The 226,901-nt window shown below is 71.9% G+C and carries 220 protein-coding genes, 3 tRNA genes, 3 pseudogenes and 1 riboswitch (2 of these 227 cut by a window edge); of the genes and pseudogenes, 168 read left to right on the top strand and 58 right to left on the bottom strand.

What is annotated here, in order from left to right:
- The 9 genes from IE118_RS15925 to IE118_RS15890 all read left to right on the top strand — a co-directional run.
- A protein-coding gene (locus IE118_RS15925) for an Lrp/AsnC family transcriptional regulator (protein ID WP_189558526.1) crosses the window boundary here: on the top strand, window positions 1-72 show its 3' end. It extends 387 nt beyond the left edge of the window; the window shows 72 of its 459 coding nt (coding positions 388-459); the start codon falls outside the window, past its left edge; the stop codon is at window positions 70-72.
- A gap of 106 nt (window positions 73-178) precedes the next feature.
- Complete coding sequence (gene mqnE / locus IE118_RS15920; RefSeq protein ID WP_189558525.1) at window positions 179-1,342, top strand: aminofutalosine synthase MqnE; 1,164 nt, start codon at window positions 179-181, stop codon at window positions 1,340-1,342.
- A gap of 64 nt (window positions 1,343-1,406) precedes the next feature.
- Window positions 1,407-1,931: a GNAT family N-acetyltransferase gene (locus tag IE118_RS15915; protein WP_189558524.1), complete on the top strand. Its 525-nt coding sequence runs from the start codon at window positions 1,407-1,409 to the stop codon at window positions 1,929-1,931.
- A gap of 97 nt (window positions 1,932-2,028) precedes the next feature.
- Window positions 2,029-2,343: a DUF4229 domain-containing protein gene (locus IE118_RS15910; RefSeq protein ID WP_189558523.1), complete on the top strand. Its 315-nt coding sequence runs from the start codon at window positions 2,029-2,031 to the stop codon at window positions 2,341-2,343.
- A gap of 152 nt (window positions 2,344-2,495) precedes the next feature.
- Window positions 2,496-2,597, top strand: a complete 102-nt coding sequence (locus IE118_RS34740) for a putative leader peptide (protein ID WP_373298362.1) — start codon at window positions 2,496-2,498, stop codon at window positions 2,595-2,597.
- A gap of 56 nt (window positions 2,598-2,653) precedes the next feature.
- The gene (locus tag IE118_RS15905) at window positions 2,654-3,985 is read left to right on the top strand and encodes a dicarboxylate/amino acid:cation symporter (protein WP_189558658.1); all 1,332 of its coding nucleotides are present in this window, start codon (window positions 2,654-2,656) and stop codon (window positions 3,983-3,985) included.
- A 169-nt stretch (window positions 3,986-4,154) separates the two neighbouring features.
- The gene (locus tag IE118_RS15900; protein WP_229846824.1) at window positions 4,155-5,816 is read left to right on the top strand and encodes an SPFH domain-containing protein; all 1,662 of its coding nucleotides are present in this window, start codon (window positions 4,155-4,157) and stop codon (window positions 5,814-5,816) included.
- Complete coding sequence (locus IE118_RS15895) at window positions 5,813-7,138, top strand: SPFH domain-containing protein (protein WP_189558522.1); 1,326 nt, start codon at window positions 5,813-5,815, stop codon at window positions 7,136-7,138. Before IE118_RS15900 ends, IE118_RS15895 begins: the two co-directional genes overlap by 4 nt.
- A 24-nt stretch (window positions 7,139-7,162) precedes the next feature.
- The gene (locus tag IE118_RS15890; RefSeq protein WP_189558521.1) at window positions 7,163-7,852 is read left to right on the top strand and encodes a TetR/AcrR family transcriptional regulator; all 690 of its coding nucleotides are present in this window, start codon (window positions 7,163-7,165) and stop codon (window positions 7,850-7,852) included.
- Here IE118_RS15890 and IE118_RS15885 read toward each other — a convergent pair.
- Window positions 7,822-8,697: a MaoC/PaaZ C-terminal domain-containing protein gene (locus IE118_RS15885; RefSeq protein WP_189558520.1), complete on the bottom strand. Its 876-nt coding sequence runs from the start codon at window positions 8,695-8,697 to the stop codon at window positions 7,822-7,824. The genes IE118_RS15890 and IE118_RS15885 overlap by 31 nt on opposite strands.
- 7 nt (window positions 8,698-8,704) lie before the next feature.
- Complete coding sequence (locus IE118_RS15880) at window positions 8,705-10,012, bottom strand: 3-oxoacyl-ACP reductase (protein WP_189558519.1); 1,308 nt, start codon at window positions 10,010-10,012, stop codon at window positions 8,705-8,707.
- 122 nt (window positions 10,013-10,134) lie between these two features.
- Here IE118_RS15880 and IE118_RS15875 point away from each other — a divergent pair, with 122 nt between their 5' ends.
- On the top strand, window positions 10,135-11,421 hold the full coding sequence (locus IE118_RS15875; protein ID WP_189558518.1) for an acetyl-CoA C-acetyltransferase: 1,287 nt from the start codon (window positions 10,135-10,137) through the stop codon (window positions 11,419-11,421).
- A gap of 223 nt (window positions 11,422-11,644) precedes the next feature.
- Window positions 11,645-13,564, top strand: coding sequence for an AMP-dependent synthetase/ligase (locus tag IE118_RS15870; protein WP_189558517.1), 1,920 nt, complete (start codon window positions 11,645-11,647; stop codon window positions 13,562-13,564).
- 1 nt (window position 13,565) lies between these two features.
- On the opposite strand, the gene IE118_RS34460 is transcribed toward IE118_RS15870, so the two are convergent.
- Together IE118_RS34460 and IE118_RS15865 are read right to left on the bottom strand one after the other, a co-directional pair.
- Window positions 13,566-13,691 (bottom strand): hypothetical protein, encoded by a 126-nt coding sequence (locus tag IE118_RS34460; RefSeq protein ID WP_268248943.1) that lies wholly within the window; start codon window positions 13,689-13,691, stop codon window positions 13,566-13,568.
- Between the two features lie 359 nt (window positions 13,692-14,050).
- On the bottom strand, window positions 14,051-14,254 hold the full coding sequence (locus IE118_RS15865; RefSeq protein WP_003992177.1) for a cold-shock protein: 204 nt from the start codon (window positions 14,252-14,254) through the stop codon (window positions 14,051-14,053).
- A gap of 308 nt (window positions 14,255-14,562) precedes the next feature.
- Between IE118_RS15865 and IE118_RS15860 the strand changes: the two genes are divergently transcribed.
- The 7 genes from IE118_RS15860 (at window position 14,563) to IE118_RS15830 (ending at window position 21,306) form a co-directional block, all read left to right on the top strand.
- Window positions 14,563-15,411 (top strand): menaquinone biosynthetic enzyme MqnA/MqnD family protein, encoded by an 849-nt coding sequence (locus tag IE118_RS15860; protein ID WP_189558516.1) that lies wholly within the window; start codon window positions 14,563-14,565, stop codon window positions 15,409-15,411.
- 71 nt (window positions 15,412-15,482) lie between these two features.
- Complete coding sequence (locus IE118_RS15855; protein WP_189558515.1) at window positions 15,483-17,369, top strand: serine/threonine-protein kinase; 1,887 nt, start codon at window positions 15,483-15,485, stop codon at window positions 17,367-17,369.
- A gap of 157 nt (window positions 17,370-17,526) precedes the next feature.
- Window positions 17,527-17,760, top strand: a complete 234-nt coding sequence (locus IE118_RS15850; protein WP_189558514.1) for a hypothetical protein — start codon at window positions 17,527-17,529, stop codon at window positions 17,758-17,760.
- A gap of 175 nt (window positions 17,761-17,935) precedes the next feature.
- Entirely contained in the window at window positions 17,936-18,670 is a 735-nt protein-coding gene (locus tag IE118_RS15845; RefSeq protein ID WP_189558513.1) for a prepilin peptidase, read from the top strand.
- Between the two features lie 68 nt (window positions 18,671-18,738).
- Entirely contained in the window at window positions 18,739-19,938 is a 1,200-nt protein-coding gene (gene mqnC / locus IE118_RS15840; RefSeq protein WP_189558512.1) for a cyclic dehypoxanthinyl futalosine synthase, read from the top strand.
- 7 nt (window positions 19,939-19,945) lie between these two features.
- A complete protein-coding gene (locus IE118_RS15835; protein WP_189558511.1) occupies window positions 19,946-20,545 on the top strand; it encodes an imidazolonepropionase-like domain-containing protein in 600 nt (199 codons plus the stop codon).
- Window positions 20,546-20,610: 65 nt separating this feature from the next.
- On the top strand, window positions 20,611-21,306 hold the full coding sequence (locus IE118_RS15830) for a demethylmenaquinone methyltransferase (RefSeq protein ID WP_189558510.1): 696 nt from the start codon (window positions 20,611-20,613) through the stop codon (window positions 21,304-21,306).
- On the opposite strand, the gene IE118_RS15825 is transcribed toward IE118_RS15830, so the two are convergent.
- Both IE118_RS15825 and IE118_RS15820 read right to left on the bottom strand, forming a co-directional pair.
- The gene (locus tag IE118_RS15825) at window positions 21,293-21,607 is read right to left on the bottom strand and encodes a PASTA domain-containing protein (RefSeq protein WP_189558657.1); all 315 of its coding nucleotides are present in this window, start codon (window positions 21,605-21,607) and stop codon (window positions 21,293-21,295) included. The genes IE118_RS15830 and IE118_RS15825 overlap by 14 nt on opposite strands.
- A gap of 154 nt (window positions 21,608-21,761) precedes the next feature.
- A pseudogene (locus IE118_RS15820) lies at window positions 21,762-22,265 on the bottom strand (GNAT family N-acetyltransferase); the annotation flags it as partial.
- Between the two features lie 98 nt (window positions 22,266-22,363).
- On the opposite strand from IE118_RS15820, the gene IE118_RS15815 reads away from it, so the two are divergent.
- Entirely contained in the window at window positions 22,364-23,647 is a 1,284-nt protein-coding gene (locus IE118_RS15815; RefSeq protein ID WP_189558509.1) for a geranylgeranyl reductase family protein, read from the top strand.
- A gap of 335 nt (window positions 23,648-23,982) precedes the next feature.
- Here IE118_RS15815 and IE118_RS15810 read toward each other — a convergent pair whose 3' ends face one another.
- A complete protein-coding gene (locus tag IE118_RS15810; protein ID WP_189558508.1) occupies window positions 23,983-24,816 on the bottom strand; it encodes a C40 family peptidase in 834 nt (277 codons plus the stop codon).
- Window positions 24,817-25,575: 759 nt separating this feature from the next.
- Between IE118_RS15810 and IE118_RS15805 the strand changes: the two genes are divergently transcribed.
- The 15 genes from IE118_RS15805 to recQ all read left to right on the top strand — a co-directional run bounded on the left by IE118_RS15805 (window position 25,576) and on the right by recQ (window position 43,816).
- Window positions 25,576-25,935 carry an NADH-quinone oxidoreductase subunit A gene (locus tag IE118_RS15805; RefSeq protein ID WP_019755222.1) on the top strand — a complete coding sequence of 120 codons (360 nt, stop codon included), beginning with the start codon at window positions 25,576-25,578 and terminating at the stop codon, window positions 25,933-25,935.
- A gap of 13 nt (window positions 25,936-25,948) precedes the next feature.
- Window positions 25,949-26,503, top strand: a complete 555-nt coding sequence (locus IE118_RS15800; protein WP_018528252.1) for a NuoB/complex I 20 kDa subunit family protein — start codon at window positions 25,949-25,951, stop codon at window positions 26,501-26,503.
- A complete protein-coding gene (locus tag IE118_RS15795; protein WP_189558507.1) occupies window positions 26,500-27,249 on the top strand; it encodes an NADH-quinone oxidoreductase subunit C in 750 nt (249 codons plus the stop codon). The genes IE118_RS15800 and IE118_RS15795 overlap by 4 nt, the downstream gene beginning before the upstream one ends.
- A gap of 55 nt (window positions 27,250-27,304) precedes the next feature.
- Entirely contained in the window at window positions 27,305-28,621 is a 1,317-nt protein-coding gene (locus IE118_RS15790) for an NADH-quinone oxidoreductase subunit D (RefSeq protein WP_189558506.1), read from the top strand.
- A complete protein-coding gene (gene nuoE / locus IE118_RS15785) occupies window positions 28,618-29,487 on the top strand; it encodes an NADH-quinone oxidoreductase subunit NuoE (protein ID WP_189558505.1) in 870 nt (289 codons plus the stop codon). The genes IE118_RS15790 and nuoE overlap by 4 nt, the downstream gene beginning before the upstream one ends.
- Window positions 29,487-30,833, top strand: coding sequence for an NADH-quinone oxidoreductase subunit NuoF (gene nuoF, locus IE118_RS15780; RefSeq protein ID WP_373298353.1), 1,347 nt, complete (start codon window positions 29,487-29,489; stop codon window positions 30,831-30,833). The genes nuoE and nuoF overlap by 1 nt, the downstream gene beginning before the upstream one ends.
- Window positions 30,830-33,334, top strand: a complete 2,505-nt coding sequence (locus IE118_RS15775) for an NADH-quinone oxidoreductase subunit G (RefSeq protein ID WP_189558503.1) — start codon at window positions 30,830-30,832, stop codon at window positions 33,332-33,334. Before nuoF ends, IE118_RS15775 begins: the two co-directional genes overlap by 4 nt.
- Window positions 33,331-34,704, top strand: coding sequence for an NADH-quinone oxidoreductase subunit NuoH (gene nuoH, locus IE118_RS15770; RefSeq protein WP_189558502.1), 1,374 nt, complete (start codon window positions 33,331-33,333; stop codon window positions 34,702-34,704). The genes IE118_RS15775 and nuoH overlap by 4 nt, the downstream gene beginning before the upstream one ends.
- The gene (gene nuoI / locus IE118_RS15765; RefSeq protein WP_189558501.1) at window positions 34,697-35,338 is read left to right on the top strand and encodes an NADH-quinone oxidoreductase subunit NuoI; all 642 of its coding nucleotides are present in this window, start codon (window positions 34,697-34,699) and stop codon (window positions 35,336-35,338) included. Before nuoH ends, nuoI begins: the two co-directional genes overlap by 8 nt.
- Complete coding sequence (locus IE118_RS15760; protein ID WP_189558500.1) at window positions 35,335-36,192, top strand: NADH-quinone oxidoreductase subunit J; 858 nt, start codon at window positions 35,335-35,337, stop codon at window positions 36,190-36,192. Before nuoI ends, IE118_RS15760 begins: the two co-directional genes overlap by 4 nt.
- Complete coding sequence (gene nuoK, locus IE118_RS15755) at window positions 36,189-36,488, top strand: NADH-quinone oxidoreductase subunit NuoK (protein ID WP_037929353.1); 300 nt, start codon at window positions 36,189-36,191, stop codon at window positions 36,486-36,488. The genes IE118_RS15760 and nuoK (IE118_RS15755) overlap by 4 nt, the downstream gene beginning before the upstream one ends.
- Before the next feature lie 14 nt (window positions 36,489-36,502).
- Window positions 36,503-38,467: an NADH-quinone oxidoreductase subunit L gene (gene nuoL, locus IE118_RS15750; RefSeq protein ID WP_189558499.1), complete on the top strand. Its 1,965-nt coding sequence runs from the start codon at window positions 36,503-36,505 to the stop codon at window positions 38,465-38,467.
- A gap of 5 nt (window positions 38,468-38,472) precedes the next feature.
- On the top strand, window positions 38,473-40,044 hold the full coding sequence (locus IE118_RS15745) for an NADH-quinone oxidoreductase subunit M (protein ID WP_189558498.1): 1,572 nt from the start codon (window positions 38,473-38,475) through the stop codon (window positions 40,042-40,044).
- Window positions 40,041-41,702 (top strand): NADH-quinone oxidoreductase subunit NuoN, encoded by a 1,662-nt coding sequence (gene nuoN, locus IE118_RS15740; RefSeq protein WP_189558497.1) that lies wholly within the window; start codon window positions 40,041-40,043, stop codon window positions 41,700-41,702. Before IE118_RS15745 ends, nuoN begins: the two co-directional genes overlap by 4 nt.
- 185 nt (window positions 41,703-41,887) lie before the next feature.
- Complete coding sequence (gene recQ, locus IE118_RS15735) at window positions 41,888-43,816, top strand: DNA helicase RecQ (RefSeq protein ID WP_189558496.1); 1,929 nt, start codon at window positions 41,888-41,890, stop codon at window positions 43,814-43,816.
- A 91-nt stretch (window positions 43,817-43,907) separates the two neighbouring features.
- Here the strand turns inward: recQ and IE118_RS15730 are convergent, their stop codons facing one another.
- On the bottom strand, window positions 43,908-44,849 hold the full coding sequence (locus IE118_RS15730) for a M56 family metallopeptidase (protein ID WP_189558495.1): 942 nt from the start codon (window positions 44,847-44,849) through the stop codon (window positions 43,908-43,910).
- Between the two features lie 167 nt (window positions 44,850-45,016).
- Window positions 45,017-46,231, bottom strand: a complete 1,215-nt coding sequence (gene fahA / locus IE118_RS15725; protein WP_189558494.1) for a fumarylacetoacetase — start codon at window positions 46,229-46,231, stop codon at window positions 45,017-45,019.
- Window positions 46,232-46,534: 303 nt separating this feature from the next.
- On the opposite strand from fahA, the gene IE118_RS15720 reads away from it, so the two are divergent.
- From IE118_RS15720 to IE118_RS15700, 4 genes are all read left to right on the top strand, one after another.
- Window positions 46,535-47,722 (top strand): DegT/DnrJ/EryC1/StrS family aminotransferase, encoded by a 1,188-nt coding sequence (locus IE118_RS15720; RefSeq protein WP_229846836.1) that lies wholly within the window; start codon window positions 46,535-46,537, stop codon window positions 47,720-47,722.
- Window positions 47,719-51,411 carry a lipopolysaccharide biosynthesis protein gene (locus tag IE118_RS34615; protein ID WP_308431845.1) on the top strand — a complete coding sequence of 1,231 codons (3,693 nt, stop codon included), beginning with the start codon at window positions 47,719-47,721 and terminating at the stop codon, window positions 51,409-51,411. The genes IE118_RS15720 and IE118_RS34615 overlap by 4 nt, the downstream gene beginning before the upstream one ends.
- Window positions 51,408-51,848, top strand: a complete 441-nt coding sequence (locus IE118_RS15705) for a hypothetical protein (RefSeq protein WP_189558492.1) — start codon at window positions 51,408-51,410, stop codon at window positions 51,846-51,848. Before IE118_RS34615 ends, IE118_RS15705 begins: the two co-directional genes overlap by 4 nt.
- Window positions 51,849-51,937: 89 nt before the next feature.
- Window positions 51,938-52,987 (top strand): glycosyl hydrolase, encoded by a 1,050-nt coding sequence (locus tag IE118_RS15700; RefSeq protein ID WP_229846822.1) that lies wholly within the window; start codon window positions 51,938-51,940, stop codon window positions 52,985-52,987.
- Between the two features lie 27 nt (window positions 52,988-53,014).
- Here IE118_RS15700 and IE118_RS15695 read toward each other — a convergent pair whose 3' ends face one another.
- From IE118_RS15695 to IE118_RS15685, 3 genes are read right to left on the bottom strand one after another with little or no spacing between them, the layout of a single operon-like run.
- On the bottom strand, window positions 53,015-53,809 hold the full coding sequence (locus tag IE118_RS15695; protein ID WP_189558490.1) for a polysaccharide deacetylase family protein: 795 nt from the start codon (window positions 53,807-53,809) through the stop codon (window positions 53,015-53,017).
- Window positions 53,806-55,272: a glycosyltransferase family 2 protein gene (locus IE118_RS15690; RefSeq protein WP_189558489.1), complete on the bottom strand. Its 1,467-nt coding sequence runs from the start codon at window positions 55,270-55,272 to the stop codon at window positions 53,806-53,808. The genes IE118_RS15695 and IE118_RS15690 overlap by 4 nt, the downstream gene beginning before the upstream one ends.
- 20 nt (window positions 55,273-55,292) lie before the next feature.
- Window positions 55,293-56,357, bottom strand: coding sequence for a GNAT family N-acetyltransferase (locus IE118_RS15685; RefSeq protein ID WP_189558656.1), 1,065 nt, complete (start codon window positions 56,355-56,357; stop codon window positions 55,293-55,295).
- Between the two features lie 228 nt (window positions 56,358-56,585).
- On the opposite strand from IE118_RS15685, the gene IE118_RS15680 reads away from it, so the two are divergent.
- Window positions 56,586-57,458: an HAD family hydrolase gene (locus IE118_RS15680; protein ID WP_189558488.1), complete on the top strand. Its 873-nt coding sequence runs from the start codon at window positions 56,586-56,588 to the stop codon at window positions 57,456-57,458.
- Here IE118_RS15680 and IE118_RS15675 read toward each other — a convergent pair.
- Complete coding sequence (locus IE118_RS15675; RefSeq protein ID WP_189558487.1) at window positions 57,422-57,901, bottom strand: transglycosylase SLT domain-containing protein; 480 nt, start codon at window positions 57,899-57,901, stop codon at window positions 57,422-57,424. The genes IE118_RS15680 and IE118_RS15675 overlap by 37 nt on opposite strands.
- A 3-nt stretch (window positions 57,902-57,904) precedes the next feature.
- Window positions 57,905-58,075: riboswitch (cyclic di-AMP (ydaO/yuaA leader) on the bottom strand.
- Between the two features lie 525 nt (window positions 58,076-58,600).
- Between IE118_RS15675 and IE118_RS15670 the strand changes: the two genes are divergently transcribed.
- The 4 genes from IE118_RS15670 (at window position 58,601) to IE118_RS15655 (ending at window position 62,930) form a co-directional block, all read left to right on the top strand.
- Window positions 58,601-59,611, top strand: a complete 1,011-nt coding sequence (locus tag IE118_RS15670; RefSeq protein ID WP_189558486.1) for a polyprenyl synthetase family protein — start codon at window positions 58,601-58,603, stop codon at window positions 59,609-59,611.
- A gap of 234 nt (window positions 59,612-59,845) precedes the next feature.
- A complete protein-coding gene (locus IE118_RS15665; RefSeq protein WP_189558485.1) occupies window positions 59,846-61,066 on the top strand; it encodes a LolA family protein in 1,221 nt (406 codons plus the stop codon).
- Window positions 61,067-61,105: 39 nt separating this feature from the next.
- Window positions 61,106-62,080: an ABC transporter ATP-binding protein gene (locus tag IE118_RS15660; protein WP_189558484.1), complete on the top strand. Its 975-nt coding sequence runs from the start codon at window positions 61,106-61,108 to the stop codon at window positions 62,078-62,080.
- Complete coding sequence (locus IE118_RS15655; RefSeq protein ID WP_189558483.1) at window positions 62,067-62,930, top strand: ABC transporter permease; 864 nt, start codon at window positions 62,067-62,069, stop codon at window positions 62,928-62,930. Before IE118_RS15660 ends, IE118_RS15655 begins: the two co-directional genes overlap by 14 nt.
- 30 nt (window positions 62,931-62,960) lie before the next feature.
- On the opposite strand, the gene IE118_RS15650 is transcribed toward IE118_RS15655, so the two are convergent.
- The 3 genes from IE118_RS15650 to IE118_RS15640 form a co-directional block, all read right to left on the bottom strand.
- Window positions 62,961-63,545 carry a flavodoxin family protein gene (locus IE118_RS15650; RefSeq protein ID WP_189558482.1) on the bottom strand — a complete coding sequence of 195 codons (585 nt, stop codon included), beginning with the start codon at window positions 63,543-63,545 and terminating at the stop codon, window positions 62,961-62,963.
- A 130-nt stretch (window positions 63,546-63,675) separates the two neighbouring features.
- Complete coding sequence (locus IE118_RS15645; protein ID WP_189558655.1) at window positions 63,676-64,818, bottom strand: amidase family protein; 1,143 nt, start codon at window positions 64,816-64,818, stop codon at window positions 63,676-63,678.
- On the bottom strand, window positions 64,815-65,330 hold the full coding sequence (locus IE118_RS15640; RefSeq protein WP_189558481.1) for a DUF6668 family protein: 516 nt from the start codon (window positions 65,328-65,330) through the stop codon (window positions 64,815-64,817). Before IE118_RS15640 ends, IE118_RS15645 begins: the two co-directional genes overlap by 4 nt.
- Before the next feature lie 159 nt (window positions 65,331-65,489).
- On the opposite strand from IE118_RS15640, the gene IE118_RS15635 reads away from it, so the two are divergent.
- Window positions 65,490-66,725 carry a tetratricopeptide repeat protein gene (locus IE118_RS15635; protein WP_189558480.1) on the top strand — a complete coding sequence of 412 codons (1,236 nt, stop codon included), beginning with the start codon at window positions 65,490-65,492 and terminating at the stop codon, window positions 66,723-66,725.
- Between the two features lie 208 nt (window positions 66,726-66,933).
- Here IE118_RS15635 and rarD read toward each other — a convergent pair whose 3' ends face one another.
- Window positions 66,934-67,965: an EamA family transporter RarD gene (rarD, locus tag IE118_RS15630; RefSeq protein WP_189558479.1), complete on the bottom strand. Its 1,032-nt coding sequence runs from the start codon at window positions 67,963-67,965 to the stop codon at window positions 66,934-66,936.
- A gap of 162 nt (window positions 67,966-68,127) precedes the next feature.
- On the bottom strand, window positions 68,128-68,982 hold the full coding sequence (locus tag IE118_RS15625) for an SDR family oxidoreductase (protein WP_189558478.1): 855 nt from the start codon (window positions 68,980-68,982) through the stop codon (window positions 68,128-68,130).
- A gap of 132 nt (window positions 68,983-69,114) precedes the next feature.
- Here IE118_RS15625 and IE118_RS15620 point away from each other — a divergent pair, with 132 nt between their 5' ends.
- On the top strand, window positions 69,115-69,453 hold the full coding sequence (locus IE118_RS15620) for a winged helix-turn-helix transcriptional regulator (protein ID WP_189558654.1): 339 nt from the start codon (window positions 69,115-69,117) through the stop codon (window positions 69,451-69,453).
- Window positions 69,454-69,491: 38 nt separating this feature from the next.
- Here the strand turns inward: IE118_RS15620 and IE118_RS15615 are convergent, their stop codons facing one another.
- The 5 genes from IE118_RS15615 to IE118_RS15595 all read right to left on the bottom strand — a co-directional run bounded on the left by IE118_RS15615 (window position 69,492) and on the right by IE118_RS15595 (window position 76,262).
- The gene (locus IE118_RS15615; protein ID WP_189558477.1) at window positions 69,492-70,550 is read right to left on the bottom strand and encodes a 2-oxoacid:ferredoxin oxidoreductase subunit beta; all 1,059 of its coding nucleotides are present in this window, start codon (window positions 70,548-70,550) and stop codon (window positions 69,492-69,494) included.
- Window positions 70,543-72,474 carry a 2-oxoacid:acceptor oxidoreductase subunit alpha gene (locus IE118_RS15610; protein WP_189558476.1) on the bottom strand — a complete coding sequence of 644 codons (1,932 nt, stop codon included), beginning with the start codon at window positions 72,472-72,474 and terminating at the stop codon, window positions 70,543-70,545. Before IE118_RS15610 ends, IE118_RS15615 begins: the two co-directional genes overlap by 8 nt.
- Window positions 72,475-72,628: 154 nt before the next feature.
- Window positions 72,629-73,288, bottom strand: coding sequence for a response regulator transcription factor (locus IE118_RS15605; RefSeq protein ID WP_306430380.1), 660 nt, complete (start codon window positions 73,286-73,288; stop codon window positions 72,629-72,631).
- 242 nt (window positions 73,289-73,530) lie between these two features.
- A complete protein-coding gene (locus IE118_RS15600; RefSeq protein WP_189558474.1) occupies window positions 73,531-74,895 on the bottom strand; it encodes a sensor histidine kinase in 1,365 nt (454 codons plus the stop codon).
- Between the two features lie 110 nt (window positions 74,896-75,005).
- Entirely contained in the window at window positions 75,006-76,262 is a 1,257-nt protein-coding gene (locus IE118_RS15595) for a sensor histidine kinase (protein WP_189558473.1), read from the bottom strand.
- A gap of 169 nt (window positions 76,263-76,431) precedes the next feature.
- Here IE118_RS15595 and IE118_RS15590 point away from each other — a divergent pair, with 169 nt between their 5' ends.
- The 12 genes from IE118_RS15590 to IE118_RS15535 all read left to right on the top strand — a co-directional run bounded on the left by IE118_RS15590 (window position 76,432) and on the right by IE118_RS15535 (window position 88,108).
- The gene (locus IE118_RS15590) at window positions 76,432-76,824 is read left to right on the top strand and encodes an NADH-quinone oxidoreductase subunit A (protein ID WP_189558472.1); all 393 of its coding nucleotides are present in this window, start codon (window positions 76,432-76,434) and stop codon (window positions 76,822-76,824) included.
- The gene (locus tag IE118_RS15585; protein ID WP_189558471.1) at window positions 76,815-77,486 is read left to right on the top strand and encodes an NADH-quinone oxidoreductase subunit B; all 672 of its coding nucleotides are present in this window, start codon (window positions 76,815-76,817) and stop codon (window positions 77,484-77,486) included. Before IE118_RS15590 ends, IE118_RS15585 begins: the two co-directional genes overlap by 10 nt.
- Complete coding sequence (locus IE118_RS15580; protein WP_189558470.1) at window positions 77,483-78,916, top strand: NADH-quinone oxidoreductase subunit C; 1,434 nt, start codon at window positions 77,483-77,485, stop codon at window positions 78,914-78,916. Before IE118_RS15585 ends, IE118_RS15580 begins: the two co-directional genes overlap by 4 nt.
- Entirely contained in the window at window positions 78,913-79,887 is a 975-nt protein-coding gene (locus tag IE118_RS15575; RefSeq protein ID WP_189558469.1) for a complex I subunit 1/NuoH family protein, read from the top strand. The genes IE118_RS15580 and IE118_RS15575 overlap by 4 nt, the downstream gene beginning before the upstream one ends.
- Window positions 79,884-80,456 (top strand): NuoI/complex I 23 kDa subunit family protein, encoded by a 573-nt coding sequence (locus IE118_RS15570; RefSeq protein ID WP_189558468.1) that lies wholly within the window; start codon window positions 79,884-79,886, stop codon window positions 80,454-80,456. The genes IE118_RS15575 and IE118_RS15570 overlap by 4 nt, the downstream gene beginning before the upstream one ends.
- Window positions 80,453-81,112 carry an NADH-quinone oxidoreductase subunit J family protein gene (locus tag IE118_RS15565; protein WP_189558467.1) on the top strand — a complete coding sequence of 220 codons (660 nt, stop codon included), beginning with the start codon at window positions 80,453-80,455 and terminating at the stop codon, window positions 81,110-81,112. Before IE118_RS15570 ends, IE118_RS15565 begins: the two co-directional genes overlap by 4 nt.
- The gene (nuoK, locus tag IE118_RS15560) at window positions 81,112-81,519 is read left to right on the top strand and encodes an NADH-quinone oxidoreductase subunit NuoK (protein ID WP_189558466.1); all 408 of its coding nucleotides are present in this window, start codon (window positions 81,112-81,114) and stop codon (window positions 81,517-81,519) included. Before IE118_RS15565 ends, nuoK (IE118_RS15560) begins: the two co-directional genes overlap by 1 nt.
- Window positions 81,516-83,510 (top strand): NADH-quinone oxidoreductase subunit 5 family protein, encoded by a 1,995-nt coding sequence (locus tag IE118_RS15555; protein WP_189558465.1) that lies wholly within the window; start codon window positions 81,516-81,518, stop codon window positions 83,508-83,510. The genes nuoK (IE118_RS15560) and IE118_RS15555 overlap by 4 nt, the downstream gene beginning before the upstream one ends.
- A 6-nt stretch (window positions 83,511-83,516) precedes the next feature.
- A complete protein-coding gene (locus tag IE118_RS15550) occupies window positions 83,517-85,145 on the top strand; it encodes a complex I subunit 4 family protein (RefSeq protein ID WP_189558464.1) in 1,629 nt (542 codons plus the stop codon).
- A complete protein-coding gene (locus IE118_RS15545; protein WP_189558463.1) occupies window positions 85,142-86,641 on the top strand; it encodes an NADH-quinone oxidoreductase subunit N in 1,500 nt (499 codons plus the stop codon). Before IE118_RS15550 ends, IE118_RS15545 begins: the two co-directional genes overlap by 4 nt.
- Window positions 86,642-86,846: 205 nt before the next feature.
- Window positions 86,847-87,710, top strand: coding sequence for a zinc metalloprotease HtpX (gene htpX, locus IE118_RS15540; protein ID WP_189558462.1), 864 nt, complete (start codon window positions 86,847-86,849; stop codon window positions 87,708-87,710).
- Entirely contained in the window at window positions 87,707-88,108 is a 402-nt protein-coding gene (locus IE118_RS15535; protein WP_189558461.1) for a YccF domain-containing protein, read from the top strand. The genes htpX and IE118_RS15535 overlap by 4 nt, the downstream gene beginning before the upstream one ends.
- A gap of 251 nt (window positions 88,109-88,359) precedes the next feature.
- Here the strand turns inward: IE118_RS15535 and IE118_RS15530 are convergent, their stop codons facing one another.
- Window positions 88,360-89,607 (bottom strand): APC family permease, encoded by a 1,248-nt coding sequence (locus tag IE118_RS15530; protein WP_189558460.1) that lies wholly within the window; start codon window positions 89,605-89,607, stop codon window positions 88,360-88,362.
- 91 nt (window positions 89,608-89,698) lie between these two features.
- Between IE118_RS15530 and IE118_RS15525 the strand changes: the two genes are divergently transcribed.
- Entirely contained in the window at window positions 89,699-89,965 is a 267-nt protein-coding gene (locus IE118_RS15525) for a GlsB/YeaQ/YmgE family stress response membrane protein (RefSeq protein ID WP_189558459.1), read from the top strand.
- A 76-nt stretch (window positions 89,966-90,041) separates the two neighbouring features.
- On the opposite strand, the gene IE118_RS15520 is transcribed toward IE118_RS15525, so the two are convergent.
- The 3 genes from IE118_RS15520 to IE118_RS15510 form a co-directional block, all read right to left on the bottom strand.
- Entirely contained in the window at window positions 90,042-90,530 is a 489-nt protein-coding gene (locus tag IE118_RS15520; RefSeq protein WP_024883143.1) for a YajQ family cyclic di-GMP-binding protein, read from the bottom strand.
- A 453-nt stretch (window positions 90,531-90,983) separates the two neighbouring features.
- On the bottom strand, window positions 90,984-91,409 hold the full coding sequence (locus tag IE118_RS15515) for a hypothetical protein (RefSeq protein WP_189558458.1): 426 nt from the start codon (window positions 91,407-91,409) through the stop codon (window positions 90,984-90,986).
- Window positions 91,410-91,444: 35 nt separating this feature from the next.
- Window positions 91,445-92,167, bottom strand: a complete 723-nt coding sequence (locus IE118_RS15510; RefSeq protein WP_189558457.1) for a hypothetical protein — start codon at window positions 92,165-92,167, stop codon at window positions 91,445-91,447.
- A 294-nt stretch (window positions 92,168-92,461) separates the two neighbouring features.
- Between IE118_RS15510 and IE118_RS15505 the strand changes: the two genes are divergently transcribed.
- A complete protein-coding gene (locus IE118_RS15505; protein ID WP_189558456.1) occupies window positions 92,462-92,674 on the top strand; it encodes a hypothetical protein in 213 nt (70 codons plus the stop codon).
- 13 nt (window positions 92,675-92,687) lie between these two features.
- On the opposite strand, the gene IE118_RS15500 is transcribed toward IE118_RS15505, so the two are convergent.
- Together IE118_RS15500 and IE118_RS15495 are read right to left on the bottom strand one after the other, a co-directional pair.
- On the bottom strand, window positions 92,688-93,344 hold the full coding sequence (locus IE118_RS15500; protein ID WP_189558455.1) for an NAD(P)H-binding protein: 657 nt from the start codon (window positions 93,342-93,344) through the stop codon (window positions 92,688-92,690).
- Between the two features lie 172 nt (window positions 93,345-93,516).
- Window positions 93,517-94,782: an amidohydrolase family protein gene (locus IE118_RS15495; RefSeq protein WP_189558454.1), complete on the bottom strand. Its 1,266-nt coding sequence runs from the start codon at window positions 94,780-94,782 to the stop codon at window positions 93,517-93,519.
- Between the two features lie 215 nt (window positions 94,783-94,997).
- Here IE118_RS15495 and IE118_RS15490 point away from each other — a divergent pair.
- The 7 genes from IE118_RS15490 (at window position 94,998) to IE118_RS15460 (ending at window position 98,376) form a co-directional block, all read left to right on the top strand.
- Window positions 94,998-95,070, top strand: a tRNA-Thr gene (locus IE118_RS15490).
- Window positions 95,071-95,116: 46 nt separating this feature from the next.
- Window positions 95,117-95,189, top strand: a tRNA-Met gene (locus IE118_RS15485).
- Window positions 95,190-95,277: 88 nt separating this feature from the next.
- The gene (gene rpmG / locus IE118_RS15480; protein ID WP_003948671.1) at window positions 95,278-95,442 is read left to right on the top strand and encodes a 50S ribosomal protein L33; all 165 of its coding nucleotides are present in this window, start codon (window positions 95,278-95,280) and stop codon (window positions 95,440-95,442) included.
- Between the two features lie 145 nt (window positions 95,443-95,587).
- Complete coding sequence (locus IE118_RS15475) at window positions 95,588-96,040, top strand: MaoC family dehydratase N-terminal domain-containing protein (RefSeq protein WP_189558453.1); 453 nt, start codon at window positions 95,588-95,590, stop codon at window positions 96,038-96,040.
- An 8-nt stretch (window positions 96,041-96,048) separates the two neighbouring features.
- The gene (locus IE118_RS15470; protein WP_189558653.1) at window positions 96,049-96,477 is read left to right on the top strand and encodes a MaoC family dehydratase; all 429 of its coding nucleotides are present in this window, start codon (window positions 96,049-96,051) and stop codon (window positions 96,475-96,477) included.
- Between the two features lie 54 nt (window positions 96,478-96,531).
- On the top strand, window positions 96,532-97,587 hold the full coding sequence (locus tag IE118_RS15465) for a UDP-N-acetylmuramate dehydrogenase (protein ID WP_189558452.1): 1,056 nt from the start codon (window positions 96,532-96,534) through the stop codon (window positions 97,585-97,587).
- Window positions 97,588-97,704: 117 nt separating this feature from the next.
- Entirely contained in the window at window positions 97,705-98,376 is a 672-nt protein-coding gene (locus tag IE118_RS15460) for a hypothetical protein (protein WP_189558451.1), read from the top strand.
- Here IE118_RS15460 and IE118_RS15455 read toward each other — a convergent pair.
- Window positions 98,357-99,331 (bottom strand): adenosine deaminase, encoded by a 975-nt coding sequence (locus IE118_RS15455; RefSeq protein ID WP_229846820.1) that lies wholly within the window; start codon window positions 99,329-99,331, stop codon window positions 98,357-98,359. The two genes, IE118_RS15460 and IE118_RS15455, sit on opposite strands and share 20 nt — an antisense overlap.
- 222 nt (window positions 99,332-99,553) lie before the next feature.
- Entirely contained in the window at window positions 99,554-100,780 is a 1,227-nt protein-coding gene (locus tag IE118_RS15450; protein WP_189558449.1) for a pyridoxal phosphate-dependent aminotransferase, read from the bottom strand.
- A gap of 283 nt (window positions 100,781-101,063) precedes the next feature.
- Here IE118_RS15450 and IE118_RS15445 point away from each other — a divergent pair.
- From IE118_RS15445 to IE118_RS15365, 17 genes are all read left to right on the top strand, one after another.
- A tRNA-Trp gene (locus tag IE118_RS15445) sits at window positions 101,064-101,136 on the top strand.
- A 109-nt stretch (window positions 101,137-101,245) separates the two neighbouring features.
- Window positions 101,246-101,533 carry a preprotein translocase subunit SecE gene (gene secE, locus IE118_RS15440; protein WP_189558448.1) on the top strand — a complete coding sequence of 96 codons (288 nt, stop codon included), beginning with the start codon at window positions 101,246-101,248 and terminating at the stop codon, window positions 101,531-101,533.
- Window positions 101,534-101,613: 80 nt separating this feature from the next.
- Window positions 101,614-102,450 (top strand): transcription termination/antitermination protein NusG, encoded by an 837-nt coding sequence (nusG, locus tag IE118_RS15435; RefSeq protein ID WP_189558447.1) that lies wholly within the window; start codon window positions 101,614-101,616, stop codon window positions 102,448-102,450.
- A gap of 176 nt (window positions 102,451-102,626) precedes the next feature.
- Window positions 102,627-103,061 (top strand): 50S ribosomal protein L11, encoded by a 435-nt coding sequence (gene rplK, locus IE118_RS15430; protein WP_006130605.1) that lies wholly within the window; start codon window positions 102,627-102,629, stop codon window positions 103,059-103,061.
- 82 nt (window positions 103,062-103,143) lie between these two features.
- The gene (rplA, locus tag IE118_RS15425) at window positions 103,144-103,869 is read left to right on the top strand and encodes a 50S ribosomal protein L1 (protein WP_189558446.1); all 726 of its coding nucleotides are present in this window, start codon (window positions 103,144-103,146) and stop codon (window positions 103,867-103,869) included.
- A 161-nt stretch (window positions 103,870-104,030) separates the two neighbouring features.
- Complete coding sequence (locus tag IE118_RS15420) at window positions 104,031-104,969, top strand: SCO4651 family lipoprotein (protein WP_189558445.1); 939 nt, start codon at window positions 104,031-104,033, stop codon at window positions 104,967-104,969.
- Window positions 104,970-105,299: 330 nt separating this feature from the next.
- A complete protein-coding gene (gene rplJ, locus IE118_RS15415; RefSeq protein WP_030823469.1) occupies window positions 105,300-105,830 on the top strand; it encodes a 50S ribosomal protein L10 in 531 nt (176 codons plus the stop codon).
- Window positions 105,831-105,945: 115 nt separating this feature from the next.
- On the top strand, window positions 105,946-106,329 hold the full coding sequence (gene rplL, locus IE118_RS15410; RefSeq protein ID WP_189558444.1) for a 50S ribosomal protein L7/L12: 384 nt from the start codon (window positions 105,946-105,948) through the stop codon (window positions 106,327-106,329).
- Window positions 106,330-106,928: 599 nt separating this feature from the next.
- Window positions 106,929-110,414, top strand: coding sequence for a DNA-directed RNA polymerase subunit beta (gene rpoB / locus IE118_RS15405; protein ID WP_189558443.1), 3,486 nt, complete (start codon window positions 106,929-106,931; stop codon window positions 110,412-110,414).
- 94 nt (window positions 110,415-110,508) lie between these two features.
- Window positions 110,509-114,408 (top strand): DNA-directed RNA polymerase subunit beta', encoded by a 3,900-nt coding sequence (locus IE118_RS15400; protein WP_189558442.1) that lies wholly within the window; start codon window positions 110,509-110,511, stop codon window positions 114,406-114,408.
- 155 nt (window positions 114,409-114,563) lie between these two features.
- A complete protein-coding gene (locus tag IE118_RS15395) occupies window positions 114,564-115,094 on the top strand; it encodes a DUF1707 and DUF4190 domain-containing protein (protein WP_189558441.1) in 531 nt (176 codons plus the stop codon).
- A 315-nt stretch (window positions 115,095-115,409) separates the two neighbouring features.
- Entirely contained in the window at window positions 115,410-115,781 is a 372-nt protein-coding gene (gene rpsL / locus IE118_RS15390; protein WP_003948652.1) for a 30S ribosomal protein S12, read from the top strand.
- A gap of 2 nt (window positions 115,782-115,783) precedes the next feature.
- Window positions 115,784-116,254, top strand: coding sequence for a 30S ribosomal protein S7 (rpsG, locus tag IE118_RS15385; RefSeq protein ID WP_003974303.1), 471 nt, complete (start codon window positions 115,784-115,786; stop codon window positions 116,252-116,254).
- A 39-nt stretch (window positions 116,255-116,293) separates the two neighbouring features.
- Window positions 116,294-118,420: an elongation factor G gene (fusA, locus tag IE118_RS15380; RefSeq protein WP_189558440.1), complete on the top strand. Its 2,127-nt coding sequence runs from the start codon at window positions 116,294-116,296 to the stop codon at window positions 118,418-118,420.
- Window positions 118,421-118,590: 170 nt separating this feature from the next.
- Window positions 118,591-119,784, top strand: a complete 1,194-nt coding sequence (gene tuf, locus IE118_RS15375; protein ID WP_030839706.1) for an elongation factor Tu — start codon at window positions 118,591-118,593, stop codon at window positions 119,782-119,784.
- Between the two features lie 180 nt (window positions 119,785-119,964).
- A complete protein-coding gene (locus tag IE118_RS15370; RefSeq protein WP_189558439.1) occupies window positions 119,965-120,852 on the top strand; it encodes a hypothetical protein in 888 nt (295 codons plus the stop codon).
- Window positions 120,852-121,097 carry a hypothetical protein gene (locus IE118_RS15365; RefSeq protein WP_189558438.1) on the top strand — a complete coding sequence of 82 codons (246 nt, stop codon included), beginning with the start codon at window positions 120,852-120,854 and terminating at the stop codon, window positions 121,095-121,097. Before IE118_RS15370 ends, IE118_RS15365 begins: the two co-directional genes overlap by 1 nt.
- Window positions 121,098-121,170: 73 nt before the next feature.
- On the opposite strand, the gene IE118_RS15360 is transcribed toward IE118_RS15365, so the two are convergent.
- The 3 genes from IE118_RS15360 to IE118_RS15350 all read right to left on the bottom strand — a co-directional run bounded on the left by IE118_RS15360 (window position 121,171) and on the right by IE118_RS15350 (window position 124,278).
- The gene (locus IE118_RS15360) at window positions 121,171-122,529 is read right to left on the bottom strand and encodes a carbohydrate-binding protein (protein ID WP_189558437.1); all 1,359 of its coding nucleotides are present in this window, start codon (window positions 122,527-122,529) and stop codon (window positions 121,171-121,173) included.
- 92 nt (window positions 122,530-122,621) lie between these two features.
- Window positions 122,622-123,569 (bottom strand): LysR family transcriptional regulator, encoded by a 948-nt coding sequence (locus IE118_RS15355; protein WP_189558436.1) that lies wholly within the window; start codon window positions 123,567-123,569, stop codon window positions 122,622-122,624.
- A 70-nt stretch (window positions 123,570-123,639) separates the two neighbouring features.
- The gene (locus IE118_RS15350) at window positions 123,640-124,278 is read right to left on the bottom strand and encodes a TetR/AcrR family transcriptional regulator (protein ID WP_189558652.1); all 639 of its coding nucleotides are present in this window, start codon (window positions 124,276-124,278) and stop codon (window positions 123,640-123,642) included.
- Window positions 124,279-124,414: 136 nt separating this feature from the next.
- Between IE118_RS15350 and IE118_RS15345 the strand changes: the two genes are divergently transcribed.
- From IE118_RS15345 to IE118_RS15335, 3 genes are all read left to right on the top strand, one after another.
- The gene (locus IE118_RS15345; protein WP_189558435.1) at window positions 124,415-125,437 is read left to right on the top strand and encodes an aldo/keto reductase; all 1,023 of its coding nucleotides are present in this window, start codon (window positions 124,415-124,417) and stop codon (window positions 125,435-125,437) included.
- Window positions 125,438-125,459: 22 nt separating this feature from the next.
- Complete coding sequence (locus IE118_RS15340; RefSeq protein ID WP_189558434.1) at window positions 125,460-126,335, top strand: LLM class flavin-dependent oxidoreductase; 876 nt, start codon at window positions 125,460-125,462, stop codon at window positions 126,333-126,335.
- Window positions 126,336-126,513: 178 nt separating this feature from the next.
- A complete protein-coding gene (locus IE118_RS15335; RefSeq protein WP_189558433.1) occupies window positions 126,514-127,695 on the top strand; it encodes an endo-1,4-beta-xylanase in 1,182 nt (393 codons plus the stop codon).
- Window positions 127,696-127,785: 90 nt separating this feature from the next.
- On the opposite strand, the gene IE118_RS15330 is transcribed toward IE118_RS15335, so the two are convergent.
- Window positions 127,786-128,610: an SAM-dependent methyltransferase gene (locus IE118_RS15330; RefSeq protein WP_189596700.1), complete on the bottom strand. Its 825-nt coding sequence runs from the start codon at window positions 128,608-128,610 to the stop codon at window positions 127,786-127,788.
- Between the two features lie 652 nt (window positions 128,611-129,262).
- Between IE118_RS15330 and IE118_RS15325 the strand changes: the two genes are divergently transcribed.
- Window positions 129,263-130,039 carry a hypothetical protein gene (locus IE118_RS15325; RefSeq protein ID WP_189558431.1) on the top strand — a complete coding sequence of 259 codons (777 nt, stop codon included), beginning with the start codon at window positions 129,263-129,265 and terminating at the stop codon, window positions 130,037-130,039.
- Window positions 130,040-130,608: 569 nt separating this feature from the next.
- The gene (locus tag IE118_RS15320) at window positions 130,609-131,130 is read left to right on the top strand and encodes a hypothetical protein (protein ID WP_189558430.1); all 522 of its coding nucleotides are present in this window, start codon (window positions 130,609-130,611) and stop codon (window positions 131,128-131,130) included.
- Between the two features lie 68 nt (window positions 131,131-131,198).
- On the opposite strand, the gene IE118_RS15315 is transcribed toward IE118_RS15320, so the two are convergent.
- The 3 genes and pseudogenes from IE118_RS15315 to IE118_RS34055 form a co-directional block, all read right to left on the bottom strand.
- Window positions 131,199-131,546: a hypothetical protein gene (locus IE118_RS15315; protein ID WP_189558429.1), complete on the bottom strand. Its 348-nt coding sequence runs from the start codon at window positions 131,544-131,546 to the stop codon at window positions 131,199-131,201.
- An 86-nt stretch (window positions 131,547-131,632) separates the two neighbouring features.
- A complete protein-coding gene (locus IE118_RS15310; protein WP_189558428.1) occupies window positions 131,633-132,526 on the bottom strand; it encodes a helix-turn-helix domain-containing protein in 894 nt (297 codons plus the stop codon).
- A 243-nt stretch (window positions 132,527-132,769) separates the two neighbouring features.
- Window positions 132,770-133,012 (bottom strand): annotated as a pseudogene (locus IE118_RS34055) (ATP-binding protein); the annotation flags it as partial.
- 59 nt (window positions 133,013-133,071) lie between these two features.
- On the opposite strand from IE118_RS34055, the gene IE118_RS15305 reads away from it, so the two are divergent.
- Window positions 133,072-133,281 carry a DUF397 domain-containing protein gene (locus IE118_RS15305; protein ID WP_189558427.1) on the top strand — a complete coding sequence of 70 codons (210 nt, stop codon included), beginning with the start codon at window positions 133,072-133,074 and terminating at the stop codon, window positions 133,279-133,281.
- A gap of 248 nt (window positions 133,282-133,529) precedes the next feature.
- Window positions 133,530-134,888: an NADP-specific glutamate dehydrogenase gene (gene gdhA / locus IE118_RS15300; RefSeq protein ID WP_189558426.1), complete on the top strand. Its 1,359-nt coding sequence runs from the start codon at window positions 133,530-133,532 to the stop codon at window positions 134,886-134,888.
- A gap of 90 nt (window positions 134,889-134,978) precedes the next feature.
- Here gdhA and IE118_RS15295 read toward each other — a convergent pair whose 3' ends face one another.
- On the bottom strand, window positions 134,979-135,833 hold the full coding sequence (locus IE118_RS15295; RefSeq protein ID WP_229846819.1) for a helix-turn-helix transcriptional regulator: 855 nt from the start codon (window positions 135,831-135,833) through the stop codon (window positions 134,979-134,981).
- Between the two features lie 86 nt (window positions 135,834-135,919).
- On the opposite strand from IE118_RS15295, the gene IE118_RS15290 reads away from it, so the two are divergent.
- Complete coding sequence (locus IE118_RS15290; RefSeq protein WP_189558424.1) at window positions 135,920-136,693, top strand: SDR family oxidoreductase; 774 nt, start codon at window positions 135,920-135,922, stop codon at window positions 136,691-136,693.
- A 56-nt stretch (window positions 136,694-136,749) separates the two neighbouring features.
- Window positions 136,750-136,959, top strand: coding sequence for a 4-oxalocrotonate tautomerase family protein (locus IE118_RS15285; protein ID WP_189558423.1), 210 nt, complete (start codon window positions 136,750-136,752; stop codon window positions 136,957-136,959).
- Between the two features lie 45 nt (window positions 136,960-137,004).
- Here IE118_RS15285 and IE118_RS15280 read toward each other — a convergent pair whose 3' ends face one another.
- Entirely contained in the window at window positions 137,005-137,772 is a 768-nt protein-coding gene (locus IE118_RS15280) for a YqjF family protein (RefSeq protein ID WP_189558422.1), read from the bottom strand.
- Window positions 137,773-137,893: 121 nt separating this feature from the next.
- Between IE118_RS15280 and IE118_RS15275 the strand changes: the two genes are divergently transcribed.
- The 32 genes from IE118_RS15275 to truA all read left to right on the top strand — a co-directional run bounded on the left by IE118_RS15275 (window position 137,894) and on the right by truA (window position 156,179).
- Complete coding sequence (locus IE118_RS15275) at window positions 137,894-138,226, top strand: cupin domain-containing protein (RefSeq protein WP_189558421.1); 333 nt, start codon at window positions 137,894-137,896, stop codon at window positions 138,224-138,226.
- A 408-nt stretch (window positions 138,227-138,634) separates the two neighbouring features.
- Window positions 138,635-138,943 carry a 30S ribosomal protein S10 gene (gene rpsJ, locus IE118_RS15270; RefSeq protein WP_003948644.1) on the top strand — a complete coding sequence of 103 codons (309 nt, stop codon included), beginning with the start codon at window positions 138,635-138,637 and terminating at the stop codon, window positions 138,941-138,943.
- Between the two features lie 18 nt (window positions 138,944-138,961).
- Complete coding sequence (rplC, locus tag IE118_RS15265) at window positions 138,962-139,606, top strand: 50S ribosomal protein L3 (RefSeq protein ID WP_030046373.1); 645 nt, start codon at window positions 138,962-138,964, stop codon at window positions 139,604-139,606.
- Between the two features lie 8 nt (window positions 139,607-139,614).
- Window positions 139,615-140,274: a 50S ribosomal protein L4 gene (gene rplD / locus IE118_RS15260; protein ID WP_189558420.1), complete on the top strand. Its 660-nt coding sequence runs from the start codon at window positions 139,615-139,617 to the stop codon at window positions 140,272-140,274.
- Window positions 140,274-140,693, top strand: a complete 420-nt coding sequence (rplW, locus tag IE118_RS15255; RefSeq protein WP_189558419.1) for a 50S ribosomal protein L23 — start codon at window positions 140,274-140,276, stop codon at window positions 140,691-140,693. The genes rplD and rplW overlap by 1 nt, the downstream gene beginning before the upstream one ends.
- 38 nt (window positions 140,694-140,731) lie before the next feature.
- Window positions 140,732-141,568, top strand: a complete 837-nt coding sequence (gene rplB / locus IE118_RS15250; protein ID WP_006130778.1) for a 50S ribosomal protein L2 — start codon at window positions 140,732-140,734, stop codon at window positions 141,566-141,568.
- A gap of 12 nt (window positions 141,569-141,580) precedes the next feature.
- Entirely contained in the window at window positions 141,581-141,862 is a 282-nt protein-coding gene (gene rpsS / locus IE118_RS15245) for a 30S ribosomal protein S19 (RefSeq protein WP_031076666.1), read from the top strand.
- A gap of 44 nt (window positions 141,863-141,906) precedes the next feature.
- On the top strand, window positions 141,907-142,254 hold the full coding sequence (rplV, locus tag IE118_RS15240; protein WP_006130776.1) for a 50S ribosomal protein L22: 348 nt from the start codon (window positions 141,907-141,909) through the stop codon (window positions 142,252-142,254).
- Window positions 142,254-143,081: a 30S ribosomal protein S3 gene (gene rpsC / locus IE118_RS15235; protein ID WP_189558418.1), complete on the top strand. Its 828-nt coding sequence runs from the start codon at window positions 142,254-142,256 to the stop codon at window positions 143,079-143,081. Before rplV ends, rpsC begins: the two co-directional genes overlap by 1 nt.
- Window positions 143,082-143,086: 5 nt before the next feature.
- The gene (rplP, locus tag IE118_RS15230) at window positions 143,087-143,506 is read left to right on the top strand and encodes a 50S ribosomal protein L16 (protein ID WP_009190136.1); all 420 of its coding nucleotides are present in this window, start codon (window positions 143,087-143,089) and stop codon (window positions 143,504-143,506) included.
- Window positions 143,506-143,730 carry a 50S ribosomal protein L29 gene (gene rpmC / locus IE118_RS15225; RefSeq protein WP_007494763.1) on the top strand — a complete coding sequence of 75 codons (225 nt, stop codon included), beginning with the start codon at window positions 143,506-143,508 and terminating at the stop codon, window positions 143,728-143,730. The genes rplP and rpmC overlap by 1 nt, the downstream gene beginning before the upstream one ends.
- Window positions 143,727-144,014, top strand: a complete 288-nt coding sequence (gene rpsQ, locus IE118_RS15220) for a 30S ribosomal protein S17 (RefSeq protein ID WP_004927263.1) — start codon at window positions 143,727-143,729, stop codon at window positions 144,012-144,014. Before rpmC ends, rpsQ begins: the two co-directional genes overlap by 4 nt.
- A 126-nt stretch (window positions 144,015-144,140) precedes the next feature.
- Complete coding sequence (rplN, locus tag IE118_RS15215) at window positions 144,141-144,509, top strand: 50S ribosomal protein L14 (protein ID WP_003998823.1); 369 nt, start codon at window positions 144,141-144,143, stop codon at window positions 144,507-144,509.
- A 2-nt stretch (window positions 144,510-144,511) separates the two neighbouring features.
- On the top strand, window positions 144,512-144,835 hold the full coding sequence (rplX, locus tag IE118_RS15210) for a 50S ribosomal protein L24 (protein ID WP_053674523.1): 324 nt from the start codon (window positions 144,512-144,514) through the stop codon (window positions 144,833-144,835).
- Window positions 144,835-145,392, top strand: coding sequence for a 50S ribosomal protein L5 (rplE, locus tag IE118_RS15205; protein ID WP_006130773.1), 558 nt, complete (start codon window positions 144,835-144,837; stop codon window positions 145,390-145,392). Before rplX ends, rplE begins: the two co-directional genes overlap by 1 nt.
- Window positions 145,393-145,397: 5 nt before the next feature.
- Window positions 145,398-145,583: a type Z 30S ribosomal protein S14 gene (locus tag IE118_RS15200; RefSeq protein ID WP_003948630.1), complete on the top strand. Its 186-nt coding sequence runs from the start codon at window positions 145,398-145,400 to the stop codon at window positions 145,581-145,583.
- Window positions 145,584-145,821: 238 nt separating this feature from the next.
- The gene (gene rpsH, locus IE118_RS15195; protein ID WP_004927242.1) at window positions 145,822-146,220 is read left to right on the top strand and encodes a 30S ribosomal protein S8; all 399 of its coding nucleotides are present in this window, start codon (window positions 145,822-145,824) and stop codon (window positions 146,218-146,220) included.
- 24 nt (window positions 146,221-146,244) lie between these two features.
- A complete protein-coding gene (gene rplF / locus IE118_RS15190) occupies window positions 146,245-146,784 on the top strand; it encodes a 50S ribosomal protein L6 (RefSeq protein WP_189558417.1) in 540 nt (179 codons plus the stop codon).
- Between the two features lie 3 nt (window positions 146,785-146,787).
- Entirely contained in the window at window positions 146,788-147,171 is a 384-nt protein-coding gene (gene rplR / locus IE118_RS15185) for a 50S ribosomal protein L18 (RefSeq protein ID WP_189558416.1), read from the top strand.
- Between the two features lie 41 nt (window positions 147,172-147,212).
- Complete coding sequence (rpsE, locus tag IE118_RS15180; protein WP_189558415.1) at window positions 147,213-147,818, top strand: 30S ribosomal protein S5; 606 nt, start codon at window positions 147,213-147,215, stop codon at window positions 147,816-147,818.
- A gap of 2 nt (window positions 147,819-147,820) precedes the next feature.
- The gene (gene rpmD / locus IE118_RS15175) at window positions 147,821-148,003 is read left to right on the top strand and encodes a 50S ribosomal protein L30 (protein WP_003974250.1); all 183 of its coding nucleotides are present in this window, start codon (window positions 147,821-147,823) and stop codon (window positions 148,001-148,003) included.
- A gap of 2 nt (window positions 148,004-148,005) precedes the next feature.
- Window positions 148,006-148,461 (top strand): 50S ribosomal protein L15, encoded by a 456-nt coding sequence (gene rplO / locus IE118_RS15170; RefSeq protein ID WP_004927223.1) that lies wholly within the window; start codon window positions 148,006-148,008, stop codon window positions 148,459-148,461.
- A gap of 243 nt (window positions 148,462-148,704) precedes the next feature.
- Window positions 148,705-150,018: a preprotein translocase subunit SecY gene (gene secY, locus IE118_RS15165; RefSeq protein WP_189558414.1), complete on the top strand. Its 1,314-nt coding sequence runs from the start codon at window positions 148,705-148,707 to the stop codon at window positions 150,016-150,018.
- A complete protein-coding gene (locus IE118_RS15160; RefSeq protein WP_189558413.1) occupies window positions 150,018-150,671 on the top strand; it encodes an adenylate kinase in 654 nt (217 codons plus the stop codon). Before secY ends, IE118_RS15160 begins: the two co-directional genes overlap by 1 nt.
- Before the next feature lie 151 nt (window positions 150,672-150,822).
- On the top strand, window positions 150,823-151,659 hold the full coding sequence (map, locus tag IE118_RS15155) for a type I methionyl aminopeptidase (protein ID WP_189558412.1): 837 nt from the start codon (window positions 150,823-150,825) through the stop codon (window positions 151,657-151,659).
- Window positions 151,660-151,836: 177 nt separating this feature from the next.
- Entirely contained in the window at window positions 151,837-152,058 is a 222-nt protein-coding gene (gene infA / locus IE118_RS15150) for a translation initiation factor IF-1 (protein ID WP_004927214.1), read from the top strand.
- A gap of 59 nt (window positions 152,059-152,117) precedes the next feature.
- Entirely contained in the window at window positions 152,118-152,231 is a 114-nt protein-coding gene (rpmJ, locus tag IE118_RS15145) for a 50S ribosomal protein L36 (protein ID WP_003948619.1), read from the top strand.
- 194 nt (window positions 152,232-152,425) lie between these two features.
- Window positions 152,426-152,806: a 30S ribosomal protein S13 gene (gene rpsM / locus IE118_RS15140; protein ID WP_004984507.1), complete on the top strand. Its 381-nt coding sequence runs from the start codon at window positions 152,426-152,428 to the stop codon at window positions 152,804-152,806.
- 65 nt (window positions 152,807-152,871) lie between these two features.
- Window positions 152,872-153,276: a 30S ribosomal protein S11 gene (gene rpsK, locus IE118_RS15135; protein WP_003956432.1), complete on the top strand. Its 405-nt coding sequence runs from the start codon at window positions 152,872-152,874 to the stop codon at window positions 153,274-153,276.
- A gap of 155 nt (window positions 153,277-153,431) precedes the next feature.
- Window positions 153,432-154,454 (top strand): DNA-directed RNA polymerase subunit alpha, encoded by a 1,023-nt coding sequence (locus IE118_RS15130; RefSeq protein WP_003966937.1) that lies wholly within the window; start codon window positions 153,432-153,434, stop codon window positions 154,452-154,454.
- A gap of 216 nt (window positions 154,455-154,670) precedes the next feature.
- Window positions 154,671-155,177 carry a 50S ribosomal protein L17 gene (gene rplQ / locus IE118_RS15125; RefSeq protein WP_189558411.1) on the top strand — a complete coding sequence of 169 codons (507 nt, stop codon included), beginning with the start codon at window positions 154,671-154,673 and terminating at the stop codon, window positions 155,175-155,177.
- 144 nt (window positions 155,178-155,321) lie between these two features.
- Complete coding sequence (truA, locus tag IE118_RS15120) at window positions 155,322-156,179, top strand: tRNA pseudouridine(38-40) synthase TruA (RefSeq protein ID WP_189558410.1); 858 nt, start codon at window positions 155,322-155,324, stop codon at window positions 156,177-156,179.
- Window positions 156,180-156,198: 19 nt separating this feature from the next.
- Here the strand turns inward: truA and IE118_RS15115 are convergent, their stop codons facing one another.
- Entirely contained in the window at window positions 156,199-157,080 is an 882-nt protein-coding gene (locus IE118_RS15115) for a hypothetical protein (protein ID WP_189558409.1), read from the bottom strand.
- A gap of 74 nt (window positions 157,081-157,154) precedes the next feature.
- Here IE118_RS15115 and IE118_RS15110 point away from each other — a divergent pair, with 74 nt between their 5' ends.
- From IE118_RS15110 to glmM, 4 genes are all read left to right on the top strand, one after another.
- Window positions 157,155-158,360, top strand: coding sequence for a glycosyltransferase 87 family protein (locus IE118_RS15110; RefSeq protein ID WP_189558408.1), 1,206 nt, complete (start codon window positions 157,155-157,157; stop codon window positions 158,358-158,360).
- A 244-nt stretch (window positions 158,361-158,604) separates the two neighbouring features.
- On the top strand, window positions 158,605-159,048 hold the full coding sequence (rplM, locus tag IE118_RS15105; protein ID WP_019526965.1) for a 50S ribosomal protein L13: 444 nt from the start codon (window positions 158,605-158,607) through the stop codon (window positions 159,046-159,048).
- A 42-nt stretch (window positions 159,049-159,090) separates the two neighbouring features.
- On the top strand, window positions 159,091-159,603 hold the full coding sequence (gene rpsI, locus IE118_RS15100; protein WP_004927169.1) for a 30S ribosomal protein S9: 513 nt from the start codon (window positions 159,091-159,093) through the stop codon (window positions 159,601-159,603).
- A gap of 347 nt (window positions 159,604-159,950) precedes the next feature.
- The gene (gene glmM / locus IE118_RS15095; protein WP_189558407.1) at window positions 159,951-161,309 is read left to right on the top strand and encodes a phosphoglucosamine mutase; all 1,359 of its coding nucleotides are present in this window, start codon (window positions 159,951-159,953) and stop codon (window positions 161,307-161,309) included.
- 522 nt (window positions 161,310-161,831) lie between these two features.
- Here the strand turns inward: glmM and IE118_RS15090 are convergent.
- Together IE118_RS15090 and coaA are read right to left on the bottom strand one after the other, a co-directional pair.
- Window positions 161,832-162,779: a DUF389 domain-containing protein gene (locus IE118_RS15090; protein ID WP_189558406.1), complete on the bottom strand. Its 948-nt coding sequence runs from the start codon at window positions 162,777-162,779 to the stop codon at window positions 161,832-161,834.
- Between the two features lie 28 nt (window positions 162,780-162,807).
- Window positions 162,808-163,776 carry a type I pantothenate kinase gene (coaA, locus tag IE118_RS15085; RefSeq protein WP_189558405.1) on the bottom strand — a complete coding sequence of 323 codons (969 nt, stop codon included), beginning with the start codon at window positions 163,774-163,776 and terminating at the stop codon, window positions 162,808-162,810.
- Between the two features lie 208 nt (window positions 163,777-163,984).
- Between coaA and IE118_RS15080 the strand changes: the two genes are divergently transcribed.
- The 4 genes from IE118_RS15080 to IE118_RS15065 all read left to right on the top strand — a co-directional run bounded on the left by IE118_RS15080 (window position 163,985) and on the right by IE118_RS15065 (window position 168,246).
- Window positions 163,985-164,767, top strand: a complete 783-nt coding sequence (locus tag IE118_RS15080) for a hypothetical protein (protein WP_189558404.1) — start codon at window positions 163,985-163,987, stop codon at window positions 164,765-164,767.
- A 108-nt stretch (window positions 164,768-164,875) separates the two neighbouring features.
- A complete protein-coding gene (gene glmS, locus IE118_RS15075; RefSeq protein ID WP_189558403.1) occupies window positions 164,876-166,723 on the top strand; it encodes a glutamine--fructose-6-phosphate transaminase (isomerizing) in 1,848 nt (615 codons plus the stop codon).
- Between the two features lie 46 nt (window positions 166,724-166,769).
- Entirely contained in the window at window positions 166,770-167,141 is a 372-nt protein-coding gene (locus IE118_RS15070) for a holo-ACP synthase (RefSeq protein ID WP_189558402.1), read from the top strand.
- Between the two features lie 268 nt (window positions 167,142-167,409).
- The gene (locus tag IE118_RS15065) at window positions 167,410-168,246 is read left to right on the top strand and encodes an RNA polymerase sigma factor SigF (RefSeq protein ID WP_189558651.1); all 837 of its coding nucleotides are present in this window, start codon (window positions 167,410-167,412) and stop codon (window positions 168,244-168,246) included.
- Between the two features lie 65 nt (window positions 168,247-168,311).
- On the opposite strand, the gene IE118_RS15060 is transcribed toward IE118_RS15065, so the two are convergent.
- Window positions 168,312-169,490 (bottom strand): hypothetical protein, encoded by a 1,179-nt coding sequence (locus IE118_RS15060; protein WP_189558401.1) that lies wholly within the window; start codon window positions 169,488-169,490, stop codon window positions 168,312-168,314.
- Window positions 169,491-169,649: 159 nt separating this feature from the next.
- Here IE118_RS15060 and IE118_RS15055 point away from each other — a divergent pair, with 159 nt between their 5' ends.
- The 5 genes from IE118_RS15055 (at window position 169,650) to IE118_RS15035 (ending at window position 174,499) form a co-directional block, all read left to right on the top strand.
- A complete protein-coding gene (locus IE118_RS15055; protein WP_189558400.1) occupies window positions 169,650-171,086 on the top strand; it encodes an NAD(P)H-hydrate dehydratase in 1,437 nt (478 codons plus the stop codon).
- 145 nt (window positions 171,087-171,231) lie between these two features.
- On the top strand, window positions 171,232-172,428 hold the full coding sequence (gene alr / locus IE118_RS15050; protein ID WP_189558399.1) for an alanine racemase: 1,197 nt from the start codon (window positions 171,232-171,234) through the stop codon (window positions 172,426-172,428).
- Window positions 172,425-173,654 carry an alpha/beta fold hydrolase gene (locus tag IE118_RS15045; protein ID WP_189558398.1) on the top strand — a complete coding sequence of 410 codons (1,230 nt, stop codon included), beginning with the start codon at window positions 172,425-172,427 and terminating at the stop codon, window positions 173,652-173,654. Before alr ends, IE118_RS15045 begins: the two co-directional genes overlap by 4 nt.
- Window positions 173,623-174,153 carry a tRNA (adenosine(37)-N6)-threonylcarbamoyltransferase complex ATPase subunit type 1 TsaE gene (gene tsaE / locus IE118_RS15040; protein ID WP_189558397.1) on the top strand — a complete coding sequence of 177 codons (531 nt, stop codon included), beginning with the start codon at window positions 173,623-173,625 and terminating at the stop codon, window positions 174,151-174,153. The genes IE118_RS15045 and tsaE overlap by 32 nt, the downstream gene beginning before the upstream one ends.
- Before the next feature lie 172 nt (window positions 174,154-174,325).
- Window positions 174,326-174,499: a hypothetical protein gene (locus IE118_RS15035; protein ID WP_189558396.1), complete on the top strand. Its 174-nt coding sequence runs from the start codon at window positions 174,326-174,328 to the stop codon at window positions 174,497-174,499.
- 220 nt (window positions 174,500-174,719) lie between these two features.
- Here the strand turns inward: IE118_RS15035 and IE118_RS15030 are convergent, their stop codons facing one another.
- Entirely contained in the window at window positions 174,720-175,268 is a 549-nt protein-coding gene (locus tag IE118_RS15030; protein WP_189558395.1) for a hypothetical protein, read from the bottom strand.
- Between the two features lie 119 nt (window positions 175,269-175,387).
- Between IE118_RS15030 and tsaB the strand changes: the two genes are divergently transcribed.
- The 8 genes from tsaB to IE118_RS14990 all read left to right on the top strand — a co-directional run bounded on the left by tsaB (window position 175,388) and on the right by IE118_RS14990 (window position 182,314).
- Window positions 175,388-176,041: a tRNA (adenosine(37)-N6)-threonylcarbamoyltransferase complex dimerization subunit type 1 TsaB gene (gene tsaB / locus IE118_RS15025; RefSeq protein ID WP_189558394.1), complete on the top strand. Its 654-nt coding sequence runs from the start codon at window positions 175,388-175,390 to the stop codon at window positions 176,039-176,041.
- A complete protein-coding gene (gene rimI / locus IE118_RS15020; RefSeq protein ID WP_229846818.1) occupies window positions 176,038-176,598 on the top strand; it encodes a ribosomal protein S18-alanine N-acetyltransferase in 561 nt (186 codons plus the stop codon). The genes tsaB and rimI overlap by 4 nt, the downstream gene beginning before the upstream one ends.
- Window positions 176,591-177,688 carry a tRNA (adenosine(37)-N6)-threonylcarbamoyltransferase complex transferase subunit TsaD gene (gene tsaD / locus IE118_RS15015; protein ID WP_189558393.1) on the top strand — a complete coding sequence of 366 codons (1,098 nt, stop codon included), beginning with the start codon at window positions 176,591-176,593 and terminating at the stop codon, window positions 177,686-177,688. Before rimI ends, tsaD begins: the two co-directional genes overlap by 8 nt.
- Window positions 177,685-177,948, top strand: coding sequence for a hypothetical protein (locus tag IE118_RS15010; RefSeq protein WP_189558392.1), 264 nt, complete (start codon window positions 177,685-177,687; stop codon window positions 177,946-177,948). The genes tsaD and IE118_RS15010 overlap by 4 nt, the downstream gene beginning before the upstream one ends.
- A gap of 197 nt (window positions 177,949-178,145) precedes the next feature.
- Window positions 178,146-179,198, top strand: a complete 1,053-nt coding sequence (locus IE118_RS15005) for a LacI family DNA-binding transcriptional regulator (protein ID WP_189558391.1) — start codon at window positions 178,146-178,148, stop codon at window positions 179,196-179,198.
- A 117-nt stretch (window positions 179,199-179,315) separates the two neighbouring features.
- Window positions 179,316-180,452: an LCP family protein gene (locus tag IE118_RS15000; protein WP_189558390.1), complete on the top strand. Its 1,137-nt coding sequence runs from the start codon at window positions 179,316-179,318 to the stop codon at window positions 180,450-180,452.
- Window positions 180,453-180,588: 136 nt separating this feature from the next.
- Window positions 180,589-180,945, top strand: a complete 357-nt coding sequence (locus IE118_RS14995; RefSeq protein WP_189558389.1) for a YciI family protein — start codon at window positions 180,589-180,591, stop codon at window positions 180,943-180,945.
- A gap of 76 nt (window positions 180,946-181,021) precedes the next feature.
- The gene (locus tag IE118_RS14990; RefSeq protein WP_373303188.1) at window positions 181,022-182,314 is read left to right on the top strand and encodes an RNA polymerase sigma factor; all 1,293 of its coding nucleotides are present in this window, start codon (window positions 181,022-181,024) and stop codon (window positions 182,312-182,314) included.
- Between the two features lie 124 nt (window positions 182,315-182,438).
- Here the strand turns inward: IE118_RS14990 and IE118_RS14985 are convergent, their stop codons facing one another.
- Window positions 182,439-183,614 (bottom strand): class I SAM-dependent methyltransferase, encoded by a 1,176-nt coding sequence (locus IE118_RS14985; RefSeq protein WP_189558388.1) that lies wholly within the window; start codon window positions 183,612-183,614, stop codon window positions 182,439-182,441.
- A 90-nt stretch (window positions 183,615-183,704) separates the two neighbouring features.
- On the opposite strand from IE118_RS14985, the gene IE118_RS14980 reads away from it, so the two are divergent.
- The 5 genes and pseudogenes from IE118_RS14980 to IE118_RS14960 all read left to right on the top strand — a co-directional run bounded on the left by IE118_RS14980 (window position 183,705) and on the right by IE118_RS14960 (window position 189,157).
- Window positions 183,705-184,628, top strand: coding sequence for a polysaccharide deacetylase family protein (locus IE118_RS14980; protein ID WP_189558387.1), 924 nt, complete (start codon window positions 183,705-183,707; stop codon window positions 184,626-184,628).
- A 5-nt stretch (window positions 184,629-184,633) separates the two neighbouring features.
- Window positions 184,634-185,356 (top strand): annotated as a pseudogene (locus IE118_RS14975) (polysaccharide deacetylase family protein); the annotation flags it as partial.
- 506 nt (window positions 185,357-185,862) lie between these two features.
- A complete protein-coding gene (groES, locus tag IE118_RS14970) occupies window positions 185,863-186,171 on the top strand; it encodes a co-chaperone GroES (protein WP_037939482.1) in 309 nt (102 codons plus the stop codon).
- Window positions 186,172-186,319: 148 nt separating this feature from the next.
- Window positions 186,320-187,945, top strand: coding sequence for a chaperonin GroEL (gene groL / locus IE118_RS14965; RefSeq protein ID WP_189558386.1), 1,626 nt, complete (start codon window positions 186,320-186,322; stop codon window positions 187,943-187,945).
- A 156-nt stretch (window positions 187,946-188,101) separates the two neighbouring features.
- Complete coding sequence (locus tag IE118_RS14960) at window positions 188,102-189,157, top strand: hypothetical protein (protein ID WP_189558385.1); 1,056 nt, start codon at window positions 188,102-188,104, stop codon at window positions 189,155-189,157.
- Between the two features lie 20 nt (window positions 189,158-189,177).
- Here IE118_RS14960 and IE118_RS14955 read toward each other — a convergent pair whose 3' ends face one another.
- Together IE118_RS14955 and IE118_RS14950 are read right to left on the bottom strand one after the other, a co-directional pair.
- Complete coding sequence (locus IE118_RS14955) at window positions 189,178-189,663, bottom strand: ATP-binding protein (RefSeq protein ID WP_189558384.1); 486 nt, start codon at window positions 189,661-189,663, stop codon at window positions 189,178-189,180.
- A gap of 196 nt (window positions 189,664-189,859) precedes the next feature.
- Window positions 189,860-189,997 carry a hypothetical protein gene (locus IE118_RS14950; protein ID WP_189558383.1) on the bottom strand — a complete coding sequence of 46 codons (138 nt, stop codon included), beginning with the start codon at window positions 189,995-189,997 and terminating at the stop codon, window positions 189,860-189,862.
- A gap of 241 nt (window positions 189,998-190,238) precedes the next feature.
- On the opposite strand from IE118_RS14950, the gene IE118_RS14945 reads away from it, so the two are divergent.
- From IE118_RS14945 to cpt, 3 genes are all read left to right on the top strand, one after another.
- Complete coding sequence (locus IE118_RS14945) at window positions 190,239-191,090, top strand: helix-turn-helix domain-containing protein (RefSeq protein WP_189558382.1); 852 nt, start codon at window positions 190,239-190,241, stop codon at window positions 191,088-191,090.
- Complete coding sequence (locus tag IE118_RS14940; protein WP_189558381.1) at window positions 191,087-191,287, top strand: DUF397 domain-containing protein; 201 nt, start codon at window positions 191,087-191,089, stop codon at window positions 191,285-191,287. The genes IE118_RS14945 and IE118_RS14940 overlap by 4 nt, the downstream gene beginning before the upstream one ends.
- 276 nt (window positions 191,288-191,563) lie before the next feature.
- A complete protein-coding gene (gene cpt / locus IE118_RS14935; RefSeq protein ID WP_229846817.1) occupies window positions 191,564-192,106 on the top strand; it encodes a chloramphenicol phosphotransferase CPT in 543 nt (180 codons plus the stop codon).
- Between the two features lie 13 nt (window positions 192,107-192,119).
- On the opposite strand, the gene IE118_RS14930 is transcribed toward cpt, so the two are convergent.
- The 4 genes from IE118_RS14930 to IE118_RS14915 all read right to left on the bottom strand — a co-directional run bounded on the left by IE118_RS14930 (window position 192,120) and on the right by IE118_RS14915 (window position 196,265).
- A complete protein-coding gene (locus IE118_RS14930) occupies window positions 192,120-192,827 on the bottom strand; it encodes an ester cyclase (RefSeq protein ID WP_189558380.1) in 708 nt (235 codons plus the stop codon).
- A gap of 134 nt (window positions 192,828-192,961) precedes the next feature.
- On the bottom strand, window positions 192,962-193,735 hold the full coding sequence (locus IE118_RS14925; protein ID WP_189558379.1) for an SDR family NAD(P)-dependent oxidoreductase: 774 nt from the start codon (window positions 193,733-193,735) through the stop codon (window positions 192,962-192,964).
- Window positions 193,736-193,771: 36 nt separating this feature from the next.
- Complete coding sequence (locus IE118_RS14920) at window positions 193,772-195,400, bottom strand: multicopper oxidase family protein (RefSeq protein ID WP_189558378.1); 1,629 nt, start codon at window positions 195,398-195,400, stop codon at window positions 193,772-193,774.
- Between the two features lie 184 nt (window positions 195,401-195,584).
- Complete coding sequence (locus tag IE118_RS14915; RefSeq protein ID WP_189558377.1) at window positions 195,585-196,265, bottom strand: MOSC domain-containing protein; 681 nt, start codon at window positions 196,263-196,265, stop codon at window positions 195,585-195,587.
- A 79-nt stretch (window positions 196,266-196,344) separates the two neighbouring features.
- Between IE118_RS14915 and IE118_RS14910 the strand changes: the two genes are divergently transcribed.
- The gene (locus IE118_RS14910) at window positions 196,345-197,241 is read left to right on the top strand and encodes a LysR family transcriptional regulator (RefSeq protein WP_189558376.1); all 897 of its coding nucleotides are present in this window, start codon (window positions 196,345-196,347) and stop codon (window positions 197,239-197,241) included.
- Between the two features lie 69 nt (window positions 197,242-197,310).
- Here IE118_RS14910 and IE118_RS14905 read toward each other — a convergent pair whose 3' ends face one another.
- Window positions 197,311-197,643 carry a WhiB family transcriptional regulator gene (locus IE118_RS14905; protein WP_189558375.1) on the bottom strand — a complete coding sequence of 111 codons (333 nt, stop codon included), beginning with the start codon at window positions 197,641-197,643 and terminating at the stop codon, window positions 197,311-197,313.
- A 380-nt stretch (window positions 197,644-198,023) separates the two neighbouring features.
- On the opposite strand from IE118_RS14905, the gene IE118_RS14900 reads away from it, so the two are divergent.
- The 4 genes from IE118_RS14900 to IE118_RS14885 all read left to right on the top strand — a co-directional run bounded on the left by IE118_RS14900 (window position 198,024) and on the right by IE118_RS14885 (window position 202,692).
- Window positions 198,024-198,635 carry a response regulator transcription factor gene (locus IE118_RS14900; RefSeq protein WP_003948568.1) on the top strand — a complete coding sequence of 204 codons (612 nt, stop codon included), beginning with the start codon at window positions 198,024-198,026 and terminating at the stop codon, window positions 198,633-198,635.
- Window positions 198,636-199,208: 573 nt separating this feature from the next.
- Window positions 199,209-199,796: a sigma-70 family RNA polymerase sigma factor gene (locus tag IE118_RS14895; RefSeq protein ID WP_006130726.1), complete on the top strand. Its 588-nt coding sequence runs from the start codon at window positions 199,209-199,211 to the stop codon at window positions 199,794-199,796.
- A 160-nt stretch (window positions 199,797-199,956) separates the two neighbouring features.
- Window positions 199,957-201,462 (top strand): IMP dehydrogenase, encoded by a 1,506-nt coding sequence (gene guaB, locus IE118_RS14890; protein WP_189558374.1) that lies wholly within the window; start codon window positions 199,957-199,959, stop codon window positions 201,460-201,462.
- 105 nt (window positions 201,463-201,567) lie between these two features.
- Complete coding sequence (locus IE118_RS14885; RefSeq protein WP_189558373.1) at window positions 201,568-202,692, top strand: GuaB3 family IMP dehydrogenase-related protein; 1,125 nt, start codon at window positions 201,568-201,570, stop codon at window positions 202,690-202,692.
- A 106-nt stretch (window positions 202,693-202,798) separates the two neighbouring features.
- On the opposite strand, the gene IE118_RS14880 is transcribed toward IE118_RS14885, so the two are convergent.
- Window positions 202,799-204,007, bottom strand: coding sequence for a nucleotide sugar dehydrogenase (locus IE118_RS14880; protein WP_189558372.1), 1,209 nt, complete (start codon window positions 204,005-204,007; stop codon window positions 202,799-202,801).
- Window positions 204,008-204,277: 270 nt separating this feature from the next.
- Here IE118_RS14880 and IE118_RS14875 point away from each other — a divergent pair, with 270 nt between their 5' ends.
- On the top strand, window positions 204,278-205,984 hold the full coding sequence (locus IE118_RS14875) for a glycerol-3-phosphate dehydrogenase/oxidase (protein WP_189558371.1): 1,707 nt from the start codon (window positions 204,278-204,280) through the stop codon (window positions 205,982-205,984).
- 127 nt (window positions 205,985-206,111) lie between these two features.
- Here IE118_RS14875 and IE118_RS14870 read toward each other — a convergent pair whose 3' ends face one another.
- Window positions 206,112-207,206 (bottom strand): serine hydrolase domain-containing protein, encoded by a 1,095-nt coding sequence (locus tag IE118_RS14870; RefSeq protein ID WP_189558370.1) that lies wholly within the window; start codon window positions 207,204-207,206, stop codon window positions 206,112-206,114.
- Window positions 207,207-207,377: 171 nt separating this feature from the next.
- Here IE118_RS14870 and IE118_RS14865 point away from each other — a divergent pair, with 171 nt between their 5' ends.
- The 8 genes from IE118_RS14865 (at window position 207,378) to IE118_RS14830 (ending at window position 222,238) form a co-directional block, all read left to right on the top strand.
- A complete protein-coding gene (locus tag IE118_RS14865) occupies window positions 207,378-209,399 on the top strand; it encodes a serine/threonine-protein kinase (protein WP_189558647.1) in 2,022 nt (673 codons plus the stop codon).
- A gap of 154 nt (window positions 209,400-209,553) precedes the next feature.
- Window positions 209,554-212,082 carry a serine/threonine kinase C-terminal domain-containing protein gene (locus IE118_RS14860; RefSeq protein WP_189558369.1) on the top strand — a complete coding sequence of 843 codons (2,529 nt, stop codon included), beginning with the start codon at window positions 209,554-209,556 and terminating at the stop codon, window positions 212,080-212,082.
- 159 nt (window positions 212,083-212,241) lie between these two features.
- Complete coding sequence (locus tag IE118_RS14855; protein WP_189558368.1) at window positions 212,242-213,879, top strand: serine/threonine-protein kinase; 1,638 nt, start codon at window positions 212,242-212,244, stop codon at window positions 213,877-213,879.
- Between the two features lie 81 nt (window positions 213,880-213,960).
- A complete protein-coding gene (locus IE118_RS14850) occupies window positions 213,961-215,247 on the top strand; it encodes a serine/threonine-protein kinase (protein WP_189558367.1) in 1,287 nt (428 codons plus the stop codon).
- A gap of 91 nt (window positions 215,248-215,338) precedes the next feature.
- A complete protein-coding gene (locus IE118_RS14845; protein ID WP_189558366.1) occupies window positions 215,339-217,042 on the top strand; it encodes a serine/threonine-protein kinase in 1,704 nt (567 codons plus the stop codon).
- Between the two features lie 64 nt (window positions 217,043-217,106).
- Window positions 217,107-218,699, top strand: coding sequence for a serine/threonine-protein kinase (locus IE118_RS14840; RefSeq protein WP_189558365.1), 1,593 nt, complete (start codon window positions 217,107-217,109; stop codon window positions 218,697-218,699).
- Window positions 218,700-218,801: 102 nt separating this feature from the next.
- Complete coding sequence (locus tag IE118_RS14835) at window positions 218,802-220,415, top strand: succinic semialdehyde dehydrogenase (protein WP_189558364.1); 1,614 nt, start codon at window positions 218,802-218,804, stop codon at window positions 220,413-220,415.
- Window positions 220,416-220,450: 35 nt separating this feature from the next.
- Window positions 220,451-222,238, top strand: a complete 1,788-nt coding sequence (locus IE118_RS14830) for a GMC family oxidoreductase N-terminal domain-containing protein (protein WP_189558363.1) — start codon at window positions 220,451-220,453, stop codon at window positions 222,236-222,238.
- Window positions 222,239-222,393: 155 nt separating this feature from the next.
- Here IE118_RS14830 and IE118_RS14825 read toward each other — a convergent pair whose 3' ends face one another.
- Both IE118_RS14825 and IE118_RS14820 read right to left on the bottom strand, forming a co-directional pair.
- Complete coding sequence (locus tag IE118_RS14825; protein ID WP_189558362.1) at window positions 222,394-223,506, bottom strand: LAETG motif-containing sortase-dependent surface protein; 1,113 nt, start codon at window positions 223,504-223,506, stop codon at window positions 222,394-222,396.
- Between the two features lie 473 nt (window positions 223,507-223,979).
- Window positions 223,980-224,318, bottom strand: a complete 339-nt coding sequence (locus tag IE118_RS14820) for a chorismate mutase (RefSeq protein ID WP_189558361.1) — start codon at window positions 224,316-224,318, stop codon at window positions 223,980-223,982.
- A 569-nt stretch (window positions 224,319-224,887) separates the two neighbouring features.
- Here IE118_RS14820 and guaA point away from each other — a divergent pair.
- The gene (guaA, locus tag IE118_RS14815; RefSeq protein ID WP_189558360.1) at window positions 224,888-226,468 is read left to right on the top strand and encodes a glutamine-hydrolyzing GMP synthase; all 1,581 of its coding nucleotides are present in this window, start codon (window positions 224,888-224,890) and stop codon (window positions 226,466-226,468) included.
- Between the two features lie 45 nt (window positions 226,469-226,513).
- Here the strand turns inward: guaA and IE118_RS14810 are convergent, their stop codons facing one another.
- Window positions 226,514-226,901, bottom strand: partial view of a pyridoxamine 5'-phosphate oxidase family protein gene (locus IE118_RS14810; RefSeq protein WP_189558359.1) — the 3' portion only. It continues 92 nt past the right edge of the window; the window shows 388 of its 480 coding nt (coding positions 93-480); its start codon lies beyond the right edge, outside the window — the gene reads right to left on this strand; the stop codon is at window positions 226,514-226,516.

Genomic DNA, 226,901 nt, shown 5'->3' with positions numbered 1-226,901 from the left:
ACCCGGACGACGATCGTGCTCTCCACCAAGTGGGAGAACCGCGTCGGTGAGCTGCCCGAAGAGGCGCAGTGAGGGAGGCGCGGAGCGCCGTCCGGGGGTCCTCCCGCCCCGAAGGCGGGGGAGTACGGTTGACGCGGCCTGTCTGAAGAGGTCGCGAGTCGAGGGAAAGAGGGACGGCATGGACGTCGGGCTCAAGCGCGAGCTGGAGGAGAAGGTCGGGGCGGGCGAACGCCTGACCCGTGAGGACGGCATCGCGCTGTACGAGTCGGACGACCTGGCCTGGCTGGGCGGGCTGGCGCACCAGGTGCGCACGCGCAAGAACGGCGACGTCGTGCACTTCAACGTCAACCGTCACCTCAACATGACCAACGTGTGCACCGCCTCCTGCGCCTACTGCTCCTTCCAGCGCAAGCCGGGGGAGAAGGACGCCTACACGATGCGCATCGAGGAGGCGGTGAAGCTCGCCAAGGCGATGGAGTCGGAGAACCTCACCGAGCTGCACATCGTCAACGGACTTCACCCCAACCTGCCGTGGCGCTACTACCCGCGCTCGCTGCGGGAGTTGAAGGCCGCGCTGCCGGACGTCTCGCTCAAGGCGTTCACCGCCACCGAGATCCACCACTTCGAGACCATCTCCGGCCTGTCCGCCTCGGAGATCCTCGACGAGCTGATCGACGCCGGTCTGGAGTCCCTCACCGGCGGCGGCGCGGAGATCTTCGACTGGGAGGTGCGGCAGCACATCGTCGACCACCGCACCCACTGGGAGGACTGGTCGCGCATCCACCGCCTGGCGCACGAGAAGGGGCTCAGGACCCCGAGCACCATGCTGTACGGGCACATCGAGGAGCCCCGCCACCGGGTGGACCACGTGCTGCGGCTGCGTGAACTCCAGGACGAGACCGGCGGCTTCCAGGTCTTCATCCCGCTGCGCTACCAGCACGACTTCGTGGACATGAAGGACGGCAAGGTGCGCAACCGCCTCCAGGCGCGCACCCAGATGGCGACCGGCGCGGAGGCGCTGAAGACGTTCGCGGTGTCGCGGCTGCTGTTCGACAACGTGCCCCACGTCAAGGTGTTCTGGGTGATGCACGGCGTGCAGACGGCGCAGCTCGCCCTGCAGCACGGTGCGGACGACATGGACGGCTCGGTCGTCGAGTACAAGATCACGCACGACGCGGACAACTTCGGTACGCCGAACAAGCTGACGCGCGAGGACCTGCTGGACCTGATCAGGGACGCCGGGTTCCGGCCGGTGGAGCGGAACACGCGGTACGAGATCATCCGGGAGTACGACGGTCCCGACCCGGCGCGCCGGGACGCGCCGCAGCCGATGCGCGTCTGAAGGGCCCGTCGCTCGGGGGCGAAAGCCGGTGCGGGACCTCAGGGGTAATGGCTACTATCGCTTCATGCCCCTTACCTTCACCTTCGATCCCGTGGTCACCCCCGAGCTCCGTGACGGCATCCTCGACCTGTGGGCGGACGTCACCAACGCGGGCGGGGCGGTCGGCTTCGTGCCACCCGTGACGACGGACGAGATCCGGCCCGGGCTGGTGCGGCAGCTGGTGGCGATGGCCGAGGAGCGCTCCCGGCTGCTCGTCGGCCACGACGAGCAGGGGCGGGTGGCCGCCACGGCGTTCCTCACCCTCAACACCCACCGCCTGATGACCCACTGGATCTGGCTCTACACGGTGATGGTCCACCCCCGCCACCAGGGCAAGGGCTACGGCCGTGACCTGCTCGCCGCCGCCGAGGAGGCCGCCCGCACCCTCGACGGCGTCGAGGCGATCCGGCTCACCTGCCGCGGCGGTCTCGGCCTGGAGCACTTCTACGCCTCCTGCGGCTACAAGGAGGTCGGCCGGGTCCCCGGCGCCATCCGCGTGGCCCCCGGTGACGACCGGGACGACGTCGTCCTGCTGCTGCCGCTCGCCTGAGGCCCCCACCCCGCTGAAAGATCGACGTCCGGCCGTGCTTCACTGGACTCCGTCCCTTTGGGGCGTTCTGACCGTACGCAGGGAAGAAGTGGATGAGATGCTCCGCTACACGCTGATGCGCCTCGGGATCTTCGCGGGCTGCCTCGTGGTCGTCTGGGGTCTCGTCTACTCCGGCCTCGCCCCGCGCGGCCTCGGCGACTCCAACGGCCTGTGGATCATCCTGCTCGCCATGCTGATCTCCGCCCCGATCAGCCTCGTCGTGCTCCGCAAGGAGCGGGACCGGGCCTCCGAGGGCATCGTGCGGCGGGTGGACCGGGCCAAGGCCAAGCTGGAGGCCGACCGCAACCAGGAGGACGCGGCCGACGACTCCGCCCGCGCCCAGCAGGGCCAGGCGCAGGGCCAGACCTCGTAACGTCCGTCACAGCCGCGCACCGCACGCCGGCGCCCCGGGTTCCAGAATCCCCTGGAAATCCGGGGCGCTTTGCGTTGTACGGACGGTTTCGTGCTCCCGCCTGCCAAAGCAAGGCTTTGAGGATCTCAAAGTTCAGGTGTTACGGTCCTCTGGTGAAGTCAGCAGCCGTGTTCCCCACGCCCCGGAGTGTTCCGCTGGTGGCGCGCCTGCACGTGGACCTCTGCCGGGTCGCCTCCGCGAACTGTCGTCACTGACGCCGCACCACGCCCCGAGTCCCGTCACATTTCCCCACGCGTCCCCTTACCGGAGCATCTCCGTGTCCACGAACACGCAGTCCAAGCTGCCCCTGCGCGCGCCCTTCTGGGCCCAGATACTCGCCGGCCTCGTCCTGGGCGTCCTGCTCGGCTGGCTCGCCCGCAGCCAGGACGTCTCCTGGCTGGTCACCACCCTGGAGAAGGTCGGCGGCACTTTCGTCGGCCTGCTGAAGCTCGCCGTCGCCCCGCTGGTCTTCTTCGCGATCCTGGTCTCCATCACCAACCTGCGGAAGGTGAACAACGCGGCCCGGCTGGCCTCGCGCACCCTCCTCTGGTTCATGATCACGTCACTGATCGCGGTGGCGATCGGCCTGGTCATCGGCCTGGTCACCAACCCCGGCGCGGGCACCGGCCTCACCCCGGCGGACGGTGCGGCGCCGGAGAAGACGGGCTCCTGGATCGACTTCCTCACCGGCATCGTGCCGACCGACGTCATCACGCCGTTCACCCAGCTGAACGTCCTCCAGATCGTCTTCATGGCCGCCGTCGCCGGTGTCGCCGCCCTCCAGCTCGGCGAGAAGGCCCAGCCGATCCTCACCCTGAGCGAGTCCGTCCTCGAACTCCTCCAGAAGGCCCTGTGGTGGGTCATCCGCCTCGCCCCGCTCGGCACGGTGGGCCTCATCGGCAACGCCATCGCCACCTACGGCTGGGACCTCATCGGCAAGTACGCCACCTTCACCGCCGACGTCTACGTCGGCTGCCTCCTCGTCCTCTTCGGTGTCTACCCGGCGCTGCTGGCGACCGTCGGCAAGGTCAGCCCGGTGCAGTTCTTCAAGGGCGCCTGGCCCGCGATCCAGCTCGCCTTCGTCTCCCGCTCGTCCGTCGGCACCATGCCGCTGACGCAGAAGGTCACCGAGCGCCTCGGCGTGCCGAAGGAGTACGCCTCCTTCGCGGTCCCGTTCGGGGCGACGACCAAGATGGACGGCTGCGCCGCGATCTACCCGGCCATCGCCGCGATCTTCGTCGCGCAGATCTTCGGCATCCAGCTGGGCGTCGGCGACTACCTGCTGATCGCGTTCGTCTCGGTCGTGGGCTCCGCCGCCACGGCCGGCCTCACCGGCGCCACCGTCATGCTGACCCTCACCCTCTCCACCCTGGGCCTGCCCATGGAGGGCGTCGGTCTGCTGCTGGCCATCGACCCGATCGTGGACATGATCCGCACGGCGACCAACGTCGCCGGGCAAGCCCTGATCCCGGTGATCGTCTCCGCCCGTGAAGGGCTGCTGGACCGCACGGCGTACGACTCCGTCCACGCCTCCCCGGTCGACGAGACCCCCGCCGGGGAGACCCCCGCCGACGAGTCGCGGCGGGTGCCCGCGGCGGCCTGACGGCTCCCGGAGAACCGGCGAAGGGGCGTTTCCCGGCAACCACCGGCAGGTGACCGTTGCTGGGAAGCGCCCCTGACCGCTGCCCGTGCCGTGGTGTGCAATCACAGCAATCACATCAGTCACAGGGGTGATCCGGCAGGGATCAGCACCACACGCGAAGGGGGAACCCGTGGCACGGACGCGGGCGCAGGGCCTACGCAATGTCGCCGGGGCGGTCGCCTCCGGCACCGATCCGCGCGCGGCGGCCCAGGAAGAGCTGCGCCGCCGCGTGGGCGGCGGACGCTCCGGCGGTGAGCAGGACGGGCACCGGGCCGTGGAGGGCGAGGGTATGGATCCCGCCGACTTCCCGGCGGCCCGGGAGCAGGACGGCAGTTCCGTCGACACCGTCATGCGGCAGAAGACGGTGCCGCTGGACGAGGCCGGGGAGGCGCTCGGCCGCAGCGAGCAGCTGCGTGAGAACGGCGAGGTGGTGCACGCCATCTGCCCCATGGTGATGCCGAGGGGCCGCTCCCTGCTGTCCATGCTGCCGGTGCTGTCGCTGCCGGTGATCGGTGTCGTGGGTACCTCGGTGGTGTCGGCGACCGGTGGCGACGGGCTCACGAACCCGCTGTTCGGACTGCACTACTGGGTCGTCGCGGTCGCCGCCGTGGCGTTCGTGTGGTGGCGGCAGGGCCTGGTCATGGTGCCGGACGGCTGCCAGGCGATGATCACCCGGTTCGGCAAGCTGGAGAAGGTCGTCGGGCCCGGCCGGGTGACCCTGCTGAGCCCGTGGAAGCGGGTGTCGTACATCGTCAACACCACCCGTGAGTACCCGTTCAACGCGCCGGTGCGCGAGGCCCCGACCAAGGGCGGGGTGAAGGCGTCCATCGACCTGTTCATCCAGTTCCGGATCAGCGACCCGGTCGAGTTCGTCTACACCCTCGGGGCCGTGCGCGGCTTCGAGGAGAAGCTCGGCAACGCCGTCAGCGAGACCATCCGCAGCCTCATCTACGAGCAGGAGGCGGCCGGGATCTACGACATGGTCGGGGAGGACAGCGGCCGCCTGCTGGAGCAGCTCAACCAGCAGTTCCGTCCCGCCGTGGAACTGACCAACGCCAACATCACCCACGCCGAGCCGTCGGACCGGCGCTACCGCATGGACCTGGCCGCCCCCGAGATGGTGCGCATGGCCAAGGAGGCGTACACCCACGAGTACGCGCTCCAGCTCCGCAAGGAGCAGGACGAGGGCGACCTGAGCCGCGAGCTCGCCTCCAGCCAGGAGACGCTCTCCGCGATCCAGGCGGACATCGCCCAGTACCAGGCGCAGATGGACACCGCCGTGGAGCGCGAGACCAACCGCGCCGAGGCGCTGGCCCGCCAGCGGTACGTGCAGGCCGAGTCGGAGGCCAAGGCCAACGCGGCGCTGCTGGAAGCTCAGGCGCTCGACATCCGAGCGGTGACCGCCGCGCAGGCCCCGGAGATCCTGGAGTACCGCTACCAGCAGCAGGTGCTCGACACCCTGGAGCAGGTCGCCGACCACCTGCCCCGGCTGGTGCGCGTCGGCGGCGTGGACGGCACCGGCGCGGCCGGCATCGACTTCCTCGAACTGGCCCGGGAACTCGTCGGCGAGCGTGGGGCCGAGCTGTTCAGCGAGGCGGACATGGACGCCGTACGGGGCCGGCTGACGGAGGTGTCGGAGCGGATCGCCTCCCGTGAGGAGGAGATCGGCGCGCTGCTGGCGGCCGAGCGGCCGACGGTGCCGCGGATGCCCGGAAGCGCGGAGACGGGCGAGAAGCCCGGGGTCCCCGCGGCCGCGGTCGTGACCGAGTCCACCGAGGAGGCCCAGCAGTGAGCTCCACCCGTTTCCACCGCCGTTCGGTCATCTCCGAGGCCGTCGCCCCCTGGAGCGACATCGCCCGGCTGCTGCGCGGCGGCGAGGCCGACACCCTGATCCCCGTGATCATCCCGCGTCACCGGCAGCGGCTGTGGTGGATGCTGCCGCTGTGGCTCGGCGCCTACGCCCTGCTGACGGGCGCGATGCTGACGCTCGCGGGGACCGGCTCGGGCGGGGCCGCCGGCCTCGCCCGCGGCGCGTTCGCCGGCCTGGCCTACGCGGGCGGCGCGGTGCTGCTGCTGATCGGCGCCCTGTGGTGGTGGCGTTCGTCGATCGTCGAGATCGAGCAGGGCACCCACGGGGTGCTGACCCGCTACGGCGCGGTGACCCGCACGCTCGACGCCGGCCGGCACTACCTGTGGCACCCCTGGTCGCGGGTCGACTTCGTCGTCGACACGGCCACCGAGATCCCGTACTCGGCGCCGGTCATGGCCTGCCCCACGCGGGAGAACGTGCCGCTGCGCTCGATCGAGTTCTTCCTGAAGTTCCGTATCACCGACGCCGTGCTGTTCGTCCGCACCATCGGTGCCGGCAACTTCGACCTGGTGCTCTCCAGCGCCGTGCAGGACGCGATCCGGCAGCGGGCCCGGCAGATGCGCACCGAGCGCGCGTACGACCTGCGCGGCTCGGACGTGGCCGACATGCAGGAGCTGCTCAACCGGCAGCTGTCCGGCTACGGCGTGCGCATCACCGGCTGCAACATCCCCGACGTGCAGCTGCCGACGCAGTACCAGCAGCACCTGGCCACCCGGGAGCGGATCGCCAAGGAGCGCACCGCCTACGAGCAGGAGTGGGGCCTGACCCGCAAGCGGCGCATCGACAGTCTCGGCATGGACATCGAGCGGGCCAAGAAGGTGCGCGACGCCCGGATCGTCGAGGTGAAGGCCGCGCTGAACCGGGCCCGTGAGGAGGTCGCGCAGCTGCTGGAGCGGCAGGAGACCGAGGCCCAGCGGGTGCGGTTCGAGATCGAGACGCGCGGCCGCAGCGGACTCATCGCCGCCGAGAACGAGGCCCGCGCCCAGCGCGCGCTGTCCAAGGCCTACCGGGACAACCGCGCGGTGCTCCAGTACGAGCTGGCCCGCCGCCGCCTGGAGGTGGGTGCCGGACTCGCGGGGAAGGCCCCGCGGCCGGTGGTGGTGCGCACCGACGGCGGCACCGACACCTCGGCGCTGTCCACCCTGTTCACCGCGCAGCTGCTGCCGCGGCTGACGGCGGGCGACCGGCCGGCCCTCGGCGACCTGGTGGGGCGGGCGGACGACGGCGGCCACGACCCGCGGTAGCGGAGGACCGTACTCTGTTGTCCCATGGGTGCCGTGAAGACGAAGCGGATGCCGCGTGCGGTCCGTGAACAGCAGATGCTGGACGCAGCCGTACGGACCTTCGGACAGCGTGGGTACATGGCGGCCTCGATGGACGAGATCGCCGAACTGGCGGGCGTGTCCAAGCCGTTGGTGTATCTGTACCTGAACTCCAAGGAGGACCTGTTCACCGCGTGCATCCGGCGGGAGGCGCGGGCCCTCACCGAGGCGGTCCGCGCGGGCGCCCGGCCGGAGCTGCCGGCGGACCGCCAGCTCTGGTCGGGCCTCACGGCGTTCTTCACGCACACCGCCCGGCACCCCGACGGCTGGGCGGTGCTGCACCTTCAGGCGCGGACGCACGGCGAGGTGTTCGCCGGCGAGGTCGCCGCGATGCGCGCGGAGATCGTGGCGTTCGTGACGCAGCTCATCCTCGCCGCCGCCCGTGAGGCCCACCGGGACCCCGACTTCCCCGAGCGTGAGGTCTCCGGGCTCGCGGAGGCCCTGGTCGGAGCCGCCGAGTCGCTCGCCGACTGGGCCAACGCCACGTCCGGCGTCACCGCCCGGCAGTCGGCGGCCACCCTGATGAACTTCGCCTGGGCGGGGCTCGGCGACCTGATGGCGGGCCGCCACTGGTCGCCGCCCGAGGACGGCGACGCCCCCGGGGTTCAGGCCGGGCGGACCTCGCCGGTGAGGTGAACGCGGTCGCCGGGCCCGCGCAGTTCGAAGCGTCCGTCCCGCGCCCCGTACGTCACCGTGCCCGGCAGCAGCACGGGCTTGCGGAAGTCCGCCCGGATCTCCGCCGCGTCCGGGGCGCCGTGGGCGGCGAGGCAGCGGGCGACGGTCCACATGCCGTGCGCGAGGGCGCGGGGGAAGCCGAACAGGCGGGCGGTGAACGGGTACAGGTGGATGGGGTTGCGGTCGCCGGAGGCGGCCCCGTAGCGCCGGCCGAGGTCACCGGCCAGCCGCCACTCGGCGAGCGCGGGCAGGGGAGTGGCCTCCCGCGGTGCCCCGGCCGGGACGGCCGGGTCCCCGGGACGTCCCGCGGGAACCCGGTGCCGGGCCAGATAGGTGCTCCGTGACTCCCACACCGGCTCCCCGCCGGACCGCAGCGCGGTGATCACGGCGGCCTCCGTGCCGCGCCGGTGCGGGACCAGGCCGTCGACGTGCACCGTCAGGTCGTAGGCGCCGGCGGAGGGTGTCGCGCGGTGCCGGGTGATCCGGATCGACGTGTGGACGAGGCCCAGCAGCGGCAGCGGGAAGTCCCGTGCGCTCATCAGCCGCATGGCGAGCGGGAAGCCCAGCACGTGCGGGTACGTCACCGGCAGCACGTCCGCGCCGGTGGGGAAGCCGCACACCCGCTCGTAGGCGGCGAGCCGGCCGGGGTCGGCAGTCAGGCCGGTCAGCGCGAGCCGGGCGCGGGGGTGGGCGGCGCCGGGGCGCGGCCGCTTGAGGGGTGACAGGAGGGCGCCCCGGGTGAGGAGCGGCGCGAGGGCGGGAGGCCCGGAGAGTTCGAGCGTGGTGGGCGGGGGCGTGGACGTCATGGGGTGCTCACGCCCCCAGCAGGCTCTGGCCGCAGACCCGTACGACCTGCCCGTTGACCGCGCCGGAGGCGGGGTGGGCGAGCCAGGCGGTGGTCTCGGCGACGTCGACGGGGAGTCCGCCCTGCGCGAGGGAGTTCATCCGGCGTCCCACCTCACGGATGAACAGCGGGACGGCGGCCGTCATCCTCGTCTCGATGAAACCGGGCGCCACCGCGTTCACCGTCACGCCGTGCGCGGCGTGCGCGTGCGGTGCGAGGGTGCGGACCAGGCCGGTGATGCCGGCCTTGGACGCCCCGTAGTTGGTCTGCCCGGCGTTCCCGGCGATGCCCGCGATGGAGGCCGTCGCCACGATCCGCCCGCCGCGCTTCAGGGCCCCGGCGGCGAGCAGCGCGTCGGTGGTGCGCAGCACGCTCGCCAGATTGACCTCCAGGACCGAGGTCCAGCGTTCGGCGGGCATGTTGACCAGCCGGCGGTCGCGGGTGACGCCCGCGTTGTGGACGAGCACGTCGATGCCGTCGGGGAGGGCGCCGGCGATCCGGGCGCCCGCGTCGGCGGCGGTGATGTCGAGGGGGAGCGCGATGCCGTCGAGCCGTTCGGCGACGCGCCGGGCGTCCTGTTCCGCCTGCGGCACGTCGAGGACGACCACCCGGGCGCCGTCCCGGGCCAGGGTCTCGGCGACCGCCTCGCCGATGCCGCGCGCGGCGCCGGTGACCAGGGCGGTGCGGCCGGCGAGGGGGCGTTCGGCGGCGTGCGGGGCGGCGGGTTCGTGCGCGCCGGTCGTGATCACCTGGCCGCTGACGTAGGCGGACTTGGGGGAGAGCAGGAAGCGGAGGGTGGATTCGGCGGCGTCGGCGTCGGTGAGGCGGACCAGGTTCACGGTCCTGCCCCCGCCGGTCTCCTTGCCGAGGGAGCGGGTGAGGCCCTCCAGCGCCTGCTGGGCGGCGGCCTGGTGGTGGTCGGCGGGGTCGAGGGGGGCGCCGAGCACCACGATCCGGCCGCTCTCGGCGACCGACCGCAGGACGGGGTGCAGCGCGGCGTGCACCTCGGTGAGCCCTTCGACGTCGCGCACCCCGCTCGCGTCCAGGACCACCGCGGCGGGCCGGCCGGTGGTGTCGTCGGGGTGGAGCCCGGTGCGGGCGAGCACGGGGGCGAGGCCGAGCCCGGACTTCCCGGCCGTGAGGTGGAGCAGACCGCCGTCCAGGGACGGCCGCTCTGCCGACCAGCGGCGCAGCGGCGCGGGCCGGGGGAGGCCGAGGCGGCGCGTCAGGAAGCGGCCGGGCGGGGTGCCCGTGAAGCTCAGATAGCGGTCGGCCATGAGCGACTCCTCCGTGCGGTGCGGTCCTTGGTGCGGTCCTTGTCCTGCGGGCTCCCAGCGGCCTTACTCTGGAGTAAGGTTACCGGAGGTAATCCTATGTCACCGGTGAGGAGCAGGTCGAGATGAGCACCCTGAAGCCGACCGCCGTCCGGCGCGTCGCGGTCATCGGCGGCAGCCGTGTCCCCTTCGCCCGGTCGGACGGCCCCTACGCCACCGCCTCCAACCGGGAGATGCTCACCGCCGCACTGGACGGCCTGGTCGAGCGGTACGGACTCGACGCGCCCGGTGCGGTCGGGGAGTTCGTCGCCGGGGCGGTCCTCAAGCACAGCCGTGACTTCAACCTCGCCCGGGAGACCGTCCTCGGCTCCCGGCTCGACGCCCGCACCCCCGCCTACGACATCCAGCAGGCCTGCGGCACCGGCCTCCAGGCGGTCGTCGCCGCCGCCAACAAGATCGCCCTCGGCCAGACCGAGGCCGCGATCGCGGGCGGCGCCGACACCGCGAGCGACGCACCCCTCGGGGTCAACGACGACCTGCGCACGGTGCTGCTGGAGGCGCGCCGCGCCAGGTCCCTCGCTGCCCGCCTCAAGGCGCTGGCGAAGGTGCGCCCCGGGCACCTCGTGCCCGACATCCCGCGCAACGCCGAGCCGCGCACCGGTCTGTCCATGGGCGAGCACGCGGCGGTCACCGCCCGCGCCTGGGGCATCACCCGCGAGGCCCAGGACGAACTGGCGGCGGCCAGCCATCAGCGGCTGGCGGCGGCGTACGAACGCGGCCTGCTGGAGGACCTGGTGGTGCCGTTCCGGGGCCTGGACCGCGACCAGAACCTGCGCCCCGGCTCCACGGTGGAGAAACTCGCCGCGCTGAAGCCCGTGTTCGGCCTCGACCGGCCCGGCGCGACCATGACGGCGGGCAATTCCACCCCGCTCACCGACGGCGCCGCCCTCGTCCTGCTGGCGAGCGAGGAGTGGGCGCGGGAACGGGGCGTGGAGCCGCTCGCCTACCTCACCGCCCACGAGACGGCCGCCGTGGACTTCGTGCACGGGGACGTGACCGACGGCGAGGACGGCCTGCTGATGGCGCCCGCGTACGCGGTCCCGCGCATGCTGGAGCGGGCCGGCCTCGGCATGGCGGACTTCGACCTGGTCGAGGTGCACGAGGCGTTCGCCTCCCAGGTGCTGGCCACGCTCGCCGCCTGGGAGAAGCGGGGCCTGGCGCCCGTCGACCGCGCCCGCCTGAACGTGGCCGGGTCCTCACTGGCCACCGGTCACCCCTTCGCCGCCACGGGCGCCCGCATCGTGGCGACCCTGGCCGCCCTCCTCGCCGAGCGGGACGCCCCCGGCCGGGGCCTGATCTCCGTCTGCGCGGCCGGCGGGCAGGGGGTGACGGCGATCCTGGAACGCCCGTGACCGGACGGGGCCGTACGCGGGTGACCCCCACGCGGCCCGACCTTGCACACGCCCGGCCCGGGACCACCCCCGTACCCGCACAGACTCCCCACGTCACCGCCGTACGATCCCGGCACCGACCGGTGCCCGTCCCCTCGCCGGCAGCCACCGATGAGCGCCTCGGCGTGCGAGGCACGTACGTCGGGGCACCGAGCAGTCGCACTGCACGCCCCAGGAGCCGCCCGTGTCCCCCGCGCATTCCTCCACCGCTCTCGACGACGACGTCTACGGAGCGCCCGTCCTGGTCGAGCCCGAGATCCGGCGGCTGGACGGAGCCGTCCGGGAGGCGTCCGTGGCGCCCTTCGCCCCACCGGTGCGGCACGGCTCGCTCGCCGACCTGCCGTTCGACAACGCGGCGGCGGCACCGGACGCGGTGGTCCTGAGCCGGAAGACGGCCGACGGCGGCTGGCGGGACGTGACGGCGGAGGCGTTCGCCGCCGAGGTCCTGGCCGTCGCCAAGGGCCTGATCGCCGAAGGGCTGACACCGGGGGACCGGATCGCCGTCATGGCCCGCACCGTCTACGAGTGGACGGTCCTCGACTTCGCCGCCTGGGCGGCCGGACTGGTCACCGTCCCCGTCTACCCCACCTCGTCCGTCTTCCAGGTCCGCTGGATCCTGCACGACTCCGGCGCGGTCGCGCTGATCACGGAGACCAGCGGCCAGGCCGCCGCCCTCGGCCCGGAACTCCCCCACCTGCCCGACCTGCGACGGGTGTGGACCATGGACAAGGGGCACGTCGACGCCCTGGCGGACGCGGGCGCGCACCTGCCCGACGCCGAGGTCGAGGTGCGCCGGGGCATGCTGGTCCCCGACACCCTCGCCACCCTCGTCTACACCTCGGGCACGACCGGACGCCCCAAGGGCTGCGCCCTCACCCACGGCAACTTCTTCGCCGGGGTGGACAACGCCATCGAGCTGCTCTACCCCGTCTTCAGGGCCCGGACCGGCGAAGAGGCATCCGTGCTGCTCTTCCTGCCCATGTCGCACGTCTTCGGCCGGATGGTCGCCGTCGCCTGCGTGCGCGCCCGGGTCCGCCTCGGCCACGCGCCGAGCCTGGCCGCCGAGGACCTGCTGCCGGACCTGGCGAGCTTCCGGCCGACCTGCCTGCTGACCATCCCGTACATGCTGGAGAAGGTCTTCAACTCGGCCCGCGCGAAGGCCGAGTCGGGCGGACGGGCCGCGACCTTCGACCGCGCGGTGTCGGTGGCCCGCCGCTACGGCGAGGCCCTCGAGGAGCGGCAGGCCGGGACGGGCCCCGGCCCGTCCCGCTCCCTGAAGGCGGCCCGCGCCCTCTACGACCCGCTGATCTACCGCAGGATCCGCAACGCCATGGGCGGCAGGGTCCGTTACGCCATCTGCGGCGGTTCCCCGCTCGGGCGCCGCCTCGGCGCCTTCTACGCCGGCGCCGGGATCGAGATCTTCGAGGGGTACGGCCTGACGGAGACCACCGGGGCCTCCACGGTGACGCCCCCGCTCAAGCCCCGCCTGGGCACGGTGGGGTGGCCGCTGCCCGGCACGCGGATCCGCATCGCGGCCGACGGCGAGATCCTGCTCGCCGGCGGGCACGTGCTGCGCGGCTACTGGGACCCCCAGGCGGGCGGCGTCGTCCCGGCCGCACCCGACGGCTGGCTCCCCACGGGCGACATCGGCGAACTGGACGACGAGGGCTACCTCACCATCACCGGCCGCAAGAAGGAGCTGATCATCACCGCCGGCGGCAAGAGCGTCGCCCCCGCCCCGCTGGAGAACTGGCTCCGCTCCCACCCCCTGATCTCCCAGGTGATGGTGGTCGGCGACAACCGCCCCTACGTCTCCGCCCTGGTCACCCTCGACCCCGACGGCATCGCCCACTGGCGCCGCATGAACGGCAGGCACCCGGTCCCGCCGGAGCTCGTCGCCGACGACGGGGAACTGCTGGCGATCGTCCAGCGCGCCGTCGACGAGGCCAACAGGATGCTCTCCCGCCCGGAGTCCATCCGCCGCTTCACCGTCCTCCCGGCGGACTTCACCGAGGAGGCGGGCCATCTGACCCCGTCGATGAAGCTGCGCCGGGAGGCGATCCTGCGCGACTTCGCGCAGGAGGTGGAGCAGTTGTACGGGTAGCTCAGCGGGGTGTGCGGGCGATGAGGAGGGCCTGCGGCGTCGTCTCGCCGTGATCGGTGTCGGCCGGGCGCACCGCCTCGTAGAAGGTGCGGGTCGCGGCCGTGTGGTGGGCGTCGGTGGGCGTCATGGGCGGGGACCCTATCCGCCGCCACCGACAGCCCCGGCCGGCGCCGTGGCCGCCCCGTCGCACGGGGGTCCTCCGCCCCCGGTCACGGGGTGCGGCGACCGGGTGAACGACACGCCGGGGACGCCGCCGGGCCGGACCGGCGGCAGGCACGGTCCCGGGCGGGCCGGGGCGGACCGGGGCGGATACGGGAGCGCGACGGGGGCCGGACGGGTGAGGCGCGGCCGGCCGGTCACCTGCCGTGCACGCGCGCGTACGGAGACATTCACCGGACGGCCGGCCGGACCCCGGAAAGGCAGGAGCCCCGTCGCCTGACGGCGCGGGGCTCCTTGGGTACTGCTAGTCGTTCCCGGATCGGAGGATCAGACCGGGGTGACGTTCTCCGCCTGCGGGCCCTTCGGGCCCTGCGTGACGTCGAAGGACACCTGCTGGTTCTCCTCGAGCGAGCGGAAGCCGCTCGCGTTGATCGCGGAGTAGTGGACGAAGACGTCGGGGCCGCCGCCTTCCTGGGCGATGAAACCAAAGCCCTTTTCGGCGTTGAACCACTTCACGGTTCCGGTAGCCATAAGCCCTCCTTGGGCCCAAAGGGTTGCCCTGCTCCAGAACCAGCAAGTGTGAAGACCAATTCCGCACAACTGCATCCGTCTGAGAACGACGAGAGCCCGCGGTCACATGCTCCGCAGGCTCTGTACTGCAAGGGAAACCAAACTGCAACTTGCGATGAGCCTAGCACGCGGGGGGCCCGATGCAATAGAGGTCAAGATCACGTCACCCGAATGTTTGCATGCCCCTTCCGTCACACCCGTGGGGTTCGTTCAAGGGTGAACAAGGGGGTGAAGGGTTTCCCGGTGAGGGTGAGGGCTAGCCTCACGATGTGGACAATCCTCGCACCCGGCCGCGCGTCGGCCACATCCAGTTCCTGAACTGCCTGCCCCTGTACTGGGGGCTCGCGAGAACGGGCACGCTCCTCGACTTCGAGCTGACGAAGGACACCCCCGAGAAGCTCAGCGAGAAGCTGGTGCGGGGCGACCTCGACATCGGGCCCATCACCCTGGTCGAGTACCTCAAGCACGCGGACCGCCTCGTCGCCTTCCCCGACATCGCCGTGGGCTGCGACGGCCCGGTGATGTCCTGCGTGATCGTCTCGCAGGTCCCGCTGGACCGGCTGGACGGCGCACGGGTCGCCCTCGGGTCGACCTCCCGCACCTCCGTGCGCCTCGCCCAGCTCCTCCTCGCCGAGCGGTACGGCGTCCGGCCCGACTACTACACCTGCCCGCCCGACCTGAGCCTGATGATGCAGGAGGCCGACGCGGCCGTCCTGATCGGGGACGCGGCGCTGCGCGCCAACATGGTCGACGGCCCCCGCTACGGCCTGGACGTGCACGACCTGGGCGCGCTGTGGAAGGAGTGGACGGGCCTGCCGTTCGTCTTCGCGGTCTGGGCGGCCCGGCGCGACTACGCCGAGCGCGAGCCGGTCATCACCCGCAAGGTGCACGAGGCCTTCCTCACGTCCCGCAACGTCTCCCTGGAGGAGGTCGACAAGGTCGCCGAGCAGGCGGCGCGCTGGGAGGCCTTCGACGAGCGGACCCTGGCCCAGTACTTCACCACCCTCGACTTCAGCTTCGGCGCCCCGCAGCTCGCGGCGGTCGCGGAGTTCGCCCGCCGGGTGGGGCCGACGACGGGTTTCCCCGCGGACGTCGAGGTGGAACTCCTCCGGCCGTGAGGCCGGCCGCCCCGCGCACTACCCTGCTGGAAGGTTCCGGCATCCGGGCGTGACGGGGGAGGGGTGGCGCCATGCGGCCGCTCGATGTGGACGAACCCACGGTCGTGGGTCCCTACCGGCTGCTCGGACGGCTCGGGTCCGGCGGCATGGGGCGCGTCTACCTGGGCCGCAGCGCCGGCGGCCGCACCGTGGCGGTGAAGATCGTGCACCCGCACTTCGCGCTGGACGAGGAGTTCCGCGCCCGTTTCCGCCGCGAGGTCGACGCCGCCCGCCGGGTCGGTGGCGCCTGGACGGCGTCCGTCCTCGACGCCGACCCCGAGGCCCGCGTCCCCTGGGTCGCCACCGCCTACGCGGCCGGCCCCTCGCTCGCGGCCGCCGTCACCGACGCCGGCCCGCTGCCCGCCCACTCCGTACGGACCCTGGGTGCGGGTCTGGCCGAGGCCCTGACGGCCGTGCACGAACTCGGCCTGGTGCACAGGGACGTGAAGCCGTCCAACGTCCTCCTCACCCTCGACGGCCCCCTGCTGATCGACTTCGGCATCACCCGCGCCATGGACGGCACCGCCTCCCTCACCTCCACCGGCGTCTCGATCGGCTCCCCCGGCTACATGTCGCCCGAGCAGATCCTCGGCAAGGGCGTTACCGGCGCGGCGGACGTCTTCTCGCTCGGGGCGGTCCTCGCGTACGCGGCGACCGGCCGGCCGCCCTTCCCCGGTGACTCCTCGGCGGCCCTGCTCTACAAGGTCGTCCACGAGCCGCCGGAGCTCGGCGAGCTGGGCGGTGACGTGCGCGACGTCGCCGAGGCCTGCCTGCACAAGGACCCGTCGGCGCGTCCGGCCCCCGCCGAGGTGGCCCGGCGGCTCGCCCCCGGGGGCGCGGCGCCTCTGGTCGCGGGCGGCTGGCTGCCGGGGCCGCTGGTGGAACAGGTGAGCCGGGCCGCGGTGCGGCTGCTGAACCTGGAGGCGGCGGGGGACGGGCCGGCTTCGGGGCCGCTCGGGTTCAGCAGACCGTCGGTGAGCGGGCCTCCGGGGACGGGAGCCGCGGGGCCGCCCGCGGCGGGGGTGGCGAGCGGGGTCTTCGGGCCGCCGCCGGTGATGCCGGGCCCGCAGGAGAGGAGCGGGACCGTGGTCCCGGGACCGCGCGACGCGCCCGGCGCCCCGGGCAACGGCCCGGAGGCGAACCCGTACGTCACCCCCCGCCCCACGGCCGGGCCGGCCGGCGCGGGCGAGGGCCCGGACGGTGCCCACCGCCCCGGCAGGCTGTCCGTGTCCGTGGCGGCCACGGCCTCGCCCGGTGCCGGCGGCAGGGGCCGGCGGGTGAGCTGTACGGTCGCCCTCGCCGTCGCGGGCGCCCTGGCCGCCGTGACCGTCGGTTCCGCGTTCGTCCTGGACTGGCTGCCCGGCACGTCCACCGGCGGCGGCGCGGGTGCGGACGACGGCGCCGACCCCCAGGCACCGGCCCCCGTCGTCCCCGCCGGCTACCTCGGCACCTGGGAGGGGCAGGCCACCTCCCGCGACACCGTCGCCCTTCCGCTCGGCACGTTCCGGGTGACGCTCCAGCGGGCCGGGGTGGGGGAGAAGGTGGGCACCCTGCGGCACACGGACATCTTCGGCGGCACCTGCGACGACGTCCTCACCCTGAAGCAGGTGACGGAGAAGCGGCTCGTCACCACCTCCGTCGGGGCGGAGAACAACCGCGGCGTCTGCGACCAGGAGGCCCACACGGTCCTCCTCACCCCGGTCGGCGACGACCTCGTGTACGAGTCGGACAGCAAGCCCTCCGGGCGTCCGGAGGCCCGGCTGTCGAAGATCGGGGAGTCGCCCGCCGCCTCGTCGTCCGGATCCTTCTCCGGGACCGTTCCCGGAACCTCCCGCGGATCTGCACAGGTTGCCCGGCCCACCCCTCCCGACCGCCGGGGACGGCGTGCGAAAGGGCCCGTGCCGGGCCGTTCCGCGTGAAGGACCGGGGCCGACGGGTGACCGTCGTGTCAGGGTCGTGAACGCGCCGGGCCGGTCCCGCCCCGCGCGCCGTGGGCCAGGCCGGCCGCCCCTTCCCGCCCGTGCTTTGATCGGACCTCCCCCCACGTGATCCGGTCCTCCGAAGGGAAACGCGCCCATGCACCTCGCCCCCCACCTCCCCACCGCCGAACTCTCCGAGGCCGACCTGGACGCCGTCGCCGGCGGCCGGGCGGGCGCGGGCGCCGCCTTCGACCTCGGCGTGCACGCCGAGGCGGGTGCCCTCGGCGTCCACCTGGAGGCCGGCGGCGTCGGCCTCACCGCGGGCGTGGGTGCCTCGGTCTCGCCCCAGGGCCTCGCCGTGGACGGCCACCTGCACGCCACGCTGTACTGACGGCACCGCGCTCGCACGGGCACCGGATCCGGGACGGGTCCGGTGCCCTTCTTCACGCCGCGGGAAGTCCCTAGGATCTGAGGGCCCGGCAGATCCCGCTCCCCTCGCGCCCCAGGACCCCCGCCATGCCGCGACGCCACCGTCCCCGCCCCGCCACCGTCCCGCCGGTGACCGGATGAGCGACGGCTCGTACGTCTCGCTGGTCGCCGTCGCCGCGCTGTGGGGCGCGGCGGCCGGCGCGCTGCTGCCCCGGGCGGCCTACCGGTTCTCCGTGCCGTCGGGTGAGGCCTGGCGGACGGCGTGCCCGGCGGGGCACGGGGTGAGGGGATGGCTCGGCGGTGCGCGGTGCGGGCGCTGCGCGGGGCCGCCCTACGGTCCGGGCGCCGCCTCCGTCGTCGTCACCGCGCTGGTCTGCGCCGCCCTCGCCGCCGCCACCGGGACCCGGCCCGAGCTGGGCGTCTGGCTGCTGCTGGCCCCCGCCGGGGTGCTGCTCGCGGTGATCGACGTCCGGGTGCAGCGGCTGCCCGACCCGCTCACCCTGCCGTTCGCGGCGGCCGCCCTGATCCTGCTGGGCCTCACCGCGCTCCTCCCGGAGCACGCGGGGGAGTGGACCACCGCCCTGCTGGGCTCCCTCGCGCTCGGCGCCGGCTACTTCGTGCTGTTCCTCGTCAATCCGGGCGGCATGGGCTTCGGCGACGTGAAGCTCGCGCTCGGCGCGGGAGCCGTCCTCGGCTGGTACGGCTGGCCGACGGTGATGCTCGGCACCCTCGCCGGGTTCGTCTCCGGGGCGCTGTACGGGGGCGCGCTGGTCGTCGCCCGGAAGGCGGGACGCAAGACCGCCGTCCCGTTCGGGCCGTTCCTGATCGGCGGCGCCCTCGTGGGACTGCTGATCGGCGCGTACACGGCCTGACGTCAGCCGCCACGGACGGCTGACGTACGCTGGATCGGTCCGTCCACACCCCTGCGAAAGGGACGCCGGTGACCGAGAAGGCCGACCTTCAGACCGTCCTCGACCGTGCCGCCGCCGGTGGGCGGATCACTCCCGAGGAGGCCCTCGACCTCTACCGCGACGCCCCGCTGCACGCGCTGGGTGCCGCCGCCGACGCCGTGCGCAGGCGCCGGTACGCCGGTACGGAGCACATCGCGACGTACATCATCGAGCGGAACATCAACTACACGAACGTGTGCGTCACGGCGTGCAAGTTCTGCGCCTTCTACGCGGCCCCCAAGGACAGGGCGAAGGGCTGGACCCGCGACCTCGACGACATCCTGCGGCGCTGCGCGGAGACCGTCGAACTCGGCGGCACCCAGATCATGTTCCAGGGCGGCCACCACCCGGACTACGGCGTCGAGTACTACGAGAAGCACTTCTCCGCCATCAAGAAGGAGTTCCCGCAGCTCGTCATCCACAGCCTGGGGGCGAGCGAGGTCGAGCACATGGCGCGGATCTCGAAGGTGTCGGTCGAGGAGGCCATCACCCGGATCCACGCGGCCGGGCTCGACTCCTTCGCCGGTGCCGGCGCGGAACTGCTGCCCGCGCGCCCGCGCAAGGCCATCGCTCCGCTGAAGGAGTCCGGTGAGCGCTGGCTGGAGATCATGGAGATCGCGCACACCCTCGGTGTCGAGTCCACGTCCACCATGCTGATGGGCACCGGCGAGACCAACGCCGAGCGGATCGAGCACCTGCGGATGATCCGGGACGTGCAGGACCGCACGGGCGGCTTCCGCGCGTTCATCCCGTACACCTACCAGCCCGAGAACAACCACCTGAAGGGCCGCACGCAGGCCACGCTCTTCGAGTACCTGCGGATGATCGCCATCGCCCGGCTGTTCATGGACAACGTCGCCCACATCCAGGGTTCCTGGCTGACCACCGGCAAGGAGGTCGGCCAGCTCTCGCTGCACTACGGCGCGGACGACCTCGGATCGATCATGCTGGAGGAGAACGTGGTCTCCTCCGCCGGCGCCAGGCACCGCTCCAACCGGATGGAGATCATCGACCTGATCCGCAGGGCGGGCCGCGTCCCGGCGCAGCGCTCGACGACGTACGAACACCTCGTCGTGCACGACGACCCGGCGGACGACCCGGTCGACGACCGCGTGGTCTCCCACATCTCCTCCACGGCCATCGAGGGCGGTACGGCCCACCCGGAGCTGAAGCTCCTGTCCGCCAACTGACGCCCCGGTGCTGACCCTTCACACCGCCGACGCCTCGCCCGGGACCGCCGTTCTGGTCGAGGGCGCGCACATCGCCGCCGTCGGCCCGTACGAACGGCTGGCCGCCGGTCATCCGGACGCCCGGCTGCGGCGGTGGCCCGGCATCCTGACGCCCGGACTGCTCAACCCGTACGGGCCGGAACTGCTGGAGCAGGCGTACCACCCCGACCCGCGTGAGGCGGACCGGCTCGGCAGCGAGCCGGTGTTCGGGGAGCGCGCGCGGGCGCTCCTCGGTGCCGGCCCGTCCGCGCGGGCCGCCAGCGCCCGCCGCGGAGTCCAGCGCATGCTGGCGCACGGAACGGTCGCGGTCGCCGGCGAACTGCGCACCCGCGAGGCCCTGGACGCGGTGCGCAGGGCCGGGCTCGCCCGGGCGGGCCGTCCGGCCGCACTGCCCGGGCCCGCGGCGCTCTCCCCGGTGCCCCTGGTGCTGCTGCCGGGCCTCGGCGCGGGCAGACCCGCGCGGTTCGCGGTGTTCGACGTGCCCGACCGCGACGCCCTCGTGCGGGACGGCGCGGCCACGTGCGTGGTCACGGTGGTGGGCGGCCGCCTGGTGTACCGGCGGCGCTGACCGGTCCGCGGACGGGCCGGGACACCGCCGGGGGCGGGCCGGGACGGGGCTGCAAGAATGGGCCCGTGACCCGCGCATCCCTGGACAAGCAGCCGCACGAAGTCGCCTCGATGTTCGACGACGTCGCGGAACGGTACGACCTGACCAACGACGTGCTGTCCCTCGGGCAGGACCGGCGATGGCGCAAGGAGGTCGCCCGGGCCGTCGACGCCCGGCCCGCGCAGAAGGTCCTGGACCTGGCGGCCGGCACGGGCACGTCGTCGATGCCCTTCGCCCGCAGCGGCGCCTACGTCGTGCCCTGCGACTTCTCCCTCGGCATGCTGCGGGTGGGCAAGCGCAACCACGCCTGGCTGCCGTACACCGCGGGCGACGCGACCCGGCTGCCCTTCAGGGACGACGTCTTCGACGCCGTCACCATCTCCTTCGGGCTGCGCAACGTGCAGGACACCGACGCGGCGCTGCGCGAGATGCACCGGGTCACCCGGCCCGGCGGGCGGATCGTCATCTGCGAGTTCTCCCACCCGACATGGGCGCCGTTCCGCACCGTCTACACCGAGTACCTGATGCGCGCGCTGCCGCCGGTGGCCCGCTCGGTGTCGTCCAACCCGGACGCGTACGTGTACCTCGCCGAGTCCATCCGCGCCTGGCCCGACCAGCCCGGGCTGGCCGACCGGCTGAAGGGCGCCGGCTGGTCGCGGGTGGCCTGGCGGAACCTGACCGGCGGAGTGGTGGCGCTGCACCGGGGCTTCAAGGAGAGCTGAGCACCACCGCGGGGGGCGGGCCGGGCTCCCGCAGTTCCCGCCGCGGACCGCCCGGGGGCGGCACCGGCCCGCGCCGCTCGCGCACCCCTCCGCCGCCCTCGCCCGGGCCGAGGTCGAACCACACGTGGACCACGGAGTGCCGGGGCACCTCCGTGCCGGGCTGCGGATACTGGCGCACGACGTGGTCGACGACGGCGGAGGGGAAGTCCGGCCGGTCGGGGGCGTCCACGGACAGGCCGAGTGCGCGGGCCGACGCGCGCGCGTCCACGGCCATCAGTCCGACCAGGCGCGGCACGCGCACTCCGGGTGTTCCGGGACCCTCGGGTGTCACACGCACGGACGTCACCCCCCAGCGGTACCGGCACCGTAGACCGGTGCGGCGTCCGCCGGAAGCTCCGTGTGGCGTTCCGTGACAAACGGTTACCCGGCGTTACCGCGGTAGGGGTGGCCGGCCGGAGGTCGAGGCGGTGGCAGTGGGCCTCGCGCCGTGAGACCGGGGTCAGGAAGGTCTCGGCGAGGCGCATCCCGAGCCGCCGGGTGACCGCGGCGGAACGGGCGTTGCGCGCGTCCACCATCGCCACCACGCCCCGCACGCCCGCCGCACCCACGCGCTCCAGGGTCTCCCGGGCCGCAGCGGTGGCGTACCCCTTGCCCCAGTGCTCCCGCCCGAGCCGCCAGCCGATCTCGATCTCGCCCGTCGGGCCCCAGTCGCGCTCCCACGGCTGGGCGCCGGTGAAGCCGATGACCCGGCCCGACGTGTCGGTGACGGTCCACAGGCAGAAGCCGAGCTGGGCGTCGTGCCGGCGCTGGCGGGCGGTCAGTTCCTCGTAGACCGACAGGTCCGCCGCCCTGCCGCCGTGGAACTCCATGACGTCCGGGTCGTCGAAGAGGTGGTGCCAGGTGAAGGCGTCCTCGTGCGTGGGAACACGCAGCCGTACAGCGGGGAGAGCTCGGTCCACGGGGCAGCCCTTCAGCCGGGTGATCGATGCCGCTGAATAGACTGCCCGTGTCCAGTGCCGGTCGGCACGCAGATTTCGAACCTTGGGGAGATCCCGCCGTGACCGAGCCCCTCTCCGACAACACCGCCGATGTGATCGTCGTCGGCGCGGGGCCAGCCGGCTCCACCACCGCCTACCACCTGGCCCGGTCCGGACTCGACGTGCTCCTGCTGGAGAAGACCGAGTTCCCGCGCGAGAAGGTGTGCGGCGACGGCCTCACCCCGCGCGCCACCAAGCAGCTCGTGGCGATGGGCATCGACATCTCCGAGGAGGCCGGCTGGCTGCGCAACAAGGGCCTGCGCATCATCGGCGGCGGCGTCCGCCTCCAGCTCGACTGGCCGGAACTCGCCTCCTTCCCGGACTACGGACTGGTCCGCAAGCGCGACGACTTCGACGAGCAGCTCGCCCGGCAGGCCCAGAAGGCGGGCGCCCGGCTCTACGAGCGGTGCAACGTGGGTGCGCCGGTCATCGACGACCGCACCGGCCGCATCACGGGCGTGAAGGCCAAGCTCGGTGAGGACAAGCGGGAGGTCACCTTCCACGCCCCGCTGGTGGTGGCCGCCGACGGCAACTCCACCCGGCTGTCCCTGGCGATGGGCCTGCACCGGCGCGAGGACCGGCCGATGGGCGTCGCCGTCCGCACCTACTTCACCTCGCCCCGCCACGACGACGACTACCTGGAGTCGTGGCTGGAACTGTGGGACCGCCGCGGCCCGCAGGACCGGCTGCTGCCCGGCTACGGCTGGATCTTCGGCATGGGCGACGGGACCAGCAACGTCGGCCTCGGCGTGCTGAACACCTCCGACTCCTTCAAGGAGCTGGACTGGCGCGAAGTCCTCAAGGCCTGGTGCGCGTCCATGCCGGAGGACTGGGGCTACACCCCGGACAACATGACCGGGCCGATCCGCGGCGCCGCGCTCCCGATGGCCTTCAACCGACAGCCGCACTACACCCGCGGACTGCTCCTCGTCGGGGACGCGGGCGGCCTGGTCAACCCGTTCAACGGTGAGGGCATCGCCTACGCCATGGAGTCCGGGCAGATCGCCGCCGACGTCATCGTCCAGGCGCACGCGCGGGCCACACCGGCCCAGCGGGAGATCGCGCTCCAGCGCTACCCCCGCGTGCTCAAGGACACCTACGGCGGCTACTACACGCTCGGCCGGGCCTTCGTGAAGCTCATCGGCAACCCGAAGGTCATGCAGATCGCCGCCCAGCGCGGGCTGACCCACCCGATGCTGATGCGCTTCACCCTGAAGCTGCTCGCCAACCTGACCGACCCCACGGGCGGCGACGCCATGGACCGCATCATCAACGGGCTGAGCAAGGTGGCGCCGAAGGCATGAGGCGGCGCGTCCGCCCGAGCGGCCGACGCGCCTGACGCCGACGCCGTGAGCGGCGCTGTGGGCGGCCGGGGTCCCGTGTGCGGGCTCCGGCCGTCGGCGTGCGTGCGGGGCGCCGTGAGGGGCCGTCACGGCGCTTCAGGGAGTGCCGTCGGGGCATGGGGGTGCCGTCAACGCGTCGCCCGGGTGGGATGATTCGGGCAATCGGGTGATCTCGGCCCGGTGTGCGGGGCGTGGACGCGGACTGCGGGGCGTGGACGCGGACCGCGGGACGCGGTCGACGGGGGAGGGCCGCCGCCGGCGTGCGGCGGCGGCCCTTCAGCCCGTGCGGGCGCGGCTCAGAGCACGCGGACGGCGCCCGAGGCGGGGTAGCCGGAGAGGTCCTGGATGACGACGCCCTTGGACGGGTTGGCGGCGTCCAGGTACTGGCCGTCACCGATGTAGACACCCGTGTGGTACGCGGAGCCCTTGCCGCCCCAGTACAGGATGTCCCCGACCTGGACCTGCGACAGCGGGATGTCGGTGCCGACCGTCGACTGGTCCTGCGAGACGCGCGGCAGGTCCACGCCGACCTGCTTGAACGCGGCCTGCACCAGGCTCGAGCAGTCCCAGGCGTTGGGGCCGGTGGCGCCCATGACGTAGGCGTCGCCCACCTGCGCCTTGAGGAAGGAGATGACCGCACCGACGCTGCCGCTGGCGGGCGCCGACGCGGTCGCGGTCGAGGCGGTGGTGGCCAGGGTGGTGCGTCCGGCGTCGCGCGAGGCGCGCTCGGCGGCGGCCTTGCGGGCCTCCTCCGCTGCCTTCTTCTTCGCCTCGGCCTTCTCCTTGGCCTCGGCCAGGTCCGCCTTGGCCTGCTTGGCGGCCTGGGCGGCGGCCGCGTCACGCTCGGCCTGCAGCTGGTAGTTCGCGGCGGCCTGCTGGGTGGCGTCCGCGGACTGGGCGACCTGAGCGGCCAGGTCGGCCGTCAGGGTGGGCAGTTCGAGGGTCTGCGTCACCGGCTCGGCGGCGTTCGCCGAACCCGAGGCCCCGGCCACTGCCAGGGTGCTGAGGACGCCACCGGCAACTCCGGCCCGCATCGCCATCGTGGACGAGGCGGTACGGCGGGGTTTCCGGTGGCTGCGTATGTGAGCGGTGTGGGACATGGGAACAACCGGTACCAGGGGCTGCTTCATATCTTCAAGAAACGTGTGCTGCGCCACAGTTGTTCAACCGGGGCTCCGAAAACCCGGCGCGGAGCTCTTTATTGACGCCGTAACGGACATTGCGGGCGTCCGTGATCGGCCCGTGATCACGTACTTTCATCGTTACGTCCGAATTGCCCCGCGCCTACCACCGGTTCGGGTGGTTGGCCAAGCCCTCCTCTCCTCCGGCTCTCATCGATGTGACGCACGTCACGGAACGGTTGCCCCGTCCGCCGCGTCCGGCGGGCGGGGCGGTCCGAAGTGGGCCGGAGCGGGCTACTGACCGTGCGTGTCCGGATCGTGACGCCCCGACTTCGTGAACGCGTGCACACGTCCACATCCCGCCCCGCATCCCCTCCGACGTGTGAACGCGGCTTCTATCAAGAGATCAAGTCCGGCGCCAATTTGCATGCACGGGAAGCATCTTGATATGGAGACGGACCCTCTGAGCTGCGCTGACCAGTCAAAATGTCACCTTTGGTGATCACGCGAACGCTTGGCGTATGAAGATCACCGCTCATCCGACTTCATGATCGTTCGTCAGGTGGTGGAGATCACAAAGGTTGTGGAATACCCCGTGTCGCAGATCACAGACCCTCGGGCATAGGATGCGGAGCGGTTGGGCTTGTGACCTGCTTCACATGTTCTCGATCTTCGCCGGGGCGGGCGTGGTTCGTGGGGCAGTTGGGGCTGACGGAGCCCGCCGCACAAACGCCAGCAGTCAATGCCGACTGAGAGGAGCGAGGAGCGGTGAACGCGTATGCGCCCATCCTCGTACTGGGAGCCCTCGGGGCAGGCTTTGCGATCTTCTCCGTGGTCATGGCCACGCTGATCGGTCCGAAGCGGTACAACCGCGCCAAGCTCGAGGCCTACGAGTGCGGTATCGAGCCGACCCCCACGCCGGCCGGCGGCGGGCGCTTCCCCATCAAGTACTACCTGACGGCGATGCTCTTCATCATCTTCGATATCGAGATCGTCTTCCTCTACCCCTGGGCCGTCAGCTTCGACGCCCTGGGGATCTTCGGGCTCGTGGAGATGCTGCTCTTCGTGCTCACCGTCTTCGTCGCGTACGCGTACGTATGGCGGCGCGGCGGCCTGGAATGGGACTGAGGGGCCACAAGTCATGGGACTCGAAGAAAAGCTGCCGAGCGGATTCCTGCTGACGACCGTCGAGCAGGCCGCGGGCTGGGTGCGCAAGTCGTCCGTCTTCCCCGCCACGTTCGGCCTCGCCTGCTGTGCCATCGAGATGATGACCACCGGCGCCGGCCGCTACGACCTGGCGCGCTTCGGCATGGAGGTCTTCCGCGGCTCCCCGCGGCAGGCGGACCTCATGATCGTCGCCGGGCGGGTGAGCCAGAAGATGGCGCCGGTGCTGCGCCAGGTCTACGACCAGATGCCGAACCCCAAGTGGGTGATCTCCATGGGGGTCTGCGCCTCCTCGGGCGGCATGTTCAACAACTACGCGATCGTGCAGGGCGTCGACCACATCGTGCCGGTCGACATCTACCTCCCCGGCTGTCCGCCCCGCCCCGAGATGCTGATGGACGCGATCCTCAAGCTCCACCAGAAGATCCAGTCCTCCAAGCTCGGCGTGAACGCCGAGGAGGCGGCCCGCGAGGCGGAGGAGGCGGCGCTCAAGGCCCTGCCCACGATCGAGATGAAGGGGCTGCTGCGATGAGCGACGCGAACGACACCGCGGGTGACGGCGTCAACCCCGAGAAGGACCTCTCCGCGGAGAACCTCCCCGGTCAGCGAGGCCGGGGCGGCGAGGAGATCCGCGTCCAGCGCGGCATGTTCGGCGCCGACAACGGCGGCGACACCTCCGGCTACGGCGGGCTGGTCCGCTCGGTCCGGCTGCCCGGACCGGCGAGCCGCCCCTACGGCGGCTGGTTCGACGAGGTCGCCGACGAACTCGAGGGCGCGCTGGAGGAGCAGGACCTCCTTCCGGCGAACGCCATCGAGAAGACGGTCGTCGACCGCGGCGAACTCACCTTCCACATCGAACGCGAGCACCTCGTCCGCGTCGCCCGGACCCTGCGCGACGACCCCGCCCTGCGCTTCGAACTGTGCACCGGCGTCAGCGGCGTGCACCACCCGAACGACCGGGGCCGCGAGCTGCACGCCGTCTACCACCTGCGCTCGATCACCCACAACCGGCTGATCCGGCTCGAGGTCAGCGCCCCCGACAGCGACCCGCACATCCCGTCGCTGTTCTCCGTCTACCCGACGAACGACTGGCACGAGCGCGAGACGTACGACTTCTTCGGCATCGTCTTCGACGGCCACCCGGCCCTGACCAGGATCATGATGCCGGACGACTGGCAGGGCTTCCCGCAGCGCAAGGACTACCCCCTCGGCGGCATCCCCGTCGAGTACAAGGGCGCCCAGATCCCGGCTCCGGACCAACGGAGGTCGTACTCGTGAGCGCCCACCCGTCTCCCGGCCCCCACCCCTCAACGACTCCCTTCGGGAGGCAGCGATGACCAACGCATCCCCTCGTGAGACCACCGAAGGCACCGTCTACACCGTCACCGGCGGCGACTGGGACGAGGTCGTCGAGAGCGCGGCCCGCGCCGACGACGAGCGCATCGTCGTCAACATGGGCCCCCAGCACCCGTCCACCCACGGAGTGCTCCGCCTGATCCTGGAGATCGACGGCGAGACGGTCACCGAGGCCCGCTGCGGCATCGGCTACCTCCACACCGGCATCGAGAAGAACCTCGAGTACCGCACGTGGACCCAGGGCACCACGTTCGTGACGCGCATGGACTACCTGACGCCGTTCTTCAACGAGACGGCGTACTGCCTCGCGGTGGAGAAGCTCCTCGGCATCGAGGACCAGGTACCCGACCGCGCCTCGATCATCCGCGTGCTCCTGATGGAGCTGAACCGGCTCTCCTCCCACCTGGTGTGCATCGCCACCGGCGGCATGGAGCTCGGCGCGACCACGATCATGATCTACGGCTTCCGCGACCGCGAGCTCGTCCTCGACATCTTCGAGCTCATCACGGGCCTGCGGATGAACCACGCGTTCATCCGCCCCGGCGGACTCGCCCAGGACCTGCCGCCCGGCGCGGTGGACCAGATCCGCGAGTTCGTGAAGAAGATGCGCAAGAACCTGCCGGAGTACGACAAGCTCGCCACCGGCAACCCCATCTTCAAGGCCCGCATGCAGGACGTCGGCTACCTGGACCTGGCCGGCTGCATGGCCCTCGGCGCCACCGGCCCGGTCCTGCGCTCCACCGGCCTGCCGCACGACCTGCGCAAGGCGCAGCCGTACTGCGGCTACGAGACCTACGACTTCGAGGTCCCCACCGCCGACACCTGCGATTCCTACGGCCGCTTCCTGATCCGGCTGGAGGAGATGCGCCAGTCGCTGCACATCGTCGAGCAGTGCCTGGACCGGCTCCAGCCCGGACCGGTGATGGTCGCCGACAAGAAGATCGCCTGGCCCGCCCAGCTCGCCCTGGGACCGGACGGACTGGGCAACTCCCTCGACCACATCAAGAAGATCATGGGCACCTCCATGGAGGCCCTGATCCACCACTTCAAGCTGGTCACCGAGGGCTTCCGGGTCCCGCCGGGCCAGGCGTACACGGCGGTCGAGTCGCCCAAGGGCGAGCTCGGCGTGCACGTCGTCTCCGACGGCGGCACCCGCCCCCACCGGGTCCACTTCCGCGACCCGTCCTTCACCAACCTGCAGGCCATGGCGGCGATGTGCGAGGGCGGCCAGGTCGCCGACGTCATCGTCGCCGTCGCGTCCATCGACCCCGTGATGGGAGGCGTCGACCGGTGACCACCTCATCTTCCGAGCGGTCCGAGCGGGGCGTCAGCCTGGGCATGCCCGAACTGCCCGCCCCCGCCTACCCGGACGACGTCCGGGCCCGGCTGGAGACCGACGCGCGCGAGGTCATCGCCCGCTACCCGGACTCCCGGTCCGCCCTCCTGCCGCTGCTGCACCTCGTGCAGTCCGAGGAGGGGCACGTCACGCGCACCGGGATGCGGTTCTGCGCGGACATGCTGGACCTCACCACCGCCGAGGTGACCGCGGTCGCCACCTTCTACAGCATGTACCGGCGCCGCCCGAGCGGTGACTACCAGGTCGGGGTGTGCACCAACACCCTGTGCGCGGTCATGGGCGGGGACGCGATCTTCGAGGAGCTGCAGGAGCACCTCGGCGTCGGCAACGGGGAGACCACCGACGACGGCAAGGTCACCCTGGAGCACATCGAGTGCAACGCGGCCTGCGACTTCGCCCCCGTGGTGATGGTGAACTGGGAGTTCTTCGACAACCAGACCCCCGAGAGCGCCAAGCGCATGGTCGACGACCTGCGCGCCGGCCGTCCGGTCGCGCCCACCCGCGGGGCGCCCCTGTGCACCTTCAAGGAGACCGCCCGCGTCCTGGCCGGTTTCCCCGACGAACGCGAGGGGGCCGTCGAGGCCACCGGCAGCGCCGGACCCGCCTCCCTGATCGGCCTGAAGCTGGCCAAGGGGGAGACCGCGCCGGCGCGCGTGGTGCACCCGCGCGGTGAGGCGCCCCGGGACACCCCGCCGCACGAGCCGTCGCCCACCGAGCACCTCAGCTCGCACGACGCGCCGAAGGACACATCGGCCTCCGACCCGAAGCACCCGTCGGGTCCCGTCGCCGAGGAGGGGGAGTGATGACCTTGGCACCCGAACTGAAGGACATGAGCCCGGAGAAGCTGCTCGCACCCGTGCTGTCCGCCTTCTGGGACGAGGACAGGTCCTGGACGCTGGACGTCTACAAGAGGCACGACGGCTACGAGGGGCTCCGCAAGGCGCTCGCCATGTCGCCGGACGACGTCATCGCCTACGTCAAGGAGTCCGGTCTGCGCGGCCGCGGCGGCGCCGGATTCCCGACGGGGATGAAGTGGCAGTTCATCCCCCAGGGGGACGGCAAGCCCCACTACCTGGTGGTCAACGCCGACGAGTCGGAGCCCGGGACGTGCAAGGACATCCCGCTCCTCTTCGCCAACCCGCACAGCCTCATCGAGGGCATCGTCATCGCCTGCTACGCCATCAGGTCGTCCCACGCCTTCATCTACCTCCGCGGTGAGGTCGTCCCCGTCCTGCGGCGCCTGCACGAGGCCGTCCGCGAGGCCTACGCGGCCGGACTCCTCGGCGAGAACATCCTGGGCAGCGGACTCGACCTGGAACTCACCGTGCACGCGGGCGCGGGCGCCTACATCTGCGGTGAGGAGACCGCACTGCTCGACTCGCTCGAAGGCCGCCGGGGCCAGCCGCGGCTCCGTCCCCCCTTCCCCGCCGTCGCGGGCCTCTACGCGTGCCCCACCGTGGTGAACAACGTCGAGTCGATCGCGTCGGTTCCCGCCATCATGAACCGGGGCAAGGAGTGGTTCCGCTCCATGGGGAGCGAGAAGTCCCCCGGCTTCACGCTGTACTCGCTCAGCGGCCACGTCGCGAGCCCCGGCCAGTACGAGGCGCCCCTCGGCATCACCCTGCGCCAGCTGCTGGAGATGAGCGGCGGCATGCGGCCGGGCCACCGGCTGAAGTTCTGGACGCCGGGCGGCTCCTCCACCCCGATGTTCACCGACGAGCACCTCGACGTGCCCCTCGACTACGAAGGGGTCGGCGCCGCGGGCTCCATGCTCGGCACCAAGGCCCTGCAGTGCTTCGACGAGACGACCTGCGTGGTGCGCGCCGTCACCCGCTGGACCGAGTTCTACGCCCACGAGTCCTGCGGCAAGTGCACCCCCTGCCGCGAGGGCACGTACTGGCTGGTCCAGCTGATGCGGGACATCGAGGCGGGCAAGGGGCAGATGGCCGACCTCGACAAGCTGAACGACATCGCCGACAACATCAACGGCAAGTCCTTCTGCGCCCTCGGCGACGGCGCCGCCTCGCCGATCTTCTCCTCGCTCAAGTACTTCCGCGAGGAGTACGAGCAGCACATCACGGGCCGTGGCTGCCCCTTCGACCCGGCCAAGTCGACGGCCTGGGCCGACCGTACGGAGGTGCACGCATGACGGTGACCACCAACGCCCCCTCCGGCGGGGGCGAGGCGGCCCTGCCGCCCGAGGACCTCGTCAGCCTGACGATCGACGGCGCCGAGATCAGCGTGCCCAAGGGCACCCTGGTCATCCGGGCCGCCGAGCAACTCGGCATCGAGATCCCCCGGTTCTGCGACCACCCGCTCCTCGACCCGGCCGGCGCCTGCCGCCAGTGCATCGTCGAGGTCGAGGGCCAGCGCAAGCCCATGGCCTCCTGCACCATCACCTGCACCGACGGGATGGTGGTCAGGACCCACCTCACCTCGCCGGTCGCGGAGAAGGCCCAGAAGGGTGTGATGGAGCTGCTGCTCATCAACCACCCGCTGGACTGCCCGGTCTGCGACAAGGGCGGCGAGTGCCCGCTGCAGAACCAGGCGATGTCGCACGGCAACGCCGAGTCCCGCTTCGAGGGCAGGAAGCGCACCTACGAGAAGCCCGTACCGATCTCCACCCAGGTGCTGCTGGACCGCGAGCGGTGCGTGCTCTGCGCGCGCTGCACCCGGTTCTCCCACCAGATCGCCGGCGACCCGATGATCGAGCTGATCGAGCGGGGCGCGCTCCAGCAGGTCGGCACCGGTGAGGGCGACCCCTTCGAGTCGTACTTCTCCGGGAACACCATCCAGATCTGCCCGGTCGGCGCGCTCACCTCGGCCGCCTACCGGTTCCGCTCCCGCCCCTTCGACCTGATCTCGTCGCCGTCGGTGTGCGAGCACTGCTCCGGCGGCTGCGCCACCCGCACCGACCACCGGCGCGGCAAGGTCATGCGGCGGCTCGCCGCCGACGACCCCGAGGTCAACGAGGAGTGGATCTGCGACAAGGGCCGCTTCGGGTTCCGGTACGCGCAGCTGCGGGACCGGCTGGAGACCCCCCTCGTGCGCAACGCCGAGGGCGACCTGGAGCCCGCGTCCTGGCCCGACGCGCTGCAGATCGCGGCCCAGGGGCTGCTCGCCTCCCGGGGCCGCACCGGTGTGCTGACCGGCGGCCGGCTCACCGTCGAGGACGCCTACGCGTACAGCAAGTTCGCGCGGGTGGCGCTCGACACCAACGACATCGACTTCCGGGCGCGCGTGCACAGCGCCGAGGAGGCCGACTTCCTCGCCGCCCGGGTCGCGGGCCGCGGCCGGGACCTGGACCGCACGGGCGTCACGTACACCTCCCTGGAGAAGGCGCCCGCCGTGCTGCTGGTCGGGTTCGAGTCCGAGGAGGAGGCACCCGGGGTCTTCCTGCGGCTGCGCAAGGCCTGGCGGGGACACGGGCAGAGGACCTTCGCCCTGGCCACGCACGCCACGCGCGGGCTGGAGAAGGCCGGCGGCACCCTGCTGCCGGCGGCCCCCGGCACCGAGACCGAGTGGCTGGACGCGCTGGCCGGCGGCGTCGGCCTGGAGGGCGACGGGGCCGCGGCCGCCGAGGCGCTGCGCACCGAGGGCGCGGTCGTCGTCGTGGGCGAGCGGCTGGCGGCCGTACGGGGCGGGCTCACCGCGGCCGTCCGGTTCGCCACCGCGACCGGCGCCCGGCTGGTGTGGATCCCGCGCCGGGCCGGGGAGCGCGGCGCGCTGGAGGCGGGCGCGCTGCCCGCCCTGCTGCCGGGCGGCCGCCCGGCGACCGACCCGCGCGCCCGTGAGGAGGTCGCCGCCGCGTGGGGCGTCGCCGAACTGCCGCACCGCTACGGCCGCGACACCTCGGAGATCGTCGACGCCGCGGCCCGCGGTGAGCTCCAGGCGCTGCTGGTGGCGGGCGTGGAGGTCGCCGACCTGCCCGACCCGGCCCGCGCGCGGGCCGCGCTCGCCGAGGCCGGGTTCGTGGTCTCGCTGGAGCTGCGCCCCAGCGAGGTCACCGCACTCGCCGACGTGGTCCTGCCCGTCGCCGCGGTCGCCGAGAAGGCCGGCACCTTCCTCAACTGGGAAGGCAGGGTCCGCCTCTTCGAGGCGGCGCTCAAGCCCGACCAGATGACCCGCCGGGTGGCGCCCACCGACGCGCGCGTGCTGCAGATGCTCGCCGACGCCATGGACGTCCACCTGGGCCTGCCGGACCTGCGCACCGTCCGCGCGGAGCTCGACCGGCTCGGCGCCTGGGACGGCCCCCGGGCCACCGACCCGCTGGAGACCGCGGGCGGCCTGCCCCGGCCCGCCGCCGGGGAGGCCGTGCTCGCCGGGCACCGGCTGCTGCTCGACGAGGGCCTGCTCCAGCGGGGCGACGAGGCGCTGGCCGGCACCCGGCACGCCGCTTGCGCCCGCCTGTCGGCCGCCACGGCCGCCGAGGTGGGCGTCAAGGACGGCGACCTGCTGGCCGTGACCGGCACCGCCGGGACGGTGGAACTGCCGCTGGCCGTCACCGAGATGCCCGACCGGGTGGTCTGGCTGCCGCTGAACTCCGTGGGCGGCGGCGTCGCCTCCGGCACCGGGGCCCTGCCCGGTTCCCTCGTCCGTATCGGCCCGGCGACGCTCGCCGGTGAGGCCCCCCAGGAGGTGGAGGCATGAGCCCGTACCTCGCCGCTGAAGACCTCTCGATGTTCGGCCGCGACCCCTGGTGGCTGATCGTCGTCAAGGCGGTGTTCTGCTTCGCCTTCCTGATGGTGACCGTGCTGCTCTCCATCGTCATGGAGCGCAAGGTCGTCGCCTGGATGCAGCTGCGCATCGGCCCCAACCGGCACGGCCCCTGGGGCATGCTCCAGTCGCTCGCCGACGGCGTGAAGCTGATGCTGAAGGAAGACGTCGTCGTCAAGCGCGCGGACAAGGTCGTCTACGTCCTCGCGCCGGTCGTCGCGGCCATCCCGGCCTTCATGGCGTTCGCCGTGATCCCCTTCGGGCCGGCCGGCAACGAGGTCTCGATCTTCGGCCAGCGCACCACGATGCAGCTCACCGACCTGCCGATCGCGATGCTGTACATCCTCGCGGTGGCCTCGGTCGGCATCTACGGCATCGTCCTGGCGGGCTGGAGCTCCGGCTCCACCTACCCGCTCCTCGGCGGCCTGCGCTCCTGCGCCCAGATGATCTCCTACGAGATCGCCATGGGAGCCGCGTTCGCCTCGGTGTTCCTCTACTCGGGGTCGATGTCGACGTCGACGATCGTCGAGCAGCAGGCCGACCGCTGGTACATCCTGCTGCTGCCGGTGTCCTTCCTGATCTACATCGTGACGATGGTCGGCGAGGTCAACCGCGCCCCCTTCGACATGCCGGAGTCCGAGGGCGACCTGGTCGGCGGCTTCAACACCGAGTACTCGTCGATCAAGTTCGCGATGTTCATGCTCGCCGAGTACATCAACATGGTGACCGTCTCCGCCGTCGCCGTGACCCTCTTCCTGGGCGGCTGGCGGGCCCCGTGGCCGATCAGCACCTTCTGGGAGGGCGCGAACCACGGCTGGTGGCCGATGCTCTGGTTCACCGGCAAGCTGCTGACGCTGCTGTTCTGCTTCGTCTGGCTGCGCGGCACCCTCCCGCGTGTGCGCTACGACCAGCTGATGAAGCTCGGCTGGAAGGTGCTCATCCCGGTCGCCCTGGTGTGGCTGATGGCGGTCGCCACCGTGCGGGCGCTGCGCAACGAGAACTACGACTTCGCCGACATCGCGCTCTACATCGCCGGGGGCGTCCTCGCGCTGCTGCTGCTCTCCTTCGTCGCCGACATGTTCCGCGGCAAGGGCAAGGAGGCCGAACGGCCCGGCGAGGAGCCGGGCTTCGACCCCATGGCGGGCGGGTTCCCCGTGCCGCCGCTGCCGGGCCAGGAGGTGCCGCCCGTGCCGCGCCGGCGCCCGCGCCGGGAGCGGGAGCTGATCGCCAGCGGCGGTCCCGAGACCCGGAGTGACGAATCTCCGGGCGGATCTACGGATGGAAAGGAGGCGTCCGATGGCTGAGGAACCCAAGGACACCAAGCCCGGTTTCCTGAACCCCGTGGCCGGCTTCGGCGTGACCTTCAAGGCCATGTTCAAGAAGCGGCTGACCGAGCAGTACCCGGAGCAGCAGAAGACCACCGCTCCCCGCTTCCACGGACGGCACCAGCTCAACCGCCATCCGGACGGCCTGGAGAAGTGCGTCGGCTGTGAACTGTGCGCCTGGGCCTGTCCCGCCGACGCGATCTACGTCGAGGGCGCGGACAACACCGAGGAGGAGCGCTACTCGCCCGGTGAACGGTACGGGCGCGTCTACCAGATCAACTACGCCCGCTGCATCCTGTGCGGGCTGTGCATCGAGGCGTGCCCCACGCGCGCGCTGACGATGACCAACGAGTTCGAGCTGGCCGACTCCAGCCGCGCCAACCTCATCTACACCAAGGAGCAGTTGCTCGCCGGTCTGGAGGAGGGCATGGTCGACTCCCCGCACGCCATGTACCCGGGAACCGACGAACAGGACTACTACCGGGGCCTGGTGACCGAGGCCGCGCCCGGCACGGAGCAGCAGGCCGCCCACTCCGAGGGCGAGGTGGTCCAGGAGGCCGACTCGACCTTCGGTCCGGAGGAACCGGCGTCGGGGAAGGTGGTCGGGCGATGACCGGTCAGCTCGCCGCCGCGGTGACTCTCTCCGCCGGCACCTCCACCGGAGAGGCCGTCCAGTTCTGGATCCTGGGCACCGTCGCCGTGATCGGCGCCCTGTGCACCGTGTTCATGCGGCGGGCCGTGCACAGCGCGCTCTGCCTCGCCGGGACGATGATCATCCTCGCGGTGTTCTACCTGGCCAACGGCGCCTACTTCCTGGGCGTCGTCCAGATCATCGTCTACACCGGCGCGATCATGATGCTGTTCCTGTTCGTGGTGATGCTGGTCGGCGTCACCGCGGCCGACTCCCTGAAGGAGACCATCAAGGGCCAGCGCTGGCTGGCCCTGCTGTGCGGTCTCGGCTTCGGCGTCCTGCTGGTCGGCGGGATCGGCAACGCCTCGCTCGACGAGTTCAGCGGCATCGGCGAGGCCAACGCGGGCGGCAACGTGGAGGGCCTCGCGGCCCTGTTGTTCACCAAGTACGTCTTCGCCTTCGAGATCACCGGTGCCCTGCTCATCACGGCCGCGGTCGGCGCCATGGTGCTGACCCACCGGGAGCGCACCGAGCGGGCCAGGACCCAGCGGGAGCTGGCCGAGCAGCGGGTGCGCGACGGCAAGTACCTGCCGCCGCTGCCGGCGCCCGGTGTCTACGCCCGGCACAACGCCGTGGACATCGCGGGCCTGCTGCCCGACGGCACCCCGTCGGACCTCACCGTCAGCAAGACGCTGCGGGACCGCGGCCAGGTCCGCGACGTGTCGCAGGAGGCCATCAACGACCTGCGGGCGATGGAGCAGCGCGCCGAGGAACGCCTGGAGCGCAAGGCGATCGATCCGCCGATGTCCGAGCGGGCCGAGGAGGCGTCGAAGTGAACCCCGTCAACTACCTGTACCTGGCCGCGCTGCTGTTCACGATCGGCGCCACGGGTGTGCTGATCCGGCGCAACGCGATCGTCGTGTTCATGTGCGTCGAGCTCATGCTCAACGCCTGCAACCTCGCCTTCGTCGCCTTCTCCCGGATGCACGGCAACCTCGACGGGCAGGTCATCGCGTTCTTCACGATGGTCGTGGCCGCCGCGGAGGTCGTGGTCGGACTGGCGATCATCGTGTCCCTGTTCCGTTCCCGCCACTCGGCCTCGGTCGACGACGCCAGCCTGATGAAGCTGTGAGGGGCTGCTGAATCGTGGAGAACCTGATTGCGCTGCTGGTGGCGGCGCCCCTGCTCGGAGCGGTGGTCCTGCTGTGCGGCGGACGCCGTCTTGACGCCGTCGGCCACTGGATCGGCACGCTGCTCGCGGCCGTCTCCTTCGCGCTCGGCCTGGTGCTCTTCACCGACCTGCTGGGCAAGGGCGAGGCGGAACGCACCGTCACGCAGCACCTGTTCAGCTGGATCCCGGTGGAGGGGTTCCAGGCCGACGTCGCCTTCCGGCTCGACCCGCTGTCGATGACGTTCGTCCTGCTGATCACCGGCGTCGGCTCGCTGATCCACCTGTACTCCGTCGGGTACATGGAGCACGACGAGCGGCGCCGCCGCTTCTTCGGCTACCTGAACCTGTTCCTCGCGGCGATGCTGATCCTCGTCCTCGCCGACAACTACCTGCTGCTGTACGTCGGCTGGGAGGGCGTCGGTCTCGCCTCCTACCTGCTGATCGGCTTCTGGCAGCACAAGCCCAGCGCCGCCACGGCCGCGAAGAAGGCCTTCCTGGTCAACCGCGTCGGCGACATGGGCCTGTCCATCGCGATCATGCTGATGTTCCTGTGGTTCGGCACCTTCGCCTTCGGGCCGGTGCTCGGCGGCGCGGGGGAGGCCGGTCTCGCCGGTGAGGCGGGCGAGGGCAAGCTCACCGCCATCGCCCTGATGCTGCTGCTCGCGGCGTGCGGCAAGTCCGCCCAGGTGCCGCTGCAGTCCTGGCTCGGGGACGCGATGGAGGGCCCGACCCCGGTCTCCGCCCTGATCCACGCCGCCACCATGGTGACGGCGGGCGTGTACCTCATCGTCCGCTCCGCGGCCGTCTTCAACGGCGCCCCGGACGCCCAGCTGGTGGTCACCATCGTCGGCGCGGTCACGCTGCTGTTCGGTGCGATCGTCGGTTGCGCGAAGGACGACATCAAGAAGGCGCTGGCCGGCTCGACCATGTCGCAGATCGGCTACATGGTGCTGGCCGCCGGCCTCGGCCCGATCGGCTATGTCTTCGCGATCATGCACCTGGTGACGCACGGCTTCTTCAAGGCCGGACTGTTCCTCGGCGCCGGCTCGGTGATGCACGGCATGAACGACGAGGTCGACATGCGCCGCTACGGCGGCCTCAGGAAGTACATGCCGGTCACGTTCGTCACCTTCGGCCTCGGCTACCTCGCGATCATCGGCTTCCCGGGCCTGTCCGGCTTCTTCTCCAAGGACAAGATCATCGAGGCGGCGTTCGCCAAGGGCGGCACCGAGGGCTGGATCCTCGGCGCCTGCGCGCTGCTGGGCGCGGCCATCACCGCGTACTACATGACACGCGTGATGCTGATGACGTTCTTCGGCGAGGAGCGCTGGCGCGACGCGCCGACGCCGTCCCCGGCCGCCCCCGGCGTGGAGCCGTCCGCCGCGACGCGCGGCACGTACGAGCCGCCGCACCCGCACGAGTCGCCGCGGTCCATGACGATCCCGATGATCGTGCTGGCCGTCGGATCGGTCGCGGGCGGTGCGTTCTTCAGCATCGGGGACCGCTTCGTGCACTGGCTGGAGCCCGTCACCGGGTACGCCCACGGCCATCCGCCGGTCAGCGCCCTGACGGTGACGCTCTCCACGGTCGCCGTGATGGTCGTCGGCGTGGCGATCGCCTGGGCCCAGTACGGGCGCCGTCCGGTGCCGGCCGTCGCCCCGCGCGGATCGCTGCTCACCCGGGCCGCCCGGCGCGACCTGCTCCAGGACGACTTCAACCACGTGGTCCTGGTCCGCGGCGGTGAGCACCTCACCCGCTCGCTGGTGTACGTGGACCACACCCTGGTCGACGGGGTCGTAAACGGCACGGCGGCCTCCATGGGCGGCCTGTCCGGGCGGATGCGCAGGCTGCAGAACGGCTTCGCGCGCTCCTACGCGGTCTCGATGTTCGGCGGCGCCGCGGTCCTCGTCGCCGCGACCCTGCTGATGAGGGCGGTCTGATACCGATGTCCTTTCCTCTGCTGACAGCGACGGCGGCGCTCCCGGCCATCGGGGCGATCGCCACGGCCGCCGTGCCGGCCGCGAAGCGCACGGCCGCCAAGTGGCTGGCCCTGCTGTTCTCGCTCGCCACCCTCGTCCTGGCGATCGTCGTCCTGGTGCGGTTCGAGCCGGGCGGCGACCGCTACCAGCTCACCGAGTCGCACGCCTGGATCGCGGACTTCGGCGTCCGCTACGAGCTGGGTGTGGACGGCATCGCGGTGGCGCTGATCGCGCTGACCGCGCTGCTGATCCCCTTCATCGTCCTGGCGGGCTGGCACGACGCCGACCCCCTGGAGACGGGGAGCAGGCGGTGGCGGCCGACACAGGGCTTCTTCGCCCTGATCCTGGCCGTCGAGGCGATGGTGATCCTCTCCTTCGAGGCCACCGACGTCTTCCTCTTCTACATCTTCTTCGAAGCCATGCTGATCCCGATGTACTTCCTCATCGGCGGCTTCGGGGACCGTGCCCACGAGCACGGCGAGGAGAAGGCGGCGACCCAGCGGTCGTACGCGGCGGTGAAGTTCCTCCTCTACAACCTGGCCGGCGGTCTGATCATGCTGGCCGCGGTGATCGGGCTGTACGTGGTCGCCGGGAACTTCTCGCTCACCGAGATCGCCGCGGCGCGGGCCAGCGGCGAGCTGGAGATGTCGACGAACACCGAACGCTGGCTGTTCCTCGGCTTCTTCTTCGCCTTCGCGGTGAAGGCGCCGCTGTGGCCGCTGCACACCTGGCTGCCCAACGCCATGCAGGAGTCCACCGCGCCGGTGGCCGTGCTGATCACGGCGGTCGTCGACAAGGTGGGCACCTTCGCGATGCTCCGCTTCTGCCTCGGGCTGTTCCCGGAGGCCAGCAAGTGGGCGACGCCGGTCGTCCTCGTCCTGGCGGTCGTCAGCATCATCTACGGGGCGCTGCTCGCGGTCGGCCAGCGCGACATGAAGCGGCTGATCGCGTACGCGTCGATCTCGCACTTCGGCTTCATCGTCATGGGCATCTTCGCGATGACCAGCCAGGGCCAGTCCGGCGCGACGCTCTACATGGTCAACCACGGCATCTCGACGGCCGTGCTGATGCTGATCGCCGGATTCCTCATCTCGCGGCGCGGCTCCCGGCTCATCGCCGACTACGGCGGGGTGCAGAAGGTGGCGCCGGTGCTCGCCGGGACGTTCCTGATCGGCGGCCTGGCGACCCTCTCGCTGCCGGGACTGGCGCCCTTCGTCAGTGAGTTCCTGGTCCTGGTCGGCACGTTCACGCGCTACCCGGTGATCGGGATCGTCGCCACCTTCGGCATCGTCCTGGCCGCGCTGTATGTCCTCGTCCTCTACCAGCGGACGATGACCGGCCCGGTGAAACCCGAGGTCTCGGCCATGCCCGACCTGCGGGTGCGGGAGATCGCCGTGGTGGCGCCGCTGGTGGTGCTGCTGGTCTTCCTGGGCGTCTATCCGAAGCCCCTCACGGACGTCGTGAACCCGGCGGTGGAGCACACCATGTCCGACGTACAGAAGAAGGACCCCCGGCCCGAGGTGGAGGCGGCCAAGTGAGCGCAACAGCAGCCGTCCACAGCCTGTGGACAACGGCGGCGGCCGCGGCCGAGCCGATCGCGAAGATCGACGCGCCGAAGATCGAGTACGGGCAGCTCGCCCCCATGCTGATCGTCGTCGGCGCGGCGATCGTCGGGATCACGGTCGAGGCGTTCGTGCCGCGCAAGTCCCGTTATTACGCACAGATGTTCGTGTCGGTGGTCGCGCTGGCCGCCGCGTTCGCCGCCGTCGTGGCGCTCGCCGCGAACGGCTACGCCACGACCAAGGCGGGCATCGCGGCGATGGGCGCCATCGCCGTCGACGGACCGGCCCTGTTCCTCCAGGGCACCATCCTGCTGACCGCCCTGGTCGGACTGTTCACCTTCGCCGAGCGCCGGCTCGACCCGGAGGTGCACGGCAACCGCGTCGACTCCTTCGCCGCGCAGGCCGCGGCCGTACCGGGCAGCGAGAGCGAGAAGAAGGCCGTCAGGGCCGGGTTCACGACCACCGAGGTGTTCCCGCTGCTGCTCTTCGCGGTGGCCGGCATGCTGGTCTTCCCGGCCGCCAACGACCTGCTGACGCTGTTCGTGGCGCTGGAGGTCCTCTCGCTCCCGCTCTACCTGATGTGCGCGCTGGCCCGCCGCAAGCGGCTGATGTCGCAGGAGGCGGCGGTCAAGTACTTCCTGCTCGGCGCGTTCGCCTCCGCGTTCATGCTGTTCGGCATCGCCCTGCTGTACGGCTACGCGGGCTCGATGTCGTACGCGACCATCGCGCAGGTCGTCGAGGGCACCGTGCCCGAGATCACCCCGGCGCTCGCCGCCACCACGGGCAACGACGCGCTGCTGCTGACCGGCGCCGCGCTCGTGGTCATGGGCCTGCTGTTCAAGGTCGGCGCCGTGCCCTTCCACATGTGGACGCCCGACGTCTACCAGGGCGCCCCGACGCCGGTGACGGGCTTCATGGCGGCGGCGACCAAGGTGGCGGCGTTCGGAGCGCTGCTGCGCATCCTGTACGTGGTCCTGCCGGGCCTGCGCTGGGACTGGCGGCCGGTGATGTGGGGCGTCGCCATCGTCACCATGCTGGCCGGCGCGATCGTCGCGATCACCCAGACCGACATCAAGCGGCTGCTGGCGTACTCGTCGATCGCGCACGCGGGCTTCATCCTCGCGGGTGTCATCGCGGCCACGCCGTCGGGCATCTCCTCCGTGCTGTTCTACCTGGCGGCCTACTCGTTCGTGACGATCGGCGCGTTCGCCGTGGTCACGCTGGTGCGGGACGCCGGCGGCGAGGCGACGCACCTGTCGAAGTGGGCGGGGCTCGGCCGCCGCTCCCCGCTGGTGGCGGCGGTCTTCGCGGTGTTCCTGCTGGCCTTCGCCGGCATTCCGCTGACCTCCGGCTTCTCCGGGAAGTTCGCCGTGTTCAAGGCGGCGGCGGAGGGCGGCGCGGCCCCGCTGGTGGTGGTCGGTGTGATCTCGTCGGCCATCGCGGCGTTCTTCTACATCCGCGTCATCGTCCTGATGTTCTTCAGCGAGCCGCGCCCCGAGGGCCCGACCGTCGCGGTGCCCTCACCGCTGACCATGACGGCGATCGGGGTCGGCGTGGCGGTCACGGTGGTGCTCGGCGTGGCGCCGCAGTACTTCCTGGAGCTGGCCGGCGACGCGGGGGTGTTCGTGCGCTGACACCGCGTGCCGCGGAACGGGCGGGCGGCCCGGCATCCCCTGGACGGGGTGCCGGGCCGCCGCCGTTCCCCCCGGGGCTGTGGACAACTCCGGGGGCTGTCGGTGCGGGCGCCTATCGTGGACGCAGTGGTCGAGGTACGACGCACGGGGGACGGGACGATGCAGGGACGGGCGGTGTCGCCGGGATGGCAGTGACGGATGGTGAGGCGCTGGCAGTGCTGCACCGGGTCTTCGGGTTCGAGGCCTTCCGGGGTGAGCAGGAAGCGGTCGTCGACCACGTGATCGCGGGCGGCGACGCCGTCGTGCTCATGCCGACCGGCGGTGGCAAGTCGCTGTGCTACCAGATCCCGGCGCTGGTCAGACCGGGTACGGGAGTCGTCGTCTCCCCGCTGATCGCCCTGATGCAGGACCAGGTGGACGCACTGCGGGCGCTGGGCGTGCGCGCCGGGTTCATGAATTCCACGCAGGACTTCGACGAGCGGCGGACCGTCGAGGCGGAGTTCCTCGCCGGCGAGCTGGACCTGCTCTACCTCGCACCGGAGCGGCTGCGGCTGGACAGCAGCCTGAACCTGCTCTCGCGCGGCAAGATCTCCGTCTTCGCGATCGACGAGGCGCACTGCGTGTCCCAGTGGGGGCACGACTTCCGGCCGGACTACCTCAGCCTGTCCCTGCTGGGCGAGCGCTGGCCGGAGGTGCCCCGGATCGCGCTCACGGCCACCGCCACGCACGCCACGCACCGGGAGATCACCGACCGGCTGAGGATGCCGGACGCCCGCCACTTCGTGGCCAGCTTCGACCGGCCCAACATCCAGTACCGGATCGTGCCCAAGGCCGACCCCCGCAAGCAGCTGCTGACCTTCCTGCGCGAGGAGCACGCCGGGGACGCGGGCATCGTGTACTGCCTCTCGCGCAACTCCGTCGAGAAGACCGCCGAGTTCCTCTCGCGCAACGGCGTCGAGGCGGTGCCGTACCACGCGGGCCTGGACGCGGGGACGCGCGCCGCGCACCAGGCGCGGTTCCTGCGGGAGGAGGGGCTGGTCGTGGTGGCGACCATCGCCTTCGGCATGGGCATCGACAAGCCGGACGTCCGGTTCGTCGCCCACCTCGACCTGCCCAAGTCGGTCGAGGGCTACTACCAGGAGACCGGGCGCGCCGGGCGGGACGGACTGCCGTCCACGGCCTGGATGGCCTACGGACTCAACGACGTCGTGCAGCAGCGCAAGCTCATCCAGTCCGGGGAGGGCGACGAGGCGTTCAGGCGGCGGGCGGGCGGACACCTGGACTCGATGCTGGCACTGTGCGAGACGGTGCGGTGCCGGCGCGGGCAGCTCCTCGCCTACTTCGGCCAGGAACCCGGCGCGCGGGGATGCGGCAACTGCGACACCTGCCTGACCCCGCCGGAGACCTGGGACGGCACCGTCGCGGCGCAGAAGGTGCTGTCGACGGTGGTGCGGCTCCAGCGCGAGCGCGGGCAGAAGTTCGGCGCGGGCCAGATCGTGGACATCCTGCTGGGGCGGCGCACTGCCAAGATCATCCAGTTCGACCACGACCAGCTGTCGGTGTTCGGCATCGGCGAGGAGCTGAGCGAGGCCGAGTGGCGGGGCGTGGTGCGCCAGCTGCTCGCCCAGGGGCTGCTCGCCGTCGAGGGGGAGTACGGCACGCTGGTGCTGACCGGGGAGAGCGGGGCGGTGCTGCGGCGGGAGCGGGAGGTGCCGCTGCGCAAGGAGCCGAAGAAGCCGGCCGCGGCGCGGAGCGCGGGCGGCCGGGGCGAGCGCCGGGCCAAGGCCGCCGCGGCCGAGCTGCCCGAGGAGCTCCAGCCCGCGTTCGAGGCGCTGCGCGCCTGGCGCGCCGAGCAGGCCCGCGAGCAGGGCGTCCCGGCGTACGTCATCTTCCACGACGCCACGCTGCGGGAGATCGCCACGGCGTGGCCGGCGTCGGTGGCCGAGCTCGGCGGGATCAGCGGGGTGGGGGAGAAGAAGCTGGCGACGTACGGGGAGGGTGTCGTGGCGGTGCTGGCCGGGATGACGGCGCCGGGAACCGCTGCCGCGCCCGGCGGCCCCGAGGGCCCGGACGACTGGCCGGACGAGGAGCCGGAGCCCGACGACTGGGCGTAGGCGGCCGCGCGTCGCCGACCGGGCGTGGGTGGCTGCGCGTCGGGCGGGGGCGGCACGCGGGCCGGGGTCGCGGACCCCGGCCCGGTGGTGGTCACCTGGGCAGAGCCGTCAGGCCGGGAGCGAAGGTGATCAGCAGCGGGACGAACGGGACCAGCGCCGCCGCGGTGGTCGTCAGGGCACGGTCACGGCGGCCGAGGCGGGGCGGCGGCTCCAGCAGGCGGTCGACGCGCTCGCCGAGCAGGCGGTGGCTGGAGGAGCAGGACAGGACACCGCGGTGCTGGTTCAGCTCGATCAGTGCGAGGGCCGTGGTCAGGTGGCCGCAGCGGCGGGAGGCCGTGTCGTCGGCGGACAGCTCCACCAGGCGGTGGGTCTGGTCGCAGAAGTGGGCGAACAGCGGGATCCGGGGGAAGCCGGTGGCCAGGGCCGTGGAGAGGTGCAGCAGCCAGTCGTGGCGGGCGCGGGCGTGGCCGCGCTCGTGGGTGAGGACGGCGTCGACCTGGTGGTCGGTGAGGCGCCGCAGCGCGCCGGTGGTGACGATCAGCTGGGGCGGGCTGCCGGGCATCCACCACGCGTCCGGGTACTCGTCCTCCAGCACCAGCAGGGGGCCGCGGGCGGCGGGCAGACCCGCGGGCAGGTCGGGGGCGCGCTCCCGCAAGTGCGCCCGGGCCTGTGCGCGCCGGCGGCGGGCCTCGGCCAGCTCGCGTCCGAGCATCGCCGTCGTCCAGGCGGCGCCGCAGGCCAGCAGCACGGTGAGGACGACGGTCCAGGGCGAGGCGGCGGACAGGTCGTAGGCCGCGGTCACCGCGGGCGGCGCCGGGGCGAAGAGCTGGGCGCGGACGGTGCCGAAGACGGCCGCGGCACCCAGCGCGAGTGCCGTCAGACAGCACAGCAGGACGGTGGCGACCAGGCACTGCCACACCCACAGGGCGACCACCGGTTCCCGTTCCGGCCACTTCGCCCGGGTCAGGGCCCGGGGGACGGGCACGGCGGCCGTCACGGCGACAACGCTCAGCAGGAGCAGGCAGACGGTCATGCCACGGGCTCCGGTTCCTGTCGGAAGGGGCGGCTCGGGGGCGTGCGGGTCGTGCGGGTCGTGCGGAGGGGCGCGGTGCCGGTACGCGCACACCGCCCGACGCCAATTATGACGGCGAAGGGCGGTGCGGGCCGGGGATCGGCGGAGATCGGACAGGGCCGGATGGGTCAGGGCGCGGGGACCACCCGTCCCGTGACCTCGCCGAGGCCCACGCGCACGCCGTCCGGGCCCGGCGCCCAGGCGGACAGCGTCACCACGTCGCCGTCCTCCAGGAAGGTCCGCTTGCCGTCGGGGAGTTCGAGGGGATCGCGGCCGTTCCAGGTCAGTTCCAGCAGCGAGCCGCGTTCCCGTTCGGTGGGGCCGCTCACCGTGCCGGAGCCGTACAGGTCACCGGTGCGCAGGGACGCGCCGTTGACGGTCATGTGGGCGAGCTGCTGGGCCGCCGTCCAGTACATGGTGGAGAAAGGAGGCTCGGAGACGACGTGCCCGTTGAGGGTCACGGTGATCCGCAGGTCGTAACCCCCGGGCTCCTCACCGGTGTCGTCCAGGTACGGCAGCAGGGGGTGGGTGCGCTCCGGCGGCGCCACCCGGGCCTCCTCCAGGGCGTCCAGCGGGGTGATCCAGGCCGACACCGAGGTGACGAAGGACTTGCCGAGGAACGGGCCGAGGGGCACGTACTCCCACGCCTGGACGTCGCGGGCGGACCAGTCGTTGAGGAGGCAGAGGCCGAAGACGTGGTCGCGGTAGTCGCCCAGCGGCACCGGCCGGCCCCGCTCGGACGGCGTGCCGACCACGAACCCGACCTCCGCCTCGATGTCGAGCCGGGCGGACGGCCCGAACACCGGGGCGGCGTCGGCGGGCGCCTTGCGCTGGCCGGAGGGGCGGACGACGTCGGTGCCGGACACCACGACGGTGCCGGACCGGCCGTGGTAACCGATCGGCAGGTGCTTCCAGTTGGGGGTCAGGGAGTCGGCGGCGTCGGGGCGGAACATCCGGCCGACGTTCCGTGCGTGGTTCTCGGAGGCGTAGAAGTCGACGTAGTCCGCGACCTCGAAGGGCAGGTGCAGGGTCACCTCGGACAGCGGGTGGAACAGCGGCTCGACGGTCTCCCGGTGCGCGGGGACGGTCACCCAGGCCGTGAGCGCCCGCCGTACGTCCGACCAGGCCGTCCGGCCCGCCGCCAGCAGCGGGTTGAGGGTCGGGCGGGCGAGCAGGGAGGCGTAGGGGGAACCCAGGGCGTGTGCCGCGGCGCCGGCGTCCAGGACGTGGTCGCCGAGCCGGACACCGACGGTCCGCTCCGACGAGCCGGGGGGCGAGAACACGCCGTACGGCAGGTTGTGCGGGCCGAAGGGGTCGCCCTCGGGAACATCGAAGGGGGGCATCGGGTGCTGCCTCGCTTTCGTGTGCGCAGGTGCTCCACGTGTCCGTGGCCGTGCCACACGTTACGGGCCGCGCGGAGGTCTTGTGCAGAGCGTCGGGCACGGCGTCCCCTCCCGTACCGGAAGTTATCCGCAGGACGCGACGCAATCTTGACGGAGCGGTGCGAACGGGGCGACTCTGGGCGGGTGCCGGAAGGCCTCGGGGAGGGGGCGTTCCGACGGCACACTGGGGGGCTCATGGCCATAGGGGAGGCCGGCCCGCGCCCGGCGCGCTCTCAGTCGCGGCCTCAGCGGCTGGAAGAGATGATGCGCGGCCGGCTCGGCCGGGAATGCGTGTACGTGCCGTCGTGCAGGCTGGGGCTGTACGTGGCGCTGCGCCACTGGTGCCCGCCGGGCGGCAGGGTGCTGATGTCGCCGGTCGACGACGACGTCGTCCTCTTCGTGGTGCTGGCCGCCGGACTGCGGCCGGTGCAGGCGCCGTTGCACCCGTTCGACGCGTCCATCGACGTCGACGCCGTGCCCGAGGAGACCTGGGGCTCGCTCTCCGCCGTGCTGACCACCAACCTGTACGGCAACCCGGACCCGGCACCCCGGCTCCGGGCGCGCTGCGACGCGCTGGCCATCCCGCTCATCGAGGACGCGGCGCACGCGATCGGCAGCGAGGTGGGCGGGAGGCCGGTCGGCACCTGGGGCGAGGCCTCCGTCTTCAGCCTCTCCAAGCACGTCGGCGCCCGGGCGGGCGGCGTCCTCTCGCTCGCCGCCCCGGACCTGGGCGACGCCGTGCGGCGCACCTGCCGCGACCTGCTCACCCCGCCCCGGGCGGCATCCGAACTCGGCTACGCCGTCCGGCCGTACGCGGAGGCGGCGGTGCGCGGGCTCGGGCTGCGCCGGGCGGCCTGGGCGACGATGGGGCTGCTGGGGCTGACGGAGCGCGAGGGGATCCGGATGCCGCTGCGCCCGGAGGCGCTGGCCCGGGCCGTCGGCGCGGCCCCGGACCTGACCGCGTTCGACCCCTGGGTCCGCGTCGACCTGCACGGCTACCGGCGGGAGTCCGGTCCGCTGCGGCTGCGGCGGGTCCGGCGCGGCCTGGGGCGGCTGGAGGGGGTGCTTCAGGCGTACCGGAACGGCACCGAGCTGCTGCTGTCGACGCGCTGGGCCCGGCCGCGTGCCGGGAGCGGGACGCCACCGCTGTTCCGGGTGCCGCTGTTCGTGGCGGACCGGGACGCGGTGAGGGCCGCGCTGGCCCGCCGGGGCATCGTCGTCGGCTACCTCTACGATCCGCCCCTCGACGACTACGCGGGGGAGGGCTTCACCGACGTCTCGCCCGCGCCCGCGGCGGCCCGCTGGTTCGCGCGGCACGCGCTGCCGGTGGACCCCCTGCGCGCGCGGGAGGCCGTCGAGGTGCTGGAGCGGTCCGGCGCGCGGCCGGCCGTACCACCGCGGGCACCGGCCCGGCCGGGGACGGCGGCCGGCGGGGCGGGGCCGTCGTCGTGACGGACACCCGGGTGCACGAGCCGGCCGCGCCCCGCGCCGGTGGGCGGCCCCAGCCCGCCGAGGACCGGTCCGGCGCCGACTCCCTGTTCAGGAACGCCTACTTCCTGATGCTCAGCACGGGTGTGTCGGCGGTGCTCGGGCTGGGGTTCTGGCTCGTCGCCGCCCGCTACTACTCCGAGGAGGCCGTCGGGCAGGGCTCCGCCGCGATCGCCGCGATGCGGCTGCTCGCCAGCATCACCGCGACCACGATGATCGGCGCGGTGGTCCGCTTCGTCCCGCGTGCGGGCCGCCGGACCGCACGCCTGGTGTGGGGGGTGTACGGGGCGAGTTCGGTGGTCGTGGCCCTGGCCGCGGGCGTCTTCCTGCTCACGCTGGAACGGTGGGGAGCCTCCTACGAACCGCTCGGCACACCGGCGGCCGGCGCGCTGTTCGTCGCGGCGTGCGTGGCGTGGGCGCTGCTCACGCTGCAGGACGGGGTGCTCACCGGGCTGCGCAGGGCCGCCTGGGTGCCGGCCGGGAACGCGGTGTTCTCCGTCGGGAAGCTGGTCCTGCTGGCCGTCCTCGCGAGCGCGCTGCCCGTCCTGGGCATCTTCGTGTCGTGGGCCGTCGCCATCGCGTTCTCCACCCTGCCGCTCGGCTGGCTGATCTTCCGCCGGCTCATTCCGCGCCAGGCCGCCGCGGACCGGGACGCGGAACCGCCCGGCCTGCGGAGCATGGGCCGCTTCCTGGCCGGTGACTCGCTCGGCGCGCTGTTCAGCCTGGCGATGATCAACCTGTTGCCGGTGATGGTCGCGGTCCGCTTCGGCGCCGCGGAGAACGGCTACTTCTACGTGGCGTACACCGTCGGCGGCACCATGGAGTTCCTGGCCATCAACATGGCCTCGTCGCTCACCGCCCACGCCTCCCACGATCCGCGCCGGCTCGCCGACGGGCTGCGCGGGGCCCTGCGCCGCATGACGCTGCTGCTGGTACCGGCGGTCCTGGTCCTGGTCGTCCTCGCGCCGTGGATCCTCACCCCGTTCAGCCCCGGCTACGCCGAGCACGGCTCGACCGTGCTGCGGCTGCTCGCCCTCGGGGCGCTGCCCCGGGTGGTCGTGGAGCTGTACATCGGGGTGCTGCGGGTGCAGGGACGCACCGGTGTGCTCGCCGTGCTCCAGGGGGCGATGTGCGCCCTGGTGCTGGGCAGCGCGACGGTGCTGTTCACCCCGGCGGGGATCGCGGGGGCCGGGTGGGCGGTGCTGATCGGCATGACGCTGATGGCGGCCGTCTCGGCGCCCGGGCTGCGCGCGGCGCTGCGTGACACGGGCGGCGTCCCCGCCGGCCGGCCCGCCCCCGCGCCCGAGTACGGCACGCGCTGGGCCCGGCTGAACGCCACCGCCGGGTACGGCCCCGGCCGGCCCCGCCCCCCGGCGTACGACGGGGAGGGCGCCGAGAAGGGCGGCGAGGACACGGTCACGCTGTTCATCGGCCACCCGGGGTACGAGCGGGAGGCGCTGCAGGCGGACACGCTGGCCCTGATCGTGCGCCCCCACGGTCCGGACGCGGCACGGGCACCCGCGGACGGCTCCGCCGCGGACGGCCCCGTCGCCGCAGACGGCCGGGCGGCCGGTCCGGGGACCGACCACGCCCCGGAGCCCGACCGTCAGGGGGGAACCGTCATGCGTCCGCCGGCCACTCCACGAGAGAGATCCGCGCCCGAGCCCGTGCCCGAGGGCACCGCGGCTCCGGCCACCCCCGACGGCACCGCGGCGGGACGCACGGCCGGGCCGCCCGCTCCGCGCGCCTCGCAGTCGTCGAGTCCGGCCGGTGAACCGGTAACGGACCTGTCCGCCCTCCCGCCCGTACCGCGGGGCCGGCGCGGCCCGCGCGCGGCCCTGCCGGCCGTGCCGCTGCTCGCCGCACTGGCCCTGTGGGGGTACGCGGTCCGGCACACCGACGTGTCACGGCTGGACGACTTCGGTCTGGTCACCGCGCTCCACCCGGCCTTCTGGGCGGGACTGGCCGTCCTCACCGCGGGCTTCTGGCACACGGTCCGCGATCCCCGGCGTCCCGGCGGCTGGGCGGCGGCGTACGTCCTCGGGCTGCTGGTGATGGAGCGGGCCACCCAGGCCCTGCTCTACCCGACGCCGCTGTACGCCTGGGCGTGGAAGCACGACGGTGTCGTCGACCACCTGCTGACGGCCGGCGGGCTGCAGACGGCGGACCAGGTCGGCGACATGGCCGTCTACGACCAGTGGCCCGGCTTCTTCGCCGCGCAGGCGGCGCTGGTACGGCTGCTGGGCGTGGAGTCGGCGGCCATGTACATGGCCTGGTGGCCGCTGGTCTCCAGCCTGATGCTGCTGCTCCCGCTGCTGCTGGTCTACCGCACCTTCACCGAGGACCGGCGGCTGATCTGGACCGGCGTCTGGCTGTTCTGCGTGGCCAACTGGGTGGGCCAGGACTACTTCTCCCCCCAGTCGGTGGCCTTCGCGCTGCACCTCGGTGTGCTGGCCGTCGTCCTGCGCCGGTTCGGCCGGTCCGGCGGGACGCGCGGCCGGCAGGGGCAGGCCGTCTGGACGGTCGTGCTCAGCGTGCTGGTGGTGGCGATCGTCATCTCGCACCAGCTCACTCCGGGCATGCTGGTCGTCTCGCTGCTGGCCCTGTGCCTGGTGCGCCGTCACCGCGACCGGGTCCCGGTCGTCACCACGGTCGTCGTCTTCCTGGCCTGGTGCCTGACGGCGGCGCTGCCGTTCCTGTCCGCCGCGCTGCCGGACATGATCCGTTCCGCCGGCGACCTCGGCGGCAACGTCGCCACCGGGTACGGGGCCACCCCGACCGGCACCGGGGCGGTGACCACCTCGTGGGCGGCCCGGCTGCTGACGGCCACGGTGCTGCTGCTCGCGGTGGCCGGGGTGTGGCGGCAGCGGGTGCTGCGCCGGCGGGCGCTGCCGCTGCTGCTGCTCGCGGCGGCCCCGCTGCCGATGCTGGTGGCGAGCGGCTACGGCAGCGAGATGCTGTTCCGGGTGCTGCTGTTCATGCTGCCGGGCGTCGCCTTCTTCGCCGCCGCGGCGCTGGTGCCCCGGGTGCGCACCCCCGCCGCCGGGGACGGTCCGGACGGCCGTGCCGAGGGCCCCGCCCGGGGCAGGTGGCGGCGTGGTGCCGGCACCGGGGGTCCGCTGCTCGTGCTCCTCGCCGCGACCCTGGCGTTCGTGCCGAGCTACTCGGGCAAGGACAGGATCAGCTACTTCCCGCCGGCGGAGGTGGCCCTGGTCCAGCGGCTCTTCGACGAGGCGCCCGGGGGTTCGACGGTCGTCGCCGCCAACCGCAACTACCCGCTGGCGTACGCGTCGTACGGGAGCATCGGCCACTACTGGTTCCTCGAGGACGACCGGCGGCACGTCGACGAGGTCGTGCGCGACCCGGCCGCCACCCTCGCCGCCGACATGGCCGGGGTCGAACGCCCGGGCCGTGCCTACTTCCTGCTCACCCGGGGCCAGTTCGCCAACTCCGAGATGAACGGACAGCTCACGGAGGACCAGTTGAACCGCATCCGGGACTCCGTCGCGGGCTCGCCCCGCTTCCGGCTGGTGGCGGAGAACGACGCGGGCGTGGTCTACGAACTGCGGCACGAGGACGCGGACGAACCGGCGGGAGAGGGAGAAGGACCGGCGGGAGAAGGAGAAGGACCGGCGGGAGGGGCGGAGCGGTGACCCCACAGGACCTCGTCGTGCGGATGGTGCCGCCGTTCGCCGGCTGGCTGGCCCTCGGCGCGCTCGCCCTGCCCGGCGGTTCGCCGCTGCGCGGCGCGGCGGTCGCCGTGTTCCTGGCGGCGGGACCCGGCGCGGCCCTGCTCGGCGTCTGCGGACCGGCGCTGGGTTCCCGGCCCGCGCGGGGGCCGTCCGCGTCCCCGGACCCCGCCTTCGCCCGCCGCTCCGACCTGCTGGAACGACTGATGCTGGTGGTCCTCCTCAGCGTCGGCGCGGTGATGACCGTCGCCACGGCGCTGATCGCCACCCATACCTTCAGCGCGCAGCGGGTGCTGCTCGCCCTGACCCTCCTGACCACGCTCGCCGCCTGCTGCCCGAGGCTGCGCGCCTCCCCGCCGGCACCGAGGACGCCGACGACACGGAAGGGCTCCCCGTTGTGAGGTTCCCCCGCCCCCTTCGCCGCCACGGCGGCCCGGGCACCCCCGGGGCCCGGCACCGCGGGTCCCGCCGGCCGCGGGCACGCGGGCCCGTGTCACGGCGCCGCCGACTGCTGCTCACCTCCGTCACGGTGGTCGGCGCGGTGCTGTTCGCCGTACTCGCCCTGCGGGAGGCCTCCGGTCCGGGGCCGTCCGGCGCGGGGGAGGAGTGCGCGCCCACCGAGCTCCTCGAACCGCCCTGCGGCGCCTGGTTCGGCGCCTTCGTGCCGCACACCCGGGACGACCTGGAGGACAGGGTGGAGGACTACGAGGAGCGCGTGGGCCGCCCGCTCGACATCGTGTACACGTACCACGACATGTCGCTGCCCGAAGGGACCCGCCGGGAGGGGCAGTTGCTGAGCCCGGAGGAGCAGCGGGTGGGCGAGGACCGCATGCTGCTGCTGTCCTGGGAGAGCAAGTGGTGGGGCGGCACGAGGGCGCAGCAGCCGACGTGGAAGCAGATCGCGGCCGGTGAGCTGGACCGGACCGTCGTCGACGTCCAGGCCCGGCGGATCAAGGACTACGGCGAGCGCACCGGCAGGAAGGTGTTCCTCTCCTTCGACCTGGAGATGGACACCCGTACCCCGGACAACGGCACCCCGGCCGAGTACGTGCGGGCGTACCGGCACATCCACGACCGGTTCGGGGAGCTGGGCGTCGACAACGTCGTGTGGACGTGGATCATCACCGGCTACCTGGACCACGCCGAGCTGTTCCGGAGCATGTACCCGGGGGACGCGTACGTCGACTGGATCGGCTACAACCAGTACAACTACTACCGCTGCCACGAGACCGGGTGGCTGTCCTTCGAGCGGACCCAGACCGCCACCCACGCGTGGATCCGCGCGCACCTCTCCGACGACAAGCCGCTGATGCTCTCCGAGTTCGGCACGGCGGCCGACCCGGCCCGCCCCGGGCGGCAGGCCGAGTGGTACGCGCAGGTGCCGCGGGTGCTGAAGGACCTGGACGGGGTGAAGGCCGCCCTCCAGTGGAACCACCGGGACCCGGGCCCGCACTGCGACCTCGCCCTGGCCGACGACGCGGCCTGGGACAGCCTGCGCGAGGCGGTGGCCGACCCGTATCTCAACCCGCCGCGGAAGTGACCCGCCGGGCCTCCCGCCCGTCGCCCGTCAGCCCGCGAACTCCGGGCCCCTGAGGGCCGCCCGGCCGCGCCGGTACCAGCGCCAGGCGACCGTCCTCGGGCCGTCCCGGTACGGGGCGACGCGCGCCCCGTCGCCCGCCAGCCACGCCCGGACCTCGGCGACGGTGTGGCCGCGGCGGACGATCAGGCGGGCGATGCGGTGGCGCTCGTCGCGCTCCGAACTGAGCGCGTGTCGCACGGCGGTCGCCGTCTCGTAGCCGGCCCGGGCGGCGGCCGCGCGCACCCGCGGGCTGTTGTAGCCGTGCGGATAGGCGAGGTGGGGCACGGGGTGACCGAGGGCGTCCTCCAAAGCGGCCTTCGAGTCGAGCAGTTCGGCGCGCAGGCGGGGTGCGGTCAGGGTGTCGAGCTGGGCGTGGGTGACGGTGTGGCTGCCGACCTCCACACCGGCCTGTTCCAGCCGTGCGGCCCCGTCCAGGGTCATCATCGGGGCGGGCGGCAGCAGACTGCGGCCGCCCGGCACGACGGCACCGGTGGTGAGGTAGGCGGTGGCGGGCATCCCGCGGGCGGCCAGCAGGTCGGCGGTCGGGCCCGGCAGGTCGGCGAAGCCGTCGTCGAAGGTGAGCAGCACCGGCCGGGGCGGCAGCGGCGCCCGGCCGGCGAGCCGGTCGGCGAACGCGCTGATCGTGACGGGCGTGCGGCCGCTGTCCGCGACGGCGTCGAGGTGCGCCGCGAACGCCTTCGGTGTCACGGTGAACTCGGCGATCCACGCCGGCGGGTCGTCCATCACGGCGTGGTAGAGGAGGACGGGCACGACCGGGCTCATCCCACCCCCCTCCCCGCGGTGCCCCATAGGGCCCGCCGCGCCCGCAGGTAGCCGAGCGGTCCGTGGACCATCCCCCTGCGCTGGAGCCGTGACAGCCGGCGCGGCCACGGATGGGTCCGGGTGCCGTGGGCGCCGGGCGCGCCGCCGCCGTCCGTGTCGCGCACGGCGGTCAGCGCCCGGGCGTGCGCCAGACCGCGCGGCAGCCGGGCGAGGAACGCGGGCAGCAGCGCGGGCCGGCCGGCCAGGATCGCGGTGAGGTAGGCGGTGAGGCCGGCGCCGTACCCGTACGCCTGGGTCTCCAGGTCCGCCCAGGTCTCCCGGTGGTGGTGCCAGACCAGCGCGTACGGGGTGTAGTGCAGGCGGTGCCCGTGGGTGAGGACGCGCACGAAGCCGTAGAGGTCGTCGCCGCCGCGTGCGGGCGTCCCGGCGCCGGTGGCCGGGTCGAAGCCGCCGACGGCGCGCAGCACCTCCGTGCGGAAGGCCATGTTCGCGCCGGAGCCGAAGCGGCCGGCGGTGAACGGGAACAGCGGTTCGTCGCGGGGCGGGTCCCCGGGGTCGTACGTCGTCGGGGTGAAGCCCTTCGCGAAGCCGCCGTGGCTCTCCAGCAGGACCTGGGCGGGGGTGTGCAGCCGGGCGGGCAGGATCAGGCCGGTGGCGCAGCCGAGCCGGGGGTCGGCGGCGAACGGGGCGGCCAGTTCGGTGAGCCAGCGGGCGTCGGCGACGACGTCGTCGTCGGTGAACGCGATCAGCTCGCCCCGGGCGGCGGCCAGCCCCGTGTTGTGGGCGGCCGCGAGTCCGGGGACGGGCTCGCACACGTACCGCACGCGCTCGCCGTACGCGCCCTCCACCAGCGTGCGCGTCGCCGTGGTCGCGGGCGCGTTGTCGACGACGACGACCTCGAAGCGCGGATGCCGCTGCGCGAGCAGCGAGTCGAGCGCGCGGGCGAGCTGCCCGGCCCGCTCCCTCGTGGCCACGACCACGGAGACGAACGGCGGCGCGCCGCCGTCCCCGCCGCCGTCACCGGTTTCCGTCGGTGCGTCCCGCGGCCCGCCCGGGACGGCCGCGTCCGGGTCGCCCCCACCGGCGGGGACCCGCGGCACGCCGGACGGCGCCCGCGCGCCGGCCCCCCGCAGCGCGATCGCCCCCCGGGGCGCGGCGCCTCCGCCTTCCTCCGTCCTCCCGCCACGCTGCCGGGGCGTCCCGTGGTCCGCGCGGGCCGCCTCCCACAGCACGGTGCGTGGGTCCGATCCTTCCGGCACCCGTGTCAACAGCGTGCCCACCGGTCGTCCGGCGCGTCTGACCAGCAAGAACACCTCGCCGTGGGTCACCGGCGGGCTGCCGGGGCCGGGTCTGAGCCCGCTCCCGCCCTCGCCCTCCAGGTCCAGCTCGGCCACCTGCACCGCGCCGATGGCCAGGAACCGCCGTATCTCCTCCTGGGTACGCGCCCGCGCTCCGCCGGACATGCGTCCTCCCCTCCCCCTCCTCACGGGCGGCGCAGCCGGGCCGCGCCCGTCAAGGTCCGTGACGCCAGCGACGCCAGGCGCGGACGGGCGCGGACGAAGCCGTGCGCGCGGCGCGCGGGCTCGCGGCCCAGCCAGTGCAGCGCGGCGCCCGCCCCCGGACGGGTCACCGCCCCCTCGTGCACGGCGAGTTCACCGGTCTTCAGCGCGTCCTTGTACTCGGCCGGACCGCGCCCCATGTCGAGCAGGCCGATGCCCTCGGCCGCCGCCGCCTCGGCCATCCGCAGGTGCAGCACCAGGCCGGGCGAGTACCTCGCGAACGACGGGTCGTACGCGGGGAACCAGCAGGCCAGCACGGAGGCCGACCGCAGCCCGAAGTGCGCGGCGACGGGCCGTGCACCGGCGTAGAGGACCGACAGCGTGCCCGCGCACTCGGGCGCCCGCGTCTCGGCGAGCCGCCCCACGAGCCGGGCGATCCACTCCCGCGCGAACCGGTCGCGGCGCCCGGTCCGCCGGTACTGGGCGGACTTCCAGCCGATGAGCGCCCGCAGCGCGGCCGGGTCGCGCTCGTCGAAGACGAACCGCACGGGGCCCTCCCGGCGGTCCAGGCGGCGTTCCTTGGCCAGCGTGGTCCTCAGGAACTTCGGCGACTGCGTGCGCAGCACCGACTCGTACCCCTCGTAGCCCTTCTCCACGTCGATGACGTAGGTGGCGTGCTCCTCGGCCGCGTACGGCAGGAACAGCTCCTGGCCGGCCTCCAGGTTGTCGAAGGCGAGGCTCGACACCGAGCAGGCCCGCAGCAGTCCGGCGGGGTCCGGGGCGAGGCCGGGAGCCAGCACCGCGCCCTGGCGGTCCGACACCCCGAGCCCGATCGCCCGGCCCTGCCCCAGCACGCCCCGCTCGTGAGGCAGGAAACCCGCCGGCTCCGCCCCCTCGTACAGCACCGCCACCCGGGCCCGCGGCCGCACCCGGCCCACGGCGGCGGTGAACTCCGGTTCCATGAAGGGGCTGCGCGGTGCGTCCGCGGCGGCGCGCAGTTCCCGCCAGCGCTCCCGCTCCCCCTCGCCGAGCTCGTCGGGCCTCAGCACGCGCACGCGTCCCCTGCTCACCTGACCCCCCGATCAAGTCCCCCCTGGACTCTTGGGACGGTACCGCCCCATCCCGGGCGGACGGTAGAGAGCGGACGATGTTCTCGCCAAACGGTGAAAGAGTGCGGAACCGGTCCGTACCCGGCGCCTACGGAAGGGGAAGCGCACCGAAGCGAGCGGATCCGGGCACGGTGAATCGGACGGTCGCGTTGTCCGTATTCTCTGATCATGGCCGCACCCACCGATTGTTCGCTCATCGCCACCGACCTGGACGGGACGCTGCTGCGCGGCGACGACACCCTGTCCGACCGGTCACTCGCCGCGCTCGCGCGGGTGGCGCAGACCGGTGCCCAGCACCTCGTGGTGACGGGCCGCCCGGCCCCCAGAGTGCGGCCCCTCCTCGACGACCTCGGCTGCACGGGGCTCGCGGTGTGCGGGCAGGGCGCGCAGGTCTACGACGCGGGCGCGCACCGGATGCTGTGGTCCGTCCGGCTGGACCGGGAGCTGGCGGAGACCGCGCTCGGCAAGATCGAGGCCGAGGTGGGGGAGGTGTACGCCGCGGTCGACCAGGACGGGGTGGACGGGCTGACGCTGATCGAGCCGGGCTACCTGATGCCGCACCCGACGCTCCCCGCCGTGCGGGTGGAGCGCCGGAGCGACCTGTGGGAGCGGCCGATCAGCAAGGTGCTGCTGCGTCACCCGCTGCTGTCCGACGACGCGTTGGCGGCGGCGGCCCGGTCGGTGGTCGGTTCGCTGGCGACGGTCACCATGTCGGGGCCGGGGACCGTGGAGCTCCAGCCGTGCGGGGTGACGAAGGCGACCGGGCTCGCGCTGGCCGCCGAGCACCTGGGGCTGAGCCCGGCGCGGACGGTCGCCTTCGGCGACATGCCGAACGACATCCCCATGTTCGACTGGGCGGCGCACGGCGTCGCCATGGCCAACGCGCACCCGGAGCTGAAGGCGGTGGCCGACGAGGTCACCACGTCGAACGAGGACGACGGCGTGGCCGTCGTCCTCGAGCGACTGTTCGGTGGTGCGGCCGTGCTCGGCCGTCAGCGGTCGGCTCAGTACGCGCCGAAGACGTTGTCGATGGAGCCGTAGCGGTCGGCGGCGTAGTTGCAGGCCGCCGTGATGTTCGCGACCGGGTCGAACGGGTCGAAGGCGGTGCCGGGCACGTGGTACGCCTGGAAGGTCGGGTCGATGACCTGGAGCAGGCCCTTCGACGGGGTGCCCTTGGCGGCGTTGGAGTCCCACAGGTTGATGGCGGCGGGGTTGCCGGAGGACTCGCGCATGATGTTGCGGTGGATGCTCTCGTAGGAGCCCGGGATCCCGTGCTGCGCCATCACGTCCAGCGACTCGCGGATCCAGCCGTCGAGGTTGTCCGGGTACGCCGTGGCCGAGGCGGTGGTGGACGTCGTGGTGGCCGCGGCGGCGCCGGTGGCGCCGAACAGCGGGAGGGCGACCACGGCGACGCCGGTGGCGGCGACGGCGAGGGAGCGGGCGAGGCGGCGACGGCCGAAGCGGGACTGACCGGAAGCGGGCATGTCTGGGTTCCTCTCCTACGCCTGCGAGGTGAGCTGTCGGGTTCGGGCGGGAGAGTGCCCGGCCGTGCCCCTGCGGGCACGGCTTCACCCCCAGCCGTCCCGGTGCGATGCCCGGTCCGGCGACTTACCTGGGTCCCCCGCTCCTGCCGTGCGTGAGTTCGTCGATGGGTGTGGTGCGGGCGGTGGCAGGATTCGGCGTCCGCCCGGCAGGCCCGGAACGTATGCGAGAGCGGATGTCGGGAACAAGTGAAGGCATCACACAAGCAGCCGTTTGATCTTCGAATGGGTGATTTGAGGCGCTTGATCCATTGCGGTCGCCGAGGGTCAACTCCGGTCCGGGCGGCGGGGGTACGCCGATGCCGGGACGTGACGGGCGTGACGGGTGGCGCGTGACTCACTTCACTGGCCGCGGAATGCGAGAGCATTTACCGCCAAGAGGAATTAGTTCGCCAAGTGCGGCAAATCGGACGCATGTCCGGAAGGGGTGATCCGGGCGTCGATATGCCCCCCGGAGGGGGGAATGTCCCTCACTGCCGACCGGTCGCGCACCCCCCGCTCGCGATCCCGGGCCGCCCTGCCTGTAACCACGGGTGCCGGTGGTGATCGAAAGGTGACCGGATACGCTGACTTGAGTGAGGGCAGCGACCTATCGACATTCCGTGTGATCGCCAGTGGACACCAGCAGACAGGAGACCCCTCGTGACCGTCGTCGGGCCGTTCGGGCTGAGCGTGCGGGACCAGGCTCTGGAGGCCGATGTCCAGGCCGGGATGACGGCTGTCGAGGAAGGGCTGATCGAGGCCACCAAGAGTGAGGTCCCCTTCATCACGGGCGCCGCGCAGCACCTGGTGCGGGCCGGCGGCAAGCGGTTCCGCCCGCTGCTCGTGATGCTCGCCGCCCAGTTCGGCGACCCCTACGCGCCCGGCGTGGTGCCCTCCGCCGTGGTCGTGGAGCTCACCCACCTGGCCACGCTGTACCACGACGACGTGATGGACGAGGCCGACGTGCGGCGCGGCGTGGACAGCGCCAACACCCGCTGGGGCAACTCCGTCGCGGTCCTCACCGGCGACTTCCTCTTCGCCCGGGCCTCGCACATCCTGGCCGACCTCGGCCCGGAGGCGGTGCGGGTGCAGGCCGAGGCGTTCGAGCGGCTGGTCACCGGGCAGATCCTGGAGACCGCGGGACCGCAGGACGGCCGCGACCCGGTCGACCACTACCTGGACGTGCTCGGCGGCAAGACCGGTTCGCTGGTCGCCGTCTCCTGCCGGTTCGGCGCGATGATGTCCGGAGCCGACGAGACGGTGGTCGACGTGCTCACCCAGTACGGCGAGCGGCTCGGTGTCGCCTTCCAGCTCGCCGACGACGTCCTGGACATCGCCTCCGACACCCACGAGTCCGGCAAGACCCCCGGCACCGACCTGCGCGAGGGCATCGCCACCCTGCCCGTGCTGCGGCTGCGCGAGCGGGCGGCCCGGATGGGGCTGCCCGAGGACGTCGCCCTGTGCGAACTGCTCGACTCCGACCTCACCGACGACGCCCGGCACGCCGAGGCGCTGCGCCTGCTGCGCGCCCACCCCGCGCTGGAGCAGGCCCGCCGGGACACCGTGCGCTACGCCGAGGAGGCGCGCGCGGTCCTGGCCCCGCTGCGCGCGTGCGAGGCCAAGGCGGCCCTGGTGGAGCTGTGCGACGCGGTGGTGCACCGCGCGGGCTGAGCGGGCCGCGCCCCCGCGACCCCTACGGGGCGGGGGAGGGAACCACCCCCCGTGTCATACCCCAGCAGTACACGGAGTTGCGTCCGGGGGCTGACGCGCCCGGCTGCCGGATTTGGTCGGATGGACCATGACGGACAACACCACTTCTCACCGGTTCGGGTGAGAATGGCGGCTCAGGGCGAGACTGGTGCGAGGACACGAGACGGAAGCCGCCGCCGACCACGGAGGGCACACATGGCACCGTACGAATCCGACGACACGACCACCGCGGGGGAGGTCGACGAGCCGCGCACGGGACGGCGCAGGGCCGCGCGGTACGTCGTCCCGGTCACGGTGATGGGAGTGGCGGCCGCGACCATCGGGCTCGTCCCCGCGATCGCCAGCTCCGGCGACCCGGACCTCCCGGAGATCACCGCCGCACAACTGATCGAGAAGATCGCGAAGTCGGACGTCGAGCAGCTGTCCGGCACCGTGAAGATCACCACCGACCTCGGACTGCCGGACCTCGGCGGGCTGGAGAGCGGTCTGATGTCCGGCGCGGTGGAGCGGGGCGGTGACGACGGCTCCTCGGCCGATCCGTCCGCCAGGCTCACCGAGCTGGCGTCCGGCACGCACACGCTGCGGATCGCGGCCGACGGCCCGGACCGGCAGAAGGTGTCGATCCTGGAGAACGCCGCCGAGTACAGCCTGATCCACAACGGCAAGGACGTCTGGGGCTACGACAGCGCGTCCAACGAGGTCCACCACGGCACGGTCGACGCCGGCGGCGAGCACCGGGAGCAGCAGCCTCCCACCCTGCCGAAGGACTTCGCCGAGGAGGCGCTGAAGTCGGTCGACGACACCACGTCCGTGACCGTCGACGGCACCGCCCAGGTGGCCGGCCGGGACGCGTACAAGCTGGTCGTCGAGCCCAGGCAGTCCGGCTCCACCGTGGGCGCGATCAGCATCGCCGTCGACCACGAGACCGGTGTGCCGCTGAAGTTCACGCTCACCCCGTCGAGCGGCGGTTCGGCCGTCGTGGACGTCGGCTTCACCAAGGTGAGCTTCGACCGGCCCGACGCGTCGACGTTCGCCTTCACCCCGCCCAAGGGCGCCAAGGTGACCGAGGAGGGCGAGGCGGAGCACGGCCGGGAGGACTCCGGGAAGCCGGAGCGGGCCCCGAAGTCCGAGGAGGACCTGGCCAAGGGCCTCGACGGGCTGAAGACGCTCGGCAAGGGCTGGAACACCATCGCCACCTTCGACAGCGGCGCCCCGGGCGGCCTGCCCTCCGGTGACGCCGGCGGGGACCTCGGCGGCTTCGTCGACTCGCTCGGCGACCGGGTCAAGGGCGGGTTCGGCACCGGCACGGTGTTCAGCACCCGCCTGATCAACGCCCTGGTCACCGAGGACGGCACGGTCTATGTGGGCGCCGTCACCAAGGACGCGCTCGTGAAGGCGGCCGACGCGGGGAAGTAACGCCCCGACAGCGCGGCACGTGACAGGACGGGGGAGCCGATGGGCGAGGCGCCCGCCAGGGAGCAGGAGAGCGCGCACCCGGGTGACGGAGTCGTCGTCACCCGCGCGCTCACCAAGCGCTACCGCGGCGGACAGCTCGCCGTCGACGGTCTGCACCTGACCGTCCCGGAGGGCAGCGTCTTCGGCTTCCTCGGCCCCAACGGCTCCGGCAAGACCACCACCATCCGCATGCTGATGGGTCTGATCGAGCCGACCTCCGGCACGGCGCGCGTCCTGGGGCTGCCCATGCCCCGCTCCGCGCGCGCCGTGCTGCCCCACGTCGGCGCCCTCATCGAGGGCCCGGCCCTCTACGGCTTCCTCTCCGGCCGCGACAACCTGCTCCGCCTCGACGCCGCCGACCCGACCGCCGATCCGCGCACCCGGCGGGCCCGGGTCGCGACCGCGCTGGACCGGGTGGGCCTGACGGCCGCCGCCGGGAAGAAGGCGAAGGCGTACTCCCTCGGCATGAAGCAGCGCCTGGGCCTCGCGGCCGCCCTGCTCCGGCCGCGCCGGCTGCTCGTCCTGGACGAGCCCACCAACGGCCTCGACCCGCAGGGCATGCGGGAGATCCGCACCCTGGTGCGCGAACTGGCCTCCGACGGGACCACCGTCTTCCTCTCCTCCCACCTGCTCGACGAGATCGAGCAGGTGTGCACGCACGCCGCCGTGATGACCCGGGGGCGGCTGATCACCCAGGGTCCGGTGGCCGAGCTGTCCGCCGGTGCCCGGGGCCGGCTGGTGGTGACCACACCGGACCCGGCCGACGCCGCCCGGGTCCTGAAGGAACAGGGGGTCGCCGACGTCGTCGCGGCCGGGGACCGGGTGACCGGCGAGGCCCCCGAACGCGACCTCGCCGAGGTGAACGCCGCGCTGGTGAGGGCAGGCGTCCGGGTGCGCGGCTTCGGGGTGGAACGGGCCTCGCTGGAGGACGCGTTCGTGGCGCTGACCGGGGAGGGCTTCGATGTCGCGGGCTGAGGCGGCGCGCGGGGCGAGTCCGCTGTGGACCCTCGGCCTGTTCCGCAGCGAACTGCTCACCACCTTCCGGCGCTGGCGCACCCTCGCCCTGCTCGGCGTGCTGGCGGCCGTGCCGGTCCTGGTCGGCGTCGCCGTGCGGATCGAGACCGGTGACGGTTCGTCGGCCGGAGGCGGGGGAGGACCGGCGTTCATCTCCCAGATCACCAACAACGGGCTGTTCCTGGTCTTCACGGCCCTCGCCGCCACGCTGCCGTTCTTCCTGCCCATGGCGGTCGGGGTCGTCGCGGGCGACGCCCTGGCCGGCGAGGCGAACGCCGGCACCCTGCGCTACCTCCTCGTCGCCCCCGCGGGCCGCACCCGCCTGCTGGTCACCAAGTACGCGACGGTGATGGCCTTCTGTCTGGTCGCCACCCTCGTGGTCGCCGTCTCGGCCCTGGTCACCGGCGCGCTGCTCTTCCCGCTCGGCGACCTCACGACCCTCTCGGGCACCCGGATCGGCTTCGCCGAGGGCCTGGGCAGGGCGCTGCTGATCGCCCTGGTCGTCGCCGCGTCACTGACCGGTGTGGCGGCGCTCGGCCTGTTCGTCTCCACGCTGACCCACAGCGGCATCGCGGCCATGGCGACCACGGTGGGCCTGCTGATCACCGTCCAGATCCTCGACCAGATCCCCCAGCTGCACGCCCTGCACCCCTACCTCTTCTCCCACCACTGGCTGTCCTTCGCCGACCTGATGCGCGACCCGGTGTACTGGGACGACCTGACCAGGAACCTGGGACTCCAGGCCCTCTACGCGGCCGTGTTCGGCTCGGCCGCCTGGGCGCGCTTCACGACGAAGGACATCACCGCGTAGGAGGAGGGGCGGCCCGGGCGGCCCGGGCCGTCAGGCGGCCTCGTACGCGAAGCGGGCGAGGGGTGCCTCGCGGGCGAAGAACGTCTTCGCCCGGGCCAGGGCGCCGGCGTCCCGGCGTACGTCGCCCGGCTTGCTGCCGTTGCCGAGCAGCACCCCGCCGAAGCGCATGCCCATGTAGGCGGCCGAGTTGTTCAGCGTGCCGATCAGCGGGTCCGCGACCACCTCTTCCTCGTGCGCGAGCACGGTCACGCCCCACAGGGTGCGCTCCGCCATGGTTGCCTTGAAGTCCAGGCCGGGGGTGCGCAGCCAGCCCGCCCAGTGGTCCAGGTAGCGCTTGGTCTGTGCGGACACCGAGTACCAGTACAGCGGCGAGACGATCACCACGTCGGTCGCGTCGAGGGTGGCGTCCAGGAGTCGCGCCACGGGGCCCTCGGTGGGGCGGACGTGGTCGCTGTCGTGACGCAGGTCCTCGTAGTCGGGCAGGGGGTGGTCGGTGAGGTCGATCCACCGCTGCTCCACCTCCGGGGGGAGCTGTTCGGCGGCCCGGCGGGCCAGCAGTTCGGTGTTGCCGTCGGGGCGGGCACTGCCCAGGACGAAGAGGAAACGGCGCGTCATGATCATCCCTCGAATACTCGGCGTACGCCAGTTGCAGGCTTCTGCATCTTATGCGCATGCATGTAAATCTCCAAGGGACGTACGGCGCAAAGGAATCCGCAAGGGCGTCCGTGAGGGATCCGTGAGGGGATCAGGCGGTGGCCCCGCGCCGTTCCGCCTCCCGCGCCACGGCGAGCAACAGGTCCTCCCGGCCGTGCCGCGCCACCAACTGGAGCCCCGCCGGGCAGCCGTCGGCGCCGAAACCGGCGGGCACGCTGAGCGCGGGATGCCCGCTGACGTTGAACGCCCAGGTGAGCGCGGTCGAGTAGCGGTCACCCGGGCCCTCGTGGCCGTGCGGCGCGGTGGGTGTCGTGGGAGTCAGCAGCAGGTCGGCGCCGGCGAAGAGGGCGTCCAGCCTGCGGTCGTTCCCGGCGCGGACGCGGCCGGCGCCGGACCGGTCCGCCCCCGGGGTGCGCAGGGCCGACCAGGCCGGGGCGGGATCGAGGAGCGCCGGCGGCCGCGAGGGCCGCACCAGCCGCACGGTCCCCGCGTCGGCGAGCCGCCCGGCCGCCGACCGGGCCAGGGCGACCTGCTCCGGGTCGGGCCGGGCGAAGCCGAGGTCGGGGGACCAGACCGCGGAGACCGGCAAGGCCGCGGGCGCCCGGTCCGCGCCGGCCGGCCGCACCGCCGCCCACCAGGCCGCCGCGTCCGCGGCCGTACGGGCCAGAACACCGGGTGCCGCCAGTCCCGTACGGTCGCGCGACGGGAGGCTGCCGCCGGTGATCTTCAGCCCCACCACCGCGCACCACGCCGCCGGGATCCGCACCGAGCCCGCCCCGTCACTGCCCGTCGCCAGCGGCACCAGCCCGGCCGCCACCGCCACCGCGGCCCCGGCCGAGGAACCGCCCGGGGTGCGGTCGGCCCGCCAGGGATTGACCGTACGGCCGTGCGCGCCGAGTCCCCACGTCTGCCAGGGCGTCCCCGGCCCGGGCACCGAGGTGGCGCCCACGGCGACACCGCCGGCCGCGAGCAGCGGGCCCGCCGCCCGCAGCCCGTGCCGCCCCTTCACCGCGACCGGCACCCCGGCCAGCGGCAGCCGCTCACCGGCGGCGACCCGCGCGTCCACCTCGCCCGCCCGCCGCAGCGCGTCCTCGGCCCACACCTCCAGGAAGGCGCACAGCACCGGGTCGGCCCGCCCGATCCGCTCCAGCGCCTCCGCGACCACGTCCACCGCCCGGAGCGTGCGCCCGCGCACGGCGGAGGCGATTTCCCGCGCGCCACCCTCTCCGCTCAGCGCGTCGCCCCCGTCAGACGCGCCGGCGAGTCCGCCCCGTGCGGTGGCCGGCCGCTCAGGTCGCCCAGGCGCCACTCGGGCACCCACGGCACCCGGTACACGTCGATCACCGACTCGACGAGCCGGATCCGCTGTGCCAGGGGGCGGGGCAGCCGTCCCGGAGCGTCCGCCACCAGGACGACGGCCTCCAGGTCGAGTCCCGGGGGCGCCTCACCGCGCCGGAACAGCTCCACCGCCGGGACCACGGCGTCGAGGCCGGCCGCGTGGGTCCGGGCGACGAGCAGCACCGAGCGCGGATCGGCCGGCCCGGGCCAGGCGCGTCCGCCGTCGTGGCCGCCGTAGACGGCAGCGAGCGTGGAGACGCCGGCACCGCCGTGCAGGCCGACCCAGGAGAAGCGCCGGGCCGCCGCGTGCGCGCGGGGGGCCCCGGGCGGGGCCGCCGCCTCCGCGTCCGGTGCCGCCACCGGCCCCCGGATCCAGATCTCCGGTCCCTGTCCCATGCCTGTCCGCATGCCCCCTCTCCTGCTCGTCACCTCGATCTTCATGCCGCCGGGTCAACCGGGAACCGGCGCCGACGGCCGTTGGGACGAGCCTGTGACAACGCGGTGACGTGAGAATCGCGGGCGAGCGGACAGACTCGACGGCAGGTGTACGACCCGAATGAGGGAACGATGTCTCGACTCAGCCGCGGGAAGCAGCGGGAACAGCAGCAGGCCGCCGGGGCGGCGAACCCAGCGGCAGCGCCGATCGACGTCCATGTCCCCGCCGGCGCGGCAGCGGCGTCGGTGGGCGGGGTGGCGGTGATCGCGGGGCCCGGGGAGGAGATCCAGCACGCGGTGCTGAACCGCCTCCACCGCCTCGCCATCGCCTCCGGGCACGCCGTCCTCGCCACCGTGCACGACGAGCGCATCGGCTACGTCGTCCCGCTCCAGGTCGAACCCGACGGTTCCAGCCGGTTCACGGCCCAGCCGGACCGGCTGCGCACGGTGCGGGACCGGGACCCGGAGCAGGCGGCCGAGCCCGCGCGGGACCCCGACACCGACCGGCCGACGCACCTGCTGCGCCCCGCGTCGCGCCCGCGGGCCGCCGAGCAGCCCGCCCCCGTGCGGGACACCGCCCCGACCTTCCCGCTGCGCCCGGTCGCGGAGACGCGGGCGGTGGCCCGGGACGCCGTGCCGACCTTCGAGCTCCGGTCCGTCCCCGAGCCGGCGGAGGGCACGCCGCCCGGCACGGTCGCGCCCCCGACAGGTGCGTTCGGCCCGCCCCCGTCCATGGACGCCGGCCCGCGCCCCGCCCAGCCGGCCCCCGCGCCCGTGCCGGGCCCGCGGCAGCAGCCGGACCCCGGGTCCGAGGCCCTGCTGGACCCCGACCCCAAGCCGACCCCGCCGCGGGGCTTCGACGCCGTGGCGGAAGCGGTGCTCGGCGACGACCCCTCCGCCTCGTCCGGCCAGTACCACCTCGCCGAGCCCATGGCCCGCGTCAACGAGGCCGTCCGTTCCGGCCGGATCGACACGGCCGCCCGCCTGGCCGAGGAGACCGTGGCCCGGACGTCGGCCACCCTGGGCCCGGAGCACCCCGAGGTGCTGCGGCTGCGCGAACTCACCGCCTACATCGCCTACCTGGCCGGTGAACCGCTGCGCGCCTTCCGGCTCTCCCTCGACCTCGCCCTGATCTGCCGCCGGGCCCACGACGCGGAGGCCGCCTACGGCAACGTCCGCAGCGCCGCCACCGCATGGCGCGGGGTGCGCGATCCGCTGCTCGGCCTCGACCTCGGGCACGAACTGATCGCCCTGTGGACCGAGCTGGCCGCCGAGGGCGGTGCCGCCGCCGACGAGATCGAGGAACTGGAGTCCGCCCGCGCCCGCATGGGCCGCCTCACCGAACGGGCCCGCGCGTCCCGGACCTGAACGGCGTTCCCGCGACCGCCGACCCGCCACCCGGAACACCCTGAACACCCTGAACACCCGGGCCGTCCCGGTCTCCCGGGCGAACTCCGCGGAGCCCGGGCGCACCCGGCGCCGGGGGCCGTCGCCGCGGAGGAGCGGCCCCCGTGGCTGTCGGCCGGCCGGCGGTTCCGCCGCCGCTCCGCCCGTCCGGCCGGTGCCGGGCGGGGTGCTACGGCCTGGCCGCCGGCGCGTCCGGCTCCGGGGCGGCGGCCACGGCCTCCGGGCCGCGGTCACCGCCCGCCGCGTCCGCCGTCGTGGCGCTCGCGGCCGCCTGCCGCGCGCCGGACCGTCCGGCGGCCAGCGCGAGGGCGGCCCGGCGGGCGGTGCGCAGCGCGTCCCAGGTGAGCAGGGTCAGCGCCACCCACACCAGGGCGAATCCGGCCCAGCGCTCCGGCGGCATGGCCTCCTTGAAGTAGAGGACGCCGAGGAGGAACTGGAAGACCGGCGCCAGGTACTGCAGCAGCCCCAGCGTGGACAGTGGCACCCGGATCGCGGCGGCACCGAAGCAGATCAGCGGGATCGCGGTGACGAGCCCGGTCGCGGCGAGCAGCAGCGCGTGTCCCGTCCCCTCACCGGTGAAGGTGGACTCGCCGCGGGAGCCCAGCCACACCAGGAAGCCGAGCGCGGGCAGGAACTGGATCGCGGTCTCGGCGGCCAGCGACTCGACACCGCCGAGGTTGACCTTCTTCTTCACCAGACCGTAGACGGCGAAGGAACAGGCGAGGCAGAGGGAGATCCACGGCGGCCGGCCGTAGCCGACGGTGAGGACGAGCACCGCGGCGGCGGCGACCCCGACCGCCGCCCACTGCGCGGGCCGCAGGCGCTCCTTCAGCAGCAGCACGCCCAGCGCGATGGTGACCAGCGGGTTGATGAAGTAGCCGAGGGAGGCCTCGACGACGTGGCCCGAGTTCACGGACCAGATGTACAGGCCCCAGTTCACGGTGATGACCGACGCGGCGACCGTGATCAGCGCCAGTTTGCGCGGCTGCCGCACCAGCTCGCCGAGCCAGGCCCAGCGGCGGACGACGAGCAGCGCGGCGACGACGAAGAACAGTGACCAGACCATCCGGTGGGCCAGTATCTCCACGGCGCCCGCGGGCTGGAGCAGCGGCCAGAACAGCGGCACGAGCCCCCACATGCCGTAGGCGGCGATGCCGTTCAGCAGTCCTGTGCGTCCCTCTGCGGCCGACTTACCGGTCACGGGTCCTCCTTCATGCCTGACGCGTGTCCTGTCCTCCGCGAGGCCCGCCGAACGCGCGCGCGATGCTCGCCGGACGACGGTAACGCCGGACACCCCCGCGTGTCATGTCCGTACCGGTATACGGTCATGACCTACGGGGGTGGAGGGGCGGCGGTGCCCGGGTCAGCCCTTCAGGGCGGCGGTGACGGCCTCGGCGAGCGGAGTGGTCGGGCGGCCGGCCAGCCGGGACAGGTCGCCGCTGTCGACGACGAGCTCGCCCTTCTCGATCGAGGCGTCCACGCCCGCCAGGACGGCCGCCATCGGCTCGGGCACGCCCGCGCCGGCCAGGATGCCGGTGAGCGCCTCGGGCGTGACCTGGGTGTAGACGATCTCCTCGCCGGTCTGCCGGCTCAGCTCGGCCGCGTACTCGGCGAGGCTCCACGCCTCGTCGCCGCCCAGCTCGTACGTCCGGTTCTCGTGCCCCTCGCCGGTCAGTACGGCGACGGCGGCGGCCGCGTAGTCGGCGCGGGAGGCGGAGGAGACGCGGCCCTCGCCGGCGGCGGCCAGGACCGCGTGGTGCGCGAGGACCGGGGCGAGGTTCTCGGTGTAGTTCTCGTGGTACCAGCCGTTGCGCAGCAGGACGTACGGCACGCCCGCCCCGAGCAGGATCTCCTCGGTGGCGCGGTGGTCGTCGGCGAGCGCGGCGGTCAGGGGACCGGGGGCGCTGGTGTAGGCGAGCAGGGCGACACCGGCGGCCTTGGCGGCGTCGATCACCGTCCGGTGCTGGCCCACCCGGTCCCCGCCGACCTCGTTGCCGGAGATCAGCAGGACCTTGTCGCCGGCTGCGAACAGGCCGTCGAAGGTCTCGGGGGCGCTGTAGTCGGCGACCGCGATCCGCACCCCGCGGCCGGCGAGGTCCGCCGCCTTCCGGGCGTCGCGGACGACGGCCGTGACCTGCTCGGCCGGGACCTTCTCCAGCAGCTGTTCCACGACGTGGCGGCCGAGGTGTCCGGTGGCTCCGGTGACGACGATGCTCATGGTTGAGGCTCCTTGTGGGGTGGGTACGCCACTAACCATAAGAAATGCGCTAACCAAAAGAAAGTACCCACCTTGAAGTAAGGTACTGGCGTGGAGGTAAGTGAGAGTGGGCGGGGCGGCGACGCCGAGGCGATGTGCCCGCAGCGGCTGGTCCTGGAGCACGTGACCAGCCGCTGGGGCGTGCTGGTGCTGATCCGTCTCCTGGAGCGCCCGTACCGCTTCAGCGAACTGCGCCGGGCCATCGGCAGGGTCAGCGAGAAGATGCTCACCCAGACCCTGCAGACCCTGGAGCGCGACGGCATGGTGCACCGCGACGCCCGGCCGGTCATCCCGCCCCGCGTCGACTACTCCCTCACCGGACTGGGCCGGGAGGCCGCCGAACAGGTGCGCGACCTCGCCCGGTGGTCGGACGAGCGGCTGGACGACGTGCTCGCCGCCCGGCAGGCGTACGACGAGGCCCGGGCGCCGTAGCGGCACCCGGGCCTCGTACGCGGCCTGCGGCCGGGGCGTCAGCCCACGACGGTCCAGGTGTCGCCGCCGGCCAGCAGCGCGGCCAGGTCGCCCTTGCCGTTCTGTTCGACGGCGGCGTCGAGCTGGTCGGCCATGAGGGTGTCGTAGACCGGCCGGTCGACGGAGCGGAAGACGCCGATCGGGGTGTTGTGCAGGGTGTTCGGGTCCGCGAGCCGGGACAGGGCGAACGCGGTGGTCGGGGACGCGGAGCGGGCGTCGTGGACCAGCACCTCCGCCTCGTTCTCCGGCGTCACCGTGACCACCCGCAGGTCACCGGTCCGCCGGTCGCGCACGACACCCTTGGCGTCGTCGGCGCCGAAGCGGATCGGCTTCCCGTGCTCCAGGCGGATCACGGCCTCCTCCGCCTGCTGACGGTCCTTGAGGACCTCGAAGGCGCCGTCGTTGAAGATGTTGCAGTTCTGGTAGATCTCCACCAGCGCCGTGCCCGGGTGGTCGGCCGCCTGGCGCAGCACCTCGGTGAGGTGCTTGCGGTCCGAGTCCACCGTGCGGGCCACGAACGTCGCCTCCGCGCCGATCGCCAGCGACACCGGGTTGAAGGGCGCGTCGAGCGAGCCCATCGGCGTCGACTTGGTGATCTTGCCGACCTCCGAGGTGGGGGAGTACTGGCCCTTGGTCAGACCGTAGATCCGGTTGTTGAACAGCAGGATCTTCAGGTTGACGTTGCGGCGCAGCGCGTGGATGAGGTGGTTGCCGCCGATGGACAGCGCGTCGCCGTCACCCGTCACCACCCACACGCTCAGGTCACGGCGGGAGGCCGCGAGCCCGGTCGCGATGGCCGGCGCCCGGCCGTGGATGGAGTGCATCCCGTAGGTGTTCATGTAGTACGGGAAGCGGGAGGAGCAGCCGATGCCCGAGACGAAGACGATGTTCTCCTTCGCCAGGCCGAGCTGCGGCATGAAACCCTGCACGGCGGCGAGCACCGCGTAGTCACCGCAGCCGGGGCACCAGCGCACCTCCTGGTCGGACTTGAAGTCCTTCATGGACTGCTTGCCCTCGGCCTTGGGGACGAGCTGGAGCAGCGTGTCGGCGTCAGTCATCGATGGCCTCCTTCAGCGCCGTGGCGAGCTGCTCCGCCTTGAACGGCATGCCGTTGACCTGCGTGTACGAGCGGGCGTCGACCAGGTACTTCGCCCGGACGAGCGTGGCGAGCTGCCCCAGGTTCATCTCCGGGACCATCACCTTGTCGTACCGTCCGAGGACCGCGCCGAGGTTGCGCGGGAAGGGGTTCAGGTGCCGCAGGTGCGCCTGCGCGACGGACTCCCCGGCGTTCCGCAGCCGGCGCACCGCCGCCGTGACGGGCCCGTACGTGGAACCCCAGCCGAGCACCAGGAGCCGCGCGGTCCCGTCCGGGTCGTCGACCTCCAGCTCCGGCACGTCGATGCCGTCGATCTTCGCCTGCCGGGTGCGGACCATGAAGTCGTGGTTGGCCGGGTCGTAGGAGATGTTGCCCGTGCCGTCCTGCTTCTCGATCCCGCCGATGCGGTGTTCGAGACCCGGCGTGCCCGGGATCGCCCAGGGCCGGGCCAGGGTCCCCGGGTCCCGTTTGTACGGCCAGAACACCTCGGTGCCGTCGTCCAGGGCGTGGTTGGGGCCCTGCGCGAACTGCACCCTCAGGTCGGGCAGCTCCTCCGGGTCGGGGATCCGCCACGGCTCCGAACCGTTCGCCAGGTAGCCGTCGGACAGGAGGAACACGGGGGTGCGGTAGGCCAGGGCGATCCGGGCCGCCTCCAGGGCGGCGTCGAAGCAGTCGGCCGGGGTGCGCGGGGCGACCACCGGGACCGGCGCCTCACCGTTGCGCCCGTACATCGCCTGGAGCAGGTCCGCCTGCTCGGTCTTGGTCGGCAGTCCCGTCGACGGGCCGCCGCGCTGGATGTCCACGATCAGCAGCGGCAGCTCCAGCGACACCGCGAGACCGATCGTCTCCGACTTCAGCGCGACCCCCGGACCGGACGTCGTCGTCACCGCGAGCGAACCCCCGAAGGCCGCCCCCAGCGCCGCCCCGATCCCGGCGATCTCGTCCTCCGCCTGGAAGGTCCGCACACCGAAGTTCTTGTGCCGGCTCAGCTCGTGCAGGATGTCCGAGGCCGGAGTGATCGGGTACGAGCCCAGGAACAGCGGCAGGTCCGCCTGCCGGGCCGCGGCGACCAGCCCGTAGGACAGGGCCAGGTTCCCCGAGATGTTGCGGTAGACACCGGGCGGGAACGCCTTCGCCGCCGGGGCCACCTCGTAGGACACGGCGAAGTCCTCGGTGGTCTCGCCGAAGTTCCAGCCGGCCCGGTAGGCCGCGATGTTGGCGGCCGCGATGTCGGGCTTCTTCGCGAACTTCGTCCGCAGGAACTTCTCCGTACCCTCCGTGGGCCGGTGGTACATCCAGCTCAGCAGGCCGAGCGCGAACATGTTCTTGCTGCGCTCGGCCTCCTTCCGCGTGAGGTCGAACTCCTTCAGCGCCTCCACGGTCAGCGTGGTCAGCGGCACCGGGTGCAGGTGGTACCCGTCCAGCGAGCCGTCCTCCAGGGGGCTGCTGTCGTAGCCGACCTTCTGCATCGCCCGCTTGGTGAACTCGTCCGTGTTGACGATGATCTCCGCACCGCGCGGCAGGTCGCCGATGTTGGCCTTGAGCGCGGCCGGGTTCATCGCCACCAGCACGTTGGGGGCGTCACCGGGGGTGAGGATGTCGTGGTCGGCGAAATGGAGCTGGAAGGACGAGACACCCGGCAGGGTGCCGGCGGGGGCCCGGATCTCGGCCGGGAAGTTCGGCAGTGTGGAAAGGTCGTTGCCGAAGGACGCGGTCTCCGAGGTGAAGCGGTCACCGGTGAGCTGCATCCCGTCACCGGAGTCCCCCGCGAACCTGATGATCACACGGTCGAGCCGGCGGACGTCCTTCGCGCCCGCCGCCTTGCGCTGCTCTCCTACGACTGATCCGTCGGCCTGCTCCGCAGTGCTGCTGACCTGGCTGGTCACTGAACTGGACCTCCTCGAGGCGGCTGTCCGGGACGGCCTTCCCGCAGGCCTTCCCCGCATAAACCCTACGTCCGTGAGGGTCGCCTTCCCCGGGTCATTCGCATCTTGGACACGAGGTCGCGGTGCCCCCGCCCGCGACCTCGGGGTCCTCCCCTCAGGAGTTGAGGTAGGTGAGCACGGCCAGGACCCGCCGGTGGTCACCGTCGCTCGGGGACAGCCCCAGCTTCAGGAAGATGTTGCTGACGTGCTTCTCCACCGCGCCGTCGCTGACCACCAGCTGCCGGGCGATCGCCGAGTTGGTCCGGCCCTCCGCCATCAGGCCCAGCACCTCCCGCTCGCGCGGGGTGAGCCCGGCCAGCACGTCCTGCTTGCGGCTGCGCCCCAGCAGCTGCGCCACGACCTCCGGGTCCAGCGCCGTACCGCCCCCGGCCACCCGCACCACCGCGTCCACGAACTCGCGCACCTCGGCCACCCGGTCCTTCAGCAGATAGCCGACGCCCCGGCTGGAACCGGCCAGCAGCTCCGTGGCGTAGCGCTCCTCCACGTACTGCGACAGCACCAGCACCCCGATGTCCGGATGCGACTTGCGGAGCTGCACGGCGGCCCGCACGCCCTCGTCCGTGTGCGTCGGCGGCATCCGCACGTCCGCCACCACGACGTCCGGCAGCAGGTCCTGCCCGTCCAGCTCGGCGACGGTCTTGATCAGCGCCTCCCCGTCGCCGACACCGGCCACGACCTCCAGTCCGCGGTCCGTCAGCAGCCGCGTCAGACCCTCCCGCAGCAGCACCGAATCCTCGGCGATGACCACCCGCACCCTGATGTCCTCCACGTTCCTCGGCCCCCACACACCTGTTTCCGGGCCCGCCCTCCTGGCGGGCCCGGTCGACAGGTCCAGCATTCCAGCTTCCGGCCGGGGACGGGCCGGGGCGACGCGACCGCGGCGCCGGCGGGACGCGTTCCCCCCGCCGGGCCCGACGGCGGCGGCACACGGCCCGGCGGGTGCGGACCCTCAGGTCCGCACCCGCCGGTCTCGGCCCGCGTCTCAGCGGGACGGGATCACCGGGACCGCTCCGCGCGCCACGGCAGTTCGGCGGTCACCCGGGTCGGGCCTCCGGGCGGGGAGTCCACCACCAGGATCCCGTCCACCGCGTCCAGCCGCTCCGCCAGACCCGCGAGCCCGGAACCCCCGGAGGTGTCGGCGCCGCCCACCCCGTTGTCCACCACCTGGAGCATCAGCCGGTTCTCCGCGCGCCACACCTCCAGCGCGGCCCAGGTCGCCCGCGAGTGCTTGCTGATGTTCTGCAGCAGCTCCGAGGCGGTGAAGTAGGCGATGCCCTCGATGGCCGGCGCGGGCCGCTCCGTCAGGTCCACCTCCACCTGCACCGGGACCGTGCAGCGCGAGGCGACCGAGGAGAGGGCGGCGTCCAGGCCGCGGTCGGTCAGCACCGCCGGGTGGATGCCCCGGGCCAGGTCCCGCAGCTCCTGCAGCGCCGTCTTCACCTCGCCGTGCGCCTCGTCCACCATCCGCGCCGCGACCTGCGGGTCCTCCCGCAGCTTCTCCTTCGCCAGGCCCAGATCCATCGCCAGCGCCACCAGCCGGGCCTGCGCCCCGTCGTGCAGGTCGCGCTCGATGCGCCGCAGGTCCGCCGCCGCCGTGTCCACCACGACCCCGCGGTCGGACTCCAGCTCCACCACCCGGGTGGCCAGCCGGGACGGCCCGAGCAGCCCGTGCACCATCACCCGGTCCACCGTCGTCAGCGCCCGCACGATCCACGGTGTGGCGAGCGTGACCAGCAGACCCACCCCCGCGGTCACCGCGATCTCGAACGGGTTGTCCAGGTAGATCTGGCGCTGCTCGTCGCCGTACAGCTGTATGCCCGCCTGTCCGCCGTACGCCGGCAGCACCCAGAACCACAGCGGGTACGTCACCAGGCCCCAGCCCACCGACCAGAGCGTCACGGTGACGACGAAGGAGAAGACCGACCACGGCAGCTGCAGCACCGCGTACAGCAGGGCCCGCCAGGAGGCACCGCTCTTGAGCACGGCACCGACCCAGGCCATCAGCCCCTGCCCCTTCGCCCGCAGCGGCTCCGGCTCACCCACCTTTAGGTCCAGCAGCCCGCGCGCCCGGGCCCGCTCCACCGACCCGAACCCGCGGCAGCCGGCGAGCGCCGCCGCCAGCACCGGCACACCGAGGAACGTCACCAGCAGGCCCGCCCCCAGCGACACCATCGTGACCGCGTAGGTGAACAGCAGGATGCTGACCGGCAGGCTCAGCAGGACGTACACCAGCTCGCGCCAGGTGCGTCCCTCGACCGGCGCCCGCAGCGCGGCCGGCAGCCGGTGCCGTCGTCCCTCGGCGTCACCGGGATGTCCGGGCTCCGCGGGGAGCCCGTAGCCCTGTCCGTACTCCGTGGCCATCGGTGTCGTCCTTCGTCTCGTCCGGAGGCTGTGCCGTCGTATCCCCAGACTCCTCCGCCGCAGGTCGACGGACCATGGAGTCCGTCGCAGTCTTGGACGGGGGGTTTTCCCTACCGTCGGCGGCGGGCGGACGCCCGCTTCGCCGTGCGCGGCTGCCCGGCCGGGACACCGGCACGGTCCCGCCACGGCAGCTCCGCCGTCACCGTCGTCGGACCGCCCTCCGGCGAGTCCACGACGAACAGGCCGTCCACCGCGTCCAGCCGGTCGGCCAGGCCCCGCATGCCGGTCCCGCCCTCCAGCCGGGCACCGCCGCGCCCGTCGTCCCACACCTGGAGGAACAGCCGCCCCTCCGACAGCCACGCGTCGACCGCGGCCGACCGGGCCCCGCTGTGCTTGCTGACGTTCTGCAGCAGCTCCGAGACGGTGAAGTAGGCGATGCCCTCGATGGCGGCCGCCGGGCGTTCGTCCAGGTCGACCGTCACCTTCACCGGCACCGTGCAGCGCGAGGCGACCGAGGACAGGGCGGCGTCCAGGCCGCGGTCGGTCAGCACCGCCGGGTGGATGCCCCGGGCCAGGTCCCGCAGCTCCTGGAGGGCCAGCTTCACCTCGCCGTGCGCCTCGTCCACCATCGACGCCGCCGCGTCGGGGTCCTCCAGCAGCTTCTCCTTGGCCAGGCCCAGCCCCATCGCCAGATTCACCAGCCGGGCCTGCGCCCCGTCGTGCAGGTCGCGCTCGATGCGCCGCAGGTCCGCCGCCGCCGTGTCCACCACCACGCCCCGGTCGGACTCCAGCTCCGCGATGCGCCGCTCCAGCTCGTCGGAGGGCGACAGCAGTCCGCGCACCATCGCCCGGTCCCCGTCGGCCAGGGCCCGCACGACGAACGGCAACACCGGCCACAGCACGAACAGCCCGGTCAGCGTCACGGCGAAGGTGAGCACCCCCCACGGCAGCCGTATCAGCTCGTACAGCACCGTGCGCCAGCTCACCGGGTCCTTCAGCACCATCCACAGCCGCGGCCAGAAGCCGCCGGCCGACCGCGGCAGCCGGCTCGGCTCCTCCACCCGCACCCCGAGCAGCCTCCTGGCCCGGGCGCGCTCCAGCCGGCCCAGCCCCCGCGCACCCATCAGCCCGGTGGCCAGCAGCGGCAGCCCGATCACCGTCACGGTCAGCCCGACACCGGTGAACAGCACGGTCACCGTGTAGGTGAAGCCGATCAGCGACACCGGGAGGTTCGTCAGCAGGTGGACGATCTCCTTCCAGGTGTGCGCGTCGAAGGCGAAACGGGCCGGCGGCGGACGGTCGCCGGGGCCGGCCGGCGCGGGAACCGCCGTCACGGGCGTGCCCGCGGGCGGGAAGGGTTCGGTCATGCGCTCAGCCTGCCGGGGGCAGGGGGGCCCGCGCCATCAGGCGGACCGCCGGGGCACCCTGAGGAAAACCCCACCCCGGGTGTCCCGAGTGGTGACGGGCCGCTTACGGTGGCTTTATCAGGGCCTAGACTCCCGTGCGTACAGATCTCCGAGGCAGTGAGGGGCGGACGTGCGGGAAACGACCGTCGTCGCGGCGGACTACTTCCAGTCCTACTCGGTCGTCGGACTGCTCGCCGTCGTCGGCCTGCTGTTCGTCGCCGTGGCCTTCGGGGCGGGCCGCCTGCTGCGGCCGGTGGTCCCCACCCCCGAGAAGCTCATGACGTACGAGTGCGGAGTCGACCCCGTCGGCGAGGGCTGGGCCCACACCCAGGTCCGCTACTACGTGTACGCCTTCCTCTACGTGATCTTCGCCGTCGACTCGATCTTCCTCTTCCCCTGGGCCACCGTCTTCGCGGCCGAGGGCTACGGCGCGACGACCCTGGTGGAGATGTTCATCTTCCTCGGCTTCCTCGCCGTGGGCCTGCTGTACGCATACAAGAAGGGCGTCCTGACATGGACGTGAACCCTGCCGCCGCCGAGAACCCCGCCGCCCCCGAGGGCACGGCCGCCCCCGGGGACCCCGCCGCCCCCGAGCCGGTCCTGCTCCCGGAGCCCCGGCGGCTGGGCGCCCTCGCCCGGCTGGCACCCGAACCGATGAAAGTGGTCCTCAACTGGGGCCGCCGCTACTCGCTCTGGGTCTTCAACTTCGGCCTGGCCTGCTGCGCGATCGAGTTCATCGCCGCCTCCATGGCCCGGCACGACTTCATCCGCCTCGGCGTCATCCCCTTCGCGCCGGGACCGCGCCAGGCCGACCTGATGGTCGTCTCCGGCACGGTCACCGACAAGATGGCACCCGCGGTGAAGCGCCTGTTCGAGCAGATGCCGGAGCCCAAGTACGTCATCTCCTTCGGCGCGTGCAGCAACTGCGGCGGGCCGTACTGGGACTCCTACTCCGTCACCAAGGGCGTCGACCAGATCATCCCGGTCGACGTCTACGTCCCCGGCTGCCCGCCCCGCCCGGAAGCGCTGCTCCAGGGCATCCTCAAGCTCCAGGAGAGGATCGCCCGCGAGTCGCTGGGGGAGCGGTACGGCTCCGGCGGCGGCGCACGCCCGTCCGCGGCGGCGCTGCAGAGCGGCCTGGTCCGGCCGCCCGCGCCGCCGGCCGGTGAGAGGGAGGGCCGATGACCGCGACCGGCTGGCTCCCCGCCGGCACCGAGGAACTCTTCGGTACCGGGGCGACGGCGGAGGAGTCGTACGGCGTCCTCACCGTCGACGTCCCGCCCGCCTCCTGGACCACCGCGCTGGAGACCGCCCGCGACCGTCTCGGCTGCACCTTCTTCGACTGGCTGAGCGCGGTCGACGAACCCGGCACGGGCTTCCGCGTCACGGCCCACGTCGCCGCCCTGTCCCCGGTACGGCGGCTGCTGCTGCGCACCACGGTGCCGCACGAGGCCCCGGTCCTGCCCTCCGCCGTCGGCGTCTACGCCGGCGCCGCCTGGCACGAGCGGGAGACGCACGAGATGTTCGGCGTCGGCTTCACCGGCCACCCGGGACTGGACCACCTCCTCCTGCCGGACACCTTCGAGGGCCACCCGCTGCGCAAGGACTTCGTCCTCGCGGCCCGGGTCGCCAAGGCCTGGCCCGGCGCCAAGGAACCGGGGGAGTCCGAGCACGGTGGCGCCAAGCGGCGCCAGATGCTGCCGCCGGGCGTCCCCGACCCCAACGAGTGGGGTCCCCTCAAGGGCCAGCTCCCGCCCGCCCCCGCCCGCCCCGCCCGCCGCGCGGCCACCGCCGCGGGCCGGCCCCCCGGCGAACGCCCGCCCCGCCGCACCCGCACGGCCTCGGAGGGCTCGGCGAGCCAGACGGGCGCGGACGCGGGTGCCGCTGCGGGCGCCGGTGCCGGTGCCGGTGACGGCGGGGACCGGCCGCCGGTCGCGCCACGCCGGGCGCGTTCGGCGGCGGAGGGTTCCGCGAGCCAGGCTGCCGCGCCGGAGTCCCCGGTCGCGCCGCGCCGCAACCGTTCCGCGTCCGAAGGCCCCGCCGGCCGGACGGCGCAGGAACGCCCGGAGCAGGCCGCCCCTCCCGCCCGACGTGCGCGGAGTGCGAGTGAGGGGTCGGCGTCGCAGCGCCCCGCTCCGTCTGCCGCCGGAGACGGCCCCCGCCGGGCGCGCAGCGCGTCCGAGGGGTCCGCGAGCCAACGCGCGGTGCCGGAGGAGACCTCGCCGGCGGACGACGGGCCCACCCCTGGCCCCACGCCCACCGGGACCGGCCGGCCGGACGACAGTCCGCCCGCCGCCCCGCGCAGCCCGGACGCCCCCTGGCACCACGCCCGCCCGGCCTTCACGGAACCGACGACGGAACCGGCGACGGAACCGACATCGGAGCCCGCCGCCAGGCCCGGAGCGGAGCCGGACGCGAAGCCCGGAGCGGAGCCGGACGCCGAGCCGGGCACCGAACCCGGAGCCGAGCCGGCCGCGGAGCCCGGAGCCGAGCCGGCCGCGGAGCCCGGAGCCGAGCCGGCCGCGGAGCCCGGAGCCGAGCCCGAGACCCAAGCCGGGACCGGAGACGGAACCGGTACCACCACTCCCGAAGACCCCGCAGGAGGCCCGCGGTGAACGACGTGCTCGACGTCGCCCTGCGACTCCTGGTCGTGTTCGTCGTCTTCCTCACCTTCCCCCTGATCGTGGGTCAGACCGAGCACAAGGTGATGGCCCACATGCAGGGCCGTCTCGGCCCGATGTACGCCGGCGGATTCCACGGCTGGGCCCAGCTCGTCGCCGACGGCGTGAAGTTCGCGCAGAAGGAGGACGTGGTCCCGGCCGGCGCGGACCGCCGCATCTTCCAGCTCGCCCCCGCCGTGGCCCTCCTGCCCTACCTCCTCGTGCTGCTCGCCATCCCGATCGGCCCGGGCGAGGGCGCGGTCGGCCAGGTGATCGACGCGGGCGTGTTCTTCGTCCTCGCCGTCATGGGCGTCGGTGTCCTCGGCTCGCTGATGGCCGGCTGGGCCTCCGCCAACAAGTTCTCCCTCCTCGGCGGCCTGCGCACCGCCGCCCAGCTCCTCGCCTACGAACTGCCGATGCTGCTCACCGCCGCCTCGGTGGCGATGGCGGCCGGCACCGTCTCCCTCGTCGGCATCCTCGACGCCTTCGAGTGGTGGTGGGTGCCCTGGCAGATCACCGGCGCGCTCGTGTTCTTCATCGCCGGTCTCGCCGAACTCCAGCGGCCCCCCTTCGACATGCCGGTCGCCGACTCGGAGATCATCTTCGGCGCGTACACGGAGTACACCGGTCTGCGCTTCGCCCTCTTCCTCCTCGCCGAGTACGCCGGGATCGTCGTGCTGTGCGGCCTGACCACCGTCCTCTTCCTGGGCGGCTGGCACGGCCCCTGGGGCGCCGACGGACTCGGCTGGGTCTGGACCCTGCTGAAGGCCGCGGTGCTCGCCTTCGTCGTCATCTGGCTCCGCGTCACCTACCCCCGCCTGCGCGAGGACCAGCTGCAGAAGTTCTCCTGGACCCTCCTCGTGCCCCTCTCCCTCGCCCAGATCGCCCTCACCGGCATCGTCAAGGTGGTGATCTCCCAGCCATGACCGAGCCCCTCCCGCCCAAGCGGCCCCGCATCCCCGGCTCGGGCCTGGCCAAGGGCCTGGCCGTCACCCTGCGGACGATGACGAAGAAATCCGTCACCGCCCAGTACCCGGACACCCAGCCCGGCCTCCCGCCCCGCACCCGCGGAGTGATCGGCCTGTTCGAGGAGAACTGCACGGTCTGCATGCTGTGCGCCCGTGAGTGCCCGGACTGGTGCATCTACATCGACTCGCACAAGGAGACGGTGCCGGCCGCGGCCCCCGGCGGCCGCGAGCGCAGCCGCAACGTCCTCGACCGCTTCGCCATCGACTTCGCCCTGTGCATGTACTGCGGCATCTGCATCGAGGTCTGCCCCTTCGACGCCCTCTTCTGGTCTCCCGAGTTCGAATACGCCGAGACCGACATCCGCGACCTCACCCACGAACGCGACAAGCTCCGCGAGTGGATGTGGACGGTCCCGGCCCCGCCCGCGCTCGACCCCGGCGCCGAGGAACCCAAGGAAGTCGCCGCCGCCCGCAAGACCGCCGACAAACTCGCCGCCGCCCAGGCCGAACCGCTGGAGGAGTCGTGACCCTCGCCGCAGCCGCGGCAACGGCCGCGCACGCCACGACCACCACCGCCGCCGAGACGCACGGCTTCCTCTCCCCGACCGGGGTGGAGATCGCCTTCCTCCTCGTCGGCCTGGTCACCCTGGGGGCCGCCGTCGTCACCGTCACCACCCGGCAACTGGTGCACGCCGCCCTGTGGCTGGTGGTGGCCCTCGGCGGCCTCGCCGTCGAATACCTCCTGCTCACCGCCGAGTTCATCGCCTGGGTGCAGGTCCTCATCTACGTCGGCTCCGTCGTCGTCCTCCTCCTGTTCGGGCTCATGCTCACCCGGGCCCCCATCGGCCGCTCACCCGACGCCGACTCCGGCAACCGCTGGGTCGCCCTCGGCGTGGCCGTCACCGCCGCGGCCGCCCTGGTCTGGGTGGTCGTCGACGCCTTCCGGACCACCTGGATCGACCTGGACGGCGCGCCCGCCGGCTCGACCGAGGTGACCGGCGCGAGTCTCTTCCAGCACTGGGTCCTCCCCTTCGAGGCCCTCTCCGTCCTCCTTCTCGCCGCCCTCGTCGGCGCGATCGTCCTCTCCCGCAAGGCCAAGGCCGAACGGGCGGCGGCCACCGCCCCCACCCCCGGCACCCCGGGGCCCGGGCCCACCCGGCGCGAGACGGAAGGGACCCGCTGATGCACCTCGCCTATCCCGCCGTACTGTCCGCCCTCCTCTTCTGCACCGGCCTGTACGGCGTCCTCGCCCGCCGCAACGCGATCCTCGTCCTGATGTCGGTCGAGCTGATGCTCAACGCCGTCAACCTGAACCTGGTCGCCTTCGACGTCTGGCTCAGCCGGGCCGCCGAGGAGACCCTGCACTCCGGCCAGGCCCTGGCCCTGTTCACCATCGCCATCGCCGCCGCCGAGATCGGCATCGGCCTGGCGATCGTCCTCGCCGTCCACCGCAACCGCGGCACCTCGGACATCGACCGGCTCCGCGACACGGCCGAGGGCCACGAACCCGACGGTCCCGACGGCGACGCGTCCGGCGGTGCGGCCTCCGCGCCCCGGTCGGCCACCGAGAAGGCCGAGGCCACCGCGTGACCACGACCACCCTCGCCGTCCTCGTCCCCCTCCTCCCCTTCCTCGGCGCGATCGCCGGACTGCTCCTGGGCCGCACCGCCCCCGGCTTCGTCCGCCCGCTGGCCGTCCTGCCGGCCCTCGCCTCGCTCGGGCTCGCCGCCGCGGTCGCCGCCCGCCAGGGCGGCGGCGGTCCGGTGGACGCCGCCACCGAGCTCACCCCGACCGGTTCCGTCCCCGTCGAACTCGCCCTGCACGTCGACGGTTTCGCCGCGCTGACCGCCGTACTGGTCACCGTCGTCGCCACCTGCGTGCAGATCTACTCGACCGGCTACCTGCGCGACGACCCGCGCTACCCCTCCTACGCCGCCCTCGTCTCCCTGTTCACCTCCGCGATGCTCCTGGTCGTCTACACCGGCGACCTGATGGTGCTGCTGGTCGGCTGGGAAGTCATGGGCATCTGCTCCTACTTCCTCGTCGGCCACTACTGGGAGACCCCCGAGGCCCGCGCGGCCTCCCTCAAGGCCTTCCTGGTCACCAAGCTCGGCGACGTCCCCTTCCTCATCGGCCTGTTCGCCCTGGCCACCGAAGCCGGGTCGTTCCGCATCACCCGGATCCTCGGCGCCGTCGGGAACGGCGGCATCGAACACCCCACGCTCATCGCCCTGCTGCTCCTGGCGGGCGTGGCCGGCAAGTCGGCGCAGTTCCCCCTGCACACCTGGCTCCCCGACGCGATGGCGGGCCCCACCCCCGTCTCCGCGCTCATCCACGCCGCGACCATGGTCGCCGCCGGTGTCTACTTCGTCGCCCGCCTCCTCCCGCTCTTCGAGGCCTCCCGGGCCGCGATGACCGTCCTCGCCGTCATGGCCGCCGTGACCATGACCGGCTCGGCGCTCGCCGCGCTCGCCCAGGACGACATCAAACGCGTCCTCGCCTACTCGACGATCGGTCAGCTCGGCTACATGACCGGCGCCCTCGCCGTCGCCGACCGCGGCGCCGCCGTCTTCCACCTCCTGTCCCACGGCGCCTTCAAGGCGCTGCTGTTCCTCGCCGCCGGTGTGATCATCCACGCCGCCGGCACCAACTCGCTGGCCGCCATGTCCCGTATGGGCCATCTGCGCGACCGCGTCCCCGACGCCTACTGGACGACGACCGTGGCACTCCTCGCGCTCGCCGCGATCCCGCCGTTCAGCGGTTTCTTCTCCAAGGAGACCGTCCTCGGGGCCGCCGAGCACGTCGTCACCGGCCACACCGGGAACGCTCCCGCCGCCGCGGGCTGGATCGTCCTCCTCGCCGGCCTGGTCACGGCCGTGCTCACCGCCGCGTACGCGACCCGCCTGTGGCTCCTGGCGTTCCGCGGTGACGGACCGGAGGCCCCCGACCACGGCAGGCAGCCGCTCTCGATGACCGTGGTGCTGTGGGTGCTCGCCGTCCCGTCCCTCGCGCTCGGCGGCCTCGCCTTCCGCGTGCTGCCCGACTGGTTCGACGGCCACGACCTGACCCCGACCCTGACCACCTCTGTACTCGGCACGGGCGTCGCGCTGGTCGGCGGCATCGTCACCTACGCCGCCTGGCGGCACACCACCGCGCACGCCGCCCGCATCCCCCTCGGCGCCGTCGCCGCCCACCCCGGTGGCGACGCCGGGCGGGTCGAGGCGGAGGCCATCGCCAGCCACGAACCGGCCTACGGCGACATCGCGTACGCCTCCGACCCGTCGGACCCCGGACGGCTGCTGCTCGGCCCGCTGCACCGGCCCGCGGCCGCCGGCTTCCACCTGGACGCCCTGTACACGGCGCTCTTCGTCCGCCCGGTCCGGGCCGGCGCGCGCCTGGTCAGGTTCCTCGACCGCGAGGTCGTCGAGACCTACGTCCGCGGCGCGGGCACACTGCCCCGCTGGCTCGGCGCAGCCGTACGACGGGCCCAGACCGGCAATCTGCAGACCTATGTGAGCGCGCTGCTCGCCGGCACCGTCGTCCTCACGGTCGCCGTCGTCCTCGCCGCCACGGGAGCGTGAGCAGGCGTGATCGATATCAGCGAGTCCGTGATGCAGTTCCTTCTGGCGTTCCTCGTCGTCGGCCCGCTCCTCGGCGCCGCCGCCGCCCTCCTGCCGGCCCCGCCCGGACTGAAGGGGAAGTCACCCGAGCAGGCCGTGCTCCGCCACGGCGTCACCGTCACCGGCGCCGTCCTCGCCGCCGCGATCGTCCTCGCGCTCGGCTTCGACCACAGCCGGCCGGCCACGATGCAGGCCACGACCGACATCAGCTGGATCCCCGCACTCGACGTGCGCATCCACCTCGGCACCGACGGCATCTCCCTCCCCCTTCTGGTCCTCACCGCGCTGCTGACCTTCCTCAGCGCCCTGTACTCGTACTTCAAGCCGCCCGCGGGCCCGTCCCCGAAGGCCTTCGTCGCCCTGCTGCTCGTCCTGGAGTCCGGCACCCTGGCGACCTTCGCGGTCCTCGACCTGGTCCTGTTCTTCCTCGCCTTCGAGACGGTCCTCATCCCGATGTACTTCCTCATCGCCCGCTGGGGCAGCGAGGGCAGGGCCGAGGCCGCCTTGAAGTTCATCCTCTACACGCTGCTCGGCTCCGTGGTCATGCTGCTCGGCCTGCTCCTGATCGGAATCAAGGCGGGCACGTTCGACATGGTGGCACTCGCCACTGACAACGGCCGGTCCCTGACCGCGTCCGTGCAGGTCATCGCCGTTCTGGCGATCGGGATCGGCCTCGCGGTCAAGACCCCGATGTGGCCCCTGCACAGCTGGCTGCCGGACGCCCACACCGCCGCGCCGACCGTCGGCTCGGTCCTGCTGGCCGGCGTCCTGCTGAAGATGGGCACCTACGGGTTCGTACGGATCCTGCTGCCCGCCGCGCCGGACGGCTTCCGCACCTTCGCGCCGTACCTGGCCGCGTTCGCCGTCGTCGGCATCGTCTACGGATCCCTCGCCTGCCTGGCCCTCGCCGGACGAGGCGCGAACGGCGACCTCAAGCGCCTCATCGCCTACTCCTCCGTCGGCCACATGGGCTTCGTCCTCCTCGGCATCGCCACCATGACCCCGACCGGCGTCAACGGCGCCCTGTTCGCCAACATCGCCCACGGCCTCGTCACCGGCCTGCTGTTCTTCCTGGTCGGCGCCCTCAAGGACCGCACCGGCAGCACCGACCTCGACACCCTCGCCCGCCAGTCACCCGGCCACCACCCCGCAACGAGCGGCTCCGCCGCGCCGGAACATCCCGAGACCGGCGCCGCCCTCTACGGCCGGGCCCCCCGCCTCGGCGGCCTGTTCGCCTTCGCCGCCGTCGCCTCCCTCGGACTGCCCGGCCTCGCCGGGTTCTGGGGCGAGATGCTCGCCCTGTTCGGCGCCTTCGAGCCCGCCGCGGGACTCAGCCGGCCCGCCTTCCTCACCTTCATGGCGATCGGCGCGTTCGGCACCCTCCTGACGGCCGCGTACCTGCTGATCGTGGTCCGCAGGGTCTGCATGGGAGCCGCGCCCCAGGACGCCCCGCGCCTCACCGACGTGCGCGCCTACGAGTTCGCGGCCTGGACCCCGCTCGTCGTCCTCACCGTCGTCGCCGGCCTGTGGCCGAAGGCCCTCCTCGGGCTGACCGACCCGGCCGTGCAGCAGCTCCTCACAGGAGGCACCCGATGAGCTCCCTCGTCCAGTCCGTCGACTGGCTGGCCATCGCGCCCCCCACCATCGCGGCGGTCGTCGGACTCGCCGTGCTCGTCGCCGACCTGTTCGTCGACGAACGCAGGAAGCCGCTCCTCGGCTGGCTGGCGGTGGCCGGACTCGCCGCCGCCACGCTCATGCTGCTGCCCCTCCTCGACGCCGACCGCAGCACCTTCTGCCTGGTCGGAGACACGAGCGTGTGCAGCTACACCGCCGACCGCTTCACCCTCGTCATCCAGTTCCTGGTCCTCGGCGGCGCCCTCCTGACCGCCCTGCTCTCCGTCACCACCCTGAAGGACGACCGCGCACGGCTCCCCGAGGGCGAGTACTGGTTCCTGTTCCTCGCCTCCGCGGCCGGCGCCGCCCTCCTGCCCGCCTCCCGCGACCTCGCCACCCTCGTCGTCGCCCTGGAGGTCGCCTCCCTGCCCGCCTTCGCCCTGGTCGGCCTCCGGCACGGCGACCGCAGGTCCTCCGAGGCGGCCCTGAAGTTCTTCCTGTCCTCCGTCACCGCCACCGCGGTCAGCCTGCTCGGCATCGGCTTCGTCTACGCCGCCACCGGCACCCTGCACCTGACCCGCGTCGCCGAGCGGATCCAGACCGTCGACGGACAGCTCCACACCCTCGCCCAGACCGGTGTCGTCCTCACCCTCGTCGGCTTCGCCTTCAAGACCGCCGCCGTGCCGTTCCACTTCTGGGTCCCCGACACCTACGTGGGCGCCCCCCTGCCGATCGCCGCGTACCTGTCCGTCATCGGCAAGGCGGTCGGTTTCTCCGGCCTGATCCTCGTCACCGTCGTCGCCCTGCCGTCCTACGCCGACGTCTGGGGCCCCGCCCTCGCCGTCCTGGCCGCGCTCACCATGACCGTCGGCAACGTCGGCGCCCTCAGACAGCAGGCCTCGCGCGCGCACAGTGCCGTACGCCTCCTCGCCTGGTCGTCCGTCGGCCAGGCCGGCTACCTCCTGGTGCCGATCGCCGCCGCCGCGTACTCCGGCGACCCCGAGAGGTCCATCGGCTCCACCCTCGCCTACGCCCTCATGTACGCCGCCGTGAACCTGGGCGCCTTCGCGGTGGCCGCCCTCGTGGGCCGCGCGCACCGCCTCAACCGCGTCGCCGACTACCGCGGCCTGTACGCCTCCAGCCCGCTCACCGCGCTGCTCCTCGGCTTCTTCCTGCTCTGCCTCGCCGGGCTCCCGCCGGGCATCATCGGCCTCTTCGCCAAGGTCACCGTCTTCGCCGCGGCCGTCGACGCCGGACTCGGCTGGCTCGCCGTCGTCATGGCCGTCAACGTCGTGATCGCGCTGGTCTACTACCTCCGCTGGACCGCCCTGCTGTTCCGTGCCCCCGCGGGCGAGCCGGTCCGGCACCGCCTGCCCGCTCCGCTCACCGCCGCCCTCGCCCTGACCGGGGTGATCGGCATCGTCCTGTCCGGCGCCCCCCAGCTGGTCCTCCGCTTCACCGACACCGGACTCTTCTGAGGCCCTCCCGGGGCCTCCCCGCCCGTCCGTCACCCGGACGGTTCACACGTGCCACCGCGCGCACAAGGGAACTAGTGCCCTTCGCCTCGCGTTGACCGGTACGGGAGGGTCCACTGGACGTGACACCACGAAACCAGTGGCAGCGCAGGTCACAAGGAAGATCAGCAAGCGAGGGTCCCCTGCCGCACGACTTGGAGGGCGTACCGTGCACCGCCGGCACAACGGGCTCAGGACAGCGGTCCTCCTCGGGGGACTGTCCGCACTCATCATCGTCATCGGCAGCTTCTTCGGCCGCACGGGCCTCGTCGTCGCCGTCGTGGTCGCGCTCGGCACCAACGCCTACGCGTACTGGAACAGCGACAAGCTGGCGCTGCGCGCGATGCGGGCCCGCCCGGTGAGCGAGTTCGAGACGCCGGGCCTGTACCGCATGGTCCGCGAGCTCTCCACGCAGGCCCGCCAGCCCATGCCCCGCCTGTACATCTCCCCCACGGAGGCCCCCAACGCCTTCGCCACCGGCCGCAACCCGCGCAACGCCGCCGTGTGCTGCACCGAGGGCATCCTGCGCCTGCTCGACGAGCGGGAGCTGCGCGGCGTCATCGGGCACGAGCTCAGCCACGTCTACAACCGGGACATCCTGATCTCCTCGGTCGCCGGAGCCCTCGCCTCCGTGATCATGTTCCTGGTCAACTTCGCCTGGCTGATCCCGATCGGCCGCTCGGACGACGACGACGGCCCCGGCCTGCTCGGCATGCTGCTGATCATGATTCTGGGCCCGCTCGCCGCGTCCGTCATCCAACTCGCCATCAGCCGCTCCCGGGAGTACGAGGCGGACGCCTCCGGTGCCCAGCTCACCGGCGACCCGCTCGCTCTCGCCGGCGCCCTGCGCAAACTGGAACACGGGACCAAGCAGCTGCCGCTGCCTCCCGAGCCCCGCATCGAGACGGCCAGCCACATGATGATCGCCAATCCGTTCCGTCCCGGCCGGGGGCTCTCCAAGATGTTCTCCACCCACCCGCCGATGGCGGAACGCATCGCCCGGCTCGAGAAGATGGCAGGTCATCACCAGTGAAGACCATCCTGAACGTCATATGGCTCGTCTTCAGCGGCTTCTGGCTGTTCCTCGGCTACCTGCTCGCGGGCGTGCTGCTCTGTATCACGATCATCGGCATCCCCTTCGGCGTCGCCGCGTTCCGGATCGGCGTCTACGCCCTGTGGCCCTTCGGGTACACCACGGTCGAACGCCGGGACTCGGGAGCCCCCTCCTTCCTCGTCAACGTGCTGTGGCTGCTCCTGGCCGGCTGGTGGCTGGCGCTGGGTCACGTCCTCACCGGGCTCGCCCTGTGCGTGACGATCATCGGAATCCCGCTGGGCATCGCCAACTTCAAGCTGATCCCGGTCTCGCTGTTCCCGCTGGGCCGCGAGATCGTGCGGACGGACCAGGCGTTCACGTCCACCTCGCGCTGGTAGGCGGGCCCGCCGGTCCGTCGCGGATCGGCGGTCGTCCACAGTCCGGGAGTCGTCCACAGTCGGGGAGTTGCCCACAGTCCTGGGGTTGTCCACAGGCCCGCACGCGGTCCGGCGGTCACCCCGCACGATGCACCCATGACCGAGCACGAGCGGGCCCCGCCCGGGCCGAGGACACGCCCCGGCGCCCATCCGCCGTTACCTGCCTCCGGATACCTGCCTCCGGATACCTGCCTCCGGATACCTGCCTCCGGCTACCTGTCTCCGGCCGCCCTGCGCACCCCGTAGGCGGCCACGCCCACCGCGAGCACCCCCGCGCCCACGGCGACCGTGACCCGCGGCAGCGAGAACGCCAGCACCAGGCATCCGGCGAGCCCCACGGCCGGCACCAACCGCACCACCGGCCTCGCGTCGAGCGTCCACGCCGAGGCGTTGGCCACCGCGTAGTACGCCAGCACACCGAAGGAGGAGAAGCCGATCGCGCTCCGCACGTCCACCGTGGCGGCCAGTACGGCGACCACCGCGCCCACCACGAGCTCCGCCCGGTGCGGCACCCGGAACCGCGGATGCACGGCGGCCAGGGCACCGGGGAGATGCCGGTCCCGGGCCATGGCCAGCGTGGTCCGGGAGACCCCCAGGATCAGGGCGAGCAGTGAACCCAGCGCGGCCACCGCCGCGCCGGCCCGCACCACCGGCGCCAGCTCGGGCACCCCGGCGGCCCGCACCGCGTCGGCGAGCGGCGCGGTGGCATCGCCCAGCCCGTCCGCCCCCAGCACCGACAGGACGGCCACGGCAACCGCCGCGTACACGACCAGCGTGATGCCGAGGGCCAGGGGAATGGCCCGGGGGATGGTGCGCGCCGGGTCCCGGACCTCCTCACCGAGGGTCGCGATACGGGCGTACCCCGCGAAGGCGAAGAACAGCAGACCGGCCGCCTGAAGCACCCCGCCGGCCCCTTCGGACACCCCGATGTCCAGCCGTCCGGCATCGGCCTGCCCCGACGTCACGCACGCGACCACCACGGAGGCGAGGACCGCCAGCACCACACCCACGATCGCCCGCGTCAGCCACGCGGACTTCTGCACACCGCCGTAGTTCACCGCGGTCAGCAGCACCACGGCGGCGACCGCGACGGCGTGCGCCTGACCCGGCCACACGTACGCGCCCACGGTGAGCGCCATCGCCGCGCAGGAGGCCGTCTTCCCGACCACGAACGCCCAGCCGGCGAGGTAGCCCCAGAACTCCCCGAGCCGCTCCCTGCCGTACACGTACGTGCCGCCCGACGCCGGGTAGCGGGCGGCGAGACGGGCCGACGAGGCAGCGTTGCAGTAGGCGACCACCGCGGCGACCGCCAGTCCGAGGAGGAGACCGGAGCCGGCGGCGTGCGCCGCGGGCGCCAGCGCGGCGAAGATCCCGGCGCCCAGCATCGAACCGAGCCCGATGACCACGGCGTCACCGACGCCGAGCGTGCGCCGCAGGCGGGGACCGGAGGTGTCTGTCATGGGGCCGCACCCTACTGATCACGTGCAACCGGCACATGGACGCGTGGCGTCTTCCCGGGTGCGAGCGACCGGAAAGGGGCAGGTGCACCGCATGACGTTCATCAGCTGGATCATCCTGGGGCTGCTGGCCGGAGCGATAGCGAAGTTCCTGCTCCCCGGCCGCGACCCGGGCGGCCTCGTCGGCACGACCCTCATCGGTGTCGCCGGTGCCTTCATCGGCGGCTGGATATCGGCCCGTTGGCTCGACCAGCCGATCACCAAGGACTTCTACGACGGCACCACCTGGGTCGCCGCCATCGGCGGCTCCCTGGTCCTCCTGATCGCCTACCGCATCCTGTTCGGCCACTCGCGCGACTGACGCACGCGGGACGCGGGCGGGGCGGGCACCGCCCGGTGCCCGCCCCGCCCGACTCCTGCGTCCTGCGTCCGCGGTCCTACCGGTAGTTCACGAACTGGAGCGCGAAGTCGAAGTCCTTGCCCTTGAGGAGGGCGATGACGGCCTGGAGGTCGTCGCGGCTCTTGGAACTGACCCGCAACTCGTCACCCTGCACCTGGGCCTTGACGCCCTTCGGACCCTCGTCGCGGATGATCTTCGCCACCTTCTTCGCGTTGTCCTGGGAGATGCCCTCCTCGATCGACGCGAAGATCTTGTACTCCTTGCCCGAGAGCTGCGGCTCGCCCGCGTCCAGGGCCTTCAGGGAGATGCCCCGCTTGATCAGCTTGGACTGGAAGACGTCGAGGACGGCCTTGACCCGGTCCTCGGAGTTCGCCTCCATGAGGATCTTCTCCCCGGACCACGAGATCGAGGCACCGACGCCCTTGAAGTCGTAGCGCTGCGAGATCTCCTTGGCGGTCTGGTTGAGGGCGTTGTCGACCTCCTGCCGCTCGACCTTCGAGACGATGTCGAAACTGGAGTCGGCCATGTCCTGTGGCTCCTTGAATCGGGGTGCGTATCGGGCTGCGCACCGGATGCGTACCGGCATACGGGGGACGGCCCGGAGCCCGGCATCGGCTCCGGACCGCATCCGCACCAGCCTAGTCACCCCCCGCCCTCACGGTGGCGATCAATCGGGTGGCGAAGCACCCCTCCGCATCGGGTATTGTTTACGTCGTTGCCACGGAGCACCGCCGCAAGGCGGGCCAGGGCAGCATCCCAGGCGGTGTGGCTCAGCCTTCCCAGGTTCGAATCCTGGCGCCGCCACTCTGGGGAACGAGGGGCCCGTCACCTACACAGCAGGTGACGGGCCCCTCGGCGTTCCGGTAGTCAGGGCCCGGACGGCGCGAAGCGCCCGCCTGCGGGCCCGCGACCTGGTACTACGGGTCGTCTTGCCCCTGGCGGGCGCCCTTCCGTTTTCAGGCGGTGTCCGGACGACTGCTCAGACGGTGCCGCCGCCGGTTTGTTCGGCGCTTTGGGGATTGCCGTCGACCGGTGTGCGGGCGGCGGGAACTTGTTCGGCCGGTTGTTGCGCCGGTTGCACCTGACGTGCCAGTGAAGCGAGCGCCTTGAAGTCGGGAAGTTTCTTCACGACGAAAATCGCCGCGATGGAAGAGGCGGGTAGCCCGCAGAGCAGCACGCCATATCCGGCTTCTTGTGCTTCGACCATGCTGTGAGCCACCCAGATGAATGCGGCGACCACTCCGCCGGCCACCAGATTCCCGAGCACGGTCGTGGCGTGCCCGAGGTACATGTTGATGCGTTGGGTGCGAGCCGTGTAATTGATCTCTTTCAGGACTCGCCGGAGAGTGGCCTTGTCGGCGTTCTCCAATTTCCCGACCAGTTCGATGAGTCGGTCGACGTCCACTTTCGAACCGGTTTCTTCCCCCGCGTGGTGCATTCTTACAGTGCCTCCTGCACATCTGATGCAAGACGACGCAGCATCTGCACCACGGGGTGATCCTCACTTGCCGTTTTCATGACCTGTTCCACGCTCATTTTCGGGGAGTGGCCGGCGGAGGCGAGATGGCGTTCGCGTCCCACCTCGTACTCCGAGATGATCTCCATGAGCAGCGCGTGGGCCAGCTCCGGATCCCCTTTGCTGCGCCGGATGAGGCTGCGGGCCTCAAGGGACTCGACCTGGTGCTCGGCCATGCGCCGGAGCGCCTCGTGCACGTCCTCCACCTCCACCGCGCGGCTGTGCAGCGCCCGCTGCTTCTGCTTGAGCGAGCGCTGCAGCGCGGTGAAGAAGGCCGCGATCCCCAGGGTGGCCAGGACGGAACTTGTGGAGAGGACGGCCACAGGCCAATTCGTCCCACTGGCCAGGGAGAGAAGCCCCAGTGTCGATGTCAGGACGGCCGAGAGAAAACTGGCGGTCACTGCGACGAGCCGCAGGCGGGAAAGGGAAAGGGAAGGTTCCGGCCGTTTCCGTAAGCCGGGGCGTCTTTCCGGCTCGACGGGGGAACTTTCTTCGGCGTCCAGTGCCGCGATGAGGGCCTCCACGCCCTCATTGAACGGACGAACGTCGAAATCGGTGTCCGCCGCCCGTGCGGGAAGTGCTTTTCCCGTGGGATCCAGGACAGCGCGTGCACCCATGGCAAGATTGTCCCAGCGCACGACAACCACCCCCGAAGAGTTGCCTCAACCCCGACTCTTGTACCCAACGTAGCAGATCGATAACCGGCCGTGACCGCGATGTGCCGATCCCGCACTTCGTGCACCGGGGGGCGGTTGATCCATCCGATCGATCGGATGGGACTGACTATTTCCGAGGTGGTGCGGAGGTCATCCGAGGGACGATCAAAGATCTCCGTGCCGAGAGGCAAAGACGGCACCGCGAAAATGTGTTCTCCGTACAATTCCGTAGCGCTGAGGCGGCGGTCCGTTCCACGGGCGCGGGCGCCGGGGCACACTGACTGCATGTCGTCGCGCCGTCGTGCCTGCCCCGAGTGCCGCCGTGAGATCGCCGTCGTCGCCGGGCGGTACGCGCGGCACGATCCGCCCGGCGCGCGGGGGAGCGGGGAACTGACGTCCTGCCCCGGATCGCGAAGGCCGGCTCCGCTCGGGGCGGAACAGCCGTCGCTGGACGGGCACGTGGTGCCGGAGTTCCCGGGGCAGATGTCCCTCTTCTAGCGTCCGCCGCCGCTCAGTTGCCCGCCACCGACTTGACGGCCACCGACACCGGGGCGTTGCCGCTGATGAGTTCCAGCGTCAGCCCGGCCGTCGCGGGGGTGTCCACCAGCTCCGCCAGGACGGCGGCCACGTCGTCGCGCGGCACCGGGCCGCGGCCCGTGTGGGCCTCCAGGCGGACCAGACCGGTGCCGGCGTCGTCGATGAGCTGGCCGGGGCGCAGAACCGTCCAGTCCAGGGCGTCCAGGCCGCGCACATGGGCGTCCGCCTCGCCCTTGGCGCGCAGGTACACGTCGAAGACCTCGTCCCCCTCGTGTTCCGGGTCCGCGCCCATGGACGACACGATGACGAAGCGCCGGACGCCCGCGCGGACGGCCGCGTCCGCGAAGAGGACCGCCGCGGCCTTGTCCACCGTCTCCTTGCGGCCGACCTCGCTGCCCGGGCCGGCGCCCGCCGCGAACACCGCCGCGTCCGCGCCCTCGAGCCGCTGGGCGACCTCCTCCACCGACGCCGACTCCAGATCCAGGACGATCGGCTCGGCGCCCAACTGCTGCAGGTCCTCCGCCTGTTCGGGTTTGCGGATGATGCCCGCCACCTCGTCCCCGCGCGCGGCGAGCAGCCGCTCCAGCCGCAGCGCGATCTGACCATGACCACCAGCGATGACAATGCGCATGTCTCCGACCGTACGCCCGGCCGGCCCCATCCGCCGCGCGACTCCGGCGGCGCGCCGCGACACGCCGTGACACGCAGGGGACGGCCACGCGGTCGCCCCGCGCCCGCACGGCCCCGCGCCCGCACGGCCCCGCGCCTGCCCCGGACCCGCCCCCCCACACGGCCCCCGTGCCCTACGCGGGTCCGCGCCCCTGCCGGGGCAGTCCCGGCGCCGCTCCGTCCGCCGAGTCGCAGTACTCCCGCACCGCGCTCGTCCGCGCCACCACCCGCCCCCCGTGGACCACGATCCGGCTGTACGCCAGCGACAGCACACCCGGCAGCGCCTCGCCGCGGACCGCCAGCAGTTCCGCCGGGAAACCGGCCTCCACCCGCACCTCCGGCAGCCCCAGGGCCGCCCGGGCGGACGTGCTCACCATGGCGTACGCGTCCCGCGCGGACAGCCCCTGGCACGACGCCAGCAGATAGGCCGCCTCCAGCGGGTCGCCGCGGCCCACCGGGTTCGACACGTCCCGCAGGGCGCCGCTCCCCGCGACCACCCGCACCCCCGCCGCGCGCAACAGCCGTACCGGGGCCGCCGAGTGGGCGTCCACGGCGCCGCAGCCGCCCTGGGGCAGGCACACGACCGTCACCCCGGCCGCCGCGAGCCGGTCCGCGGTACGGGCGGCCAGGTCGGCCGGCAGCGCCGCGAGGCCGCCGCACGGGCCGAAGGCGACCCCCGGCCGCAACCCGCCCGCCATCGCCGCGAACCGGGCCAGCCGGGCGGGATCGGTGGCGTCGGTGTGCAGGTCGACGGGACAGCCGTGCTCCGAGGCGACCTCCAGGGCCGCCTCCACATAGCCGATGGGATCGGGGTCGAGGTCCGGGCAGCCGCCCACCACGGCCGCCCCCATCTTCAGCGCGTCGCGCAGCACCGCGCGCCCCTCCGCCCCGGCCGCCCCGGTCAGCACCCGCGGCATCGCCACGGTCGTCAACTCGGCCAGCCCGCGCAGCGATCGCCCCGCCTCCAGTACGGCGGTCAGCACACCCAGCCCGGCCAGGTCGCCCACCCGCACGTGGGCCCGCAGCGCCGTCGCGCCGTGCCCGAGCTGCAGCAGCGCCGCCTCCGTCGCACGGCGCCGGACGTCCCTGGGTTGGTGGGAGACGGGTCCGTCGGTGTCGGCGGACAGGGCGGTGTCCGCGTGGGCGTGGGGTTCGACGGGCGCCGGCAGCAGCAGGTAGCCGGTGAGGTCGACCCGGGTGCCGCACGCGCGGGTGCCGTCCGCCGTCAGGCTGCCCGCCGTGCCGACCGCCTCGATGCGCCCGCCCCCCAGCCGTACGTCCACGGTGCGGCCGTCGGTGAGCCGCGCTCCGCACAGCAGCAGGGGAGCCGGGGCGGCCGGAGGTGAACCCGAGGGCGTCGGCCACGAGTCGGACGGTGGCTGCGGCCGGCTGTCGGGCATCACACTCCTGGGGCTCCGGCTGCGGCACGGGGACGCGCAGCACACGGGGGCAAGATCACACAGAGTGAGACGAGCCTAGGACGGTCCCCCACCGCTCGCCGGGAGGAGCGCAATAGTCGTACCGGCGTGGTCCGCGTGGTCCCCCATGAGGGGACAGGGGGGCCCGAAACGGATTTGGGCGAACGGCTGCGGACCGTGTAATGTCTTCCTCGCTCGCCCCAATAGCTCAGTCGGCAGAGCGTCTCCATGGTAAGGAGAAGGTCAACGGTTCGATTCCGTTTTGGGGCTCTGGTGTGTGAGGTTCCCGCCGCGAGGCGGGGCCCGATCGCATCAAAGCGGTGTAGCTCAGTCGGTAGAGCAAGCGGCTCATAATCGCTGTGTCACCGGTTCAAGTCCGGTCACCGCTACAGACAGTAGCCGATTGCGGGGTCGGTCCTTCGATCGGCTACTCTTCTTGCGTAAATACAGTCAATCCGTTCGTCAAGGAGCACTCACGTGGCTGCCACCGACGTCCGCCCGAAGATCACGCTGGCCTGCGTGGAGTGCAAGGAGCGGAACTACATCACCAAGAAGAACCGGCGTAACAACCCGGACCGTCTTGAGATGAAGAAGCACTGCCCGCGTTGCAATGCGCACACCGCGCACCGCGAAACGCGATAAAACAGGCTCGTACACGAGGCCGTCTCCCCACCCGGGGGGCGGCCTCGTGTCGTTTCCCCGCCACCGGCCGGACGCAGGCGGACGGAGACGGCCCGGACCGGCCGGGACAGTCCAGAGACAGGCAGACACAGGAGGTGCCGCGCGCATGGCGCTCGACCAGTCCTTCGCCGGGCGGAGCTACCCGCCCACCGAGCCCTACGAGGTGGGCCGGGAGAAGATCCGTGAGTTCGCCGAGGCAGTGGGGGACGCCAATCCGGCGTACACGGACGCGGAGGCCGCCAAGGCGCTCGGCCACCCCGACGTGATCGCCCCGCCCACCTTCGTGTTCGCCATCACCTTCAAGGCCGCGGGCGAGGTCGTCGCCGACCCGCAGCTCGGCCTCGACTACAGCCGGGTGGTGCACGGCGACCAGAAGTTCGCCTACAACCGGCCGGTGCGCGCCGGCGACCGGCTCACCGTCACCTCGACCATCGAGACGATCAGGTCGATGGCCGGCAACGACATACTGGACATCCGCGGCGAGGTGCACGACCAGGACGGCGAACACGTCGTGACCGCCTGGACCAAGCTGGTGGCCCGCGCGGCCGAGGAGGCGTGAACCACACCATGACGGCGAAGATCTCCTACGCCGACGTCGAGGTCGGCACCGAGCTGCCCGCGCAGACGTTCCCCGTGACCCGCGCCACGCTCGTCCGGTACGCGGGCGCCTCCGGCGACTTCAACCCCATCCACTGGAACGAGAGGTTCGCCAAGGAGGTCGGCCTGCCCGACGTCATCGCGCACGGCATGTTCACCATGGCCGAGGCGATCCGCGTGGTGACCGACTGGGTGGGCGACCCGGGCGCGGTCGTCGAGTACGGCGTCCGCTTCACCCGCCCGGTGGTCGTCCCCGACGACGACCTGGGTGCCGTCATCGAGGTCAGCGGCAAGGTCGCCGCCAAGCTCGACGACCACACCGTGCGCGTGGACCTCACCGCCACCAGCGCGGGACAGAAGGTCCTCGGTATGTCGCGGGCCGTCGTCCGGCTCGGCTGAGCCGGACGGGCCGGGGGAGCGGGGCCGTCGGTGCCGTCTCGTAGTCTTGAGCCCGTGCAGGAACTCCACGACGCCTCCCTCGCCCCGCTCACCACCTTCCGGCTGGGCGGCCCCGCGACCCGGCTGGTCACCGCGACGACCGACGACGAGGTGATCGCCGTCGTCCGCGACGCCGACGACAGCGGCACCCCGCTGCTGATCATCGGCGGCGGCTCCAACCTGGTCATCGGCGACAAGGGCTTCGACGGCACCGCCCTCGTCGTCGCCACCCGGGGGTACACCCTGGACGGCACGCACCTGGAGCTGGCGGCCGGCGAGGTGTGGACCGACGCCGTCGCCCGCACCGTGGAGGCGGGCCTCGCCGGTCTCGAATGCCTGGCCGGTATCCCCGGCTCGGCGGGCGCCACCCCGATCCAGAACGTCGGGGCGTACGGGCAGGAGGTCTCCTCCACCGTCACCGAGGTCGTCGCCTACGACCGCCGGGCCCGCGAGACCGTCACCCTGAGCAACGCGGAGTGCGCCTTCTCGTACCGCCACAGCCGCTTCAAGTCGGACCCCCAGCGGTACGTCGTCCTGCGCGTGCGCTTCGCCCTGGAGGACGCCGGCGGCCTGTCCGGTCCCGTCAGGTACGCCGAGACGGCCCGCGTCCTCGGCGTGGCGCCGGGCGAGCGGGTCCCGCTGGCCACCGCCCGCGAGACGGTCCTGGGGCTCCGCGCCGGCAAGGGCATGGTGCTGGACCCCGACGACCACGACACCTGGTCGGCCGGTTCCTTCTTCACCAACCCCATCCTCGACGACGAGGCGTTCGCCGCCTTCCGCACGCGCGTCCGCGAGCGGCTCGGCGACGGCGTCGAGGCCCCCGCGTACCCGGCGGGCGAGGGACACACCAAGACCTCCGCGGCCTGGCTGATCGACAAGGCAGGCTTCTCCAAGGGCTACGGCCACGGTCCCGCCCGCATCTCCACCAAGCACACCCTCGCCCTCACCAACCGCGGCGAGGCGACCACCGAGGACCTGCTGGCGCTCGCCCGCGAGGTCGTCGCGGGGGTCCGGGACGCGTTCGGCATCACTCTGGTCAACGAGCCCGTGACGGTCGGCGTCAGCCTCTGAAGGCAGTCGGCAGTCGGCAATCGGCAGCCGGCAGTCGGCAGTCGGCAGTCGGCAGCCGGCAGCGGCGGAATTCTGTTGCCCGCCGGCCCGCGATCCTGGGCCGGTGAGGCCGACCCCATGCGTCTGAGACTGCGCCAGTTCCGCCCCCGCACCGGTCCGGTCGAGCACCGCGTCGTCCAGCCCCTGCACCCGCTGCGCCACACCTCGCTGCGCGCCCCGGAACCCATCGGCCTGCTGCTCGGCGACCACGACGGGCTGAACCGCCTCGCCCGCCTGTTCTCCTTCGCGGCCTGCTCACGGCACACGATCGTCCACCTGCCGCTGTGCGACAGCGCACCGCCCACCGAGGGCGTCGGCGAACCGGTGGACCTCCTCCTGGTCCACCACTCCTACGGACTGCGGCCCAGCCGGTGGCCTCGGCTGCGCCGCACGCTCGGCCGGGGCACGCCCCTGACGGTCCGCACCGACGAACGGCGCACGGACCGGGACGCGGCCGCATGGCGCCGGCGCGCGGCGCGAGCGGACTGCCGGGACGAGCTGCGGCACGTCACCCACGCCCGCACGCTCTTCCTCTTCGGCAGCCGGGACGTCTTCGCCGAGACGGCGATGTCCTTCGCCCGCGCGGCGGGCCGGGGACCACATCAGAAGGGCGTCTCCCGGGGGCACCCGGCCATGGTGGCGGCGGTCCCCGGACTCACCCAGCGGCCCGGCGGCGGCCACCCCCACGAGGTGCTGATCTGCTTCAAGGCGTATCCGCCCTACGCCCACTTCAGGCGACCGGGGCGTTGAGCCAGTCGTCCACGCCCGACAGCAGCTTCGCCTTCACGTCCTCCGGGGCCGCCGAGCCCCGCACCGACTGGCGGGCCACCTCCGCGAGCTCCGCGTCCGTGAAACCGTGGTGGACACGCGCGATCTCGTACTGAGCCGCCAGCCGGGAACCGAAGAGCAGCGGGTCGTCCGCGCCCAGCGCCAGCGGCACGCCCGCCTCGAACAGGGTCCGCAGCGGTACGTCCTCGGGCTTCTCGTAGACCCCCAGCGCCACGTTGGACGCCGGGCAGACCTCGCAGGTCACCTGGCGGTCCGCGAGCCGCCGCATCAGCCGCGGGTCGTCCGCCGCCCGCACACCGTGCCCGATCCGGTGCGCCTCCAGGTCGTCCAGGCAGTCCCGCACCGACGAGGGGCCCGCCAGCTCGCCCCCGTGCGGGGCGGACAGCAGCCCGCCCTCCCGGGCGATCGCGAACGCGCGGTCGAAGTCGCGGGCCATCCCGCGCCGCTCGTCGTTGGACAGCCCGAACCCGACCACGCCCCGGTCCGCGTACCGCACCGCCAGCCGGGCCAGCGTGCGCGCGTCCAGCGGATGCTTCATCCGGTTGGCGGCCACCAGCACCCGCATCCCGATCCCGGTGTGCCGCATCGCCGAGTCCACCGCGTCCAGGATGATCTCCAGCGCCGGGATCAGCCCGCCCAGCCGGGGCGCGTACGACGTCGGGTCGACCTGGATCTCCAGCCAGCCGGAGCCGTCGCGCACCTCCTCCTCCGCCGCCTCCCGCACCAGCCGCTGGATGTCCTCCGGCTCGCGCAGGCACGAGCGGGCGGCGTCGTACAGCCGCTGGAAGCGGAACCAGCCGCGCTCGTCGGTGGCGCGCAGTCTCGGCGCCTCCCCGCCGGTCAGCGCGTCGGTCAGCGCCTCGGGCAGGCGGACCCCGTACTTGTCGGCCAGCTCCAGCAGGGTGGCGGGCCGCATGGACCCGGTGAAGTGCAGGTGGAGATGGGCTTTCGGCAGCTCGGAGACATCACGTACACGCGGGGGGTTCGGGGGGTGCCCCCCTGAAGAGCTCAGCATTCCAGGATCCTGCCGCACGTCCCGTCCGTCCCGGTAGCGCTTTCCCCTTTCGTGGTCTTGCTCGCACAAACGAACAGGGGCGCCCGGGGGTGAATCCGGGCGCCCCTGGGGTGACGGGGGAGGTCAGTCCCGCGCCTCCGCGAGCAGCTTCTGGATCCGGCTCACGCCCTCGACGAGGTCCTCGTCGCCGAGCGCGTACGACAACCGCAGGTAGCCCGGGGTGCCGAACGCCTCACCGGGCACCACCGCGACCTCGGCCTCCTCCAGGATGAGCGCGGCCAGCTCGACCGAGTCCTGCGGGCGCCTGCCCCGGATCTCCTTGCCGATCAGGGCCTTCACCGAGGGGTAGGCGTAGAACGCGCCCTCGGGCTCCGGGCAGAGCACGCCGTCGATCTCGTTGAGCATCCGCACGATGGTCTTCCGCCGGCGGTCGAAGGCCTCGCGCATCGTCGCGACCGCGTCCAGGTCGCCGGAGACGGCGGCGAGGGCGGCGGCCTGGGCGACGTTGGAGACGTTCGACGTGGCGTGCGACTGGAGGTTGGTCGCCGCCTTCACCACGTCCTTCGGGCCGATGACCCAGCCGACCCGCCAGCCCGTCATCGCGTACGTCTTCGCGACACCGTTGACCACGATGCACTTGTCGCGCAGCTCGGGCAGCAGCGCGGGCAGGGAGACGGAGACGGCGTCGCCGTAGACCAGGTGCTCGTAGATCTCGTCCGTGAGGACCCACAGGCCGTGCTCCACGGCCCACTTGCCGATCGCCTCGGTCTCGGCCTCGCCGTAGACCGCGCCGGTCGGGTTCGACGGGGAGACGAACAGGACGACCTTCGTCTTCTCCGTGCGGGCCGCCTCCAGCTGCTCCACGCTCACGCGGTAGCCGGTGGTCTCGTCGGCGACGACCTCGACCGGGACACCGCCGGCCAGCCGGATCGACTCCGGGTACGTCGTCCAGTACGGCGCCGGGACGATGACCTCGTCGCCCGGGTCGAGGATCGCGGCGAAGGCCTCGTAGATGGCCTGCTTGCCGCCGTTGGTGACGAGGATCTGGGACGGGTCCACCTCGTAGCCGGAGTCGCGCAGCGTCTTGGCGGCGATCGCGGCCTTCAGCTCCGGCAGACCGCCGGCCGGCGTGTAGCGGTGGTACTTCGGGTTCTTGCAGGCCTCGATCGCGGCCTCGACGATGTAGTCCGGCGTCGGGAAGTCGGGCTCACCGGCGCCGAAGCCGATCACCGGTCGCCCGGCGGCCTTGAGGGCCTTGGCCTTGGCGTCCACGGCGAGGGTGGCGGACTCGGAGATCGCGCCGACTCGGGCGGAGACCCGGCGCTCGGTGGGAGGGGTTGCAGCGCTCATGGGCCCATCGTTCCAGACCGGAAACCCGGCGGGCACGGGGGTTTCACGGACTGAACATCACCGGGCAAACCGCTGAACACCAGTCCGGATCCGCGGCGCGGGGGCCACGTCGTGGGGGCGGTCGCGCGCCGTTCCCCGGCCGGGACGGTTTCCCACAGGCACTTTCTGTTCGACGCCCGGCCCAGGAACACGTACACTCTCACCTCGTTGGCCTTCAGCGGTCCGCGCCCGTCCGGTGCACACCGAGCATCCGGGGGGATGCGGTACGTTGGGGGACACACAAAGGGTCGTAGCTCAATTGGTAGAGCACTGGTCTCCAAAACCAGCGGTTGGGGGTTCAAGTCCCTCCGGCCCTGCTACACACACCATCGCCAGGATGTGTGCGCATGTACGTACAGCAATGCACCGCCGTGCGGGCTCGGACCGGGCGCGGCACGGCCACGACCCGGAATCAGGTGAGGACGAGTGACGGACGCCGTGGGCTCCATCGACATGCCTGATGCCGAGGACGAGGCTCCGGACTCCAAGAAGAAGACCCGCAAGGGCGGCAAGCGGGCCAAGAAGGGTCCGCTGAAGCGCCTCGCGCTCTTCTACCGCCAGATCGTCGCGGAGCTCCGCAAGGTCGTCTGGCCGACCCGAAACCAGCTGACGTCGTACACGACCGCCGTGATCATCTTCGTGGTCGTCATGATCGGCCTGATCACTCTGATCGACTATGGCCTCAGCAACGCCGCCAAGTACGTCTTCGGCTGATCCCCGAGCGAAGAGCGCCGAGGTACCCGGCGCTCCTTTCGCATGTTCCACCCCTATGTATCCAGGAAGAAGCAGCCACCGTGTCTGACCCGAACGTGAACGACGCCGTCGAGCCTTACGGCGAAGGGGCCGAGTCCGCCGAGGACGCGCCCGTCGCCGTCGAGGCGGCGGACGTCGAGGACACCGAGGCCTCCGCGGCCGAGGCTGCCGATGACACCACCGCGGACGAGACCGCCGAGGCGGACGAGACCACCGAGGCCGCGGAAGCGGCCGAGGAGGCCGACGAGCCCGAGGACGACCGCGACCCGGTCGAGAAGCTCCGCGAGGAACTGCGGACCCTGCCCGGTGAGTGGTACGTCATCCACACCTACGCGGGCTACGAGAACCGGGTGAAGACCAACCTGGAGCAGCGCGCCGTCTCGCTGAACGTCGAGGACTACATCTTCCAGGCCGAGGTGCCGCAGGAAGAGGTCGTCCAGATCAAGAACGGCGACCGCAAGACGATCAAGCAGAACAAGCTCCCGGGTTACGTCCTGGTCCGCATGGACCTGACGAACGAGTCCTGGGGCGTCGTCCGCAACACCCCCGGCGTCACCGGCTTCGTGGGCAACGCCTACGACCCGTACCCGCTGACACTGGACGAGATCGTCAAGATGCTCGCCCCGGAAGCCGAGGAGAAGGCCGCCCGCGAGGCCGCCGAGGCCGAGGGCAAGCCGGCGCCGCAGCGGAAGGTCGAGGTCCAGGTGCTGGACTTCGAGGTCGGCGACTCGGTCACCGTCACCGACGGCCCGTTCGCCACGCTCCAGGCGACCATCAACGAGATCAACCCCGACTCCAAGAAGGTCAAGGGCCTGGTGGAGATCTTCGGCCGGGAGACGCCGGTCGAGCTCTCCTTCGACCAGATCCAGAAGAACTAGCCCTTCTGGAACGGCTGGTACACAGCTTCCGCGCAGGTCAGGCGAACGCTCGCGCGTTTGTCTGACCTGCTCGGTTTTGGCCGCGCATCTATACCCGTTATCGTTGTGCGGTATGCCTGCGTCCGGGTTGTCCCCATGACGTGGGCAGGACCCGAATCGAAAGGACCCGGAGAGCCATGCCTCCCAAGAAGAAGAAGGTCACGGGGCTCATCAAGCTCCAGATCCAGGCCGGTGCCGCCAACCCGGCCCCGCCGGTCGGCCCCGCGCTGGGCCAGCACGGCGTCAACATCATGGAGTTCTGCAAGGCCTACAACGCCGCGACCGAGTCGCAGCGCGGCTGGGTCATCCCGGTGGAGATCACGGTCTACGAGGACCGTTCCTTCACCTTCATCACCAAGACCCCGCCGGCCGCCAAGATGATCCTCAAGGCCGCGGGTGTGGAGAAGGGCTCCGGCGAGCCGCACAAGACCAAGGTCGCGAAGATCACGCGTGACCAGGTCCGTGAGATCGCCACCACCAAGATGCCCGACCTCAACGCCAACGACCTGGACGCCGCCGAGAAGATCATCGCCGGCACCGCCCGTTCCATGGGCGTCACGGTCGAGGGCTGACCTCCACCCCCGTAAGCCAAGCAGTAGTGGAAGGGCCGGCTCGGCCCGGACCACGACTCCTCAGATTCCACAGGAGCTTTCAGTGAGCAAGCGCAGCAAGTCTCTCCGCGCTGCGGACGCCAAGATCGACCGGGAGAAGCTGTACGCCCCGCTCGAGGCCGTCCGTCTCGCCAAGGAGACGTCCACGACCAAGTTCGACGGCACCGTCGAGGTCGCCTTCCGCCTGGGTGTCGACCCGCGCAAGGCCGACCAGATGGTCCGTGGCACCGTGAACCTCCCGCACGGCACCGGCAAGACCGCCCGGGTCCTGGTCTTCGCGACCGGTGACCGTGCCGAGGCCGCGCGTGCCGCGGGCGCCGACATCGTCGGCGCCGACGAGCTGATCGACGAGGTGTCGAAGGGCCGTCTGGACTTCGACGCCGTCGTCGCCACCCCGGACCTCATGGGCAAGGTCGGCCGCCTCGGCCGCGTGCTCGGTCCCCGTGGTCTGATGCCGAACCCGAAGACCGGCACCGTGACCCCGGACGTCACCAAGGCCGTCAACGACATCAAGGGCGGCAAGATCGAGTTCCGCGTCGACAAGCACTCGAACCTGCACTTCATCATCGGCAAGACGTCGTTCGACGACACCAAGCTGGTGGAGAACTACGGTGCGGCCCTGGAGGAGATCCTCCGTCTGAAGCCGTCCGCCGCCAAGGGTCGCTACATCAAGAAGGCCGCCATCACCACCACGATGGGCCCCGGCATTCCGCTCGACCCGAACCGCACCCGCAACCTCCTCGTCGAGGAGGACCCGGCCGCCGTCTGAGCCGGGTGACCGCTCTGCCGGTCCGCGCACTGTGAAAGCCCGCCCCCGAGCCTCCCAGAGGCCCGGGGGCGGGCTTTTTCGTACGACAGTGTCACTCGGGTGGGTTACCGTTCCCTTGACTTCACAGACGTAGCACAGAGAAACAACCAGGGGTGGGATTCATGGCCATGGCCGCTTGGAAGCGCGCGGGTGTCTGTCTGACGGCCGCGGCCGTCGTCGCGGGTGTCGCGGGATGCAGCGGGGACGGGGACGAGGGCGGCAAGAAGAAGGCCGCCGGCTCGGCACAGTCCGAGGCGCAGACGCAGAACGAGATGACGAAGGTCCTCCAGGCGGCCTTCAAGAAGACCTCGGAGGCCAAGTCCTCCAAGGTGCGGATGACCATGACGATGCCGGCCGGCCTGGACGGCGGCGGCACCATGGAGATGTCCGGCGTGCAGGGCTGGGACCCGGCCGTCATGGACGTCACCATGAAGGGCTCCGCCCTCACGGCGGGCGACCCGGAAGCGCCCGAGCAGATGCGCATGATCATGCTGGACGGTGCCATGTACATGGACATGGGCGCGGAGCAGGCCGCCGAGATGGACGGCAAGCGCTGGATGAAGATGGACTTCGGCGCCATGGCCGAGGCCTCCGGCGACCCGGAGATCCAGAAGCAGATGACCGGCGGCATGGAGAACATGAACCAGGACCCGGCGCAGCAGCTCGCCCTGCTGCTCGAGTCCAAGAGCCTGAAGCACGTGGGTCCTGAGAAGGTCGACGGCGTCCAGACGCAGCACTACAAGGGCACCCTGACCATCGAGGAGATGCTCGACGCCAACAAGGGCCTCGACGGCGCCTTCACCGACGAGGAGCGCGAGCAGCTCGTCGCCAACATGAAGAAGACGGGCCTGAAGGGCTACGACACCGAGGTCTGGGTCAACGAGGACGACTACCCGGCCAAGATGGTCGTCGGCATGCAGATGGACCAGGGCACGATGAACATGACGGCGCACTACTCCGACTACGGCGCCGCCGCCGCGGTCGAGGCCCCGCCGGCCAAGGACACCTTCGACTTCATGGAGATGATGAAGGAGCTGGAGGAGCTGGGCGCGGGCGCGTAAGGCCCGCCCGGCACCACGGGCCCCGGTCCCCCGGGGCCACCCGGTCGGCCGATTTGCTCCATGCCGATCCGTTCGCGTACTCTTCCACAGAAGCCAAAGACCGCTGGTCGTTGCCGTGCGCTCGTCAGAGGGCGCGGTGGCCGAAGGATCCGCTGAACTGCGGACGACCCGCGCAGGTGTCAGTGGAAGAGTTCCCGGAGTTCGCTGCCGCGAGCATGCGAAAGACCGGTCGAGCTGAGCCCCGTGCGCCTGCGCCCGGGGCGTTTCGTTTTCCCCAGTCCTCCTTCGGGTCCGCGCGGTCCGAATCACCCGGAAGGAGGCCGAGGCTCTATGGCGAGGCCCGACAAGGCTGCCGCGGTTGCCGAGCTGACGGACAAGTTCCGCAGCTCCAACGCCGCCGTGCTGACCGAGTACCGCGGTCTCACCGTGGCGCAGCTCAAGACGCTGCGTCGTTCGCTCGGTGAGAACGCCCAGTACGCCGTGGTGAAGAACACGCTGACCAAGATTGCGGCCAACGAGGCCGGGATCACGCTCGACGACCAGCTCTTCGCTGGCCCGACGGCGGTCGCCTTCGTCACCGGTGACCCGGTGGAGTCGGCGAAGGGTCTTCGTGACTTCGCCAAGGACAACCCGAATCTCGTCATCAAGGGCGGTGTCCTTGACGGCAAGGCGATGTCCGCCGACGAGATCAAGAAGCTCGCGGACCTCGAGTCCCGCGAGGTTCTGCTCGCCAAGCTGGCGGGTGCCTTCAAGGGCAAGCAGACGCAGACTGCTCAGCTCTTCCAGGCGCTCCCCTCGAAGCTCGTCCGCACCGTGGACGCGCTCCGTGCCAAGCAGGACGAGCAGGGCGGTGCCGAGTAATTCGGCTCGCTTCCTGACCCCGGCCGCCTAGCGGCGGGGGTCGCAGCGGGCCCGACGTACGCCCGCCTCACCCCGTACATCCGGCACCTGCCGAATTAGTGGAAGGACCGCCATCATGGCGAAGCTCAGCCAGGAAGACCTGCTCGCCCAGTTCGAGGAGATGACCCTCATCGAGCTCTCCGAGTTCGTGAAGGCCTTCGAGGAGAAGTTCGACGTCACCGCCGCCGCGGCCGTCGCCGTCGCCGGCCCCGCCGGCCCGGGTGCCCCGGTCGAGCAGGCCGAGGAGAAGGACGAGTTCGACGTCATCCTCACCGGTGCCGGCGACAAGAAGATCCAGGTCATCAAGGTCGTGCGTGAGCTGACCTCCCTGGGTCTGAAGGAGGCCAAGGACCTCGTGGACGGCGCCCCGAAGCCCGTTCTCGAGAAGGTCGCCAAGGACGCCGCCGAGAAGGCCGCCGAGTCCCTCAAGGGCGCCGGCGCCTCCGTCGAGGTCAAGTAAGACCTCGCGGGTCCCACGGGATCCGCAGCGCGTCCCACGGGACGTGTAACGCTCAAGCACCGAAGAGCGATCATCCATCCGGGTGGTCGCTCTTCGGCGTACGAGGGGCCCGGTGGCGGCTGCCTTGCCCCCGGGACGGCGGGGGGTAGGGTGATCTTCGTTGTGCCTCCCGGGGCCGCGAGGAATCGCCCCGTGGCAAGCGGCTCGGGCAAGGGGGGCCTTGACGAACCGCACGCAGCGCGCAATTCTCAGGACGCGTCGTCACAAGGATCCGAATCCGAGGCATGGATCGACGGCAAAGAGGGCAGTATCACGGTGCGTTGAGGGCAGCGCCTTGTCGCAGGAGTTGATGACAACGAGGGCCACTACCCGGTCTCGTACACCGCACTGGACATCAGTGTGCCAAGTGGCTACACTGACCCTTTGCGCTGCCTGTTAGCTGTCCCCTGCCCGTCACCAGGGGCATGCCCTCACTCGAGCACCGATGACCAGATGATCTCTGACCTGGGCTTTTGGACCCCATCAGACGAATCTGTCACCGCGCACAGTGGGGGGCCGGTACGCGCGTAGTGAGTCCGAGCCCTCGGAAGGACCCCCTCTTGGCCGCCTCGCGCAACGCCTCGACCGCGAATACGAACAACGGCGCCAGCACCGCCCCGCTGCGCATCTCCTTTGCAAAGATCAAGGAGCCTCTCGAGGTTCCGAACCTGCTCGCGCTGCAGACCGAGAGCTTCGACTGGCTGCTCGGCAACACCGCCTGGCAGAGTCGGGTCGAGGAGGCTCTCGAGAACGGGCAGGACGTCCCCACCAAGTCCGGTCTGGAGGAGATCTTCGAGGAGATCTCCCCGATCGAGGACTTCTCCGGGTCGATGTCGCTGACCTTCCGCGACCACCGCTTCGAGCCGCCGAAGAACTCCATCGACGAGTGCAAGGAGCGCGACTTCACGTACGCCGCCCCGCTCTTCGTCACCGCCGAGTTCACGAACAACGAGACCGGCGAGATCAAGTCCCAGACCGTCTTCATGGGCGACTTCCCGCTCATGACGAACAAGGGCACCTTCGTCATCAACGGCACCGAGCGTGTCGTGGTGTCCCAGCTGGTCCGCTCGCCGGGCGTCTACTTCGACTCCTCCATCGACAAGACGTCCGACAAGGACATCTTCTCCGCCAAGATCATCCCCTCCCGGGGTGCCTGGCTGGAGATGGAGATCGACAAGCGCGACATGGTCGGTGTGCGCATCGACCGCAAGCGCAAGCAGTCCGTCACCGTCCTCCTGAAGGCGCTCGGCTGGACCACCGAGCAGATCCTCGAGGAGTTCGGCGAGTACGAGTCCATGCGCGCCACCCTGGAGAAGGACCACACCCAGGGCCAGGACGACGCGCTGCTCGACATCTACCGCAAGCTGCGCCCGGGCGAGCCCCCCACGCGTGAGGCCGCGCAGACGCTGCTCGAGAACCTCTACTTCAACCCCAAGCGCTACGACCTGGCCAAGGTCGGCCGCTACAAGGTCAACAAGAAGCTCGGCGGGGACGAGCCGCTGGACGCCGGCGTGCTCACCACCGACGACATCATCGCCACCATCAAGTACCTGGTGAAGCTGCACGCCGGTGAGACCGAGACGGTCGGCGAGTCCGGGCGCTCGATCATCGTCGAGACCGACGACATCGACCACTTCGGCAACCGCCGCATCCGCAACGTCGGCGAGCTGATCCAGAACCAGGTCCGTACGGGTCTCGCCCGTATGGAGCGCGTCGTGCGCGAGCGCATGACCACCCAGGACGTCGAGGCGATCACGCCGCAGACCCTGATCAACATCCGGCCGGTCGTCGCCTCCATCAAGGAGTTCTTCGGCACCAGCCAGCTGTCCCAGTTCATGGACCAGAACAACCCGCTGTCGGGTCTGACGCACAAGCGTCGTCTCAACGCCCTTGGCCCGGGTGGTCTCTCCCGTGAGCGGGCCGGCTTCGAGGTCCGTGACGTGCACCCCTCGCACTACGGCCGCATGTGCCCGATCGAGACGCCCGAAGGCCCGAACATCGGTCTGATCGGCTCGCTCGCCTCCTACGGGCGGATCAACCCGTTCGGCTTCATCGAGACGCCGTACCGCAAGGTCGTCGACGGCCAGGTCACCGACGAGGTGGACTACCTGACCGCCGACGAGGAGGACCGCTTCGTCATCGCGCAGGCCAACGCGCCGCTCAGTGACGAGATGCGCTTCGTCGAGAACCGCATCCTGGTCCGCCGCCGCGGCGGCGAGGTCGACTACGTCCCCGGTGACGAGGTCGACTACATGGACGTCTCGCCGCGCCAGATGGTGTCGGTCGCGACCGCCATGATCCCGTTCCTCGAGCACGACGACGCCAACCGTGCCCTCATGGGCGCGAACATGATGCGCCAGGCCGTGCCGCTCATCAAGAGCGAGTCCCCGCTCGTCGGCACCGGCATGGAGTACCGCTCCGCCGTCGACGCCGGCGACGTGGTCAAGGCCGAGAAGGCGGGTGTGGTCCAGGAGGTCTCCGCGGACTACATCACCACCGCCAACGACGACGGCACGTACATCACGTACCGCCTCGCCAAGTTTTCCCGGTCCAACCAGGGGACCTCGGTCAACCAGAAGGTCATCGTCGCCGAGGGCGACCGGATCACCGAGGGCCAGGTCCTCGCCGACGGTCCGGCCACCGAGAACGGCGAGATGGCGCTCGGCAAGAACCTGCTGGTCGCGTTCATGCCGTGGGAGGGTCACAACTACGAGGACGCGATCATCCTGTCGCAGCGCCTCGTGCAGGACGACGTCCTCTCCTCGATCCACATCGAGGAGCACGAGGTCGACGCCCGTGACACCAAGCTCGGCCCCGAGGAGATCACCCGGGACATCCCGAACGTCTCCGAGGAGGTCCTCGCCGACCTCGACGAGCGCGGCATCATCCGCATCGGTGCCGAGGTCATCGCCGGCGACATCCTCGTCGGCAAGGTCACGCCCAAGGGTGAGACCGAGCTGACCCCCGAGGAGCGCCTGCTCCGCGCGATCTTCGGTGAGAAGGCCCGTGAGGTCCGTGACACCTCGCTGAAGGTGCCGCACGGCGAGACCGGCAAGGTCATCGGCGTGCGCGTCTTCGACCGCGAGGAGGGCGACGAGCTTCCCCCCGGTGTCAACCAGCTGGTGCGCGTCTACGTCGCGCAGAAGCGCAAGATCACCGACGGTGACAAGCTCGCCGGCCGCCACGGCAACAAGGGCGTCATCTCCAAGATCCTGCCCATCGAGGACATGCCGTTCCTCGAGGACGGGACCCCGGTCGACATCATCCTCAACCCGCTGGGTGTGCCGTCCCGAATGAACCCGGGACAGGTCCTGGAGATCCACCTCGGCTGGCTCGCCAGCCGCGGCTGGGACGTCTCCGGCCTCGCGGAGGACTGGGCCGAGCGCCTCCAGGCCATCGGCGCCGACAAGGTCGAGCCCGGCACCAACGTCGCCACCCCGGTGTTCGACGGTGCGCGCGAGGACGAGCTCGCGGGCCTCCTCCAGCACACCATCCCGAACCGCGACGGCGAGCGCATGGTGCTCCCGTCCGGCAAGGCGCGGCTGTTCGACGGCCGCTCGGGTGAGCCGTTCCCGGACCCGATCTCCGTCGGCTACATGTACATCCTGAAGCTGCACCACCTGGTCGACGACAAGCTGCACGCCCGCTCGACCGGTCCGTACAGCATGATCACCCAGCAGCCGCTGGGTGGTAAGGCTCAGTTCGGTGGTCAGCGGTTCGGCGAGATGGAGGTGTGGGCACTCGAGGCGTACGGCGCCGCCTACGCGCTCCAGGAGCTGCTGACCATCAAGTCCGACGACGTCACCGGCCGCGTGAAGGTCTACGAGGCCATCGTCAAGGGCGAGAACATCCCCGAGCCCGGCATCCCGGAGTCCTTCAAGGTGCTCATCAAGGAGATGCAGTCCCTGTGCCTCAACGTGGAGGTGCTGTCCTCGGACGGCATGTCCATCGAGATGCGCGACACCGACGAGGACGTCTTCCGCGCAGCGGAGGAGCTTGGCATCGACCTGTCCCGGCGCGAGCCGAGCAGCGTCGAAGAGGTCTGACGGGAGTCCGGCGGCCTTCCGCGTGAAGGCCGCCGGCCCCAGGACCCCCGTTTCAGACCCCATGACTTACAACCCTGAGAGGGATTGACGCATAGTGCTCGACGTCAACTTCTTCGACGAGCTCCGGATCGGTCTGGCCACCGCTGACGACATCCGTCAGTGGAGCCACGGCGAGGTCAAGAAGCCCGAGACCATCAACTACCGCACCCTCAAGCCCGAAAAGGACGGACTCTTCTGCGAGAAGATCTTCGGTCCGACCCGGGACTGGGAGTGCTACTGCGGCAAGTACAAGCGCGTCCGCTTCAAGGGCATCATCTGTGAGCGCTGTGGCGTCGAGGTCACGCGCGCCAAGGTGCGCCGTGAGCGGATGGGCCACATCGAGCTCGCCGCCCCCGTCACCCACATCTGGTACTTCAAGGGCGTCCCGAGCCGTCTGGGCTACCTGCTCGACCTGGCTCCCAAGGACCTCGAGAAGGTCATCTACTTCGCGGCGTACATGATCACGTACGTCGACGAGGAGCGCCGCACCCGCGACCTGCCCTCGCTGGAGGCCCACGTCTCCGTCGAGCGCCAGCAGGTCGAGAACCGCCGCGACGCCGACCTCGAGGCCCGCGCCAAGAAGCTCGAGACGGACCTCGCCGAGCTCGAGGCCGAGGGCGCCAAGGCCGACGTGCGCCGCAAGGTGCGCGAGGGCGCCGAGCGTGAGATGAAGCAGCTGCGCGACCGCGCGCAGCGCGAGATCGACCGCCTCGACGAGGTGTGGAGCCGGTTCAAGAACCTCAAGGTCCAGGACCTCGAGGGCGACGAGCTGCTCTACCGCGAGCTGCGCGACCGCTTCGGCACGTACTTCGACGGTTCGATGGGTGCCGCGGCGCTGCAGAAGCGCCTGGAGTCCTTCGACCTCGAGGAGGAGGCCGAGAAGCTCCGCGAGATCATCCGCACCGGCAAGGGCCAGAAGAAGACCCGTGCGCTCAAGCGCCTGAAGGTCGTCTCCGCGTTCCTGCAGACGTCCAACAGCCCCAAGGGCATGGTGCTCGACTGCGTGCCGGTCATCCCGCCGGACCTGCGTCCGATGGTGCAGCTGGACGGTGGCCGCTTCGCGACCTCCGACCTGAACGACCTGTACCGCCGCGTCATCAACCGCAACAACCGCCTGAAGCGGCTTCTCGACCTCGGCGCGCCCGAGATCATCGTGAACAACGAGAAGCGCATGCTCCAGGAGGCCGTGGACGCGCTCTTCGACAACGGCCGCCGCGGCCGCCCGGTGACGGGCCCCGGCAACCGTCCGCTGAAGTCGCTGTCCGACATGCTCAAGGGCAAGCAGGGCCGCTTCCGCCAGAACCTCCTCGGCAAGCGCGTGGACTACTCCGCGCGTTCCGTGATCGTCGTCGGTCCTCAGCTGAAGCTGCACCAGTGCGGTCTGCCGAAGGCGATGGCGCTGGAGCTGTTCAAGCCGTTCGTGATGAAGCGCCTGGTCGACCTGAACCACGCGCAGAACATCAAGTCGGCCAAGCGCATGGTCGAGCGCGGCCGCACCGTCGTGTACGACGTCCTCGAAGAGGTCATCGCCGAGCACCCGGTGCTGCTGAACCGTGCGCCCACGCTGCACCGCCTCGGCATCCAGGCCTTCGAGCCGCAGCTGGTCGAGGGCAAGGCCATCCAGATCCACCCGCTCGTCTGCACCGCGTTCAACGCGGACTTCGACGGTGACCAGATGGCCGTGCACCTGCCGCTGTCCGCGGAGGCGCAGGCCGAGGCCCGCATCCTGATGCTGTCCTCGAACAACATCCTCAAGCCGGCCGACGGCCGCCCGGTGACGATGCCGACCCAGGACATGGTCCTCGGTCTGTTCTTCCTCACCACCGACGGCGAGATGCGCGACCTCAAGGGCGAGGGCCGTTCCTTCGCCTCGGTCGCCGAGGCGATCATGGCCTTCGACGCGGGCGAGCTGTCGCTCCAGTCGAGGATCGACGTCCGCTTCCCGGTCGGCACCATCCCGCCGCGCGGCTGGACCCCGCCGGCGCGCGAGGAGGGTGAGCCCGAGTGGCAGCAGGGTGACAGCTTCCGGCTGAACACCACCCTGGGCCGTGCGCTCTTCAACGAGCTGCTGCCCGAGGACTACCCGTTCGTCGACTACGAGGTCGGCAAGAAGCAGCTCTCGGAGATCGTCAACGACCTCGCCGAGCGCTACCCGAAGGTCATCGTGGCGGCGACGCTCGACAACCTGAAGGCGTCCGGCTTCTACTGGGCCACCCGCTCCGGCGTCACCGTCGCCATCTCCGACGTCGTCGTTCCCGAGGCGAAGAAGGAGATCGTCCGCGGCTACGAGGCGCAGGACGAGAAGGTCCAGAAGCAGTACGAGCGCGGTCTGATCACCAAGGACGAGCGCACGCAGGAGCTCATCAACATCTGGACCAAGGCGACCAACGAGGTCGCCGAGGCGATGAACGACAACTTCCCGAAGACCAACCCGATCTTCATGATGGTGAACTCGGGCGCACGAGGCAACATGATGCAGATGCGTCAGATCGCCGGTATGCGTGGTCTGGTGTCGAACGCGAAGAACGAGACGATCCCGCGTCCGATCAAGGCGTCGTTCCGTGAGGGCCTGTCCGTGCTGGAGTACTTCATCTCCACCCACGGTGCCCGTAAGGGTCTGGCGGACACCGCTCTGCGTACCGCCGACTCGGGTTACCTCACCCGTCGTCTGGTCGACGTCTCCCAGGACGTCATCATCCGCGAGGAGGACTGCGGCACCGACCGCGGTCTGCGCCTCAAGATCGCCAGCCGGGACGAGACGGGCGTGCTCCGCAAGGAGGGCGACGTCGAGACGTCCGTGTACGCGCGCTGCCTCGCCGAGGACATCGTCGTCGACGGTCAGGTGCTGGCCCCGGCCGGCACCGACCTGGGCGACGTCCTCATCGAGGAGCTCGTCTCCCGCGGCGTCGAGGAGGTCAAGACCCGCTCGGTCCTGACCTGCGAGTCCGCCGTCGGCACCTGCGCGATGTGCTACGGCCGTTCGCTGGCCACCGGCAAGCTGGTCGACATCGGTGAGGCGGTCGGCATCATCGCCGCCCAGTCCATCGGTGAGCCCGGTACCCAGCTGACGATGCGTACCTTCCACACCGGTGGTGTGGCCGGTGACGACATCACCCAGGGTCTGCCCCGTGTCGTCGAGCTCTTCGAGGCCCGTACGCCGAAGGGTGTCGCCCCGATCTCCGAGGCCTCCGGCCGCGTGCGGATCGAGGAGACCGAGAAGACCAAGAAGATCGTCGTCACCCCGGACGACGGCAGCGACGAGACGGCGTTCCCGATCTCCAAGCGTGCCAAGGTCCTGGTCGGCGAGGGCGACCACGTCGACGTGGGCCAGCAGCTCACCGTGGGTGCCACCAACCCGCACGACGTGCTGCGCATCCTGGGTCAGCGTGCCGTGCAGGTCCACCTGGTCGGCGAGGTCCAGAAGGTCTACAACTCGCAGGGCGTGTCGATCCACGACAAGCACATCGAGATCATCATCCGGCAGATGCTGCGCCGCGTGACGATCATCGAGTCGGGCGACGCCGAGCTGCTGCCCGGCGAGCTGGTCGAGCGTTCGAAGTTCGAGACCGAGAACCGTCGTGTGGTCCAGGAGGGCGGTCACCCGGCCTCCGGTCGTCCGCAGCTGATGGGTATCACCAAGGCCTCGCTGGCGACGGAGTCCTGGCTGTCGGCCGCCTCCTTCCAGGAGACGACCCGGGTGCTGACGGACGCGGCGATCAACGCCAAGTCCGACAGCCTCATCGGCCTCAAGGAGAACGTCATCATCGGTAAGCTCATCCCGGCCGGTACGGGTCTGTCCCGCTACCGCAACATCCGGGTGGAGCCGACCGAGGAGGCCAAGGCCGCGATGTACTCGGCCGTCGGCTACGACGACATCGACTACTCGCCGTTCGGCACGGGCTCCGGCCAGGCCGTTCCGCTGGAGGACTACGACTACGGTCCGTACAACCAGTAAGCGGGCAGCTCGATCCGAGGGGCGGTCACTCCGTACGGGGTGGCCGCCCCTCGGCGTCGCGCGCGGGGGCCGGTGGAACCAAACTCCCGGTACGGTGCGTTCAAGTGGGTGAAAGACTGATCAGGGACATCTGTCCGGGCCCCCGGGAGGCAGCCGTGTCGTACCCGACTCCGTGGCAGGGCAACCCGTTGCAGGGGCCCGGCGCTCCGTCGATGCTGGCCTCCCACGCCGACCGGGAGCGCGCGGTGGACGTCCTGCGGGCCGGGTACGGCGAGGGCAGGCTGGAGCACCCCGAGTTCGAGAAGCGCGTCGCCCGGGCCTACGCGGCCCGTACGGTGGCGGAGCTGTCGCTGCTGGTCGCCGATCTGCCGCAGGGACCGATGCCCCAGCCGGTGGCGGTCGCCGGGCCGGTGCCGGCCACCTTCCTGCCCCGTCCGGTGCCCAGGACGAACGGCAAGGCGGTCGCCTCGATGGTCTGCGGCATCCTGTCCGTGGCCACCGGCGGGCTCACCGGGCTCCCGGCCGTCATCCTCGGTCACATGGCGCAGTCGGAGATACGCCGCACCGGCGAGGCAGGGGACGGCTTCGTGCTGACCGGCCTGGTCCTCGGCTGGCTCTCGGTCGCCGGATGGGTCCTCTTCCTCAGCTTCTTCGTGCTGCTGGCGGCCGTGGTGGGCGGCGCCTGACCGCCCTCGTGACGGGCGCTCGGGACGGCTGTGGGAGCCGCTGGAGCGAAGAGGGAGAAGTCCGGCGTGTCGGGCCGGGCTCCATTTGTTTTGACCGGAGTCCGTGAGGTAGGTACGCTCAGACCTTGTGCCTGGGGTGTGCCCTGGCCTTCGTGCGTGCCATCACACCGCACCGGGGGTCGACTACGGCCGCCGTAATTCAGCGCTTTCTTCTGCCTCGCGGTGGGAGTCCGCAGGATTCGACACACCCGACCGCGTGGGTCGGTGACGTTCCAGGTTAGCTTCACCAATCGGCACACAGAAACCGGAGAAGTAGTGCCTACGATCCAGCAGCTGGTCCGCAAGGGCCGGCAGGACAAGGTCGAAAAGAACAAGACGCCCGCACTCGAGGGTTCCCCTCAGCGTCGCGGCGTCTGCACGCGTGTGTTCACGACCACCCCGAAGAAGCCGAACTCGGCCCTGCGTAAGGTCGCGCGTGTGCGTCTGACCAGCGGCATCGAGGTCACGGCCTACATTCCGGGTGAGGGACACAACCTGCAGGAGCACTCCATCGTGCTCGTGCGCGGCGGCCGTGTGAAGGACCTGCCGGGTGTTCGCTACAAGATCATCCGTGGTTCGCTCGACACCCAGGGTGTCAAGAACCGCAAGCAGGCCCGCAGCCGCTACGGCGCCAAGAAGGAGAAGTAAGAATGCCTCGTAAGGGCCCCGCCCCGAAGCGCCCGGTCATCATCGACCCGGTCTACGGTTCTCCTCTGGTGACCTCCCTGATCAACAAGGTGCTGCTGAACGGCAAGCGCTCCACCGCCGAGCGCATCGTGTACGGCGCCATGGAGGGTCTGCGCGAGAAGACCGGCAACGACCCGGTCATCACGCTGAAGCGCGCCCTCGAGAACATCAAGCCGACCCTCGAGGTCAAGTCCCGCCGCGTCGGTGGCGCCACGTACCAGGTGCCGATCGAGGTCAAGCCCGGTCGTGCCAACACCCTGGCGCTGCGCTGGCTGGTCGGTTACTCCCGCGCCCGTCGCGAGAAGACCATGACCGAGCGTCTGCTCAACGAGCTTCTCGACGCCTCCAACGGCCTCGGTGCCGCTGTGAAGAAGCGCGAGGACACGCACAAGATGGCCGAGTCCAACAAGGCCTTCGCGCACTACCGCTGGTAGTCGCTACCCACATCGAGACCGAGAGAAGACTGAAGCCTTATGGCTACCACTTCACTTGACCTGGCCAAGGTCCGCAACATCGGGATCATGGCCCACATCGACGCGGGCAAGACGACGACCACCGAGCGGATCCTGTTCTACACCGGTGTGTCGTACAAGATCGGTGAGGTCCACGACGGCGCCGCCACGATGGACTGGATGGAGCAGGAGCAGGAGCGTGGCATCACGATCACCTCCGCTGCGACCACCTGTCACTGGCCGCTCGAGGACAACGACTACACGATCAACATCATCGACACCCCGGGGCACGTCGACTTCACCGTCGAGGTGGAGCGTTCCCTGCGTGTGCTCGACGGTGCCGTGACCGTGTTCGACGGTGTCGCCGGTGTCGAGCCGCAGTCCGAGACGGTGTGGCGTCAGGCCGACCGTTACGGCGTTCCGCGTATCTGCTTCGTCAACAAGCTGGACCGTACCGGCGCCGAGTTCCACCGCTGCGTGGAGATGATCTCGGACCGTCTGGGCGCCCAGCCGCTCGTCATGCAGCTCCCGATCGGTGCCGAGGCCGACTTCAAGGGCGTCGTGGACCTGGTCCGCATGAAGGCGCTCGTCTGGTCCGCCGACGCCGCCAAGGGCGAGATGTACGACACCGTCGACATCCCGGCCACGCACACCGAGGCCGCCGAGGAGTGGCGCGGCAAGCTGGTCGAGGCCGTCGCGGAGAACGACGAAGAGATCATGGAGCTGTACCTGGAGGGCCAGGAGCCCACCGAGGAGCAGCTGTACGCCGCGATCCGTCGCATCACCATCGCCTCCGGCAAGTCCGACGAGACGACGGTCACCCCCGTGTTCTGCGGCACCGCGTTCAAGAACAAGGGCGTTCAGCCCCTGCTCGACGCGGTCGTGCGCTACCTGCCGACCCCGCTCGACGTCGAGGCCATCGAGGGCCACGACCCGAAGGACGCGGAGAAGGTCGTCGCGCGCAAGCCGTCGGAGGACGAGCCGCTCGCCGCGCTCGCCTTCAAGATCATGAGCGACCCGCACCTCGGCAAGCTCACCTTCGTCCGGGTCTACTCGGGCCGCCTGGAGTCCGGCACCGCGGTGCTGAACTCCGTCAAGGGCAAGAAGGAGCGCATCGGCAAGATCTACCGCATGCACGCCAACAAGCGTGAGGAGATCGAGTCGGTGGGCGCCGGCGACATCGTCGCCGTGATGGGTCTGAAGCAGACCACCACCGGTGAGACGCTGTCCGACGACAAGAGCCCGGTCATCCTGGAGTCCATGGACTTCCCGGCGCCGGTCATCCAGGTCGCCATCGAGCCCAAGTCGAAGGGCGACCAGGAGAAGCTCGGCGTCGCGATCCAGCGCCTGGCCGAGGAGGACCCGTCCTTCCAGGTCCACTCGGACGAGGAGACCGGCCAGACCATCATCGGCGGTATGGGCGAGCTGCACCTCGAGGTGCTGGTCGACCGCATGCGCCGTGAGTTCAAGGTCGAGGCCAACGTCGGCAAGCCCCAGGTCGCCTACCGTGAGACGATTCGCAAGGCCGTCGAGCGCGTGGACTACACCCACAAGAAGCAGACCGGTGGTACCGGTCAGTTCGCCAAGGTGCAGATCGCGATCGAGCCGATCGAGGGCGGCGACGCCAGCTACGAGTTCGTGAACAAGGTGACCGGTGGTCGCATCCCGAAGGAGTACATCCCTTCGGTCGACGCCGGTGCGCAGGAGGCCATGCAGTTCGGCATCCTCGCCGGCTACGAGATGACGGGCGTCCGCGTCACGCTCATCGACGGTGGCTACCACGAGGTCGACTCCTCCGAGCTCGCGTTCAAGATCGCCGGTTCGCAGGCCTTCAAGGAGGCCGCGCGCAAGGCTTCGCCCGTGCTCCTGGAGCCGATGATGGCCGTCGAGGTCACCACGCCCGAGGACTACATGGGTGAGGTCATCGGCGACATCAACTCCCGCCGTGGCCAGATCCAGGCCATGGAGGAGCGGGCCGGTGCCCGCGTCGTGAAGGGTCTCGTGCCCCTCTCGGAGATGTTCGGTTACGTCGGCGACCTGCGCAGCAAGACGTCCGGCCGTGCCAGCTACTCCATGCAGTTCGACTCCTACGCCGAGGTTCCGCGGAACGTCGCCGAGGAGATCATCGCGAAGGCCAAGGGCGAGTAAGGCACTCCGTTTAACGGACCCCCCTTCCACGCTTTAGGCTTGACCCCGGAGCCTGCAACTGGGCATTCCGCCGCCACCCTGGCGGAATGCCCCGGGCCCGGGTTTCCCAGCAAAGATCACCTGGCGCCGATGAAGTAAGGCGTACAGAACCACTCCACAGGAGGACCCCAGTGGCGAAGGCGAAGTTCGAGCGGACTAAGCCGCACGTCAACATCGGCACCATCGGTCACATCGACCACGGTAAGACGACCCTCACGGCCGCCATTACCAAGGTGCTGCACGACGCGTACCCGGACCTGAACGAGGCCTCGGCCTTCGACCAGATCGACAAGGCTCCCGAAGAGCGCCAGCGCGGTATCACCATCTCCATCGCGCACGTCGAGTACCAGACGGAGACCCGTCACTACGCCCACGTCGACTGCCCCGGTCACGCGGACTACATCAAGAACATGATCACGGGTGCGGCGCAGATGGACGGCGCCATCCTCGTGGTCGCCGCCACCGACGGCCCGATGCCGCAGACCAAGGAGCACGTGCTCCTGGCCCGCCAGGTCGGCGTTCCGTACATCGTCGTCGCCCTGAACAAGGCCGACATGGTGGACGACGAGGAGATCCTGGAGCTCGTCGAGCTCGAGGTCCGTGAGCTGCTCTCCGAGTACGAGTTCCCGGGCGACGACCTGCCGGTCGTCAAGGTCTCCGCGCTCAAGGCCCTCGAGGGCGACAAGGAGTGGGGCAACTCCGTCCTCGAGCTGATGAAGGCCGTGGACGAGAACATCCCGCAGCCCGAGCGTGACGTCGACAAGCCGTTCCTGATGCCGATCGAGGACGTCTTCACGATCACCGGTCGTGGCACCGTCGTCACCGGTCGTATCGAGCGTGGTGTCCTCAAGGTCAACGAGACCGTCGACATCGTGGGCATCAAGCAGGAGAAGACCACCACCACGGTCACCGGCATCGAGATGTTCCGCAAGCTGCTCGACGAGGGTCAGGCCGGTGAGAACGTCGGTCTGCTGCTCCGCGGCATCAAGCGCGAGGACGTCGAGCGCGGCCAGGTCATCATCAAGCCGGGCTCGGTCACCCCGCACACCGAGTTCGAGGCCCAGGCCTACATCCTGTCGAAGGACGAGGGTGGCCGTCACACCCCGTTCTTCAACAACTACCGCCCGCAGTTCTACTTCCGTACGACGGACGTGACCGGCGTCGTGACCCTCCCCGAGGGCACCGAGATGGTCATGCCGGGTGACAACACCGAGATGAAGGTGGAGCTCATCCAGCCCGTCGCCATGGAGGAGGGCCTGAAGTTCGCCATCCGTGAGGGTGGCCGGACCGTGGGCGCCGGCCAGGTCACCAAGATCAACAAGTGAGCTTGCTGATCTGACCTGGTAGCTCCTGCTTGCGAGCACCTGAGAGGGCCCGCACGACTTCGGTCGTGCGGGCCCTTTCGCCGTGCCGGCGTCCACTCCGGCGGCGTCGCGTTCACTCGTTGGTGCGAAGATCCGGGCACATGCGGTCGGCACATGCCGTGCTGCCCATGGCTTCGCCTCATGGTCAGCTCATCCCATGAGGCCCTGCACCGGATCTTCCAGCAGGAACCGGGCCTCTTCTCGCGCGTCGCCAGGAACCTCGGCGTCGCCTTCCCCCCGCCCGTGTCCACCTCGGAGCTCTCCACCGACCTCACGGAGATCCAGCCGCTGTGGCGCCGGGTGGACACGTTGCTGCGCATGGACACGGAGGACGGCAGTTTCGTGCTCGCCGTCGAGTCACAGAGCCGGCCGAGCGCCGACAAGCCGGCCAGCTGGGCCTACTACCTGTCCCACGTGTACGCCAAGTACGGCGTGCCGCCGGTGCTCCTCGTCGTGTGCCCGGACCGGAAGACGGCGGCCTGGGCAGGTCGGCAGTTCGAGATCGGCCCGCGCCAGTGGCCCTCCCTCACGTTGCGGCCCCTGGTGCTGGGCCCCGACGACGTGCCGGTGATCGACAGCCCCGACGAGGCCGCACGGGACATCCCGCTCACCATCCTGTCGGCGGCTCTGCACCGCTCGGAGCCGGCAGCCGATGCCATACTGAACGCGCTGGCCAAGGCACTGAAAGGCCTGTCGGCCGACGACGAGAGCAGCGCGGGCACCTTCATCGAACTCATGGAACAAGGCCTCGGCACGACGCGGGCCGCGGAACTCTGGAGGCATCTCATGGCCGTCGACCTCTCCTTCTTCCAGTCCCAGACCGCTCAGCAGCTGCGAGCCGAGGGGGAGGCGAAGGCGCTGCTGCTTCTGCTCGGTCACCGGGGTGTCGAGGTCGGGGAGGGGGACCGGGAGCGGATCGTCGGCTGCGGGGATCCCGAGGTGCTGGACGAGTGGTTCAAGCGGGCGCTCACCGCCGGGTCGATGGCGGAGGTTTTCGCGCCGGCCGGAGAGTCCGGTCTCGCGGACTGATGGACCTCTCCTTCTTCCAGTCGCAGACCGCTCAACAGCTGCGAGCCGAGGGCCGGGCGGAGGGCCGGGCGGAGGGGGAGGCGAAGGCGCTGCTGCTTCTGCTCGGTCACCGGGGTGTCGAGGTCGGGGAGGGGGACCGGGAGCGGATCGTCGGCTGCGGGGATCCCGAGGTGCTGGACGAGTGGTTCAAGAGGGCGCTCACCGCCGGGTCGATGACGGAGGTCTTCGAGGGCGGGGTGGGCTGAGGGGTGCCGAAGCGGCCCCGGGAGCGCCGTGGAGGCGTGCCCGGGGCCGCTCGGTTCCCCCTGGGTGGGACGGTCAGGTGCGCTGCCACAGGGCAGGGACGTTCGGGGGCTCCCAGCCGGGCTGTGCCTGGTGGGCCTGGAGGCAGCGGTAGGAGGCGCCGCCGTAGGTGACCGTGTCGCCGGCCTGGTAGACGGTGCCCGTGGACCAGGTGCCGCCGGGCTCCTCACCGGGCGGGTCGTCGTCGCCGGTCGTCTTCAGGGTGAGGCCGTAGTTCTGGAGCAGCGGGTTGATCGGCTGGTGGAAGGTGGTGCCGCCGCTGCTGCAGTTGCCGGAGCCGCCCGAGGTGACGCCCTGCGCCTGGCTGCCGGAGATGTAGGAGCCGCCCGAGTCACCGGGTTCGGCGCACACCGTGGTCCGGGTGACGCCGCTGATGGTGCCCTCGGGGTAGGTCACGCTGGTGTTGTGCTGCTCGATCCTGCCGCAGTGCCAGCCGGTGGTGGAGCCGGAGCGGCAGATCGAGGCGCCGACCGCGGCCTGCGCGGACCCGGTGACCTGGACGTTCTGGCCGCCGGCGCCCTTCACGTACGGCGTGGCCGTCCACTGGGCGTTGGTGGCCACCCACGCCATGTCCCGGCCGGGGAAGGTCGAGCCCTGGAAGGTGCCCTGGGCGACCCGGTTGTGGCCGCTGGTGCTGTTGCCGGTCCGTCCGCAGTGGCCTGCCGTGGCGTACCCCTGCTGGGTTCCCTTGGTGACGGGGAAGCCGATGGAACAGCGGCCGCTGTTGTTGATGTAGTACGCCTCGCCGCCCCGCAGGTCGTACAGCGGGCGGGGCCGGTCGGCGGACTTCTCGACGCGCGCCAGGGAGGCGTCGACGCCGGCCGCCGCCAGCAGGGCGCGGGCCGCGGCGGGGCGTACCGCCCGGACGACGACCTGGTTGGTGCGGACGTCCACGTACCAGACGGGGGCGTCGGAGCTGTCGTGGTGCCGCGCCGCCCGGTCCACGCGGGCCTTGGCCGCGTCCAGCTCGGCCAGGGTGTGGCGCACGACGGCGGCCCGGGCGCCCTGGGCCTCGACAGCCCGTACGTCGGCGGCGTCCGTGGTCGCCACGGTCAGGGTGCCGGACTCGGCGCCCTGCACCCACGCGCCCGCGAAGTCGGCGCCCAGTGACGCGCGGAGGCGGCCGGCGGTGGCGCCGGCCTCGGCCTCGTTGGCCAGGCGCCGCTCCGCCTGACCGCGGTCCAGGCCGAGATCGCGTTCCATGGCCCTGAGGAGGGCGGGCGGGGCGGCGTCCGTGTGCAGGGTCCGGGCGGCGGAGGGGCCGGCGGGTCCCGCGCTCGCGGAGCCGCTGAGCCCGGCCCCGAGCAGCGCGGCCGTCGCCGCGACGGCGGCACCCACGGCTCTGGTACGTCGGGACAGGCGTCGGTGGGGCATGGGGCATCTCCTCGGTTCGGGTGGGGAGGTGCCGAAACCGTAGGGAGGGCCGCCCGGGGGCCGTAAGCCGTCGTCCGGCCCCCTCCCCGGCGTTATGGAACGGCCCGGGCGGCGCGCCAGCGGGTGTAACTGCCGCTGCGGGCCGCCACGTCCGCGTGGGCCAGCCGGGCCTGCTCCAGCACGGTGACCGTGGTCTCCGCCCGCTGTGTCTGCCGGTGCCAGCCGAGCAGGTGCCGCCAGGTCAGCGGGGTCCCGGTGAGCGGCCGGGTGACGATCCCGGGGGTGTCCGGGAAGGTCGCCCGGCACAGCCCGACCGCCCGGCCGACCTGTACCAGGTGGACCAGGGAGGAGGTGTCCGTCTCGTACATGCGGTGCGGGGTGAAGCCGGCGCGGGCGCAGGCAGCGGTGAAACAGTCCCCGAAACAGCCGTCGCCCGGGACGCAGGCCCACTGCTCACCGGCGCACGCGGCCAGGTCCACCTCGCCGGGGCGGGCGAGCGCGTGCCCCTCCGGCACCATGACGAACACCGGGTCGGTCGCCACCTCCTGCCAGACCAGGTCCTCCGCGCCGGGCGGCGCGGCCGAACCGCAGGTGCCCGCGAGGGCGAAGTCCAGCCGGCCCTCGGTCAGCAGCGCGGCCAGTTCCCGCTCGGACCAGGAGGCGCAGGTCGTCACCCGGGCGTCGGGGGTCACCTCGGCCAGCCGGTTCACCACCGCCCCGAGCAGGGGGCCGTGGGTGCCACCGAGCCGGAAGCACGCCGTCGCGCGGGACGTCCGGGCGAACCGGGCCGCCTCCTGCTGCAGTTCGGTCACCGCCGGCAGCACGATCCGGCTGCGTTCCAGCACGAGTTCACCCAGCGCGGTGGCCCGTACGCCGTGCCGTCCACGCTCGAACAGGGTCCCGCCCAGGGCGCGTTCGATCCGCTTGAGCTGGGCGCTCAGCGCGGGCTGGGCGAGCCCCAGGTCGGTCGCCGCCCGGGTGAGGCTGCCCGCGTCCGCGATCGCGCGGATCGCCTTCAGATGCCGCAACTCCAGCTCCATGAGGGGAGCTTGCGGGGTGGAAGGGGCGGGGGCAAGGGGTTGGTACGGACCTGGTGCGCGGGGCGGGTCGTCAGTGGGGCCGGCGCAGGCCGTCGACGAGGACGCGGGTGAGGCGGCGGGCGTCGTAGTCCGGGTCGCTCTCCGCGCCGATGCAGAGGTTGCCCACGCCGCGCATGAGGGTGAGGGCGTCGATGTCGGCGCGGATCTCCCCGGCGGTGACCGCGGCGTCGAGCAGCTCGGCGCAGACGGGCAGGAGCCGGTCGAGGAAGTGGTCGTGCAGGGCGGCGAAGCCCGCCTGGTCGGAGCGCAGGACGGCGGCGAGGCCGTGCTTGGTGACCAGGAAGTCGACGAAGAGGTCGATCCACTGCCGCAGCGCGTCGTGCGGGCTCGGCGCGGCCGCCAGGAGGGCCGGGCCGGCGTCGGCGCAGGCCTGGACCTGGTGCCGGTAGACCCCGATGATCAGGTCCGCCCGGGTCGGGAAGTGGCGGTAGAGGGTGCCGAGGCCGACTCCGGCGCGGGAGGCGATGTCGCGCACCGGGGCGTCCACGCCCGAGGTGACGAAGACCGTGGCGGCCGCTTCGAGCAGCGTCTCCTTGTTGCGCCGGGCGTCCTTCCGGCGTGACGGGGCCGCGGACCCGCCGTCCGCGTCGCCGCACCGGTCGCTCTGGTTCACCGCGTCGTCCCTTCCCACTGTCGCACGCTCCCGCATGGTCTCACGCGCGCCCGCGCGCCCGGGCACCCTCACCCTTGCCAAAGCGGAACGATGTTCCGTATCGTCCCAGGAGTACCGGAACGGTGTTCCGTTTCGGCTTCCTTCCGTCATGACGTCATGAGGAGACACGACCATGCAGTACCGCACCCTGGGCCGCACCGGCGTACAGGTCAGCACGCTCGCGCTCGGCGCGATGAACTTCGGGGCGATCGGACGCACCACCCAGGACGAGGCGACCGCCCTCGTCGACGCGGCCCTGGAGGCCGGCGTCAACCTCATCGACACCGCCGACCGGTACAGCGGCGGTCAGTCGGAGGAGATGGTCGGCAAGGCCATAGCGGGCCGCCGCGACGACATCGTGCTGGCCACGAAGGCGACCATGCCGATGGGGGAGGAGCGCAACCACAAGGGCGGCTCGCGCCGCTGGCTGGTCACCGCGCTGGAGGACAGCCTGCGCCGCCTCGGCGTGGACCACGTCGACCTGTACCAGATGCACCGCTGGGACCCGGAGACCAGCGACGAGGAGACCCTGTCCGCGCTGACCGACCTGCAGCGCGCCGGCAAGATCCGCTACTTCGGCTCCTCCACCTTCCCCGCGTACCGGATCGTGCAGGCCCAGTGGGCCGCACGCGACCTGCGGCTCGGCCGGTACGTCACCGAGCAGCCCGGCTACTCGATCCTGCAACGCGGGGCCGAGACCCACGTCCTTCCCGTGACCGAGGAGTACGGGCTCGGCGTGCTGGTGTGGAGCCCGCTGGCCTCGGGATGGCTGTCCGGCACGGTCCGTGCGGGCCGGGACATCACCACCAACCGCTCCAAGATCCTGCCGGAACGCTTCGACCTCTCCCTCCCGGCCAACCAAGCCCGGCTCGACGCCGTCGAACGGCTGGCCGCGGTCGCCGAGGGGGCGGGGCTGACCATGATCCAGCTGGCGCTCGGCTTCGTCACCGCGCACCCGGCCGTCACCAGCGCGCTCATCGGCCCGCGCACGACGGAGCACCTGCGGGCGCAGCTCGCCGCCGCCGACACGGTGCTCTCCGCCGACGTCCTCGACGCGGTCGACGAGATCGTCGCCCCGGGCGTCGACCTGGCCCCGCACGAGAAGTTCGACACGCCGCCCGCGCTGCTCGACGCGTCACTGCGCCGTCGCCGCTGACCGCCCGGAGGTCCCTGCCCCCATGTCACCCGCACCCCGGCCCCGCTTCGGCATCATGACCGCGCCCACGCAGGTCGGCTACGACGACCTGCTGCGCGTCTGCCGCGAGGCCGACGCCGTCCCGGAGATCGAGCACGCCTGGCTGTTCGACCACCTCATGCCCATCTTCGGCGACCCGTGGGGCCCGGCCTTCGAGGGCTGGACGCTGCTCTCCGCCCTCGCGGCGCAGACCCGCCGGCTGCGGCTGGGGGTGATGGTCACCAGCAACCGGTTCCGGCCGCCCGCGATGCTCGCCAAGATCGCCACCACCGTCGACATCGTGTCCGGCGGACGGCTGGACTTCGGCATCGGCGTCGGGTCCCGCCCGAACCCGCCCGAGGCCCGGCGTGAGTACCCGGCGCACGGTCTGCCCTTCCAGCCCCCCGCGCAGGCCGTGGAGAGCCTCGCCGAGGCCTGCGCGCTGATCCGGCGGCTGTGGACCGAGGAGGAGCCCTTCGACTTCCACGGCACCCACCACCACCTCACCGGGGCGTTCGGTAACCCCAAGCCCGTGCAGCGTCCCCACCCGCCGATCCTCGTCGGCGGACGCTCCTCGGCGACGCTCCGGGTGGTCGCGGAACACGCGGACCTCTGGAACATCCCCGGCGGCGACATGGACGACGTGGCCCGCCGCAGCGCCCTGCTGGACCGCTACTGCGCGGAGATCGGCCGCGATCCCGACTCGATCGTCCGCTCGATCCACGTGCCCGTCGACACCGTGCGGCCCGGTGTCACGCGGGAGGCGATCAGCGAGGCGCTCGACGCGGGTTTCCGGCACATCGTCCTCGGGCTGCCGGCGCCGCACCCCGAGGGCGTCGCGCGGTGGGCCGCCGGCGAACTGATCCGCCCCTCGGTCTGAAGCACCGCCGCCGAGAGCCCGGTGGCGGCCGAGGGGGAGCCGGCCGTCACCGGGAACGCCCGACCCGTGCACGGGTATTGACGGGCCGCCCGGCCGAACCGTAGCGTCCGCCCATCCCTAATGTTTCGAGATCGATTTCGAAACATTCGAGACCGACGATGGGAATGAGACTCCCCGCATGAGATCCATTCGTTTCGCCACGGTGGCCCTCGCCACCGCCGCCCTGACGCTGCCGCTCGTGACGGGCTCGGCCGCCGCCGGTCCACCGGCCGGCCGCACGGCCGCGCCGCACTCCCACGCCCAGCACGACCGGCTGCGTGAGGCCGCCCCGGAGGGCTTCGTCGTGGGCTCCGCCGTCGCCGGCGGCGGCCACCACCTGGAGCAGGACTACCCGGACCCCTTCACGTACGACAGGGAGTACCGCAAGGTCCTGGCGCGCCAGTTCAGCTCGGTCTCCCCCGAGAACCAGATGAAGTGGGACCACATCCACCCCGAGCGCGACCGCTACGACTTCCGGCAGGCCGACGCCATCGTCGCGTTCGCCCGCCACAACAAGCAGGTGGTGCGCGGCCACACCCTGCTGTGGCACAGCCAGAACCCCGAGTGGCTGGAGCAGGGCGACTTCTCCAAGGCGGAGCTGCGCGCCATCCTGCGCGAGCACATCACCACCGTCGTCGGCCGCTACGCCGGCAAGATCCAGCAGTGGGACGTCGCCAACGAGATCTTCGACGACCAGGGCGAGCTGCGCACCCAGGACAACATCTGGATCCGCGAACTGGGGCCGGGCATCGTCGCCGACGCCTTCCGCTGGGCCCACAAGGCCGACCCCCGGGCGAAGCTGTTCTTCAACGACTACAACGTCGAGGGCGTCAACGCCAAGAGCGACGCCTACCACGCCCTCGTCCAGGACCTGCTCCGGCAGGGCGTCCCCGTCGACGGCTTCTCCGTACAGGGCCACCTGAGCACGCGCTACGGCTTCCCGGGCGACCTGGAGGACAACCTGAGCCGGTTCGACGCGCTCGGCCTGGAGACGGCCGTCACCGAGCTGGACGTGCGCATGGACCTGCCGGAGACCGGCGAGCCCACAGCGGAGCAGCAGCGCAAGCAGGCCGAGTACTACCAGCGGACCCTGGAGGCGTGCCTGGCCGTCGACGGCTGCAACTCGTTCACCATCTGGGGCTTCACCGACAAGTACTCATGGGTCCCGGTGTTCTTCGAGGGCGAGGGCTACGCGAACGTCATGACCGGTGACTATGAGCGCAAGCCCGCCTTCTACGCCCTGCGGGACACGCTGAGGGAGGCGGCCCGCGAGGACGACTGCGAGAAGCGCGGCACGCGCCACGGGCACGGCCGGACCTGAGCGGGCCGGACGGGGCCGCCCCGGAGCCGGGGCGGCCCCGTCGGCTCGCTCCGGCTCCGGGGCGGCCCCGTCGGCTCGCTCCGCACGTGCTCAGGCCTTGCGGGCCACCGCCACGTAGGCGCCGCTGAGGACACCCTCCTGGCCCGGCACCGGCTCGCCGAGCTCGGGGTGCCACGCCTCCGCGGCCACCATGCCGGGGTCGACCACGTCGAGCCCCTCGAAGAACCGGGCGAACCGCTCCCGGCTGCGCATGTCCATGGTGAGCCCGCCCGCCCGGTAGAGGTCGACGACCTTCTTCGAGGCCTCCTCCGGGTGGAAGTCGGGCGTGAGGTGCGACATGACCAGGTAACTGCCCGGCGCCAGTTCCTCCTTGAGCCGCTCCACCAGCTCGTACGCCCCGTCCTCGTCGCTGATGAAGTGCAGCAGCGCGATCAGCGACAGCGCGACGGGCCGCTCGAAGTCCAGCGTCCTGCGCGCCTGTTCGACGATCGCGGCGGTGTCGCGCGCGTCCGCCTGCACGTAGTCGACCACCCCCTCGGGGGTGCCCCGCAGCAGCGCCTCGGCGTGGACGAGGACGATCGGGTCGTTGTCGCAGTAGACGACCCGGGCGTCGGCGGCGACGTCCTGGGCCACCTGGTGCAGGTTCGGCTCCGTCGGTATGCCCGTCCCGATGTCGAGGAACTGGCGCACCCCCTGGTCCGCGACCCAGCGGGTGGCCCGGTGCATGAACGCCCGGTTCATCCGCGCCATGACCGGAATGACCGGCGCGAACCCCACGAGCTGCCGGCCCAGCTCCTCGTCCACCGGGTAGTTGTCCTTGCCGCCGAGGAACCAGTCGTACATCCGCGCGGGATGCGGCTTGCTGGTGTCGATCCGCACGGGAGCGTCGTCCCCGGCGGCGTTCTGCTGTTCCACCCTGAATCCCCTTGTCATACACGGGAGTTAGCCGGCGAAGGCGCCGTGGGACGCCACGATATCCAGGCCCCGGACGCCGGGGTGGACGGGGCGCCGTCGGCCCTGTTCCAGCCGGACGCCTACCGGGCGCGGCGCAGTACGCGTCCCCGGGACTGATCAGCCGGCGGAAGTGATCGACCAGGGGTTCCAACACCACCCGTCCGGCTCCGGCTGGATTCCGATCACCGACGTTGGCAGCGAATGTGACGCTCGTTACTCTGCGCTCCCTGGAGGGTACGAAGCGCGTGCGCCGTCGTCGGCGCAAGTGGCGAGTCCGGTGAAGGATCGGGGCACGCGGGGGACGGATGGCAGACAGTACGACCGGCGGTGGCCCGCACCAGGTGCCGTACCCGCACTTCAGCGTGGAGCTGGAGCCCGTCCCGGTACCGGACTGGGTGGAGCACTCCACGGGGTTCGGGGACAACAGGCATCGCGGCCACTTCGGCGAGCAGTGCGTCTGGTCGGCTTCGTCGTCCAGGAGGAGTGAGGCAGCGGCCGGACACGACCGCGTGAGCCCCACCGCGACGCCGGTGATGCACTGCTGCGCCCGGCTCCGCGCTCGTCCGGTGACCGGACGATCGCGTCCAGACCCCGGTGTCCCGCGGGGGAAACCGTGAGCATCTCGACGTTGCTCGTCCTGGGGGCGGCGGGTGGTCTGCTGCGCGGGGCTCTGGACGTCTACACGCGGTTCGTGTCCTGGCAGGCCGATCGGCGTGCCCATCGGCAGCTGACCGCGATGGGGGCGGGACAGGGGGAAGCCCCGCGGTTCCAGGTGTACTTCGATCCGGCCGTCGACATCGCCGCGGCCGTCGTGCACAGCCTGATGGGTGCCGGGGCGGCGGTGTTGTTCGGTACCACAGGGCAGATCAGTGGTCAGTACGCGGCCGTCGTGGTCGGTATGTCGGCGCCCATGCTGCTCACCCAACTCGGCCGCATCCAGTCGGTGAACGACGTGGTGACGGGCGACCGGCCGGCCGGGGCGGCGGACACGGCCGCGGACACAGGGGCACCGGCCACCGGTGCCGTGGAAGCGGGCGGTGCGGGCGGCTCTAATGCCGGGGCCGCCGTGCCACCTGTTGCCCCCCAGCCCGGGACGGCAACCCTGGCCGCACCGTCCGCGGATCCGGTCCGGCCCAGCGAACCGGCCGGCGAACCGACTTTCCCCGTACGGCCCACGCTTCCGCCCAGGCAACCCACCACCGTCGCGGGCGACCTCACCCGTGAGCCGATGGGCGAACCGGACCCGGACCGTACTCGGTCCGCGGGATCCGTCCGTCCCGGGGACACTCCCTTCCCTGTGAGCCCGGCCGACAGAACTGGATCTGGCGTCGACGACCGGGGCACGCCACGATGGCGACAAGGGCGGGCGACCGGGGAGGAGGGACGGTGAGCCTCACTCCGAACCGACTGCTGGACGAGGACCGCGCGGACTACGAGCGGACCCTGGACGCTGCGTTGCGCGCCGCCCCTCACACTCCGGGGCTGGCAGCCGTGGGCCAACGGCTCTCCGTCGAGCAGCTGCGCACCATGGCGTTGGGTGCCACTTCCCTCATCACGGCAGCCGCGACGACCGAGTACCACCATTACGTGCGGCTCCGCGAGGAGCTCCGTGGCCGGGCATCCGCTCCTGCTCCGCGCGCCTCGTCCCGCTCCGACGTCCGTCCACGGGCCGCCACCGGGCCTGCTCCGGCAGCGGGTCCGGGCCGTCGGTTGGGTGCGGCTGTGCTGGGTGCCGTACGACGGGGTGGCCCTGGGACCGACGGCATGGTTGCCCCACAGCGGTGGGCCCGGATGTCCTACCGCCGTCGGCTGCTGGCAGCGCTGCTGGGCCTGAGCGTACGTCCGGAAGCACCGAGGGCGGTGGGGCGGGCATCACGCACCTCGGGGCCGCCGAGGTCCGCCGGCACTCCGGCCCGCCGGCGTCCGATCGAACTCGGGGCGCTGGCTGGATCCGCAGGGATGACAGAAATTCCCGACGAGGAGAGCGCCGGTTGGTTTGCCGTCCTCGCCGTCCTCACGGTCTTCGTCTCCGGAGCCACCGCGGTGCTCTCTCTTCTCAGCGGCTACTTCCTCAGGCAGCTCGGAGTCGAGTCCACGTTCACCCGGGCCATGCTCGTCGTCGGCTGGTCTGCCGGAGCCGTGACGGTGATCTCGGTTCTCGTCTGCACAGTCCTCCTGGTGGTCACGGCGCTGCGCGCTTCCGGTCGGCTCACCCGGGAGACCGTGGACCGTTACGAATCGAGCGCGGAAGTGGTCCGGGCCAGAGAGGCATGGAGGGAAGCCCTGCTGGAACGCGGCATCCTCCCTTTTCTGCGCAATGCCCTGGACGATTCCGCCACGCCACCCTCGGCCCCGGACGCCCCCTACGCTCCCACCGGCAGAACTCCGCTCCGGGCCTCCGGGTGGGGCCCAGCACCCACCCTGCCCCCGAGGCCCCCCAGAGCCCGCGATACCGCCGGTCCGGAAAAGGAGCGGGAGTAGGACGTGGAAGGCGGGCGGGGCGGTTCGGGCGGCTTGCTCCGCGCCGATGGCGTACTCACAGGTCCAGCTCAAGCGTGGACTGCCTTCATGGCCTCGTCGAGGACGGCGCTCAGCTCCCGCAGCGCCTCCCGGGCGGTCGCCGCGTCCTCGTGCTCCGGATTGCTCCTGGCGCGGGCGTGACGTGCGGCGAGGTCGGGGCGGCGGGCGATCTCGATGTCCCGCGCCCAGGCCAGGACCCAGCTCCGCACCGGGCTGAGGGACTGCCACTCCACGGCCTCGGCGAAGGCCTCGTCCTTCGTCCGCTGCATCTCGGGCAGGCGCCGCGGGTCGACGACGGCGAGGGCGGCCCGCAGGGCGTCCGGGGTCTGTTCGGGGCGGGGCACCAGCTCGTGTCCGTGGTCGGCCTGCGTGCTCATGGAGTCCTCCCGGGAGTGCACTGGCCAGGGTGGTCGTCCGGGGCGGCTGGGGTGCTCGGGCGCGAACATCGGGGGCCCTTCCCCGGTCAGTGAGGGGGCTGAGCGGCCGTGCGGCAGTCGCGGCAGTGGGTTTCGGTTTCGGGGGCGCGGAAGGCGTGGTCGCAGCCGTCGCAGTTGCGCAGCCGGTGTCGGGTCGGTGATGGGGGTCCGGCCGGGGTGCGGTACGGCGGCAGGGGTGGGAGCTGTGCGGCCAGGCGATGGGCGAGGAGGGCGGCGGCACGGCGGAGGGGTTCGTCCGGGAGGTCGGTGGTGAGGGCGTGGCGGACGGCGGTGGGGGTGACCTCGCGTTCCAGCCAGGCGATGACTCCGGGGGCCAGGTGCTCGGTGTCGGTGGCGGAGAGCAGGAGGCGGGGGTCGTGGCGGCGCAGGCCGGCCAGCAGGTCGGTGGCCTGCTGGTGGAGTGCGGTGGCTGCGATGCCGGAAGGCTGGGGGACGGCGGGGAGGGCCTTGCGGGGGCGGGGGCCGCGCGGGTGGGGCGTGCGCTCCGGCGCCGGTAGGGGCTGCGGGGCGGGGCAACCGGTGTCGGCTGCGCGTCGCCGGTGGCTGGGCTGATTGCAGGAGATCGTGCGGGTCACGATGCGGCCGGCGGGGGTGCGGACGCGTTCGCGGCGGAGGTAGCCGTGGGCCTCCAGCTCCCGCAGTGCGTCGCTGATGCGTTTGGTGCCTTCTGCGAAGCGGGCGGTGAGGCTCTTGATGTCCACGGGGGTACCGGTGGGCAGCGACTGGATGTGGCAGCCGAGGCCGATCGCCAGCAGGGAGAGGTCCGGGTGCTGGGTGAGGTGGTTGCCGATCACCACGAAGCGGGCGGTGTGGCGGGTGTTCTCGTGGATGACGCCGCCGGTGCGGTGACGCGATCGGGTCGGATTGCCGGCGACGGCTGACTGGGCGCGCGGGGGCGCGCTAGGGTTTTCGGTACCCATCGGGAAGCGCTCTTCTTCCTTGGTGGTCAGGCCCTCGCACTGGGATTGCCGTCCCGGCGGGGGCCGAAGTCTTTTTTCGGTTGTGTGCGCTGAGCGTAGGGGTGCCCGGGGTTCGGAAATCCAGCTGAGCCGGTGATGTTCACCCGCCCGAGTGACGGGCCGCCTCGGGCGGGAGGGGTGGGGCTTGGTGGGGTTTCTCTGCCCCGTTTCTTGTCTTTGGGAGGCGCCGACGGTACCGGAGCTTCAGTTCTCGGGTTCCGGTGGTGTGAGGCGCAGTTCGGCCCAGACGGTCCTGCGACGCGGGAAGCGGTCCTCGGACACACCCCAGCGGTCCGCGAACGCGTCCACAAGGAGCAGGCCGCGGCCCGACTCGGCTGTAGGGGCGATTTGTTGGCGCCGGGGCAGTCGGTCGCTCCGTGTGTCGGTGACCTCGATACGGAGTGTGTGGTCCACCACGTAGAACGCGAGCGGTATGGAACGATCCGGGCGCAGGCTCTCACTCCTCGGGAGTCGCTGGCCTTCATCGAGCAATTGCTGGGAGAGACATGACCCGTAAGGCTTCTGCCGGGGACGCTTCCGAACTGGTCTGGTACAAGAGCAGCTACAGCGACGGCCCGGACGGGAACTCCTGCGTGGAGATCGCGACAGCACCCGTTGCCGTCCACGTCCGTGACTCCAAGAACGTGGCAGGCCCCCGGCTCACCCTCACGCCCGGCGCATGGGCGAGCTTCGTGCGGTACGCGTCGGAGCGCTGACGCCGACGGCGGCTCGCCTCACCGGACGCCTTCGGTGGTCGCCGCCGGCATCCGGACTGCGTACGGTGTGTCCAGATAGCGGACATTCCGGCCCGCCTCTTGGTATCGCGTTAACACGCGGGTAACACTGGGAGGGTCGGCCGTCCTGTCGTATACGAACCGGACGGCCCTGTCCCGCGGTCGGCAACGGCGCCGAGCGCCCTCCACCGGTCCCCGCACCGGTGTACGCCGTGCCAGAAAGGGACCCCGTGACCTCACGCCCCGACCCCAAGTCCTCGCTCGAACTGCTCCGCGCCGAAGTGGAGCGCCGCAACCCGGCGGAGCCCGAGTTCCACCAGGCCGCGCGCGAGGTGCTGGAGACGCTCGCTCCGGTGCTGACCGCCCGGCCCGAGTACGCGGTGCCCGGCCTCGTGGAGCGACTGGTCGAGCCGGAGCGGCAGATCATGTTCCGGGTGCCCTGGACGGACGACGCCGGTCAGGTGCACGTGAACCGCGGTTTCCGCATCGAGTTCAACAGCGCCCTCGGCCCCTACAAGGGCGGCCTGCGCTTCCACCCCTCGGTGAACCTCGGGATCATCAAGTTCCTCGGCTTCGAGCAGATCTTCAAGAACGCCCTCACCGGGCTGGGCATCGGCGGCGGCAAGGGCGGCAGCGACTTCGACCCGCAGGGCCGCAGCGACGCGGAGGTCATGCGCTTCTGCCAGTCCTTCATGACCGAGCTGTACCGCCACATCGGCGAGTACACCGACATCCCGGCCGGTGACATCGGCGTCGGCGCCCGCGAGATCGGCTACCTGTTCGGGCAGTACCGGAGGATCACCAACCGCTGGGAGGGCGGCGTCCTGACCGGCAAGAGCGCCGGCTGGGGCGGCTCCCTGATCCGCCCGGAGGCGACCGGGTACGGCAACGTGCTGTTCGCCGAGGCCATGCTGCGCGCCCGCGGCGAGGACCTCGAGGGGCAGACCGCGGTCGTCTCCGGCTCCGGCAACGTGGCGATCTACACCATCCAGAAGCTGGCCGCCCTCGGCGCCAACCCCGTCACCTGCTCCGACTCCGGCGGCTACGTCGTCGACGAGAAGGGCATCGACGTGGAGCTGCTGCGCCGGATCAAGGAGGTCGAGCGCGGCCGGGTGAGCACCTACGCCGAGCGCCGGGGCGCCTCCGCGCGGTTCGTGCCCGGCGGGCGGGTGTGGGACGTCCCGGCGGACGTCGCGCTGCCGTCGGCCACGCAGAACGAGCTGAACGCGGCCGACGCCGCCACCCTGATCCGCAACGGCGTGAAGGCGGTCTCCGAGGGCGCGAACATGCCCACCACGCCCGAGGCCGTCGACCTGCTCCAGCAGGCCGGTGTCGCCTTCGGCCCCGGCAAGGCGGCCAACGCCGGCGGCGTCGCCGTCAGCGCGCTGGAGATGACGCAGAACGCGTCGCGCACCTCGTGGAAGGCCGACCAGGTCGAGCACGAGCTGGCCCGCATCATGACCGACATCCACACCACCTGCGCGCAGACCGCCGAGCGCTACGGCGCCCCCGGCGACTACGTGACCGGCGCCAACATCGCCGGCTTCGAGCGGGTGGCGGACGCGATGCTCGCGCAGGGCGTCATCTGACGCACGGGTGAACGCGGCGCCGGCGGGAGGGACACGGCGACCCTCCCGCCGCCGTACGGCCCCGTGGCCCATACGTCCCGGGCGCCGGCCTCACGGCTCGACGACCTGCTGCGTCCCGACCACCGTCAGCAGCTCCAGCAGCCCCGCGCTGTCCGTACCGACGGCCGGGGTGAACCAGAGCAGCCGCTGACGCCCGTCCTCGCTGAACAGGTGCAGACAATTGACCTCGACGGGACCGAGCACGGGGTGGATCAGCCGTTTCCGGTCGTCCCGCCGGACGGCCACGTCGTGAGCGGCCCACAGCGCGGCGAACTCCGGTGAGACGTCGAGCAGCGTACGGATCATCGACGTGGCCTCGGCGTCCTTCGCGTCCCGCCGCGCGGCGGCCGCCCGCAGATCCGCGACGAAGGAACGGGACTGCCTCGCGTGGTCGGCCTCCGGATACAGCTCCCGGGCCGCCGGCTCGGTGAACCACCGGTGGACGAAGCTGGCCCGGGGACCCCGGAGACCGGACTGGTCCCCGAGCAGCGCCACCGCGAGCGGATTCTGTACGAGGGTGACGTGCAGGTCGGTGATCACCTGCGCCGGTGTCGAGGTCAGACGGCCGAGGAGGTCCAGCATGCCGGGGTGGACGTGCGAGGCGGCCCCGCCCTGCACGGGCACCGGGCGGTCCGCCAGGCGGTACAGGTAGTCACGCTCGTCGGCGCTCAGCCGCAGCGCCCTGGCCAGCGCGGCGATCATCTGCTCGGACGGCTGGGACCCGGCCCCGCGCTCCAGCTCGTTGTAGTAGTCCACCGAGGCCCCGGCGAGCTGGGCCACCTCCTCGCGGCGCAGTCCCGGCACCCGGCGCCTCGGTCCGGCCGGAAGGCCGACGTCGGCCGGGCGGATGCGCTCCCGCCGCGAACGCAGGAACGTCCCCAGCTCGGCGTACTTCGCAGCGCTCATGGCGTCCATTGTGGGCGGTGCCGGGCCGGCGACCCAGGGGACGACATCCCCTGGATGCGCCGTCGGCCCCGGCACATCGTGGAGCCATGACCTCGAACCAGCACCAGAACCAGGACACCACCGCACCGGAATCCGTACGCGTCGCCGTCGTCACCGGCGGATCGCGCGGCATCGGCCGGGCGGTCGCGCGCAGGCTCGCCGGGGACGGCCTGGCCGTCGTCGTGAACTACGCCCGCGACGCGGCCTCGGCGGAGGAGACGGTGGCGGCGATCACCGGGGCCGGCGGACGGGCGGTCGCCGTACCGGCCGACGTGGCGGAGGAGAAGGAGGTCGCCGCGCTGTTCGACCGGGCGGAGGCGGAGTACGGCGGCGTCGACGTGGTCGTGAACTCGGCCGGACGGATGGAGCTGTCACCCGTCGCCGACCTGGACCTGGCGGTACTCGACGCCGTGCACCGCACCAACATCCGGGGGGCCTTCGTGGTCGCCCAGCAGGCGGCCAGGCGGCTGCGCGCCGGGGGTTCCCTCGTGGCGTTCTCGAGCTCCGTGGTCGGTACGCAGTTCCCGGCGTACGGGGCGTACGCGGCGAGCAAGGGCGCCGTGGAGGCGATGACCCTCATCCTGGCCCGCGAGCTGCGCGGACGGGACGTCACGGTGAACACCGTCGCCCCCGGCCCGACGGCCACGGACATGTTCCTCACGGGCAAGACCCCCGAGCAGATCGACCGGCTGGCCATGACGCCGCCGCTGGAGCGGCTGGGCACGCCGGACGACATCGCCGCCGTGGTCGCCTTCCTCACCAGCCCCGCCGGGCACTGGGTCAACGGCCAGGTCCTGCGGGCCAACGGCGGCATGGTCTGACGACGGCGCGACCGCACGACACCGAACCCGCCGGCATCCACCGACAGGAGACATCCATGCCTTTCGCCCACTTCAAGGTCCCCGCGGGCACCCTCGGCGCCGACGACAAGAGGAAGCTCGTCGAGCGCACCACCGACCTCTACGCGGAGATATACGGGGAACGGGCCCGCGCCACCACCGTCGTCCTCGTCGACGAGGTCCCCGACGGCGGCTGGGGCGTCGCCGGGGACGTCCTCACGGCCGCGATGCTGAACGGCACCGCCTGACCGGCCCGGGAGCCGAGGCCCCGCGTCCGGCCCGCCGCCCCGCCGTCACGGTGTGGGGAGGCCGGCCGGACGGGCCGGTCTCCCGAAGCGGGCCGGGACGCCGGGGGAGTACAGCACGCTCACCGGCTCCCCGGCCGGCGCGGGCAGACCGGCCGCCGTGACCAGGTCCTCCTCGCACTCCACCAGCTCGGCCCGGTGCAGCGCCCAGCGCGGATGGGCGTTGGGCAGGTACAGCGACCGCCCGAAGAACGCGCCGTGCATGCCCCAGCGGGCGGTGAGGAAGTGCTCCAGCGCGGTCGGCTCCCCGACCGGCTCGCCCCGGCGCACGGTCAGCCGGCTGCCCGCCCCGCGCGGACCCGGCCACCTCCGGGAACCCGTGTACCTGACCGTGGCCCCGTCCAGGTGCTCCACGCGCATCCGGGACCAGACGTACGGCATCCCGAAGCCGAGGCGGCCCACCGCCACCGGGATCAGCCGGGAGGCGTCCAGGGACAGGAAGACGACCCCGCGCCGCCCGTGCGCGTCCACCGAGTACAGGCGCACGTTGGTCTCCGGGAAGTTCCCCAGGTACGGCACCCCCGGCAGGCGCAGCCACCCCACCCGGTGCATCCGGAAGGCGACGAGACCGACGTAGGTGACCCCGCCGACGGTGTCCGGCCGGGTGCCCGGCGGCAGCAGCCCGGCGACGTCCGCCGGGTCCACCGCCCAGTGCACGAACGTCAGGTCGAGCCAGGACTGGGTGAGCAGCGGACGCGCGATCGCCTCCGGCGGGTCGGGCGAGATCGGGTCGGGCAGCGGCGGTGTCGACGGCACCGGGCCAGTATCACGGAGCGGCCGGGGCACGGCAGGGCCGTCCGGGTGGAGGGGGCGGACACCACGGTGTGCCCCACATGGCCCTGGTGACCGCCCGGCGCGCGCGGGAACACTGGAGGCCATGCAGAAGCTCTCGCTCGACGCCCTCGCCCGCGAACACCTGGAGCTCGCCGCCGGCTCGTCCAGCGGCCGCAGCGCTACCACCGTCCACGGCGGCCACGAACACGTCCTGCGCCAGACGCTCCTCGCGCTGACCGCCGGCACCAGCCTGGCCGAGCACGACAGCCCCGGCGAGGCGACCCTGCTGGTGCTCCGCGGCCGTGTCCGCCTCACCAGCGGCGGCACCGAGTGGGAGGGCCGCACCGGCGATCTCCTCGTCATCCCCCCGGCCCGGCACGCCCTGGAGGCACTGGAGGACGCGGCGGTGGTCCTCACCGTCGCGAAACGGAGCTGACCGGCGCCGGACTGTTTGATCTGCGTCACTCTGGGGGTACTCTCTTCCGCCCGATTGGCCAGGGCACCGCCCGCTGTGGCAGACTGTCCGAGTTGCTCGGTCGAGCGTTGATGCTGCGCGCCTCCCGCCGGGAGGGCCGGAAGCGAGTCCCACAGTACTCGTCGCCCCTGATCAGGGGCGGAAGTACGGGAATCTTCCGGGAAGCGTATGTGCGGCGCCGGCCAGGCGCCCGGTGGGCTTTCGCCCCCGGTCCGCGGTTCTGGTAGGGCCGTGTCAATCCCGCAGGGATGTTCGAACAAGGGACATCTGTGTCAGCGGGAGCGCGACACGCCCGACCGCGTGGGTCGGAGGAGGAAGGGAATGTGCCGGGCTCCGGAGCGTAAAGAGAGACAGGACTACGGAGTAGCCATGGCGGGACAGAAGATCCGCATCCGGCTCAAGGCCTACGACCACGAGGTCATCGACTCCTCGGCGAAGAAGATCGTCGAGACGGTGACTCGCACTGGTGCGTCGGTCGCGGGCCCGGTGCCGCTGCCCACTGAGAAGAACGTGTACTGCGTCATCAAGTCGCCGCACAAGTACAAGGACTCGCGCGAGCACTTCGAGATGCGCACGCACAAGCGCCTGATCGACATCCTCGACCCGACCCCCAAGACCGTTGACTCTCTGATGCGACTCGACCTCCCGGCCGGTGTCGACATCGAGATCAAGCTCTGAGGCCGGTGATCTGAAGAGATGGCAAAGCAGATCAAGGGCATCCTGGGCGAGAAGCTCGGCATGACGCAGGTGTGGGACGAGAACAACCGTGTTGTTCCGGTCACCGTCGTCAAGGCCGGCCCCAACGTCGTCACCCAGGTCCGTACGAACGACGTCGACGGCTACGAGTCGGTCCAGATCGCCTTCGGCGAGATCGACCCGCGCAAGGTGAACAAGCCCCTCAAGGGCCACTTCGCCAAGGCCGACGTCACCCCCCGTCGTCACCTCGTCGAGATCCGCACCGCGGACGCCTCCGAGTACACGCTGGGCCAGGAAGTCACCGCCGAGGTCTTCGAGTCCGGCGTGAAGGTCGACGTCACCGGCAAGAGCAAGGGCAAGGGCTTCGCCGGTGTCATGAAGCGTCACAACTTCAAGGGCCTCGGCGCCGGTCACGGCACCCAGCGCAAGCACCGCTCGCCGGGCTCCATCGGTGGCTGTGCCACCCCGGGCCGCGTGTTCAAGGGCCTCCGCATGGCGGGTCGCATGGGCAACGAGCGGGTCACCACCCAGAACCTGACCGTCCACGCCGTTGACGCGGAGAAGGGTCTGCTGCTCATCAAGGGCGCGGTTCCCGGTCCGAACGGCGGCCTCGTCCTGGTCCGCACCGCGGCCAAGGGGGCCTGAGGTAACCGATGAGCACTGTTGACATCCTTTCGCCTGCCGGCGAGAAGACCGGAAGCGTCGAGCTCCCCGCGGAGATCTTCGGCGTGGAGAAGGTCAGCATCCCGCTGATCCACCAGGTCGTCGTCGCGCAGAACGCCGCTGCCCGCCAGGGCACGCACAAGACCAAGCGTCGCGGTGAAGTCCGTGGTGGTGGCCGCAAGCCGTACCGCCAGAAGGGCACCGGCCGCGCCCGTCAGGGCTCGACCCGCGCGCCGCAGTTCGCCGGCGGTGGCGTCGTGCACGGCCCCGTGCCGCGCGACTACTCGCAGCGCACGCCCAAGAAGATGAAGGCCGCGGCCCTGCGCCACGCCCTCACCGACCGGGCGCGCAACAACCGCATTCACGTCGTCTCCGGCGTGATCGAGGGTGAGACCCCCTCCACGAAGGCCGCCAGGACGCTGTTCGGCAAGATCTCGGAGCGCAAGAACCTGCTCCTGGTCGTCGACCGCGCCGACGAGGCCGCGTGGCTGTCCGCCCGCAACCTGCCCCAGGTCCACATCCTGGAGCCGGGCCAGCTGAACACGTACGACGTAATCGTCTCGGACGACGTGGTCTTCACCCAGGCCGCTTTCGAGTCCTTCGTCGCCGGCCCGAACAAGGCCAACGACAACGAAGGGAGCGAGGTCTGATGGCTGCCCGTCACCCCTCGATCGCCTCGAAGGCCGCCAAGGCGGCCAAGGCCGCGCGCGTCGCCAAGGCGCGCCGCCACGAGGCCGAAGGCAAGAACACCGTCGTCACCCCGGTGAGCAAGGCGTACACGGACCCCCGTGACATCCTGCTGAAGCCGGTCGTGTCGGAGAAGAGCTACGCGCTGATCGACGAGAACAAGTACACGTTCCTCGTCGACCCCAACGCGAACAAGACCCAGATCAAGCAGGCCGTCCAGGCGGTCTTCGAGGTCAAGGTCACCGGGGTCAACACGATCAACCGCATCGGCAAGCGCAAGCGGACCCGCACCGGCTTCGGCCAGCGTGCGGCGACCAAGCGCGCGATCGTGACCCTCGCCGAGGGCGACCGTATCGACATCTTCGGCGGTCCGACCGCGTAAGCGGTCAGGATCGTTCGATATCGGACGAGGACTGAGAAATGGGTATCCGCAAGTACAAGCCGACGACTCCGGGCCGTCGTGGCTCCAGCGTCGCCGACTTCGTCGAGGTCACGCGGTCCACGCCGGAGAAGTCGCTGGTCCGTCCCCTGCACAGCAAGGGCGGCCGTAACAATTCCGGTCGTGTGACCGTCCGCCACCAGGGCGGTGGCCACAAGCGCGCCTACCGAGTGATCGACTTCCGTCGTCACGACAAGGACGGCGTGCCGGCGAAGGTCGCGCACATCGAGTACGACCCCAACCGCACCGCGCGCATCGCGCTCCTGCACTACGCGGACGGCGAGAAGCGCTACATCCTCGCGCCGCGTGGCCTGAGCCAGGGCGACCGCGTCGAGAACGGCCCCGGGGCCGACATCAAGCCGGGCAACAACCTTGCCCTGCGCAACATCCCGGTCGGTACGACGCTGCACGCCATCGAGCTGCGTCCCGGCGGCGGCGCCAAGTTCGCCCGCTCCGCCGGCGCCTCGGTGCAGCTGCTCGCGAAGGAGGGCCAGATGGCCCACCTGCGCATGCCGTCCGGCGAGATCCGCCTGGTCGACGTCCGCTGCCGCGCCACTGTGGGCGAGGTCGGCAACGCCGAGCAGAGCAACATCAACTGGGGCAAGGCCGGCCGTAAGCGGTGGCTGGGCGTCCGCCCGACCGTCCGTGGTGTCGTCATGAACCCGGTTGACCACCCGCACGGTGGTGGTGAGGGCCGGACCTCCGGTGGTCGTCACCCCGTGTCCCCGTGGGGCAAGAAGGAAGGCCGTACTCGTTCGCCCAAGAAGGCGTCGAACAAGTACATCGTCCGCCGCCGCAAGACGAACAAGAAGCGCTAAGGACGGGTTGAGATGCCTCGTAGCTTGAAGAAGGGACCCTTCGTCGACGACCACCTGATCAAGAAGGTGGACTCGCAGAACGAAGCCGGTACCAAGAACGTCATCAAGACCTGGTCCCGTCGCTCGATGATCGTCCCGGCGATGCTGGGCCACACGATCGCGGTGCACAACGGCAAGACCCACATTCCGGTGTTTGTCACCGAGTCGATGGTCGGCCACAAGCTCGGCGAGTTCTCGCCGACCCGCACCTTCCGGGGCCACGTCAAGGACGACCGGAAGTCGAAGCGCCGCTAGTCGGCGGGGTGCAATCGACCATGACAGACACTGAAGGGACAACCATGGAAGCCAGGGCCCAGGCGCGGTACATCCGCGTCACGCCCATGAAGGCCCGCCGCGTGGTGGACCTCATCCGTGGCATGGATGCCACGGAGGCTCAGGCGGTCCTGCGTTTCGCCCCGCAGGCCGCGAGCGTGCCGGTCGGCAAGGTGCTGGACAGCGCCATCGCCAACGCCGCGCACAACTACGACCACACCGATGTCGACAGCCTCTTCATTTCCGAGGCCTACGTCGACGAGGGCCCGACCCTGAAGCGGTTCCGTCCGCGCGCCCAGGGCCGCGCCTACCGGATCCGCAAGCGGACCAGCCACATCACCGTGGTCGTCAGCAGCAAGGAAGGAACCCGGTAATGGGCCAGAAGGTTAACCCGCATGGGTTCCGGCTCGGTGTCACCACGGACTTCAAGTCCCGGTGGTACGCCGACAAGCTGTACAAGGACTACGTCAAGGAAGACGTCGCCATCCGCCGGATGATGACGTCCGGCATGGAGCGCGCCGGCATCTCCAAGGTCGAGATCGAGCGCACCCGCGACCGTGTGCGTGTGGACATCCACACCGCTCGTCCGGGCATCGTCATCGGCCGCCGCGGCGCCGAGGCCGACCGCATCCGCGGTGACCTCGAGAAGCTCACCGGCAAGCAGGTCCAGCTGAACATCCTCGAGGTCAAGAACCCCGAGACGGACGCTCAGCTCGTGGCCCAGGCCGTCGCCGAGCAGCTCTCCTCCCGCGTCTCCTTCCGCCGCGCCATGCGCAAGAGCATGCAGTCGGCGATGAAGGCGGGCGCCAAGGGCATCAAGATCCAGTGCGGTGGCCGCCTCGGTGGCGCCGAGATGTCCCGCTCGGAGTTCTACCGCGAGGGCCGCGTGCCCCTGCACACGCTCCGCGCGAACGTGGACTACGGCTTCTTCGAGGCCAAGACGACCTTCGGCCGCATCGGTGTGAAGGTCTGGATCTACAAGGGCGACGTCAAGAACATCGCCGAGGTCCGCGCCGAGAACGCCGCCGCCCGCGCCGGCAACCGTCCGGCCCGTGGTGGTTCCGACCGCCCGGCCCGCGGTGGCCGCGGTGGCGAGCGTGGCGGTCGCGGCCGCAAGCCGCAGCAGGCTCCCGCTGCCGAGGCCCCCAAGGCCGACGCTCCGGCTGCCGCTCCGGCTGAGAGCACCGGAACGGAGGCCTGACCGACATGCTGATCCCCCGTAGGGTCAAGCACCGCAAGCAGCACCACCCCAAGCGCAACGGCATGTCCAAGGGTGGCACGCAGGTTGCGTTCGGCGAGTACGGCATCCAGGCGCTGACCCCGGCGTACGTCACGAACCGCCAGATCGAAGCGGCTCGTATCGCCATGACCCGTCACATCAAGCGTGGCGGCAAGGTCTGGATCAACATCTACCCGGACCGTCCCCTGACGAAGAAGCCGGCCGAGACCCGCATGGGTTCCGGTAAGGGTTCTCCGGAGTGGTGGATCGCCAACGTCAAGCCCGGACGCGTGATGTTCGAGCTGTCGTACCCCAACGAGAAGATCGCCCGTGAGGCGCTGACCCGTGCGGCCCACAAGCTGCCGATGAAGTGCCGGATCGTCAAGCGCGAGGCAGGTGAAGCGTGATGTCGGCCGGTACCAAGGCGTCCGAGCTGCGCGAGCTGGGCAACGAGGAGCTTCTTGCGAAGCTCCGCGAGGCCAAGGAAGAGCTGTTCAACCTCCGCTTCCAGGCGGCGACCGGTCAGCTCGAGAACCACGGTCGGCTGAAGGCCGTCCGTAAGGACATCGCGCGGATCTACACCCTGATGCGCGAGCGCGAGCTGGGCATCGAAACGGTGGAGAACGCATGAGCGAGAACAACGTGACCGAGACGAACACCGAGGCGCGCGGCGACCGCAAGACCCGCGAGGGCATCGTCGTCAGCGACAAGATGGACAAGACCGTCGTCGTCGCCGTCGAGGACCGCAAGAAGCACGCGCTGTACGGCAAGGTCATCCGCAGCACGAGCAAGCTCAAGGCCCACGACGAGCAGAACGCCGCCGGCGTCGGCGACCGCGTCCTCCTGATGGAGACCCGGCCGCTGTCCGCGACGAAGCACTGGCGCATCGTCGAGATCCTCGAGAAGGCCAAGTAGGCGATTCCCGCAAGGGAATCCCCAAGTACGTTCCTGCGAGGCACCCCTCGCAGGACAGTTCCGCCAGGCTCCGGGGGCCGTTCCTGAACGGCCCCCGGGGAACCGGCAGACAATCAGGAGATAGACGTGATCCAGCAGGAGTCGCGACTGCGTGTCGCCGACAACACTGGTGCGAAGGAAATCCTTTGCATCCGTGTGCTCGGTGGCTCCGGTCGCCGCTACGCGGGCATCGGTGACGTCATCGTCGCCACCGTCAAGGACGCGATCCCCGGTGGCAACGTGAAGAAGGGTGACGTCGTCAAGGCGGTCATCGTTCGCACCGTCAAGGAGCGCCGCCGTCCGGACGGCTCGTACATCCGCTTCGACGAGAACGCCGCCGTCATTCTGAAGAACGACGGCGACCCTCGTGGCACCCGTATCTTCGGCCCGGTCGGCCGTGAGCTGCGCGAGAAGAAGTTCATGAAGATCATCTCCCTCGCGCCGGAGGTGCTGTGAGCATGAAGATCAAGAAGGGTGACCTGGTCCAGGTCATCACCGGCAAGGACAAGGGCAAGCAGGGCAAGGTCATCGCCGCTTACCCGCGCGACGAGCGTGTCCTGGTCGAGGGTGTCAACCGGGTCAAGAAGCACACCAAGGCCGGTCCGACCGCTCGCGGTTCGCAGGCCGGCGGCATCGTGACCACCGAGGCCCCGATCCACGTCTCCAACGTCCAGCTGGTCGTGGAGAAGGACGGGAACAAGGTCGTCACGCGCGTCGGTTACCGCTTCGACGACGAAGGCAACAAGATCCGCGTTGCCAAGCGGACGGGTGAGGACATCTGATGACGACCACCACCACTCCGCGTCTGAAGACGAAGTACCGCGAGGAGATCGCGGGCAAGCTGCGCGAGCAGTTCTCCTACGAGAACGTCATGCAGGTGCCCGGCCTCGTCAAGATCGTGGTCAACATGGGTGTGGGCGACGCCGCCCGCGACTCCAAGCTGATCGAGGGCGCCATCCGCGACCTCACCACGATCACCGGTCAGAAGCCGGCCGTCACCAAGGCCCGCAAGTCCATCGCGCAGTTCAAGCTGCGTGAGGGCCAGCCGATCGGTGCCCACGTCACGCTCCGTGGCGACCGCATGTGGGAGTTCCTGGACCGCACCCTGTCGCTCGCGCTCCCGCGCATCCGCGACTTCCGCGGCCTGTCCCCCAAGCAGTTCGACGGCCGTGGCAACTACACCTTCGGTCTCACGGAGCAGGTCATGTTCCACGAGATCGACCAGGACAAGATCGACCGTGTCCGGGGTATGGACATCACCGTGGTGACCACGGCGACCAACGACGAAGAGGGCCGCGCCCTTCTCCGTCACCTCGGCTTCCCGTTCAAGGAGGCGTGAGCGAGATGGCGAAGAAGGCTCTCATCGCGAAGGCTGCTCGCAAGCCCAAGTTCGGAGTGCGCGGCTACACCCGCTGCCAGCGCTGCGGTCGTCCGCACTCCGTGTACCGCAAGTTCGGCCTGTGCCGCGTGTGCCTTCGTGAGATGGCTCACCGTGGCGAGCTGCCGGGCGTGACCAAGAGCTCCTGGTAGTCCGGGTAATTCCCGGCTCCCAGGGCTCTCGGTAAGCAGTGGGGACGGCGGGAGGCCCACTCCGCATGGCTTAGGCTTGTGGGGTTGGGCACCTGCCGTGCCCATACGCACGCGGGCTCAGCCCGCTCATGTTTGCTTACTACGCCGTAGGTCCACCGCGCCGCACCCGTCCCGTCTCGGATCGGGGAGAGGGATGGCGCACCAGGAAACCCCGGCGAGAGAGGCCGAAGGCCAATTCATGACCATGACTGATCCGATCGCAGACATGCTTACGCGTCTGCGGAACGCGAACTCGGCGTACCACGACACCGTGGCGATGCCGCACTCGAAGATCAAGTCGCACATCGCGGAGATCCTCCAGCAGGAGGGCTTCATCACGGGCTGGAAGGTCGAGGACGCCGAGGTCGGCAAGAACCTCGTCCTGGACCTGAAGTTCGGTCCGAACCGTGAGCGCTCCATCGCGGGCATCAAGCGGATCTCCAAGCCCGGTCTCCGGGTGTACGCGAAGTCCACCAACCTGCCGAAGGTGCTCGGCGGCCTCGGCGTGGCGATCATCTCCACGTCGCACGGGCTCCTCACCGACAAGCAGGCCGGCAAGAAGGGCGTGGGTGGGGAAGTCCTCGCCTACGTCTGGTAGCGGAAGGGAACGGAGGAAACAGCTATGTCGCGCATCGGCAAGCTCCCCATCGCGGTTCCCGCCGGCGTGGACGTCACCATCGACGGCCAGACGGTCACGGTCAAGGGCCCCAAGGGCACGCTGAACCACACCGTCGTGTCGCCGATCGAGATCGCCAAGGGTGAGGACGGCGTCCTGAACGTCACCCGCCCCAACGACGAGCGTCAGAACAAGGCCCTGCACGGCCTGTCCCGCACGCTGGTGGCGAACATGATCACCGGCGTGACCCAGGGTTACGTGAAGAAGCTCGAGATCAGCGGTGTCGGTTACCGCGTTGTCGCCAAGGGTTCCAACCTGGAGTTCTCCCTGGGCTACAGCCACCCGATCACGATCGAGGCGCCCGAGGGCATCACCTTCAAGGTGGAGGCCCCCACCCGCTTCTCGGTCGAGGGCATCGACAAGCAGAAGGTCGGCGAGGTTGCGGCGAACATCCGCAAGCTGCGCAAGCCCGACCCGTACAAGGCCAAGGGCGTCAAGTACGAGGGCGAAGTCATCCGCCGCAAGGTCGGAAAGGCGGGTAAGTAAGCCATGGCATACGGGCAGAAGATCCTCAAGGGCGACGCCTACAAGCGTGCTGCTATCAAGCGTCGTCACATCCGGATCCGCAAGAACGTCTCTGGTACTGCCGAGCGTCCCCGCCTGGTCGTGACTCGTTCCAACCGTCACATCGTGGCGCAGGTGATCGACGACCTGAAGGGCCACACGCTGGCCTCGGCGTCCACGCTGGACGCGTCGATCCGCGGTGGCGAGGGCGACAAGTCCTCGCAGGCCCAGCAGGTCGGCGCCCTGGTCGCGGAGCGCGCCAAGGCCGCCGGTGTCGAGGCTGTCGTGTTCGACCGCGGTGGCAACAGGTACGCGGGGCGCATCGCCGCCCTGGCGGACGCCGCCCGCGAAGCCGGACTCAAGTTCTGAGTCGGTTCCGTAGCTAGCGGAAACAGAGAGAGGTAATTCCAATGGCTGGACCCCAGCGCCGCGGTGGCGGTGCCGGTGGCGGCGAGCGGCGGGACCGGAAGGGCCGTGACGGCGGCGCAGCTGCCGCCGAGAAGACCGCATACGTTGAGCGCGTCGTCGCGATCAACCGTGTCGCCAAGGTTGTGAAGGGTGGTCGTCGCTTCAGCTTCACCGCGCTGGTCGTGGTGGGCGACGGTGACGGCACCGTGGGTGTCGGATACGGCAAGGCCAAGGAGGTGCCGGCCGCCATCGCCAAGGGCGTTGAGGAGGCCAAGAAGCACTTCTTCAAGGTCCCCCGCATCCAGGGCACCATCCCGCACCCCATCCAGGGTGAGAAGGCTGCCGGCGTCGTGCTGCTCAAGCCTGCGTCGCCCGGTACCGGTGTGATCGCCGGTGGTCCGGTGCGCGCCGTGCTCGAGTGCGCCGGTATCCACGACGTGCTGTCGAAGTCGCTCGGCTCCGACAACCAGATCAACATCGTGCACGCGACCGTGGCGGCCCTCAAGGGCCTGCAGCGTCCCGAGGAGATCGCGGCCCGCCGTGGTCTGCCCCTCGAGGACGTCGCCCCCGCGGCTCTTCTCCGTGCGCGTGCCGGGGCGGGTGCGTAATCATGGCGCAGCTCAAGATTACGCAGGTCAAGTCCTACATCGGCAGCAAGCAGAACCACCGTGACACCCTGCGTTCCCTTGGTCTCAAGGGCATCAACACGCAGGTCGTCAAGGAGGACCGCCCCGAGTTCCGCGGAATGGTGCACACCGTCCGCCACCTCGTGACGGTCGAGGAGGTCGACTGATCATGGCGGAGCAGAACCCGCTCAAGATCCACAACCTCCGTCCCGCCCCCGGCGCCAAGACCGCGAAGACCCGTGTCGGTCGTGGTGAGGCGTCGAAGGGTAAGACGGCCGGTCGTGGTACCAAGGGCACCAAGGCCCGTTACCAGGTTCCGGAGCGCTTCGAGGGTGGCCAGATGCCGCTCCACATGCGTCTCCCGAAGCTGAAGGGCTTCAAGAACCCGTTCAAGACCGAGTTCCAGGTCGTCAACCTGGACAAGCTGGCCTCCCTCTACCCCGAGGGTGGAGAGGTCACGGTCGAGGACCTGGTCGCCAAGGGCGCCGTGCGCAAGAACAGCCTCGTCAAGGTCCTGGGCCAGGGCGAGATCTCCGTGGCGCTGCAGGTGACGGTCGACGCCGTCTCCGGCTCCGCCAAGGAGAAGATCACCGCCGCCGGCGGTACCGTCACCGAGCTCGTCTGATCCGTCAGGTGTCTCGATGACGTAGAACGATCCCGACCGGGGATACCCCACAAATGGGGTATCCCCGGTTGGTCGTTCCTAGGGTGGCAGTCTCGCCGGTAAGGTGGCCTGCGCTGCCCATTGACCTCGGGAGCCCCATACGGGGCACTCACCGCGGCAGTTGACCGTTACGTAATCGTCCTTAGTCGGAATCTCAAGACCGTCACCCTTGACGCAGTTGCGCGGGGGGTCGCAGGAGGCACCGTGCTCACCGCGTTCGCCCGGGCGTTCAAGACGCCCGACCTGCGCAAGAAGCTGCTCTTCACGCTCGGCATCATCGTCGTGTACCGCATCGGTACGAACGTCCCGATCCCGGGTGTCGACTACCGCAACGTCCAGGCCTGTATCGACAACGCAGAAGCCGGCCAGGGCCTGCTGGGTCTGGTCAACATGTTCAGCGGCGGCGCACTGCTCCAGATCACGATCTTCGCGCTGGGCATCATGCCGTACATCACGGCGAGCATCATCCTGCAGCTGCTGACCGTCGTGATCCCGCGTCTGGAAGCCCTGAAGAAGGAGGGCCAGGCCGGTACGGCGAAGATCACGCAGTACACGCGTTATCTGACGATCGCGCTGGCCATCCTCCAGGGCACCGGCCTGGTGGCCACCGCCCGCAGCGGCTCCCTCTTCCCGGGCTGCCCCGTCGCCGGCCAGATCGTGCCCGACCAGTCGATCTTCGTGACCATCACCATGGTCATCACCATGACCGCCGGTACGGCCGCCGTGATGTGGCTCGGCGAGCTCATCACCGACCGCGGCGTGGGCAACGGCATGTCGATCCTGATGTTCATCTCGATCGCCGCGACCTTCCCCTCCGCCCTGTGGGCCATCAAGGAGCAGGGCAGCCTGGCGGACGGCTGGATCGAGTTCGGCACCGTCATGGTCGTCGGGTTCGTCATGGTCGCCCTGGTCGTCTTCGTCGAGCAGGCACAGCGCCGGATCCCGGTGCAGTACGCCAAGCGCATGATCGGTCGCCGTTCCTACGGCGGCACGTCCACCTACATCCCGCTGAAGGTGAACCAGGCGGGTGTCATTCCCGTCATCTTCGCCTCGTCGCTGCTCTACATTCCCGCGCTGATCGTCCAGTTCTCGAACTCGGACGCCGGCTGGGCGGCCTGGATCACGAAGAACCTCGCGGACACCGGAGCGACGTTCCACATCATCCTGTACTTCCTGTTGATCGTCTTCTTCGCCTTCTTCTACGTGGCGATTACCTTCAACCCCGAAGAAGTCGCCGACAACATGAAGAAGTATGGTGGCTTCATCCCGGGCATCCGGGCTGGCCGACCGACCGCTGAGTACCTGAGCTACGTACTCAACCGGATCACCTGGCCGGGTTCGCTGTATCTGGGCCTGATCTCTCTCGTGCCGACAATGGCGTTGGCTGGTTTCGGGGCAAACCAGAACTTCCCGTTCGGCGGGACCAGCATCCTGATCATCGTGGGTGTCGGTCTCGAGACCGTGAAGCAGATCGAGAGCCAGCTCCAGCAGCGCAATTACGAAGGGTTCCTCCGCTGATGCGAATCGTCCTCGTCGGGCCGCCGGGTGCCGGAAAGGGTACGCAGGCCACCCGCCTTGCCGAGAAACTGCGCATCCCGCACATCTCCACGGGTGACCTGTTCCGCGCCAACATCAGCCGGCAGACGGAGCTGGGCAAGCTCGCGAAGTCCTACATGGACGCCGGCAACCTCGTCCCCGACGAGGTCACCATCGCCATGGCCAAGGACCGCATGGAGCAGCCCGACGCCGAGGGCGGCTTCCTGCTGGACGGCTTCCCGCGCAACGTGTCGCAGGCCGAGGCGCTGGACGAGCTGCTGCAGACCGAGGGCATCAAGCTGGACGCGGTGCTCGATCTCGAGGCCCCCGAGGACGAGGTCGTCAAGCGGATCGCCGGGCGGCGGGTGTGCCGCAAGGACTCGGCGCACGTGTTCCACGTGACGTACAGCCCGCCGAAGCAGGAGGGTGTCTGTGACATCTGCGGCGGCGAGCTGTACCAGCGCGACGACGACTCGGAGTCGACGGTGCGGACGCGGCTGGAGGTCTACCACACGCAGACCGAGCCGATCATCGGCTACTACCGGGCGCAGGGCCTGGTCGTGACGATCTCGGCGATGGGCCCGGTGGACGAGGTCACGGGGCGTGCCCTGGAGGCGCTGAAGAGCGCCGGGTAGTCAGGTCCCGCCTCCCACAGCCGCGGTCCCCCTCGTGCGGGGCCGCGGCTGTGGCATGGGACGGGGTGGACGCCCGTGGAACCGAAGCACCGCGGGCGCCCGTATCGTTGGAAGAGTTCGTATCCCTGGTCCAGGAAAGGCCCTCGTCCCCATGGTGCAGATCAAGAGCCCCGAGCAGATCGCCAAGATGCGTGAGGCGGGGCTGGTCGTAGCGGCCATCCACGCGGCCACCCGTGAGGCGGCCGTGCCCGGGGCGACGACCAAGGATCTGGACCAGGTCGCGCGCAAGGTCCTCGCGGAGCACGGCGCCAAGCCGAACTTCCTCGGCTACGGCGGTTTCCCCGCCACCATCTGCACCTCCGTGAACGAGGTCGTCGTCCACGGCATCCCCTCCGACGACGTCGTCCTGAAGGACGGTGACGTCATCTCCATCGACTGCGGCGCCGTCATCGACGGCTGGCACGGCGACGCCGCCTACACGGCGTTCGTCGGCTCCGGGCACGCGCCGGAGCTGGTCGAGCTGTCCCGGGTGACCGAGGAGTCGATGTGGGCCGGCATCGCGGCCATGAAGCAGGGCAACCGGCTCGTGGACATCTCGCGGGCCGTGGAGACGTACATCCGCCGCCAGCCGAAGCCGGGCGGCGGCAAGTACGGGATCATCGAGGACTACGGCGGCCACGGCATCGGCACCGAGATGCACATGGACCCGCACCTGCTGAACTACGTCGACCGCAAGCGGGGCAAGGGCCCCAAGCTGGTCCCGGGCTTCTGCCTCGCCATCGAGCCGATGGTCTCCCTGGGCACCCCGAGGACGGAGGTCCTCTCCGACGACTGGACCGTCATCACCACCGACGGCACCTGGTCGTCCCACTGGGAGCACTCCGTCGCCCTCACCGAGCAGGGCCCGCTGGTCCTGACGGCACCCGACGGCGGCAAGGCGAAGCTGGCGGAGCTGGGCATCACGGCGGCCCCGGACCCGCTGGCCTGACCGGTCGGCCGGGCGCCCCGGGTTAAGGATCTCCCCCGTGGGGCAGGATTTCTCGATTCGTGTTTCCGGGTGCGCTGACGTAGACTGACTCGTCGGCTCTTGTGCACCCGCATGTCTGCATGTACTCACGCGGTGCACGTCGGAGTCGATCAAGGTAGTCGATTCGAAGGGCGAAGCGTGGCCAAGAAGCAAGGTGCCATCGAGATCGAGGGCACTGTCGTCGAGTCTCTTCCGAACGCCATGTTCAGGGTCGAGCTCCAGAACGGCCACCAGGTCCTGGCACACATCAGCGGCAAGATGCGCATGCACTACATCCGCATCCTCCCTGACGACCGGGTCGTGGTGGAGCTCTCCCCGTACGACCTGACGCGTGGCCGGATCGTCTACCGGTACAAGTAGATCTTGCCCGCTCCCCGGTCCGCCGGGGTGATGGCACTGACCCGGAGAACCTCACACCCATGAAGGTCAAGCCGAGCGTCAAGAAGATCTGCGACAAGTGCAGGGTGATCCGCCGTCACGGCCGGGTCATGATCATCTGTGACAACCCGCGCCACAAGCAGCGCCAGGGCTGACCGCAGCACGATCGACCCTCTGCGACTTTCCGCAGAACTTCGCGCGACGCGAGCAACACACGTTCATACGCAGGTCCCGAGCCGACACGGCTCGACACCCCCGGCTCGGAGGCCGGGGACCCGGTCCGTACCTCGTACGGCGGACAGGGATCCGGTCCTGTGGAAGACCTCCGACAACTAACTGGAGCCATTGAATGGCACGCGTTTCCGGTGTTGACATCCCGCGCGAAAAGCGCGTGGAGATCGCCCTCACCTACGTGTTCGGCATCGGCCGAACCCTTTCGCAGCAGACGCTGGCCGCCACCGGCGTCGACCCGAACACCCGCGTTCGCGACCTCTCCGAGGAGCAGCTCGTCGCGATCCGCGAGTACGTCGACAACAACATCAAGACCGAGGGTGACCTCCGTCGCGAGATCCAGGCCGACATCCGCCGCAAGGTCGAGATCGGCACCTACCAGGGTCTGCGTCACCGTCGCGGTCTGCCCGTCCGCGGTCAGCGCACCAGCACCAACGCGCGTACCCGCAAGGGCCCGCGTCGCGCCATCGCCGGCAAGAAGAAGCCGGGCAAGAAGTAGTCCGCAGCGGACGCCTGTCCACGGTCTTCGCTGTAGGACCGACCACCTCCCGTAGGAGTTAAGAGATGCCCCCCAAGGGACGTCAGGGCGCTGCCAAGAAGGTGCGCCGCAAGGAAAAGAAGAACGTCGCTCATGGCCACGCGCACATCAAGAGCACGTTCAACAACACGATCGTGTCGATCACGGACCCCTCGGGCAACGTGATCTCCTGGGCCTCCGCCGGCCACGTCGGCTTCAAGGGCTCCCGGAAGTCCACGCCGTTCGCCGCGCAGATGGCCGCCGAGTCGGCTGCCCGCCGCGCCCAGGAGCACGGCATGCGCAAGGTCGACGTGTTCGTCAAGGGCCCGGGCTCCGGTCGTGAGACCGCGATCCGTTCCCTGCAGGCCACGGGCCTCGAGGTCGGCTCCATCCAGGACGTCACCCCGACCCCGCACAACGGCTGCCGCCCGCCGAAGCGCCGCCGCGTCTGAGACGCCGGCCGCCTCGATCGGCTTCGGGTTCCGGGCGGTACGGCTCGCAAGGGCCGTGCCGCCCGTACCCTTGCAGTACCCGCACTTCTCACCGGGTGCGGTTTCCGTCGGGCGTCAAATAGCGGGCGTCCACGAAAGAAGGATCTGATCCACACATGCTGATCGCTCAGCGTCCCTCGTTGACCGAAGAGGTCGTCGACGAATTCCGCTCCCGGTTCGTGATCGAGCCGCTGGAGCCGGGCTTCGGCTACACCCTCGGCAACTCCCTGCGCCGTACCCTCCTGTCGTCGATCCCCGGTGCCGCCGTCACCAGCATCCGCATCGACGGCGTCCTGCACGAGTTCACCACCGTGCCGGGCGTCAAGGAGGACGTCACCGACCTGATCCTCAACATCAAGCAGCTGGTCGTCTCCTCGGAGCACGACGAGCCGGTCGTGATGTACCTGCGCAAGCAGGGTCCGGGTCTGGTCACCGCCGCCGACATCGCGCCCCCGGCCGGTGTCGAGGTGCACAACCCCGACCTCGTCCTCGCCACCCTCAACGGCAAGGGCAAGCTGGAGATGGAGCTGACCGTCGAGCGCGGCCGCGGCTACGTCTCCGCCGTGCAGAACAAGCAGGTCGGTCAGGAGATCGGGCGCATCCCGGTCGACTCGATCTACTCGCCGGTTCTCAAGGTCACCTACAAGGTCGAGGCGACCCGTGTCGAGCAGCGCACCGACTTCGACAAGCTGATCGTCGACGTCGAGACCAAGCAGGCGATGCGTCCGCGTGACGCCATGGCCTCCGCCGGCAAGACCCTGGTCGAGCTGTTCGGTCTCGCCCGCGAGCTGAACATCGACGCCGAGGGCATCGACATGGGCCCGTCCCCCACGGACGCCGCCCTCGCCGCCGACCTGGCGCTGCCGATCGAGGAGCTGGAGCTCACCGTTCGGTCGTACAACTGCCTCAAGCGTGAGGGCATCCACTCCGTGGGTGAGCTCGTCGCGCGCAGCGAGGCGGACCTGCTCGACATCCGCAACTTCGGTGCGAAGTCGATCGACGAGGTCAAGGCGAAGCTGGCCGGTATGGGCCTGGCGCTGAAGGACTCGCCCCCCGGGTTCGACCCGACCGCCGCCGCCGACGCGTTCGGCGCGGACGACGACGCGGACGCGGGCTTCGTGGAGACCGAGCAGTACTGAGCGCTCCGCGAGGAGGCCGGTTCCGCGGCCGCCGGCCCGTTGGGGCCGGTCGCGCCCACGCGACGGAGTCGCATGTCGACCCCGCCCCGCGCCCCTTCGGGGGCGCGGACCCTCCGGGCGTCTGTGAAGGCGCCCGGATCTCCGACGGGCAACCGCTCGCTCGGATACTGACTCCGGTACCTGGTACGGCCGGGGCAGACACCTAGGAGAAACACCATGCCGAGGCCCACCAAGGGTGCCCGTCTGGGCGGCAGCGCCGCGCACGAGAAGCTCATGCTCGCGAACCTCGCGAAGGCGCTTTTCGAGCACGGCCGCATCACCACCACCGAGGCGAAGGCGCGCAAGCTGCGTCCGTACGCCGAGCGTCTGGTCACCAAGGCGAAGAAGGGCGACCTTCACAACCGCCGTCAGGTGCTCCAGGTCATCACGGACAAGAGCATCGTCCACACGCTCTTCACCGAGATCGGCCCGCGGTACGAGAACCGTCCCGGTGGCTACACCCGCATCACCAAGATCGGCAACCGCCGTGGCGACAACGCGCCCATGGCCGTCATCGAGCTGGTCGAGGCGCTGACCGTGCAGCAGACCGCTGTCGGTGAGGCGGAGGCCGCGACCAAGCGTTCCGCGAAGGACGCCGAGGGCGCCGAGGCCGCTGAGCCGAAGGCGGAGCTGTCCAAGGACGAGGCCGCCGAGGCTCCGGCCGAGGAGTCGAAGGACGCGTAAGCGTTCGCCGGGGCTGCGCGGCTGTGGCTGCGGCGCTGTGTCGTGGCTGGTCGCGCAGGCCCCCGCGTCCCTTCGGGGGCGCTGCTGCGGGCCCGTCCCTTTCGAGGGGCGGGCCCGTTTTCTTGTGGCTGAGAGGATCTCTGGGTGAGTGACGAAGTGCGACCGGGGTTCGTGCGGGTGCGGCTGGATCTTTCCTATGACGGGGCCGGGTTCTCCGGCTGGGCCAAGCAGGCCGGGGGGCGGCGTACCGTCCAGGGGGAGATCGAGGACGCGCTGCGGACCGTGACGCGGTCCGGCGGGACGACGTACGAGCTGACCGTGGCGGGGCGGACGGACGCCGGCGTGCACGCCCGGGGCCAGGTCGCGCACGTCGACCTGCCGCGCGAGGTGTGGGCCGAGCACCACACCAAGCTGCTCAAGCGGCTCGCCGGGCGGCTGCCCAGGGACGTCCGGGTGTGGGCGCTCAGGGAGGCGCCCGCCGGGTTCGACGCCCGCTTCTCCGCGATCTGGCGGCGCTACGCCTACCGGGTCACCGACAACCCGGGCGGGGTGGACCCGCTGCTGCGCGGGCACGTGCTGTGGCACGACTGGCCGCTGGACGTCGACGCGATGAACGAGGCGGCACGCGGACTGCTCGGCGAGCACGACTTCGCCGCGTACTGCAAGCGGCGGGAGGGCGCGACGACCATCCGGACGCTCCAGGAACTGAGCCTGGCGCGGGGGGAGGACGGGATCGTCACCGCCACCGTCCGCGCGGACGCCTTCTGCCACAACATGGTGCGCTCGCTCATCGGCGCCCTGCTGTTCGTCGGCGACGGTCACCGTCCGCCGGACTGGCCGGGCAAGGTGCTGGCCGCCGGCGTACGGGACTCGGCCGTCCACGTCGTACGCCCGCACGGGCTGACCCTGGAGGAGGTCGGCTACCCCGCAGACGACCTGCTGGCGGCGCGCAGCAGGGAGGCCCGCAACAAGCGGTCCCTGCCGGCGGGCGGCTGCTGCTGAACCCGGCCCGGCGGCGGCGCTACTCGTTCGCCGCCGCCGACGCCTGCGCCTCGCCCCTGCGCCGGATCTGACGGAACGTGAACTCCTGCAGGTCGTCGCCCGTGGCGAAGACGGCCTTGTCCTTCTCCGTCACGTTCTTGCCGTTGGTGAAGCCCGCCAGGGTGAAGTAGGCGTAGCGCCCCACGGTGTTGGTGGTGGAGCGGCAGACCGCGCCGGAGCAGAAGTCCTTGACCCCGCCGCCCGACAGCGACTTGATGATGCTCTTCTTGTCGGCCTGCTGCCGGGCCTTGGCCGCCTGGGCCTGGGTGTCGAAGACGGCCACGCCGACCGTCACCGCCACGCCGTCCTTGGTGTAGGTGACCCGGATCAGGCGCGTGCACCTGTTGTCGGAGAGCGCCTTGGGGAGCGTCGCCTTCGCGGCCGAGGCGCAGTTCCCGGTGTCCGCCGTCGGGCCCTTCTTGTACACCGTGTCACCCATGGTCAGCTGCGTGCCCGGGAAGAGGATGTCGGGGCTCAGCGGCGCCTTGTCCTTCACCGCGCTGGCGATGAAGTCGTTCGGGTCCAGCGGTGGCGGGGCGCTCGTCGGGGCGAACGACGGGACGGTGCCCGTCGGGCTCGGCAGGTCGGAGGCGCCGGGCAGCTGCGAGGACGCGCCCGGCGAGGCCTGGTTGCCGTCGTTGGCCGACACCACGGCGACGGCCACGGCCGCGCCTATCGCGACGGTGGCGAGCGCGCCACCGCCTATGAACAGCAGCCGGCGGCGCTTGGCGCGGGCCTCGGAGGCGTCGGCGAGGGCGGCCCAGTCGGGCGACTGGCCGGCACCGCCGCTGCTCCAGGGCTGCTGGGAATTCGGTTTCCAGGGATCCCACTGCTGTGAAGGTCCCCCCTGCCCAAAACTCATGGGGCGCATCTTAGACGGGGCAAGGGGTGTGCTGGTCCGCCTCAACGGGTGCGGAAGGCCCTAGCGTTGCGCTCATGGTGACGGGCAAAAGCGACATCTCCGGGTGGTTGGTGCGTCCTGCGGGTGGCTGGTGGTGGACCGGACTCGCGGCCGTGCTGGGCGCACTGACGATCCATACGGTGCTGGTGACCTCGGACGGAGGCATGGACAACCGGATCGTCGTGGACGCCGCGCGGACCTGGCTGGACGGTGGATCGCCGTACGACGACCGGCACTTCCTCTATTTCCCGAGCGCGGTGATGGCCGCCGTCCCGCAGGCACTGCTGCCGCGCTCCGTGCTCGACGTGCTGGTGCCGGCGGGGGCGATCCTCGCGCTCACCCTGGGCTGGGCCTGCGCGCTGCGACTGCACCGGGTGCCGCTGCGCAGCCGGCTCGCCGTCCTCGGCCTGCTCGCCCTCGCGGCCGGGTTCGCGCCGTTCGGCCAACTGGTGCGGCTGGGCAACTGGACGGTGACGGCCGTGCTGGCGCTGCCGCTGTGCCTGCTGCTGGCGAGCCGGGGCCGGTGGGTCACGGCCGGCGCGGTCGTCGGGGTCGCGGTGGCGGTGAAGCCGCTGCTCGCGCCGATGGTGCTGCTGTTCCTCTTCGCCCGCCGGTGGAGGGCGCTGGCCCTGGTGGTCCTGGTGCCGGCCGTGACCTCGGTGGTGGCGGCGCTGTTCCTGCCCGACCCCACCGGCTTCCTCACCCGCACCCTGCCCTTCCTGCTGACCGGCGACGACGCCTTCCTGCGGCTCTACGAGGCCGGTCCCGCCGCCGTGCTGCCCCGGCTCGGCGTGCCGCAGGCGCTGGCCACGGTGCTGGCGGTGCTCGCGGCCGCCGTGGGGGTGGGCTGCGCGTACCGGCGCTGGCGGGGGCCGGGGCCGGCGGGGCTGCGGCTGGCGGAGACGTCGGCGGGGCTGATGCTCTCGGCGTTCCTCGTGTCACGGCCCTCCTACAACCACTACCTCCTGGTGGTGCTGCCGCTGCTGCTCGCCGGGCTGCCCCACGCCGGGTCGGTCACCCGGCGCCCCTGGTTCTGGCTCGCCCTGGTGCCGCAGCTGCCGGGGGTGACCTGGCCGTGGCTGGAGTCGGGGAAGCGCAGGGCGTTCCGGGACTCGGTCACGCTGTGCGTGCTGGCGGTGACCGTCGCCTGCCACTGCGTGCGCACGGCGGTCGGGGACGGCGGGACCGGCGGGGCGCGGGAGACGCCGGAGGGGCGGCGTGCGGCCGTAGAATCCGTGTAGTTCATCGGCGACGTCACCGACGGCGGTCTCGTTTTGACCCGTCCGGCCGAGCATGGGTATTCTGCATGTTCGTTGTGTGTAGTGGCTTGCTCATTCTCACGTGAGGGGCCCTTACACCGGTCCACCGGACCGATGACCAGCGACCAGCACGCGGTTTGCGTCACCGCTGTGCGGTCAGGGCTGTCGTGATCGTCTTCGGTGACCTTGTCAGGACCATTCACTGAAGAAGCGAAGGCTACGAACCGTGCGTACGTACAGCCCCAAGCCCGGCGATGTGACGCGCCAGTGGCACGTCATCGACGCTCAGGACGTCGTCCTGGGTCGTCTGGCCTCCACTGCGGCCTCCATCCTGCGCGGCAAGCACAAGCCGATCTACGCGCCCCACGTCGACACCGGTGACTTCGTCATCATCATCAACGCGGACAAGGTGCACCTCTCCGGCAACAAGCGGACCCAGAAGATGGCGTACCGCCACTCGGGTTACCCGGGTGGTCTGCGCTCCGTCCGCTACGACGAGCTGCTGGCGAAGAACCCCGAGAAGGCCATCGAGAAGGCCGTCAAGGGCATGCTCCCCAAGAACACCCTGGGCCGTCAGATGCTCTCGAAGCTGAAGGTCTACTCGGGCGACCAGCACCCCCACGCTGCGCAGCAGCCGGTGCCGTTCGAGATCACCCAGGTCGCGCAGTAAGTCCGGCCACCCCCTAAGACTGAACAGAATCTGAGGAGAATCGTGGCCGAGACCACTGCCGAGCAGCCGCTCGAAGAGCTTGACATCGACAGCTACACCACCGAGTCCGAGGTGCCCGTCGAGGGCGAGTACACCTCGGAGTCCATGGCGTCCCGCTTCGGCGAGCCCCAGCCGGCCGCCGGCCTGGGCCGTCGCAAGAACGCCATCGCCCGCGTCCGGATCGTCCCGGGCACCGGCAAGTGGAAGATCAACGGTCGCACCCTCGAGGACTACTTCCCGAACAAGGTGCACCAGCAGGAAGTCAACGAGCCCTTCAAGGTGCTCGAGCTCGAAGGCCGCTACGACGTCATCGCCCGCATCGCGGGTGGCGGTGTCTCCGGTCAGGCCGGTGCGCTCCGTCTGGGTGTCGCCCGTGCGCTGAACGAGGCGGACGTCGACAACAACCGCGGCCCGCTGAAGAAGGCCGGCTTCCTCAAGCGCGACGACCGTGCGGTCGAGCGCAAGAAGGCCGGTCTGAAGAAGGCCCGCAAGGCCCCGCAGTACAGCAAGCGCTAAACACAGGGCGCTCGCGCGTACTCCGAACGCCCCGGCGGCACGCCACAGTGCCGCCGGGGCGTTCGTTTATTCAGTGCCGTGGGCGTATAACGGCACAAGGCGCTCAAACGCTAATGTGATCGGATGGTCGGGCGTCGGGCGTCGCCGTCGCGGTGCGTGCCCGGAGGCATGGAGCCGCATGCGAGCCGCATTCGCCTCACGGCCGTCGAACACATCACAAGCTTCGTCAGTGGCACGACCGTCGGCCGTACGGGCGGGTCCCACGCCTCGGCAGAACCGGGGAGGCGGGGCCCGGACCCCGGTCCGGGCATCGGTGCTGGCGCATCATCAGGTCATCAGGAGGACAAGTGGGACGACTCTTCGGCACGGACGGCGTGCGCGGTGTCGCCAACGCGGACCTGACCGCGGAAATGGCGCTCGGCCTGTCCGTGGCCGCCGCGCACGTACTGGCGGAGGCCGGCACGTTCGAAGGCCACCGGCCCACCGCCGTGGTCGGGCGCGACCCGCGCGCGTCCGGGGAGTTCCTGGAGGCCGCCGTGGTCGCCGGCCTCGCCAGCGCGGGCGTGGACGTCCTGCGCGTCGGCGTGCTGCCGACGCCGGCCGTGGCACACCTCACCGGCGCCCTCGGCGCCGATCTCGGCGTCATGCTCTCCGCGAGCCACAACGCCATGCCGGACAACGGCATCAAGTTCTTCGCCCGCGGCGGCCACAAGCTCGCCGACGAGCTGGAGGACCGCATCGAGTCCGTGTACGAGGAGCACCGCACCGGCGCGCCCTGGGACCGGCCGACCGGTGCCGGAGTCGGCCGCGTGCGGGACTACGAGGAGGGGCTGGAGAAGTACGTCGCCCACCTCGTCGGCGTCCTCCCCAACCGGCTGGACGGCCTGCGGATCGTCCTCGACGAGGCGCACGGCGCGGCCGCGGCGGTCTCGCCGGAGGCGTTCACGCGGGCCGGGGCCCAGGTCGTCACCATCGGTGCGGAGCCGGACGGGCTCAACATCAACGACGGCTGCGGCTCGACGCACCTCGACAAGCTGAAGGCCGCGGTCGTCGAGCACGGGGCCGCGCTGGGCATCGCGCACGACGGTGACGCCGACCGGTGCCTGGCCGTCGACCACACCGGTGAGGAGGTCGACGGCGACCAGATCCTCGCGGTGCTGGCGCTGGCGATGCGGGAACGCTCCGCGCTGCGGTCCGACACCGTCGTCGCGACGGTGATGTCGAACCTCGGGTTCAAGCTGGCGATGGAGCGGGAGGGCATCCGGCTGGTGCAGACCGCCGTCGGCGACCGGTACGTGCTGGAGGAGATGAAGAGCCAGGGCTACGCCCTCGGGGGCGAGCAGTCCGGGCACGTCATCATCCTCGACCACGCGACGACCGGCGACGGCACGCTGACCGGGCTGCTGCTCGCGGCGCGGGTCGCGGAGAGCGGGCGGCCGCTGCGGGAGCTGGCGTCGGTGATGGAGCGGCTGCCGCAGGTGCTCGTCAACGTTCCGGACGTGGACAAGTCCCGGGTGAAGACCTCCGCGGAGCTCGCGGCCGCGGTGGGTGAGGCGGAGCGGGAGCTCGGTGAGACGGGGCGCGTGCTGCTGCGGCCCTCGGGGACGGAGCCGCTGGTGCGGGTCATGGTCGAGGCGGCGGACATCGACCAGGCGCGGTCGGTGGCCGGGCGTCTGGCCGACGTGGTGAAGTCGGCGCTGGGGTAGCCGACGGGGTGCCTGCGGCGCGGTGGGCGGGATGTCTGCGGCGCCGCTGTTCCTTCGGTGGGGGTGCGCGTGGCGCCTGTGGTGGGTGGATGCCTGCGGGGTGCCTGCGGCGTGGTGGGTGGGGTGCCTGCGGCGCCGCTTCGCCTTCGGTGGGGGTGCGCGTGGCGCCTGTGGTGGGTTGGTGCGGGGCCGGGTCGGGGGTGTCCGTCCTCGGACCGGCGCGGGAGTGTCGCCCGGTGGTGGTGAGGGTGTGGACGCGCCGGCCACTGCGGGCGGCCACCCCCGCCCCGTCCCCTCCCCGCCGCGGGCGGCCGCATACGCCCACCGCGGTCCGCAGAGCGCGCCGTGGGCGGCCGCTCCGCCCACTGCGGTGCGCACAGCGCGCCGTGGGCGGCCATATTCGCCGCCGCTCTCCGCGGGCAGTCGTGCCGCTGGGGCGGCACGGGTGGGCGCGGCGGCACCCGTCGTTGCCGGGCTGCGCAACGAGGCACCGGCCCACCCCGGGTGGTGCGGGGCCCCCGGTCAGGCGGAGGCGCGTTTGCGCAGGCGGGCGTGCTGGCGGGACCAGAGGGCCTTCTGGGTCAGCAGGGTCAGCGTCCCCGCGAGGGTGATGCCCAGCAGGTTGAGCAGCAACTGCTCGGAGGAACCCCACGTCTGCACCGTGTCCCCGTAGCTCAGCGCCACGGCGGCGTTCGCGGCGGCCGGCACCGTCGTCACCGAGATCGCGACCCCCACCAGCGCACCCGACTTCGCGGACGTCAGCGACAGCGTGCCGGCCGCTCCGGCCAGTACCGCCACGACGAAGGAGAACCAGTCGGGCGCGTACACGAAGCCGGTCTGCGGCCGTTCGCCCTCGAGCTTCTCCTCGGTGAACAGTCCCACCGCGTCCATGAAGAGGCTGAAGCCCACCGTCAGGGCCATCGCCACCGCGAACCCCACCAGCAGCGCCAGCAGCGAACGGGCCGCGAGGCGCGGCCGCCGCTGCACCACCGCCGTGGAGATGCCGGCCAGCGGGCCGAACTCCGGACCCACCGCCATCGCGCCCACGATCAGGACCGCGTTGTCCAGGACGACACCGCACGCCGCGATCATGGTCGCCAGCGTGAGGAACGCGAGGTAGGTGACCGAGAGGGTCGACTCCTCGTGGGTGGCGTCGCTCAGGTGCTCCCACAGCACCGCGTCCGCGCTCTCGCCCGGCGCCTCCTTCTCCGCCTCGGCGGCGCGCCGTGACAGCGAGAGGTCGACGTTCTCCACGGCGATGGAACCGGTCGTGTCCAGTCCGAGCCGCCGCAACCCGTTGAGCAGGTCGTCGCCGGCCTCCCGGGCCACGTCGCACAGCACGACGTCCCCGGCGGGGTCGCGGGCGGCGCCCGGCAGGACACAGAGGTGCGTCGTCCCGACCGTCCCCTCGATCAGCCGGACCACCTCGTCGGTCTGTTCGGCCGGTGTGATCAGACGCAGGTGCAGCATGGCGGCAGCGTAGCGGCCGGCGTCCGGTTCACAGCTTGCGCAGGCTGAGGCGCTGGACCTTGTGGTCCGGGCCTTTGCGCAGGATCAGGGTGGCCCGGCCCCGGGTGGGGGCGATGTTCTCGACCAGGTTCGGCTTGTTGATGGTGCGCCACATCGTGCGGGCGTAGTCGAGGGACTCCTCCTCGGAGACCTGGGTGTACTTGCGGAAGTACGACGACGGGTCCTGGAACGCCGTCTCCCGCAGCCGCTTGAAGCGGTTCAGGTACCAGCGTTCGATGTCCTCCGTGCGGGCGTCCACGTACACGCTGAAGTCGAAGTAGTCGGCCAGTCCGACGCGCGTGCGGCCGTCCTGGCCGGGCAGCGCCGGCTGGAGGACGTTGAGCCCCTCGACGATCAGGATGTCCGGCCGGCGCACCGTGAGCTTCTCGCCGGGGACGATGTCGTAGATGAGGTGGGAGTAGACGGGGGCGGTGACCTCGCTCTTGCCCGCCTTGATGTCGGCGACGAAACGGGTCAGCGCGCGGCGGTCGTAGGACTCGGGGAATCCTTTCCGCGACATCAGCCCCCGCTCCTGGAGCTCCCTGGTCGGCAGCAGGAAACCGTCCGTCGTGACCAGCTCCACGCGCGGGTGCTCCGGCCAGCGGGACAGCAGCGCGCGGAGCAGCCGGGCCACCGTGGACTTGCCGACCGCGACGGAACCGGCGACCCCTATGACGAAGGGCGTGCCCGACTGGGAGCCCTGTTCGCCGAGGAAGGTGTTGAGCGCGCCCCGCAGCCCGTCGGTGGCGCCGACGTAGAGATTGAGCAGCCGGGACAGCGGGAGGTAGATGTCCCGCACCTCGTCGAGGTCGATGACGTCACCGAGCCCGCGCAGCCGTTCGACCTCCGCGGCGGACAGCGGCAGCGGCGTCTTGTCGCGCAGCGCGCTCCACTCGGCGCGGGTGAGGTCGACGTAGGGAGTCGCCTCCGGCCGCTGCCGGTGGGCGCTCCGGGGCATCGAGGGGACCGGAGAGATCACAGTCCATTGTTAACGGAGTTCGAACGGGGCGACAGGTGGGCTGTGTCACGCTCGGCGCGGGCCGATCACGTGGTGATCACGGTCGGGACGCGACTGGGTCATCGGTGATCATCTGTGTGCCCGCTGTGCCTAGGGTGCGGCCAGCGTGTTGTGGATCTTCTCCACACCTTCGAGAAAGAGTTCCGTCGTGAGAACCAGCCCCGTCCGCCGTACCGTGCTCGCCGCCTCCGCCGCCGCGTTCGCCCTGCTCGTCACCGCCTGCGGTGGCTCCGGCGACGAGGACAAGGCCGGCGACGGCAAGGGCAAGGCCGACTCCTCCGCCTCCGCCGCCCCGGCGGCCAAGGCGCTCACCGCCGCCGAGCTGGAGGAGGCCGTGCTGGCGCAGGCGGACGTCAAGGACGGCAAGGTGACGGCGGTGCCCGCCGAGGACGACGCCACCGCCGACAAGGTGAAGTCGAAGGACGCCGCCTGCCAGCCGCTCGCCCAGCTCCAGATGGGCGTGCCCGCGGGCTCGCCGGCGGCCACGGTGAAGCGGTCCTGGGCGAGCCAGCCGGAGAAGCCGGCCGCGGACGCGGCCCCCGAGGAGGCCCTGCTCGCCGGTCTCGACGTGGAGCAGATGGTCGTCACGCTCGCCTCCTACGAGGACGGCGGTGCCGAGCAGGTCATCAAGGACGTCGAAGCCGCGGCCGGCGCGTGCGCCGGCGGCTTCGCCTACGACGCCATGGGCGAGGCGCTCACCATCGAGTCGGTCGAGAAGACCGAGGCGCCCGGCGGCGGCGACGAGGCGGTCGCGATCACGGCGATGCTGGCCGCCGAGGAGGACGTGAAGGCCCCGATGAAGCTGGTCGTCGCCCGCAAGGGAGCCACCGTCGCCTCCTTCACCGTCACCAACTTCGCCTCCGCCGCGACCGGCGAGGACTTCGCGTTCCCGACGGCGGTCTCCGACGCGCAGCTCGGCAAGCTCGCCTGACGCGACCCGCGTGCCGTTCCCACCGGTGCTTCGTGCACCGGTGGGAATTTCCGATTTCGGGCACGGAGCGGCCGTTTCCGGTGGCTGACGGATCGTAGGCTGCCGGTCATGTGCGGAATCGTGGGTTACGTGGGGCCGCAGTCGGCGCTGGACGTCGTGACGGCCGGACTGAAGCGACTGGAGTACCGGGGCTACGACTCGGCGGGTGTCGCCGTGCAGGCCGACGGCCAACTGGCCACGGCCAAGAAGGCCGGGAAGCTGGTCAACCTGGAGAAGGAACTGGCCGACCGGCCGCTGCCCGCCGGGACGACCGGGATCGGCCACACCCGCTGGGCCACGCACGGCGGCCCGACCGACGCCAACGCCCACCCGCACATCGACAACGCGGGCCGCGTCGCCGTCGTCCACAACGGCATCATCGAGAACTTCGCCGCCCTGCGCGAGGAGTTGACCGAGCGCGGCCACGAACTCGGCTCCGAGACGGACACCGAGGTCGTCGCCCACCTGCTCGCCGAGGAGTTCTCCGGCTGCGCGGACCTCGCCGAGGCGATGCGGCTGGTGTGCCGGCGCCTGGAGGGCGCCTTCACCCTGGTGGCCGTGCACGCGGACGAGCCGGACGTGGTGGTGGGCGCGCGGCGGAACTCCCCGCTGGTGGTGGGTGTGGGGGAGGGGGAGGCCTTCCTCGCCTCCGACGTGGCCGCCTTCATCGCGCACACGCGGGAGGCCGTCGAGCTCGGGCAGGACCAGGTGGTGGAGCTGCGCCGGGACCGGGTGACGGTCACCGACTTCGACGGCGGCACGGCCGACGTCCGCGCCTACCACGTCGACTGGGACGCCTCCGCCGCCGAGAAGGGCGGCTACGACTACTTCATGCTCAAGGAGATCGCCGAGCAGCCGAAGGCCGTCGCCGACACCCTGCTGGGCCGCATCGACGCCGCGGGCTCGCTCACCCTGGACGAGGTCCGCATCCCGGCGAACGTGCTGCGCGAGGTCGACAAGATCGTCATCGTCGCCTGCGGCACGGCCTTCCACGCGGGGCTCATCGCCAAGTACGCCATCGAGCACTGGACGCGCGTCCCGTGCGAGGTGGAGCTGGCGAGCGAGTTCCGCTACCGGGACCCCATCCTCGACCAGCAGACGCTGGTCGTCGCGATCTCGCAGTCCGGCGAGACCATGGACACGCTGATGGCGCTGCGGCACGCCCGCGAGCAGGGCGCCAAGGTGCTCGCGATCTGCAACACGAACGGCTCGACGATCCCGCGCGAGTCGGACGCGGTGCTGTACACGCACGCCGGGCCGGAGGTCGCCGTCGCCTCCACGAAGGCGTTCCTGACGCAGCTGGTCGCCTGCTACCTGGTCGCCCTGTACCTGGGACAGGTGCGGGGCACCAAGTGGGCCGACGAGATCCGCGCGGTGGTGCGGGACCTGTCGTCGGTCTCCGGTGCGGTGGAACGGGTCCTGGAGACCATGGAGCCGGTGCGGGAGCTGGCCCGGTCGCTGGCGGAGAAGAACACGGTGCTGTTCCTCGGACGGCACGTGGGCTACCCGGTGGCGCTGGAGGGGGCCCTGAAGCTGAAGGAGCTCGCCTACATGCACGCGGAGGGCTTCGCGGCGGGAGAGTTGAAGCACGGGCCGATCGCGCTCGTCGAGGACGACATGCCGGTAGTGGTGGTCGTCCCGTCGCCGCGGGGCCGGTCGGTCCTCCACGACAAGATCGTCTCCAACATCCAGGAGATCCGGGCGCGGGGCGCGCGCACGATCGTCATCGCGGAGGAGGGCGACGAGGCGGTGGTGCCGTACGCCGACCATCTGATCCGGATCCCGGCCACTCCCACGCTCCTCCAGCCGCTGGTGGCGACCGTCCCGCTCCAGGTGTTCGCGTGCGAGCTGGCGACGGCCCGGGGCAACGAGGTGGACCAGCCGCGCAACCTCGCCAAGTCGGTGACGGTGGAGTAGGCGGCCGTGCCGCGGGGCCGGCTCCGGTCCGCCGTAGGGTGCCGGTATGAGCATCATCGGAGTCGGGATCGACGTGGCCGAGATCGACCGGTTCGCGGCCTCGCTGGAGCGGACACCCGCGCTGGCCCGGCGGCTCTTCCGGGAGAGCGAACTGCTGCTGCCCAGTGGGGAGCGGCGGGGTGTCGCCTCCCTCGCGGCGCGGTTCGCCGCGAAGGAGGCGCTGGCCAAGGCGCTCGGGGCGCCCGCCGGGTTGTACTGGACCGACGCCGAGGTGTGGTGCGAGGACAGCGGGCAGCCGCGGCTGCGGGTGACGGGGACCGTGGCGGCGCGGGCCGCGGAACTGGGCGTACGGGCCTGGCACGTGTCCCTCAGTCATGACGCCGGGGTCGCCTCGGCGGTCGTCGTCGCCGAGGGGTGAGGGCGAGCCGGGGGGTGAGGGCGACGCCCGCGTTCCCCGGGGCCGGGGCCGGGGAGGACCTGCGGTGCGGGGCGAGGTCCTCCTCGTCCCCGCCGCCGGGCCCACCGTCGTACCGGCCCTCGTGGGACTGCTCCGGGACACCGCCGGCGAATCCCGTACGGTTGTTCCGGAGAAGCGATGCGTGCATCGCGAGAACGGGGGTAAACGGCAGGAGCCGGTGCCCGGGACCGGGACCGATCGATATGGGAGGGCAACTGTGACGTCGACGATGGCGCGGACGGACCGAGCTCAGAGCGTGACCGAGCTGCCGGAGGTCGTCGATCCCGGCCAGGTCGCGCCCCAGGACGCACGCGAACTGTCCAAGCAGTTCTTCCGCCGGCTCACCGAGCTGGAGGAAGGCACGCACGAGTACCAGTACGCGCGCAACACGCTGATCGAGATGAACATGTCCCTCGTCCGCTACGCGGCCGGCCGGTTCCGCAGCCGCGGCCCGGAGGAGATGGAGGACATCGTCCAGGTCGGCATGATCGGTCTGATCAAGGCGATCGACCGGTTCGAGCTGTCCCGCGAGGTGGAGTTCACCTCCTTCGCGATCCCCTACATCGTCGGTGAGATCAAGCGGTTCTTCCGCGACACCTCCTGGTCCGTGCACGTCCCGCGGCGTCTCCAGGAGGCCCGGGTGCAGCTCGCCCGCGCCACCGAGGAACTGCGCAGCCGCCTGGGCCGTACTCCCACGACCGCCGAGCTCGCCCAGCTGATGAGCCTGACCGAGGCCGAGGTCAACGAGGCCCGGATCGCCTCCAACGGCTACAACTCCTCCTCGCTGGACGCCACCATCGGCAGCGAGCCGGACGGCGAGAGCGTGCTCGCCGACTTCATCGGGGCCGAGGACGCCGCCCTGGAACTGGTCGAGGACTTCCACGCGCTCGCCCCGATGATCGCCGAGCTCGACGAGCGCGAGCGGAAGATCGTGCACTGGCGGTTCGTGGAGGAGCTGACGCAGGCGGAGATCGGTGAGCGGCTCGGCTGCTCCCAGATGCACGTGTCGCGGCTGCTGTCCCGGACGCTGAAGAAGCTGCGGGCCGGCATGCTCAGCACCGACTGAGGCGATCGCGGCGGAGTGTCGTGATGCGGGGTGCGGCTCGGTGAGCCGCACCCCGCGGTCGTCTGTCAGCAGATCGACTGACTGCTGTTCACCAGGCGGTTGTTGCGGAACGTGGTGTTCTCCCCGCAGGGGCTCTCACGGATCGAGGAGTTCGTCACCGTCAGGTTCTGCACCGTGATGTCCCGGTTGTTGGCGAACTCCGCACGGGCGGCCAGGCGGATCTCGCCCCCGCCGGTGACCGTGCCGCTCTGGGCGGCGAGGTGCACGTTGTAGCAGTTCTCGATCAGGATGGCGTTGTTGCCGGTGTTCGAGAGCGTGATCCGGTCGATCGTCGCGCCGCCGCTCTCCGAGACGCAGAACACGCCGCGTCCGCCGCCGCGCGCGACCACCTCGCCCACGCGGATGTTGGTGGCGTACGAACTGCCGACGCGGCCGTTGCGGTTGGCCATGCGGAAGGCCGCGTAGCCGGTGCCGGTGCCCGCGTTCTCCGCGTCGACCCTGGTGATCGTGGCATTGACGGTCTGGTTCAGCAGCAGGCCGGACTCGCCGACGTTGCGGGCGGTCACCGTGCCGATGGTCAGGCCGTCGACGCCGTAGGTCTCCACGGCGTGGCTGGACGCGCCGGAGACGTGGACGTCGTCGATGCGCACGTTGCGCGTCCACTGGCTGGTGTCGCCGCGGTTGTCGATGCGGACGCCCAGGCCGCGCGTCAGGCGCATGTCGATCTGCCCCAGGACCACGTTCTGCACGTTGCGCAGGAAGACGCCGTACAGCGGCGCGCCGGTGACGTCGAGGTGCTGCACCTCGATGTCGCGGGTGCCGCGGGAGTAGACCGGGGCCTGGTCGCCGGAGCCGCTGCCGGTGACGTGGATGGTGCCGCAGACGTCGAGGACCGTGTAGCTCGGCAGGGAGATCCGGGATCCCGCGGAGATCGACCCCGAGCCGCGGACGACGACCCGTTCCTTGCTGGTGCGGCCCGGGGACAGGCTGCCGATCGCCGCCTGGACCGCGGCGCGCATGTCGGTGCCGGTGTGGACCGTGCTGCCGCCGCGCCGGGCGGTCCAGGTGCCGCCGTTCAGGACGGCTTCGGCCTGGTAGGAACCGTCGCCGCAGGCGGCGGCGCGGGCGGGGGCCGCGCCGGTGGTGGGGGAGGTCGCCGCGGTGGCCGGGGCGGTGAGGGTGCCGACGGTGGTGAGGAGTGCGGTGGCGCCGGCTGCTGCGAGAAGTGCGGCTCTGCGTCGCATGGGTCCTCTGTCTCTGTCGTCAGGTGTCGTCGAAACGATTCGACTGAATCGATTCATACGGTGGGGGCCGGAGAGTTTGGCAAGGGCATGGCAAGGAGTCAAGCGGGGTGCCCGCCCGGTTACGGGAGTCGGACCCGCCCGTGCGGGAAACTCGGACGCATGCGGACTGCGTACGGCGTGGAGACGGTCAGGGCGGCGGAGCGGGAACTGATGGCACGGCTGCCGGAGGGCGCGCTGATGCAGCGCGCCGCCGCCGGGCTCGCCGCGGCCTGCGCGGACGCGCTGGGCCGGGTGTACGGCAGCAGGGTCGTGCTGCTGGTGGGCAGCGGGGACAACGGCGGCGACGCCCTGTACGCCGGTGCCCGCCTGGCCCGGCGCGGCGCGGGCGTGAGCGCGGTGCTCCTCGCGCCGCGGCGTGCCCACGCCGGGGGACTCGCGGCCCTGCGCCGGGCCGGGGGCCGGGTGGCCGGGACGGCCGGTGCGCGGGAGCTGATCGAGGGGGCGGACCTCGTCCTCGACGGCATCGTCGGGATCGGCGGCACGGGCGGACTGCGCCCGGACGCCGTACCCCTCGCCGAGGCCGCGGAGCGGTCCCGGGCGGTGGTCGTCGCGGTCGACCTGCCCAGCGGCGTCGACGCCGGGACCGGGGAGGTGCGGGGCCGGGCGCTGCGGGCCGACCTCACGGTGACGTTCGGGACGCACAAGCCGGGACTGCTGATCGATCCGGCGCGGGAGTACGCGGGGGCGGTGCGGCTGGTCGACATCGGCCTCTCGCTTCCGCCCCGGCCGGAACTGGAGGCGTTGCAGCACGCCGACGTGGCACGGCTGCTGCCGGTGCCGGCCGCCGAGAGCGACAAGTACCGCAGGGGCGTCGTCGGTGTCGCGGCCGGGTCGGGCCGCTACCCGGGGGCCGCGGTGCTCGCGGTGGCGGGCGCCCTGCGGGGCGGGGCGGGGGCGGTGCGGTACGTCGGTCCCGCCGGGCAGGCCGTCATCGCCCGCTTCCCCGAGACACTGGTGTCGGACCGGGGGCCGAAGCACGCGGGGCGGGTGCAGGCGTGGGTGGTCGGACCCGGGGCCGGGGACGACGCGGCGACGGTCGCCGAGGTGCTGGCGGCGGACGTCCCGGTGCTGATCGACGCGGACGGGCTGCGGCTTGCGGAGGCGCCGGCGGTACGGGCCCGGCGGGCGCCGACGCTGCTCACCCCGCACGCGGGGGAGGCGGCGGCACTGCTCGGCGTCGAACGGCACGAGATCGAGGGGGCCCGGCTGGGCGCGGTCCGCGAGCTGGCGGGGAGGTACGGGGCGGCGGTGCTGCTGAAGGGGTCGACGACGCTCGTCGCGGACGCGGGGGGCGAGGGGCCGGTGCGGGTGAATCCGACGGGGACGCCGTGGCTGGCCACGGCGGGCAGCGGGGACGTGCTGTCGGGGCTGGCGGGATCGCTGCTGGCGGCGGGGCTGGCGGCGGTGGACGCGGGCAGCGCGGCGGCGTACCTGCACGGGCTGGCGGGGCGGTTCGCGGCGGACGGGGCGCCGGTGGGGGCGCAGGACGTGGCGGAGGGGATCGCGGGGGCGTGGCGGAGTGTGGTGCGGGGGTGAGCGGGTCGTGCGCGGGGCGCGGGCGGCGCGGGTAAGGGGCGGGTAAGGGGCGGAGAACCTTCACGCGCGCCGCACCCCGGCCGCGGGCGTGCCTCGCCCCCGGCGCCCGGCGGGCCGGCCGCGGTGCTCTGAGAGACTGTGCGGGATGAAAGAGACAGTCGCCCCGTCCGGCGCGGAGCTGCGGGCCCGCGCCGAGATCGACCTCGCCGCCCTGCGGGCCAACGTGCGGACCCTGCGCGAGCGCGCGCCCGGCGCCGCCCTCATGGCCGTTGTCAAGGCGGACGCCTACGGGCACGGCGCGGCCGCCTGCGCCCGGGCCGCCGTCGGGGCCGGCGCGACCTGGCTGGGCACCGCCACCCCGCAGGAGGCGCTCGCGCTGCGCGCGCCCGGTGCCGGGGTGCCGGACCACGTACGGGTCATGTGCTGGCTGTGGACGCCCGGCGGGCCCTGGCGGGAGGCGATCGAGGCCGACGTCGATGTCTCCCTGAGCGGGACGTGGGCGCTGGAGGAGGTCACCCGGGCCGCCCGTCTCGCCGGACGGCCCGCGCGGGTGCAGCTCAAGGCCGACACCGGTCTCGGACGCGGCGGCTGCCAGCCCGAGGACTGGGCCGGACTGGTCGCGGGCGCGCTGCGCGCCGAGGCCGAGGGGCTGCTGCGGATCACCGGCCTGTGGTCCCACTTCGCCTGTGCCGACGAGCCCGGGCACCCCTCCATCGCCGCCCAGCTCTCCCGCTTCCGGGAGATGGTGGCGTACGCGGAGGGGCAGGGCGCCGACCCCGAGGTGCGGCACATCGCCAACTCGCCGGCCACGCTCACCCTCCCCGAGAGCCACTTCGACCTCGTCCGCCCCGGCATCGCGATGTACGGCGTCTCGCCCAGCCCCGAGATCGGCACCCCCGCCGACTTCGGCCTGCGCCCGGTGATGACCCTGTCCGCCTCGCTGGCCCTGGTGAAGCACGTCCCCGGCGGTCACGGCGTCAGCTACGGCCACCACTACGTCACCCCCGGCGCGACCACCCTCGGCCTGGTGCCGCTGGGCTACGCGGACGGCATCCCGCGGCACGCCTCCTCCGCCGGGCCGGTGCTGGTCGAGGGCAAGTGGCGCACGGTCGCGGGGCGGGTGGCGATGGACCAGTTCGTCCTCGACCTGGGCGGGGACGACCCGGGGCCGGGCGCCGAGGCCGTCCTCTTCGGCCCGGGCGACCGCGGTGAGCCCACCGCCGAGGACTGGGCACAGGCGGCCGGGACCATCGCGTACGAGATCGTCACCCGGATCGGACACCGCGTCCCGCGCGTCCATGTGAACGAGGGGAACGACCCGGAGGAGGGGAGCGGCAGGTGAGCGAGGGCATCGCGGAGGCGGCGGCCGCCGCGGCCGAGGTCTCCCGCGGGGGCTGGCGCCGGGCCACCGGTGTCGCGGGCGTCGCGCTGGGCGTGCTCGCCACCGGGGCCGCCGCGGGCGTCGCCATAGAACGGATGACGGTCGGCCGGGGCATGCGGAAGAAGGCCAGGCTCGCCCTCGACTCCGCCGGACCGTACGGCGCGCTGCGCGGCACCCCGGGCAGGGCGTACGCCGACGACGGCACCGAGCTGTACTACGAGGTGGACGACGTCGACCCCGACCCGGACGTCACGCCCGCCCGGCGGCGCCGGCTGTTCGGGCGCCGGCCCCCGGCCCCCGTCACGGTCGTGTTCAGCCACGGCTACTGCCTCAACCAGGACTCCTGGCACTTCCAGCGGGCCGCGCTCAGGGGCGTCGTGCGGACCGTCTACTGGGACCAGCGCAGCCACGGCCGCTCGGCGCGGGGCGCGGCGCAGGCCGAGCGGGGCGAGCCGGTCACCATCGAGCAGCTGGGGCGCGACCTGAAGGCCGTCATCGACGCGGCGGCGCCCGAGGGACCCGTGGTGCTCGCCGGTCACTCCATGGGCGGGATGACGGTGATGGCCCTCGCCGACCAGTACCCGGAGCTGATCCGGGAGCGCTGCGCGGGGGTCGTCCTGGTCGGCACGTCGTCGGGGCGGCTCGGCGAGGTCAACTTCGGGCTGCCGGTGGCCGGTGTCAACGCGGTGCGGCGGGTGCTGCCGGGCGTGCTGAACGCGCTGGGGCAGCGGGCCGAGCTGGTGGAGAGGGGGCGCCGGGCCACCGCGGACCTGTTCGCGGGCATCATCAAGCGCTACTCGTTCGCCTCACGGGACGTGGACCCGGCCGTCGCCCGGTTCGCCGAGCGGATGATCGAGGGCACGCCCATCGACGTGGTCGCCGAGTACTACCCGGCGTTCCACGACCACGACAAGACCGAGGCCCTCGCCCACTTCGCCGGGCTCCCGGTGCTCGTCCTGGCCGGGATCCACGACCTGGTCACGCCCAGCGAGCACAGCGAGGCCATCGCCGGCCTGCTGCCCGACGCGGAACTGGTGCTGGTCCCGGACGCCGGGCACCTGGTGCTCCTCGAACACCCGGAGGTGGTCACCGACCGCCTCGCCGACCTGCTGGTCCGTGCGGGCGCGGTGCCCGCGGGGACTACGGTGGACGGTTATGGAAGCAGCAGCACCGCACACCCCCGCTGAACCGGGAACGCCCGAGCACTCCGTCGAGCTGACCGTCACCTCCCCCGAGCAAATGCGCGAACTGGGCCGCAGGCTCGCCGGCCTGGTGCGCGCCGGCGACCTCGTCCTGCTCTCGGGCGAGCTCGGCGCGGGCAAGACGACCCTCACCCGCGGGCTCGGCGAGGGACTCGGCGTCCGGGGCGCGGTCACCTCCCCGACGTTCGTGATCGCCCGGGTGCACCCGTCGCTGGGGGACGGGCCGCCGCTGGTGCACGTCGACGCGTACCGGCTGGCCGGCGGGCTGGACGAGATGGAGGACCTGGACCTCGACGTCTCGCTGCCCGAGTCGGTGATCGTCGTGGAGTGGGGCGAGGGCAAGGTCGAGGAACTGGCCGACGACCGGCTGCGCGTCGTCATCCACCGGGCGGTCGGGGACACCACGGACGAGGTGCGGCACGTGACCGTGTCGGGTCTGGGCGAACGGTGGGCGGGGGCCGGGCTGGGCGTGCTGGCCGCCTGAGCGCTCGCGCTCCCGTGCGTGCCGGGGAGGCGCGCTCCGGTGCGCTCCGGCGGCGTTCCGACATGGTGTCGGCAAAGTGTTGCGTTCGGAGTCTCCGGCGTGGTCACATGGTATCCAGTGCGTGGTTAGGTGTGCCTAACTACGTCCGGCCCCCGGCCCTCAGGAGGCGTCCATGCCGGCCACCCAGAGCTCTCGTGAGTCCACGGCCCAGCCGCAGTCGCTTCCCGGGGTGTCCATGCGTGACCTGCTCGCCGCCTGTGCCGCGGCGGCGGCGGTCTCCACCCCGCCCCGTGCTCCCGAGCCCCGGCACTCCGAGCCGGTCCGGGAGCACCGCGACGCCGCCTAGCGCCTGGCCGCGGCGCCGCGTAGCCCCGGGCCCGCGGCGCGCCGGCGGTCCGTCGGCATTCCCTGCGGCGCGCTGCCGGTCCGTCTGCATTCCCCGCGTCGCGCCGGCGGTCCGCTGTCATCCCTCACGCTGCCGACGCGCAACCGAACCGCGGTTCCACCTGCGCGGACGCCGCATGATGGGGTCCGTGTCCTCGCCGGCGCCGCGCGGCCGGGCGGGCTCACCGGACGACGACGACCGTCTGTCCGATCGTCGCGAACTCCCACATGGCCGCGCCGTCCGCGCGCGTCTCGCGGATGCCGCCCGTCCGCTCCCGCGGGTCGAGCACCGGAGCCGAACCGTCCTTCGCCGCGCTGAACCCGATCGCCGTGCCGTCGACGCCGGTGAAGCGCACGACGTGCTCGATCGGCACCCCGTCCGACCCGGTGACCTCCTTGGACCGGGACGTGACCCGGTAGGAGCCCGGCGCCGGGTCCACCGTGCCGGGGCTGACCCCGAAGGTGCGCCGCACCTTGCCGCTCTCCTCCACCAGCCACACCCGGTCGGCCCTCAGCGCGTACACGACCCGCTCGCCGACCCCGGACCTGGCGGGCAGCGCCGCGGGATGGCCCCGGTCCGGCAGCGCCTCGCGCACGCCCCCCGCGGCCCCGGCGGCCGGGTGGCGCAGCTCGGGCGGCACGTTCGCCGCGGCCTGGTGGCCGAGGAAGCCGACCGTCGCGAGGGCCGCCGCGGTCAGCCCCGTCACGAACATCGAGCTGCTGCCTGACACCGCCGCCACCTCTGTCCCGTTCCGCTCCGTTATGTACGCATGACGTCGCGACCGTAGCAGTACGTGACCGTCCGGCCGGTGCGGCCGTGGCGGGGGCGCGGGAGCCGTAGGCTGTTTGCGTGCTCTTGCTCGCTCTGGATACCGCAACCCCCGCCGTCACGGTCGCGCTGCACGACGGCGACGACGTCATCGCCTCGTCCAGCCAGGTGGACGCCCGCCGCCACGGCGAGCTGCTGCTCCCGGCGATCGACCGGGTCCTCGCCGAGGCCGGCCTGCGGCTGGACGCCGTCACCGGCGTCGTCGTCGGCATCGGACCGGGCCCCTACACCGGGCTCCGGGTCGGCCTGATGACCGCGGACACCTTCGGACTCGCGCTGGGCGTCCCCGTGCACGGTGTGTGCACGCTGGACGGCCTCGCCTACGCGGCCGACCTGGAGAGCCCCTTCGTCGTGGCGACCGACGCCCGCCGCAAGGAGGTCTACTGGGCCCGGTACGCCGACTCCCGCACCCGCCTCACCGAGCCCGCCGTGGACCGTCCCGCCGACATCGCCGGAGAGGTCGCGGGCCTGCCCGCGGTCGGCGCGGGCGCGCTGCTGTACCCCGACACCTTCCCCCGGGCGCACGAACCCGAGCACGTGTCCGCCGCCGCCCTGGCCCGGCTGGCCGCCGAGCGGCTCGCGGCGGGGGAGGAACTGCCCGCGCCCCGGCCGCTGTACCTGCGCCGGCCCGATGCCCAGGTCCCCAAGAACTACAAGGTGGTCACCCCCAAGTGACGGGATGCGAGACGGCCGTGCTGCGCGAGATGCGCTGGTGGCACATCGACTCCGTACTGGAGCTGGAACGGGACCTGTTCCCCGAGGACGCCTGGTCGCGCGGAATGTTCTGGTCCGAACTGGCCCATGCGCGCGGCCCCGGGGCGACCCGGCGTTACTTCGTCGCCGAGGAGGACGGCCGGATCGTCGGCTACGCGGGTCTGACCACCTCCGGCGCCGAGTCGGACGAGGGCGGCCCCGCCTCCTGCGCCGACGTCCAGACCATCGCCGTCACCCGGGACCACTGGGGCACCGGCCTCGGCTCCCGGCTGCTGACCGAGCTGCTGCACGCGGCGACCGCCTTCGAGTGCACCGAAGTGATGCTGGAGTGCCGGGTGGACAACGTCCGCGCCCAGAAGCTCTACGAGCGCTTCGGCTTCGAGATCATCGGCGTCCGGCCCGGCTACTACCAGCCGGGCAACGTGGACGCCCTGGTGATGCGGCTGACCGACCCGTCCACCTCCGTGAACCCGGACGACACCGGGAACGGCGTACAAGGAACCGAGACCCATGGCTGACGAACCCCTGGTGCTGGGGATCGAGACCTCCTGCGACGAGACCGGCGTCGGCATCGTGCGCGGCACCACCCTGCTGGCGGACGCCGTCGCCTCCAGCGTCGACGAGCACGCCCGCTTCGGCGGTGTCGTCCCGGAGGTCGCCTCCCGCGCCCACCTGGAGGCGATGGTCCCCACCATCGAGCGCGCGCTGAAGGAGGCGGGCGTCAGCGCCCGCGACCTCGACGGCATCGCCGTCACCGCCGGACCCGGACTCGCCGGCGCGCTCCTGGTCGGCGTCTCGGCGGCCAAGGCGTACGCCTACGCCCTCGGCAAGCCCCTGTACGGGGTCAACCACCTCGCCTCGCACATCTGCGTCGACCAGCTGGAGCACGGGGCGCTGCCCGAGCCGACGATGGCCCTGCTGGTCTCCGGCGGCCACTCCTCGCTGCTGCTGTCCACCGACATCACCTCCGACGTCCGGCCCCTCGGCGCGACCATCGACGACGCGGCCGGCGAGGCCTTCGACAAGATCGCCCGGGTACTGAACCTCGGCTTCCCGGGCGGTCCCGTCATCGACCGGTACGCCCGCGAGGGCGACCCGGCCGCGATCGCGTTCCCGCGCGGACTGACCGGCCCCCGCGACCCGGCCTACGACTTCTCGTTCTCCGGCCTGAAGACGGCCGTGGCCCGCTGGATCGAGGCCAAGCGGGCGGCGGGCGAGGAGGTGCCGGTGCGTGACGTGTCGGCGTCCTTCCAGGAGGCGGTCGTGGACGTCCTCACCCGCAAGGCCGTACGGGCCTGCAAGGACGAGGGCGTCGACCACCTGATGATCGGCGGCGGCGTGGCCGCCAACTCCCGCCTGCGCGCCCTCGCCGAGGAACGCTGCGAGGCGGCCGGCATCCGGCTGCGGGTGCCCCGCCCCAAGCTGTGCACCGACAACGGCGCGATGGTGGCCGCGCTGGGCGCGGAAATGGTCGCCCGCGACCGTCCGGCCTCCGGCTGGGACCTGTCGGCCGACTCCTCCCTCCCCGTCACCGAGCCCCACGTGCCGGGCCTCACGCACACCCACGACCACGTGCACGAGACCGCCAGGGAGAACCTGTACTCATGACGGTCGCGCTGATGTGGGAGGCCCGCGCGGTCCCCGGCCGGGGACCCGACCTGGTGGCCTGGACCGAGGAGCGGGTCAGGGAGCTCACCCGGAGCCCCCTGCGCCACGAGTCCTTCCGCGCCCCCCAGGACCGCGTCCTGGTCATCACCTGGTGGGACGCCCCCTACGACGCCGATCTCCCCGAGCTCCCCGACCCGGACGGCGATCTGGTCACCCGTCCGGTGCACCGGTGGCGGTTCGAGTCGCTGGGGACCGGCTGAGCGCCGTCCCGGACCTCCGGCTCCTGCCGGCGCGCGGGCGCCGGCAGGAGTGAGGCGCAGGGTGGCTACGGGGTGTGCGGAAAAGGCTCCTCCGTGGCGCCCTGGCCGAATGATGCGACGGATGGAGCGAACATTTCGACGGGGCATGGTGGAGCGAGGTCTTCGTCAGACGGGTTCGCGGCGTTACGATCGCGCGCATGACTTCCCCGCAGCCCGCAGAAACCCGGACGCAAGGGCGTAGCGCCCAGACCGCGACGCTCGCCGAGATCGCGCGTGAGGCCGGCGTCTCCGCGCCGACTGTTTCGAAGGTCCTCAACGGGCGGGCGGACGTCGCTCCCGGTACCCGGAGCCGGGTCGAGGGGCTGCTGCGCGCCCACGGTTACCGGCGACGGCGGGCCGAGGCGACCCGCTCGCCGCTGATCGACCTGGTCTTCCACGAACTGGAGAGCGCCTGGGCGATGGAGGTCATCCGGGGCGTGGAGAACGTGGCCAGGGACGCGGGGCTGAGCGTGGTGCTCTCCGAGAGCGCGGGACGGCTCACGCCCGGCCGGTCCTGGGCCGACCAGGTGGCCGCCCGCCGCCCGCACGGCGTGATCCTGGTGCTGTCCGGCCTCGACGAGTCGGGGCGGGCCCTGTTGACCAGCCGTTCCATTCCGTTCGTGGTGATGGACCCGGCCGGCGACCCCGGCACCGACGTGCCCTCCATCGGCGCCACCAACTGGCAGGGCGGGCTCGCGGCGACCCGGCACCTCGTCGAGCTGGGGCACACCAGGATCGGTGCGATCAGCGGCCCCTCGCGGATGATGTGCAGCCGCGCCCGCGTGGACGGTTACCGGGCCGCGCTGGAGACGGCGGGGCTCCCGGTCGACCCGGGGCTGATCGTCGCGGGGGACTTCCACCACGACGCCGGTTACCGGCAGGGCCTCGCCCTGCTGCGCCGCGAGGACCGGCCCACCGCGATCTTCACCGGCAACGACCTCCAGGCGCTGGGTCTGTACGAGGCCGCGCGCGAGCTGGGGCTGCGGATTCCGGAGGATCTCAGCGTGGTCGGGTTCGACGACCTGCCGGTGGCCCGCTGGGTGGGGCCGCCGCTGACGACCGTGCGGCAGCCGCTGACGGAGATGGCGGAGGCGGCGGCCAAGCTGGTCCTCGACCTCGGCAAGGGGGAGGACTCCGCGACGGCGACCCGGGTGGAGCTGGCGACCAGCCTGGTGGTGCGGAGCAGCACGGCGGCGCCGGGCGGAGCGTGAGCGGGGGCGGTGGCACCGCGTCGGGCGGGGACCGCTTCGAAAGTTTCGAGTAGTTGGAAATCTGAGAATTTCCCAAGAAAAATGTCCGGGAGTCGTCGCTCGTCATAATTCGGACTTATGTTCCTGCTCGTGACGGGACATCAGGGGAGCGACGGCGCCGGAGACACCGAGGACGCCGGTGACGCCAAGGGCGCGGGCGGCGACGGGGACGCCGGGAGCGACGGGGACGAGGCCGGCGGCGCGGGCATATGGTCCGGCCGGCGGGCGCGGGTACTGAGGATCACGGGACTCTCGCTGGCGGGCCTGCTGCTGCTCGGTGCCGGAGCAGCCGGCTGGGTGTACTGGCAGCTCGACGACAACATCAGCAGCGTCGACATCAACGGCGCCCTGGGGGACGACCGCCCCGCCAGGCCGCTGAGCACCCCGTCCGCCGGCGAGCCGCTGCCGACCGGGTCGCTGAACGTCCTGGTGCTCGGCTCGGACTCGCGCAGCGGCGAGGAGAACCGGGAACTCGGCGGCGGCGAGGACGGCGGAGCCCGCTCCGACACCGCCATGGTCGTCCACCTCGACGCCGGACGGACCGCCGCGACGGTGGTCAGCATCCCCCGCGACACCCTCGTCGACCGGCCGTCCTGCCCGCTGCCCGACGGGGAGTCGACGCGGCCGGCGTCCGGCGCGATGTTCAACACGGCGTACGAGGTGGGCGGGCCGGTGTGCGCGGTGAAGACCGTCGAGGCGCTCACGGACGTGCGGATGGATCACTACGTCGAGATCGACTTCGCCGGGTTCGCCCGCCTGGTCGACGCGCTCGGCGGGGTCACCGTGACCACGGAGGAGGACATCGACGACGATCGCAGCCGCCTCACCCTGGAGGCCGGCACCCACCATCTCGGCGGCACCGACGCCCTCGCCCTGGCCCGGACCCGCTATGACGTCGGCGACGGCAGCGACCTCGGCCGGATCGAGCTCCAGCAGCTGCTGGTCAAGGCCCTGCTGGAGCAGGTGGCGCGGCAGAACCTGCTGACCAGCCCCGCCAGGCTGTACGAGGTCGCCGACGCCGCCACCGGCAGCCTCACCACCGACACCGGGCTCGACTCGCTCGGCGAACTGACCCGCTTCGGACGGAGCCTGCAGGGGCTGACCTCCGGCGGCGTCACCACCGTGACCATGCCGGTGGTGCCCGCGCCCTGGGACCGCAACCGCGTGGTGGCGGACGAGCCGGAGGCGGGGGAGCTGTGGGCCTCGCTGAGGTGAGTGCGCGGCCGCCCGGGCGCTCCCGGCGGACGCCGCGAAAAAACTTCGGCGCGGGTGTCGATTCCCGCCGTTCCCGTTCGACGCAGGGGTGAGAGGCCGGGAAGGACCCGGCCCGCACGAGGCGAGGAGCACCACCATGCCGCGCTATCTCTCCATGATCCGGATCGACGAGAACAACTCTCCCGAGGGCGGCCCCAGCCCCGAGCTGATGCAGCGGATGGGCGAACTGATCGAGGAGATGACCAAGGCCGGCGTCCTGCTGGACACCGGCGGGCTGACCCCGACCGCCCAGGGCACGCGGGTGCACTACGAGGGCGGCCGGCTGTCGGTGACCGACGGGCCGTTCACCGAGTCCAAGGAGGTCATCGGCGGTTACGCGATGCTGCAGGCCAAGGACAAGGCCGAGGCGGTCGAGTGGACCAAGCGGTTCCTGAAGGTGCACGAGCCGCACTGGACGGTGACCTGCGAGGTGCGGGAGGTCGTGGAGGGCTGACCCCTCCGGACTCCCCTCCCGGGTCTGCGTGGGGCTTCCTTGGCTCCGCCGCCGTACGGGTGTCTGATGGTGGGCTGTGACACCACAGCCCACCTCGGACCCCCGCGACGCGGAGACGGCCGCACGGACCGTCGAGACCGTCGAGACCGTGTTCCGCATGGAGTCCCCCCGGGTGATCGCCGGTGTGACCCGTGTCGTCCGGGACGTCGGCATCGCCGAGGAGCTCGCGCAGGACGCCCTGGTCGCGGCCCTGGAGCAGTGGCCGCGGGACGGGGTGCCCGACAACCCGGGCGCCTGGCTCATGGCCACCGCCCGCAACCGCGCCGTCGACCTGGTCCGCCGCCGTGAGACCTACGCCCGCAAGCTGGCCGAGATCGGCCGCGACCCGTCGGCCGGGATCACCCCGCCACCGGAGCCCGCCGACCCGGACGCGATCGACGACGACCTGCTCCGCCTGGTCTTCACCGCCTGCCACCCCGTGCTGTCCGCAGAGGCCCGCACCGCCCTCACCCTGCGGCTGCTCGGCGGCCTCACCACGACCGAGATCGCCCGCGCCTTCCTCGTACCGGAGGCGACGGTCGCGCAGCGCATCGTGCGTGCCAAACGCACCCTGGCGACGCGGAACGTCGCCTTCGAGGTGCCCCACGGGCCCGACCGCGAGGCCCGCCTCGGCTCGGTCCTCGACGTCATCTACCTGATCTTCAACGAGGGGTACGCCGCCACGTCCGGCGACGACTGGCTGCGTCCCGGGCTGTGCGAGGACGCGCTGCGGCTGGCCCGCCTGCTGTCCGCGCTGATGCCGAAGGAGTCCGAGGTGCACGGGCTGACCGCGCTGCTGGAGTTCCAGGCCTCCCGCGCCGCCGCCCGCACCGGCCCGGACGGCGAACCCGTCCTCCTGGAACACCAGAACCGCGCCCGCTGGAACCGCATGCTCCTCGCCCGCGGTGTCACCGCCCTCGCCCGCGCCGACGCCACCGCCGCCGGCGCCCCGGGCCCGTACGCGCTCCAGGCGGCCATCGCCGCCTGTCACGCCCACGCGTACCGCTACCAGGAGACCGACTGGCACCGCATCGCCGTCCTCTATGCCCTGCTCGCCGCCCGGGCGCCCTCCCCGGTCGTCGAACTCAACCGCGCGGTCGCCGTCTCCATGGCCGAGGGCCCGGCCGCCGCACTGCCCCTGGTCGACGCCCTCACCGGCGAACCGGCGCTGCGGGACTACCACCTGCTGCCCAGTGTCCGGGGCGACCTGCTGGCCCGCCTCGGCCGTACGGCGGAGGCCCGGGCGGAGTTCGAGCGGGCGGCGTCGCTGACCCGCAACGCGCGCGAACGGGACCTGCTGCTGCGCCGCGCGGCGCGGACCGGCGCCTGACCACCGCGCCTGACCACCGCGCCGGGCGTCCGGCGGCGTGGCCGGCGGCGGCACGAAGGCCGCCGGCCCCGGCCGTCGCGCCGGACGCCCCGGCGGTGGCCGGCGGGGCGGGGGCCGGCCGTCGCTACCGCGCCGGGTGCCCGAGCAGCATGGTCGGGGCGCCGTCCACGCGGGTCAGGAAGACCGTGACCGACGCGCGGCCGTGCGGCTTGGGCAGGACCTTGCGGCGCAGTTCCTCGGGCTCCACGGCCGAACCGCGCTTCTTGACCGTCAGGACGCCGACCTGACGCTCCCGCAGCAGCGCCTTCAGCTTCTTGACGTTGAACGGGAGCCGGTCGGTGATCTCGTAGGCGGTGGCGTACGGGGTCGGACGGTGCTCGTCGGCGGTGATGTAGGCGATGGTCGCGTCGAGGAGCCCGCCGTCGAGCTCCTCGGCGACCTCGGCGACGAGATGCGCCCGGACGACGGCGCCGTCCGGCTCGTACAGGTACCGGCCGGGCGGGCGCACCGCCGGGTCGGGCAGACCCCGGGAGGGGAGGGTGCGCGGTCCGGGGAGCAGGGTGGCGCGGACCGGTGCCGCCTGCCCGGCGCCGAACCACAGCACCGCCTCCTTCACCTCCCCGCCGTCCGAGATCCACTCGGCCTCCGCGCCGGCGGGCACGGCCTCGTGCGGAATGCCCGGGGCGACCTTCAGCGCGGCGGCGCGGGAAGCCGTACGGGCCGCCCCGACCGCCCACGACAACGGGGGCGAGTACGCCTCGGGGTCGAAGATGCGGCCGCGGCCGCCGCGCCGCGCCGGGTCGACGAACACGGCGTCGTACCCGGCCGTGTCCACCTCCGTCACGTCCGCCTCGCGCACCTCGATCAGCCCGGCCAGCCCCAGCGCGTCGGCGTTGGCCCGGGCGGCCGCCGCGGTGAGCGGGTCCCGGTCCACCGCCAGCACCCGGATCCCGGCGCGGGCCAGCGCGATCGCGTCCCCGCCGATCCCGCAGCACAGGTCGGCCACGGAGGTCACGCCGAGTTCCTTGAACCGCTCCGCCCGGTACGCCGCCACACTCGCCCGCGTCGACTGCTCGACCCCGTCGGGCGTGAAGAACATCCGCCCCGCGTCCTGCTCCCCGAACTTCGCCACCGCCCGCTGCCGCAGCCGCGCCTGGCCGAGCGCGGCCGACACCAGGCCGGCGGGGTGCTCCCGGCGCAGCCGGGTGGCGACTGCGAGTTCGTGCGCCGGGTCGGTGTCGCGCACCTCGTCGAGGAGGGCGCGGCCTTCGGGGGTGAGGAGCGGTGCGAGGTCGTTCACCGGGTCATTGTGGGCCAGTCGGTGGACCGTACGCCTCCGGCCGCGGTGTCGGGCCGGGTCCGGACCGAACGGCTGCGAGGATCCGGCCCCATGCGATCAGTAGGACAAAATGACAAATACCGGTCGCGGCGTGGCGTACGGACCGGCCTCGCCGTACTCGCTCTCGCCACCATCGCCTCGGCCTGCGGACAGGGCGGCGGCGACGAGGCCGAGCCCGCGGCCGGCCAGCAGCCCCTCCAGGCGCCCCCGGCCCGCGCGCTCGACTCCTACGCCACCCAACTGCGTGCCGCGCACGCCGCACGGGTCGCCGCCGCGAAACGCTGGGGCCTGAGGAAGGTGCCCCTGACGGCCCCGCCGGCCCCGGTGAAGAAGCCCGGGATCGCCACCAGGGACGGCTTCGAGGTCGACGGCCACCGCCGCCTGGGGCTCCCCCCTGTCTTCACCACCGTCCCCACGAAGGAACGGATCCTCTTCCTCACCATCGACGACGGCGAGGAGAAGGACCCCGCGTTCCTGCGGATGATGAGCGAGCTGAAGATCCCGTACACGGCCTTCCTCAGCGACTACCTCGTCAAGGAGGACTACGGCTACTTCAAGGAGATGCAGGACCGGGGCGTGGGCCTGCACAACCACACGCTCCACCACCCCTACCTGCCGGCCCTGTCGTACGCCCGCCAGAAGCGCGAGATCTGCGGCATGCAGAAGATCATCGAGGAGCGCTACGGCGAGCGCCCCGCCCTCTTCCGCCCGCCCTACGGCAACTACGACAGGAACACCCTGCGTGCCGCGAAGACCTGCGGCATCACCCACGTCCCCCTCTGGAACGAGGAGGTCTTCGTCGACCGCTGGGAGTACCGCGAGTGGGACCGCTCGCTGCACCCCGGCGACATCGTCCTCACCCACTTCCGGGGCCGCGACGACTGGAAGGGCACCATGCCGGACATGGTCCGCCGCTTCCTGGACAAGGTCACGGCGGAGGGGTACGCGGTCGCCCGCCTGGAGGACTACCTGTGAGGGGGCTGAGGGCCCGTCTGCTGGCGGGCGCCGGCGCCCTGCTGGCGGTGATCGCCGGATGCGGTCCGTCGGGCGGGCCGGGGGACGCGGCGGGGGACGGGGCGGGCCGGGCGCCCGGATCCGGTCCGGCGCCGGGGACCGGCCCCCTCCCGCCCGTCCTCGACCACGTGCCCACCCGTGACGGGGTCGTCTTCCTCACCTACGACGACGGCGCCGAACGCGACCCGCGCTTCATCGAGCTGGTCCGCGAGCGCGGGCTCCCCGTTAGTATGTTCCTGACGGACAGCGTGGTGGGACCCGGCTACGCCCACTTCGCCCGCCTGCGCGCGGTCGGCGCGAGCCTGCAGAACCACACCCTCGACCATCCCGCCCTGCGCGGCCTGCCCTACGCCGGCCAGCGCGCCGAGATCTGCGGCCAGCAGCGCAAGCTCGCCTCCCGCTTCGGCGTCCGCCCCCGCCTCTTCCGCCCGCCCTACGGCACCTACGACGCCACCACCCTGCGCGCCGCCGCCGACTGCGGCATCGAGGCGGTGGTCCTGTGGCGGGTCACCCTGGAACCCGACGGCCACCTCACCTACACCCACGGCCCCCACCACCTGAATCCCGGCGACATCGTCTCCGTACCGTCGGGCGAGTCCCCGACCCTGTCCCTGGCGGAACGCACGGAACGACTGCTGGGGGAACTGAGGCAGCGCGGACTGCGAGTCGGCCGACTGGAGGACCACACGGACCGCACCGCCCCACCACCGAGCCCCACCGATCCCCCCGGACCCCCCGACGGCCCCGCCCCGCCCTCCACCCCGTCCCTGGCCACCGTGGAGCCCGCCCCGCCCTCCGCCCCGACTCGGGCCACCGTGAAGCTCGCCCCGCCCTCCACCCCTCCGGCGGCGACCGGCGAACGCCGCTCACCTTCCAGCCCGTCCGGCGTTTGAGGACGAGGCCCGTCCAGGGCCGAAGCGGGGGCCCGGGGGCGGCAGCCCCCGGGGACGGTCACCGCAACGCCGTGAGCCGCACAACCCGGTGCGAACCACACCCCCCACCCCCGACGCGCCGCACGGCAATTGGCACTCCGCTTGACCGAGTGCTAATCCCGGTCATAGTCTCGGGTCTGGCACTCCCCCCTGGAGAGTGCCAAATACGCGACGGGCAGGTCCGGCACCCGCGACGACGGATCCACCTGGTCGCCACCTCAGACAGTTAACCCCGTGAGATCTCCGAAGGGGGAGGTCGGATCGTGACGACCGCCAGCTCCAAGGTTGCCATCAAGCCGCTCGAGGACCGCATCGTGGTCCAGCCGCTCGACGCCGAGCAGACCACGGCTTCGGGCCTGGTCATTCCGGACACCGCCAAGGAGAAGCCCCAGGAGGGCGTCGTCCTGGCCATCGGTCCGGGCCGCATCGAGGACGGCAAGCGCGTCGAGCTCGACGTGAAGGTCGGCGACGTCGTTCTGTACAGCAAGTACGGCGGCACCGAGGTCAAGTACAACGGCGAGGAGTACCTCGTCCTCTCGGCCCGCGACGTCCTCGCGATCATCGAGAAGTAAGGGAGATCCGGGGGTCACCCCGGACCACCCGACCTCGTAGCAAGCACTTTTGCTCGAACCACTGCGCCCCTGGCCCCAGCATCCGACAAGGACCGGGCGCCCGGGGCGCAGTGATTTCACCCAGAATTCCGAGAGGGCTCCCGCTGCCATGGCGAAGATCCTGAAGTTCGACGAGGACGCCCGTCGCGCCCTCGAGCGCGGCGTCAACAAGCTTGCCGACACGGTGAAGGTGACGATCGGTCCGAAGGGCCGCAACGTCGTCATCGACAAGAAGTTCGGCGCCCCCACCATCACCAACGACGGTGTCACGATCGCCCGCGAGGTGGAGATCGAGGACCCGTACGAGAACCTCGGCGCGCAGCTGGTGAAGGAGGTGGCGACCAAGACCAACGACATCGCGGGTGACGGCACCACCACCGCCACCGTGCTGGCCCAGGCGCTGGTCCGCGAGGGCCTGAAGAACGTCGCCGCCGGTGCTTCCCCGGCCGCCCTGAAGAAGGGCATCGACGCCGCCGTCGCCGCGGTCTCCGAGGACCTGCTCGCCTCGGCCCGCCCGATCGACGAGAAGTCCGACATCGCCGCCGTCGCCGCGCTGTCCGCCCAGGACCAGCAGGTCGGCGAGCTCATCGCCGAGGCGATGGACAAGGTCGGCAAGGACGGTGTCATCACCGTCGAGGAGTCCAACACCTTCGGCCTGGAGCTGGACTTCACCGAGGGCATGGCCTTCGACAAGGGCTACCTGTCGCCGTACTTCGTGACGGACCAGGAGCGCATGGAGGCCGTCCTCGACGACCCGTACATCCTGATCACCCAGGGCAAGATCGCCTCCATCGCGGAGCTGCTGCCGCTGCTGGAGAAGGTCATCCAGGCCAACGCCTCCAAGCCGCTGCTGATCATCGCCGAGGACGTCGAGGGCGAGGCCCTGTCGACCCTCGTCGTCAACAAGATCCGCGGCACCTTCAACGCGGTCGCCGTGAAGGCCCCCGGCTTCGGTGACCGCCGCAAGGCGATGCTCCAGGACATGGCCGTCCTCACCGGCGCCACGGTCGTCTCGGAAGAGGTCGGCCTCAAGCTCGACCAGGTCGGCCTGGACGTGCTCGGCTCCGCCCGCCGCGTCACCGTCACCAAGGACGACACCACGATCGTCGACGGTGGCGGCAACAAGGAGGACGTGACCGGTCGCGTCGGCCAGATCAAGGCCGAGATCGAGACCACCGACTCCGACTGGGACCGCGAGAAGCTCCAGGAGCGCCTCGCGAAGCTCGCCGGCGGCGTGTGCGTCATCAAGGTCGGCGCCGCCACCGAGGTGGAGCTGAAGGAGAAGAAGCACCGTCTGGAGGACGCCATCTCCGCGACCCGCGCCGCGGTCGAGGAGGGCATCGTCTCCGGTGGTGGCTCCGCGCTGGTCCACGCCGTCAAGGTCCTCGAGGGCAACCTCGACAAGACCGGCGACGAGGCCACCGGTGTCTCCGTGGTCCGCAAGGCCGCCGTCGAGCCGCTGCGCTGGATCGCCGAGAACGCCGGCCTCGAGGGCTACGTCATCGTCTCCAAGGTCGCCGAGCTCGAGAAGGGCAGCGGCTACAACGCCGCCACCGGCGAGTACGGCGACCTGGTCAAGGCCGGCGTCATCGACCCGGTCAAGGTGACCCGCTCCGCCCTGGAGAACGCCGCCTCCATCGCCTCCCTGCTCCTCACGACCGAGACCCTGGTCGTCGAGAAGAAGGAAGAGGAGGAGCCGGCCGCCGGTGGCCACGGCCACGGCCACGCCCACTGACGACACGAGGTCGCCAGAGCCTGAGCGAGGGCCCGGTGCACCGTCCGCCCGGACGGTGCACCGGGCCCTCGCCCGTGCTCGCGGCCGAACGGCGGAACCGCGCCCCGGCCGGCGCGGTCTCAGCACACGACAGCACGAGCCGGACGGGGGACGGGGATGCATCAGGTGCTCTACGGGGAAAGGTCCCGGAACCCGCTCGCGCGGACCGTGGAACTCACCGAGGGCGCGCTGCGCCGAGGCGGCAGGACGACCCCGCTGGACGAGCTGCACCTCGCCGCCATGGCGGAAGCGTTCCTGCGCGGGTGCTGGCTCGGCGGCGGAGGCAGCGAACGCCCCCTGGCCTCGTTGCCCCCCGGCCGCGGCGTCGTGCCGGTCACCCGGGCGACCGGCACCACCAGGCCCCTGAAGACACGTCAGGCCGCCGAGTTCGCCCGTGCGCTGGGCGAGCTCGCGGTACGCCGGTGCGGCGGACCCGACCAGGTGGCCGCGCTCGCCGCGCGGGCGCACGCGGAGGGTGTCCCCCTCTGGATCGCGCGCCGGTACGCGCCGGCCCCCGCCGGGACGGTGACCGTCGCCGTGGACCGCCGCTCGGTCCGCGCGGACGTCTGGGGCCCGCACGCCCCCGCCGTCCGGCTCAGGGCACCGCACGGCTACCTCCCCGACAGCTCCGACCGGGCCAGTGGCCTGATCCTGACCGTCGGCGCCACCACGGCGCGGCTGGAGCTGCGGAGGAAGCTCCGCAAGTCCAGGAGCAAGGTCGAGATCCGCCTGCCCGACCGGCAGTGGACCCTGCGCCGGGAGAACGCGGTGAGCTCGTCGCTGCTGCGCGACGGCACCCGGGTCGCCGTCCTCACCCGCCCGCCCCGCGGCACGACCCCCGCCCCCGGCACCCTCCTGCTGCCGCTGGCCGACGTCCACCACGAGAGCCCCGACCCCCTGGACGCCGTCATGGCCCACGCGGTCGCGGTCTCCTTCGGCCTCGGCGACACCACGGGCACCGCCAGGTTCCGCCCCACCCGTCCGCACCGCGACACGGACGACGACATCTGGGACCGCCCCTGGTTCAGCAACCTCGGCCGGGACCGCGACGACAACGAACCCGGCGGCGGCGACGGCTGGGGCAGCGACGGCGGCGACGGCGGAGACGGAGGCGGAAGCAGCGGCGGCGACGGTGGCGGCGGAGACGGGGGCGGGGGCGGGGGCGGGGACTAGCCGACGGGGCCTCGGCGCCCTCACGGCCCGGTACCACCAGTGACGGCCGGCGCGGTGGGCACCACGGCCCACACCGTCTTGCCGGGGGCGCCGGGGCGCGGGGCGGTCCCCCACTCCTTGGCCAGGGCGGCGACGAGGAGGAGCCCCCGCCCGCCGTCCTCCTCGCTCCCGGCGTCCCGTGCCTCGGGCAGCCGCTCGCCCCGCGCGTCGCTCACCTCGACGCGGACACACCCGCCGTCCTCCCTGCTCAGCCGCAGCTCGGCGTCCCTGCCGGGGACCCGGCCGTGGGTCACGGCGTTGGCGGTCAGCTCGGCCGTGATCAGCTCGACGGAGTCGTGCGCCTGTGTGCCGTAGCGCCAGCCCCAGGCGTCCATCTGGCAGGACGCGAGCCGACGGGCGAGCCGGGCACCGCGCGGGGACGCGGTGAAGCGGAACGAGAACACCGACTGATGGGCGAGCGGGAGCGGCAGCGCGGACCGCCGCTCCTGGCGGGGGGAAGTGGTCATGCCCCGAAGATCCCGCGCTCACCCCGCCCCCTACCAGGAGCGACGGCCCCACGGCGGTGCTCTGTCGGGGCGGTGGGTGATGGTGTCGGGCCTGTCGGGGCGACCCCGGGCATGCGGTGGCGTGGACTCGATCGGGATCAGCAGCGGTGCGTGGGCGGGAGCGGAGCGCCTCCGTTCCCGCCGCGGTACTGCTCCCTCACGCACCGGCGGGCCAGAACCGGATGAGGTAACGCTCCACCCCGTGACCGGTGCCCTCGCCCTCCGACAGTGCGGCGGCCTCGGCCCGCTCGTCCCAGCCCGCCGGGTCCTCCTGTGGCGGCGGCCCGTCCCACACCTCGACGGTGATCGTGGCGGTGTGCGTGTGACCGCCGCTGGTGATGTCCAGACGGCCGGGGTGCGTACTGAGGAAGGAGCTGTTGTCGAAGTCGTCGGGGAACGGGACCGGCAGGCCCGCGTCGTGAGGGGGTTCACTCGTAAGCCCTAACTTGCCCCGTGCCGAGCATGGTTGTTTCGCGGCTGTCCTACGGTGCGAGCACCGGTGACCGGTGGACGGATGTGCTGAGGGGGCGGGTGCGATGGAGCCGGGAGAGGACTCGGGCGCGGGCGTGGAGGGCGGCGCGGGCGCCGATTCCAACGGGGAGTTCCTGCGCTGCTTCGGCCGCCAGATGAAGCTGCTGCGGGAGGCCGCGGGGCTGACGCAGGCGCAGTTGGGGGAGCGGGTCGGGTACGGCGAGGCCCTGATCGCGGCGGTGGAGCAGGGACGGCGGATTCCCCGTCCGGAGCTGGTGGACGCGGTGGACCGGGAGGTGGGCGGGCGAGGGCTGCTGGTGGCGATGAAGGGTGAGGTGGCGAAGGCTCGGTATCCGAGTTTTTTCCGCGAGTTCGCGGCCTTGGAAGCCGATGCCGCCGAACTGCACGCCTATGACGCCCATGTAGTGAATGGCTTGCTGCAATGCGAGGAGTACGCACGCGCGGTCTTCAGTATGTGGCGGCCATTGCTTGATGCGGAGACCATCGAGCAACGGGTGTCGGCGCGTTTGGACCGGCACAAGTTGCTGGTGCGGCGGCCCAAGCCGCTGCTGAGCTTCGTGATCGAGGAGACCGTCCTGCGTAGACCCCTTGGGGGCGCGGAAGCCATGCGAGCCCAGTTGGAGCACCTGTTGCTCGTCGGACATGAACGCAACGTAGAGCTACAGGTGATGCCGACCGGACGCGATGAACATGCCGGAGTCGCTGGGCCCTTCACGTTGATCCTCACGCGGCAACAACGGAGGATGGCGTATACGGAGGTGCAGAGCAACAGCGCCCTGCATACGGCGCCAGCGAAGGTCCAGGGGTTCGAGTCAACGTACGGAGTTCTGCGGGCGCAAGCGATGACCCCTAGGGAGTCGCTGGCCTGGATCGAGAAGCTCTTGGGAGAGTTGTGAACGCCAACGACGATCAGGCAGCACAGTTGACCTGGGTGAAGAGCAGCTACAGCGCTGGCGATGGTGGCCAGTGTGTCGAGGTCGCGGACGCTGGTTCGGTAGTCCTGATCCGTGACTCCAAGCGCCCGGACGTGGCGATCCTCAACGTGCCGTCCGCTCAGTGGACGGCGTTCGTGCGGATGGCCGCAGACGCCTGAGACGAGAACGAGGGGCGGTGGGGAGCCGTTGATGCTCCCCACCGCCCCTCACTCCCGCCCCAAGGGCGCGCCACTCGCCGCGCTGGTGCGCTGTGACCGCAGGGACAGTCCGTCGTGGCGCTCGTAGGATGCCTGGATGTCCAAGCCGACACGGCACCGGACCCGCAGCCCGAGAGACCGTCAGTCCCGAATACGGGCCGGCACCGGGGACGACTGCGGCGACGAGCTCCGCGACCACCTCCGGGGCGATCGGTGAGCCGCGGTTACCCTGACGCCGTGACGACGCGGATGATCATTCTCAATGGCGGGTCCAGCTCCGGGAAGACCGGGATCGTGCGGTGTCTGCAAGACGTCCTGCCGGAGCCGTGGCTGGCGTTCGGGGTGGACTCGTTCGTCGACGCGCTGCCCGCGAAGCTTCAGGCCTCCGACGCGGGGCTCGACATCGCGGCGGACGGCACGGTGAACGTCGGAGCGGAGTTCCGGGCGCTGGAGGCGGCCTGGACCGAGGGCATCGTGGCGATGGCCCGCGCGGGCGCCCGGATCGTCGTCGACGACGTGTTCCTCGGCGGGGCCGCGTCCCAGCGGCGGTGGCAGGAGGCTCTCGGCCAGGTGGGCGAGGTGGGCGTGCTGTGGGTCGGTGTCCGGTGCGACAGTGCCGTCGCCGCGGGGCGGGAGACCGCGCGGGGCGACCGGATCCGGGGGATGGCCGCCCAGCAGGCGGACGCCGTGCACGAGGGCGTCGTCTACGACCTGGAGGTGGACACCACGAACACCGAGTCCCTGGTGTGCGCGCACACCATCGCCGCCAAGGTGCGCTGACCGCCCCGGCGGCTCAGAGTTCCGTCGGCTCCAGTGCCCCCAGCTGCGCCATCAGCCCCAGCCGGTCGTACTGCCACCAGCCCTCGACGATCTTCCCGGTGTCACCGAAGCGGAAGATGGTCGTGCCGGTCATGGCGACCTTCTTCCCGGTGGCCGGGATGCCCAGGAAGTCGCCCTTGTGGGTGCCCTCCCAGCTCCACCGGGTGCACACCCGGTCGTCCTGGGCGAACTGGTCCTCGATACGGAACGAGAAGTCGAAGCCGCCGCGCCACACGTCCATCTCGCGCCGGAGGTGGTCGAGGCCGATGACGTCCTGCTCGTTCGCCGGGTCGTGGTCGTGGTAGTGCTCCTCGACCAGACCCGCCATCGGAGACAGGTCCTCCGCGGTGGTCAGCACGTCGAAGAAGCGACGCACGGAGTCCGTGTTCAGCCGGGCGTCGCGCACCACGTCCAGGTCCGTGAACGTGGGCATCTCGTCACAGAGCGCCACCATCTCCCGGAAGATCCGATCGGTCTCCGGGAGCTGTGAGTTCCGCATCGCGTCCTCGTACGACGGGAACTCCACGATCTCGACGACGTGCGAGGTGTTCGAGCGGTCCTTGCCGACCACCGCGTGCGTCGCCGTCCGCTTCCCCTTGGTCTGCTCGACCCACTGGTCCATGAGCCGGTCCATCTCCTCGAACCGGTCCGTTTGGCAGTCGATGAGCTGTATGAAGGTCATGACGTCGCCACCTCCGGCACCCCGGGGGGCCGGGTGTCTCGGGTCCGGGTGTCCTGTCCCCTCCATTTTCCTCCGGGGAGCGGTCCGCGTCCCGCCGTGGCCGCACGGCAGAAAGGAGCGGTGGCGCCGGGGGCCTACCGGGGACCGTACTTCCGTCCCGTCCGCGAGGAGAGCCCGCCCAGCAGCCCGCGCGGGACCAGCTTCGCCGCCCCCATCAGCGCCTTGTACCGGGGGTCCGGGATCGACAGCGTCTTGCCCCGGGCCAGGTCCGCGAGCGCCGCCGAGGCGACCTTGTCCGCGTCCAGCCACATCCAGCCGGGGATGTTGTCCGTACCCATCCCGGCCCGCTCGTGGAACTCGGTGCGCACGAAGCCGGGGCACAGCGCCATCAGACGCACGCCGTGGCCCGCGAGATCCACGGCCGCGCCCTGCGTGAACTGCACGACCCACGCCTTGGACGCCCCGTACGTCCCGCGCGGCACGAACGCGGCGGTCGAGGCGACGTTCACAACACCTCCGCGCCCCCGCTCCCGCATCGTCTCCACCGCCGCCGACGTCAGCCGGAGCACCGCCTCGCAGTGCACCTTGAGCATCCGCAGCTCGTCACTCATGGGGACCTCGAGGTAGCGGCCCTTGTTGCCGAAACCGGCGTTGTTGATCAGCAGGTCGACGGGGTTCTTGCGGCTGCCGAGCCGGTCGGCCACCGCCTCGATGCCCTTGTCCCGCGCCAGGTCGGCGGTCAGCACCTCCGCCTCGATGCCGTGGCGGTCGTGCAACTCGGTGGCCTGTTCCCGCAGCCGGCCCGTGTCGCGGGCCACCAGCACCAGGTCATGTCCGTCGGCCGCCAGCCGCCGCGCGAACGCGGCACCGATCCCAGCCGTCGATCCCGTAATCAGAGCCGTTGTCATGGCGCAAGAGTAGTTACCCGGAGGGGAGGCGTCCGCTCAGTGTCCGCCTCCCGGGCCGAGCGCCCGTCGGGCGGAGCCGTAATCCGTCCCCCGCGCGTGGTGCCCGTGGTCCGGCGGGGTGCCTGCCGACCGGCCCTTCTCCACGACCACGAACTGCCCCATCATCCCTTGGTCCTCGTGGTACAGCAGGTGGCAGTGGTACATGTACGGCACCTCCGGGTCGGGCGGTCCCGTGAACCGCAGGGCCAGCTTCACCGTGGTGCCCGCGGGGACGAACACCGTGTCCTTGGGGCCGCGCAGTGCCGGCGGCGGGGGCGACCCGTCGACCTCCAGGACGCGGAACTGCACGTCGTGCACATGAAAGTTGTGGGGCATGCCGTTCGCGTTGCGTACCGTCCAGACCTCCGTCGTGCCCCGCGTGACGGTCTCGTCGATCCGTCCCATGTCCATCTTCCGGCCGTTCACCCCGGACAGCTTCAGGTCGAAGTGCCGTCCGCGTGCGGCCTCCTCTCCGTCGGGCAGCTCCGAGGCGACGAGCCGGTCCGGTATCGCGGGGGACGGACGCAGCCGGTCGTCCGCCCGCAGCTCCAGCACGTCGAACGAGTCGTCACCACCACCGAACCGCCGCTGCCAGGCGTCCCCGTAGCCGTCCTGGGGGAAGCTGCGGAGCATCAGCCGTTCACCCGGCCGGACCCGGACGACGATCTCGGCCCGCTCACCCGGCGACAGCTGCACCCGCTTCATCACCGCCGGCCGTTCCAGCAGGCCGCCGTCCGTGCCGATCAGTGAGAAGCCACGGCCGTCCGGAAACCCGAAGTCGTAGGTGCGCGCGGTGGAGGCGTTGAGCAGCCGCAGCCGTATCAGCTCGTCCCCCACCCGCCGGTACGGCCGCAGGGTGCCGTTGACCATGGTCCGGTCGCCCAGGAAGCCCACGTTCTGCATCAGTCCCCGGTCGCCGGACAGCCGCGCGCCGTCGAAGCGCACGTCCTGGACGACGACCGGCAGATCGTCGACGCCGTACCGGTCGGGCAGGGGCAGCGCCCTCGACTCCTCGTCGTCGAGGAGGAACAGACCTGCCAGGCCCCGGCGCACATGTTCCTCGGTCCTGCCGTGCGGATGGGGGTGGTACCAGAGCGTCGCCGCCGGCTGGTCCACCGTCCAGTGCGGTGTCCAGGTGTCCCCGGGTTCGATCATCTGGTGGGGGCCGCCGTCCATGCGGGCCGGCAGGTGCATCCCGTGCCAGTGCACGGTGGACGCGTCGTCCAGGCCGTTGCTGACGCGCACGCGGACCTTCTCGCCGCGCTCCGCCCGCAGGGTCGGCCCCAGATAGGAGCCGTTGAAGCCCCACGTCGGCGTGTGCACGCCGTCACGGAATTCGGTCCGGCCCGCCCGCATGCGCAGGTCGAAGACCCGCGTCCCGTCCTTGTCCACGGTCGACCCGGCCACCGGCGGTATCGCCAGGACGTTGTCGAACGCCTCCTGGCCCACCGTGCTGACCTTCGCGTCGGTCCACAGCCAGGTGAACAGGGCGCCGATCGCCACCACGAGCGTGGTGACCACCGATCCCAGGAGGACGAGAAGGCGCTTCCAGCGGACGGGACGACGGGGCGCACCGGACGGGTCCTCCCCGGCCGGCGCCGTGCTGTGGGAGACGGGAGTGGGCATGACCCGAGCGTCGTCGGGCGCGGACCGCGACACCTCAGGGAACTGCCCCCACCCGCCCCTGAGCGAACCCCCGCCCGGACTCCGGGGTTCACCCCTAGGAGCCGTACGGCGCCCGGCCCGTCACGCCCTCCGTCCGGGGGGGCGTGCCCGGACCGCCGATGACGGCAGCGGGCATGACGAGCCGTCAGCCCGGCTGCTCCGCGCCGTACTTCTCCAGGTACGTCCGTGCCGTCGCGAGCGCCTCCGGGTGCAGCGCCGGGCCTGCGGCGAGGAGGCGGGGCAGCAGCGTCCGTTCCGTGGTCACCGCGCGGAACTGCAGGGCGACCGTCACCTCGTGGTCCGGGCGGTGGACGATCCGCACGGCGTCGCCCGCCCGTATCTCCCCGGGCCGGATCACCCTCAGGTACGCGCCCGGCGCGCCCCGCCGCGTGAACCGTTTCACCCAGCCCTTCTCACCCAGATGGCCCTGGAAGGTGCGGCAGGGAATGCGCCCGCTGGTGACCTCCAGCACCACGTCGCCACCGACGGCCCAGCGCTCGCCGATCAGGGCGCCGGACACGTCGATCCCCTCCGTGGTGAGGTTCTCGCCGAAGGAGCCGTGCGGCAGCGGGCGTCCCAGCGTGCGCTCCCACTCGTCGAGGTCCTCCCGGGCCACGGCGTAGACGGCCTGGTCGTCACCGCCGTGGTGCCTGGTCTCGCACACCGCGTCCCCGGCCAGCCCGCTGCCCCCGACCCCCTTGGCGCCGGGGGCCTCCACCCGTACCGGCCCGGTCACCGGCCGCTTGTCGATGCCCGTCACACCGTCGGGCTGATCCGTGTAGGGCACGGCCCGGGGGCGGCCCAGATTCACAGAGAGAAGCTTCATGGGCGCACGGTAGGCGATCCGTACCAAAGCGTCGACGCATTATCGACCGCGGCATCAAAGGGTCGCTTATCCTTGGAGTGTGATCGAAGCCCGTCATCTCCGCGTGCTGCGCGCCGTGGCCGCCACCGGTTCCTTCTCCGCGGCGGCCCGCGACCTGGGCTGCACCCAGCCGGCCGTGAGTCAGCAGATGAAGGCCCTGGAGGCCTCGGTCGGCACGCCCCTGCTGGTCCGCACCGGCCGCGAGATGCGGCTGACCCAGGCCGGCGAGGCGCTGGTGCGGCACGCCGCCGGGATCATCGCCGGGCTCACCGCGGCCGAGGAGGAGGTCGCCGCGATCGCCGGCCTGCGCGCGGGCCGGGTCCGGCTCGTCTCCTTCCCCAGCGGCAGCTCCACCCTCGTCCCCACGGCCCTCGCCGCCCTGCGCGACGCCCATCCGGGCACACGGGTCTCCCTGGAGGAGGCCGAACCGCCCCGCTCGGTGCGGATGCTGCGCGAGGGGGACTGCGACGTGGCCCTCGCCTTCCGGTACGAGGGCGCGGCGGGCGTCGAGGAGTGGGACGACCTGGTCGTACGGCCGCTGTTGTCGGACCGGCTCGTGGGGCTCCTGCCGGAACGGCACCGGCTCGCCCGCGCCGAGTCCCTCGCCATCGGCGAACTGGCCGGTGAACCCTGGATCGCCGGCTGCCCGCGCTGCCGGGGCCAGCTGGTGGAGGTGTGCGAGGCGGCCGGTTTCACCCCGCGCATCGATTTCGCGACCGACGACTACCCGGCGGTCGCCGGACTGGTCGGCGCCGGCCTCGGTGTCGCGGTCCTGCCCCAGCTCGCCGTCGAGTCCGTCCGCCCCCGGGGTGTGCGCACCGTGGCGCTGGAACCCGCCGTGCGGCGGGAGATCGTCGCGCTCACCCTCCCGGATCTCGCCCAGGTGCCCGCGGTCGCCGCGACGCTGGAGAAACTGGCGGCGGCCGCGGCCCGCTGAGGGGTGCGACGGCACGCGCAGAAGCACAAGGGCACGCGTGCGTGCCCCAGTTGTTGAAGAAACGTTCCTTCAGTTGTTCGAGGCGGTGCTGTGTCCGCCGCCGGCCGACGCCGACACCAGCCGGTTGCGCGCCCGCCCCATCAGCTCTTCGCGCTCGTCCTCGGTCAGGCCGCCCCACACGCCGTACGGTTCGCGAACCGCCAGCGCGTGCGCGGCGCACTCGGCGCGCACCGGGCACCTCATGCAGACCTCTTTGGCCGAGTTCTCGCGAGCGCTCCGAGCCGCGCCACGTTCGCCCTCGGGGTGGAAGAACAACGAGCTGTCCACCCCTCGGCAGGCGGCCAGGAGCTGCCAGTCCCACAGGTCCGCGTTCGGTCCGGGAAGGCGGGAGAAATCTGCCATTGCGTGACCCCTTGTAGCCGTTCTGGGCGGATCCGGTGTCCACGACCGTACAACTACGATCCAAGGAGATGAAAATATGACTCATTGCGAATCTAGCCCCGGACACCATCAAAGGGGAAGAAAAGGGTCTGAATGGGGCATGGGTTGTGGTGAAAGTACGGGGGTCCGTCGCGCATGTCTGCACCGTGAGCAACTCCTCACGTAGAGTGCCGAAGATGGCAGACGGCCCCGTAACTCTTTCGAGTGACCGTCGTTGAGAGTGCGAGGCGGTTGAAGGAACAAGCGCTCGGGCAGGCGTCCGAGACGGTCGACCGCACAGGTGACGATTTCGTACCAGCCTGGAGGCTCAAGGTGACGCGCATCAGCTGCGGAGGGCGGCCATGACTTCCGTCCTCGTCTGCGACGACTCCCCGCTTGCCCGAGAGGCGCTCCGCCGCGCGGTCGCGACCGTGCCCGGTGTCGAGCGCGTGACGACGGCTGCCAACGGCGAGGAAGTCCTCCGCCGCTGGGGAGCCGACCGCTCGGATCTGATTCTGATGGACGTACGCATGCCCGGCCTGGGCGGCGTCGAGACGGTCCGACGGCTCCTCTCGGCCGACCCGGGAGCGCGCATCATCATGCTCACCGTCGCCGAGGACCTCGACGGCGTGGCGCTAGCGGTGGCCGCCGGAGCGCGCGGCTACCTGCACAAGGACGCCTCCCGCGCGGAGCTGCGCGCCACGGTCACGCAGGCGCTCGCCGACCCGACCTGGCGGCTCGCCCCGCGGCGGCTGCGCTCCGCCGAGATGGGCGCCGCGCCGACGCTCACCGCGCGTGAGATCCAGGTCCTGGAAGGCATGAGTCACGGCCGCTCCAACGCGGAGATCGGCCGCGAGCTGTTCCTCTCCGAGGACACCGTCAAGACCCACGCGCGACGGCTCTTCAAGAAGCTCGGCGCCTCGGACCGGGCCCACGCGGTGGCGCTTGGGTTCCGATGGGGCCTGGTGCGCTAGGGCCCGTCCTTCGGGCCGGGCCGGACGCGCCGTACGGGATCGCCCGCGAACCGGTGGGCGGGTGCCCTCGGAGGCCCCCGACCGGAGCGGGTGCGACACCGGTAACACCCGGGTGCCGCGGGCCCGCGGTGGGTCGGGCGCGCGCCGCCGTCCGGTGTGCGGCGGCGCGGGTCGGTCCGCCGGCGGGCACGGTCGCGGCGGCGAGCGCCTGGGCGCCCTCGCCCGGACCCCCGGCGCGCTGCCGCCGCCGGCCCCGGACGCGTGCCGTGTGGCACGCGCGGCGCGGTGACGCGGCGCGGGCCGGGACGACGGGGCGCGGCACCGGCCGCGCGCCTGCCGCGAACCGCCTCGAAAACCCGCCTCACCAGGGCGTTCGCGGTGGCCGGAAGGTGCCCGCTGCTCGTTTCGTCGCGGATGGCGCATCCTTGAGGTGTGGAGTTCCTCGGGGACGAGTCGGTCGAGCGGAAGGGGAGGGCGCAGGGTATGAGTTCCGGCGCACCTGCTCATAACGCTTCGGTGCACAACCAGGGACACGGTGCCGCGGACCAGACGTCCGCAAGGCACCATGGACCGATGCGCGACGACGAGGCGGGCACGGCCCAAGGGGCGATCGGTGCGCTCGTCCACCGCGCTGTCGACGGAGACGAGCAGGCCACACACGACCTGCTCGCCCACGTCCACCCCCTGGCCCTGCGCTACTGCCGCACCCGTCTGTCCCGGCTGCCCGGCGACGCCCGGCACTTCGTCGAGGACCTCGCCCAGGAGGTCTGCGTCGCGGTGCTGCTCGCGCTGCCCCGCTACAAGGACACCGGCCGGCCCTTCGAGGCGTTCATCTTCGCCATCGCCTCCCACAAGGTCGCCGACCTCCAGCGCGCGGCGATGCGGCACCCCGGCTCCACCGCCGTGCCGTCCGACGAGATGCCCGAGCGCCCCGACGACTCCCTCGGCCCCGAGGAGCGCGCCCTGCTCAGCAGCGACGCCGAATGGGCCAAGAAACTGCTGGCCAGCCTCCCCGAGAACCAGCGGGAGCTGATCCTGCTGCGCATCGCCGTCGGGCTCACCGCGGAGGAGACCGGCCAGATGTTGGGAATGTCACCCGGCGCCGTCCGGGTGGCGCAGCACCGCGCGCTGAGCCGGCTGCGCGCCCTGGCGGAGCAGTAACCGCCGCCGTCGCGCAGCCCCTTCGGCACATGAACGGACGAGCATCCGTTCCCGTACGAACATACGAAGCCGGGAGCCGTGCGAAACCGTGGAATGAGACACCTCCGCTTCCCGTTAGCATGGACATCCGCACCGATCAAGGCCATTTGGGGAAGGTGTCATGACTGCCAACGTCGACGGAGTGCCCGGAAAATTCGCGACACTCGGGCTGACCTACGACGACGTGCTGCTGCTGCCGGGCGCGTCGGACATGGCGCCCGACCAGATCGACACCGCCTCGTACGTCTCCCGCAACGTGCGGGTCAACATCCCGCTGCTGTCCGCCGCCATGGACAAGGTGACCGAGTCCCGCATGGCGATCGCGATGGCCCGCCAGGGCGGCGTCGGTGTCCTGCACCGCAACCTGTCCATCGAGGACCAGGCCAACCAGGTCGACCTGGTGAAGCGCTCCGAGTCCGGCATGGTCACCGACCCCATCACCATCCACCCGGACGCCACGCTCGCCGAGGCCGACGCGCTCTGCGCCAAGTTCCGCATCAGCGGCGTCCCGGTCACCGACGGCAACAAGAAGCTGCTCGGCATCGTCACCAACCGTGACATGGCCTTCGAGACCGACCGCTCCCGCCAGGTGCGCGAGGTCATGACGCCGATGCCGCTGGTCACCGGCAAGGTCGGCATCTCCGGTCCGGAGGCCATGCAGCTGCTGCGCCGCCACAAGATCGAGAAGCTTCCGCTGGTCGACGACCACGGCGTCCTCAAGGGCCTCATCACGGTCAAGGACTTCGTGAAGGCCGAGAAGTACCCCAACGCGGCCAAGGACGCCGAGGGCCGTCTCCTGGTCGGCGCCGCGGTCGGTGTCGCGGGTGACGCCTTCGAGCGCGCCCAGGCCCTCATCGAGGCGGGCGCCGACTTCATCGTCGTCGACACCGCGCACGGGCACTCCCGGCTCGTCGGCGACATGGTCGCCAAGATCAAGTCGAACTCCTCCGGCGTCGACGTCATCGGCGGCAACATCGCCACCCGCGACGGAGCCAAGGCCCTCGTCGACGCGGGCTGCGACGGCATCAAGGTCGGCGTCGGCCCCGGCTCCATCTGCACCACGCGCGTCGTCGCCGGCGTCGGCGTCCCGCAGGTCACCGCGATCTACGAGGCCGCGCTGGCCGCCAAGGAGGCCGGTGTCCCGGTCATCGGCGACGGCGGTCTGCAGTACTCCGGCGACATCGCCAAGGCCCTCGTCGCGGGCGCCGACACCGTGATGCTCGGCTCGCTCCTCGCGGGCTGCGAGGAGTCCCCGGGCGAGCTGATGTTCATCAACGGCAAGCAGTTCAAGTCGTACCGCGGCATGGGATCGCTCGGCGCCATGCAGACGCGCGGCGACCGCCGGTCGTTCTCCAAGGACCGCTACTTCCAGGAGGGCGTCGCCTCCGACGAGCAGCTCGTGCCCGAGGGCATCGAGGGCCAGGTGCCCTACCGCGGCCCGCTCTCCTCGGTCGTCCACCAGCTCGTCGGCGGCCTGCGCCAGTCGATGTTCTACGTCGGCGGACGCACCGTGCCGGAGCTCCAGGACAACGGCCGCTTCGTGCGGATCACCTCCGCGGGCCTCAAGGAGAGCCACCCGCACGACATCCAGATGACGGTCGAGGCACCGAACTACAGCCGCAAGTAGTCAGAGCGCCTTCCTGGGCGGTCCCGGACACCTCCGGGGCCGCCCTCGGCGTGTCCGTCGGGGATACTGGAAGGCGCTGCAACGCATCAGGGAAAGGCCACAGACGTGACTGAGATCGAGATCGGGCGCGGCAAGCGCGGCCGCCGGGCGTACGCCTTCGACGACATCGCCGTCGTCCCCAGCCGCCGTACGCGGGACCCGAAGGAGGTCTCGATCGCCTGGCAGATCGACGCCTACCGCTTCGAGCTGCCGTTCCTGGCCGCTCCCATGGACTCGGTCGTCTCGCCGGCCACGGCGATCCGCATCGGTGAGCTCGGCGGCCTCGGCGTGCTGAACCTCGAGGGCCTGTGGACGCGCTACGAGGACCCGCAGCCGCTGCTGGACGAGATCGTCGGCCTGCCCGCCGAGGCCGCCACCCGCCGCCTCCAGGAGATCTACGCCGCTCCCATCAAGGAGGAGCTGATCGGGCAGCGCATCAAGGAGGTGCGCGACTCGGGCGTGGTCACCGCCGCCGCGCTCTCCCCGCAGCGCACCGCCCAGTTCTCCAAGGCCGTGGTCGACGCCGGCGTGGACATCTTCGTCATCCGCGGTACGACCGTGTCCGCCGAGCACGTCTCCGGCTCGCACGAGCCGCTGAACCTGAAGCAGTTCATCTACGAACTCGACGTGCCGGTGATCGTCGGCGGCTGCGCCACCTACACGGCCGCCCTGCACCTCATGCGCACCGGAGCGGCGGGCGTCCTCGTCGGCTTCGGCGGCGGCGCCGCGCACACCACGCGCAACGTGCTGGGCATCCAGGTGCCGATGGCCACCGCGGTCGCCGACGTGGCCGCCGCCCGCCGCGACTACATGGACGAGTCCGGCGGCCGGTACGTGCACGTCATCGCGGACGGCGGGGTCGGCTGGTCCGGCGACCTGCCCAAGGCGATCGCCTGCGGCGCGGACTCCGTGATGATGGGCTCCCCGCTGGCCCGCGCCACGGACGCGCCGGGCCGGGGCAACCACTGGGGCATGGAGGCCGTCAACGAGGAGCTGCCGCGCGGCAAGAAGGTCGACCTCGGCACGGTCGGCACGCTGGAGGAGATCCTCACCGGTCCGTCCCACAACCCCGACGGCTCGATGAACCTCTTCGGCGCCCTGCGCCGCGCGATGTCCACGACCGGCTACAGCGAGCTGAAGGAGTTCCAGCGCGTCGAGGTGACGGTGGGGGACTCGCAGCACCGGCGGTAGAGGTCCGCACGGACTTCGGTACGGCACGGAAGGGGCCGGTCACCTGGTGGGTGACCGGCCCCTTCCGCGTGTCGGGTGGGGCGTGCGTGCCCCGCTGCGCGCCCTCCTACAACCGGTGCGCCGCCCCCGTGGGTGTCGCCCCCCGTGTGTCCAGCAGCAGCTGGGCCTTCACCGACAGGCCCTGGAGGTCGTACGTGCGGTGCTGCTGGAGGAGGATCGTCAGGTCGGCGTCGGCGGCGGCCTCGTAGAGGGAGTCCGCGCGGGGGACGGGCCGGTCGAGGACGTTCCAGGAGGGGACGTGCGGGTCGTGGTAGCTGACCGAGGCGCCGAGCTCCATCAGCCGGACCGCGATCTCGTGCGCGGGACTGCCCTGCTGATCGGCGAGGTCCGCCTTGTAGGTGACGCCGAGGAGCAGCACGCGGGCGCCCCGCGCCGACTTGCCGTGCTCGTTGAGGAGGGCGGCGGCGCGCTGGACGACGTAGCGCGGCATGCGGCCGTTGACCTCCTGGGCCAGTTCCGCCATGCGCAGGGTGCGGCCCGCGTGGGCGGTGAGGTCCTGCGGGACGGCGTGGCCGCCGACGCCGGGACCGGGGCGGAAGGCGTGGAAACCGAAGGGTTTGGTCTCCGCGCAGCGCAGCACGTCCCACAGGTCGATGCCCAGGTCGTGGCAGAGGGCGGCCATCTCGTTGACGAGGGCGATGTTGACGTGCCGGAAGTTGGTCTCCAGGAGCTGCACCGTCTCCGCCTCACGGGTGCCCCGGGCGCGCACCACCTTGTCGGTGAGCCGGCCGTAGAAGGCGGCGGCCGACTCGGTGCAGGCCGGGGTGAGGCCCCCGATGACCTTCGGGGTGTTGGCGGGGGAGAAGTCGCGGTTGCCGGGGTCGACGCGGCTGGGGGAGTGCGCGAGGTGGAAGTCGCGCCCCGCGCGCAGCCCCGAACCCGACTCGAGCAGGCGCAGCAGCGGCCCCTCCGTCGTCCCCGGGGGCACGGGGGACTCCAGGATCACCGTGGTGTGCGGGCGCAGCCGCGCGGCCAGCGTCCGGGCCGCCGTCTCCACCTGGCTCAGGTCCAGCCCGCCGTCCGCGCCCGGCGGGGTCGGCGCGCAGATGACGGCGGTGCGCACGCGGCCCAGCTCGGCCGGGTTGGCGGTGGTGCGGAAGCCCTGCGCGAGCATGCGGCGCTGCTCGGCCGCGCTGAGGGAGCCGGGCTCGGGACCGGTCCGGTAACCGATGGTGGGGATGCCGGCGGCGACGGCGGCCTGGGCCAGGGGCAGGCCGTACGGGCCGAGTCCGATGACGGCGAGATCTGCGGGCATGGCGTGGGCCGTCCTTCCCAATATCCGGAGTGCGACAGGTGCGCAATCGCTGTGGACCGGAGAGGCGAGCGCAATGTCAGACTAGGAGTAAATATGACCGATATGTGGGATTGATCGGTTGGTTTTCGGTGAGTCGTTCCGCAGGTGTTGTCCACAGGCGGAGCGCGTGGTGGCTGAAGTCGGGCAAGCCGGTCAGAATTTGGGCATGAGGGTGGGGGGCCGGGCTTCGCCCCGTGGGTGAGGCCGATGCGACCGACAGCGGGAGGCAGCGTGAGGACAGCCACACTGGGGCCGGCGCAGCGCGCCGAATCACTCGCGTCCATGGCGGAGCACGAGCTGGACGTGCTGGTGGTGGGCGGCGGAGTGGTCGGCGCGGGCACGGCCCTCGACGCCGCGACACGCGGCCTGACCACGGGCCTGGTCGAGGCGCGTGACTGGGCCTCGGGCACCTCCAGCCGGTCCAGCAAGCTGATCCACGGTGGCCTGCGCTACCTGGAGATGCTCGACTTCGCGCTCGTCCGGGAGGCGCTGAAGGAGCGCGGCCTGCTCCTGGAGCGGCTGGCTCCGCACCTCGTGCGGCCGGTGCCCTTCCTGTACCCGTTGCAGCACAAGGGGTGGGAGCGGCTGTACGCCGGAGCGGGCGTCGCGCTCTACGACACCATGGCGACGGCCCGCGGACACGGCCGGGGACTGCCCGTGCACCGGCACCTGAGCCGCCGTCACGCCCTGCGCGTCGCCCCCTGCCTGAAGAAGGACGCCCTGGTCGGCGCCCTGCAGTACTACGACGCCCAGATGGACGACGCCCGTTTCGTGACGAACCTCGTCCGCACGGCAGCGGCGTACGGCGCGAGGACCGCCAACGGCGCCCGGGTGACCGGCTTCCTGCGCGAGGGCGAACGGGTCGTCGGGGCCCGGGTGCGGGACGTCGAGGGCGGCGGCGAGTACGAGGTCCGCGCCAAACAGGTCGTCAACGCCACCGGCGTGTGGACCGACGACACCCAGGCGATGGTCGGCGAGCGGGGACAGTTCCACGTACGGGCCTCCAAGGGCATCCACCTGGTCGTCCCCAAGGACCGCATCCACTCCACGACCGGGCTCATCCTGCGCACCGAGAAGTCCGTCCTGTTCGTCATCCCCTGGGGCCGGCACTGGATAGTCGGCACGACGGACACCGACTGGGACCTCGACAAGGCGCACCCGGCCGCGTCCAGCGCGGACATCGACTACCTGCTCGAACACGTGAACTCGGTACTCGCGGTGCCGCTGACCCGGGACGACGTCGAGGGCGTGTACGCGGGCCTGCGGCCGCTCCTCTCCGGCGAGTCGGACGCCACGAGCAAGCTGTCCCGCGAGCACACCGTGGCCCACCCGGTGCCCGGCCTGGTCGTGGTGGCGGGCGGCAAGTACACGACGTACCGGGTGATGGCCAAGGACGCGGTGGACGCGGCGGTGCACGGACTCGACGTGCGGGTCGCCGGCTGCGTCACCGAGGAGACGCCGCTGGTCGGCGCGGACGGATTCCACGCGCTGTGGAACGCGCGGGCACGGACGGCCGCGCGCACCGGACTGCACCAGGTACGGGTGGAACACCTGCTGCAGCGGTACGGCACGATGGCGGAGGAGGTCCTGGACCTCATAGCCGCCGACCCCTCGCTCGGCGAGCCCCTGAAGTCGGCCGACGACTACCTGCGCGCCGAGATCACCTACGCCGCCTCGCACGAGGGCGCACGTCACCTGGACGACGCGCTGACCCGGCGCACCCGCATCTCGATCGAGACGTTCGACCGGGGCACGCGCTGCGCCCGTGAGGCCGCCGAGCTGATGGCGCCGGTCCTCGGCTGGGACGAGGGTCAGATCGCGCGCGAGGTGGAGCACTACGAGAAGCGGGTGGAGGCCGAACGCGAGTCCCAGCGGCAGCCCGACGACCTGACGGCGGACGCGGCGCGGCTGGGCGCACCGGACGTCGTACCCCGGTGACCGGCCCCCCGCCGGCGCCGTGCCGTCCGTGGTGGCCGTGACCTCCGTGCCCGCTGCTGTCCGTGGGCATGCCGTCGGTGGTCCTGGCGGCCGCACCCGTGTCCCTCGGGGTGGCGGCCGCCTCGCATCACTCGAACGGGTGGCGGAAACCGGGATCTTCGTTCGGAACCCGGTCGTTCCAGAAGGTGCGAGGGCAGAACTCGGCCGCGAGTACCGCGGACTCGAGACCGGGGTCCGCGATCGCGTCCGTGTTCACCCGGAAGGTGACGACGTGCCGGCCGTCGGCCGTGGCCGCGGTGCGCACGTAGCTGCCGGAGATGCGGCCGTTGTGTCCCCACACCGTGGTGCCGCACGGAAGCGTCACAGGGAACAGCCCCATGCCGTACGAGCCGTGTGCGGTGCGGGTGCCGAGCATCTCGCGCATCCGGCGCGGGGGCAGCAGTTCACCGCCGAGCAGGGCCGCGTAGAAGCGGTCCAGATCGGCGAGCGTGGTCACCAACTCGCCCGCGGCGCCGGCCACCCGCGGGTCGAGGCGGGTGACGTCGGTTCCGTCGGCGGCGTAGGAGCGGCCGTGCGGACGCGGCAGTGAGGTGAGGGAGCCCGGGAAGGAGGTACCCGTCAGACCCAGGGGAGTGAGGACACGGCGCTCGGTCTCGTCGGCGTACGAGCGGCCGGTGACCTGTTCGACGACCAGGCCGAGCAGGACGTAGTTGGTGTTCGAGTAGGCGAAGCGGCCGGATGCGGCCGGAGGGTGGGTGAGCGCGATGCGTACGGCCTGAAGGGGCGTCACCGCGACGGTGCCCCGGGTGTCCGTGGCGAAGTCGTGCAGACCGCTCGTGTGGGTGAGCAGGGAGCGCAGGGTCAGCGCGCGGCCGTCGTTGCCGGCTCCCCGCACCAGACCGGGCAGATGCCGCTCCACGGAGTCGGACAGCGACAGGCGCCCTTCCTCGGCCAGTTGCAGCACCACCGTGGCGAGGAACGTCTTGGTGATGCTCCCGGCACGGAAGTGGTCCGCGCGGCCGATTCCGGAACCCGATCGGGCATGGCGCCGGCCCGTCACGTCCGAGGCCAGCAGGGCCGCGGCAGGGGCACCACCCCGCGTGACCAGCACCGGAAGGAGAGCAGCGGCGGACGGGACGGCGGGAGCCGGGGAAGCGGCAGGGGCCAGGGCGAGCAGGGCCAGGGCCACAGGAAGGGCCAGTAGGGTCCGAAGCGGCGGCATCCCGGGTCCTTCCTGTCGGGGAGGCCATCATGCAGGGCCGGGGCACGCGCCCCCCGGCCGGGTTCCGTACGCGAGGCGTCCGGCGCGCGGACAGGGGCACCCTGGGCGTCGGGCACTTGTCGGGTGAGGGACAATGAAGGCTCTGTCAGGGCGGGTTGCATGAGGGGACGCATGTCGGAGGCGGAGCGGGCGGGGACATCCCGTCAGGACAAGAGCGCACGTCTCCTCGCCGGGCGGTACCGGCTGGGAGACGTGCTCGGCCGCGGCGGCATGGGGACGGTGTGGCGTGCCCAGGACGAAACCCTGGGGAGGACCGTCGCCGTCAAGGAGCTCCGCTTCCCGTCGAGCATCGACGAGGAGGAGAAGCGGCGGCTGATCACGCGGACACTGCGCGAGGCCAAGGCGATCGCGCGGATCCGCAACACCAGCGCCGTGACCGTCTACGACGTGGTGCAGGAGGACGACCGGCCCTGGATCGTCATGGAGCTCGTCGAGGGCAAGTCCCTCGCCGAGGTCATCCGGGAGGACGGCCTGCTGGAGCCGCGGCGCGCCGCCGAGGTCGGCCTCGCCGTGCTCGACGTGCTGCGTTCCGCGCACCGCGAGGGCATCCTGCACCGTGACGTGAAGCCGTCCAACGTGCTGATCGCCGAGGACGGCCGCGTCGTCCTCACCGACTTCGGCATCGCCCAGGTCGAGGGCGACCCCTCCATCACCTCCACCGGCATGCTGGTCGGCGCGCCCTCCTACATCTCCCCGGAGCGGGCGCGCGGACACAAGCCCGGGCCGGCCGCCGACCTCTGGTCGCTCGGCGGGCTGCTCTACGCCTCGGTGGAGGGCACACCGCCGTACGACAAGGGCTCCGCCATCGCGACGCTCACGGCGGTGATGACCGAACCGCTGGAGGAGCCGAAGAACGCGGGACCGCTCCGGGACGTCATCCACGGACTGCTCACCAAGGACCCCGCCCAGCGGCTCGACGACCGCGGCGCCCGCGTCCTGCTGAGCGCCATCGTCAACGCGCCCGACCACCAGGAGACCGAGCAGGAACCGGCGGACGCCACCAAGGTCGTACCGCTGCCCGAGCAGCCCGGCGAACGCGACACCGGGGGCAAGCGGGGCGAGGAGGCGGGGGAGAAGCTGCGGGGCGCGCTGCGTTCCGTGCGCAAGGCCGCGGTGGCGGCGGGCTCGGCGGGCGCCGCCGCGGCGGCCCGCGCCAAGTCCGGCAACGGCACCGGCGCTGCGGAGTCCGGGCCGGCCACCGGCAGCCCCGCGTCCGCGGCGGACCCGGCGGACTCCTCCGCCGCGCCCGCCACCGGCGCTGCGGCAGCGGCGGCCGCGCCGGGCGCGCAGGGTGCCGCGCGGCAGCAGCCGGGCACCGGCGGGCGCAGCTCCGGCTGGCCCGTGATGACGCCGCCGGACCTGCCGGCCCGGCCCGCGCCGAGGGCGTCGCTCACCGACGTGGTGCCGCGGCGGACCCTGGTCGCCATCGCGGTGGTCGCGGTCCTCGTCGTCCTCGGCGTCGTCCTGGCCGTCGTGCTCAGCGGCGGTGACGACGAGGGCGGCCAGGGCGCGAAGGGCGGTGCCGACCGGACCGCCGCCTCCCGGGAACCGGGCGCCGACACCAAGAACGACGAAAGCGGCGGCACCCGCACCGACGGGCAGGGCAGCGGGCCGTCGGCCACGGAGACGGGGTCGGGCACGGGCACGCCGGCCCCGGGCGCCGGTGAGACCGGCGGCTCCGCCGGGGACGGCGGCGCCACGACGGAGAAGCAGACGCACAAGGGGAGCCAGGGGTATTCCATCGGACTGCCCGAGGGCTGGAAGTTCCAGTCCTCCGGAGCGGCCGGGGACCGGTTCACCGGGCCCGACGGGCAGAAGCTGCTCATCGGCTGGACGACCACCCCCAAGGACGACCCGGTCGCGGACTGGAAGAACCAGGAGCGCAGCATGGTGCGCTCCCAGTACCGGCGGATCGGCATCGAGGCCGTGGAGTACCGGGGCTGGAAGACGGCCGACTGGGAGTTCACCTACGTGGCGGACGGGACCACGTTCCGGTCCATCGACCGCGGGACCGTGGTCAACGACCGGCTCGGGTACGGGCTGATGTACACGGCCAAGGCCGGCCAGTGGGACAGCGACCTGCGCAAGAACACCTGGCGGACGCTGACCGAGACCTTCCGGCCGAAGTCCTGACCGCGCGGGGTTCCCGGAAAGGGCAGCCGGATGTGGACATCCCCTCTCTGCGGGTTGCCTCCGGCACGTATCGTGAGTGCTTGCGGACCGTACGAAGCCGGAACGGCCCGCACGGCGAACGGAACTGACCGACCGTAGAACCGGGGGAGGCATCGTGGACGACTATGCGGGACGGGTTCTCGCCGACCGCTACCGCCTGCCGCTGCCCCCCTCCGACGAGTACGAACTGACCGAGACCCGCGCCTTCGACACCTACAGCGGGCAGGAGGTCCTGGTCAGGCAGGTCCCCCTGCCGGAGGTCGTCGAGGCCGAGGTGCTCGACGCCGAGGGACTGCCCGACGGGTTCACCGCCCGTGACGGCAGCGCACGGCGAGGCGGTCCCGGACACGGGGCCGCGCGCGCCGGCACCCGGCGGCCCGCCGACCCGGTGGTGCGGCGCGCGGTCGAGGCCGCACAGGCGGCGGCCGCCATCCCCGACCATCCGCGCCTGGACCAGGTCTTCGACGTGTTCGCGGAGGGCGGTTCGCTGTGGATCGTCAGCGAACTCGTGGCCGCCCGCCCGCTGGCCGCCCTGCTCGCCGAGAAGCCGCTGTCCCCCTACCGGGCGGCGGAGGTCGCCTCCGAGGTGCTGACGGCCCTGCGGGTGCTGCACTCCCACGGCTGGGTGCACCGCAACATCACCGCGCGCACGGTGCTCGTCTGCGACGACGGCCGGGTCATGCTGACCGGTCTCGCGGTCGGCGCGGCCGAGGAGGCACTGTGCGGCTACGACCCGGTGCCCGCCCCGGAACCGGAGCCGGCCACCGAGGGCGGCGCCCGCGAGGCCCTGGCACCGGCACCGGAGGCAGGACGCGGCCCGTCCTGGCCGCCCGGTTTCGCCCGCGAACCCGGCCCCGGTCCCGCCCCCGGCCCCGGCCCCGGTCCCGACCCCGAGGCCGCGCGCCGGGCCGCCATCGAGGCGCGGGCCGGCCGGCTGACCGGCGGCGGCCCCACCGGTCCGGGCGGTCTCACCCCCGCCGCGGCCCCCAAGGCACTCGACAGCGCGGGAGACGTGCGCGCCGCCCGGGCGGGTGCCATCGCCGCGTACCGGGCGGGCACCCGTGCCGCCGCCCGGGTGCAGGAGGCCCAGCAGGGCGGTCGTACGGCGCTGCCCGGAGCCCGCCCGGCCCCCGAGGACGACGGTTCACCGCCCCGCGCGGTCCCCCCGGGGCAGATAGCCGATCCGTACGGTGTCGCCCCGGCCGGCGGCCGGCCCGCGGTCACGCCCCGCACCGGTCCCGCCGGCCCAGGCGGCCCAGGCGGCCCCGCCGGGCTCCCGCCCGGGCCCGTGGGACCAGGTGCCCTCGAAGCGGCCGCGGGACCCGGCGCCGCCGCCCCGTCCGCCCGCTGGGACGACCTGGTGGCGCACACCCCCGCCCGCCGGGGCCCGACCACCGCGCTGGCCGCCGAGCGGGCGCGACAGGCGCGCATGGCCGTCGTCGGCCCCGTGACCGAGCGCTGGGCGCCCGAGCAGGCCGGCCCCGTGCACGAGAACTGGCAGCTGGCCGCGCCCATCGGGCCCGCCACCGACCTGTGGGCGCTGGGCTCCCTGCTGTTCCGGGCCGTGCAGGGACACGCCGCCTACCCGGAGGACTCGACGGCCGAGCTGGTGCAGATGGTGTGCTCCGAGCCGCCCGCCTTCGCCGAGGAGTGCGGTCCGCTCCGCCCGGTCGTGGAGTCGCTGCTGCGTCAGGACCCCACCGAGCGGCCCGACTTCGAGGAACTGCGCGGCTGGCTGCGGTCCCTGGTGCGGTCGGCGCCCGAGCCCGAGGCCGGTGTGCACGTGATAGCGGCACCGCCCGCCGACACCAGCCGGCTGCCGGTCATACGGCGCCGGGGTGAGCTGGTGCGCCGGCGCCGCGCCGGGCTGCCCGCTCACCAGGGACGGCACAAGCGGACCAGGAAGCCCGCCGGTTCCCCGCGCCGGCTGGGCCGGACCCTGCTCCTGCTGGTGCTGCTCGCGATGGCCGCGGCGATCGCGTACGCCGTGCTGTTCATGCCGAAGTCCGGCGAGGAGAACCCGGGAGCGTCGGCCGACCGCACCGGCGCCGGCGGCGAGGTCAGCGCCGCGCCGAACCCGCCGGACGCCGGGAAGAACTCCCCGGAGCCCGGGGGCGACCCCGCGGACACCCCGAAGAGCAGCCCCGAGGAGTCGGCCGCCGACCAGGAGACCCAGACCACCGGCCCCGAGGTCGCGGACGGCTTCACCCTGCGCGAGGACCCGGAAGGGTTCCGGGTCGCCGTCGCCGAGAACTGGCAGCGCACCGGGAAGAACGGCAGCGGCCAGGTCGTCTACTCGCGCGGCGACTTCGAGCTCATCGTCGTCCCCGGACGGGACAGCGCCGCGCGTTTCGGCAGTGACCCCATGGCCTACCAGCGTGACGACGAGCGCGAGCTCCAGCCCTACCGCGACTCCAGCTGGGCCACCTCCACCGGCCTGAAGACCATCGAGGTGGGCGGACGCACCATGGCGGAGGGCCAGTTCACCTGGACCGGCGGGAAGGGCGAGCTGTACGTCCGCAACCTCGCGGCGCTCATCGACGGCCGCTACCACGTGGTGCAGGTGCGCGGTCCCGAGGCCGAACGGGACGAGGTGACACGGCTGTACGAGCAGGCCTCGGCGACCTACCGCTTCACCGGCTGAACCACGGACCGCACGCAGACGAGGGCGTTCTGGTTGCCTCCCGGCCCGATCAGCGAGAACCATCACAGTGCGGTCTCCATGGCACGGCGTCGGTTCCCAGGATGGTCCGGGGTACTTACCCTGAGCCTGTCAAGACCATTGCGGGGCAACGTGAATCAGATGCAGGGCTCGCTCGTCGCGGGCCGCTACCGGCTCGGCGACTCCATCGGGAGCGGTGGCATGGGCCGGGTGTGGCGCGCCCACGACGAGGTGCTGCACCGTTCCGTCGCCATCAAGGAACTCACCGCGGCGCTCTACGTCTCCGACAGCGAGCAGGCCATGCTGCTGGCGCGCACCCGCGCGGAGGCACGGGCCGCCGCGCGGATCAACCACTCCGCCGTCGTCACGGTGCACGACGTGCTGGAGCACGACGGCCGGCCGTGGATCGTCATGGAACTGGTCGAGGGCCACTCCCTCGCCGACGCGGTGAAGGAACAGGAACACGTCGATCCCCGGGAGGCCGCCCGGATCGGCCTGTGGGTGCTGCGCGCCCTGCGCGCCGCCCACACCGCGGGCGTCCTGCACCGCGACGTCAAACCGGGCAACGTCCTGCTCGCCCGTGACGGCCGGGTGCTGCTCACCGACTTCGGCATCGCCCAGATAGACGGCGACACGGCCATCACCCGCACCGGAGAGGTCGTCGGCTCGGTCGACTACCTGGCGCCCGAGCGGGTCCGCGGCCACGACCCCGGCCCCTCCTCCGACCTGTGGGCGCTCGGCGCGACGCTGTACACGGCGGTGGAGGGCGTGTCGCCGTTCCGCCGCACCTCACCGCTGACCACCATGCAGGCCGTCGTCGAGGAGGAGGCCGAGGAGCCGCGGCACGCCGGCCCGCTCGCGCCCGTCATCAGCGCGTTGCTGCGCAAGGATCCGGCCACCCGGCCCGACGCCTCACGGGCCGAGCAGATGCTGGCCGAGGCCGCCGAGGGGCGCCGCCCGGCAGCCGCGCAGGAGTTCGTGCCGACCCGGCCCGTGGACGCCCACGTACCCCTGCCGCAGCAGCGTGGGCCGCAGGGGTACCCCACGGCCGCGCAGCCGCCGCACCCCCCGCGCGGCGGCGGCCCCACAGCCGTCCAGCAGCCGTACGGGCCGCCCGCCGCACCGCGCCGCCGGGTCCGCGGACGGGTGATCGCCCTGGTCGTCGCCCTGGCCGTCATCGTGGGCGCGGGAACCGCGGTGGTGCTCCGGCAGTGGGACGGGGGCGGCGCCGCGGCCGGCCCCGCCGAGAGCTCCGGACCCGCCCCGACGCCCGGCGGCACGAAGTCGGGCGGGGCGCAGGAGACGGACGGCCTCCCCGAGGGATGGGTGCGCCGCACCGACCCGTTCGGCTTCACCGTCGTGCTGCCCGGCGAGGACTGGGAGCGCGTCGTCTTCGACGAGGAGACCCGCCAGGTCGACTACACGCCGGACGGCGGCAAGCACTTCCTGCGGATCGCCGCCGACGACTCCCCCGACTTCGACGACCCCTACGAGCACCTGCGCGACCTGGACCAGCAGGTGGGCCGCCGCCTGGTCGACTACCAGCGGCTCGGCCTGCAACGCCTCACCTACCGTGACCGCGACAGCGCCCGGCTGGAGTACAGCTGGACGGCGCTGGCCAAGGACACCGAGTTCCCCGGTCCCTACCGGGCGATCGACCAGATGTACCTCTCGCGCGACGGTGTCGAGTACGCCCTCTACATGGCCGGCCCGGCGGAGGACTGGGACACGACCCGCGAGCAGTTCCGGACGATCCTGCGGGGCTGGCGCGAGCCCTGACCCCCGCGGACGGGCGCCCGCGGGCCGCTTGGCCGAATCGCCGTACCGGAGCGGACACATCCGGTGGGGCATCATGGGCTCATGGTGACCGAGGGGGAGCCGGAGAACGGGAACGCGGGACGCAATGCCCGTGTCGTCGCGGGCCGTTACCGCCTGGAGGCGATGATCGGGCGCGGCGGCATGGGCGTGGTCTGGCGGGCCACCGACCTCCTGCTCGGGCGGAGCGTCGCCGTGAAGGAACTCCCCTTCGACGACACGCTCTCCGCGGCCGAGGCCCGGCGGCAGCGGGACCGCACCCTGCGCGAGGCGCGGGCCCTGGCCCAGCTGAGCCACCCGAACATCATCGTCGTCCACGACGTCGTCGAGGACGACGAACGCCCGTACGTCGTCCTGGAACTGATCGAGGGGCCGTCCCTCGCCGACCGTGTCGCCGGACAGGGTCCGGTGGACGCCGCGGAGGCCGCGCGGATCGGTGTCGACCTGCTCGGCGCGCTGCGGGCCGCCCACGCCTCCGGCGTGCTGCACCGCGACCTCAAGCCCGCCAACGTCCTGCTGGAGGACGGTACCGACCGGGTCCTGCTGACCGACTTCGGCATCGCCCAGGTGTCGGGTTCCACCACGCTCACCGAGAGCGGCTCCTTCGTCGGCTCCCCCGAATACACCGCGCCCGAAAGGATGTCGGGCGCGCGGACGGGAGCCGAGTCCGACCTGTGGTCGCTGGGCGCGCTGCTGTGCGCGGCGCTCAGCGGCGAGTCGCCGTTCCGGCGCGACTCGCTGAGCGGGGTCCTGCACGCGGTCGTGGTGGACGAGATCCGGCCGCCCGCCGAGGCCGCCCCCATCCTCCCCGTCGTGCGCGGCCTGCTGGAACGCGATCCGGACCGCCGGCTGGACGCGGACGGGGCCGAGCGGATGCTGCGGGCGTTCCTCGCGACGGGCCGCACCCCGGAATCGGTGCCCCTGGACCTCCTGCCGCCGGACCGGGTCCTGCCCCGCCGCAGGTTCGCCGCGTGGCGGACGGAGACGGCCGTGCCCGGCGCCCCCGGGGAGCCTCCCGTACGGCGGCAGCCCACCCGGGGCGTGCTGGTGGCCGCACTGGCGGTCGCCGCCATGGCGGGGGCGGGCGTGTCCGCGGCGGCACTGCTCCTCCAGGACCGGGACGGGGACGGAGGCGGCACCCCGACGAGCACGGCCCCGGAGACCCCGCCCGGCGCGTCGGTACCCGGGCCCCGGCCGCCCGGGCCCGTCCCCACGACCACCAGCCCGCAGCGGACCCTGCCGTCGCAGTCCCGCGCCACGACGGCCACCCCCTCGCTGTCGGGCCCCTCGATGTCGGGTTCCTCACCACGGGCCGACTCCAAAGGGTCATAAAAGGGAGATAAGCTCCGGCGACGGTCACGGGTCTGTGACCGGTGGACGTCCGCGGTGGATACGCGGGGGCCCCGCACGATATGGATGAACCATGAGCAGCAACGGGGGAGCCCGCAGCGGGGCCGACGAGCCCACCAGTTTTGGTCTGCAACCGCCGAACCCGCCCGCGGCGATACCGCACCCCGGCAACCCGTACGCGGCACCGACCCAGGTGGTCCCGCCGCGCGAACCGCGGACACCGCCCCCGCACGGCCAGGGGCAGGACCAGGCGCCGCACCGGGCGACCGCGCCCGGCCCCGACCCCGGCACCGGCCGGCTCATCGCCGGACGGTACCGGCTGCTCGCCAAGCTCGGGCACGGCGGCATGGGCACGGTGTGGCGGGCCAAGGACGAGACGGTGGACCGGGAGGTCGCCGTCAAGGAGCCGCGCGTCCCGGACCACCTTCCCGAACGCGAACGCTCCAACGCCTTCGAGCGGATGCGCCGCGAGGCCCGTGCCGCCGCCCGGCTCGACCACCCCGCGGTGGTCGAGGTCCACGACGTCGCGGTGGTCGACGGCCGTCCGTGGATCGTGATGGAGCTGGTCCAGGGCCGTTCGCTGGGCGCCGTGCTGCAGGACGAGGGCACCCTGTCCGCACGCGAGTCGGCCAGGGTCGGCCTGGAGGTGCTCGGCGCGCTGGAGGCCGCGCACGCGGCGGGCATCCTGCACCGGGACGTCAAACCCGACAACGTGCTGCTCGGCCGGTACGACCGGGTCGTGCTCACCGACTTCGGCATCGCCCAGATCGAGGGCGAGACCAATCTGACCGACACCGGCGGCTTCGTCGGTTCGCCCGAGTACATCGCTCCCGAGCGGGTGCTGGGCCAGCGCCCGGGCCCCGCGTCCGACCTGTGGTCGCTCGGCGTGGTGCTGTACGCGGCCACGGAGGGCGTCTCCCCGTTCCGCCGCAGCAACACCCCCGCGACCCTCCAGTCCGTCCTCAACGCCACCCCGGCGCCGCCCGCCTCCGCGCAGGGGCCGCTCGCCGAGATCATCACCGCCCTGCTGCAGAAGGACCCCGCCCGCCGGCCGAACGCCGCCCAGGTCCGCGCCGTCCTGGAGGCGGCAGCGAACCCGCCCGCCCCGCAGCCGACCCGGGTCGGCCCGCTCCCCGGGCCGGGCCACGACGCCAAGGGCATCCGGATCGGCCGCAGGGCGCTGACCGCGCTCGGCGCCGCGGTGGTCGCCGGGGCGGTGGCGGCGTACCTGGTGCTCGCCGACCCCTTCGCGGGCCCCCTCCCGGACGGCTGGAAGACGCACGACCTGGGCGACCGGCCGGGCGTGTCCCTCGCGGTGCCGGACGGATTCGTCAAGGACAAGCCCGCCGACGACGCGGACGGGACCGTCGTCTCCTTCACCGACCCCAGCGGGATGGTGCGCATCGAGAGCGACCGCGACCTCAGGTCCGAGGACAAGGACGGCGACATCGCGGCATCGGCGTCGGAGCAGGCGTTCGCGCACTGGAACGAGCTCAAGGACGGCGAGTACGGCTGGGGCATCGCCTCCGAGCCCCCACCCGTGGGGCAGCCGCGCGAGACCACGTACAAGGACCGCGAGGCGGCCACGAACACGATCGTCTACACGACGACCGCCACGACGCCCGTGGTGCACGAGGCGCGGGTCATGTACTACCGGAGCAAGGACGGCGACATGTACCGGCTCTGGATCGTCTACCCGGGCAAGGGCCACTTCGCCGAGGAGGGCCGGAGGATCGCCCGTACGGTCATCGACGCGTGGGACGTCCACAAGCTCTGAACGCGCCGCGCCGCGACGGCACTTCGCGTCGACAACCCCGCGTGCCGCACGGTACTGATGGGACATGAGCAACGACGGTGGCCCGGGTGGAGCACAGGGCCGGCTGATCGCCGGACGGTACCGGCTGGTCGAGCGCGTCGGCTCCGGCGGCGCGGGCACCGTCTGGCGGGCGCTGGACGAGTTCACCGCACGCGAAGTCGCCGTGCGCCGGCCGAGGTTGCCGGGCGAGCCCGGTGAGGAGGGCCGCCGGAGGGCAGCGCGCCGGCTGCACCGGGAGGCGCGGGCCGCCGCACGCGTCGGCCATCCGTCGGCCGTCTCGATCCTGGACGTCGTCGTCGAGGCGGAGGAGCACGCCGGCGGCGGGGACGGCGCCGAGGGGACGGACGGAGCGGAGGGCACGCGCGGACTGCCCTGGATCGTCATGGAGTACGTGCACGGCGAGTCCCTGCGCGAGCTGCTGCGGCGCGGCCCGCTGCCGCCCGTGGAGGCGGCCCGGATCGGCCTCGCCGTGCTGGGCGCGCTGCGCGCCGCGCACGCCGTCGGCATCGTGCACCGCGGCGTGCGGCCCGCCAACGTGCTGCTCGGACCGGAGGGGCGGGTGGTCCTCACCGACTTCGGCGCCGGCTCGCCCGAGTGCACCGCCCCCGAACAGCGGTCCGGACGCGGCGCCGGGCCCGCCTGTGACCTGTGGTCCCTGGGCGCCCTGCTCCACACCGCCGTGGAAGGCCGTCCCCCGTCCCGCCGTACGGCGTCGCGGTCCGCTCCCGCCGCCGCCCTCCCCGAGCCGGAGGGTGCGGGGCCCCTCGGGCCGCTGATCGTGCGGCTGCTGGCGGAGGATCCCGGCGCACGGCCCGGCGCGGCGGAGGCGTCCGCGGCGCTGGAGGCGGTGGCCGGGCAGCGGCACCGGCCACCGGAGTCCGGCGACCACGCCCCCGGGCCGCAGCCGTCGGAGCCCGCGGCGGGGAGCCGGGCCGTCACGGAGGGTCCGGAAGGAGCCGCCGGGGGTCCCGTCCGCGACCGGACACCGGAGCCGGACCTCCGGCGGCGCGTCCGCCGTCCCGCCCCGCTGGCGGCCCTCGGGGCGCTCGCCGTCGTGGGCGGCGGCATCTGGTCCGCGGGGTCCGCCGACGGGCAGGACACCACCACGGCGGCCCGGGAACCCACCGCGCCCGTCTGGACCGCCCACCCCCAGACCACCATGCGCGCGGTCCTCGTCCTGCCCCCCGGATACGAGGAGCAGGCCCGGGCGGGCGGCACGGGCGGCCGGCCCCGCTTCGTGGTGTACCGGGCCGACGACGGCATCCGGGTCAGGCTGGCCCAGTGGGACCGGGCCCCCGGCTCCCCGATGGACCGGGCGCGCGGCTCCGGCGCGGCCCCGGCCGTCCCCGGGGGTGACGCCCGCACCCGGTACACCCGCACCGGCTTCCGCGGCCACGAGGCCGCCCTGGCCGACGGCGTCCGCGGCACTGCCGACGGTCCGGCCCGGGTGCTGCAGCTGACGATCCGCACCGACACCGGCCGCATGTACGAACTGCGCGTCGAGATGCCCGCGGGTGGCGCCCCGGAGCGCAAGGGGGCGGCGCTGTTCGAGGGCGCCCGCGACCGACTCGAGATCGAGACGCGGTCAGCGGGCCGGCTCCCGGCATCAACGCCCTGATCAGGGGGTTTGTTGCCAGTGTTCACTGGCGGTGTGTGAGCCGTGCGGGAATCTGTTACCGACGGGTACACAAAGTGTGCGCTCCGGCATACCCTGCGGCTCATGACGGACGCGCAGACCCGGGTATCCACCGGCACCAATCCCCTCGCCCCCGCCCCGGCGGCAGCCCGCACCGCAGCCGACGTGGTGACGCCGGAACTGGTCGCCCAGCTCACCAAGGGGGTGGCCGGCTCCGGCCGGACCGCCAACCACACGCCGTTCACCGGCGAGAAGCTGGCCGACCTGCCCGAGTCGACCCCGGAGGAGGTGGCCGGGGCCTTCGAGGCGGCCCGCGCCGCCCAGGAGGTGTGGGCGCGGATCCCGGTCCGCCGGCGCGCCGCCGTGCTGCTGCGCTTCCACGACCTGGTGCTGGAGCGCCAGGCGGAGGTGCTCGACCTGATCCAGCTGGAGACCGGCAAGGCCCGGCTGCACGCCCACGAGGAGGTGCAGGCCGTCGCCGTCGCCGCCCGCCACTACGGCCGCCGGGCCGCGGCCTATCTGCGCCCCAAGCGGCACGCGGGCGCCGTGCCGACCCTGACCAAGGTCACCGAACTGCGTCACCCGCGCGGCGTCGTGGGCCAGATCGCGCCCTGGAACTACCCCCTCGAACTCTCCGTCGGCGACGCCCTCCCGGCCTTCGTCGCCGGCAACGCGGTCGTGATGAAGCCCGACACGGAGACCTGCCTCACCGCACTGTGGGCCCGTGACCTGCTGATCGAGGCCGGACTGCCCGCCGACGTCTTCCAGGTCGTCCTCGGCGAGGGGCCGGTCGTCGGCCCCGAGGTCGTCCGGCACGCGGACTACGTCTCCTTCACCGGCTCCACCCGCACCGGCCGCGAGGTCGCCCAGGGCGCCGCCGCCCGCCTCGTCGGCGTCTCCCTCGAACTCGGCGGCAAGAACGCCATGCTGGTGCTGGACGACGCCGACCTCGACAAGGCCGCCGCCGGCGCCGTCCGCGCCTGCTTCTCCAGCGCGGGCCAGCTGTGCATCTCCATCGAGCGGCTGTACGTCCACGAGTCGGTCGCGGACGCGTTCCTGGAGCGCTTCGCCGCCCGCACCCGGGCGATCCGCCTCGGCACGTCCCTGGCCTACGGCGCCGACATGGGCTCCCTGGTCGGACAGCGTCAGCTGGACGCCGTCACCCGGCACGTCGACGACGCCGTCGCCAAGGGCGCCAAGGTGCTCGCGGGCGGTACCGCCCGCCCGGACATCGGCCCGTACTTCTACGAGCCGACCATCCTCGACGGGGTCGGGGCCCCGATGAGCGTCTGCTCCGAGGAGACCTTCGGCCCGGTCGTCTCCGTCTACCGCTTCTCCTCCGACGAGGAGGCGATCGACGCCGCCAACGCCACCCCGTACGGCCTGAACTCCTCGGTCTGGACGAAGGACGCGCGGCGCGGCCGCGCGGTCGCCGCCCGGATGCGCACCGGCACGGTCAACATCAACGAGGGCTACGCGCCCGCGTACGGCAGCGTCCAGTCGCCGATGGGCGGCATGAAGGACTCCGGCCTCGGCCGCCGGCACGGCTCCGAGGGCATCCTCAAGTACACCGAGGCGCAGACGGTCGCCCACCAGCGGCTGCTGCCGATGGCGCCGTCGCTGGGCATGGACGACGAGACGTACGCGGCCTTCATGAGCCGCAGCCTGCGCCTGATGAAGGCCTTCCGGTTCAGGTGACCCACCCGTACGCGAAACCCAACGAGGAGACACCCGTGCCTCAAGACGCCTACGACTACGACGTCCTCGTCGTCGGCTCCGGCTTCGGCGGCTCCGTCTCGGCACTGCGCCTGACGGAGAAGGGCTACACCGTCGGCGTCCTCGAAGCAGGCCGCCGCTTCACCCCCGAGACCCTGCCGAGGAACTCCTGGGACCTGAAGAACTACCTCTGGGCGCCGAAGCTCGGCATGTTCGGCCTCCAGCGCATCCACCTGCTGGGCAATGTCATGGTGCTGGCCGGCGCGGGGGTGGGCGGCGGCTCGCTCAACTACGCCAACACCCTCTACGTCCCGCCCCGGCAGTTCTTCGAGGACCCGCAGTGGGGGCACATCACCGACTGGCAGGACGAGCTGAAGCCGTACTACGACCAGGCGCGGCGGATGCTGGGCGTGCGGCTCAACCCGACGATGACCCCGTCGGACGTGCACCTGAAGGCGGCGGCCGAACGGATGGGTGTGGGCGACACCTTCCACATGGCCCCCGTCGGGGTCTTCTTCGGTGACGGCGAGGACGCCGACGGCACGGTGAAGGCGAAGCCGGGGCAGGAGGTCCCCGACCCGTACTTCGGCGGGGCGGGACCGTCGCGGCGGGCCTGTGCCGAGTGCGGTGAGTGCATGACCGGGTGCCGGCACGGCGCGAAGAACACCCTCAACGAGAACTACCTCCACCTCGCCGAGAAGGCGGGCGCGGTCGTGCACCCCATGACGACGGTGGTGTCGGTGACCGAGGACTCCCGGGGCGGGTACGCCGTCGCCACGCTGCCGACGCACCGGCGCCGCAAGGGCGAGGGCCGTACCTTCCGGGCCCGCCGGGTCGTCCTGGCGGCCGGCACCTACGGCACCCAGACGCTGCTGCACCGGATGCGGGCCGGCGGCCGGCTGCCGCACCTGTCGGACAGGCTGGGCGAGCTGACCCGCACCAACTCCGAGGCCCTGGTCGGCGCGCAGACCGACAACCGCCGCTACCGCAAGGCCACCGGCGCGCCGAAGGCCGACTTCACCCGCGGTGTGGCCATCACGTCCTCGATCCACCCCGACGAGAACACCCACATCGAGCCGGTCCGCTACGGCAAGGGATCCAACTCGATGGGCTCGCTGTCCATCCTCCAGGTGCCGTACGCGGGCCGCGGTTCGGGGACGGCCCGGGTGCTGGGCTGGCTCGGCAACGCGGCCAGGCACCCGGTGATGACGATGCGCTCGCTGTCCAACCGGCGCTGGTCGGAGCGGACCATCATCGGCCTGGTGATGCAGTCGCTGGACAACTCCCTGACGACCTACCTCAAGCCGTCCGGGGTCGGCCGGGGCCTGCTCACCGCCCGGCAGGGCCACGGCGCCCCCAATCCCAAGCAGATCAAGGCGGCCACGGACGGCGCCTCGGCGCTGGCGGCCGAGATCAACGGCTTCGCCGGCTCGAACGTGGGTGAGCTGACGGGCATGCCGCTGACCGCGCACTTCCTGGGCGGCTGCCACATCGGCGGTTCCCGCGAGACGGGCGTGATCGACCCGTACCACCGCCTCTACGGCCACCCCGGCATCTCGGTCGTGGACGGGTCGGCGGTGTCGGCGAACCTGGGCGTCAACCCGTCCCTGACCATCACGGCGCAGGCCGAGCGGGCGATGTCGTACTGGCCCAACAAGGGCGAGGCCGATCCGCGTCCGGAGCAGGGCGAGCAGTACCAGCGGCTCACGCCGGTCGAGCCGAAGTCCCCGGCGGTCCCTGCGGACGCGTTCGGCGCGCTGAAGCTGCCCTTCCTGGGGATCCCGGCGGTTCCGCCCAAGAAGTGACCGCGGGCCCCCGCGAGGGGGCCGTGCGGGAGGGCCGGGGAGGACAAGAACGCGAGAAGGACAGAAAAAAGAGAGAAAAGGACCTGTGCCCCCCTCCGAGCTCAGGTCCTTTTCCCTTGTCCTGGTGCCGCGCCCCACGGCGCGGCGAGGCGGTGTTACGCCTCCGCACCGGCCTTGCGGCGGCGCACCACGAACACCGCGCCGGCACCCGCCACGACGGCGGCGCCGCCGACCAGGCCGATCATCGGCAGGGCGGAGTTCGAGCCGGTCTCGGCGAGGGTGCCGGTGACCTTGACGTCCTTCACCTGGTCGAGCTCGACCTTGCCGCCGGTCTGCGGCTTGGCGTCGTTCGGCTCACCGGCGTCGGTACCGGCGGCCAGGATGTCGAAGAAGTAGATCCAGCCGTTCTGGTCGTCGGCGATCCAGCAGCCGTCGGCGTCCGCGTACTCGGCGAAACCACCGGTGAGGCCGAGCGCGTCGGGCACCTTGCCGGAGACGCTGAGCCGCAGCTGGTACGAGGTGGACTGGCCGGCACCGAGCGAGAACGCGGCGAAGGTGCCGCCCTCGCCGGCGGCGTCCGCCAGCGTCTTCCACTGCTTGGTGGCCTTGTCGAACACCTGGACGGTGATCTGGCCGGAGTAGTCCTTCTCGTCCTCCCAGCCGACGGCGGCGACGCCGATCAGCGGCTTGATGTCCTTGATCTCCTCGTCGCCACGGTTGGAGACGTTGAAGGAGAACGCCTTCCAGCCGCTGCCGGCGACGACCGTCTCGGGCAGGCCGGCAAGGCCGCTCTCCAGCTCGAAGCTGAGCTCGGCCGTGCTGTTGCCCTCCTCGTCGACGCAGAGCTCGATGTCGTCCTCGTCGTCGGCGGGGGGCTCCTCCTCGGCGGGCGGCTCCTCGCCCTCGGCCGGGGGGTTCTCGCCCTCGGCGGGCGGGTTCTCGCCTTCCGCCGGGGGGTTCTCACCTTCGGCGGGCGGGTTCTCGCCTTCCGCCGGGGGGTTCTCGCCCTCGGCGGGCGGGTTCTCGCCTTCCGCCGGGGGGTTCTCGCCCTCGGCGGGCGGGTTCTCGCCTTCCGCCGGGGGGTTCTCGCCCTCGGCGGGCGGGTTCTCACCCTCCGCCGGCGGGTTCTCGCCCTCGGCGGGGGAGCTCGTCGACGTGCTCGGCGTCTCCTCGCTGCCGGTCGCGAAGGCTGCCGGAGCCGAAAGCAGGGCGAGCGGCGCTATGACGGCCGTCGCGGCCGCTGCGGCCATGGCACGGCGAAGCTTCATGAAGACCTCGGGAAGTCCGGTGTGCCGCGCGGTCGCGGCACGAACGAGTGCGGAGAGGCCTCCGCTGTGGGGCGCGGGTGAGGCCCTTGGTTCCGGTGGTTTGATCACTGGAGCCCGCGAATGGTTGTCCCGGATCTCACATAATTCTTATGTGACGTGGATCACTGGGGGAGTGGTGCCGGGGAGGCCCGGCCGCCGAAACGCGTCGGCCGGCTCCGGGCGTCCCCGGAGCCGGCCTTCTCCTGAGTGACCGGGGTGGCTGTCCCCTGCCGCCCGGTCACCTGTCCGGAGCGAGGTCCCACGGCGTACGGGACGATCCGCCCCGTACGCCACATCGCTCCGGCGAGCCACGCGTGGTGCTGCTCTGACCCGCACCTGGCTGGCGCGGACACCGGTACCAACGAGGCGGACGGGGGCGGGTCACGCACCGGACGGGTGAGAGACGCCGCGCAGGCCCGTGACCGGACGCGGACTCAGATCCTGCCCCGGCACAGCTCCAGCAGGGTCATGGCGAGCGCGGTGCCCGGCTTGCCCAGGGCGTCGCGGTAGGTGGCGAGGACCTCCATCTCGCGGGACAGGTTCACGCGCCGGCCGCCGGAGGCGATCCGTTCCTTCTGGATGACGGCCGAGACGGCCATCCGTTCCTGCACGAGACCGATGATCCGGTCGTCGAGCGCGTCGATCCGCTCGCGGGCGCCGGTGATCAGTTCGGCGGCTTCGGCGGTGCGGGCGCCGGTCCTCCCGGCCGCCGGCTCCGTGGCGGCCGGTCCGTTCGGGGTGGTGGTCGTGTGGGCGGTCGTGGTGGCGGTCATCTCGGGGCTCCTCGGTGAGGTGGCGGGCGGCGGAGGTGCCCCGGAGCGACACGGTCCGGAGGAGAACGCCAGGCGCCCCGGACCTTGTCGGCCCGGGGCGCCTGGGAAGTCGCTTGTCAGTTGCTCAAGCAGCACGACCATGGCAGCCGGCGGGCCGGGTGCCATAGGTAAAGACGAAGGTCTGGTGCGTGAGCATGCGGACCAGTATGCCCGGCGGGCCGCGGCCGTCCAACACGGGCCGCATGGTGAGACGAGCGCGCCGGACGAGGCCCGTGCCTCGATTCCCCGCGGTGCCGGGCGGCATACGTGCCTCGACTCCCCGCGGTGCCGGGCGGCATACGTGCCTCGATTCCCCGCGGTGCCGGGCGGCATACGTGCCTCGATTCCCCGCGGTGCCGGGCGGGGCGCATGCCTCGACTCCCGGGGGTGCCGGGCGGGGCGCGGGCCCGCGTTCCGGTGCCCGCGCCGCCGCTCCCGTCCGGCCGTTCCACGGCCCGGGGCGTGTCCCGCCGCCGTCTCGGTAGAATCGGGAGGCACAAGACCCCCGCCCCACCGCCGGAAGGCACCTCGTGTCATCAGCGTCTCCCGCTGCCAACGCGCCCGACACCGTTCTGGTCGTCGACTTCGGCGCGCAGTACGCCCAGCTCATCGCCCGTCGCGTCCGCGAGGCGCGGGTCTACAGCGAGATCGTGCCGAGCACCATGCCGGTCGCGGAGATGCTCGCCAGGAACCCGGCGGCGATCATCCTCTCCGGCGGCCCCTCGTCCGTGTACGAGGAGGGTGCCCCCCGCCTCGACCGCGAGATCTTCGAGGCCGGCGTCCCCGTCTTCGGCATGTGCTACGGCTTCCAGCTCATGGCCCAGAGCCTGGGCGGCCAGGTGGACAACACCGGAGCCCGTGAGTACGGCCGCACGGACCTGCACGTCTCCAAGAACTCCTCCACCCTCTTCGAGGGCACCCCCGGGGAGCAGGCCGTGTGGATGTCGCACGGCGACGCCTGCTCCGCCGCCCCCGAGGGCTTCTCCGTCACGGCCTCCACGGACGTCGTCCCGGTCGCCGCCTTCGAGAACGACGAGAAGAAGCTCTACGGCGTCCAGTACCACCCCGAGGTGATGCACTCCACGCACGGGCAGCAGGTGCTGGAGCACTTCCTGTACCGGGGCGCGGGACTGGCCCCGGACTGGACCACGGGCAACGTCATCGAGGAGCAGGTCGCCTCGATCCGCGAGCTGGTCGGCGACAGGCGCGCCATCTGCGGTCTGTCCGGCGGCGTGGACTCCGCGGTCGCCGCTGCCCTCGTCCAGAAGGCCATCGGCTCCCAGCTGACCTGCGTCTACGTCGACCACGGCCTGATGCGCAAGGGCGAGACCGAGCAGGTCGAGAAGGACTTCGTCGCCGCGACCGGCGTCCAGCTGAAGGTCGTGGACGCGCAGGAGCGGTTCCTGAAGGCGCTGGCCGGGGTCTCCGACCCCGAGGAGAAGCGGAAGATCATCGGCCGGGAGTTCATCCGGGTCTTCGAGCAGGCCCAGGCCGAGATCATCGCGGACGAGGGCCCGGCCGTGGAGTTCCTCGTCCAGGGGACGCTCTACCCGGACGTCGTCGAGTCCGGCGGCGGCACCGGCACCGCCAACATCAAGTCCCACCACAACGTGGGCGGCCTCCCCGAGGACCTCGAGTTCAAGCTGGTCGAGCCGCTGCGCCAGCTGTTCAAGGACGAGGTCCGCATGGTCGGCCAGGAACTCGGCCTGCCGGACGAGATCGTCCAGCGCCAGCCCTTCCCCGGTCCCGGCCTCGGCATCCGCATCGTCGGCGAGGTCACCAAGGAGCGGCTCGACCTGCTCCGCGAGGCCGACGCCATCGCCCGCGAGGAACTCACCGCCGCCGGCCTCGACCGGGACATCTGGCAGTGCCCGGTGGTCCTGCTGGCCGACGTGCGTTCGGTGGGCGTCCAGGGCGACGGCCGCACCTACGGTCACCCGATCGTGCTGCGCCCGGTCTCCAGCGAGGACGCCATGACCGCCGACTGGTCGCGGCTGCCGTACGACGTCCTCGCCAAGATCTCCACCCGCATCACCAACGAGGTGCGGGACGTCAACCGGGTCGTCCTCGACGTCACCTCCAAGCCGCCGGGGACCATCGAGTGGGAGTAGTCCCGGGGGCCGGGGCCGCGCGGGCGGTCACCGGGGCCGGGGCGGTCAGGTCCGTCTGAGGGTCCGCACCGGCTCTCCGGGCTTCCAGACCTGGACGACCAGGTACTTCTCGTCCTCGACGGAGGTCCGCACGACCTCCGTCAACTCGGTGCGGAAGAGGTGGAACTGCTCCGGCGGTTCCGCCTCTTCGGCGTACCGGGCCCGCGTCTCCGCGTCCCCGGCGGCGATCTCGACCGCCCGGCCGCCGATGCGGACGTCGCCGCCGCCCATGCCGGTGTCCTCGCCCGGGTTCGCCTGGAGCGCGAAGCGCGGGTCGCGGCGCAGATCCAGCGCCTTGAGCGAGTCCGGCATCATGCCGAGCCACAGCTCCCCGTCCGAGAAGCGGACCTCCAGGCCGGTGGTGCGCGGCGAGCCGTCCCGGCGCAGGGTCGCC

The sequence above is a fragment of the Streptomyces pilosus genome, assembly GCF_014649835.1.
Lineage (GTDB): Bacteria > Actinomycetota > Actinomycetes > Streptomycetales > Streptomycetaceae > Streptomyces > Streptomyces pilosus.
Note: the sequence above shows the minus strand (reverse complement) of the source record. Positions and strands in the feature narration are given on the sequence as shown.

Bases quoted from the DNA above. Each gene is read 5' to 3' on its own strand.
- IE118_RS14840 (WP_189558365.1), top strand. From the start codon at position 217,107: ATGAGCAACGACGGTGGCCCGGGTGGAGCACAGGGCCGGCTGATCGCC.
- IE118_RS15420 (WP_189558445.1), top strand. From the start codon at position 104,031: ATGGCCATGGCCGCTTGGAAGCGCGCGGGTGTCTGTCTGACGGCCGCG.
- rpsE (WP_189558415.1), top strand. From the start codon at position 147,213: ATGGCTGGACCCCAGCGCCGCGGTGGCGGTGCCGGTGGCGGCGAGCGG.
- IE118_RS15335 (WP_189558433.1), top strand. From the start codon at position 126,514: ATGAGATCCATTCGTTTCGCCACGGTGGCCCTCGCCACCGCCGCCCTG.
- IE118_RS15635 (WP_189558480.1), top strand. From the start codon at position 65,490: ATGTCTCGACTCAGCCGCGGGAAGCAGCGGGAACAGCAGCAGGCCGCC.
- IE118_RS15800 (WP_018528252.1), top strand. From the start codon at position 25,949: ATGGGACTCGAAGAAAAGCTGCCGAGCGGATTCCTGCTGACGACCGTC.
- IE118_RS15640 (WP_189558481.1), bottom strand. From the start codon at position 65,330: ATGCGGACAGGCATGGGACAGGGACCGGAGATCTGGATCCGGGGGCCG.
- IE118_RS14880 (WP_189558372.1), bottom strand. From the start codon at position 204,007: ATGCCCGCAGATCTCGCCGTCATCGGACTCGGCCCGTACGGCCTGCCC.
- IE118_RS15790 (WP_189558506.1), top strand. From the start codon at position 27,305: ATGACCAACGCATCCCCTCGTGAGACCACCGAAGGCACCGTCTACACC.
- IE118_RS14850 (WP_189558367.1), top strand. From the start codon at position 213,961: ATGGTGACCGAGGGGGAGCCGGAGAACGGGAACGCGGGACGCAATGCC.
- rplJ (WP_030823469.1), top strand. From the start codon at position 105,300: ATGGCGAGGCCCGACAAGGCTGCCGCGGTTGCCGAGCTGACGGACAAG.
- IE118_RS15620 (WP_189558654.1), top strand. From the start codon at position 69,115: ATGTGCCCGCAGCGGCTGGTCCTGGAGCACGTGACCAGCCGCTGGGGC.
- IE118_RS15615 (WP_189558477.1), bottom strand. From the start codon at position 70,550: ATGACTGACGCCGACACGCTGCTCCAGCTCGTCCCCAAGGCCGAGGGC.
- rpsG (WP_003974303.1), top strand. From the start codon at position 115,784: ATGCCTCGTAAGGGCCCCGCCCCGAAGCGCCCGGTCATCATCGACCCG.
- IE118_RS14855 (WP_189558368.1), top strand. From the start codon at position 212,242: ATGCAGGGCTCGCTCGTCGCGGGCCGCTACCGGCTCGGCGACTCCATC.
- IE118_RS15505 (WP_189558456.1), top strand. From the start codon at position 92,462: ATGTCGTCGCGCCGTCGTGCCTGCCCCGAGTGCCGCCGTGAGATCGCC.
- rplD (WP_189558420.1), top strand. From the start codon at position 139,615: ATGAGCACTGTTGACATCCTTTCGCCTGCCGGCGAGAAGACCGGAAGC.
- IE118_RS15010 (WP_189558392.1), top strand. From the start codon at position 177,685: ATGACGGTCGCGCTGATGTGGGAGGCCCGCGCGGTCCCCGGCCGGGGA.
- IE118_RS14955 (WP_189558384.1), bottom strand. From the start codon at position 189,663: ATGACCACTTCCCCCCGCCAGGAGCGGCGGTCCGCGCTGCCGCTCCCG.
- IE118_RS14930 (WP_189558380.1), bottom strand. From the start codon at position 192,827: ATGACCTTCATACAGCTCATCGACTGCCAAACGGACCGGTTCGAGGAG.
- IE118_RS15850 (WP_189558514.1), top strand. From the start codon at position 17,527: ATGCACCTCGCCCCCCACCTCCCCACCGCCGAACTCTCCGAGGCCGAC.
- rplQ (WP_189558411.1), top strand. From the start codon at position 154,671: ATGCCGAGGCCCACCAAGGGTGCCCGTCTGGGCGGCAGCGCCGCGCAC.
- IE118_RS15345 (WP_189558435.1), top strand. From the start codon at position 124,415: ATGCAGTACCGCACCCTGGGCCGCACCGGCGTACAGGTCAGCACGCTC.
- IE118_RS15650 (WP_189558482.1), bottom strand. From the start codon at position 63,545: ATGACGCGCCGTTTCCTCTTCGTCCTGGGCAGTGCCCGCCCCGACGGC.
- rplF (WP_189558417.1), top strand. From the start codon at position 146,245: ATGTCGCGCATCGGCAAGCTCCCCATCGCGGTTCCCGCCGGCGTGGAC.
- IE118_RS14845 (WP_189558366.1), top strand. From the start codon at position 215,339: ATGAGCAGCAACGGGGGAGCCCGCAGCGGGGCCGACGAGCCCACCAGT.
- IE118_RS15580 (WP_189558470.1), top strand. From the start codon at position 77,483: ATGACCGCGACCGGCTGGCTCCCCGCCGGCACCGAGGAACTCTTCGGT.
- IE118_RS15600 (WP_189558474.1), bottom strand. From the start codon at position 74,895: ATGGCCACGGAGTACGGACAGGGCTACGGGCTCCCCGCGGAGCCCGGA.
- IE118_RS15110 (WP_189558408.1), top strand. From the start codon at position 157,155: ATGGTGACGGGCAAAAGCGACATCTCCGGGTGGTTGGTGCGTCCTGCG.
- mqnE (WP_189558525.1), top strand. From the start codon at position 179: ATGGACGTCGGGCTCAAGCGCGAGCTGGAGGAGAAGGTCGGGGCGGGC.
- IE118_RS15355 (WP_189558436.1), bottom strand. From the start codon at position 123,569: ATGGAGCTGGAGTTGCGGCATCTGAAGGCGATCCGCGCGATCGCGGAC.
- IE118_RS15200 (WP_003948630.1), top strand. From the start codon at position 145,398: ATGGCGAAGAAGGCTCTCATCGCGAAGGCTGCTCGCAAGCCCAAGTTC.
- fusA (WP_189558440.1), top strand. From the start codon at position 116,294: ATGGCTACCACTTCACTTGACCTGGCCAAGGTCCGCAACATCGGGATC.
- IE118_RS15000 (WP_189558390.1), top strand. From the start codon at position 179,316: ATGTTCCTGCTCGTGACGGGACATCAGGGGAGCGACGGCGCCGGAGAC.
- IE118_RS15495 (WP_189558454.1), bottom strand. From the start codon at position 94,782: ATGCCCGACAGCCGGCCGCAGCCACCGTCCGACTCGTGGCCGACGCCC.
- IE118_RS15450 (WP_189558449.1), bottom strand. From the start codon at position 100,780: ATGAGCGCTGCAACCCCTCCCACCGAGCGCCGGGTCTCCGCCCGAGTC.
- IE118_RS15730 (WP_189558495.1), bottom strand. From the start codon at position 44,849: ATGACCGTCTGCCTGCTCCTGCTGAGCGTTGTCGCCGTGACGGCCGCC.
- rpsH (WP_004927242.1), top strand. From the start codon at position 145,822: ATGACCATGACTGATCCGATCGCAGACATGCTTACGCGTCTGCGGAAC.
- IE118_RS15595 (WP_189558473.1), bottom strand. From the start codon at position 76,262: ATGACCGAACCCTTCCCGCCCGCGGGCACGCCCGTGACGGCGGTTCCC.
- IE118_RS14925 (WP_189558379.1), bottom strand. From the start codon at position 193,735: ATGACAACGGCTCTGATTACGGGATCGACGGCTGGGATCGGTGCCGCG.
- IE118_RS15130 (WP_003966937.1), top strand. From the start codon at position 153,432: ATGCTGATCGCTCAGCGTCCCTCGTTGACCGAAGAGGTCGTCGACGAA.
- IE118_RS15875 (WP_189558518.1), top strand. From the start codon at position 10,135: ATGAGCACCCTGAAGCCGACCGCCGTCCGGCGCGTCGCGGTCATCGGC.
- fahA (WP_189558494.1), bottom strand. From the start codon at position 46,231: ATGCCCCCCTTCGATGTTCCCGAGGGCGACCCCTTCGGCCCGCACAAC.
- IE118_RS15320 (WP_189558430.1), top strand. From the start codon at position 130,609: ATGACAGAAATTCCCGACGAGGAGAGCGCCGGTTGGTTTGCCGTCCTC.
- IE118_RS15070 (WP_189558402.1), top strand. From the start codon at position 166,770: ATGAGCATCATCGGAGTCGGGATCGACGTGGCCGAGATCGACCGGTTC.
- IE118_RS15845 (WP_189558513.1), top strand. From the start codon at position 17,936: ATGAGCGACGGCTCGTACGTCTCGCTGGTCGCCGTCGCCGCGCTGTGG.
- IE118_RS15760 (WP_189558500.1), top strand. From the start codon at position 35,335: ATGACCGGTCAGCTCGCCGCCGCGGTGACTCTCTCCGCCGGCACCTCC.
- IE118_RS15690 (WP_189558489.1), bottom strand. From the start codon at position 55,272: ATGTCCGGCGGAGCGCGGGCGCGTACCCAGGAGGAGATACGGCGGTTC.
- IE118_RS15370 (WP_189558439.1), top strand. From the start codon at position 119,965: ATGGTCAGCTCATCCCATGAGGCCCTGCACCGGATCTTCCAGCAGGAA.
- IE118_RS14835 (WP_189558364.1), top strand. From the start codon at position 218,802: ATGACGGACGCGCAGACCCGGGTATCCACCGGCACCAATCCCCTCGCC.
- IE118_RS15625 (WP_189558478.1), bottom strand. From the start codon at position 68,982: ATGAGCATCGTCGTCACCGGAGCCACCGGACACCTCGGCCGCCACGTC.
- IE118_RS14870 (WP_189558370.1), bottom strand. From the start codon at position 207,206: ATGCCGCCGCTTCGGACCCTACTGGCCCTTCCTGTGGCCCTGGCCCTG.
- IE118_RS15675 (WP_189558487.1), bottom strand. From the start codon at position 57,901: ATGCCCGCTTCCGGTCAGTCCCGCTTCGGCCGTCGCCGCCTCGCCCGC.
- IE118_RS15065 (WP_189558651.1), top strand. From the start codon at position 167,410: ATGGCGCGGACGGACCGAGCTCAGAGCGTGACCGAGCTGCCGGAGGTC.
- IE118_RS15810 (WP_189558508.1), bottom strand. From the start codon at position 24,816: ATGAAGCAGCCCCTGGTACCGGTTGTTCCCATGTCCCACACCGCTCAC.
- IE118_RS15660 (WP_189558484.1), top strand. From the start codon at position 61,106: ATGGGCGAGGCGCCCGCCAGGGAGCAGGAGAGCGCGCACCCGGGTGAC.
- IE118_RS15160 (WP_189558413.1), top strand. From the start codon at position 150,018: ATGCGAATCGTCCTCGTCGGGCCGCCGGGTGCCGGAAAGGGTACGCAG.
- rplC (WP_030046373.1), top strand. From the start codon at position 138,962: ATGGCAAAGCAGATCAAGGGCATCCTGGGCGAGAAGCTCGGCATGACG.
- IE118_RS15665 (WP_189558485.1), top strand. From the start codon at position 59,846: ATGGCACCGTACGAATCCGACGACACGACCACCGCGGGGGAGGTCGAC.
- rpmC (WP_007494763.1), top strand. From the start codon at position 143,506: ATGTCGGCCGGTACCAAGGCGTCCGAGCTGCGCGAGCTGGGCAACGAG.
- IE118_RS15475 (WP_189558453.1), top strand. From the start codon at position 95,588: ATGGCGCTCGACCAGTCCTTCGCCGGGCGGAGCTACCCGCCCACCGAG.
- nuoF (WP_373298353.1), top strand. From the start codon at position 29,487: ATGACCTTGGCACCCGAACTGAAGGACATGAGCCCGGAGAAGCTGCTC.
- glmS (WP_189558403.1), top strand. From the start codon at position 164,876: ATGTGCGGAATCGTGGGTTACGTGGGGCCGCAGTCGGCGCTGGACGTC.
- rplP (WP_009190136.1), top strand. From the start codon at position 143,087: ATGCTGATCCCCCGTAGGGTCAAGCACCGCAAGCAGCACCACCCCAAG.
- IE118_RS15275 (WP_189558421.1), top strand. From the start codon at position 137,894: ATGCAGAAGCTCTCGCTCGACGCCCTCGCCCGCGAACACCTGGAGCTC.
- tsaE (WP_189558397.1), top strand. From the start codon at position 173,623: ATGGAAGCAGCAGCACCGCACACCCCCGCTGAACCGGGAACGCCCGAG.
- rplV (WP_006130776.1), top strand. From the start codon at position 141,907: ATGGAAGCCAGGGCCCAGGCGCGGTACATCCGCGTCACGCCCATGAAG.
- IE118_RS15340 (WP_189558434.1), top strand. From the start codon at position 125,460: ATGTCACCCGCACCCCGGCCCCGCTTCGGCATCATGACCGCGCCCACG.
- IE118_RS14820 (WP_189558361.1), bottom strand. From the start codon at position 224,318: ATGACCGCCACCACGACCGCCCACACGACCACCACCCCGAACGGACCG.
- IE118_RS15695 (WP_189558490.1), bottom strand. From the start codon at position 53,809: ATGAGCCCGGTCGTGCCCGTCCTCCTCTACCACGCCGTGATGGACGAC.
- IE118_RS14905 (WP_189558375.1), bottom strand. From the start codon at position 197,643: ATGGCAGATTTCTCCCGCCTTCCCGGACCGAACGCGGACCTGTGGGAC.
- IE118_RS15525 (WP_189558459.1), top strand. From the start codon at position 89,699: ATGACGTTCATCAGCTGGATCATCCTGGGGCTGCTGGCCGGAGCGATA.
- IE118_RS15350 (WP_189558652.1), bottom strand. From the start codon at position 124,278: ATGCGGGAGCGTGCGACAGTGGGAAGGGACGACGCGGTGAACCAGAGC.
- IE118_RS15035 (WP_189558396.1), top strand. From the start codon at position 174,326: ATGCCGGCCACCCAGAGCTCTCGTGAGTCCACGGCCCAGCCGCAGTCG.
- IE118_RS15470 (WP_189558653.1), top strand. From the start codon at position 96,049: ATGACGGCGAAGATCTCCTACGCCGACGTCGAGGTCGGCACCGAGCTG.
- guaB (WP_189558374.1), top strand. From the start codon at position 199,957: ATGACTGCCAACGTCGACGGAGTGCCCGGAAAATTCGCGACACTCGGG.
- rpsQ (WP_004927263.1), top strand. From the start codon at position 143,727: ATGAGCGAGAACAACGTGACCGAGACGAACACCGAGGCGCGCGGCGAC.
- IE118_RS15060 (WP_189558401.1), bottom strand. From the start codon at position 169,490: ATGCGACGCAGAGCCGCACTTCTCGCAGCAGCCGGCGCCACCGCACTC.
- IE118_RS14825 (WP_189558362.1), bottom strand. From the start codon at position 223,506: ATGAAGCTTCGCCGTGCCATGGCCGCAGCGGCCGCGACGGCCGTCATA.
- IE118_RS15745 (WP_189558498.1), top strand. From the start codon at position 38,473: ATGTCCTTTCCTCTGCTGACAGCGACGGCGGCGCTCCCGGCCATCGGG.
- rpsM (WP_004984507.1), top strand. From the start codon at position 152,426: ATGGCACGCGTTTCCGGTGTTGACATCCCGCGCGAAAAGCGCGTGGAG.
- nuoH (WP_189558502.1), top strand. From the start codon at position 33,331: ATGAGCCCGTACCTCGCCGCTGAAGACCTCTCGATGTTCGGCCGCGAC.
- rplW (WP_189558419.1), top strand. From the start codon at position 140,274: ATGGCTGCCCGTCACCCCTCGATCGCCTCGAAGGCCGCCAAGGCGGCC.
- IE118_RS15915 (WP_189558524.1), top strand. From the start codon at position 1,407: ATGCCCCTTACCTTCACCTTCGATCCCGTGGTCACCCCCGAGCTCCGT.
- IE118_RS15855 (WP_189558515.1), top strand. From the start codon at position 15,483: ATGCGGCCGCTCGATGTGGACGAACCCACGGTCGTGGGTCCCTACCGG.
- IE118_RS14960 (WP_189558385.1), top strand. From the start codon at position 188,102: ATGCATCAGGTGCTCTACGGGGAAAGGTCCCGGAACCCGCTCGCGCGG.
- IE118_RS15090 (WP_189558406.1), bottom strand. From the start codon at position 162,779: ATGCTGCACCTGCGTCTGATCACACCGGCCGAACAGACCGACGAGGTG.
- alr (WP_189558399.1), top strand. From the start codon at position 171,232: ATGAAAGAGACAGTCGCCCCGTCCGGCGCGGAGCTGCGGGCCCGCGCC.
- IE118_RS15865 (WP_003992177.1), bottom strand. From the start codon at position 14,254: ATGGCTACCGGAACCGTGAAGTGGTTCAACGCCGAAAAGGGCTTTGGT.
- IE118_RS15455 (WP_229846820.1), bottom strand. From the start codon at position 99,331: ATGCGGCCCGCCACCCTGCTGGAGCTGGCCGACAAGTACGGGGTCCGC.
- recQ (WP_189558496.1), top strand. From the start codon at position 41,888: ATGGCAGTGACGGATGGTGAGGCGCTGGCAGTGCTGCACCGGGTCTTC.
- IE118_RS15570 (WP_189558468.1), top strand. From the start codon at position 79,884: ATGACCGAGCCCCTCCCGCCCAAGCGGCCCCGCATCCCCGGCTCGGGC.
- rplB (WP_006130778.1), top strand. From the start codon at position 140,732: ATGGGTATCCGCAAGTACAAGCCGACGACTCCGGGCCGTCGTGGCTCC.
- IE118_RS15890 (WP_189558521.1), top strand. From the start codon at position 7,163: ATGGGTGCCGTGAAGACGAAGCGGATGCCGCGTGCGGTCCGTGAACAG.
- IE118_RS15005 (WP_189558391.1), top strand. From the start codon at position 178,146: ATGACTTCCCCGCAGCCCGCAGAAACCCGGACGCAAGGGCGTAGCGCC.
- nuoI (WP_189558501.1), top strand. From the start codon at position 34,697: ATGGCTGAGGAACCCAAGGACACCAAGCCCGGTTTCCTGAACCCCGTG.
- IE118_RS15305 (WP_189558427.1), top strand. From the start codon at position 133,072: ATGACCCGTAAGGCTTCTGCCGGGGACGCTTCCGAACTGGTCTGGTAC.
- rplK (WP_006130605.1), top strand. From the start codon at position 102,627: ATGCCTCCCAAGAAGAAGAAGGTCACGGGGCTCATCAAGCTCCAGATC.
- IE118_RS15055 (WP_189558400.1), top strand. From the start codon at position 169,650: ATGCGGACTGCGTACGGCGTGGAGACGGTCAGGGCGGCGGAGCGGGAA.
- rplO (WP_004927223.1), top strand. From the start codon at position 148,006: ATGGCGGAGCAGAACCCGCTCAAGATCCACAACCTCCGTCCCGCCCCC.
- IE118_RS15775 (WP_189558503.1), top strand. From the start codon at position 30,830: ATGACGGTGACCACCAACGCCCCCTCCGGCGGGGGCGAGGCGGCCCTG.
- map (WP_189558412.1), top strand. From the start codon at position 150,823: ATGGTGCAGATCAAGAGCCCCGAGCAGATCGCCAAGATGCGTGAGGCG.
- rplR (WP_189558416.1), top strand. From the start codon at position 146,788: ATGGCATACGGGCAGAAGATCCTCAAGGGCGACGCCTACAAGCGTGCT.
- IE118_RS15115 (WP_189558409.1), bottom strand. From the start codon at position 157,080: ATGAGTTTTGGGCAGGGGGGACCTTCACAGCAGTGGGATCCCTGGAAA.
- rpmJ (WP_003948619.1), top strand. From the start codon at position 152,118: ATGAAGGTCAAGCCGAGCGTCAAGAAGATCTGCGACAAGTGCAGGGTG.
- IE118_RS14945 (WP_189558382.1), top strand. From the start codon at position 190,239: ATGGAGCCGGGAGAGGACTCGGGCGCGGGCGTGGAGGGCGGCGCGGGC.
- IE118_RS15655 (WP_189558483.1), top strand. From the start codon at position 62,067: ATGTCGCGGGCTGAGGCGGCGCGCGGGGCGAGTCCGCTGTGGACCCTC.
- IE118_RS15500 (WP_189558455.1), bottom strand. From the start codon at position 93,344: ATGCGCATTGTCATCGCTGGTGGTCATGGTCAGATCGCGCTGCGGCTG.
- groL (WP_189558386.1), top strand. From the start codon at position 186,320: ATGGCGAAGATCCTGAAGTTCGACGAGGACGCCCGTCGCGCCCTCGAG.
- rpsS (WP_031076666.1), top strand. From the start codon at position 141,581: ATGCCTCGTAGCTTGAAGAAGGGACCCTTCGTCGACGACCACCTGATC.
- IE118_RS15795 (WP_189558507.1), top strand. From the start codon at position 26,500: ATGAGCGACGCGAACGACACCGCGGGTGACGGCGTCAACCCCGAGAAG.
- IE118_RS15295 (WP_229846819.1), bottom strand. From the start codon at position 135,833: ATGAGCGCTGCGAAGTACGCCGAGCTGGGGACGTTCCTGCGTTCGCGG.
- IE118_RS14995 (WP_189558389.1), top strand. From the start codon at position 180,589: ATGCCGCGCTATCTCTCCATGATCCGGATCGACGAGAACAACTCTCCC.
- IE118_RS15910 (WP_189558523.1), top strand. From the start codon at position 2,029: ATGCTCCGCTACACGCTGATGCGCCTCGGGATCTTCGCGGGCTGCCTC.
- IE118_RS15545 (WP_189558463.1), top strand. From the start codon at position 85,142: ATGAGCTCCCTCGTCCAGTCCGTCGACTGGCTGGCCATCGCGCCCCCC.
- IE118_RS15885 (WP_189558520.1), bottom strand. From the start codon at position 8,697: ATGACGTCCACGCCCCCGCCCACCACGCTCGAACTCTCCGGGCCTCCC.
- IE118_RS14915 (WP_189558377.1), bottom strand. From the start codon at position 196,265: ATGAAGCTTCTCTCTGTGAATCTGGGCCGCCCCCGGGCCGTGCCCTAC.
- rpsJ (WP_003948644.1), top strand. From the start codon at position 138,635: ATGGCGGGACAGAAGATCCGCATCCGGCTCAAGGCCTACGACCACGAG.
- IE118_RS14920 (WP_189558378.1), bottom strand. From the start codon at position 195,400: ATGCCCACTCCCGTCTCCCACAGCACGGCGCCGGCCGGGGAGGACCCG.
- nuoK (WP_189558466.1), top strand. From the start codon at position 81,112: ATGCACCTCGCCTATCCCGCCGTACTGTCCGCCCTCCTCTTCTGCACC.
- IE118_RS15585 (WP_189558471.1), top strand. From the start codon at position 76,815: ATGGACGTGAACCCTGCCGCCGCCGAGAACCCCGCCGCCCCCGAGGGC.
- IE118_RS14865 (WP_189558647.1), top strand. From the start codon at position 207,378: ATGTCGGAGGCGGAGCGGGCGGGGACATCCCGTCAGGACAAGAGCGCA.
- IE118_RS15360 (WP_189558437.1), bottom strand. From the start codon at position 122,529: ATGCCCCACCGACGCCTGTCCCGACGTACCAGAGCCGTGGGTGCCGCC.
- rplX (WP_053674523.1), top strand. From the start codon at position 144,512: ATGAAGATCAAGAAGGGTGACCTGGTCCAGGTCATCACCGGCAAGGAC.
- IE118_RS15520 (WP_024883143.1), bottom strand. From the start codon at position 90,530: ATGGCCGACTCCAGTTTCGACATCGTCTCGAAGGTCGAGCGGCAGGAG.
- rpmD (WP_003974250.1), top strand. From the start codon at position 147,821: ATGGCGCAGCTCAAGATTACGCAGGTCAAGTCCTACATCGGCAGCAAG.
- IE118_RS15680 (WP_189558488.1), top strand. From the start codon at position 56,586: ATGGCCGCACCCACCGATTGTTCGCTCATCGCCACCGACCTGGACGGG.
- rplL (WP_189558444.1), top strand. From the start codon at position 105,946: ATGGCGAAGCTCAGCCAGGAAGACCTGCTCGCCCAGTTCGAGGAGATG.
- IE118_RS34460 (WP_268248943.1), bottom strand. From the start codon at position 13,691: ATGACGCCCACCGACGCCCACCACACGGCCGCGACCCGCACCTTCTAC.
- IE118_RS14895 (WP_006130726.1), top strand. From the start codon at position 199,209: ATGCGCGACGACGAGGCGGGCACGGCCCAAGGGGCGATCGGTGCGCTC.
- IE118_RS15290 (WP_189558424.1), top strand. From the start codon at position 135,920: ATGACCTCGAACCAGCACCAGAACCAGGACACCACCGCACCGGAATCC.
- IE118_RS15460 (WP_189558451.1), top strand. From the start codon at position 97,705: ATGCGTCTGAGACTGCGCCAGTTCCGCCCCCGCACCGGTCCGGTCGAG.
- rpsC (WP_189558418.1), top strand. From the start codon at position 142,254: ATGGGCCAGAAGGTTAACCCGCATGGGTTCCGGCTCGGTGTCACCACG.
- IE118_RS15310 (WP_189558428.1), bottom strand. From the start codon at position 132,526: ATGGGTACCGAAAACCCTAGCGCGCCCCCGCGCGCCCAGTCAGCCGTC.
- rpsK (WP_003956432.1), top strand. From the start codon at position 152,872: ATGCCCCCCAAGGGACGTCAGGGCGCTGCCAAGAAGGTGCGCCGCAAG.
- tsaD (WP_189558393.1), top strand. From the start codon at position 176,591: ATGGCTGACGAACCCCTGGTGCTGGGGATCGAGACCTCCTGCGACGAG.
- IE118_RS15315 (WP_189558429.1), bottom strand. From the start codon at position 131,546: ATGAGCACGCAGGCCGACCACGGACACGAGCTGGTGCCCCGCCCCGAA.
- coaA (WP_189558405.1), bottom strand. From the start codon at position 163,776: ATGCCCCGGAGCGCCCACCGGCAGCGGCCGGAGGCGACTCCCTACGTC.
- rplE (WP_006130773.1), top strand. From the start codon at position 144,835: ATGACGACCACCACCACTCCGCGTCTGAAGACGAAGTACCGCGAGGAG.
- IE118_RS15530 (WP_189558460.1), bottom strand. From the start codon at position 89,607: ATGACAGACACCTCCGGTCCCCGCCTGCGGCGCACGCTCGGCGTCGGT.
- IE118_RS14900 (WP_003948568.1), top strand. From the start codon at position 198,024: ATGACTTCCGTCCTCGTCTGCGACGACTCCCCGCTTGCCCGAGAGGCG.
- IE118_RS15365 (WP_189558438.1), top strand. From the start codon at position 120,852: ATGGACCTCTCCTTCTTCCAGTCGCAGACCGCTCAACAGCTGCGAGCC.
- IE118_RS15880 (WP_189558519.1), bottom strand. From the start codon at position 10,012: ATGGCCGACCGCTATCTGAGCTTCACGGGCACCCCGCCCGGCCGCTTC.
- IE118_RS15720 (WP_229846836.1), top strand. From the start codon at position 46,535: ATGCGCGGCCGGCTCGGCCGGGAATGCGTGTACGTGCCGTCGTGCAGG.
- IE118_RS14980 (WP_189558387.1), top strand. From the start codon at position 183,705: ATGCGATCAGTAGGACAAAATGACAAATACCGGTCGCGGCGTGGCGTA.
- IE118_RS15285 (WP_189558423.1), top strand. From the start codon at position 136,750: ATGCCTTTCGCCCACTTCAAGGTCCCCGCGGGCACCCTCGGCGCCGAC.